The organism is Janthinobacterium sp. SUN033, assembly GCF_030397595.1.
Lineage (GTDB): Bacteria > Pseudomonadota > Gammaproteobacteria > Burkholderiales > Burkholderiaceae_D > Janthinobacterium > Janthinobacterium kumbetense.
The window spans coordinates 1,592,715-1,821,082 of the sequence record NZ_JAPQNV010000001.1; the positions used below are offsets into that span (position 1 = coordinate 1,592,715).

At 60.6% G+C, this 228,368-nt stretch carries 230 protein-coding genes, 2 tRNA genes, 2 pseudogenes and 2 riboswitches (2 of these 236 cut by a window edge); of the genes and pseudogenes, 106 read left to right on the forward strand and 128 right to left on the reverse strand.

The window, feature by feature from the left end:
- Positions 1-145, forward strand: the end of a protein-coding gene (locus OX460_RS07215; RefSeq protein WP_289898233.1) for an SIP domain-containing protein. 704 nt of this gene lie to the left of the window's left edge; 145 of the gene's 849 nt are visible here — the last part of the coding sequence; its start codon lies beyond the left edge, outside the window; the stop codon is at positions 143-145.
- Between the two features lie 22 nt (positions 146-167).
- Here the strand turns inward: OX460_RS07215 and OX460_RS07220 are convergent, their stop codons facing one another.
- The 4 genes from OX460_RS07220 to OX460_RS07235 all read right to left on the reverse strand — a co-directional run bounded on the left by OX460_RS07220 (position 168) and on the right by OX460_RS07235 (position 2,645).
- Positions 168-860, reverse strand: a complete 693-nt coding sequence (locus OX460_RS07220; protein WP_289898234.1) for a hypothetical protein — start codon at positions 858-860, stop codon at positions 168-170.
- A 74-nt stretch (positions 861-934) separates the two neighbouring features.
- Entirely contained in the window at positions 935-1,546 is a 612-nt protein-coding gene (locus tag OX460_RS07225) for a DUF799 domain-containing protein (RefSeq protein WP_225242261.1), read from the reverse strand.
- 47 nt (positions 1,547-1,593) lie between these two features.
- Entirely contained in the window at positions 1,594-1,962 is a 369-nt protein-coding gene (locus OX460_RS07230; RefSeq protein WP_230521897.1) for a DUF4810 domain-containing protein, read from the reverse strand.
- 8 nt (positions 1,963-1,970) lie between these two features.
- The gene (locus OX460_RS07235; protein WP_077403418.1) at positions 1,971-2,645 is read right to left on the reverse strand and encodes a CsgG/HfaB family protein; all 675 of its coding nucleotides are present in this window, start codon (positions 2,643-2,645) and stop codon (positions 1,971-1,973) included.
- A gap of 311 nt (positions 2,646-2,956) precedes the next feature.
- Between OX460_RS07235 and OX460_RS07240 the strand changes: the two genes are divergently transcribed.
- Complete coding sequence (locus tag OX460_RS07240; protein WP_251349105.1) at positions 2,957-4,156, forward strand: YbfB/YjiJ family MFS transporter; 1,200 nt, start codon at positions 2,957-2,959, stop codon at positions 4,154-4,156.
- 30 nt (positions 4,157-4,186) lie between these two features.
- On the opposite strand, the gene OX460_RS07245 is transcribed toward OX460_RS07240, so the two are convergent.
- A complete protein-coding gene (locus OX460_RS07245) occupies positions 4,187-4,555 on the reverse strand; it encodes a cupin domain-containing protein (protein WP_215409092.1) in 369 nt (122 codons plus the stop codon).
- Positions 4,556-4,789: 234 nt separating this feature from the next.
- On the opposite strand from OX460_RS07245, the gene OX460_RS07250 reads away from it, so the two are divergent.
- Positions 4,790-5,323, forward strand: a complete 534-nt coding sequence (locus OX460_RS07250) for an ankyrin repeat domain-containing protein (RefSeq protein ID WP_289898235.1) — start codon at positions 4,790-4,792, stop codon at positions 5,321-5,323.
- Positions 5,324-5,888: 565 nt separating this feature from the next.
- Here the strand turns inward: OX460_RS07250 and OX460_RS07255 are convergent.
- The 3 genes from OX460_RS07255 to OX460_RS07265 form a co-directional block, all read right to left on the reverse strand.
- On the reverse strand, positions 5,889-6,293 hold the full coding sequence (locus OX460_RS07255) for a hypothetical protein (RefSeq protein WP_251349107.1): 405 nt from the start codon (positions 6,291-6,293) through the stop codon (positions 5,889-5,891).
- Between the two features lie 2 nt (positions 6,294-6,295).
- Positions 6,296-26,530 (reverse strand): hemagglutinin repeat-containing protein, encoded by a 20,235-nt coding sequence (locus OX460_RS07260; RefSeq protein ID WP_289898236.1) that lies wholly within the window; start codon positions 26,528-26,530, stop codon positions 6,296-6,298.
- A 103-nt stretch (positions 26,531-26,633) separates the two neighbouring features.
- Positions 26,634-28,406, reverse strand: coding sequence for a ShlB/FhaC/HecB family hemolysin secretion/activation protein (locus OX460_RS07265; protein ID WP_289898237.1), 1,773 nt, complete (start codon positions 28,404-28,406; stop codon positions 26,634-26,636).
- A gap of 790 nt (positions 28,407-29,196) precedes the next feature.
- Between OX460_RS07265 and OX460_RS07270 the strand changes: the two genes are divergently transcribed.
- Together OX460_RS07270 and OX460_RS07275 are read left to right on the forward strand one after the other, a co-directional pair.
- Positions 29,197-29,799 carry a DUF4291 domain-containing protein gene (locus tag OX460_RS07270; RefSeq protein ID WP_289898238.1) on the forward strand — a complete coding sequence of 201 codons (603 nt, stop codon included), beginning with the start codon at positions 29,197-29,199 and terminating at the stop codon, positions 29,797-29,799.
- Between the two features lie 324 nt (positions 29,800-30,123).
- The gene (locus OX460_RS07275; RefSeq protein WP_289898239.1) at positions 30,124-30,561 is read left to right on the forward strand and encodes a helix-turn-helix transcriptional regulator; all 438 of its coding nucleotides are present in this window, start codon (positions 30,124-30,126) and stop codon (positions 30,559-30,561) included.
- A 282-nt stretch (positions 30,562-30,843) separates the two neighbouring features.
- Here OX460_RS07275 and guaA read toward each other — a convergent pair whose 3' ends face one another.
- On the reverse strand, positions 30,844-32,454 hold the full coding sequence (gene guaA, locus OX460_RS07280) for a glutamine-hydrolyzing GMP synthase (RefSeq protein ID WP_034777714.1): 1,611 nt from the start codon (positions 32,452-32,454) through the stop codon (positions 30,844-30,846).
- Between the two features lie 176 nt (positions 32,455-32,630).
- Positions 32,631-34,091: an IMP dehydrogenase gene (gene guaB / locus OX460_RS07285; RefSeq protein ID WP_034752206.1), complete on the reverse strand. Its 1,461-nt coding sequence runs from the start codon at positions 34,089-34,091 to the stop codon at positions 32,631-32,633.
- A gap of 278 nt (positions 34,092-34,369) precedes the next feature.
- Between guaB and OX460_RS07290 the strand changes: the two genes are divergently transcribed.
- Complete coding sequence (locus OX460_RS07290; RefSeq protein ID WP_289898240.1) at positions 34,370-34,642, forward strand: hypothetical protein; 273 nt, start codon at positions 34,370-34,372, stop codon at positions 34,640-34,642.
- A 12-nt stretch (positions 34,643-34,654) separates the two neighbouring features.
- Here OX460_RS07290 and OX460_RS07295 read toward each other — a convergent pair whose 3' ends face one another.
- Together OX460_RS07295 and OX460_RS07300 are read right to left on the reverse strand one after the other, a co-directional pair.
- Positions 34,655-34,897, reverse strand: coding sequence for a hypothetical protein (locus tag OX460_RS07295; RefSeq protein WP_289898241.1), 243 nt, complete (start codon positions 34,895-34,897; stop codon positions 34,655-34,657).
- A 55-nt stretch (positions 34,898-34,952) separates the two neighbouring features.
- Positions 34,953-35,552 carry a hypothetical protein gene (locus OX460_RS07300; protein ID WP_289898242.1) on the reverse strand — a complete coding sequence of 200 codons (600 nt, stop codon included), beginning with the start codon at positions 35,550-35,552 and terminating at the stop codon, positions 34,953-34,955.
- 425 nt (positions 35,553-35,977) lie between these two features.
- On the opposite strand from OX460_RS07300, the gene OX460_RS07305 reads away from it, so the two are divergent.
- Complete coding sequence (locus tag OX460_RS07305; protein WP_289898243.1) at positions 35,978-36,193, forward strand: hypothetical protein; 216 nt, start codon at positions 35,978-35,980, stop codon at positions 36,191-36,193.
- Positions 36,194-36,223: 30 nt separating this feature from the next.
- Positions 36,224-36,988 (forward strand): toll/interleukin-1 receptor domain-containing protein, encoded by a 765-nt coding sequence (locus OX460_RS07310; protein WP_289898244.1) that lies wholly within the window; start codon positions 36,224-36,226, stop codon positions 36,986-36,988.
- Positions 36,989-37,079: 91 nt separating this feature from the next.
- On the opposite strand, the gene OX460_RS07315 is transcribed toward OX460_RS07310, so the two are convergent.
- Together OX460_RS07315 and OX460_RS07320 are read right to left on the reverse strand one after the other, a co-directional pair.
- Entirely contained in the window at positions 37,080-37,868 is a 789-nt protein-coding gene (locus OX460_RS07315; RefSeq protein WP_289898245.1) for a DNA adenine methylase, read from the reverse strand.
- Between the two features lie 149 nt (positions 37,869-38,017).
- The gene (locus tag OX460_RS07320) at positions 38,018-38,269 is read right to left on the reverse strand and encodes a hypothetical protein (protein WP_289898246.1); all 252 of its coding nucleotides are present in this window, start codon (positions 38,267-38,269) and stop codon (positions 38,018-38,020) included.
- A gap of 436 nt (positions 38,270-38,705) precedes the next feature.
- On the opposite strand from OX460_RS07320, the gene OX460_RS07325 reads away from it, so the two are divergent.
- The 3 genes from OX460_RS07325 (at position 38,706) to OX460_RS07335 (ending at position 40,900) form a co-directional block, all read left to right on the forward strand.
- The gene (locus OX460_RS07325) at positions 38,706-39,617 is read left to right on the forward strand and encodes a hypothetical protein (protein WP_289898247.1); all 912 of its coding nucleotides are present in this window, start codon (positions 38,706-38,708) and stop codon (positions 39,615-39,617) included.
- Positions 39,618-40,113: 496 nt separating this feature from the next.
- Positions 40,114-40,290 carry a hypothetical protein gene (locus OX460_RS07330; RefSeq protein WP_289898248.1) on the forward strand — a complete coding sequence of 59 codons (177 nt, stop codon included), beginning with the start codon at positions 40,114-40,116 and terminating at the stop codon, positions 40,288-40,290.
- Positions 40,280-40,900, forward strand: a complete 621-nt coding sequence (locus OX460_RS07335; RefSeq protein ID WP_289898249.1) for a hypothetical protein — start codon at positions 40,280-40,282, stop codon at positions 40,898-40,900. The genes OX460_RS07330 and OX460_RS07335 overlap by 11 nt, the downstream gene beginning before the upstream one ends.
- Positions 40,901-41,188: 288 nt before the next feature.
- Here OX460_RS07335 and OX460_RS07340 read toward each other — a convergent pair whose 3' ends face one another.
- The 31 genes from OX460_RS07340 to OX460_RS07490 form a co-directional block, all read right to left on the reverse strand.
- Entirely contained in the window at positions 41,189-41,530 is a 342-nt protein-coding gene (locus OX460_RS07340) for a hypothetical protein (RefSeq protein WP_289898250.1), read from the reverse strand.
- Positions 41,527-41,922 (reverse strand): hypothetical protein, encoded by a 396-nt coding sequence (locus tag OX460_RS07345; RefSeq protein ID WP_289898251.1) that lies wholly within the window; start codon positions 41,920-41,922, stop codon positions 41,527-41,529. The genes OX460_RS07340 and OX460_RS07345 overlap by 4 nt, the downstream gene beginning before the upstream one ends.
- Positions 41,919-42,356 (reverse strand): D-Ala-D-Ala carboxypeptidase family metallohydrolase, encoded by a 438-nt coding sequence (locus OX460_RS07350; protein WP_289898252.1) that lies wholly within the window; start codon positions 42,354-42,356, stop codon positions 41,919-41,921. The genes OX460_RS07345 and OX460_RS07350 overlap by 4 nt, the downstream gene beginning before the upstream one ends.
- Complete coding sequence (locus OX460_RS07355) at positions 42,353-42,682, reverse strand: hypothetical protein (RefSeq protein WP_227742029.1); 330 nt, start codon at positions 42,680-42,682, stop codon at positions 42,353-42,355. The genes OX460_RS07350 and OX460_RS07355 overlap by 4 nt, the downstream gene beginning before the upstream one ends.
- Before the next feature lie 154 nt (positions 42,683-42,836).
- On the reverse strand, positions 42,837-43,178 hold the full coding sequence (locus OX460_RS07360; protein WP_289898253.1) for a hypothetical protein: 342 nt from the start codon (positions 43,176-43,178) through the stop codon (positions 42,837-42,839).
- Between the two features lie 9 nt (positions 43,179-43,187).
- Positions 43,188-44,951 (reverse strand): hypothetical protein, encoded by a 1,764-nt coding sequence (locus OX460_RS07365; RefSeq protein ID WP_289898254.1) that lies wholly within the window; start codon positions 44,949-44,951, stop codon positions 43,188-43,190.
- Between the two features lie 57 nt (positions 44,952-45,008).
- Positions 45,009-45,668: a hypothetical protein gene (locus tag OX460_RS07370; RefSeq protein ID WP_289898424.1), complete on the reverse strand. Its 660-nt coding sequence runs from the start codon at positions 45,666-45,668 to the stop codon at positions 45,009-45,011.
- Positions 45,668-46,792: a baseplate J/gp47 family protein gene (locus OX460_RS07375; RefSeq protein ID WP_289898255.1), complete on the reverse strand. Its 1,125-nt coding sequence runs from the start codon at positions 46,790-46,792 to the stop codon at positions 45,668-45,670. The genes OX460_RS07370 and OX460_RS07375 overlap by 1 nt, the downstream gene beginning before the upstream one ends.
- 7 nt (positions 46,793-46,799) lie before the next feature.
- Positions 46,800-47,201, reverse strand: coding sequence for a phage tail protein (locus OX460_RS07380; protein ID WP_289898256.1), 402 nt, complete (start codon positions 47,199-47,201; stop codon positions 46,800-46,802).
- Positions 47,201-47,863, reverse strand: coding sequence for a phage baseplate assembly protein V (locus OX460_RS07385; protein ID WP_289898257.1), 663 nt, complete (start codon positions 47,861-47,863; stop codon positions 47,201-47,203). The genes OX460_RS07380 and OX460_RS07385 overlap by 1 nt, the downstream gene beginning before the upstream one ends.
- Positions 47,864-47,868: 5 nt before the next feature.
- Complete coding sequence (locus OX460_RS07390) at positions 47,869-48,984, reverse strand: hypothetical protein (RefSeq protein ID WP_289898258.1); 1,116 nt, start codon at positions 48,982-48,984, stop codon at positions 47,869-47,871.
- Positions 48,974-49,933, reverse strand: coding sequence for a hypothetical protein (locus OX460_RS07395; protein ID WP_289898259.1), 960 nt, complete (start codon positions 49,931-49,933; stop codon positions 48,974-48,976). Before OX460_RS07395 ends, OX460_RS07390 begins: the two co-directional genes overlap by 11 nt.
- Positions 49,930-51,879: a hypothetical protein gene (locus tag OX460_RS07400; RefSeq protein WP_289898260.1), complete on the reverse strand. Its 1,950-nt coding sequence runs from the start codon at positions 51,877-51,879 to the stop codon at positions 49,930-49,932. The genes OX460_RS07395 and OX460_RS07400 overlap by 4 nt, the downstream gene beginning before the upstream one ends.
- A 251-nt stretch (positions 51,880-52,130) precedes the next feature.
- On the reverse strand, positions 52,131-52,607 hold the full coding sequence (locus tag OX460_RS07405) for a hypothetical protein (protein ID WP_289898261.1): 477 nt from the start codon (positions 52,605-52,607) through the stop codon (positions 52,131-52,133).
- A gap of 166 nt (positions 52,608-52,773) precedes the next feature.
- Complete coding sequence (locus OX460_RS07410; protein ID WP_121669701.1) at positions 52,774-53,154, reverse strand: hypothetical protein; 381 nt, start codon at positions 53,152-53,154, stop codon at positions 52,774-52,776.
- A gap of 42 nt (positions 53,155-53,196) precedes the next feature.
- Positions 53,197-53,628: a hypothetical protein gene (locus OX460_RS07415; RefSeq protein WP_289898262.1), complete on the reverse strand. Its 432-nt coding sequence runs from the start codon at positions 53,626-53,628 to the stop codon at positions 53,197-53,199.
- A 57-nt stretch (positions 53,629-53,685) separates the two neighbouring features.
- Positions 53,686-55,209, reverse strand: coding sequence for a phage tail protein (locus tag OX460_RS07420; RefSeq protein ID WP_289898263.1), 1,524 nt, complete (start codon positions 55,207-55,209; stop codon positions 53,686-53,688).
- Positions 55,210-55,268: 59 nt separating this feature from the next.
- Positions 55,269-55,451, reverse strand: a complete 183-nt coding sequence (locus OX460_RS07425) for a hypothetical protein (protein ID WP_289898264.1) — start codon at positions 55,449-55,451, stop codon at positions 55,269-55,271.
- Positions 55,452-55,458: 7 nt separating this feature from the next.
- Positions 55,459-56,277, reverse strand: coding sequence for a hypothetical protein (locus OX460_RS07430; protein WP_289898265.1), 819 nt, complete (start codon positions 56,275-56,277; stop codon positions 55,459-55,461).
- Complete coding sequence (locus OX460_RS07435) at positions 56,274-56,918, reverse strand: hypothetical protein (protein ID WP_289898266.1); 645 nt, start codon at positions 56,916-56,918, stop codon at positions 56,274-56,276. Before OX460_RS07435 ends, OX460_RS07430 begins: the two co-directional genes overlap by 4 nt.
- A complete protein-coding gene (locus OX460_RS07440) occupies positions 56,918-57,289 on the reverse strand; it encodes a hypothetical protein (RefSeq protein WP_289898267.1) in 372 nt (123 codons plus the stop codon). The genes OX460_RS07435 and OX460_RS07440 overlap by 1 nt, the downstream gene beginning before the upstream one ends.
- The gene (locus OX460_RS07445) at positions 57,286-57,690 is read right to left on the reverse strand and encodes a hypothetical protein (protein WP_289898268.1); all 405 of its coding nucleotides are present in this window, start codon (positions 57,688-57,690) and stop codon (positions 57,286-57,288) included. The genes OX460_RS07440 and OX460_RS07445 overlap by 4 nt, the downstream gene beginning before the upstream one ends.
- 145 nt (positions 57,691-57,835) lie before the next feature.
- Positions 57,836-58,333, reverse strand: a complete 498-nt coding sequence (locus OX460_RS07450; protein WP_289898269.1) for a hypothetical protein — start codon at positions 58,331-58,333, stop codon at positions 57,836-57,838.
- 65 nt (positions 58,334-58,398) lie between these two features.
- Positions 58,399-59,391: a major capsid protein gene (locus tag OX460_RS07455; RefSeq protein ID WP_289898270.1), complete on the reverse strand. Its 993-nt coding sequence runs from the start codon at positions 59,389-59,391 to the stop codon at positions 58,399-58,401.
- Positions 59,392-59,394: 3 nt separating this feature from the next.
- Positions 59,395-60,174, reverse strand: a complete 780-nt coding sequence (locus OX460_RS07460; protein ID WP_289898271.1) for a DUF6651 domain-containing protein — start codon at positions 60,172-60,174, stop codon at positions 59,395-59,397.
- A 125-nt stretch (positions 60,175-60,299) separates the two neighbouring features.
- The gene (locus OX460_RS07465) at positions 60,300-60,761 is read right to left on the reverse strand and encodes a hypothetical protein (RefSeq protein WP_289898272.1); all 462 of its coding nucleotides are present in this window, start codon (positions 60,759-60,761) and stop codon (positions 60,300-60,302) included.
- 28 nt (positions 60,762-60,789) lie between these two features.
- Positions 60,790-61,050: a hypothetical protein gene (locus OX460_RS07470; protein WP_289898273.1), complete on the reverse strand. Its 261-nt coding sequence runs from the start codon at positions 61,048-61,050 to the stop codon at positions 60,790-60,792.
- Between the two features lie 2 nt (positions 61,051-61,052).
- Positions 61,053-61,802, reverse strand: a complete 750-nt coding sequence (locus tag OX460_RS07475) for a GIY-YIG nuclease family protein (RefSeq protein WP_289898274.1) — start codon at positions 61,800-61,802, stop codon at positions 61,053-61,055.
- 110 nt (positions 61,803-61,912) lie between these two features.
- Entirely contained in the window at positions 61,913-63,298 is a 1,386-nt protein-coding gene (locus tag OX460_RS07480; RefSeq protein ID WP_289898275.1) for a DUF4055 domain-containing protein, read from the reverse strand.
- Between the two features lie 14 nt (positions 63,299-63,312).
- Entirely contained in the window at positions 63,313-64,599 is a 1,287-nt protein-coding gene (locus OX460_RS07485; protein ID WP_289898276.1) for a terminase family protein, read from the reverse strand.
- Positions 64,580-65,128 (reverse strand): Hin recombinase, encoded by a 549-nt coding sequence (locus tag OX460_RS07490; protein WP_289898277.1) that lies wholly within the window; start codon positions 65,126-65,128, stop codon positions 64,580-64,582. The genes OX460_RS07485 and OX460_RS07490 overlap by 20 nt, the downstream gene beginning before the upstream one ends.
- Before the next feature lie 517 nt (positions 65,129-65,645).
- On the opposite strand from OX460_RS07490, the gene OX460_RS07495 reads away from it, so the two are divergent.
- Positions 65,646-66,272 (forward strand): hypothetical protein, encoded by a 627-nt coding sequence (locus OX460_RS07495; protein ID WP_289898278.1) that lies wholly within the window; start codon positions 65,646-65,648, stop codon positions 66,270-66,272.
- A gap of 174 nt (positions 66,273-66,446) precedes the next feature.
- Complete coding sequence (locus OX460_RS07500; RefSeq protein WP_289898279.1) at positions 66,447-66,725, forward strand: hypothetical protein; 279 nt, start codon at positions 66,447-66,449, stop codon at positions 66,723-66,725.
- Positions 66,726-66,913: 188 nt separating this feature from the next.
- Here the strand turns inward: OX460_RS07500 and OX460_RS07505 are convergent.
- A tRNA-Gly gene (locus OX460_RS07505) sits at positions 66,914-66,987 on the reverse strand.
- Between the two features lie 408 nt (positions 66,988-67,395).
- Between OX460_RS07505 and OX460_RS07510 the strand changes: the two genes are divergently transcribed.
- Together OX460_RS07510 and OX460_RS07515 are read left to right on the forward strand one after the other, a co-directional pair.
- Complete coding sequence (locus tag OX460_RS07510; protein ID WP_289898280.1) at positions 67,396-67,572, forward strand: type II toxin-antitoxin system HicA family toxin; 177 nt, start codon at positions 67,396-67,398, stop codon at positions 67,570-67,572.
- Positions 67,573-67,664: 92 nt separating this feature from the next.
- The gene (locus OX460_RS07515) at positions 67,665-68,081 is read left to right on the forward strand and encodes a type II toxin-antitoxin system HicB family antitoxin (protein ID WP_289898281.1); all 417 of its coding nucleotides are present in this window, start codon (positions 67,665-67,667) and stop codon (positions 68,079-68,081) included.
- Between the two features lie 309 nt (positions 68,082-68,390).
- Here the strand turns inward: OX460_RS07515 and OX460_RS07520 are convergent, their stop codons facing one another.
- The 9 genes from OX460_RS07520 to OX460_RS07560 form a co-directional block, all read right to left on the reverse strand.
- Entirely contained in the window at positions 68,391-69,179 is a 789-nt protein-coding gene (locus OX460_RS07520; protein ID WP_289898282.1) for an HNH endonuclease, read from the reverse strand.
- 12 nt (positions 69,180-69,191) lie between these two features.
- Positions 69,192-69,734: a hypothetical protein gene (locus tag OX460_RS07525; protein ID WP_289898283.1), complete on the reverse strand. Its 543-nt coding sequence runs from the start codon at positions 69,732-69,734 to the stop codon at positions 69,192-69,194.
- Between the two features lie 77 nt (positions 69,735-69,811).
- The gene (locus OX460_RS07530) at positions 69,812-70,237 is read right to left on the reverse strand and encodes a hypothetical protein (RefSeq protein WP_289898284.1); all 426 of its coding nucleotides are present in this window, start codon (positions 70,235-70,237) and stop codon (positions 69,812-69,814) included.
- Positions 70,237-70,584: a DUF1064 domain-containing protein gene (locus tag OX460_RS07535; RefSeq protein WP_289898285.1), complete on the reverse strand. Its 348-nt coding sequence runs from the start codon at positions 70,582-70,584 to the stop codon at positions 70,237-70,239. The genes OX460_RS07530 and OX460_RS07535 overlap by 1 nt, the downstream gene beginning before the upstream one ends.
- Positions 70,581-70,913, reverse strand: a complete 333-nt coding sequence (locus tag OX460_RS07540; RefSeq protein WP_289898286.1) for a hypothetical protein — start codon at positions 70,911-70,913, stop codon at positions 70,581-70,583. The genes OX460_RS07535 and OX460_RS07540 overlap by 4 nt, the downstream gene beginning before the upstream one ends.
- A 36-nt stretch (positions 70,914-70,949) precedes the next feature.
- On the reverse strand, positions 70,950-71,843 hold the full coding sequence (locus tag OX460_RS07545; protein ID WP_289898287.1) for an ATP-binding protein: 894 nt from the start codon (positions 71,841-71,843) through the stop codon (positions 70,950-70,952).
- On the reverse strand, positions 71,785-72,549 hold the full coding sequence (locus tag OX460_RS07550; RefSeq protein ID WP_289898288.1) for a YdaU family protein: 765 nt from the start codon (positions 72,547-72,549) through the stop codon (positions 71,785-71,787). The genes OX460_RS07545 and OX460_RS07550 overlap by 59 nt, the downstream gene beginning before the upstream one ends.
- A gap of 1 nt (position 72,550) precedes the next feature.
- Positions 72,551-74,080: a DNA methyltransferase gene (locus tag OX460_RS07555; protein ID WP_289898289.1), complete on the reverse strand. Its 1,530-nt coding sequence runs from the start codon at positions 74,078-74,080 to the stop codon at positions 72,551-72,553.
- Positions 74,077-74,547: a nuclease domain-containing protein gene (locus tag OX460_RS07560; protein WP_289898290.1), complete on the reverse strand. Its 471-nt coding sequence runs from the start codon at positions 74,545-74,547 to the stop codon at positions 74,077-74,079. Before OX460_RS07560 ends, OX460_RS07555 begins: the two co-directional genes overlap by 4 nt.
- A gap of 71 nt (positions 74,548-74,618) precedes the next feature.
- On the opposite strand from OX460_RS07560, the gene OX460_RS07565 reads away from it, so the two are divergent.
- Positions 74,619-75,239: a hypothetical protein gene (locus tag OX460_RS07565; protein WP_289898291.1), complete on the forward strand. Its 621-nt coding sequence runs from the start codon at positions 74,619-74,621 to the stop codon at positions 75,237-75,239.
- A 92-nt stretch (positions 75,240-75,331) separates the two neighbouring features.
- Here the strand turns inward: OX460_RS07565 and OX460_RS07570 are convergent, their stop codons facing one another.
- On the reverse strand, positions 75,332-76,324 hold the full coding sequence (locus OX460_RS07570; protein ID WP_289898292.1) for a phosphoadenosine phosphosulfate reductase family protein: 993 nt from the start codon (positions 76,322-76,324) through the stop codon (positions 75,332-75,334).
- Between the two features lie 68 nt (positions 76,325-76,392).
- On the opposite strand from OX460_RS07570, the gene OX460_RS07575 reads away from it, so the two are divergent.
- The gene (locus OX460_RS07575; RefSeq protein ID WP_289898293.1) at positions 76,393-77,040 is read left to right on the forward strand and encodes a hypothetical protein; all 648 of its coding nucleotides are present in this window, start codon (positions 76,393-76,395) and stop codon (positions 77,038-77,040) included.
- Positions 77,041-77,050: 10 nt separating this feature from the next.
- On the opposite strand, the gene OX460_RS07580 is transcribed toward OX460_RS07575, so the two are convergent.
- Complete coding sequence (locus tag OX460_RS07580) at positions 77,051-77,476, reverse strand: hypothetical protein (protein WP_289898294.1); 426 nt, start codon at positions 77,474-77,476, stop codon at positions 77,051-77,053.
- A gap of 35 nt (positions 77,477-77,511) precedes the next feature.
- Between OX460_RS07580 and OX460_RS07585 the strand changes: the two genes are divergently transcribed.
- Positions 77,512-78,087 (forward strand): hypothetical protein, encoded by a 576-nt coding sequence (locus OX460_RS07585; RefSeq protein WP_289898295.1) that lies wholly within the window; start codon positions 77,512-77,514, stop codon positions 78,085-78,087.
- Between the two features lie 112 nt (positions 78,088-78,199).
- Here OX460_RS07585 and OX460_RS07590 read toward each other — a convergent pair whose 3' ends face one another.
- From OX460_RS07590 to OX460_RS07620, 7 genes and pseudogenes are all read right to left on the reverse strand, one after another.
- Positions 78,200-78,841 carry a hypothetical protein gene (locus OX460_RS07590; protein WP_289898296.1) on the reverse strand — a complete coding sequence of 214 codons (642 nt, stop codon included), beginning with the start codon at positions 78,839-78,841 and terminating at the stop codon, positions 78,200-78,202.
- A gap of 88 nt (positions 78,842-78,929) precedes the next feature.
- Positions 78,930-79,334 carry a hypothetical protein gene (locus OX460_RS07595; protein WP_289898297.1) on the reverse strand — a complete coding sequence of 135 codons (405 nt, stop codon included), beginning with the start codon at positions 79,332-79,334 and terminating at the stop codon, positions 78,930-78,932.
- Positions 79,331-80,128 carry a KilA-N domain-containing protein gene (locus tag OX460_RS07600; protein ID WP_289898298.1) on the reverse strand — a complete coding sequence of 266 codons (798 nt, stop codon included), beginning with the start codon at positions 80,126-80,128 and terminating at the stop codon, positions 79,331-79,333. The genes OX460_RS07595 and OX460_RS07600 overlap by 4 nt, the downstream gene beginning before the upstream one ends.
- A gap of 27 nt (positions 80,129-80,155) precedes the next feature.
- Positions 80,156-80,326 (reverse strand): hypothetical protein, encoded by a 171-nt coding sequence (locus OX460_RS07605; RefSeq protein WP_289898299.1) that lies wholly within the window; start codon positions 80,324-80,326, stop codon positions 80,156-80,158.
- A 26-nt stretch (positions 80,327-80,352) separates the two neighbouring features.
- Positions 80,353-80,586 (reverse strand): annotated as a pseudogene (locus OX460_RS07610) (helix-turn-helix transcriptional regulator); the annotation flags it as partial.
- 76 nt (positions 80,587-80,662) lie between these two features.
- Positions 80,663-80,878 carry a hypothetical protein gene (locus OX460_RS07615; protein WP_289898300.1) on the reverse strand — a complete coding sequence of 72 codons (216 nt, stop codon included), beginning with the start codon at positions 80,876-80,878 and terminating at the stop codon, positions 80,663-80,665.
- Positions 80,879-80,895: 17 nt separating this feature from the next.
- Positions 80,896-81,183 carry a hypothetical protein gene (locus OX460_RS07620; protein WP_289898301.1) on the reverse strand — a complete coding sequence of 96 codons (288 nt, stop codon included), beginning with the start codon at positions 81,181-81,183 and terminating at the stop codon, positions 80,896-80,898.
- 115 nt (positions 81,184-81,298) lie between these two features.
- Between OX460_RS07620 and OX460_RS07625 the strand changes: the two genes are divergently transcribed.
- On the forward strand, positions 81,299-81,565 hold the full coding sequence (locus tag OX460_RS07625; RefSeq protein ID WP_289898302.1) for a hypothetical protein: 267 nt from the start codon (positions 81,299-81,301) through the stop codon (positions 81,563-81,565).
- Positions 81,566-81,604: 39 nt separating this feature from the next.
- Here OX460_RS07625 and OX460_RS07630 read toward each other — a convergent pair whose 3' ends face one another.
- The gene (locus tag OX460_RS07630) at positions 81,605-81,958 is read right to left on the reverse strand and encodes a hypothetical protein (protein WP_289898303.1); all 354 of its coding nucleotides are present in this window, start codon (positions 81,956-81,958) and stop codon (positions 81,605-81,607) included.
- Positions 81,959-82,037: 79 nt separating this feature from the next.
- Between OX460_RS07630 and OX460_RS07635 the strand changes: the two genes are divergently transcribed.
- From OX460_RS07635 to OX460_RS07710, 16 genes and pseudogenes are all read left to right on the forward strand, one after another.
- Positions 82,038-82,733, forward strand: a complete 696-nt coding sequence (locus tag OX460_RS07635) for a LexA family transcriptional regulator (RefSeq protein WP_289898304.1) — start codon at positions 82,038-82,040, stop codon at positions 82,731-82,733.
- Positions 82,734-82,852: 119 nt separating this feature from the next.
- The gene (locus OX460_RS07640) at positions 82,853-83,569 is read left to right on the forward strand and encodes a hypothetical protein (RefSeq protein ID WP_289898305.1); all 717 of its coding nucleotides are present in this window, start codon (positions 82,853-82,855) and stop codon (positions 83,567-83,569) included.
- A gap of 320 nt (positions 83,570-83,889) precedes the next feature.
- Positions 83,890-84,357 carry a hypothetical protein gene (locus OX460_RS07645; protein ID WP_289898306.1) on the forward strand — a complete coding sequence of 156 codons (468 nt, stop codon included), beginning with the start codon at positions 83,890-83,892 and terminating at the stop codon, positions 84,355-84,357.
- Positions 84,358-84,813: 456 nt separating this feature from the next.
- Positions 84,814-85,029, forward strand: coding sequence for a hypothetical protein (locus OX460_RS07650; protein WP_289898307.1), 216 nt, complete (start codon positions 84,814-84,816; stop codon positions 85,027-85,029).
- A 1-nt stretch (position 85,030) separates the two neighbouring features.
- On the forward strand, positions 85,031-85,297 hold the full coding sequence (locus OX460_RS07655; RefSeq protein WP_289898308.1) for a hypothetical protein: 267 nt from the start codon (positions 85,031-85,033) through the stop codon (positions 85,295-85,297).
- A 127-nt stretch (positions 85,298-85,424) separates the two neighbouring features.
- Entirely contained in the window at positions 85,425-85,604 is a 180-nt protein-coding gene (locus OX460_RS07660) for a hypothetical protein (RefSeq protein WP_289898309.1), read from the forward strand.
- A gap of 215 nt (positions 85,605-85,819) precedes the next feature.
- Positions 85,820-85,890: transfer RNA gene (locus OX460_RS07665), tRNA-OTHER, on the forward strand.
- A 23-nt stretch (positions 85,891-85,913) separates the two neighbouring features.
- Positions 85,914-86,045 (forward strand): hypothetical protein, encoded by a 132-nt coding sequence (locus OX460_RS07670; RefSeq protein WP_264372531.1) that lies wholly within the window; start codon positions 85,914-85,916, stop codon positions 86,043-86,045.
- Entirely contained in the window at positions 86,042-86,287 is a 246-nt protein-coding gene (locus OX460_RS07675; RefSeq protein WP_289898310.1) for a hypothetical protein, read from the forward strand. The genes OX460_RS07670 and OX460_RS07675 overlap by 4 nt, the downstream gene beginning before the upstream one ends.
- Before the next feature lie 112 nt (positions 86,288-86,399).
- The gene (locus OX460_RS07680) at positions 86,400-87,338 is read left to right on the forward strand and encodes a RecT family recombinase (protein WP_289898311.1); all 939 of its coding nucleotides are present in this window, start codon (positions 86,400-86,402) and stop codon (positions 87,336-87,338) included.
- 37 nt (positions 87,339-87,375) lie between these two features.
- Positions 87,376-89,151, forward strand: a complete 1,776-nt coding sequence (locus tag OX460_RS07685) for a YqaJ viral recombinase family protein (protein ID WP_289898312.1) — start codon at positions 87,376-87,378, stop codon at positions 89,149-89,151.
- Positions 89,152-89,182: 31 nt separating this feature from the next.
- Positions 89,183-89,935 carry a KTSC domain-containing protein gene (locus OX460_RS07690; protein WP_289898313.1) on the forward strand — a complete coding sequence of 251 codons (753 nt, stop codon included), beginning with the start codon at positions 89,183-89,185 and terminating at the stop codon, positions 89,933-89,935.
- The gene (locus OX460_RS07695; protein ID WP_289898314.1) at positions 89,932-90,198 is read left to right on the forward strand and encodes a hypothetical protein; all 267 of its coding nucleotides are present in this window, start codon (positions 89,932-89,934) and stop codon (positions 90,196-90,198) included. Before OX460_RS07690 ends, OX460_RS07695 begins: the two co-directional genes overlap by 4 nt.
- On the forward strand, positions 90,195-90,608 hold the full coding sequence (locus OX460_RS07700; RefSeq protein ID WP_289898315.1) for a recombination protein NinB: 414 nt from the start codon (positions 90,195-90,197) through the stop codon (positions 90,606-90,608). The genes OX460_RS07695 and OX460_RS07700 overlap by 4 nt, the downstream gene beginning before the upstream one ends.
- Before the next feature lie 9 nt (positions 90,609-90,617).
- A pseudogene (locus OX460_RS07705) lies at positions 90,618-91,508 on the forward strand (recombination-associated protein RdgC); the annotation flags it as partial.
- Between the two features lie 108 nt (positions 91,509-91,616).
- Positions 91,617-91,850: a DNA translocase FtsK gene (locus OX460_RS07710; protein WP_289898425.1), complete on the forward strand. Its 234-nt coding sequence runs from the start codon at positions 91,617-91,619 to the stop codon at positions 91,848-91,850.
- Between the two features lie 3 nt (positions 91,851-91,853).
- Here OX460_RS07710 and OX460_RS07715 read toward each other — a convergent pair whose 3' ends face one another.
- Positions 91,854-92,489 carry a hypothetical protein gene (locus OX460_RS07715; protein ID WP_289898316.1) on the reverse strand — a complete coding sequence of 212 codons (636 nt, stop codon included), beginning with the start codon at positions 92,487-92,489 and terminating at the stop codon, positions 91,854-91,856.
- 42 nt (positions 92,490-92,531) lie between these two features.
- On the opposite strand from OX460_RS07715, the gene OX460_RS07720 reads away from it, so the two are divergent.
- From OX460_RS07720 to OX460_RS07760, 9 genes are read left to right on the forward strand one after another with little or no spacing between them, the layout of a single operon-like run.
- Positions 92,532-92,981, forward strand: a complete 450-nt coding sequence (locus OX460_RS07720; RefSeq protein WP_289898317.1) for a hypothetical protein — start codon at positions 92,532-92,534, stop codon at positions 92,979-92,981.
- Positions 92,978-93,643, forward strand: a complete 666-nt coding sequence (locus tag OX460_RS07725; RefSeq protein WP_289898318.1) for a hypothetical protein — start codon at positions 92,978-92,980, stop codon at positions 93,641-93,643. Before OX460_RS07720 ends, OX460_RS07725 begins: the two co-directional genes overlap by 4 nt.
- A complete protein-coding gene (locus OX460_RS07730; RefSeq protein ID WP_289898319.1) occupies positions 93,640-94,278 on the forward strand; it encodes a hypothetical protein in 639 nt (212 codons plus the stop codon). Before OX460_RS07725 ends, OX460_RS07730 begins: the two co-directional genes overlap by 4 nt.
- Positions 94,275-94,397, forward strand: a complete 123-nt coding sequence (locus tag OX460_RS07735; protein ID WP_289898320.1) for a hypothetical protein — start codon at positions 94,275-94,277, stop codon at positions 94,395-94,397. The genes OX460_RS07730 and OX460_RS07735 overlap by 4 nt, the downstream gene beginning before the upstream one ends.
- 9 nt (positions 94,398-94,406) lie before the next feature.
- Positions 94,407-94,733 (forward strand): hypothetical protein, encoded by a 327-nt coding sequence (locus OX460_RS07740; RefSeq protein WP_289898321.1) that lies wholly within the window; start codon positions 94,407-94,409, stop codon positions 94,731-94,733.
- Positions 94,730-94,969, forward strand: coding sequence for a hypothetical protein (locus OX460_RS07745; RefSeq protein WP_289898322.1), 240 nt, complete (start codon positions 94,730-94,732; stop codon positions 94,967-94,969). Before OX460_RS07740 ends, OX460_RS07745 begins: the two co-directional genes overlap by 4 nt.
- Positions 94,966-95,385 carry a hypothetical protein gene (locus tag OX460_RS07750; protein WP_289898323.1) on the forward strand — a complete coding sequence of 140 codons (420 nt, stop codon included), beginning with the start codon at positions 94,966-94,968 and terminating at the stop codon, positions 95,383-95,385. Before OX460_RS07745 ends, OX460_RS07750 begins: the two co-directional genes overlap by 4 nt.
- The gene (locus OX460_RS07755; protein ID WP_289898324.1) at positions 95,382-95,684 is read left to right on the forward strand and encodes a hypothetical protein; all 303 of its coding nucleotides are present in this window, start codon (positions 95,382-95,384) and stop codon (positions 95,682-95,684) included. Before OX460_RS07750 ends, OX460_RS07755 begins: the two co-directional genes overlap by 4 nt.
- A 5-nt stretch (positions 95,685-95,689) precedes the next feature.
- On the forward strand, positions 95,690-96,799 hold the full coding sequence (locus OX460_RS07760) for a DUF3596 domain-containing protein (RefSeq protein WP_289898325.1): 1,110 nt from the start codon (positions 95,690-95,692) through the stop codon (positions 96,797-96,799).
- Positions 96,800-96,997: 198 nt separating this feature from the next.
- On the opposite strand, the gene OX460_RS07765 is transcribed toward OX460_RS07760, so the two are convergent.
- Both OX460_RS07765 and OX460_RS07770 read right to left on the reverse strand, forming a co-directional pair.
- The gene (locus OX460_RS07765; protein WP_251349112.1) at positions 96,998-97,294 is read right to left on the reverse strand and encodes an RnfH family protein; all 297 of its coding nucleotides are present in this window, start codon (positions 97,292-97,294) and stop codon (positions 96,998-97,000) included.
- A complete protein-coding gene (locus OX460_RS07770; RefSeq protein ID WP_251349113.1) occupies positions 97,287-97,718 on the reverse strand; it encodes a type II toxin-antitoxin system RatA family toxin in 432 nt (143 codons plus the stop codon). The genes OX460_RS07765 and OX460_RS07770 overlap by 8 nt, the downstream gene beginning before the upstream one ends.
- A gap of 93 nt (positions 97,719-97,811) precedes the next feature.
- Between OX460_RS07770 and smpB the strand changes: the two genes are divergently transcribed.
- Positions 97,812-98,261, forward strand: a complete 450-nt coding sequence (smpB, locus tag OX460_RS07775) for an SsrA-binding protein SmpB (protein ID WP_034752217.1) — start codon at positions 97,812-97,814, stop codon at positions 98,259-98,261.
- A gap of 313 nt (positions 98,262-98,574) precedes the next feature.
- Here the strand turns inward: smpB and OX460_RS07780 are convergent, their stop codons facing one another.
- From OX460_RS07780 to ppsA, 5 genes are all read right to left on the reverse strand, one after another.
- Positions 98,575-98,883, reverse strand: coding sequence for an H-NS histone family protein (locus tag OX460_RS07780; protein WP_010397665.1), 309 nt, complete (start codon positions 98,881-98,883; stop codon positions 98,575-98,577).
- A gap of 634 nt (positions 98,884-99,517) precedes the next feature.
- Positions 99,518-100,462, reverse strand: coding sequence for a stomatin-like protein (locus tag OX460_RS07785; RefSeq protein ID WP_099664320.1), 945 nt, complete (start codon positions 100,460-100,462; stop codon positions 99,518-99,520).
- Between the two features lie 15 nt (positions 100,463-100,477).
- Complete coding sequence (locus OX460_RS07790; RefSeq protein ID WP_099664321.1) at positions 100,478-100,894, reverse strand: NfeD family protein; 417 nt, start codon at positions 100,892-100,894, stop codon at positions 100,478-100,480.
- 177 nt (positions 100,895-101,071) lie between these two features.
- Positions 101,072-101,569 carry a Dps family protein gene (locus OX460_RS07795; protein ID WP_034752224.1) on the reverse strand — a complete coding sequence of 166 codons (498 nt, stop codon included), beginning with the start codon at positions 101,567-101,569 and terminating at the stop codon, positions 101,072-101,074.
- A 146-nt stretch (positions 101,570-101,715) separates the two neighbouring features.
- A complete protein-coding gene (gene ppsA, locus OX460_RS07800; protein WP_077409088.1) occupies positions 101,716-104,148 on the reverse strand; it encodes a phosphoenolpyruvate synthase in 2,433 nt (810 codons plus the stop codon).
- A 152-nt stretch (positions 104,149-104,300) separates the two neighbouring features.
- Between ppsA and OX460_RS07805 the strand changes: the two genes are divergently transcribed.
- Positions 104,301-105,149 (forward strand): pyruvate, water dikinase regulatory protein, encoded by an 849-nt coding sequence (locus tag OX460_RS07805; RefSeq protein ID WP_035818186.1) that lies wholly within the window; start codon positions 104,301-104,303, stop codon positions 105,147-105,149.
- A 124-nt stretch (positions 105,150-105,273) separates the two neighbouring features.
- Here OX460_RS07805 and OX460_RS07810 read toward each other — a convergent pair whose 3' ends face one another.
- The 17 genes from OX460_RS07810 to rpsB all read right to left on the reverse strand — a co-directional run bounded on the left by OX460_RS07810 (position 105,274) and on the right by rpsB (position 122,197).
- On the reverse strand, positions 105,274-106,476 hold the full coding sequence (locus OX460_RS07810) for an aminotransferase class V-fold PLP-dependent enzyme (RefSeq protein WP_289898326.1): 1,203 nt from the start codon (positions 106,474-106,476) through the stop codon (positions 105,274-105,276).
- 11 nt (positions 106,477-106,487) lie between these two features.
- Positions 106,488-107,273, reverse strand: a complete 786-nt coding sequence (locus OX460_RS07815) for an RNA methyltransferase (protein WP_251349116.1) — start codon at positions 107,271-107,273, stop codon at positions 106,488-106,490.
- A complete protein-coding gene (gene rnhB / locus OX460_RS07820; RefSeq protein ID WP_289898327.1) occupies positions 107,270-107,908 on the reverse strand; it encodes a ribonuclease HII in 639 nt (212 codons plus the stop codon). Before rnhB ends, OX460_RS07815 begins: the two co-directional genes overlap by 4 nt.
- Positions 107,909-107,952: 44 nt before the next feature.
- Positions 107,953-109,137, reverse strand: a complete 1,185-nt coding sequence (gene lpxB / locus OX460_RS07825) for a lipid-A-disaccharide synthase (RefSeq protein WP_289898328.1) — start codon at positions 109,135-109,137, stop codon at positions 107,953-107,955.
- Positions 109,121-109,912 (reverse strand): acyl-ACP--UDP-N-acetylglucosamine O-acyltransferase, encoded by a 792-nt coding sequence (gene lpxA, locus OX460_RS07830; protein ID WP_034784140.1) that lies wholly within the window; start codon positions 109,910-109,912, stop codon positions 109,121-109,123. Before lpxA ends, lpxB begins: the two co-directional genes overlap by 17 nt.
- Position 109,913: 1 nt before the next feature.
- Positions 109,914-110,408 carry a 3-hydroxyacyl-ACP dehydratase FabZ gene (gene fabZ, locus OX460_RS07835; protein ID WP_071077748.1) on the reverse strand — a complete coding sequence of 165 codons (495 nt, stop codon included), beginning with the start codon at positions 110,406-110,408 and terminating at the stop codon, positions 109,914-109,916.
- Positions 110,405-111,460, reverse strand: a complete 1,056-nt coding sequence (gene lpxD / locus OX460_RS07840; protein ID WP_289898329.1) for a UDP-3-O-(3-hydroxymyristoyl)glucosamine N-acyltransferase — start codon at positions 111,458-111,460, stop codon at positions 110,405-110,407. The genes fabZ and lpxD overlap by 4 nt, the downstream gene beginning before the upstream one ends.
- A gap of 70 nt (positions 111,461-111,530) precedes the next feature.
- Entirely contained in the window at positions 111,531-112,049 is a 519-nt protein-coding gene (locus OX460_RS07845) for an OmpH family outer membrane protein (RefSeq protein WP_077403376.1), read from the reverse strand.
- A gap of 51 nt (positions 112,050-112,100) precedes the next feature.
- A complete protein-coding gene (gene bamA / locus OX460_RS07850) occupies positions 112,101-114,437 on the reverse strand; it encodes an outer membrane protein assembly factor BamA (protein WP_099664327.1) in 2,337 nt (778 codons plus the stop codon).
- A gap of 83 nt (positions 114,438-114,520) precedes the next feature.
- On the reverse strand, positions 114,521-115,882 hold the full coding sequence (gene rseP, locus OX460_RS07855; protein WP_289898330.1) for an RIP metalloprotease RseP: 1,362 nt from the start codon (positions 115,880-115,882) through the stop codon (positions 114,521-114,523).
- Positions 115,879-117,063, reverse strand: a complete 1,185-nt coding sequence (gene ispC, locus OX460_RS07860; protein ID WP_099664329.1) for a 1-deoxy-D-xylulose-5-phosphate reductoisomerase — start codon at positions 117,061-117,063, stop codon at positions 115,879-115,881. The genes rseP and ispC overlap by 4 nt, the downstream gene beginning before the upstream one ends.
- A gap of 8 nt (positions 117,064-117,071) precedes the next feature.
- The gene (locus tag OX460_RS07865) at positions 117,072-117,905 is read right to left on the reverse strand and encodes a phosphatidate cytidylyltransferase (protein WP_251349122.1); all 834 of its coding nucleotides are present in this window, start codon (positions 117,903-117,905) and stop codon (positions 117,072-117,074) included.
- Positions 117,905-118,672 (reverse strand): polyprenyl diphosphate synthase, encoded by a 768-nt coding sequence (gene uppS / locus OX460_RS07870; protein ID WP_099664331.1) that lies wholly within the window; start codon positions 118,670-118,672, stop codon positions 117,905-117,907. The genes OX460_RS07865 and uppS overlap by 1 nt, the downstream gene beginning before the upstream one ends.
- Positions 118,673-118,771: 99 nt before the next feature.
- Positions 118,772-119,332: a ribosome recycling factor gene (gene frr / locus OX460_RS07875; RefSeq protein ID WP_034784152.1), complete on the reverse strand. Its 561-nt coding sequence runs from the start codon at positions 119,330-119,332 to the stop codon at positions 118,772-118,774.
- A 177-nt stretch (positions 119,333-119,509) separates the two neighbouring features.
- Complete coding sequence (gene pyrH / locus OX460_RS07880; RefSeq protein WP_034752258.1) at positions 119,510-120,226, reverse strand: UMP kinase; 717 nt, start codon at positions 120,224-120,226, stop codon at positions 119,510-119,512.
- 148 nt (positions 120,227-120,374) lie between these two features.
- Positions 120,375-121,286, reverse strand: a complete 912-nt coding sequence (gene tsf, locus OX460_RS07885) for a translation elongation factor Ts (protein ID WP_034752260.1) — start codon at positions 121,284-121,286, stop codon at positions 120,375-120,377.
- A 158-nt stretch (positions 121,287-121,444) separates the two neighbouring features.
- Entirely contained in the window at positions 121,445-122,197 is a 753-nt protein-coding gene (gene rpsB / locus OX460_RS07890; RefSeq protein WP_010397614.1) for a 30S ribosomal protein S2, read from the reverse strand.
- Positions 122,198-122,587: 390 nt separating this feature from the next.
- Here rpsB and map point away from each other — a divergent pair, with 390 nt between their 5' ends.
- From map to OX460_RS07910, 4 genes are all read left to right on the forward strand, one after another.
- A complete protein-coding gene (gene map / locus OX460_RS07895) occupies positions 122,588-123,400 on the forward strand; it encodes a type I methionyl aminopeptidase (RefSeq protein WP_099668116.1) in 813 nt (270 codons plus the stop codon).
- Between the two features lie 34 nt (positions 123,401-123,434).
- On the forward strand, positions 123,435-126,002 hold the full coding sequence (locus tag OX460_RS07900) for a [protein-PII] uridylyltransferase (RefSeq protein ID WP_251349123.1): 2,568 nt from the start codon (positions 123,435-123,437) through the stop codon (positions 126,000-126,002).
- A gap of 40 nt (positions 126,003-126,042) precedes the next feature.
- On the forward strand, positions 126,043-126,792 hold the full coding sequence (locus OX460_RS07905; protein ID WP_034752263.1) for a pseudouridine synthase: 750 nt from the start codon (positions 126,043-126,045) through the stop codon (positions 126,790-126,792).
- A 152-nt stretch (positions 126,793-126,944) separates the two neighbouring features.
- Positions 126,945-127,709, forward strand: a complete 765-nt coding sequence (locus tag OX460_RS07910; RefSeq protein ID WP_251349124.1) for a PilZ domain-containing protein — start codon at positions 126,945-126,947, stop codon at positions 127,707-127,709.
- A 126-nt stretch (positions 127,710-127,835) separates the two neighbouring features.
- Here the strand turns inward: OX460_RS07910 and def are convergent, their stop codons facing one another.
- From def to OX460_RS07945, 7 genes are all read right to left on the reverse strand, one after another.
- Positions 127,836-128,372 carry a peptide deformylase gene (gene def, locus OX460_RS07915; RefSeq protein WP_076569759.1) on the reverse strand — a complete coding sequence of 179 codons (537 nt, stop codon included), beginning with the start codon at positions 128,370-128,372 and terminating at the stop codon, positions 127,836-127,838.
- Entirely contained in the window at positions 128,369-129,262 is an 894-nt protein-coding gene (gene galU / locus OX460_RS07920) for a UTP--glucose-1-phosphate uridylyltransferase GalU (RefSeq protein WP_077403348.1), read from the reverse strand. Before galU ends, def begins: the two co-directional genes overlap by 4 nt.
- Before the next feature lie 24 nt (positions 129,263-129,286).
- Entirely contained in the window at positions 129,287-131,653 is a 2,367-nt protein-coding gene (gene ligA / locus OX460_RS07925; RefSeq protein ID WP_289898331.1) for an NAD-dependent DNA ligase LigA, read from the reverse strand.
- A 14-nt stretch (positions 131,654-131,667) separates the two neighbouring features.
- Positions 131,668-132,831, reverse strand: a complete 1,164-nt coding sequence (locus OX460_RS07930) for a cell division protein ZipA C-terminal FtsZ-binding domain-containing protein (protein WP_099664336.1) — start codon at positions 132,829-132,831, stop codon at positions 131,668-131,670.
- Positions 132,828-136,355 (reverse strand): chromosome segregation protein SMC, encoded by a 3,528-nt coding sequence (smc, locus tag OX460_RS07935; RefSeq protein WP_289898332.1) that lies wholly within the window; start codon positions 136,353-136,355, stop codon positions 132,828-132,830. The genes OX460_RS07930 and smc overlap by 4 nt, the downstream gene beginning before the upstream one ends.
- Before the next feature lie 190 nt (positions 136,356-136,545).
- Positions 136,546-137,181 (reverse strand): phosphatase PAP2 family protein, encoded by a 636-nt coding sequence (locus OX460_RS07940; RefSeq protein ID WP_253192868.1) that lies wholly within the window; start codon positions 137,179-137,181, stop codon positions 136,546-136,548.
- Positions 137,182-137,338: 157 nt separating this feature from the next.
- Positions 137,339-137,911: an ATP-dependent Clp protease proteolytic subunit gene (locus OX460_RS07945; RefSeq protein WP_257218643.1), complete on the reverse strand. Its 573-nt coding sequence runs from the start codon at positions 137,909-137,911 to the stop codon at positions 137,339-137,341.
- A gap of 169 nt (positions 137,912-138,080) precedes the next feature.
- Positions 138,081-138,167, forward strand: a riboswitch (glycine riboswitch).
- A 28-nt stretch (positions 138,168-138,195) separates the two neighbouring features.
- A riboswitch (glycine riboswitch) is annotated at positions 138,196-138,301 on the forward strand.
- A gap of 74 nt (positions 138,302-138,375) precedes the next feature.
- Between OX460_RS07945 and gcvT the strand changes: the two genes are divergently transcribed.
- The 3 genes from gcvT to gcvP all read left to right on the forward strand — a co-directional run bounded on the left by gcvT (position 138,376) and on the right by gcvP (position 142,953).
- The gene (gene gcvT / locus OX460_RS07950; RefSeq protein WP_251349130.1) at positions 138,376-139,497 is read left to right on the forward strand and encodes a glycine cleavage system aminomethyltransferase GcvT; all 1,122 of its coding nucleotides are present in this window, start codon (positions 138,376-138,378) and stop codon (positions 139,495-139,497) included.
- Between the two features lie 71 nt (positions 139,498-139,568).
- A complete protein-coding gene (gene gcvH, locus OX460_RS07955; protein WP_077403327.1) occupies positions 139,569-139,949 on the forward strand; it encodes a glycine cleavage system protein GcvH in 381 nt (126 codons plus the stop codon).
- A 103-nt stretch (positions 139,950-140,052) separates the two neighbouring features.
- A complete protein-coding gene (gene gcvP, locus OX460_RS07960) occupies positions 140,053-142,953 on the forward strand; it encodes an aminomethyl-transferring glycine dehydrogenase (protein WP_289898333.1) in 2,901 nt (966 codons plus the stop codon).
- A gap of 226 nt (positions 142,954-143,179) precedes the next feature.
- Here gcvP and OX460_RS07965 read toward each other — a convergent pair whose 3' ends face one another.
- Positions 143,180-143,338, reverse strand: coding sequence for a hypothetical protein (locus OX460_RS07965; protein WP_171985004.1), 159 nt, complete (start codon positions 143,336-143,338; stop codon positions 143,180-143,182).
- Between the two features lie 162 nt (positions 143,339-143,500).
- Here OX460_RS07965 and OX460_RS07970 point away from each other — a divergent pair, with 162 nt between their 5' ends.
- From OX460_RS07970 to OX460_RS07985, 4 genes are all read left to right on the forward strand, one after another.
- Positions 143,501-144,718: a Bcr/CflA family efflux MFS transporter gene (locus OX460_RS07970; RefSeq protein WP_289898334.1), complete on the forward strand. Its 1,218-nt coding sequence runs from the start codon at positions 143,501-143,503 to the stop codon at positions 144,716-144,718.
- A gap of 22 nt (positions 144,719-144,740) precedes the next feature.
- A complete protein-coding gene (locus OX460_RS07975; RefSeq protein ID WP_289898335.1) occupies positions 144,741-145,352 on the forward strand; it encodes a TetR/AcrR family transcriptional regulator in 612 nt (203 codons plus the stop codon).
- 393 nt (positions 145,353-145,745) lie between these two features.
- Entirely contained in the window at positions 145,746-148,430 is a 2,685-nt protein-coding gene (gene mgtA, locus OX460_RS07980; RefSeq protein WP_289898336.1) for a magnesium-translocating P-type ATPase, read from the forward strand.
- Positions 148,431-148,466: 36 nt separating this feature from the next.
- On the forward strand, positions 148,467-148,820 hold the full coding sequence (locus tag OX460_RS07985; RefSeq protein ID WP_289898337.1) for a DUF6677 family protein: 354 nt from the start codon (positions 148,467-148,469) through the stop codon (positions 148,818-148,820).
- A gap of 11 nt (positions 148,821-148,831) precedes the next feature.
- Here the strand turns inward: OX460_RS07985 and OX460_RS07990 are convergent, their stop codons facing one another.
- Positions 148,832-149,398 carry an Rrf2 family transcriptional regulator gene (locus tag OX460_RS07990; RefSeq protein WP_289898338.1) on the reverse strand — a complete coding sequence of 189 codons (567 nt, stop codon included), beginning with the start codon at positions 149,396-149,398 and terminating at the stop codon, positions 148,832-148,834.
- 59 nt (positions 149,399-149,457) lie between these two features.
- Positions 149,458-150,666 (reverse strand): FAD-dependent oxidoreductase, encoded by a 1,209-nt coding sequence (locus OX460_RS07995; protein ID WP_289898339.1) that lies wholly within the window; start codon positions 150,664-150,666, stop codon positions 149,458-149,460.
- A 143-nt stretch (positions 150,667-150,809) separates the two neighbouring features.
- Here OX460_RS07995 and OX460_RS08000 point away from each other — a divergent pair, with 143 nt between their 5' ends.
- Positions 150,810-151,502 carry a ribonuclease HI family protein gene (locus OX460_RS08000; RefSeq protein WP_289898340.1) on the forward strand — a complete coding sequence of 231 codons (693 nt, stop codon included), beginning with the start codon at positions 150,810-150,812 and terminating at the stop codon, positions 151,500-151,502.
- Here the strand turns inward: OX460_RS08000 and OX460_RS08005 are convergent.
- From OX460_RS08005 to OX460_RS08015, 3 genes are all read right to left on the reverse strand, one after another.
- Entirely contained in the window at positions 151,499-153,145 is a 1,647-nt protein-coding gene (locus OX460_RS08005) for a methyl-accepting chemotaxis protein (protein ID WP_251349139.1), read from the reverse strand. The two genes, OX460_RS08000 and OX460_RS08005, sit on opposite strands and share 4 nt — an antisense overlap.
- A 72-nt stretch (positions 153,146-153,217) precedes the next feature.
- Positions 153,218-154,852 carry a methyl-accepting chemotaxis protein gene (locus OX460_RS08010; RefSeq protein ID WP_289898341.1) on the reverse strand — a complete coding sequence of 545 codons (1,635 nt, stop codon included), beginning with the start codon at positions 154,850-154,852 and terminating at the stop codon, positions 153,218-153,220.
- 309 nt (positions 154,853-155,161) lie between these two features.
- A complete protein-coding gene (locus OX460_RS08015) occupies positions 155,162-155,653 on the reverse strand; it encodes a chemotaxis protein CheW (RefSeq protein WP_035818113.1) in 492 nt (163 codons plus the stop codon).
- 319 nt (positions 155,654-155,972) lie between these two features.
- Here OX460_RS08015 and OX460_RS08020 point away from each other — a divergent pair, with 319 nt between their 5' ends.
- The 4 genes from OX460_RS08020 to OX460_RS08035 all read left to right on the forward strand — a co-directional run bounded on the left by OX460_RS08020 (position 155,973) and on the right by OX460_RS08035 (position 159,850).
- On the forward strand, positions 155,973-156,623 hold the full coding sequence (locus OX460_RS08020; protein WP_289898342.1) for an HD domain-containing protein: 651 nt from the start codon (positions 155,973-155,975) through the stop codon (positions 156,621-156,623).
- Between the two features lie 156 nt (positions 156,624-156,779).
- The gene (locus OX460_RS08025) at positions 156,780-158,063 is read left to right on the forward strand and encodes a TCR/Tet family MFS transporter (RefSeq protein WP_289898343.1); all 1,284 of its coding nucleotides are present in this window, start codon (positions 156,780-156,782) and stop codon (positions 158,061-158,063) included.
- A gap of 100 nt (positions 158,064-158,163) precedes the next feature.
- Positions 158,164-158,985 (forward strand): transporter substrate-binding domain-containing protein, encoded by an 822-nt coding sequence (locus OX460_RS08030; RefSeq protein ID WP_289898344.1) that lies wholly within the window; start codon positions 158,164-158,166, stop codon positions 158,983-158,985.
- Between the two features lie 7 nt (positions 158,986-158,992).
- Positions 158,993-159,850 (forward strand): DMT family transporter, encoded by an 858-nt coding sequence (locus OX460_RS08035; protein ID WP_289898345.1) that lies wholly within the window; start codon positions 158,993-158,995, stop codon positions 159,848-159,850.
- Here OX460_RS08035 and OX460_RS08040 read toward each other — a convergent pair.
- The gene (locus tag OX460_RS08040; RefSeq protein ID WP_289898346.1) at positions 159,847-161,736 is read right to left on the reverse strand and encodes a CocE/NonD family hydrolase; all 1,890 of its coding nucleotides are present in this window, start codon (positions 161,734-161,736) and stop codon (positions 159,847-159,849) included. The two genes, OX460_RS08035 and OX460_RS08040, sit on opposite strands and share 4 nt — an antisense overlap.
- A 371-nt stretch (positions 161,737-162,107) precedes the next feature.
- Between OX460_RS08040 and trpS the strand changes: the two genes are divergently transcribed.
- From trpS to OX460_RS08060, 4 genes are all read left to right on the forward strand, one after another.
- Positions 162,108-163,187 carry a tryptophan--tRNA ligase gene (trpS, locus tag OX460_RS08045; protein ID WP_251349144.1) on the forward strand — a complete coding sequence of 360 codons (1,080 nt, stop codon included), beginning with the start codon at positions 162,108-162,110 and terminating at the stop codon, positions 163,185-163,187.
- 129 nt (positions 163,188-163,316) lie between these two features.
- Positions 163,317-164,906, forward strand: a complete 1,590-nt coding sequence (locus tag OX460_RS08050; RefSeq protein ID WP_289898347.1) for a pyridoxal-dependent decarboxylase — start codon at positions 163,317-163,319, stop codon at positions 164,904-164,906.
- Positions 164,907-164,941: 35 nt separating this feature from the next.
- Entirely contained in the window at positions 164,942-166,183 is a 1,242-nt protein-coding gene (locus tag OX460_RS08055) for a voltage-gated chloride channel family protein (RefSeq protein WP_289898348.1), read from the forward strand.
- Positions 166,180-166,911, forward strand: coding sequence for a methyltransferase domain-containing protein (locus OX460_RS08060; RefSeq protein ID WP_289898349.1), 732 nt, complete (start codon positions 166,180-166,182; stop codon positions 166,909-166,911). Before OX460_RS08055 ends, OX460_RS08060 begins: the two co-directional genes overlap by 4 nt.
- 6 nt (positions 166,912-166,917) lie before the next feature.
- Here the strand turns inward: OX460_RS08060 and OX460_RS08065 are convergent, their stop codons facing one another.
- A complete protein-coding gene (locus OX460_RS08065; protein ID WP_289898350.1) occupies positions 166,918-167,475 on the reverse strand; it encodes an XRE family transcriptional regulator in 558 nt (185 codons plus the stop codon).
- Between the two features lie 51 nt (positions 167,476-167,526).
- On the opposite strand from OX460_RS08065, the gene OX460_RS08070 reads away from it, so the two are divergent.
- On the forward strand, positions 167,527-168,432 hold the full coding sequence (locus tag OX460_RS08070; protein WP_289898351.1) for a DMT family transporter: 906 nt from the start codon (positions 167,527-167,529) through the stop codon (positions 168,430-168,432).
- A gap of 3 nt (positions 168,433-168,435) precedes the next feature.
- On the opposite strand, the gene OX460_RS08075 is transcribed toward OX460_RS08070, so the two are convergent.
- From OX460_RS08075 to OX460_RS08100, 6 genes are all read right to left on the reverse strand, one after another.
- The gene (locus OX460_RS08075) at positions 168,436-169,383 is read right to left on the reverse strand and encodes a cupin-like domain-containing protein (RefSeq protein ID WP_289898352.1); all 948 of its coding nucleotides are present in this window, start codon (positions 169,381-169,383) and stop codon (positions 168,436-168,438) included.
- 52 nt (positions 169,384-169,435) lie between these two features.
- Entirely contained in the window at positions 169,436-170,422 is a 987-nt protein-coding gene (locus OX460_RS08080) for a chemotaxis protein CheB (RefSeq protein WP_289898353.1), read from the reverse strand.
- 126 nt (positions 170,423-170,548) lie between these two features.
- A complete protein-coding gene (locus OX460_RS08085) occupies positions 170,549-171,292 on the reverse strand; it encodes a DNA-binding protein (RefSeq protein WP_046684938.1) in 744 nt (247 codons plus the stop codon).
- A 142-nt stretch (positions 171,293-171,434) separates the two neighbouring features.
- Positions 171,435-172,052: an LON peptidase substrate-binding domain-containing protein gene (locus OX460_RS08090; RefSeq protein WP_289898354.1), complete on the reverse strand. Its 618-nt coding sequence runs from the start codon at positions 172,050-172,052 to the stop codon at positions 171,435-171,437.
- 67 nt (positions 172,053-172,119) lie between these two features.
- Positions 172,120-173,358 (reverse strand): DEAD/DEAH box helicase, encoded by a 1,239-nt coding sequence (locus OX460_RS08095; protein ID WP_289898355.1) that lies wholly within the window; start codon positions 173,356-173,358, stop codon positions 172,120-172,122.
- 118 nt (positions 173,359-173,476) lie between these two features.
- Positions 173,477-175,660, reverse strand: a complete 2,184-nt coding sequence (locus tag OX460_RS08100) for a TonB-dependent receptor (RefSeq protein ID WP_289898356.1) — start codon at positions 175,658-175,660, stop codon at positions 173,477-173,479.
- Between the two features lie 284 nt (positions 175,661-175,944).
- Here OX460_RS08100 and asd point away from each other — a divergent pair, with 284 nt between their 5' ends.
- Positions 175,945-176,793 (forward strand): archaetidylserine decarboxylase, encoded by an 849-nt coding sequence (asd, locus tag OX460_RS08105; RefSeq protein ID WP_251349155.1) that lies wholly within the window; start codon positions 175,945-175,947, stop codon positions 176,791-176,793.
- Positions 176,794-176,810: 17 nt separating this feature from the next.
- Here asd and OX460_RS08110 read toward each other — a convergent pair whose 3' ends face one another.
- A complete protein-coding gene (locus tag OX460_RS08110) occupies positions 176,811-177,716 on the reverse strand; it encodes a LysR family transcriptional regulator (RefSeq protein ID WP_077403254.1) in 906 nt (301 codons plus the stop codon).
- Between the two features lie 124 nt (positions 177,717-177,840).
- On the opposite strand from OX460_RS08110, the gene OX460_RS08115 reads away from it, so the two are divergent.
- From OX460_RS08115 to OX460_RS08125, 3 genes are all read left to right on the forward strand, one after another.
- On the forward strand, positions 177,841-178,440 hold the full coding sequence (locus OX460_RS08115; protein ID WP_289898357.1) for an NAD(P)H-dependent oxidoreductase: 600 nt from the start codon (positions 177,841-177,843) through the stop codon (positions 178,438-178,440).
- Between the two features lie 57 nt (positions 178,441-178,497).
- Positions 178,498-179,373: a pirin family protein gene (locus OX460_RS08120; protein ID WP_289898358.1), complete on the forward strand. Its 876-nt coding sequence runs from the start codon at positions 178,498-178,500 to the stop codon at positions 179,371-179,373.
- Between the two features lie 116 nt (positions 179,374-179,489).
- Positions 179,490-180,443 (forward strand): cation diffusion facilitator family transporter, encoded by a 954-nt coding sequence (locus tag OX460_RS08125; RefSeq protein WP_289898359.1) that lies wholly within the window; start codon positions 179,490-179,492, stop codon positions 180,441-180,443.
- 110 nt (positions 180,444-180,553) lie between these two features.
- On the opposite strand, the gene OX460_RS08130 is transcribed toward OX460_RS08125, so the two are convergent.
- From OX460_RS08130 to OX460_RS08150, 5 genes are all read right to left on the reverse strand, one after another.
- Entirely contained in the window at positions 180,554-181,051 is a 498-nt protein-coding gene (locus OX460_RS08130) for a hypothetical protein (protein WP_289898360.1), read from the reverse strand.
- Between the two features lies 1 nt (position 181,052).
- Positions 181,053-181,730: a potassium channel family protein gene (locus tag OX460_RS08135; RefSeq protein WP_289898361.1), complete on the reverse strand. Its 678-nt coding sequence runs from the start codon at positions 181,728-181,730 to the stop codon at positions 181,053-181,055.
- A 297-nt stretch (positions 181,731-182,027) separates the two neighbouring features.
- Entirely contained in the window at positions 182,028-184,280 is a 2,253-nt protein-coding gene (locus OX460_RS08140; protein WP_077403237.1) for a bifunctional (p)ppGpp synthetase/guanosine-3',5'-bis(diphosphate) 3'-pyrophosphohydrolase, read from the reverse strand.
- 39 nt (positions 184,281-184,319) lie between these two features.
- Positions 184,320-184,670 (reverse strand): RidA family protein, encoded by a 351-nt coding sequence (locus tag OX460_RS08145; RefSeq protein ID WP_034784210.1) that lies wholly within the window; start codon positions 184,668-184,670, stop codon positions 184,320-184,322.
- A gap of 39 nt (positions 184,671-184,709) precedes the next feature.
- Positions 184,710-185,591, reverse strand: coding sequence for an alpha/beta hydrolase (locus OX460_RS08150; RefSeq protein ID WP_289898362.1), 882 nt, complete (start codon positions 185,589-185,591; stop codon positions 184,710-184,712).
- Between the two features lie 349 nt (positions 185,592-185,940).
- Here OX460_RS08150 and OX460_RS08155 point away from each other — a divergent pair, with 349 nt between their 5' ends.
- Positions 185,941-187,278, forward strand: a complete 1,338-nt coding sequence (locus OX460_RS08155) for a dicarboxylate/amino acid:cation symporter (protein WP_251349159.1) — start codon at positions 185,941-185,943, stop codon at positions 187,276-187,278.
- Between the two features lie 237 nt (positions 187,279-187,515).
- Positions 187,516-187,926 carry a DoxX family protein gene (locus OX460_RS08160; protein WP_289898363.1) on the forward strand — a complete coding sequence of 137 codons (411 nt, stop codon included), beginning with the start codon at positions 187,516-187,518 and terminating at the stop codon, positions 187,924-187,926.
- Positions 187,927-187,979: 53 nt separating this feature from the next.
- On the opposite strand, the gene OX460_RS08165 is transcribed toward OX460_RS08160, so the two are convergent.
- Both OX460_RS08165 and OX460_RS08170 read right to left on the reverse strand, forming a co-directional pair.
- Positions 187,980-188,630, reverse strand: coding sequence for a CoA transferase subunit B (locus OX460_RS08165; RefSeq protein ID WP_077403229.1), 651 nt, complete (start codon positions 188,628-188,630; stop codon positions 187,980-187,982).
- A 157-nt stretch (positions 188,631-188,787) separates the two neighbouring features.
- Entirely contained in the window at positions 188,788-189,486 is a 699-nt protein-coding gene (locus tag OX460_RS08170; protein ID WP_099664372.1) for a CoA transferase subunit A, read from the reverse strand.
- Between the two features lie 147 nt (positions 189,487-189,633).
- Here OX460_RS08170 and OX460_RS08175 point away from each other — a divergent pair, with 147 nt between their 5' ends.
- Positions 189,634-190,200 (forward strand): LuxR C-terminal-related transcriptional regulator, encoded by a 567-nt coding sequence (locus OX460_RS08175; RefSeq protein WP_099664373.1) that lies wholly within the window; start codon positions 189,634-189,636, stop codon positions 190,198-190,200.
- Between the two features lie 100 nt (positions 190,201-190,300).
- Here the strand turns inward: OX460_RS08175 and OX460_RS08180 are convergent, their stop codons facing one another.
- The gene (locus tag OX460_RS08180; RefSeq protein ID WP_034752351.1) at positions 190,301-191,077 is read right to left on the reverse strand and encodes an SDR family oxidoreductase; all 777 of its coding nucleotides are present in this window, start codon (positions 191,075-191,077) and stop codon (positions 190,301-190,303) included.
- A gap of 264 nt (positions 191,078-191,341) precedes the next feature.
- On the opposite strand from OX460_RS08180, the gene OX460_RS08185 reads away from it, so the two are divergent.
- The 10 genes from OX460_RS08185 (at position 191,342) to OX460_RS08230 (ending at position 203,654) form a co-directional block, all read left to right on the forward strand.
- On the forward strand, positions 191,342-193,018 hold the full coding sequence (locus OX460_RS08185) for an electron transfer flavoprotein-ubiquinone oxidoreductase (RefSeq protein ID WP_289898364.1): 1,677 nt from the start codon (positions 191,342-191,344) through the stop codon (positions 193,016-193,018).
- 230 nt (positions 193,019-193,248) lie between these two features.
- Positions 193,249-195,858, forward strand: a complete 2,610-nt coding sequence (locus tag OX460_RS08190) for a tetratricopeptide repeat protein (protein ID WP_289898365.1) — start codon at positions 193,249-193,251, stop codon at positions 195,856-195,858.
- A complete protein-coding gene (locus OX460_RS08195; RefSeq protein WP_289898366.1) occupies positions 195,855-196,988 on the forward strand; it encodes a DegT/DnrJ/EryC1/StrS family aminotransferase in 1,134 nt (377 codons plus the stop codon). The genes OX460_RS08190 and OX460_RS08195 overlap by 4 nt, the downstream gene beginning before the upstream one ends.
- Positions 196,985-197,734, forward strand: coding sequence for a CatB-related O-acetyltransferase (locus OX460_RS08200; protein WP_289898367.1), 750 nt, complete (start codon positions 196,985-196,987; stop codon positions 197,732-197,734). The genes OX460_RS08195 and OX460_RS08200 overlap by 4 nt, the downstream gene beginning before the upstream one ends.
- On the forward strand, positions 197,727-198,323 hold the full coding sequence (locus OX460_RS08205; RefSeq protein ID WP_251349163.1) for an acyltransferase: 597 nt from the start codon (positions 197,727-197,729) through the stop codon (positions 198,321-198,323). The genes OX460_RS08200 and OX460_RS08205 overlap by 8 nt, the downstream gene beginning before the upstream one ends.
- A 171-nt stretch (positions 198,324-198,494) precedes the next feature.
- A complete protein-coding gene (locus OX460_RS08210) occupies positions 198,495-199,346 on the forward strand; it encodes a flagellin (protein WP_099411526.1) in 852 nt (283 codons plus the stop codon).
- A 184-nt stretch (positions 199,347-199,530) separates the two neighbouring features.
- Positions 199,531-200,382: a flagellin gene (locus OX460_RS08215; protein ID WP_099664378.1), complete on the forward strand. Its 852-nt coding sequence runs from the start codon at positions 199,531-199,533 to the stop codon at positions 200,380-200,382.
- Positions 200,383-200,566: 184 nt separating this feature from the next.
- Positions 200,567-201,445, forward strand: a complete 879-nt coding sequence (locus tag OX460_RS08220) for a flagellin (protein WP_077403203.1) — start codon at positions 200,567-200,569, stop codon at positions 201,443-201,445.
- A 173-nt stretch (positions 201,446-201,618) separates the two neighbouring features.
- Positions 201,619-202,497 carry a flagellin gene (locus tag OX460_RS08225; RefSeq protein ID WP_099664379.1) on the forward strand — a complete coding sequence of 293 codons (879 nt, stop codon included), beginning with the start codon at positions 201,619-201,621 and terminating at the stop codon, positions 202,495-202,497.
- Between the two features lie 56 nt (positions 202,498-202,553).
- Entirely contained in the window at positions 202,554-203,654 is a 1,101-nt protein-coding gene (locus OX460_RS08230) for a hypothetical protein (protein ID WP_289898368.1), read from the forward strand.
- A gap of 68 nt (positions 203,655-203,722) precedes the next feature.
- Here the strand turns inward: OX460_RS08230 and OX460_RS08235 are convergent, their stop codons facing one another.
- The 7 genes from OX460_RS08235 to OX460_RS08265 all read right to left on the reverse strand — a co-directional run bounded on the left by OX460_RS08235 (position 203,723) and on the right by OX460_RS08265 (position 210,181).
- Entirely contained in the window at positions 203,723-205,810 is a 2,088-nt protein-coding gene (locus OX460_RS08235) for a flagellar biosynthesis protein FlhA (protein ID WP_251349166.1), read from the reverse strand.
- Positions 205,807-206,946: a flagellar type III secretion system protein FlhB gene (locus tag OX460_RS08240; RefSeq protein ID WP_077403194.1), complete on the reverse strand. Its 1,140-nt coding sequence runs from the start codon at positions 206,944-206,946 to the stop codon at positions 205,807-205,809. The genes OX460_RS08235 and OX460_RS08240 overlap by 4 nt, the downstream gene beginning before the upstream one ends.
- A gap of 137 nt (positions 206,947-207,083) precedes the next feature.
- Positions 207,084-207,881, reverse strand: a complete 798-nt coding sequence (locus tag OX460_RS08245) for a flagellar biosynthetic protein FliR (RefSeq protein ID WP_077403190.1) — start codon at positions 207,879-207,881, stop codon at positions 207,084-207,086.
- 11 nt (positions 207,882-207,892) lie between these two features.
- A complete protein-coding gene (locus OX460_RS08250; protein ID WP_034757874.1) occupies positions 207,893-208,165 on the reverse strand; it encodes a flagellar biosynthetic protein FliQ in 273 nt (90 codons plus the stop codon).
- Positions 208,166-208,168: 3 nt separating this feature from the next.
- The gene (gene fliP / locus OX460_RS08255) at positions 208,169-208,939 is read right to left on the reverse strand and encodes a flagellar type III secretion system pore protein FliP (RefSeq protein WP_077403187.1); all 771 of its coding nucleotides are present in this window, start codon (positions 208,937-208,939) and stop codon (positions 208,169-208,171) included.
- Positions 208,936-209,301 (reverse strand): FliM/FliN family flagellar motor switch protein, encoded by a 366-nt coding sequence (locus OX460_RS08260; protein WP_077403184.1) that lies wholly within the window; start codon positions 209,299-209,301, stop codon positions 208,936-208,938. Before OX460_RS08260 ends, fliP begins: the two co-directional genes overlap by 4 nt.
- 1 nt (position 209,302) lies before the next feature.
- Positions 209,303-210,181: a FliM/FliN family flagellar motor switch protein gene (locus OX460_RS08265; RefSeq protein WP_257218649.1), complete on the reverse strand. Its 879-nt coding sequence runs from the start codon at positions 210,179-210,181 to the stop codon at positions 209,303-209,305.
- Positions 210,182-210,732: 551 nt separating this feature from the next.
- Here OX460_RS08265 and OX460_RS08270 point away from each other — a divergent pair.
- The 17 genes from OX460_RS08270 to OX460_RS08350 all read left to right on the forward strand — a co-directional run bounded on the left by OX460_RS08270 (position 210,733) and on the right by OX460_RS08350 (position 224,408).
- Positions 210,733-211,071 carry a flagellar hook-basal body complex protein FliE gene (locus tag OX460_RS08270; protein WP_034787870.1) on the forward strand — a complete coding sequence of 113 codons (339 nt, stop codon included), beginning with the start codon at positions 210,733-210,735 and terminating at the stop codon, positions 211,069-211,071.
- A 60-nt stretch (positions 211,072-211,131) separates the two neighbouring features.
- A complete protein-coding gene (fliF, locus tag OX460_RS08275) occupies positions 211,132-212,862 on the forward strand; it encodes a flagellar basal-body MS-ring/collar protein FliF (protein WP_077403175.1) in 1,731 nt (576 codons plus the stop codon).
- Complete coding sequence (locus tag OX460_RS08280) at positions 212,840-213,880, forward strand: flagellar motor switch protein FliG (RefSeq protein ID WP_077403172.1); 1,041 nt, start codon at positions 212,840-212,842, stop codon at positions 213,878-213,880. Before fliF ends, OX460_RS08280 begins: the two co-directional genes overlap by 23 nt.
- Positions 213,877-214,566: a flagellar assembly protein FliH gene (gene fliH / locus OX460_RS08285; protein WP_034787861.1), complete on the forward strand. Its 690-nt coding sequence runs from the start codon at positions 213,877-213,879 to the stop codon at positions 214,564-214,566. Before OX460_RS08280 ends, fliH begins: the two co-directional genes overlap by 4 nt.
- A complete protein-coding gene (gene fliI, locus OX460_RS08290) occupies positions 214,563-215,873 on the forward strand; it encodes a flagellar protein export ATPase FliI (RefSeq protein ID WP_289898369.1) in 1,311 nt (436 codons plus the stop codon). The genes fliH and fliI overlap by 4 nt, the downstream gene beginning before the upstream one ends.
- Positions 215,874-215,881: 8 nt before the next feature.
- Positions 215,882-216,319 carry a flagellar export protein FliJ gene (locus OX460_RS08295; RefSeq protein WP_077403163.1) on the forward strand — a complete coding sequence of 146 codons (438 nt, stop codon included), beginning with the start codon at positions 215,882-215,884 and terminating at the stop codon, positions 216,317-216,319.
- A gap of 89 nt (positions 216,320-216,408) precedes the next feature.
- Entirely contained in the window at positions 216,409-217,818 is a 1,410-nt protein-coding gene (gene fliD, locus OX460_RS08300; RefSeq protein WP_099664384.1) for a flagellar filament capping protein FliD, read from the forward strand.
- 50 nt (positions 217,819-217,868) lie between these two features.
- Positions 217,869-218,258: a flagellar export chaperone FliS gene (gene fliS, locus OX460_RS08305; RefSeq protein WP_070219791.1), complete on the forward strand. Its 390-nt coding sequence runs from the start codon at positions 217,869-217,871 to the stop codon at positions 218,256-218,258.
- Positions 218,259-218,289: 31 nt separating this feature from the next.
- Positions 218,290-218,568 (forward strand): hypothetical protein, encoded by a 279-nt coding sequence (locus OX460_RS08310; RefSeq protein WP_289898370.1) that lies wholly within the window; start codon positions 218,290-218,292, stop codon positions 218,566-218,568.
- Positions 218,565-219,716: a flagellar hook-length control protein FliK gene (locus OX460_RS08315; protein ID WP_289898371.1), complete on the forward strand. Its 1,152-nt coding sequence runs from the start codon at positions 218,565-218,567 to the stop codon at positions 219,714-219,716. Before OX460_RS08310 ends, OX460_RS08315 begins: the two co-directional genes overlap by 4 nt.
- A gap of 11 nt (positions 219,717-219,727) precedes the next feature.
- Complete coding sequence (locus OX460_RS08320; protein WP_306558280.1) at positions 219,728-220,189, forward strand: flagellar basal body-associated FliL family protein; 462 nt, start codon at positions 219,728-219,730, stop codon at positions 220,187-220,189.
- A 33-nt stretch (positions 220,190-220,222) separates the two neighbouring features.
- Positions 220,223-220,966: a FliA/WhiG family RNA polymerase sigma factor gene (locus OX460_RS08325; RefSeq protein WP_077403148.1), complete on the forward strand. Its 744-nt coding sequence runs from the start codon at positions 220,223-220,225 to the stop codon at positions 220,964-220,966.
- 56 nt (positions 220,967-221,022) lie between these two features.
- Positions 221,023-221,937 carry a flagellar motor stator protein MotA gene (motA, locus tag OX460_RS08330; RefSeq protein ID WP_034757817.1) on the forward strand — a complete coding sequence of 305 codons (915 nt, stop codon included), beginning with the start codon at positions 221,023-221,025 and terminating at the stop codon, positions 221,935-221,937.
- Complete coding sequence (locus tag OX460_RS08335) at positions 221,864-222,925, forward strand: flagellar motor protein MotB (RefSeq protein WP_289898372.1); 1,062 nt, start codon at positions 221,864-221,866, stop codon at positions 222,923-222,925. Before motA ends, OX460_RS08335 begins: the two co-directional genes overlap by 74 nt.
- A 16-nt stretch (positions 222,926-222,941) precedes the next feature.
- Positions 222,942-223,232, forward strand: coding sequence for a flagellar biosynthesis anti-sigma factor FlgM (gene flgM / locus OX460_RS08340; protein WP_034757812.1), 291 nt, complete (start codon positions 222,942-222,944; stop codon positions 223,230-223,232).
- Positions 223,229-223,669: a flagellar export chaperone FlgN gene (gene flgN, locus OX460_RS08345; protein ID WP_289898373.1), complete on the forward strand. Its 441-nt coding sequence runs from the start codon at positions 223,229-223,231 to the stop codon at positions 223,667-223,669. The genes flgM and flgN overlap by 4 nt, the downstream gene beginning before the upstream one ends.
- On the forward strand, positions 223,656-224,408 hold the full coding sequence (locus OX460_RS08350) for a glucosaminidase domain-containing protein (RefSeq protein ID WP_180278555.1): 753 nt from the start codon (positions 223,656-223,658) through the stop codon (positions 224,406-224,408). Before flgN ends, OX460_RS08350 begins: the two co-directional genes overlap by 14 nt.
- A 5-nt stretch (positions 224,409-224,413) precedes the next feature.
- On the opposite strand, the gene flgA is transcribed toward OX460_RS08350, so the two are convergent.
- Positions 224,414-225,061, reverse strand: coding sequence for a flagellar basal body P-ring formation chaperone FlgA (flgA, locus tag OX460_RS08355; protein ID WP_289898374.1), 648 nt, complete (start codon positions 225,059-225,061; stop codon positions 224,414-224,416).
- Between the two features lie 254 nt (positions 225,062-225,315).
- On the opposite strand from flgA, the gene flgB reads away from it, so the two are divergent.
- The 5 genes in view from flgB to OX460_RS08380 are tightly spaced (at most 58 nt apart) and all read left to right on the forward strand, a layout consistent with a single transcriptional unit that may run on beyond the window.
- A complete protein-coding gene (gene flgB, locus OX460_RS08360) occupies positions 225,316-225,678 on the forward strand; it encodes a flagellar basal body rod protein FlgB (protein WP_034758109.1) in 363 nt (120 codons plus the stop codon).
- 8 nt (positions 225,679-225,686) lie between these two features.
- Entirely contained in the window at positions 225,687-226,103 is a 417-nt protein-coding gene (flgC, locus tag OX460_RS08365; RefSeq protein WP_034757795.1) for a flagellar basal body rod protein FlgC, read from the forward strand.
- 3 nt (positions 226,104-226,106) lie between these two features.
- The gene (locus OX460_RS08370; protein ID WP_099664390.1) at positions 226,107-226,760 is read left to right on the forward strand and encodes a flagellar hook capping FlgD N-terminal domain-containing protein; all 654 of its coding nucleotides are present in this window, start codon (positions 226,107-226,109) and stop codon (positions 226,758-226,760) included.
- Positions 226,761-226,818: 58 nt separating this feature from the next.
- A complete protein-coding gene (locus OX460_RS08375; RefSeq protein ID WP_099664391.1) occupies positions 226,819-227,997 on the forward strand; it encodes a flagellar hook-basal body complex protein in 1,179 nt (392 codons plus the stop codon).
- A 26-nt stretch (positions 227,998-228,023) separates the two neighbouring features.
- Positions 228,024-228,368, forward strand: partial view of a flagellar basal body rod protein FlgF gene (locus OX460_RS08380; protein WP_099664392.1) — the beginning only. Its footprint extends 384 nt past the window's final position; 345 of the gene's 729 nt are visible here — the first part of the coding sequence; its start codon is at positions 228,024-228,026; its stop codon lies off the right edge, out of view.

Sequence of the window (228,368 nt, forward strand, 5' to 3'; positions counted from 1 at the left end):
CAAGGAACAGGTGCTGGTGGCAGGCTACTGGAAACGGGGCGTCAGCAACACGGACATCGATCTGCGCCGCCGGCAAAGCTTCGAGCAGCTGATCGCCGATGGCGGCACCCTGGCCGATTTCGACGACCTGGCCGTCGAAGTGTGAGCAGCGCCGGTCGCGGCGCGCGCTAGCGGGCGGCGAAGTCGAAGCGCCACGCGTCCTGGCTGCGGTGCAAGGTAACGTCCACTTCGGTCACCGAGACCGGCATTACATACTGCGTCATGTCCTGGAAACTCTCCAGGCTGTAGGTCTGGCCCGCCGCCGGCCGCATGGCCACCACAAAATACAGGCTGGGCAGGTATTCGAAACCGACCGTCATGTTGGCATCGACATCGGGCATGGTCGCGACCGGCCGGTCGTTCACGTACCAGTTGCAGCTGAATGGGATGAATGGGCTGGTCTCGTTCATGACGCCGCATTGTGCCGGCGTCAGCTTCGATTGCGCCAGCGAGGCGGCGGCCGGCTGCAGCAGCGGCGACAAGCCATGCGGGCTCACGGCCGACAGCAGCTGGCCCGGCGCGATGACCTGGCGGCCCGAGACGATCTTGTTCCCGGTGATGCCGAAACTGTTCACGTCAGTCGAGATCCTGTCCTCGTAGTGGAACGATTCGGTGGCGCCGGCCGACCCCGTCAACACCTGCCAGGCATGGCTGCGGTAATGGCCCTGCGGGTTCTGCAGCTTCAGGAAAACCAGCACGGAGTTGCCTTGCAAATCGTCTGTTTCCACGTTGTAACGGACGTTGAATTGAATGCCCATCGCTTGCTCCCTGCCTGGAATCTGCACGAACTCAGGAAAGACAGCGCCGGAGGACGAGTCCACGATTTCCTCCGGCGCCGGTTGTCACTGCTCCTGCCCTGGCTGATGCAGGGCCTCTGCGGGGTTTCATCGAACGATTACTGCGCCAGGTAGCGCTCCGAACGGGGACCGTACAGCAAGCCATTCGGCACGCCGGCCGACAGCATGCGCGCATTTGCCGTGCCGGCGAGCGGATGGCTGGCATCGGTGCTGGTATTGATGATCTGCTTGACGGCCGCCGTCACCAGCATGCCGACCAGGCCGCCGCCACCGCTGTTGTTGCCTTCGTTGCTGGACGCGCTGGCCGCGCCCTGCCACAGCAAGGCGCCCGTCTTCAGGTCCACCAGCTTGGCATCGACCGACACCACCGTCACGCTGTCGATCACGGCATAGGTCGTGCCGTACTTGGAAATCGTCACGTACAGGCCCGCATCGGCGCCAAAGATCTCGTTGAGCTTTTTCGCATCGACGCCGTGGATATCGGCGGCGTTCGTCAAGCCGTTCTGCTTGAAGGTTTCACCGACCACGGCCACCGGCAGCACATAGTATCCCGCTTCGGCCAGCGGATACGTCACTTGCGCGTAGACGCTGTTGCCGGCATTGACTTCCGGCGAGTTGTTCAACGGCGGCAAGACCACGATGGAGCGGGGCTTGGCTGCCTTGAAGGCCGTGTAATCGTAGGCCGCCTGCTTGGTGGCGCAACCGACCATGAAGATGGCGGGACCCAGGCACAAGGCCATTTTCAACATGCGCGACATCATAATTTCTCGCCTTTTTTCATTTTACCCAACAGGAAGTCCATGTACGGCGTCGATTCCGGGAACAGTTTTTTCTCGTCTTCGAACTGCGCTTCGACTTGCTCCGGCTTGCCCGCGATCGAGTACAGCATGCCCAGGTGGGCATGGAAACCCGGCGGCGCGTGGTTGCCCTTCGCGCCGATCACTTGCAAGTCTTTTTCCATGGCGGCGATCTGCTGTTCCGGGCTTTCACCCTTCAGGTATTCGTACACTTGCGGCTCGTAGCCTTCCCATTGGTACAGGGTCTTCGATTGCGTGGCGCAACCGGTCAGGGCGGCACAGGCGAGCAGCGCCAGCAGGGCTGCGCCCTTGTTCATCATTGTTTTCATGGGATACCTTATTGTTTGCGCATTGCGCCCGCTTCGACACCAGCCACCAGGCGCTCGACCGCTTCGCGCATGGCCAGGTCCAGCACCTTGCCGTTGAGGGTCGCGTCATAGCTGGCCGTACCGCCAAAACCCAACACTTCGCGGTTCGACAGGCTGTATTCACCGGCGCCGGCGGCCGAAAACACGACTTCCGAGGTAGCGATGTTGACGACGTTCAAGGTGACCTTGGCATATGCCACTTGCGTCTTGCCGCGGCCCATGATGCCGAACAATTGCTTGTCGCCAACTTCCTTGCGGCCGAATTCGGTCACGTCGCCCGTGACGACGAAATCCGCGCCCTTGATATTCTGGCCCTGCTTCTTGAACTCGGCTTCCTGCTTGAGTTCCGCCATGTTGTCGCGGTCGAGCACATTGAAACGGTTGGACGTTTGCAGGTGCGCGATCAGGATCGTTTTCGACTGGCTGCCCAGGCGGTCGACGCCATCGGAAAAGATGCCGCGCATGAAGTTCGAGCGGTTGTCGAATTTGCCGACAGCGATCAGGGTGCGTGGACCAACGTAGGGACGGGCTGCGCTGGCAACCGTGGGGACAGCCAAAGCTTGCGAGGATTCGGAAGCGCAACCAGCCAACGCCGCGCCAATCAGCGCTGCAATCAACAACGCGCCGGGTTTATTCTTGTTCATAGTGCCCTTATGATATGGAGGATCAGGAGCAACCTGCGAAATTGATTTTTGGCAAGTTAATTTCCTAATGGCAATTATATGGTATTGCATGTCTCACAATTCTCTCCAAAAGTAACGATGGCAAGGATTGCATGATTGCCGGCGCTACTCAGGCGCGGCCCTGCTTGACTTCCCCGGGCCGATTCATTAACTTAGTAGTAAAAAAGCGCGCCGTCAGCGCCCTGTGCCACCGTCCTTCACGGACTTCGCCCGCCGGCCCGCCCCACTCCGGCGCCAACTCCACGCTTTCCACCTGGACGGGTCTCCTGGCCATGCCGATACACGATCATTCCCCGGCCCATCCGCTGGCCACGGCGCTGGCGCTCTCGCTGGGCGCGGCCGTCGCCCTGGGCCTGTCGCGCTTTTCCTATGGCTTGCTGCTGCCGCCCATGCGCGCCGACCTGGGCTGGTCCTACCTGCTGGCAGGGGCCATGAACACCTTCAATGCGCTCGGCTATTTTCTCGGCGCCCTGGCCACGCCGGCCCTGATGCGCCGCCTGGGCGTGTGGCGCTTGCTGATCGTCGGTTCCGTGCTGGCCAGCATCTTCATGCTGATGTCGGGCCTCGTCAGCGATACGGCCGCCCTGTTCCTGCAGCGCGTGTGCGCGGGCGTGGCCAGCGCCTTCATGTTCATCGCCGGCGGCGTGCTGGCGGCGCGGCTCGGTTCCATGCACAGCCAGCGCGCCGGCTTCTACATCGGCCTGTACTATGGCGGCACGGGCTTTGGCATTGCCTTGTCTGCCCTGCTGGTGCCGGCCGCGTTGGCGTCCGCCCAGGAACACGGCGCCGCGCATGCGTGGCAATGGCCCTGGCTGGCACTGGGCATTGCCTGCCTGCTGGCCACCACCATCATGGCCTTGCCGGCGAAAGCGATCGGCGAAGCGCCGCGCACCGTCGACACGCCGCGGCGCTTCGCCTGGCGCGACTTTTCCCCCAGCCTGGCCGGCTACTTCATGTTCGGCGTCGGCTACATCGGCTACATGACCTTCGTCATCGCCCTGCTCAAGCAGCAAGGCATGCCGCCCACCTTGATCACGGTGTTCTACACGGTATTGGGCCTGGCGGTGGTGGCGTCGTCGCGCATCTGGGCACGCATGCTGGACCGCTACAAGGGCGGCGAATCGCTGGCGATATTGAATGGCGTGCTGGGCGCGGCGACCATCCTGCCCGCGCTGACGAGCTTTGTCCCCGTCGTGTTCCTTTCCGGCCTCGTCTTCGGCGCCGTGTTCCTGTCGGTGGTGGCGTCGACCACGGCCCTGGTGCGGCATAACCTGCCGCAGCAATCCTGGACGGCAGGCATCAGCGCCTACACGACGGTATTCGCCTTGGGCCAGATCGTCGGCCCCATCGTTGTCGGCTGGATCGCCGACGGCCCTGCCGGCCTGGAACGGGGCTTGATCGCCTCAGCCATCGCCCTCTTCATCGGCGCGGCGCTGGCCGCGCGGCAAAAGGCGCTGGCGGCGGGCGCGTAAGCGACTGTCTCGCACATGCATTGGCCCCGCTTATTGCGGTTTGGCATACTTTGCGACGCCTGTTACATCGAACAGTACACAACGCTGGTTTCCAACCACCCAGGCGTCGTGCCCTGGTGGCATATAGAAGACGTCACCCGGGCCATATTCCATTTCGGCGCCATCATTCATCCTTACCACCATCCGTCCCTCAAGGACCATGCCGGTATGAGCTGCCTGGCACGAATCGGTTCCTGCAATCGGTTTTACGTGCAGACTCCAACGCCAGCCAGGCTCAAATTCGCCGCGCCCCATGGTCTGTTCGCCAAGCGTAAAGACAGCCATCCGGCCGGCTCCGTCCTTGAATGGTCGGACTTCGTCCGGCTTATCCAAGGATTTCTTTTCTAACATCGCACTCATGACCCGCCCCTCCTTTGGAATTTCTGGAAGTATTAAATTTCCGAATTGGAATAACTGACACAATATAAAAATCACATCATTTTCCAATATAGTTTAATAATGGAAATTTACAAGCAGAGCACCTGCCGCACTTACCTCAAATGCGGAGACGGATCGTACAATTGAAACTTCCGGGCCAATGCTTCAACATCCATTTACACTGCAGGCATAGCCCACCTTCGCGGAAAGAAAACGATGAACACCGATGCACGAAAAATCCCGGCAACGATGGATGCGGAAACGCTGGAATTCATCCAGGGCCTGTTCGCCCTGGTGCGCGAAGGCGATACGCAGCAACTGGGCGCCATGGTGGCTCAGGGCGTGCCAGTGAACTTCCGCAACGAAAAAGGCGACAGCCTGATCATGCTGGCCAGCTACCACGGCCACCTGGAAACGTCGCGCCTGCTGCTCGAAGCGGGCGCCGACGCCAACGTCCCCAACGACCAGGGCCAGACGCCGCTGGCCGGCGTGGCCTACAAGGGTTACCTGGACATCGCCGAACTGCTGCTCCGGCACGGCGCCAAGGTGGAAGGCAGCAGTCCGGATGGCAAGACCCCCTTGATGATGGCCGCCATGTTCAACCGCCTGGCCATCCTCGACCTGCTGCTGCAACACCGCGCCCGCATCGATGCCGTGGACAGCCGCGGCATGACTGCCGTTTCACTGGCCAAGAGCATGAATGCGCAGGAAACCCTGGCGCGCCTGGCCAGCTTGGGGCAGACGGCATAGCTGACGCTGCCGAATGAGTGACTATTCCCATTCGATAGTCAATGAGATGGCTAAGCGCTTGATTTTTCAGTGTCTTCCAAACCATTCAGTTACCGATACCCTCAAAAATACCCTCACCAGCAAAATCCGCTATTGCCGGTTTGTCGCGACAACGCCTTCATCTCAGCACAGCAGCAATCAAAGCGCGCGATAAATTTAAGGATACGCCGATCTTCAGCGCCGCGCTGTCACCCTGTCATTAACGCCATATCAAGCCCGCTATAGCGACAGAGACGAGACAATGGGACGAGCTTATCTGTCTGCCGCTTTTACCCTGTCCCACACTACCGCCGCTTTTCACGTCTCAAGCAAGACAGTCAGTCGGGCCGTATCGGCAATTAATAAAGCGCAACTTGCCGCAAATAGAGATGACTAAAGCGGAGATCATGTACAAATGGCGGACCTGACCCTGGCCCTGTGTGCTTAAAAACCCCATAAATACATGACTTACAAGACAGTTTGAGGACATCTATACTTAACTTGGGTGGATTGGTATCTGATCCCACCCCTTGTACCGATTACGTTTCTAAATATCGCCTTCCCTAATTTTCAAAACAAAAGAATGTAGCAACTCATATTCATCATCCGTTTTTGCATAACGTTCCAAAGCAGGAATTAGGTAATACAACAACAATTCAATATTTTCTCCTTTAATAGGAAGCTTCTCCTCCATGACCTTTATAAAGACCTTAAATGACATAATAGACAAGAAAATATCATAAACTTTCCCATTAGCAAAAGGAATTTTTTTTAGATAATGTTTTGCCAAACGAATCTGATCCCCCCTGCGCCATGACAAATGCGGAATTATTTGCAAGGCCTTCCAATAATCCGGATTCTCCACAGAATAATTCAACAACAACCAATCTACCGCCTCGTCAGTTGGAATTTTTCTAAGATTGGCAATTTCATTTTTCACATCATTACCCATTTTTACCTTCCCCCTTTGGAGTTAAATACATTTTTTGGCAATCCAGCATTATCAATCAACGTAGCTGGAGGTTTATAATGACCAGATCTGTCTGTCCAGTTGCTAATTGCACCTCGATTAGGCCCCATATTATTAAAGAACCGAATGGATCCAGCAAAATTAACCTCACCTCCACCACTTAAACCAAGGTGCGTGGAGAAATCGGGATTGCTATTTGGCCTTGTCACTTTAATTTCACCATTCGGCAAAGTAACAAAATCATACGATCCAGATGGTGTTATTTTTTTACCTTCAGGACTTTTCAACCAATAACGTCCACTTTCGTCTTGCAATAAATTCCTCACAGGAAATTGAGCTACTACTGCATGATCTGGATATAAATTCAACAACGTCCCACGATCTGTTATGTTTTGCCCGCTTGAAATATCTATACTTGGCCGACTCTGCACCACCGATACTGGATGGGCCATTCCTCCATCTGAAATTCCTTTAGCACCAGCATAAGGCTCATCTCCCACTGGAACATGAGGTCGGACTCCAACGGTTGCAGGTTTCGTCTCTAATACAGCTTCGGCCTGAAATACCTCCCTGCCCTGCCCCGGCTTCGTGCCACGATTATTACTCGCAATAGCTTTTCCACCTGCGATTGGTGCAATGACATCAATAATTATTGTTTCCGCAATTGCTTTCTTATCCCCCTCTGCTGCTTTTGCATAACGTTCAAGTTGTGTAGCGACAGCGGCATATTCAGGGCGAGGATCATTAATCAATGCAATTAAAAAAGGTAATTTTACCTCACTCATTTCACGATAACTTGTGGCTTTTATTCTATATGTATCGGAAATATTCTTTCCAAATAATTCTGCCTTCGCATTTTTTTTCTCCTGCAAATATACGCTATCACGATACCCACCACCTAGCCTGTCGATTTCATCAACAGCCAAACGAAGCTCCGTTCTGAGTGCCTGACATTGGGCACTTGTATCTGACTTACAACTCTCCAGCTTCGCATCCCGCTCAGCACTGCTTGCTTGCAACTGCTTTTCTCTTTCTTTATCACAGCCACTCCCTTTCGGATCCTTGGAACATGCTTTTGATATGGCGCTAAGTTCGAGAATTTCTTTGTGTTTCAGATAATTATTCGCCACCTCATTTGCCGCGGTCGCCGCTCCCGTCGCCCCACCAGCAGCGGCGCCCACCGCAGCGCCCGCCGCCAGCGTCAACGCATCACGCAGCGTTTCAGGCATATCAAGTTGCTTCAGCTGCTTGGCGATGCTATCAGTCGACAACGCCGCCGCGCCTGCGCCCAAAGCACCATTGGCGCCACCGGCAAGCCCGCCAATTGCCGTGTGCAAGGCAACACGCGCGAGTCCATCCTCTTTCCAATTCTCTGTTAACTCAACACTTTGACGCGTTAACTCTGCGCTTCTTTCAGGATCGGTTTCTCGAAGCTTATATGCTTCATCTGCCAATGCAGTCGCTTCTTTCAGCTTATCGGAAGCATAGGTCCCCAGCTTCTCTGCAGCAGCTGCCGCAAACGCCGCCGTCACATCCATCGTCGCCTGCAGCGCTGCCTTGTCAAAATTATTGCCAATCTTACCGCTGGAATCCACTCCAGTCGTTACATCGCGGTTCAGATCGGAGATAGCTTCATCCGCTCCCTTGCCCGTCGCTGCACGCTGAGCCGCATCATCGGTGATGACCAGAGTGCCGCCACTGATGCCGCTACGCGTAGTACTACTAGCGTTCTCGCTGAGCGCGACAATGGCAGGCAGGCCTGCGGTGGTGCCGCCTTTACCGCCAACATTGGTCAAATTCTTATTCTCTTCGGTCTCCTTGCCCGCTACCGAAAAACCGCCCGAAACACCCACACTGCTACCCTTCGATATCGCATGGTTGGCAATGTCGCTATGCGTCAGGGTCGCGGTCGTCAAACTGCTGTTCAGCTTGCCCGCCTCCGTGGCACTGATGACGGCTCCCTTCAAGTCCGTATTGCCGCCCACCTTGATCTGGAAGCCGCCGTTGCCTGCCCTGATGCCGCTTTGCTCCTGCACGCTGGCATAGTCGTTGTGCATCTTGCTCTGGCTATAGCTGCCGCTGAAGCTGGCGCCAATGCCCACCGTACCGCTGGCGGAAATGCTCTGGCTCTTGCTGTCGAACTTGGCCAGGTCTTGCAAGCTTTCCAGGTTCAGATTGCCCTTGATGTCGGCAATCACCTGGTTGGCGCTGGCCACGGCGCCCTTGATGTTGGTGTCGCCACCACTTGTGATAACCAGCTTGTCGCCTGCATTCACATGGGTATTGAGCTGCGTCGTGCCATCGCCATCCTCATGCCCCTTGCTGCCGCTGACGCTGGCCGTGAAGCCGAACGAGGTGCCCTGTGTGCTGACGATCGCCTTCACGCCCACGGAGGCGCTCAGGCTCGAGCTCTTGCTGTGCTGGCTTTCCGTGTCCTGCGCGGCCAGCAGATTGACGTTATTGTCGGCATGCAGGCGGATATCGTTCTTCGCGTTCAAGTCGCTGCCCAGGATATTGATGTTGCTATCCTTGCCGCCACCCAGGGCCGTGATGTTGATATTGTTGCCTGTCAATACGCTGCCGCTATGGGTGGTGCTGGCCGTGTTTTGCGTCTGGATGCTTTCCGAATGGCCCGCCGTCAGGCTGATGCTGATGCTTGGACCGCCTTCCTTCATCATGTCCTTGGCAGCGTCCTTGGCGGCCATGGCCGCCGTGGCCGCCGCCATGGCCGTAACGCGGCCATCCTTGGCCGTGCTGGCCGCCGAACTCATGGTTTGCAAGGTCTGGATGGCGCTGATCACGCTGCCGCCCAGAGCCAGGGTCAAGCCATCCTGCGTCGTCTTGACTTCAAATTTCCCCTTCTCATTGTCCTTGCCCGGCTTGATGGTGACGCTCTTGCCGATGATATCGAGATCGGTAGCGGCAAGAATATCGCTGCCGCCTATCGTCACGTTATTGCCGGCAACCATCGTCAATGCACCGCCTGTGGCGCCGATCGAACTGCGCGCCTCGCCGCTTTGCAAGGTGGCGTCCCGCTCCTGATCCACCGTCGTGGTCTTGGTGCCATAGCTGAAGCCGATGCCGCCACTGCTCATGAAGCCGCTTTTCTTGGTACTCGTGTGATGCAGTTCGTATACCGTATTGGTGGCCGCGTCGATCGTGATGTTGTTGCCTGCGAGTAATCGCGTCGCGTCGTCGCTCAAGATGCTCGAACCAGTAACTTGCAAATCATGCCCGGCCTGCACCGTCACGCTGCTACCGCCAAGCGAGGTGCCGATGGCCGTGGTGGTATCGACCACATCGTGCTTGGTCGTCGTGGTCTTGTTCCAGAAACCCTTCTTCGTCGATTTGCTGGCAACATCAGTCACTTCGTTCTGGAAACCATTCACCAGGCTGATGTCATTGCCCGCCACCAGGCCCAAGGTACCGCGCGCCTGCACGTCCGCCGCGCGCGCCGTCAGATCATGGCCCGCCTGCAAATTGACGTTGCCGGCGCCCATGATCTGGCTGCCCACTTCACCTGTCTTGCTTTCTTTGCGGTAATTGTCCGCATTGCGCACTTGGTCGTGCGTCGAGGCGACGGCGACGGTATTGAGAGTCAGGTTATTACCTGCGACCAGGCTGGTCTGGCCATTCACGCCGGCATTGGCGATGACGCCTCCGGTCAGCGTCATATCACGGCCCGCCTGGGCGACCAGCGTATTGCCTTCACCCGTGCCGGTCACATACAGGCCTGCCACCTTGTCGACGACGGTGCTGGTTTCGCTATTGCCCATCCCTTTCTTGCTGGCATTGCTGACAGTGGTCGTGACGATGTTGATGTCTCGTCCGGCGCTTGCGATGAGCTTGTCTGTCGCGATCACCTGGCCGCCAGTATTATTAATATCATTGCCGGCCAGCATGACGATCTGCTTGCCGCCCAGCTCGCTGCCTTGGCTAGTGCCTTTGGTCGAGCTGTTGCCATACCAGCTTTGACGCGTTTCTGTATCCCGTGCCGTAGAAATGTCGATATTGCGTTCCGCAGACAGCTGCAGCGTTTCCGCTGCCTGGACATTTGCCGCTTTCAGCTGGATATTGTCACCGGCACTCAGGCGAATATCGCCGGCAGATGCAATCGTGCTGGCGGTTTCTTTGCTGGACGTATCGGTCATATGCCGCTGCCCAGGACCTGCCAACGTGAACTCACTACCGCTGTTCACTGTCGTGACGGCAATATCACGGCCAGCTGCGATGCCAATGCCGCCACCGGCATCCGTATTCACGACGGATGCACCCGCGATAGTCACGTCGCGCCCCGCAGATACCAGCAAATTACCGCTGCCGGCCGTGCCATTGCCTGTGACATACAGGCCCGCCAGATTATCCAGGGTGGTACGACTGAAGCTGTTTTTGCCATCGCCGCCGCTGGACGTCAGCGTGGACGTCTTCACGTTGATATCCCTTCCCGCACTGACTTGCAGCTCGCTATTGGCAGAAATGGTGCCGCTGATGTTGTTCAGGTCATTCCTGGCATGGGCCGAAATGGCGTCGCCAGTAATGCGCCCGCCCAGGTTGTCGATATTTTCCGCATTCAGCTTGACGATCGTGCGTCCGGCGATCGTACCGCTATTGGTCAAATCGCCTTCGAGATTCAGATTGACTTCCTTGCCGGCCAACAATCCGCCCTGGCCATCGATATCGCCCTCACGCACGCGCACATACACTTGCGGCGCCAGCACTTTTTGCGTGCTGCCGTCGGCCAGCACGACGTCCTGTTCCACCAGCCAGACGATATCGCTGGTCAGCCCCGCCATTTGCTCCGCTGTCAGCGCAATACCGGGACGAAGGTCCCATTGCTTGGCAAACGCGACACCTTGATCCATCAGTGCCTTGTACTGCTGTTCGTCACTGGTGTAATCGCCGACGAAACGCTGCCCCGTCAGCTCTGCGACTTGCTCGCGCACCAGGCGTTGCTCGTAGAAACCGTCGCCCAGGCGCTTTTGCGTCACGGAGGGATCGTTTTTCACCTGCTTGAGCAGATAATCGGAACCCGTCCACTCCCGATAACTGGCAAAGCGCGGATCCGTTTCCACCAGATAGCGGGATGATGGCGCAGAGCTCACTTTATACAGGCTGGCGTTCGGAATCTGCAGCGATGAACCCGTGGTCCGCACCACTTGTGCGCGCGTGGATGGATTGCCCAGTTTCACCTGGGTAATGCCATTCATGCGCACCTGCCCTATTCCACCGACAGCACCTGCGTATGCCGCGCTGCCTGTCGAGGCTGCAATAGCCACGTCTTTCAGCGGGTTTAATCCGGTTCCGGCGCTTGCTTGCGCGCCGTTGACACCCGCCAGCGCAGTCGACGCCAGCGTTGCAATTTCGCCGGCCCGGCCAAGCTTGGCGGCATCGGCAATACCGCCTGGTCCGCCCTTGCCCTGCACTTGATCTGCCGCAATGCCGGCCCCGGCTACGGGACCAAGGCCTGTATGCGAGCTGGCGTGGCTGCCGGCAATGCCACTCAACTGGGCAGCATTCACCGCCCCAAGCTCTCCAGCTTGGCCAAGGACGCCACCATGGGCCGCGCCGCCCGGCCCCTTGCCGCCCGACACGGCCGTGACCGCCCCCACAGACGAGCGAGACAGCAAGGCCGCATCAACGCCTGCGCCATGCTGGCCAGCGCCGCTGGCCGCATCAACGTGCGCGCCGGAAACCGTGTCAACGGCAACAGTACGGGCCGCATCGCCCGTACGCGTGCTGCCCGTCGCACCGTGAGCGCCCGACACCGTGGCGGCGCCCTGTGCGGCAACGCTACCTGCCGCGCCTGTCGACACGTGGTTCAGTGATGTCCCTGTATCTGCAGCGATGCCTGTCGCGCCATCAAGCTTGCTGCCTGGCGTGACGCCAACAGCCGCATCGGTGACGGGATTGCCAGCACGGTCAGTCTTTTGGACAACACTGCCGCCATCGACACGATTAGTTTCTTGACCGCTGACATCGGCTTTCCGGATTTCTGTTGCCTCCGTAGAAAAAGCCGAAGTGCGCACCTGCGTTTCCGCACCGCCTATGCGTTCCGCCGCACCACCAACGCCGTTTTTGACGGCACTGCCTGGTTTTGTGCCCTGGCCGCCGGTATTGGCATTTCCTTCATTGCGCGACGTACTGACAGAACTGGCTGGAATAGTCCTGGTCATGTCAACGGGCCGGATGCTTATCCCCGTCTGAAGCAAACCAGGGTTATTATTCACACGGTAGCGGGTTATTTTTCCTTTTTCATGTACAACTTTCTCCCCCTTGGTTGTCTTATTATTAAGAATCGCCCGATCTATATCCAATGTCCCACCGGCAATAATATGACTATTGTCATTTACAATCGAACCTGAGCTAATTTTTAAATTATTGCTTGCAATAATTCTCCCTGGATCGGAACTAACGACAACGCTCTCATAGGTTGTACGAATTACTTCACGCTTGATAAAATTTTGATGATAGATATCACCAGGTGTCACCAACGATATAGAAAGGTCGCTGGGATCGTTGTAACCAATACGATCCAGAATCACGCCTGGAGTACCCTCTGCATACGTGATATCGCTCCCATCTGGTTGATACTCAGATATATTCTCCGTCGTCATCCGCCCTTCCTCAAAAACCAGATGGTTATTGAGCACATTCACCTGACTCGCGCCCAGGTTCAAGCTCCCCAACGCCTCGATCGTCGCGCTGGCATTCGTCACCGCTCCCGCCCAGCCTGTGGCGATACGGTTGCCGTCCAGGTAGCCGCCGATGGCCATGTCGCCACCGCTGAAGATCAGGCCGTGTTCGCGGTTGTTGAGTGTCGTCACGCCGATATCGAGCCGCTCGCGTGCGGCGATGGTGGCCGCCACGCCGCCTCCCACGTCATTGTTGACGGTGCCGCCGGCTATGCTCAGATGGTCGCCATAGATGCGGCCCGTGCCGACGTTGTTCAGCGTGCCGACGTTCAGTTGTGTGCTGATGCCATCGATCACGCCGCGATTGTTCAGTACGCCGCCGACGTTGACGCGCGTTGTGCCCGCGTTGATGTCGCCCGTGACTGTGTTATCGAAATTCGCAGCGCCCAGGGTCAGCATGCTGAGCGCCTGGATTTTCCCGGCATTGGCCAGCTGTCCGCCGATGGTGATATCCGCATTACCGTTGGCCATGATCTCGGCGCCTGCGTTCAGCGTAAAGTTGCCGGCCAGGTCCAGCGCCATATCCTTCTGCGATAACACCTTGCCATCGCCGCTCAAGCTGCCCGCGCGGATGTCGGTGCGCTGGCCGCCGATGATGGTGCCGCCCGAGTTGGTCACGGCCAGTCCCCGGCCAGGGCCGGTGTCCTGCAGCGCCAGCGTGCTGCCGGCGCTGAGCATGCCCAGTGTGTTGTTGATAATGCCTGCACTGTTGATCGCCAGGTTGCCATCGGCGCGCACCGCGCCCTGCACATTGCTGACATTGACACTGTTCAGGGTCACATGGATGCCTTCGATGCCCTGGTTCGCGCCCAGGGTGCTGGCATTGTCAATGGTGCCGCCCGTCACCGTGACGGCCGCGCCGGAGCGGATCAAGCCTTGCTGGTTGTTGATACTGCCGCCACCCGCGTTCAAGCCAATATTGCCCAGCACCTGGATTTGCCCGCCCTGGTTTTGCAAGCCGCTCAGGGCCAGGTCCAGCGCCGACTTGCCGACGAGCTGGCCGCCACGGTTATCCAGCTGGCCCACGCTGCCCGTGATGTTGCCGGCCGCGCCCAGATAGCCGCCCGCATTGTTCCAGCTGCCCGTTTGCAGGGTCAATCCTGCGCCGCTGCTGATGCCGCCCGCGCTGCCCGGATGGCGCACCGCGTACGCGCCCGCATTGGTGTTGAGCAAGGCATTACCGTGCGTGTCGATGGTCATGGCGCCGCCCGACTGCAGCAAGCCGCCATCGTTGTCCAGGATGCCCGTCTGCAAGTTGACGGTGCCTGCGCCCGCCAGCGTGCCCTGCGTATTGTTGAAAACCTGGCCGTGCGTGTCGAGCGTGACATTCGCGCCCGCAATGGTGCCCTGCCCGTTCCACAGACCGCCATTGCGCAGGATGATATCGCCGCCCGCTTGCAGAGTGCCGCCATTGTTGACGGTGGCGCCCGTGGACGTGACCGCCAACAGGCCTTGTACCGAGGCCAACTTACCCCCGGCGCTGTTGTCGACGCTGGCCGCGTTCACGGTCATATTGCCCGTGGCGGCCAGCAAGCCGCCCGCATTGTTCAATGCCTGCACCACATTTGCCGTCAGCTGCCCGCCCGCCGTGGCGCTGCCGCCTTGGTTCAGCAGATTTCCGGCACCCAGCACGACATTGCCGCCGCCGGCGATGACGCCGCCATGGCGGTTGTCGAGCACGTTGTTTGCCGTCAGCGTCAGGTTGGCCGTGCCGGCCGCCTGCAGCTTGCCGCCCTGATTGTTGAGGGTCGGTGCAACAATCGTCGTGTTGCCGTTGCTGGCAATCGTGCCGCCGCGGTTGTCCAGGCTGGTCGTCAATTGAATGCTGGTATCGCCCTTGCCCAGCTGCGTCAGGTTGCCGCCCGCATTGTCCAGGATCGTGCCCGTCACGCTCACTTGCTGCGCGATGGTGCTGGCGTTGCGGTGGTCGATGGCGCCGGCCGTGACGACCAGCGCGCCATTGCCCGTGATCTGTCCGCGCTGGTCGTTCAACTGCGCGGCCTGCAGACTCAAGGTGCCGCTGCCCGCATGTTCGATCTTGCCATCCGTATTCGTCAGCGTACCCGCTTTCAGGCCCAGGTTGGCGCTGTTGACGGCGATGCGCCCGCCCGTGTTGTCCAGCACGCCTGCTGGCGATGTCAAGTCGATGGCCGTATTGCCGGCACCCGTCTGTACGATGCTGCCTTGCTGGTTGTTCAGGTTGCCGGCTGTGACGGCAAGTTGGCCGGCGCTGATGTCGCCGCGCTGGTTGTTCCAGCTTGCCTGTCCAGATGTAATCGTCAAGGCGCCGGGCGTAGTGACCACGGCGCCACTGGTGCTGACATCACCGCTTGTCGCCGTCAGGCTGATATTGCCAGCGCTGCTGCGGCTGCCGCCGAGGTCGACGCTGCCGCCGCGCAGGACGGCATTGCCTGCCGCCAACACTTGCCCATGCGCTCCCAATGCCTGCTGCGCCGTGATTTGCAGATTGCCGCTCGTCTGCAGGCTGCCATCGGCTTTCACACCCGCGCCGATCAGGCTGGCCGCGCCGCTGTTGACGCTGTTGGCACTGATCGTGTTGTTGCCCTGGGCCAGGATCACGCCGGCATTTTCCAGCGCGCCCGTCACGGTGAGCGTTTGTTCTGTGCCGGCAAACAGGCTGCCGCTGTTGCGCACGCTGCCCGCCGTCGTCGTCAGATTGCCGCTGGCAACGAGGCTGCCTTGCGCATTGAGCAGCTCGTCCATCGTCAATTGCGCATTGCCGCCTGCCGCCTGCAACTGGCCCAGGGTATTGTCTACCTTGCCGCCGGCCAGCGTCAGGTCGCGCCCGGCAATGATCACGCCGCTAGTATTGTCCAGCTTGCCCGTTGCTGCCACATTGACATCTTGTGCAGAAGCAATACGGCCATGCTCATTGAGCAACTCGCCCGTTTCCACGCGCACATTGCCATTCGCCTCGATCTTGCCGCCGCTATTGTCCAGGCGCGTACTGGCCAGCACTGTCGCCGCGCTCGTGCCCAGCTGCGTGATCTGCCCCTGGCGATTATCGAGGATGCCGGCGGAGACGTTCACCTGCTGCGCCAGCAGGCTCGCATTGCGGTGATCGAGGTAATTGGCCGCCACCTGCAGCGCGCCATTGCCCGTCAGCTGGCCCCGCTGGCCATACAAATTGGTGGCGCGGATCTCCAGCACGCCCTTGCCGGCATGCTCGATCTTGCCGTCGACATTCGTCAAGTCACCCGCCTGCAGGCGCAGGTTGGCGCTGTTGACGGCGATGCGCCCGCCCGTATTGTCCAGCTTGCCTGTTTCGATGAGCGTGTCGCCAGCACCCGTCTGTATCAAGGTGCCTTTGGCGTTGTCCAGGTTGGTAACGCGCAGGGCCAATTGCCCAGCGCTCAAGCTGCCGCCCTGGTTCACCAGTGCCTGCCCGTTGCCGGCATTCGCCGTGATGGCGAGCAAACCATTCGTCGACACGACCGCCTTGCTGGTCGTCACATTGCCCGTCAAGGCCGTCAAGCCGATATTCGCTGCGCTGGTTTGGCTGCCGCCCACGTCGACCGATGCGCCCATTATCTGCAGCTGGCCGGCCGCCATGTTCTGGCCGCCAGCTTGCAAAGCGCCACGGGCCGTCACGGTCAGGTCACCGGCCGCGGCAAAGCTGCCATCGGCGCGCATGCCGGCCGCCAATAACCCGTTGCCGCCCAGACTGCCCGCCGTGATTGTCGTACTGCCCAGGGCTGCCAGCGAGCCTGTATTGCTGAGCAAGCCGCCGATATCCAGAGTCTGGTTGCGCCCCGCATACAACACGCCAGCGTTCAGCACGTCGCCGACGACTTTGGCCGTGATATCCGTGGCCGCGCTGAGCGTGCCTTGCGCATTGCGCAGGCTGGCCGCATCCAGGCGCAAGGCGCCGGTCCCCGCCTGCAGCAAGCCGCGCGTATTGTCGATGGCGCCACCCAGGTGCAAATCGGTCGCCGCCGCGATCACGCCATCGGTATTGACGAGCGCGCCAGTGCTGGCGATGTCGGCGGACGTGGCCGAGGTGATCTTGCCTTTGGTGTTGTCCAGGCTGCCGGTCTGCACCGACAAGGTGCCGTTGCCAGCGATTTCGCCATTTGAATTGTCCAGTTGGCCGGTGACGGCAACCGTCATGCCACCCGCGCCCGTCTGCAGCAGATGACCGCCCCGGTTGCTCAGGCTGTCTGCCTGCACGCTCAGGGAGCGTCCCGTGGTGGTGGCGTTGGCGTGGTCGAACAAGCCTGCCTTCAGATCGACGGCGCCATTGCCGATGATACTGCCGCCGGCCCCCTGCAAGGTGGCTGCCGTGATGGCCAAGGTGCCGCTGCCCGCATGCTCGATCTTGCCGCCCGCATTCGTCAAGCTGGCCGCACCCAGGGTCAGATTCGCGCTATTGACGGCGATGCGACCGGCGCTGTTGTCGAGATTGCCCGTCTGGATGACGGTATCGCCCGAGCCCGTCTGGATGACGCTGCCCTTGGTGTTATCCAGGTTGCCCACATGCAAGTCGAGCTGGCCCGCCTGCAAGGTACCTTCCGCGTTGTGCAAGGTGGCGCTCGTCGTGATGCTGAGCGCGCCTGGCGTCGTCACCACCGCCTTGTTCGTGCTGACATCGCCCTGGGTTGCCGTCAGGCCGATGTTGGCGGCACTGGTCTGGCTGCCAGACAAGTCCACGCTGGCGCCTGTCACGTTCGCCTTGCCCGCCGCCAGATTCTGGCCGTGTGCAGCCAGCGTTTGCGCGGTGTTGATGGTCAAGTCACCAGCCGTGCCCAGCTTGCCATCGGCCTGCATACCGGCGCCGATCAGGCTACTTGCGCTGCTATCGAGGCTTTTCGCCGTGAGGCTGTTGTTGCCTTGCGCCGCGATCACGCCCGTGTTCACGATGGCGCCGCTGGCGGTCAAGGTTTGATTGCCGGCCGCATACAGGCTGCCGCTGTTGTTCAAGGTGTCGAGCGTAGCGTTCAGGTTGCCGCCGGCAAACACGCTGCCCGCGTTGTTGTTCAGCTTGCCAACCTTCAAGGTCGCATCGCCCGCCACGGCCTGCAACTGACCCTTGGTATTGTCGATATCGCCACCGGTCAATGCCAGATTGCGCCCCGCCGCCACCGTGCCTTCCGTGTTATCCAGGCTACCGATGTTCAACTTGGCATCCTGTGCCGCCACGATGCGGCCCTTGTTGTTCAACAACGTACCTGCTTTCACCAGAGCATCGCCATTGCCTTCGATATTGCCGCCCGTGTTGTCCAGCAAACCAGTCGCATTGACATTCATCAAACCTGTACCCGCTTGCGCCAGGCTGCCGGCACGGTTGTCCAGGCTGCCCGCGTTCACCGTCAGCTGATTGGCCACGGTGGTGGCATTGCGGTGGTCCAAGGTCGCAGCGGTGAGGTCCACTTTGCCGTTGCCCGTAATCTTGCCGAACTGGTTGTTGAACTGGCCCGCGTTGATAGCCAGGATGCCCGCGCCCGCGTGTTCCAGCTTGCCATTGATATTGGTCAAGACGGAGGCGTTCAAGGCCAGGTTCGCGCTGTTGACGGCGATGCGGCCTGCCGTATTGTCCAGCTTGCCGGTGGTGATGACGGTGTCGCCCGTGCCCGTCTGCACGATCTCCCCGCTGGCGTTGTTCAGGTTGACCACGTTCAGTTGCAACTGGCCGGCCACCAGCTGGCCCTGCGTATTTACCAGTGACTGCGCGTTATGCGCGTTGGCCGTGATGGCCAGCACGTTGCTGGCGGAAATCACCGCCTTGTTCGTCACGACATCGCCAGTATTTGCCGTGATGGCGATATTCGTTGCGCCAGTCTGGCTACCCGACAAATCGACCGATGCACCTTTCAACTGAGCGCTGCCCGCTGCCAGGTTCTGCCCGCTCGCTTGCAACACGCCATCGGCATGGATGGTCAGATCGCCTGCCGTACCCAGGCTCCCATCCGCTTTCACACCGGCGCCCAGCAAGCCGCTGCTGGTCACTTTGCCAGCGGTAATCGTCGTGTTATTCACGGAGGCAATCGACCCGCTATTGTTCAGCAAACCACCCACCGTCAGTTGCTGGTTGCGGCCCGCATACAGCAGGCCAGCGTTATTCAAATCACCACTCACTTTCGCCGTCAGGTCCATGCCAGCGCTCACTGTCCCCTGCTGGTTCAGCAAGGCCGCCACCTCAAGATGTAAATTGTCCGCCTGCAAGACGCCGCGCGTGTTGTCCAGTGCAGTGCCGCCAACCTGCAGATTGGTGGTGGCGGCGATCACGCCATCCGTATTGTTCAGCACACCTTTGCTGATGACAGAAGCTGCTGCCGCCGACGTGATGCGGCCCTTGTTGTTGTCCAGCACACCCGCCTGCACATTCAGCGTCCCCGTGCCCGCATGCTCGATCTTGCCATCCTGGTTCGTGACCTTGGCGGCATCGATATTCAAGTTCGTGCTGTTGACGGCGATGCGGCCAGCCGTGTTGTCAAGATTGCCCGTCTGGATGACGGTATCGCCCGTGCCCGTTTGCAAGAGAGTGCCCTTGGCGTTGTCCAGATTGCCCACATGCAAGTCGAATTGACCCGCCTGCAAGGTGCCTTCCGTGTTGTGCAGGGCGGCATTGCTCGTGATGTTCAATGTGCCTGGCGTCATCACCACGGCCTTGTTCGTGGCAACATCGCCCTGAGTGGCCGTCAGGCCGATGTTCGTCGCGCTGGTCTGGCTGCCGCCGATGTCGATGCTGGCGCCTGTCAGGGTCGCCTTGCCCGCCGCCAGATTCTGGCCGTGTGCAGCCAGCGTTTGCGCGGTGTTGATGGTCAAGTCACCAGCCGTACCCAGCTTGCCATCGGCCTGCATGCCGGCGCCGATGAGGCTGCTTGCGCTGCTGTCGAGGATCTTTGCCGTGAGGCTGGTGTTGCCTTGTGCCGCGATCACGCCCGTGTTAATGATGGTGCCGCTGGCGGTCAAGGTCTGGTTACCAGCCGCATACAGGCTTCCGCTGTTATTCAAGGTATCGAGCGTAGCGCTGAGGTTACCGCCAGCGAACACGCTGCCTGTCGTATTATTCAAGGTCGCAACATTCAAGGTCGCATCGCCCGCCACGGCCTGTAACTGGCCCTTGGTATTGTCGATGTCAGCACCGCTCAATGCCAGGTTGCGGCCGGCAGCCACCGTACCATCCGTATTGTCCAGGCTACCGACGTTCAACGCGGCATCCTGCGCCGCCACGATGCGGCCCTTGTTGTTCAGCAAGGTAGTGGCCTTTACCAGCGCATCGCCATTGCCTTCGATCTTGCCGCCCGTATTGTCCAACAAACCAGTCGCATTGACGTTCATCAAACCTGTACCCGTTTGCGCCAGGCTGCCGCTGCGATTGTCCAGCGTGCCCGCATTGACCGTCAGCTGGTTCGCGATGGTCGTGGCATTGCGGTGATCCAAGCTAGTCGCCGTGATGTCGAGCTTGCCATTACCCGTAATCTTGCTGAACTGATTGTTGAACTGGCCCGCGTTGATGGCCAGGATGCCGGCGCCTGCGTGCTCCAGCTTGCCATTGATGTTCGTCAATACCGTGGCGTTCAAAGCCAGGTTCGCGCTGTTGACGGCGATACGACCCGCCGTGTTGTCGAGTTTTCCTGTGGTAATGGTTGTATCGCCGGTGCCCGTTTGCACGATGTCGCCGCTGGCGTTGTTCAGGTTGGCCACGTTCAGTTGCAACTGGCCGGCCACCAGCTGGCCCTGCGTATTTACCAGTGACTGCGCGTTATGCGCGTTGGCCGTGATGGCCAGCACGTTGCTGGCGGAAATCACCGCCTTGTTCGTCACGACATCGCCAATATTTACCATGATGGCGATATTCACCGCGCCAGTCTGGCTACCCGACAAATCGACCGATCCACCTTTCAACTGAGCGCTGCCCGCCGCCAGGTTCTGCCCGCTCGCTTGCAACACGCCATCGGCATGGATGGTCAGATCGCCTGCCGTGCCCAAGCTACCGTCCGCCTTGATGCCAGCGCCCAGCAAGCCGCTGCTGGTCACTTTGCCAGCGGAAATATGGGTGTTGTTGACGGAGGCGATCGACCCCGTGTTATTCAGCACGCCGCCCACTGTCCATTGCTGGTTGCGGCCCGCGTACAGCAGGCCAGCGTTGTTCAGGTCACCGCTCACTTTCGCCGTCAGGTCCGTGCCGGCGCTGAGCGTGCCTTGCTGGTTCAGCAAGGTAGCGGCATCCAGACGTAAATTGTCCGCTTGCAATATGCCTCGGGTGTTATCCAGTGCAATACCGCCCACCTGCAAGTCGGCAGTCGCTGCCATCACGCCATCGGTATTGTTCAGCGCGCCCTTGCTAACGATGTCGGCCGCCGCGGCGGATGTGATACGGCCCTTGCTGTTGTCCAGCACGCCCGCCTGCACGGACAGGATGCCGGCTCCCGTATGCTCGATCTTGCCATCGCGGTTCGTCAGCGTAGTCGCATCGAGGGCCAGCTTGTCGCTGTTGACGGCGATGCGACCAGCCGTGTTATCCAGATTGCCCGTCTGGATGACGGTGTTACCCGTACCCGTTTGCAGCAACGTACCCTTGGCGTTGTCCAGGTTTGCCACATGCAGGTTGAGCTGGCCCGCCTGCAAAGTACCGTCCGTGTTGTGCAAGGTGGCGCTGGTCGTCACGTTCAACGTGCCCGGCGTCGTCACCACGGCCTTGTTCGTGCTGACCTCGCCCTGGGTTGCCATCAGGCCGATATTGGCCGCGCTGGCCTGACTGCCACTGATGTCGAGCGTGGCACCTGTCAGATTGGCATTGCCGGCCGCCAAAATCTGGCCGTGTGCATTCAGTGCTTGCGCGGTGCCGATCGCCAGGTCGCCAGACGTGCCCAGCTTGCCATCGGCCTGGATACCGGCGCCAATGAGACTGCTTGCACTGCTATCGAGGCGATTGGCCGTGATGCTGGTATCTCCCTGCGCCGCGATGACGCCCGTGTTGACGATGGCGCCTGTTGCGTTCAGGGATTGATTCCCGGCCGCATACAGGCTGCCTGTATTATTCAGGCTGGCCAGTGTCGCGTTCAGGTTGGCGCCGGCAAACACGTTGCCTGCCGCATTGTTCAAGTTCGCGACGTTCAAGGTGGCGTTGCCGGCCACGGCTTGCAACTGGCCCTTGGTATTGTTGATGTCAGCACCGCTCAATGCCAGGTTGCGCCCTGCGGCCACGATCCCTTCCGTATTGTCCAGGCTACCCACATTCAATTCGGCATCCTGCGCCGCCACGAAGCGGCCCGTGCTGTTCAGCAAGGTTGCTGCCTTCACAAGCACATCGCCATTGCCCTCGATCTTGCCGCCCGTGTTGTTCAGCGAGCCGCCGGCATTGAGGCTCATCAAACCTGTACCCGTTTGCGCCAGGCTGCCGGCGCGGTTGTCCAGGCTGCCGGCGTTGACGATCAGCTGATTCGCCACCGTCGTCGCATTGCGGTGGTCGATGGCGGCGGCAGTGATGTCAAGCTTGCCATTGCCCGTGATCTTGCCGTACTGGTTGTTGAACTGACCTGCGTTAATGGCCAGAACGCCTGCACCCGCGTGTTCCAGTTTGCCATTGATGTTCGTCAACACCGTCGCGTTCAACGCCAGGTTCGCGCTGTTGGCGGCGATACGGCCGGCCGTGTTGTCCAGCTTGTCCGTCCTGATGACGGTATCCCCACTCCCTGTCTGCACTATCTCGCCGCTGGCGTTGTTCACATTCACCACGTTCAGCTGCAACTGCCCACCCACCAGTTGCCCTTGGCTATTCACCAGCGATTGTCCATTGTTCGCATTGGCGGTAATAGCCAGCAGATTGCTGGCGGAAATCACGGCCTTGTTCGTCAATACGTCGCCGCTGCGCGCGGTGATGGCGATGTTGCTTGCCCCCGTCTGGCTGCCCGACAAGTCCACATTGTCGCCCGCCAGCACGGCGCTGCCCGCCGCCAGGTTCTGGCCACTCGCTTGCAAGACGCCATCGGCGTTGATGCTGAGATCACCTGCCACGCCCAAGCTGCCGTCCGCTTTCACGCCGGCGCCGAGCAAGCCGCTGCTGGTCACTTTATTAGCGGAAATATTGGTGTTGCCAACGGAGGCGATGGAACCGCTGTTGTTCAGCACACCGCCCACCGTCAGTTGCTGGTTGCGGCCCGCGTACAGCAGACCGGTGTTGCTCAAGTCTGCGCTGAGGCGCGCCCTCAGGTCCGAACCGGCGCTGAGCGTGCCCTGCTGGTTCAGCAAGGTCGCCGCACCCAGACGTAAATTGTCCGCCTGCAATACGCCATGCGTGTTGTCAATATTTACACCTGCCACATGCAAGTCGGCAGTCGCAGCAATCACGCCGTCCGTATTGGTCAGCGCGCCCTTGCTGGTGATATCTGCCGAGGCAGCGGACGTGATACGGCCCTTGCTGTTGTCCACCACAGCAGCCTGCACTTGCACGCCGCCATTGCCGGCAATGTTGCCGCGCGTATTGTCCAGGGTCTGCGCCACGTCCACGCGCATCTGTCCTGGTCCCGTCTGCTGCAGGGTACCGTCGCGGTTGTCCAGATTGTCGGCCTGCACTGTTACCTGCTGCCCGGTCGTGACGGCATGGCGGTGATCAATTGTTTCCGCCTGGATATCAACCAGGCCATTGCCCGTCACCTTGCCGCGCTCGTCATCGAAACGCACCGCGTCGATGCTCAGGCTGCCCGTGCCCGCGTGCTCGATGCTGCCGTCGCGATTAGTCACCTGTTCCGCAGTCAGCGCCAGCTTGGCGCTGTTGACGGCGATGCGTCCGCCCGTGTTGTCCAGGGTGCTGCCTGTCAATACCGTGTCGCCAGCGCTCGTCTGGATCAAGGTGCCGCCGCGGTTGTCGAGCGATCCCGTTGTGATATCCAACTGGCCCGCGCTCAGGGTGCCGCGCACGTTCGACAGGGCCTGGCCGCTGCCGGCCGTCGTCACGGACAGCAGGCCCGTGGTCGTCACCAGTGCGCCATCGGTGACGACGTTGCCGGCGCTGGCGTTCAGGCTAATCGCCGCGCCGCCCGTCTGGCTGCCGCTCAGGTCGATGGCCGCTGCGTGCATGCTAGTCTTGCCGGCGGCCAGGTTCTGACCGTGCGCACTGATCGCTTGCGCAGTCGTCAGTTGCAACTGGCCGTTGCCGGCCAGGCTGCCGTCGGCGCGGATGCCGGCGCCCAGCAGGCTGCCAGTAGCGCTGTCGATGCGGCTGGCGTCGACGCGGTTATCGCCTTGCGCGGCAATGACGCCGCTGTTGCTGACGGCGCCGCTGACCTGCAGCGCCTGGCTGCCGGCCGCATACAGGTTGCCGCTATTGAGCACTTCGTTGGCCCGGGTGGCAAGGTTGCCACCGGCAAACACGCTGCCGGCCGTATTGTTCAGCTTTGCCACCGTCAGGGCCGCATCGCCCGCCAGCGCCTGGATCTGGCCGCGCGTATTGTCGACGTCGCCGCTGTCGAGGCGCAACTTGCCGCCCGCCGCCAGGGTCGCCTCGGTATTGTCCAGCGCACCTGTCGACAGCGCCACATCCGTGCCCGAGACGATACGGCCCTTCTGATTTTGTACATTCCCCGCCTGCACGCTCAAAGCGCCATTGCTTTCCAGCGCGCCACCGCGATTGTCCAACCCGCCGCGCACGTGCACGCCGGTAGCGCCCTGGCCGCTCTGCGCCAGGCTGCCGCCCCGGTTGTCCAGGGTTGCGGCGTCGATGCTGAGCTGCCCCGCCACCGTGCGCGCAGCGCGGTGGTCGATGTGCTCGCCCGTGAGCGCCATGGCGCCATTACTGAGGATGCTGCCGCGCTGCAAGTTGACTTGCGCTGCGCCGATCTCCAGCGCGCCCGTACCCGCATGCTGGATTTGCCCATCCTGATTGCTCAGGCTGGCAGCATGCAGACGCAAAGCCTGGCTATTCGTGGCGATGACGCCGCGCGTATTGTCCAGTGCACCCGGCAAGCGGATGGCCAGATCACCGTTGCCCAGTTGCATGATCTGGCCGCCCACGTTCGACAAGTCGTGCGCGTTCACGCCCAATTGCTGACCCACCAGTTGCGCCGCATCGCTGCGCACGGTGTGCGCCGCGTCCAGTTGCAGGCGGTCGCGGGCGGTGACCTGCGCGCGGCTGGCTTCGAGGTCGCCAGCGCTGGCGCCCAGGCTGACATTCCCGCCCGAAACTTGCGCCCCAGCAAGGTCCAGCTGGCGCGCCGCCAGGCTGCTGTCGCCGCCAGCCACGGCCGTGCCGTGCACGGCAATGGTGTCGCCAGCAGAAACGCTCAGCTTGCCGCTGGCAGCCAAGGTATTGTCCAGATTCAAGCCAGCCGCCAGCACCGAGCCAGCAGTGGCATCGATGCGCGCCGCCGCCCCCGTGGCATGCACCTTGGCATTGCCCTGGGCCGCGATCACGCCGCTGTTGGCAATGTTGCCCTGCGCCTGCACCTGGCTGTCGCCGCCCGCATACACGGTGCCGCTATTGGCTACGTCGCCCGTCACGGCAATGCTGGTCTGGCTGCCCGCGCCGGCGGACTGGATATTGCCGCTGTTGCTCAGCCAGCCATTCGATTGCAGCACCAGATTACCCGCCGTGGCCGCCAAGACGCCCGCATTGCGCACGCCCAGGCCCGCTTCCGTGCCGATCAGGGTGATCTTGCCCGCGTACATGCCGCCCAGCTGTGCCACGTCCAGCGCGTAGGCCGGGGCCGGCCCCACGCCAGCAATACCGCCCGCCACGCCATGCGCCGCATCGATCTGGTTCGCCCCCGTCACCACTTTCAATTCCTGCGCCCAGATGCCGACATTGATCTGTGCGGCGCGCGCCAGGATGGCCGTGTAGTCGCTCAGCGACGTATCCAGGCCACGCCCGTTGATGCTGACCACGCCGCGCTGCACCATGTAGCCGTCCAGGTTGCCGCCGTTGAGGATAGGCGTGCCCGTCGTCAGCGTGACCCGACTGGCATTGATGAAACCGCCGCCGTCGATGGCCACGCCGGCCGGATTGGCGATGACGACTTCGGCCCGCAGGCCCGCCACCTCGACATAGCCGCGCAGCTGGCTCGGGTTGGCTGAGTTGACTTCGTTGAGGATCACGCGCGCACTGCCGCCCGCCAGCCATGGGTTGCCTTGCACCCAGCCGCCCGTCTGCGTCTGCACATTGCCGCGGCTATTGTTCAGGATGGCGCCATTCGCCGTCACGTCGAACTGGCTGTAGGTATTGCGCGACACGCCCGCCGCGCTCGGCGTCTGGATGTTGACCTGTGTCACGCCGTTCGCGCTTTGCACCACGGTCGGACGCTGGCGGCCCGGCGCGTTCGGATCGGCCACGATCTGTCCCATGGCCGGCCCGGCGACAAAACTCACCATGCCCAGCGCGCCAAATATCGCCAAGGCCAGGGGCCGCAATTTGGCATTGACCCCGCCACCGCCATCACCGCCAAACACGCCGCTGTCCAGGCCTCCCTCCCCCTTGGCAGCCTTGCCTTGCGACGAAGCATTTTCGGCGACGACCATCAATTGGCCACGGCGTTTGTTGAAGATGATGCGGTACAGGTTCTTGTTCATGAAAGTCCTAATAGCGGCCAAATACAGGGAAAGGAAAACGTCTGGCGGATGGCTGCGTTTAGTGACTTAATTCTTTAAAACTACGTAACTACATTGCTAAATATCAATAACTGGCGTTCAGGCTGAAACCTGCCGTATGACTGGCCGTGCGGAAGAGTTCAGGTTTATGCACGGGCCAGCCGACAAAGGCGTCGTACTGCACGCCCAGCCATTGCCCCCGCAAGCCGACGAAGCCGCCCGTCAGGCGGCGCGCGATCAGCCATTCCGCGGACGGCCCCGATACCTCGCCATGATCGAGTCCCACATACGCTTGCTGGCCGCTGCTGCCCAGCGGCACGCCGACTTCGTTGCGCAGCAGCCAGCCCCGTTCGGCCGACAGGCTGCTTTCGCCGTCATAGCCGCGCACCGTGTAGCGCCCGCCGATGGCGAAGCGGTCTTGCGGCACCAGCGGCGTACGGTTGTGCTGCGTGCGCCAGCTGCCCGTGTAGTGCAGCGGCTGGCCAGCCAGCGTGAACGGCGCCGACACGGCCGCGTCGGCCAGCAGCAAGCGCATGCGCGAGGTACCCTCGCCAAACGCTTCCTCGGGCGCGGCCAGCGCCTCCATCGCGCCAGTACCGCGCCGGTATTGCAGGTTGACGTCAAACGTGGCCTGCCCCAGGAATTCGCGGTGGCCGATACCGATTTCCCAGCCGGCCATGCGGCGGCGCTGCACTTCCACTTCCGTGTCGTCGATGAAGTTTTGCGCGGAACGCTGCCAGCCGCGCAGGGAAAGCGTCGTCTTGCGCGACGCATCCCGGTAGACCAGGCGGGACAGTTTCACTTCGCGATTCTGGCTGGCGCCGCTGTAGTTGTAGTCCTGGCTGATGCCGGCCACGGACTGGTGGTAATGGCTGTCGCTGACCGTGAAGGCCAGCAGCCAGTAGGCGTAGGGAATCGAATAGTGGGCCACCATGCCGGCCGTGCCGCGCGGGCCGTCGCGGTCGCCGTCGACGTTCTGGTTCAGGCTCAGGTAAAACAGGTCGTTCAGGGTCAGCCAATGGTCATACGACAGGGTCACGCTGCCCTGCAGCTTGCCCGTCGAGCGCGAACCGCCATCGTCGAGGCCCAGCGCCAGGCGGAACGGCAAGCCCTGCTTCCACTGGATCTGCAGGTCGCTCTCGCCCGGCTTCGCATTGCCGCCCTCGGCCGGCATGATCTGGATATCGGCTTCGGCCGTCGGCACGCGCTTGAAGTTTTCCAGCGCCTGTTCCGTATCGCGCACATTGAGCAAGTCGCCAGGGCGCGCCGGCACGGCATTCCACCACGTGGCGCGGGGATTCGTGCCGGGCGCAAAGCCGATCTGGCGGATGCGCCCCGGTATCAAGGTCAAGGCCAGCGTCCCCTTGCTCAAGTCCTGCGGTTCGGCCAGCACGCGCGTGGTGACATAGCCGCGCGCGATGATGGCGTTCTGCAGCCGGCCCATCAGCACATTGATGGCCTGCGTGCCCAGGCAGCGTCCCAGCGCAGAGTCCGGCGCACCCAGGTCGTCGCGCCCGGCGGCAGCCAGCGCCCACTGGAATTGCGCGGCGCCCTCGCCTCGCAACACCAGCTGGTCAATCGTAAAGCATGGCGATTCGCCCGCAGGCAGGCGGTTGGCGGACGCGGCCGCGGGCGCATCGAGCAGGCGCACGTCGGGAGTGCGTTCCTGCTGCTGGCGCAGGAGGCGCTCACGTTCTTGCTGGCGGATAAGTTCTTGGCTGGCATCGTCGCGCTGGCTGGCGCCAGGCGGATTGGGAAGGGGCGGTGCAATTTCAGGACGGGTCTGCGCGGACACGGCGGCGCACAAGGTGCCGCTAAACAAAAATACACCGCACCATGGCGTCAAGCGCAGGTGCATATGTTGCCTTACGTGAATATTTTCTTAAGTAGATTATAAAATAATTATTTCCGCATGGCAATTTTATTTATTTCTTGAAACTTTACCTCTTTGGTAACCACCTTTCAACTATCCAATTACCACTAGCAAAACAGGTGAGCAGGCGATGGTGCATCGACATGAGCCCATAAAAGAGCCCTGTCAAACAGGTCTTCAGCTTGCTCAGTCATTCCGATACACAAAGTTTCCCACAAAAAACTTACTCCAACTCGATGCTCAATGGGATAGCTAAGCCATGGGCTGTTCTACATTTTCAAACCACTAAACTGCTGCTACCCTCGCAAATACTCTCACCGGATATATCCATCCTGTCCGATTTGTCGCGGACTGGAGGGCAGAGGCAAGCCCGTTCGCTCATACCGGTCACCATATCTTGCGCTTTTCACTGCGCGAGTAAGACAGTCAGTCGAACCGTATACACATTTGAGAAACTGATGCGTACCCTATGGGCTGAGATCGGGTAAGAATACCCCCGGCCTCCCCATCGCCTTGATCGGCAAGCTGCGCACCCTGCGCATGCAGCGGGACGAGGCCAAGGTCGTGTAAGATTTACAAAGCTGACCACGCTCCACTTTCGCCAGTCGGGCCATCCACCTTGCCACCATCCTGATGGGCCCATCGGCATGGGCTATCAACCGGCGACGTATGGCTGGCAGCAAGGATTGCTTAGGCCACGCGCAGGAGTCGGGCGGCACTGTCAGCGTCACGTTAAAACTTGCCGGGATTCTCCCTGGCTTCAACCAAGGTAACAATGCAAGATGATCAGCACCCAACATCAGCCATCCCTGAACGTCAGATCAGGGCCACCTACGACGAATCGACCATCCGTGTCTATCAGGCCTATTCGGATGTGATCGCAGATGACGCATTAACGAACGGCACATTTACTTCGCCCCCATTCAAAATGGAACGCATGACGTGGATTAAACCGTCTTTCTTATGGATGATGTATCGCGCCGGCTGGGGATTCAAAGATGCTGGTCAGCAACGCATACTGGCGATCGATATCAGTCGAGCGGGATTTGAATGGGCACTGGAGCACGGCTGCCTGAGCCACGCGGATACGTCCATGAGCAAGGACGAATGGTCGGCGAAAAAAGAGGCATCGCCCGTGCGCATCCAATGGGATCCAGAACGGGATCTGCTGTTGCGGCCGCAAGCTCACAGAGCCATTCAGATCGGCCTCAGCAAAAAGGCGGTAGAACTTTACGTACATCAATGGATAACCAGGGTGGCGGATGTGACGCCGCTGGCCCATGCAATCCATGCGTTGCTCGCCCAAGAGAAATTTGAGGAAGCAAAGCACATGCTCCCGCAAGAAAAACCGTATTCGTCAGTATTTCATCCATCCTGAGCGCTGACATCCAGGACCTGAGAGCGAGGTCAAGCAAGGTAGCTCATGCAACGCAGGCCACCTCTTAGCAAGCTCAACTGCGTCCAGCTCCCTCCCCTGCGCGGCGCGGGGTCAGATCCGGCATCCGTACACGATCTCAACATTGACCATGCCGACCGGAAGAAATACGAAACAAGGGATGCCGCCATGCCGCTCCCGGGCGGTAAAATCATTGCTGTTGACCAAGCTGTGGCTGGCAGAACGCTCTTGCTCCTGTCATCACCGTGGAGACAGCTGCACCACAGCCGGTCATTCACGAACGGTATATATTGAAAGGCAATATGTATGTCTGGCAACACCCATGTTTCTGAGCGCCTCAAAAGCTGCCGCGAGAATCTTCGTATCTCACAAGTGCTGCTTGCCGAACTGGCGGGCATCAATCCCACGCAACTGTATCGCTATGAATCAGGCAAAGCCAAACTGCTTATGGACGCGGCAGAGAAGATTGCCGCTGCCCTCGACGTCAGCACCGCCTGGTTAATGCACGGGACGTTACCCATCGCCAGAGGGACGCAAATCGACCCGCCAGTAGCGGCCGGAGGGGCGCTGATCCTGAATTTTCTGGAACTTCCCCCCATGCTTGCCTCCGCCGTGAAGCGCCTGTCCATGCAAAATGGCTGCACCGTAGAAATAGCGCTGCTGGACCTCGCGCATCAAGGCCTCGAAGCCATCCACAAAAAAACCTTGGATTGCGCCGAGTCCGCAAGCAAGAGCGAGAAATAACCGGATCACTACCTTGCTGAGAAGTCGCGGCAGATGGAGTGGTGCGGCTCACGGGGAAATACGCGCAACGTGATCCATGCGCTGACCTGTAAAGTCAAAAACTGCCTGATGACTGGCTGGATTCATTGACCTGGGATCGCGGTGGCGACGTCAATGCACGCATTTCCTTGGCGCGACGGATCAACCGCACGCACATCAAAAAAATGGCCGTTGATAATTCTTTTTGAATTATCAACGGCCATATATTTTTCACTTTAAAATCAAACAGTTAAAGCGAGCTCATCACTCCCATTCGATGGTCGCCGGCGGCTTGCCCGAAATATCGTAGACGACGCGGTTGATGCCACGCACTTCATTGATGATGCGGTTGGAGACCTTGCCCAGCAAGCTGTGCGGCAGATGCGCCCAGTGGGCCGTCATGAAGTCTTGCGTTTGCACGGCGCGCAGGGCCACCACGTATTCGTAGGTACGGCCATCGCCCATCACACCCACCGATTTGACGGGCAGGAAGACGGCGAACGCCTGGCTGGTCGCTTCGTACCAGTTCGCTGGCAGCGCGTCCGGGTCGACGGCCTGGCCGGCGACGAACTCGTACGGCGTGTTGCGCAGCTCTTCGATGAAGATGGCATCGGCGCGGCGCAGCAGGTCGGCATAGTCTTTCTTAACTTCGCCGAGGATGCGCACGCCCAGGCCCGGGCCCGGGAATGGGTGGCGGTAGACCATGTCATGCGGCAAGCCGAGCGCGACGCCCAGTTTGCGCACTTCATCCTTGAACAGTTCGCGCAAGGGTTCGAGCAATTTGAGCTTCATGGTGTCCGGCAAGCCGCCCACGTTGTGGTGGCTCTTGATGGTCTGGCCTTTCTTGCCCTTACCTGCCGATTCGATCACGTCCGGGTAGATCGTGCCTTGCGCCAACCATTTGGCGTTGACCAGCTTGCCCGATTCAACCTGGAAGACTTCGACGAATTCGCGGCCGATGATCTTGCGCTTTTGCTCGGGGTCAGTGACGCCGGCCAAATGGCCCATGAACTGGTCTTCCGCATCGACGCGGATGACTTTCACGCCCAGGTTCTTGGCGAACATGTCCATCACCATCTTGCCTTCGTCCAGGCGCAGCAGGCCGTGGTCGACGAAGACGCAGGTCAGCTGGTCGCCGATGGCGCGGTGGATCAGGGCAGCCGCGACGGACGAATCGACGCCGCCGGACAGGCCCAGGATGACGTCGTCGCTACCGACTTGCGCGCGGATCTTTTCCACCGCTTCGCTGATGTAATCGGGCATGTTCCAGTCCGACTTGCAGCCGCAGATTTCATGCACGAAGCGGCCGATCATGGCCTTGCCCTGCACCGTGTGCGTCACTTCCGGGTGGAATTGCACGCCGTAGAACTGGCGCTCTTCGTCGGCCATGGCGGCGATCGGGCAGCTCGGAGTGTTGCCCATCAGCTTGAAACCTGGCGGCATTTCCAGCACCTTGTCGCCGTGGCTCATCCACACTTTCAGCATGCCGTGGCCTTCGTCGGTGACGAAGTCGGCAATGCCGTTGAGCAACTTGGTGTGGCTGCGGGCGCGCACTTCGGCGTAACCGAATTCGCGCACCAGGCCATTTTCCACCTTGCCGCCCAGCTGGGCCGCCATGGTTTGCATACCGTAGCAGATGCCCAGCACGGGCACGCCCAGCTCGAACACGGCTTGCGGTGCGCGCGGCGAATCGCCGTCCAGCGTGGAATTGTGGCTGCCCGACAGGATCACGCCGGCGGCGCCATAGTTGCGCACGAATTCATCGCTGACGTCATACGGGAAGACTTCGGAAAACACGCCGGAATCGCGCACGCGGCGGGCGATCAACTGGGTGACTTGGGAACCGAAATCGAGAATGAGGATTTTAGAGTGCATGGTCGGAGCTTTATTCAGGGTCAATTGCAAAACCGGCGCACTGGGCGCCGGTCTGGACTTTCGCTACCACAATAGCGTAGCTGGAAAACTGTTCAGGGCAAGGCGCAGTGCCGAAGACAGTACGAATAGTACGGCGAGGCACTGGAACGCAGCCATGGACAGTTTCTCCAGTACGCTTACTCGGAGCGGTAGTTAGGCGCTTCTTTCGTGATCTGCACATCATGGACATGCGACTCGCGCATGCCGGCCGAGGTGATTTCCACGAATTCCGCTTTTTCGCGCAGTTCGTCGATGGTGGCGCAACCGCAGTAACCCATCGATTGACGCACGCCGCCCACCAGCTGGAAGATGATCGCCAGCACGCTGCCCTTGTAGGCCACGCGGCCTTCGATACCTTCAGGCACGAACTTGTCGGCCTTCATGGTGGCGTCCTGGAAATAACGGTCAGCCGAACCATCGGACATCGCGCCCAGCGAACCCATGCCGCGGTACGATTTGTAGCTGCGGCCCTGGTACAGGATCACTTCGCCCGGTGCTTCTTCCGTACCGGCAAACATGGACCCCATCATGACGGTCGAAGCGCCAGCGGCCAGCGCTTTCGAGATATCGCCCGAGAAACGGATACCGCCGTCGGCGATACATGGCACGCCCGTGCCTTCCAGCGCTTCGGCCACGTTCGAGATGGCCGTGATTTGCGGCACGCCCACACCGGCGACGATACGCGTGGTGCAGATCGAGCCAGGACCGATGCCGACCTTGACCGCATCGGCGCCGTATTCGACCAGCGCCTTGGCGGCGGCGGCGGTAGCGATATTGCCGCCAATCACTTCGACTTGCGGATACTTGGTCTTGATCCAGCGTACGCGGTCGAGGATGCCCTGCGAGTGGCCGTGGGCCGTATCGACCACCAGCACGTCGACGCCGGCAGCAACCAGCAGGTCGATGCGCTCTTCATCCTTGGCGCCCACGCCGACGGCAGCGCCGACCAGCAGTTTTCCCTGGCTGTCTTTCGACGCGAACGGGTGGGAAGTCGACTTCTGGATATCCTTGACGGTGATCAGACCGCGCAGCTCGAACGCGTCGTTGACGACCAGCACGCGCTCCAGGCGGTGCTTGTTCATCAGGCGCTTGGCTTCGGCCGTATCGGCGTCTTCCTTGACGACCACGAGTTTTTCGCGCGGGGTCATCTTGGCGGAAGCTTCCGCGTCGAGTTCCTGCTCAAAGCGCAAATCGCGGTTGGTGATGATGCCGACGACTTCCTTGCCTTTGACAACAGGGAAACCGCTGATGCCGTATTGTTCCGTCAGGGCGATCACGTCGCGGATTTTCATTTCCGGCGGAATCGTGATCGGGTCGCGCAGCACGCCGGCTTCGAAACGCTTCACGCGGGCCACTTCACGTGCCTGGTCTTTCGGATTCAAATTCTTGTGAATGATGCCGATGCCGCCTTCCTGGGCCATCGCGATCGCGAGGCGGGCTTCCGTCACCGTATCCATGGCTGCGGACAGCAAGGGAATATTCAGGGTGATATTGCGGGTCAGGCGAGTTTTGAGGGACGTATCGGCGGGCAGAACGTTGGAGTAGGCTGGGACGAGCAGCACGTCATCGAATGTGAGTGCTTTTTGAAGTAGACGCATAGCATTTCCTATTGGCGCAAAAGCAGATTATACAGAAATTCTTGATTCTTGTCTTAAACATTCTCAAACCCCTGTAGACATAGAGTGCATGCCATTCTTGCTTTTACGGAATGGTCTGGAAAAGTCTACGTTTTCGCCCAAATTTCGCCCTGGTACTTGCCCGCTTTACTGCCCTACCTGAACTTATATGAGGCTGCGCAAGATCAGGGTGGCGGACACCCAACATACTAGAAAGGAACATGCCACCTACAAGCATAACCCCAAAAGGAAGGATTGCAATGAGGCACGCGCTGGCGACCCTCATCTTACCCACCCTGCTCAGCTGCACTGCCAGTGACATTGCCAAACGCCGCAGTAGTGATCTGATAGGACTGGACAGCTTCGCCCTCGCGGCCCGCTACGGCACGCCCACCAGCTATCAACACCAGGGCGAATACCTGCAGCTGAACTACGGCAGCGCGGCGGCAGGCTGCCAAGTCATCGTGCTGGTCGACCAGCAGCAGCGCGTGTCCGGCTGGGCATCGACGGGCAAAGTGTGCACTGCCCGCTGAGCGACCGTCTGTTCATGTGGGCAGCGGCATTGCAACAAAGCAGTGCTGGCCGTCCAGTTGCTCCCGAAGCGAAGCACGGATCAGTCCGGGCATACCGACACGCGGCCCCAAGCTGCGCTCCAATTCATCGGCCGCCGCCGCGATCTCACGCAGACGCCGCACCTCCCACAAAAGCGCGCGCACGTCGGCCGAGTCATTGCGATTTTGAATTTCTTTCAGCTGCTCGATGCTTAGGGGTTTTCGAATCTTGCTCATAACTTTTCATTTACCCGAGGCCAGATCGTCCTCGCGCGTTAAGTTGATCAGTATTCTATCGAATCATGCGCGCCTCGCTCTTCGTCAGCTCGCGTTCTTTCACGTCGATGCAAACCAGCCACCCACCGCGCTGCAGCTGCTCCGGACAGCTCTCGAAACTCGAGCGCAACTGCAGGCCACCCAGTTCGAACGACTCTTCCGACATCCACTCGATATAACAGTCAATGAGGCGGCCCTCCGGAAATGTGGAAATCTGATGGCCGCGCAGCTCAGCGCACGTGGCGTGGCGCTGAAGCACATTTGAGTAATCGTCAGCTACCGCCAGCAGCCCGCGCGAGCCACCACTCTCACGTGCAAGTTTTTTCGGTAGCGCTACTCCGGATCGATACAGTTCCCTGGCGCGGAATTCGATAGCGTTTTCCGGTACGTGCAGCTTGCACACCCAAGTTTGGGCGACCTCGCGGGTGTGGCCGGACGCATCCCTCGATGCCTCAATGCCGCTCAACACTAGATTCCATCCCTGTGCTCGCACCAGCTTGGGCCTGGCAAGCTGCGCCAGAATGCGCGGCGCGCCTATCGTCTGCAGGCGTGCCACTTTTGAAGGGCGTCGATTCCCCTCCAGCGTTACGTCGATCACGAACAGTTCGAGCAGCATGGCGCCCTCTACTACCGGTGCAGGGGCTGCCAGCACTGCCCCATCCTCTCGACGCCTTGATGCCCAAACCTTCATCATCCATCCAAATATACTGTACAAAAACACAGTATATTGCCAAGCCTAGGAAGCCAAAAGACAAAATTTGTAACTAGAAGAGCCCACCCCGCTCCGCTGTCGCGGCCGGCGCAGGCGCTTTTGCACGAGTTCGCGACTGCATAGGATCGGGCTGCGCGACAAGGATATCTGCAGGATACCGTAAAGATATCCCCTCCATCGCCACCGGGCCTGCTGGGCAGCACTGGCACGAGGTAGGGCCTGCGACTCCCTTTTTTCACCGTTACGACTATTGGAGAGACGAATCAAGAAAAGTTGCACTTTCCGCAGGGAAAGGCGATTATGATATTTTCATTCATAAAGGAGCGAATATGCCGATCATTGGAGCTACAGGAACCACCCTTTCGGTCTTTCAATTTAAGATGTACAGCATTATTGAAGATAACTATATTTTATCTCGGAGGTACGCCGTACCAGCAACCATCGAGCGCATTCATGGAGTTCGCTTTGGTCTATCAATTGAAGTACCTATGTCCGATGTGGATGCCGATGGCTTTACGGCTATCGACTACAGCAAAAAAGATTAATAATTTCAATTCTTGAAATTGGAGAGAGTTTTGAGCACAATATTTTTGAGCCATACAAATGTCGATAAGCCTTTTGCAAGAAAGCTCGGCAACGATTTGAGGAAAGCTGGGCATGCCGTTTGGATCGATGAGGCTGAAATAAATATTGGCGATTCCCTTATAGAAAAAATTCGTTTAGGGCTTGACGAAGTCGACTATGTTGCCGTAATTTTATCCAATGCATCTATTGCAAGCAAATGGGTGACGCGTGAACTCGATATTGCATCCAATCGAGAAATTGAAGAAAATAGAGTTGTGGTATTACCATTACTAATCGAAAAGGTAGAACTTCCAGGATTTTTAAAAGGAAAACTTTACGGCAACTTTATTGAAATTGAAAAGTATGAAGAGGCCTTTCAGCTCCTGATAAGAGCGCTGGGTGGTGCCCCCCCCCCAGCCGCAACACATGACGAATTGGAGGCTTTGCGTGCCGAGGTTGCCGCAGCGAAGGAAGTGGCGGCGCATTATGCAGCTGAATTAGATGGACATCAGAAGCTTGCGTTACGAGGTAAAAGTCAAAAGTTAATTGAAAGCATCAAGACGGCAAACGCTAAATTTCCTCACCATGCAGTTATAAATACGACTCATGCGTTTCAAGCGCTTAGCGCACCAGTGACTTTGGACTATCTGTTATGGGCAATTGCAAAATCACATCGAAAAGGTGGACATCCACTTGAGGCATTAATCAGTATGGATAACAAGTGGCCAGAAGTTGAGGCAATGTTAGATGCTTATAATGACCTATTGGAAGAGTAGCATCCTAGCGTGCGCCTATTAAGTAAATTATTACTCTACCGCCAGGAGTTGACTATATATAAATCGATCCTGGCGATACTTAATTTTTTCCTTAAAATAACCCGGCAGGTTCCGCAACCCTATCCCAACTGTAAATAATCAGTTCCCGGCGCTCGACTCCCTTGCCACCTCCGGCCACGTTGTACTGGATGCCGGTTGTATCCATCTGGAAACCGGCAAACACGCGCCGGATGTCCGGATGGTCATTCAGGCTCAAGATGACCTTACCCTTCAGCCGGGCCAGCAGCTCGGCCATCTTCTCGTACTGAGCGAATTCAAACTCCACGCCATAGCCGGCCGTCTCCCAGTACGGCGGGTCCAGGTAAAACAGCGTATGCGGCCGGTCGTAGCGCTCCAGGCATTTGTACCAGTCCAGGTTCTCGATGTAGGCGCCAGACAGGCGCAGGTGCGCGGCCGACAGGTTCTCCTCGATGCGCAGCAGGTTAAGCGGCGGCGCGGTCGTGGCCGTGCCCCACGTCTGGCCGTCGACCTTGCCGCCGAAGGCATGCTGCTGCAGATAGAAGAAGCGCGCCGCGCGCTGCAGGTCCGTCAGGGTGTGCGGTGGCGTCTCCTGCAGCCACTTGAACACCTCGCGGCTCGACAGCGCCCACTTGAACTGGCGCACGAATTCCTCCAGATGATTCTTGACGACGCGGTACAGGTTGATCAACTCACCGTTGACGTCGTTCAGCACCTCAACCTCGGCCGGTGGTCGCATGAAGTACAGCGCGGCGCCGCCGGCGAAAACCTCTACGTAGCAGGTGTGAGGCGGAAATTGCGGGATGATGCGGTCGGCCAGGCGTCGTTTGCCGCCGATCCAGGGGATGATGGGAAAAGCCAAAATGTGAACCTCCTAATGTTAGAGTCGAATTACCTCCCCGAGGTAGCACGAGCCAACTTGGTTCACTGGCCTGGCCAGCGTGCCGAGGCTGATTGCCGCTGTTGATGCAGCGACAATCAGCGCTCTGCTCTACTAATCTACATTCCCCCTCACAAACTCATGGCATGAACGTCGCGCAGCCGCTGCCCCTTGCGTTCGGCCAGCATCTCATTCGCGCAATGCGGCACCATGCCAAAAATGGCCGGGACGATTTCCAGCTGGCCTGGTGCCTCATGAGAGCCGCGCAGGATGGGTGCCATGTAGCCGGGCCACGCCTCGGGCGGCAAGTCGAGTTGAGGCGATCGAACACCGATGCGGTCTTCGATTTGCTCTTTACGGCTGGGGGTGTAGTCGGCGCACATGTGATATGTGAACACTATAGTGCATTATCGATGCTGCGACAATTTCACCAACACAGACCATATAAATCACTTTCTGCCGTGCCGCAAGGGTCAGGTGCTAAATCCTGCACGAAGATGCAGACGAAAAGTGGGTGGCATATGTGGCTATGGGGAAGTCTTAGGGCGGTGCTGGGCTGCAATTTAGCCAAATGAAATACCTCGAGGCCGTTCCATCGCTTTGGCAAGATCGACTGAAACTTCAGCAATTCGGCGCCCGGGGATTCTCAGCATACGACCAGATCAAAAGCAAGCCAACACATTGGATATACTTTAGAGGGGTCTCAAGCTATGACGGAAAATTTCGGGGAGGTAGGACATGAGATCGTGGCATGCATACTGTTGACAATTATTCCTCGTCAACGTATCTTGCAACATCGAAAATTATTTCACTAATTCCATGAAAATTGATTTCTCTCCCCAAAAAAATTTATTCTCCCTGCCTATTGTCCAATGGGGAGGTGGATTTATCCTTTCTATTGCAATAATTAGCTCCGTTCTAATTGCTTACGATTTACGACACATACCATTTGAATTCAATTCAAATGGATTCGAAAAATTCGCAAATCATTTTAAGGTTCCTGCCACATTTCTTGCGATCATGGCAGCTTTCATTGGATTGTGTGCAGCAAATCATAGGTCCGAACAGTCCAAAGCACAAATAAAATTAACATCCGAGCAAAACACATTCTCAAACCACTATAAACACCTTGAAGAATTTGAAAATTTTCTTAAAATAATCCATGAAAAAGAGCAGGAAATCCTAGAGCAAAAAAAAGAACGCTATAAAAAAGATAGAAAATTTGAGACCTTGGCACACTCGGAACTACTAGGCCCACACATAGACACAAATCAATATAGATCGCTGTATAGGATGATATATCCAAAATCAAACTCTGGAAATTTTAAACCATCCTTTGAGTATAAAAATAGCATAAACTCCTTTACAAAATTTATCCTTGAAACCTACCCTACACTGTTCAGCAATAATGTGAGTGTAGTTAAGGATGGAATTCTGAATACTCACATAAAAACAAAAGAATTCAAAAGTAAGAATTTTATAAATATAGATTATGACACTTATGAATTCGCCAGACTAAAAGACAAAACACTCAAGGTACCACATGGGGATTTTATGTTTGTATTTATTGAGGCATTTGGCGCAATTGATATAATTAATAGGGTCATGGATTTTGATTTTAATCATCAAACAACCGATGAATTTGAAAAAATTAAATTTCTGAACAATCCTGATAAATTAGAAACAATAAAATTGGATATGTATAGTGAAAAGTCCTCTCTATTTACCTAACTATATGGATATCAATGCCTTAATTGGGCCGTAGTTTTGGTGACCTGTTGTCGCGTTTCCGCCAAGTTCTTCGCGGCGCGCTGCGTCGCACCCGTGCGACGAGGATACAGGCACTGAGCAATTCGCTGGGGCTGATCACTGCTGCCAAGAGCATGTGCTGCCGGACAACACGGTGCTCAGGCATCACATGCTGCACGACTATGCAGACGAGAAGTGTGTAGCTTGGGCAGTCTTGGGAGAAAAGCTGGAAGTGCTGATCGTTAGTTAGACCTGTTGCGTCGACCTGCGGCCAAGGAACCCGCTCAGTTTTGAGCAGGTCATCCATCATTCGCGGCTCAATAACGAGCTGCGAATGGAAAGTGGTGCATTGTCAATATTATCACAAATAAGACCCACTATTCGCGCCTCAAGGACGTATGCAGAAAACCCGCTCAAACTAGCACCCACCCATGTTTGACTTATACAAAATTTATTAACTCTATTATTAGGAAAAATCATGGGCAAAGCTAGCCGAAAAAAACGTGCAGCAAGGACCAAGTTACAAATTTCAGCAATGCTGAAACGCTATAGCGATTCGGGTATCGGTCACGGCATAAATTTTAGGAAAAAAAATATTGCAACCCGAGTGTTTACTGGTGGGCCAGTATACCGTTTTTTGAAAAATGAAAAATGAAAATTATGCAAATGATCTTGTTTTAGGAATTGTATCTTTGGGCACTTTGGAAATGTGTAGAGCATATGAAGATCCATTTCAGGGCGATGCCAAAGAGGCGATGCACAGTTATAATTCAGGAATTATCATAGGCGACGGGAGCGATACTAACTTCCAAAAAATTGCTCGCGCATTACAAATATCTGTAAGCGAAGATTGTTATGACATCAGCTTCATAAATACGCATTCATCGAGAAAAATTGAAGATGCATATGTCATATGCACATCTGAGTTCTTCATCAAAGAAGATTTCAAGGAATCTTTTGGAGATTATTGCGTTGAAATTTCCGATCCAGATCTATTTTATTCTTTAATATCGGAAGCTTTAGAGAAAATTTTTATAATTAAATCCTCTTCATGGGGTGCGGTTCAGTACAGAGAACGTCACTTTGAAGGACTTGACGACCCTAATGGAATGATAGGTTTTATAAAGCCGGAAAAATATGACAGTCAAAATGAAATTCGTTTTTTATGGGAGTGCATTAACAAAGATCGCTCAAAAATTGAAAAATTAGATCGTTTAAATATAAATATTCCTGGCATTCGTGCACTATGCAGAAGGGTTCTTTAAAATACAATAGACAGATAATTAAATCACCCTGATCAAAAGCCCCCCGTCTATGGCATGTAGAACAATAATACCATCTAACAATTCCGTCAATTTTAGTCTAACCTTGATTGGACCAACAAAAATTTACGGGAACTGTTGATTGCGCCAGCTTAGAATTAGTCAGATTTATTATCGATCTATTGTAATCTTTCCTAAAAAAGACTGGCAAGCGCGTCCTGCCGCCGCTACCTATTACCTACTCCGTCTGCAGGATCAAGGCTTGAATATCTCGCGCCACAGCGTCAGGAACTATCCCGCTGGCGGTATTGGCTGCAGCGCCTCCTTCGACGCCATCGGCACCGACCGGGGCGGCAGGTCCAGCACATGCACAGAAGGCGGGCTTGCAATGCTAAGGCAGCCCTCGATAATTGCCTCCAGCTCACCCTCATATTTCCGTCCGCGCAGCCAGTCGCGCACCAGCGCCAGGACAATCTCCCCATCCTTTACTACTGGCGTCAGCTGGTCGAACTCGTAGGCCGGCCGCCGCGGCGCCACCTTTACACATGGTGTAAAGACAGGAACTTCGACCCGCTGCGGCGCCAGCGGCGCGCTGCCGCAGCCGGCCAGCACCAATACAAGCATCCATTTCATCGCACGCCCTCCAGCAGCAGCCTGACGGCCGGCATAGCCTCGTCGCAGGTCGTGGCGCGCGCGCCCATGATCTGCGCCAAGGTCGCGTCGTACTTCTTGCCCTTGGCAGCGGCGGCCGCTTGCGCCGCCGCGCCGCGCTCCTGCGCCGCCAGGGTTGCCTTGGCCATGCCATCGATGGCGCGGTTTTGCTCGGTGATCGAGCTGCGCAGCTGCGCGCTGACGCCCTGTTCCAGTACCAGCGCCGCGCGCGCGGTGTCGCGGTCGCTGGCGGCCAGCCACCAGCCGGTACCGGTGGAACTGGCAACAGCCAGCAGAACACCGGCCAGGACGATGGCCACCGCCTTCCAGATTCCGCTGACGGAGCCGGCGGCCAACGTGCCCAGCGCGCTCATACGATTCCCGCCACGTAGCTGACGCCGCCGCCGGCAAACTTGGCCGTCAGCACTTGGCGCCGCGGCGCGCCGACCGACAGGCCGATGTGCACCCACGTTCCCTCGTAGATCAGCTGGTCGAAGGCGATATCGCTTTGGCGGATCAGCAGGGCCAGCGCCTTGGGCGCCAGCTTGGCCGTGCGGATATCGGCAGCCAGGCCAAGCATGTGGGCGCTATTGCCGGCGCCGCCTACGGCCTTGTTGAGCGCGGGCGAGCGGTAGCCGCTGGAAATGGCGATGGGCGCACCGACCAGCGTGCGCACCTGCTCCAGCAGCATGGCCAGGCGCGTGAGGTTGGCGACGATTGCGGGCGCCGGCGCGTTGTCGATGCCCTTGCCTGTGGCCACCTGCGAGGCGACCAGTTCGGCCAGGCTGAAATGGGGACTCAGGTTCACAGGCCACCCCGCACATCCTTGACGACGGCGGCCGCATCGCGCGCCAGCTCGCCGATATCCTTGTCGCGGCGCTTGTCGAACCAGCGCACCGTGGCGCCCAGCACCCACCAGGCGGGCAGGCCGGCCGCCACCATCAGCGGCGCTGCAATGAAGAGGAAGCCCAGGGCGGGGTCGCTGCCGTACAGCACGGCGACGGCGCGCGCGCTGTCGAACAGGCCTGGCATCCAGTTGCGCACGACCACGACCAGGGCCGGGCCCATCAGGGCGGAAAAGAGAATGGTGACGAAGAAGCGCACGCCCGCTTCCTTGGCAGTTTTTGGCCACATGAACATGAATCCCAGTGAGGTTGCGGCAGCGCCGGCCAGGACCGGGATGCCAAAAATTTTGATCAGTGCGCCGCCAGCGGCGGTTGTTTCGATGGCCATGTAGTGCCTTTCAGGTGGTGGAAATGAAAAAGCCGCCCGTAGGCGGCAATTGTGGTCAGGTCAGTTTCTTTCGCAGGTCAGAAATCTGTTCATCAAGGGCGAGCAACCAGCCATCGTCAGTTCCCAGCGCAGCCTCACGGATGCGGCGCGGCGTGGCGGTACTTTCCAGATCGGCTATTTCCGCAAGAATTTGCGCATTGCAATTGACCGGAATGTCGACACAGGTCAGCACGCCGTCGGAAAACGAGAACGCGCCACCGGCCGCACGGCATGCCGTTGCAGCAATGAAATCATCTTCGCCGACCTCAACAACGTCGTCAGGCAGCGTACCAGCCGCCTCAAACGATGCCCGCAACGCCAGGGCATAAAAAAGATGGGTAGCTTTTGAATAGAGCATGACGGTTCCTTAAGATGATTTTCCGATTACGCGTACATAGGCAATCGTTCCGGCTGGTGCGTTACTGGTAAATGATGCCGTGCTAAGGCCAGGGACGGCATTCGAGCTGGTGTAATAAGGCGTTCCCCCTGAAGAGGAATTGCACGCCCACACTCCATAAGGCGCAACCGAGGGGAAAGGTGTTGGAAATGTCCATACTGTGCTGGTACCCGGCGCACCCAACGTGACTACTCCCCATTGCTCCAAGACCCCGCCCGCCGAAGTTTGATAACCGTTTGGCGCCAGGGATGAGCTTCCGGTGTTGCCGTACTGCGTCCAGTTACTGCCATCGGAAACCAGCGCGAGCGACGTACCCGCCCCCTGTATTGGGAACGCGGCGGCATAGGTGCCATTGATAAAAATCAAACCAGCTGGAGTGGAAAGCGTTACTTTGGCCGATGTGCCGAGCTGCAGATTAATCGTAGAACCCGAGATGCCAACTGGCGTAGGCAAACCCAGCGTTAGCGCAGCGCTGCCGCCAACTTCAATGAGCATCCCGACATCGTCCACAGTCAACGTGGTGCTTGCGGCAATCACACGCACGCCCCGAAGGTTGCCAAGGCCGCGCTGCAAGGCCGTAGTGGTTGCGATGCGATCGCTATTATCAAATTGCGGAGGCGTCACAGCTTTGTTCGCAAAGTAGTTCGCCAATTCGGCGTTCTGAGATAAATTGGCCGTCGACAATGTGACCTGCCAGCCCGAACTGGTGGCGGCAAATAGACGCGCAGCCTGCCCTTTTAAAATAACCAATTGACTGATTGGTTCGCCCTGATTGATGACAACACCGGCAGCAGGAATAATTTTGGTGGATGCAGAATTCCCCGAGTAGCCGAAAACATCGAACGCGGCACCGATAGGGATGCCAAGTGAGGACGGGGATGGAAGGGTTAGCGTCCCTGCAAACATGTATAGAATTTTCCCAATATCATTGACCGCGAGTGCACGCGATCCATCGACAACAACGTAGCCGTTGTAGCTGCCCTGCGCACGCTGTACAGCGGCCATCGTGGCCATCTTTGTGCTGGAATCAAATTGGGCAGGGGTTGGCGCTGTCGGCGAAACCGTGAACGCATTCAACGCATTCAGCATTGCAGCTGTACCAGAGAATGGGGCACCGGCCGCCTGAGTGATGTTGCCAGCCGTGATCGCTGTCTGCCCGTTCGCAACCGTGACGACCCACAGGCCGACATAGCCGGCATCCGCCACCGGCGTCACCTGCGATCCAGTCAAGGTCGCAATGCCAGCCTTTGCCGACAGCACCACAACTCCATCGCGCACCGTATTGTTCGTCGTGCCGGCGCCGGCAGGGCCACTGTAGGCGGTCGACGGATTGCTGGCGTTGTAGTACGGCAGAACCACCGCCCCGCTGTCCACTTCGGAAAATGCTGCCTGAATCAGATAATTAATGCTTTGGCCAGCCATAGCGGGCGCTGGACACGTCAACGTCACGGAATCCATCGAGATCCCCTGCTTCATGATCGAATGGGTGGTGTCGGCGGCAATCGAACTATACGCCGTGCCGTCGATGTTCTGTAGGCTGTAGATTTCGCCAGGGGATACTACGACGCTGAGCGCCGCAGGGACGTTTGGCGCGCAAGTGAGGCCGTTGACCATCGTCGCGGTGCCGATAATTGCCGCCGTCAACTTTGCCAGTGCAATCATCGTGTTCTTGTTCGTGGCAAGCAGGTCGGTCTCCAGGGGGATTTGGCCAGGGTAGATAATTTGTCGTTTCAAAATTTACTCCAAAAAAAGAGCCGCATGTGCGGCCCTTGGTGGTGAGTTGTATTTTTATCAGGAGCGGATATTCATCCAGACGATAGTTCCGACCGGCTTCACACTGTCAACGGCCGCATACAAGTCAGCGTCGGTCACTGCGCCAGTGCTTTGCGACATCGTCGCGTAGGAGGCACGCGACGGCGCACTGTAACCGCCTGGCGGCGAGCCGTAGCCTGCTATGTACGGAATACCCGACGACGCCGGCCGGTAAGCCTGCACGAACGCCTGGAACGGCAGCAGCATTGAGCCGTAGGCCCCAGCCACGCCGTAGCCGCTGTTTGGCGCACTATACGCACCGGTGTCTGCGGGCCGTTGGGGCTCGATGATGATCGGCGCGCGCCCAGTCAGGTCAGTCAATACCCGGGTGATGGCATTGCGCGTGGCGCGCTCACGAAACAGGTTGATGATGATTCGCGCGCGGAAGCTAGCGTCGGACTGGTTTGCAGCCCGTATCAGCGCATTACCGAAAAAATCTGCGGCAATCATGTCAAGCCAGCCGTCAGTCGCGGTCTTGATGCGGGTTTGCAACACCGCATACTGGAAAAGCGAATATGTGAATGCGGACACGTTGGCCAAACCATGTACCAACGCGTCAATCAGGTCCGGCACAGGACCGAACCATGGAGGCAGCACGCTCTTGATGCGCGCAACGATATCGGATTGATCGCCTGTCATCACGCCACACTCACGGTTCCGGTCTTGATGACCTGTAGGGCGGTGGCATCCAGGTCTGCCGTGCCGCCATTGAGCATTACAGCGGTCACGTTCGTAACACCAGGTGAGGCATCGTAGGCGATCTGAGTCAAACGCGAGAACGCCAATTTCTGCCCCAGAGTCAGAGAATTGACGTAGCCACCCTGCGCCAATGCCACGAGCGCGGCCGTCGCTGTGTGGTCATAGCCGGCAGCCGTAGTGATCGTCATAGCGATGTCGGCGGTTACCACCACGGGGGCAAAAACGCCGAACGTTGATGTAAACGGACGAACCAGGTCGATCGCATTTGCCGCCGAAAGCAGAAGTTGCGATGGAGGGTAGCCAGTGCCATCATCGACGACAGCGAAAAAGTAGCCGTTCTGTACCACGCCGCCGTAGGTGAAATTCTCGGTCAGCGAGAAAGTCACGCCCTGCGCCAGCGACGTGATGGCGTTCCCGATCGCCAGCTTGGTCGCCTTCGACAGCGAGGCGATGTAGGTGATGAAACGGGCTCGCAGTGCAGCGTTTTTCTCTGCGTCGACGCCATTCGCGAAGGCGGTCGGGTTCGTTACGGTATCAACGCCAGGGATTGGTTGGTTGATCAATGCGATCTGGCCGGCCACTGCGTTTGCCGCTGCACCAGGCGTCAATGCGGTCACGGTGATATTGATGCTCGCCACGCCCGGCGCAAGCACGTAGCCGCCCAGAAGCGCGCTGTACGCGACGTTCGTCGCGTCGAGCAGCGCGATATACGCCTGCGTGCCGTCGAGCGTCAAAACGGTGGCGCCAACCGGGACGACAGCCTGGGCGGTCGATGTGAAGCGCGAGAACGAGACCAGGCCCGAGGCCGGAACGGCGCCCAGGCGCACGACGCCAAAGTCAGCCATCCAGCTATCCAGATCAGCATCGTTGGACGTCGCCGCGCGCGTGGCGGCCAGCAACTGCAGGATCAGGCCCTGAAGCCACAGGATAACTGTGGCGTTGGCTTCGACGACGGCGCGCAGGATCGAGCCGACGGTCAGGTTGACCAAACCGCTCGCGGAACCCTGGATCGCCGTGACGGCGTCGCGAACCAGCGTTACAAAATCTTTTGTTGAAATACTCATGATCGCCCTATTTGGTTACATCGAACGCGAGTGCCGCAGAAGCCCCGGTCTGAGCATCGTTGTAGCGGATATCGACCGACACACCACCCTGGATCTCGGCCACCGTGATGACCGGCGCCGGACTGCGCGCGACACAGGCCTCGAGGAACATTTGCCCTTGGATTCGCCCCTTGATTTTCGGAATGTTGACGGTGTCGCCAATCATGCGCGGCAGGCCGGCGCCGTAGTCGGGGTGAAAAATGTAGTCGCCCTGGATCAGCGTGTTGCCGTCAGCGTCGATCAGAGCCGGGTTCGTCAGCAGCCGGCGCAGCACGCGCTGCACGCCCTCCCCTGTGCCGTCCACCTTGAGCAGGTCGCCAGTGGACGACCGCGACAGGTCGCCGCCGAAATAGTGGAATAGATCCGACATTAGCCGCCCTTTACTGTGGTGGTCGCGTGGGCGGCCGTCATCTGCTGATTCGGCGCGCCCGAGACGCCGCCGTGCGGATCGTTGTGCGTGTGCCCGTTGAACAGCGAGATGAACGCGTCGGTGATGAAGCTTTTCAGTGACTGCGCCGCCGCGCCCAGCGTTATGCTCGGTGCCGTCACCGATGCCGACGTCGTCGCAGTTACGGACGCCGTGGTGGCGACAATATTGACGGCACCCGTCGCGGTGATTTGCACGATTGGCGCCGTGGCGTCGATCTCAACCTGAGAATTGATCAAAACCTGGCCGCCGTTAGACAGCTTGAGGAACGCGCCAGCGGCATGCACCAGCCATAACTCGCCGGACACCACCGGCAGCGGCAGATCCTGGTCGTTGAAGGCGCGCAGGCCGGCCACGCCGGAATTGATGTCGCCATTCAAAAACGTGACCTCGACCAGGTCGCCGATGGTCGGCGGGCAGAACATGCCCCAGCCGTTGCCCACCCAGGGCGTCAGGAGCGGGATCCAGCCAGTCATGTTGCCCTGCGGCTGCAACTCCAGGCGCACTGCGTATTTCGCCGGGTCGTAGCTGCGCACGATGCCAGTGCTCGGCAGCGCCACGTCACCGAGAGCAGCCTGTGCCTGCTGGCGCATCGCATTGAGCATGCCCCTCATATCGCCACGACCGTTTCCGGCGAATGGTTTTTCGCGTGCACAGTCATCGAATAGCCTGTACTGACATCCATTTCGCGCATGATGCTCTCCGGATAATAGGTTTGATCAAACGCAGTACCGGTGCCGGTCACTGTAATGACATTCGTCGTCGTCAGGATGTCGTCTGCCGGTAGGCTTGCTACCATCTTGACCTCGTGCTTCGTGATTGTGGCGTGCTCCCGCTGCGCCCGATTCAGCGCGCCCTGTGGGCTGGTGCCGAGCATGGTGATGCGGTAGAGCTGCGCCGAAGCGGCGCTCTGGCCAACTTTGATATCAGCCGCCTTGCTCGGATAGCGCACGCGGAACGTGCCTTTTTTGTTCGGCACAGTGTAGGTCACCTCTACCACCACGCCGCGGGCGATGCTCAGCGCGCGGCGGAAGCTGATGGACTTGCCGTTGAAGCTGTAGGCGCCCGTCTGGTCGTTCGGGGCCTCCCATCTCAGCGCGTAGCTGTCGACAGGCGCCGGCGCAATCGGTTCGAAATGCAGTTCCTTGCCGCGCACGAAGCAGGTAAAACCCTCGGCCGCCGCCAGCGTGGTCAAAATATCCCACTCGCTGCGCTGCGTGTTGACCTTGATCGTATCCGTCTCGTAGTAGCTGCCGACCATATCCTTTGTCGCCGTGACCACTGGCGTAAATCCATGGCGCAGGGCCAGCTTCGTGGCCACCTGGGATGCGGTCAGGTTCTGGAACGACTCCATGGTCCGCGCGTCGATCAGGATGGCAGTCAGGTCGCGCCCTGAGACAACCACTGTGCGCGCGACCGGGTCGAACTCGACGTCATCGACGCGCCCGTAGACCCAACTCCGCAACTCTGCGGCGCTATAGTGCTCAGCGTCGGCCGGGAAGCCGGCGAGCACCTCGACAAACACCTCGGTCTGCGATGCCCAAAATGAATCGCCGTAGACGGCCGGCAGCGCCGACAGCGCGAACACCACGCGGAACGTGTCAGCCTCGCTGAAGGTGTTGTTATCGGCTTCGAACCGCACCCATCCGTCGACGCGCACGCCGTCCACATTGACGATACCACGCGGCTGGCGCGCAGCGGATACCGCATCTGGATTAACCGGCATTGATGCCCCCTGTCTCGCCCGGCACGCGCGGGATAATGATTGTTTGCACGCCGGTCAGCGCCGGGTCACTGATTTTGTTGGCCCGGGCGATACCTACCCATTGCGTGGCGTCGCCGTAGGCCTTGGATGCCATGGCGAACAGGTTGCCGCCGGCGGTCGTGATGCTGGTCCCGGCGCCGGACACCGCGCCCAGGTTCGCGCCCATGCGCCCCACCGTCGACTGCAGGTTGAGCAGCAGCGGCAGTTGCGTAAAGCCCGCCACTTGGCGGGTCAGCTTGGCGGCCTGCATCGCGATCGGGTTATTCGGCAGCACACCGCCGACCGTCGAGATATTCGAGATCGTGTTGCCCGTCGCGGCAATCAACGCCGAGACGCGCGACTGGACGGCCAGGACAGGCCCCAGTACGCTGGTGATCGTGCTCTGGGCCGCGCCGGCAAAGGACGACACGGATTTGATGGCCGAATTGAGCGTGCCCAGCTTCGTCGACAACGTGCCATCGCCGATCTGGTCGCCCAGCGCATTCGCTGCATCCATGTCGTCGCTGATAGCGGAATCGATGGACGACGCCGTCAACTCGAACACAGGGATCGTTAAATCCTCTATGACCGTGCACGAAATCGTGTACGGAATCTCGTAGGCGCGCCGGTAGTCCAGCAGCGCAGACCGAATGACCACCTTGTAAGCGAACTCAGCCCAAGACACGTTGACCTGCTTGCCGACGATCCGCAGCGCGTTCAGGTAGCGAGCGCGCTCGCTGGCGTTTTCGCCGATGAACAGGCCCGACCACTCCAGAGGGCGGTCCTGTCGCCCCATCGCGTCAACAACACGCCTGCCACCGGTCAGTTCATGCACAGCGAGTGCCTGTTCGCCGCCAAAGCCGATCGATTCGGGCACCTCGTAGCGCGACAACTGCATGTCGCCGAGCTGCATGTAAGTGTCAGGCTTCATCGTGATATCCCCGGTTGTGGTGCTGCCATTGAGGAATCAAAGCGTCCAATGCCGGACTGCGGCCCGGCCGAAGCCTTGGTCTGGTAGGCGGTGACCGCTTTGCCGATTCTCACGCCATCAATATGAATATTCGTTTCGACCATGCCGGTACGCTGAGTCGTGCTTGCAATCGCGTTTTCAACAAGGGGGGAAGTAACCGTAGGGCCTTGCGATATGGCAACCATAGGGGCGCCATATCGCACAGTGGCAATGCGAGGAGCCACGGGAAGAGACGGCACTGCAAGTTCCCCGCTGGCGATGCGCGCTGCAGCGGAAGGGCTCAACTTTGCGCCACCTTCGAATTTCGCAGCCTCGATTTCGGCCTTTGTAATAGGCCGAAATGCATACAGCGCCCCGGCGATAGTTGTGATGGCAAGAACTGCAATCGCGACAGGGGCAGCCAAACCTGCCGCTGCGACTCCCAGGGACGTCAAACTGGCAGGTATAGTCAGGCCGGTTCCCATAGTCAGTAACAAACCGAGAGAATTAAATGCAGCTCCAAGCAGAAGGATTGACCCGGCGATCACTAGACTACCTGCCAATACCGAGAATGCGCCAACCAAACCGCGAACTAGGCCCTCATTCTCCTTGACCCATTTAGACATCGAATCCAGTCCGGCGGCCAGCTTCAGCAGGCCCTTGGTGATGGCAGGAAGATATACCGAGCCGAATACAGCAAGAAAATTCTTCCATGCGGCACCAGCGGCCTCCTCCGCCCCCTCGGGCGACTTTAGGTAGTGCTGGTAGGCCTCCCCAACTCCCATCGTTTTATTAATAATGGCCGTGTCTTTGGATAATTTCGATGCCATTGTGATCTGAGTGCCAAGAAAATTACCTGTGCTCCGATTAAATTTCTTGGCCACCATTAATGCAATCTGGTCATCGGTTAGATCCATGCCAAAACGGGAACGAATTAAGGGTAAAAGCTTTTGGATAAAAAGATCAGGGCGACGAGCGAACAATTCCGAATCCGCGTCGTTCAAGCCGCCCGATACAATACTTTGCCCCCCCATACTGGCGATCGACAACCTCTTTTCTTCCGGTGTCATGTCTTTCATTGAGGCATTCAAAAGGGCGAGACGCTTCTTACTAAATCCCTCCTGCCAAAGTCCCAAGTCAGCCAGAAAACCCTTGCCTTTGGAATCCATGCGCCCGCTGATCAGCGAACTGAATGCAGTCATTGCCTCCGTTCCTGTGCGTGCGCCGCCATTGATTGCCATCTGTCCGGCAAAGTTTCCGTACAAATATTCTTTGTCATATAGTTGGTAAGCCATCTTGCCGGTACCTGATGCAGTCAGGTAGTCCCTGGGGCTGACGCGCATCTTGGTTGCAAGCATCACTTTTGTCATCAGACTCGCTTCAGCATTGAACTCCGCTGGGTCATTGATCACCTTGCCGCCGCGGTGCTCCAGAGCCTTCGCTGCCGCATTAATCATGCCGTCCATGTCCTTGCCGCCGTTCGCCACCTTTCCTACAATAGACATTTTGGCAAACATGTCCGCCGTGTCGACCGCATGATGCAAATCGCCGAACGCAGTGTGCAGGTCATGAATCAGCTTCACGTTTTCGGTAATCGTGGTGCCAAGCAGCTTATGCGACATGGCTGCGGCCTTCCCGAACACCTCCGCGTTCTCACCTGCTGACAAGTTCAGCGTTTGAAAATTCGCCTGTGCCTGGGCGAGCTTCTTGGCTTCTTCATATGGTCCCTTGAGCAGCATCAGCATGCCCGCGCCGGCGCCGAGCATCAAACCACCTTTAAGTGCATCATTTTTGATACTATTCATGCGCCGCTGGAGCAACGTGGCCTGCGCCTCCGTCCTGGCGAAATCCCCGGCCATAAGCAATAGACCCTTGCTGACATGATTTGTCAGGGAAAGCGTTACGCCGATTTTGTACGCATCAAACATTGAGAAACCTTGGGAAAATATGAAGCTGTCGCACAGAATTCAGGAATGGGCGGCCGACCGGGTGTCATGGGTTCAGTACCCTAATATCAGGCCCGCTGATGCTTTTACTCGCGTTGCATCACGATCTAGTCCGGTGGCAAAGCGCCATTTAACGATGGGCCAACGCTTTGACTTGCTCGTTTTGTCGGGAGCTCTGCTTGTGCTTGGCCTGGTTGGCTTTGCATTTGCAGCGGTTATTTTCTACTTTGCATTTACGTTAATTTGGCCAATGTAAGGCCGGAGCCGTAAAGCAGGCCCTCCGCTGCCGAGTGACCAATCGTGTCCATAATCAGCTGTTTATTGCGGATAGCAGCCGGCCCAAGCACCGCCCGCGGCGGAATTTTGTCAGTGCCCAGCTCCTGGTGCACCATCACTTCGCTTTCGGAACCGATCACGGCGTCGGCGCCGCTGATCAAATGGCTGACCGATTTACGGAGCTTGCCAGTGCGCAGGAGTGGGTCATTTTCAGTAAAGCCCTTCGCAAGTCGATCTTCTTTAGTGCTTTCGGCTAATTCTGCCCAGCCAGCAAACGGCGTTACCTCGCCTTGGTAATGCCCGAACTCTTCTTTGGCCGTGTTTTCTATCGCTACGGCGCACTTCTTCAACGCACGATGGTCGGCCAGCGTCTGAGCGGCAGCTAAGAGGGTCAGATGCTTGATCATCCCGCCAATATCCGAAAAATGCTTCATTTCTGCTCCTCATAGGCCATGGTGTGAAAATTGAATTTCGCGCCGTCCATTTCAGAAAAAATGATGCACCAGCCCGTTCGCGTAATGTCATCCAGCCCGAACGCAATATCAAATGGCACATGGTTCTTTACCAGAAACAGGCATTCGCGAATCGGGCCGGCCCGGACTACTTTTTTAATTCAGCCTTGTCAGCGTCCGGATCCGTCTTGCCATAGGTTTCCTGGACGTGTTTCATGACGGCTTCGATGCCATCCTCGTCCAGCTGCTGAATAAGCGCCTCGACGTGCATTTTCAACTTAGGAGGGTTCACTGCCAGATCGTCGATCGCGGTGACGTAGATCAACGGCAAGACCATGCCCATATAGGTCTGGTTGGCAGCCGAGTCACCCAAGGCCTCGATCAGGCGATATTGCGCGAGCACGCCTGGCTTCTTCAGTTTGATAACTCGGCCGCGCGCATCGGTGACGACCGTCTCTTCATTCGCCTTGGCGAGTACTTGCGCTGCAGGCGCTTCGCGCAAGGTCACTTTTACTTGTTCTGTGTTCATGGCATTCCTTGTTTCCGCCAGACCTTCCAGGCAGCGGTTGAATTACGAAACTTTTACGCGGCGGGCAGCGACGAAACGCACTTTCTGATGCACGGTATCGTCGCCCTTGAAGCTACCGGCGTCTTCCAGCGTCAGCAGTACTTGCAGGAATCGATACTGCGAAACCGAGCCATCCACTTCCTGGATAGTCTCCGTGATCGTGGCCGGGTTTTCGTTCAGGCCTGCGTAGTAGTTTGCTTCTAGCGTCGAGAAATAGTCGTCGACGACGTTGTTCTGGCGCTCCAGGTCGAACGAGCCCGACCAGCCGTCAGGAAAGCGCAGATGACGGGTAATGCCATCGAGGCCCTTGATTTTCTTGTCAGTGACGTCGGGTTTAGCTGTGAAGCCGACGATCTGGTTAAGATTAATCGGCCCATTGGGGCCGATAATATCGAGCGACAAGTCGCGCCCGACTGAGTAGCCATTAAGCGGCATCTGATGCTCCTAGAAAAAGTGCGGCCCGGCAGCGCGGGCCTCGGTGGGATGAACGGCTTAGGCCAAATTGACGGATTGTCGGCTGATATTGACCGACTGGCCGCCTTCCAGATTGATGATGAATTTCTCGATCACCGACAAGTAGCGCACCTTGACGTCAGCTTGCATGTAGCCCAAGGCGACGCGCGCTTGAGGGTTGTTGGCATCATTGATCTGCACGCTGTAGGGCTGACTACCGTCTGCGCTGCCGATCATGCCCTGGCCGTTCATGCCTTCCAGCAAGGACGAAATCGATGCGGATGCAGAGCGGCGTACGCTTGGCGACTGCAGCTTGCCAATGTATTGGCCCATGCCCGCATCAAGGCTGTACGCAATGTAATTGGTCAGGCGGGTATAGTTGTCGCCGTTGGTGACCGCATTACTCGATGTGTTGTGGCCGAAGCGCGCGCCGAAACTGTTTCCGGCAGGAATCGGATTCGTAATGACGTCGATGCCTGCCTGGCCCAGCAACTGCAGCTCCGCATTCGAATACACCAGGTTTTGCTGCGATTTCTGCGTGCCGACGATGCCATACATCGGCTTGTTCAAACTGGACTGCTCGGGCGACAGGTTGGCCAGCCGGCCGGCGCTGAATCCCTGCGGCGAAATCAAGCGCACCTGGCTGTTGACGGTGTCGTTAAAGTAAATCCAGTCGCCGAAGAGCAGTTTTGCCGCGTACGAGTCGATGCCTGCCGAGGCCTTTGCCGTCACGGCATTGGCGATGGTATCGCCGGCCGGGCCTGTCAAAACCATATACGTGCCTTCCGACAAGCCGAAAGCCGCTTGGGTAGACCACTGGGTCGAATCGTCAACGTCGCTCAGCATGGCGACAGAGACACCCGTGTTGCGGAGCGCGTACATGCCTTTGCGCGGCACGGTGTCTACGCCCACCAGCACTGTCCCCGTAATCGTCGTAGCGCCGTCCGTGCCGCCGACAACTGTAGCGGTGGCGGCGGCCGCGCTGGCAACGCCCAGGTTGTCAAACACCTCCGGGACTTGACCAGGCAGTGCGATCGTGACGCGACTGGTAGCCGCTTTGCTACCGGCGCCGATTGACACCACCATGGAATTGCCGAGGGTTCCGGTATATTTGGACGTGACGGTAACAACTGCCAAGGCGGCGGTGGCCACCGCGAGCTGGGACGGCCCGCGCAATCCGGACTGGCCGGCATTGATCGCGGCAGCAATAGCCGTAGCATCGGTGGCTGAAGAGGCTGTAAGCGTGCCGCTGGCGGCAGTATCGGTGCCGTCGGTGACGCGAACACAGCGGAAGTTATTGGCCCCCTGCAGCACTGCAGCAGCCACGGCCGTGCCCATGTCGTACTTGCGCGGCATGATGGCACCGAATTGGCGCGAATAGTCGGCCATGCTGCCGATAACCGCCGGCGCATTGACTGGCCCCCAGGTCGCCGTGCCGACAATGCCTAGGATATTGGTCGGCAATCCGTTGAGCAGCGCAACGCTCGGTGGAACAATCTGGACGTACAGATCGGGCACGATGAGTGCCGTGGTATTGATGCTGCCCTGTTGAACTACAGTCATGAACGGCTCCTAGAAATTAAAAAACCGCCCGAAGGCGGCCAAAATGGCTTGATGTTGGGTCACTTCGCGGCGCCTTCTCCCTTAGCCGATGTTTTAGTGGCGGGCGCCGCCGACGCAGCACTCTTCACCAAATGACCTTGCCATTCAGAATCGACATATTGCGCGACCTGCGCGGCGTCGCTGATCACCTCGCCTTTACTGTGGGAAAGGAAAGCTTCGACAACAGTTAAATTGAAATTCATGGCATTCCTAAGTAGCGCTTCCCGTACTGTTCAGTGCGGTCTGCGTGATTTGGGTTGCAGTCATTGACTGCGTCATCGAATACTCGACGCTGTACTGAAAGTCGCGCCGATACAACTTCGCCTTCTGCTGGTGGTCAGTGATGTGGCTGCTTCGATATATGAGCCGCGCACCGTACCCATCGGCCAGCGTGAAGCGTTCTATCCCCGCCAGTGCGGTATCGAGTGCCCTGCCGATGACGTCGCGCTGTGCCGGCGTCGCCGACCAGACCGTAATATGGAACACGCGTTCCAGGGTGCGAAGCACGCGCACTACGGTGCCGGCCACGCCAATCAGCGCCGCCGTGATGTTCGCGGCAGCTGGCAGCGTGATGACGCCGCCGGCGGCCACCGCAGCCGGCCAATCGGCGGCAATCTGCACCGCCAGAACACCAGCCAGTGTCTCCGGCGTGTCTTCCGGTGTCGCGGCAAGCACGTAGGACTTCCGTCCGATCCGGACCGAGACGTTCTCAGGCTGGAATGACTCAAGCGGTGCGCCGCTGATCGTGATCTGTTGGCCGGTCACCGCGATGGCCAAGCCTGCGGTGTTGATGCTCGCCTCCTTCCAGTCCTTCGGGTAACGGGTCTTGTTCGCCTCGGTTTGGGTCTGAAAAACAGTGACGTGCGCCTTTTCCACCAGTAGATCTGCGTCGAGGCGCGAGCTGGTCGGCCAGCCGGCGTAGACAACGATATCCTTGCCGGAGACAGAGGCGGCGCCGGTACCGCTCGGGTAGACCGCAGCTGCAACCATGGCCACGAGGCTGTTTTGTACGTCACCGATATCGCTCATGTCAGGGCCTGCATTGCTGTGATGCGCCAGCCCATATCGGTCAGCTCGGCCGAGCTGACCAGCAGCCGGCGGCCTAAATCGTCGGTGATGATGTCCGCCGTGCGCAACAGCAAACCTGGGAGCGCAGGCAACAGCACGGCCCACCAAGGCGAGCGGACGTCCCCCGGCAAATTCGTTTCATTCTTCTCTCCCTTCGCGCCCTGCAGCACCGAGGCTGGCCACGCTTGCATCAGCAGCGTCTCGTTGTCGTCTGTGTCGCCGCCGTAGCCGACCGCACCCACACCCGTTTGCTGCTGCGGGCGCAGGATATCAATCGTTCGGTTGCACTCGACTGCCAGGATCGGCAACAGCGCCTGTTGGGCGGCGATGAAGAACGTGCCGCTCGGTCCGACCAAGTAGTCGCCCACCCGCGTCTGCGCGCCGTCAACGATGGCATACCAGGTTGGCTTGCCGTACTTGTTAGGCTTCCCGTAGGTGAAGCTCTCGGCGTTGAAGCTGGCCGGCAGGCTCGCCAGCTTGTTCCCGGTCGCCAGCGGCGTTAGCGCGCCGGCGGGCCGATACTGATCGTGCGCGATGCCGATTTTCTGCGCCGCCTTAGCGTAGCCGCGATACAGGCGGTTTTGAATTGTGGAGCCGTCCATTAGGAGGCCTTTATGTAGTCATGCGGCGGCGTCTCGGCGAAGCGCACCGCCTTGATGGTCGACTTGTCCTCAATTAGGGCACGTAGCACGCGATGCCAGCCATCCATGATGAAGCCTTGTTGGCACATGATGATCGGGTGGCGCGTATCGACATCGAGCGCTCGGCGCATATGATGCGCAATGCCGTAGGCCGAGCCGACTGCCGGCCACACTTCCGAACCCGAATAAATTGCTGCCAGCGGCAAGTCGAACGGGTCCAGATCCTTGGCGCGTGCGATCAGGTTCGTCACGATCCAGACCTTGTCGCCTTCACGATAAGTATTATCTGCGACGAAACAGCCATCAATCCTCACTGCCGGGAAGGAGCTCATGATCTCACCAGCTTGATTGAGTTGCCGCCGGTGCCGAGGTGGCCACCTGGCGGAAAACCGATGAACTCGCACATCTGGCGCCGCACCTGGTTAAACAGTGCCGTGCGATCAGCAACCTCGCGTTTGTTGTGCGTCCAGATCGCGGCCTGGTCGGTGTCCAGATTTGCGCCGGCGCCGAAGATCGCCGTTTCGAGCGGGCCAAGGTTGGCGAGGTAGGTATTGACCAGCACAGCCTCCTCATCGCCCGTAAGCGTCGTTAGGCGCGTGTACAGCGACATCAAGGTCATGCCGAAGCGACCATAAACCACATCATGATTCGGCCCGATCTGCATGGTCGTGCCCACGAGCGAATAGCCCATATAGCGCCTGACGTCAGCCATTTGCGCGGTGGTGAGAGACATTTTTCCCCTTTTTAGGTGTGGTGCACGTCCACTCAGGCATCGCACGGATATGACTCGTCGTCCGGCATGCAGGTGCCAGTTTCCATGACGATCATTCTGATCCTGATGTAAATGCCCCAGCGTGCGGGGCGGTGTTGGCCAGGGATTACGCCTTGGCAGTCTTCGCTGGCTTATCGGCCGTGGCATTGGCCGTTGCAACTTGCGACTGTGCAGCGGCAGCGTCCTTGGCGGCTTGGAGGCTCGCGGCTTCGTCACGCAGGCGCTGCGCTTCGGCCTCGTTGGCCCGGGCCTGCTCCGCGTTGCGGGCGGAAGCGAGATCATTTTCGTGCGCCTGCTTGGCAACGCGCTCTTTCTCGGCCGCCAGCTCGCGTTCGCGTTGCTGCAAATCATCGTGCATAGCCAGCAGATCAGCGCGAGCAGCCATCAACTCGGCCGCGGTCGCCCCGCGCTCGCCCGCGCTTTGATCAATGTATTCGGCCTTGATCGTGACTTCCGGCACGTCTGCAGCGGCATTGGCGCGGTCGACCGCGACGTTTGCATCGATGATTTTGAGGCCAGCCTGGCGCGCGAGCGCCTTGACGTCTTCGTTGTATTGGAACATCGGCCCTGCCAGATACCAGATGTTTTCCGGATCTTTTTCCATTTAGAACTCCGTTTTTTGTGCTTGATGGAAGAAGCCGCCCCCCCGATAAGAGGCGCGGCGCAGGCTTACTTAGTCGCGTCACCGATGGTGATCACGCCAGCCGTATGCTTATCGCTGGTGGCAACCTTGTCCCAGTTGGAGCCGGTACCCAGGGCAGCATCGGATGGCGACTTGCCGCCCGAGGCTTCGTCCCAGGTGTAGCCCTTCAAGCCCAGACCGAAGGTGTAGTCGACCTGCATCGTCGTTTCGATGCGCTGATAACCGTTGGTCGTTTCGATGTTGCTAATGATGTCGGAGCCATCGGTAACGGTTGCAGCGCCTTCGGCCAGGGACAGCACGCGCAACTTCGCGGGTGCTGCAGGGCCAGGTGCTGGACCGACGGCCGCCGAGTACAGCGCCGGTGCATCGGTAACCACCACCGGCTTGCCCAGCACATCCACCACGCGGACGTTTTGGGCCTGGAACAGCTGAGTAGCATTGGCCAGATTGGCGCCGATCAGCTTGTGGAAAGTCGTACCGTTCATGATCTGTGCCACCAAATTGCCGCTGTGGTCGCCGAACTTGCCGTGGGCTTCGTTCATGGCGATATAGTCCACACCACGCGTCGAGCTCACATCGTTGACCGTGTTGGCGTTGTTGCTGATGGCCGCCACCAGCGCCAAGATGGCCGTGTTCAACTGATCCGCCAGCATCGCTTCAGCGAAATTGCGCGAGGCAACTTCGATTCCTTCTGCAGTCGGCTTGTGCAGCCAGGTCATCTGCGATGGCTCGAAGCGGATTGGACCGAAGCCACCCGCGATCTTCACCGAATTGTGCTTCAGCTGGGTAAGGTCGGTGGACGCCGCAACGCCATTGGCGCCGTAGCGATTTACGCGGCGCTGGGCGGAATGGATGGCAGCAAAGAAGGATTCTTGCAGGAAGTCGCCTTCGAAGCCTTCGGTGGTAAGACGGATGGCGCCGTTGCTGGCCGCGTTGAACTTGTCCACCATCTGCGCCAGCGTTTCGATAGTCGCCGGCATGATGTACTTGTTGAAGACTTGCATTTGGGAGAGAGACATTTTTTAGCCTTTCGCTAATTCAGGATATTGAGCAGCAAGAGCAGCGGCACGCTCTTCGCGCGTCCCGCCGAGATTGCCCGTTTGTTTTTGGCCGCCACCACCGCCTTGATGGGCGCCACCGCCGGATGCGCCCGAGCCCTTGAGGATCTGATCCTTGTAGAGATACTGATCCACCAGGGTTTCGAGTGCTTCATCGAAGTCAGCCAGGTCGCCGGGGCGCGTGCGCGAGAAAATCTTATTGCCAGCGCCGTCGTAGGCCACGACCTTGCCGGCCTCGACCTTGAAGGCTTGGCCGAAGCGCGCCTGGACCAGGTCAACCGGAATGGCGAACTTGTCGGCGATGAGTTTCGAGCGATTGAAGCTGCCGCCGATCATTTCCGAATACAAGTTGCCGGTAATGGCGTCCAGCTCAGTCTTGGTACGGGCCAGCTCGTCGGCATGGGCCTTGTTCGCGGCGGCGACCTGCTCTTCTGCTGCCTTTTTCGCCGCCAGCTTGATTTCTTCAACCTTGCCGGCCGCGACCAACTTGCCTTCGTCGACGTTCTTCATTAGTTCGATCGCCTTCGCTGCAGCGGCAGGGTCGTCAATGCCAGCGAACGCTTGCAGCTTTGCCTCAGCAGCTTCCTTGGCTTCGCGGTGAGCCTTCGCCTCACCATTCAAACCCTGGATCTTTTGCACGGCGGCGGCTGCATCGAACGGGACTTCCTTCCCATCGTCATGTACGTAGACTGGCTTGCCATCCTGGACAACGACATTGCCATTTGCATCGAGTTTGAGTTTCATTTGGTGGCTTTCTGGGCATCCGCCCTTGGGAATGGCCTTCCGGCCGTGCGCCGTGTCGCGTCCGCTTGCGGCAATAAAAAAGGCCGCCTGGTTGCCCGGGCGGCCCTAGAAAAAAGTGATTCATTTCATTTTACGTATTGCAGACCTCTAATATCTGCCAAGCATTTGTGGAGCTGGGACGCGAGAGCTTCTGCTGAAGACGCCAGTTCGATTACCTCGTCCAATGACAGCCTGTGCTTAGGATCATGGGGCGAAGTGATCATTTCGGTCCATGCAAAATTCTCTTCAGCGCCACTGAGGTGGATTGCAAGACCGTTGTGAGCAGGAATATTTCGCTTTTTGGACAAAGATCGAACCTGTCCCAGGCACTTCGCCAACGCCTTATGCGCGTCGGTTTCGTAGACCTCCAGGATCTCCAGTAACAGCTCAAGCCTAACGCCAAGTGGCAAGCGGCGCGCCGTCCGATGTATTTCACTGGAGGGCACGTCCCTTAAAGCGATAAATACAGCGCCTTCGATGGTCCCAAAGGCCAAAAAAACACGTCCTATTGGACCTGCCCAAGCTTCGTCATTTGTGAGTCGAGCCATAATTATCCGTTACAAAAAAACAGAAAGTCTACAGCACAACGACTCGCTCGCCTTTAAGCATACAGCCGAAGAACACAATCTGCCGGGTACCTGAGCCAGTCGCGGTACGGAATGATGAAGTCGACCGGTCCGTCTGCAGCCAATCGATTGCAAGAGCGACTGCCAGCTGCGCAATCAGGTCTACATCGGTCAGGTTCAGGATGCGTATCATCTTCGCCAGTACAAAATTACCGTACAGGGTCGTATTGATCGCGTGCCGGATCCTTTCGTTCAGGATAGGATCGATCACATTTACCTCACATGACCCCATGCCTTCCGCTTCGCGATGTCTCGCGCCTGCCGAATGGAGATCAAAAATTCCTGAGCGAGCACCGTAACACCTGTACCAGCATCAAATTGAATGCGGAGTTGCCGGACCTTCTCGTCCGTCATCCTCGCCATCTTGTTTTGCGAGCCCTGGCGGCGCCCTACCATCGAGAGTGCACGTCTTTTCTTTGATTCCTCGGATTGCGGCGCCCGCAATAGCGCAGCCGCCCGCACATTTTGTTTCTGCTCGGCCGTCAGCGTTTTACCGCGATGGGCGGCGCCAATTCGCTCTCTCGTCACTTCGGAGCGCTTCATTCCAGTGCGGATCGCAGACATTCGCGCCTTTACGTCCGGATTCTGCAGGTATTGACTTAGATTTTTGGAAATCCTGCCCTTCGCATCATTCGTATGCCTCATGCCGAGATTGCTTGATGCGATCGCGCGCAGGTTATAACCGTCCTCGCACGCACGCAGCTCATCGATCCAGAACTGCTCCCTTCGGAGTAAATCCGCCGACTCTGACACCTCTTCGAGGATCTCGAATGCGAAAGCTTCAATACCGTGCTTTATAACAGCGTTTTGCAGCATCCCATTCTGATGGGCACCCCTCTTCAGGTTGCGAAAATGACTTGAGGCTCGCCGCCGGAGGATCGTAGAGCTGCCAACATACACCTTGCCATTGATTTTGTTGCGGATAGCGTAGATGCCGCTGGATGCTAAAATAGCGTCAGCCATGATGACCTCTTTGACAGGTTGAGTGGTTAGAGCAGAGCCGGTGTTTCAGCACCTGTCCGGCTCGTCTATTTTACCGCGAAACACTGTATATTCATACAGCATCTACGCGTTCACGGAATCCTATAGCCCCCCCCCCCCCCAGCGCCGGCCCCCTGCGATTCAATGCGGGCAAGCTCCCCATCCCAGTCAATATCCATGGAAATAATATTCCGCCGCTTAAATTCGCCAAACAGGGTCTCAAGACTGATAGCGCCAGCTAATTGCGCTTTCAGCAACTGCTCAGCCGACGTTGCTGCAAGACTTTCTGCCCCAAAGTCGGTATGCAGTTTGATATGCCCGCCCTCTTTTTCGCCAACCCATTCCGCCATAAACTGCAACGCTTGATTGGCGGCGTCTTGAATATTTTGCGCGATCTTCTGCAGCGCGCAAGCGCCCTGCTCGTTGTCGGCCAGGGTCTGCGATTCGGTCACGTTGCCCGGCTTGATCACCAGCAGTTCGGCGCCGGCCTGGCGCATGCGGTCTTCCAGGTCGAGTATGGACAGGCGGCCGGCCTCGATGGCCTTGCCGCCGTGTTCCACAAATTTAAGGTCACCATCGGGCGAATCCGACTTTACAGCCGTCCCGGCGCCGACTGCGATATCGCTGCCTTCGAGCATCTTCGCAAACAGGATCGGCACGCGCGCAATGTGCAAGATGTTCTGCTGGTCGCTCTTGCTCTGCCAGTGCTCGATGTTGCTGTGCGCCAGCTCGAGCAGCGGTGGCGTGGCCTGCATGTAGCCCAGGCGCTTGCCGTAGACTGGCACAAAGGGGATAGTTTGCAGGCTCGTGACACCTTCCTCGAACAGTGCCCATTCCTTCTTGCTGCCGGCCTCGCGCTGGCGCCAAGTCTGCCATGTACCGCGCCCCAAGACGCGCACCTGCTCGATTTCCTTGGTGTCGAAGTCGCCATTCGGCTCGGACACGCTTTCCAGCAGCCGCAACTGGGTCAGCCCGTTCAGGCTGGTCGCATTCTTCGGCAGCCAGCCCAGGACGTTCTGCACATGCACCTGGACGAAGTACGGGCGCACGCCAGCGGCCTGCTCGTCGGCCTTCGTAACCAGGTTGCCAGCCTTGGGGAAGTCGACCAGGATGCCAGCGAAGCCGTACCCCATCGCATCCTGGGTGATCTCCGACAGGAAGCTGTGTAGGTCGCGGCCGGACAGGTCGACATTTTGCAGCCAGGGCTTGAGCCGCTCCGGCACATCCTCACCCAGCGTCACCGGCTTGCTGAACGGCTTGGCCGACAGCACATCGATGGTGCGGGCATAGGCCGGGAACAGCGTGGCCACGGCCAGGCGCAGCTCGTAGCTCTTATCGTCCTCGCCGGGCCACTGCGGCAGATACTTCTTTCCGGCGGCCCGCATGGTCTTGGTGCCGCCCAGCAGCGCGGCGATCAGCGCGCAATCCTCGTTCAGCTTTGCGGCTTCGGCTGATTGTTTGCGTACGGCGTCGTTCATGGAATTCCTTGTTGTTACATGCGCAGCGGCGCGGTGGTCGTCGTGCTCTTCACGATCGGATAGCGCTTCACGAGGAAGTAGCCGTTCGCATCGTTCGGGTGGTCATGGCCAGATTTCTTATCCGGCTGGCCGTCGGCGCCCCACACCTGCTGCTCCAGCGCCTCGGTGGTGGTCGGGCACTGGTCGGTGTTAATCTTCCAGCGGCGCTCGCCCTGGGCGTTCAGGATCATGCCGTTGTAGGCATTGACCCGATCCTTGACCGCAGGGTTTGAGTGGTTAACTTCGAGCAGGAAGCCCGCCTGGCGCAAAATGGACAGGTCGGACTCGCTCGCGTTCTTGCTGCTGGTGTTCTGGCCGGAGGCATCCGGGAAAATCTTTACCTGGTGGCCTTTGTCCTTGAAGTCTTCCTTCAAGAGCTTGGCCATGGCCGGCGTGTCGCGCACCTGTACGCGCTCGGCCAGCGTGCGCGGCAGCCCTTCGCGGACCACGTTGATGCAGGCAGTCATGTTTTGCACGTTAAAGTCGAGGCCCACCATCAACGGCTCGCCGGGCAAGATGATCTCGTTCGTGTGGTTCAGCGCGCGGTCAAAGTCTGCATACACGCTGCCGCTGGTCAGGTTGGTAAACTTGCCGCGCAGGTAAGCATCGATCAGCGCTGGCGGATAACTGGCCATCAGCGACGGAATATAGTCGTCCGGCAGGTTCAGCTCGTTGTCGAACGTGCTTGCCTGGATCAGGCCATAAAGGCTGGCCAGCTCCGGCTTGTCCCGGATGGCCTTCACGAACTGCTGATAGACGAACTTGAATCCCTCAGGCGTCGTCGTCACGTCGATACCGTTCATCAGGCCCGGCACGTTGTAGCGCATCCGAGCGATGATCTTACGCCAGGCCATCTGCGCCTTTTTCAGCGGCATCACGTCCAGCTCATCGATCAGCGCGTGGCCGATCTTGAAGCCGACGATGGTTTCCGGCTTCTCCATCGAACGGCAGATGACCGTGCCACGGTACCGGCGCCCCTCGTACACCTCGACTTCGTGGTCGCCCTGCTTCACCTTGATGCGCAGGCCCATCGCGTAGGCAACCTCCTCCATTGTGGGATAGAAGATGTCGCGGATCTGCGGATAGGTCGGCGCGAAGTAGCCCTGGTTGATGCCAGGCCACTGCCAGAAGTGGGCGCAGATGCCAGCGCAACCCACAAACGTCTTGCCCGAGCCGAAGCCGGCCACGTAGGCCTTGAACTTGTGCGGCAACTGCAGGAAGCTCGATTGCGGTACGTTCAGGTCAAACTGGATTGTCGTCATGGCGCTTGGCGTCTTTCACGCCGAAGGTGATGGCGACAGGTGTGGGCGCGTCGTCGTCCGGCTTCACGTCCTTGCTGGCTTTCAGCAGGTTCATGCCGATCTCGGCGGCGCCGTTGGCCATCCTAGTCAGCACGGCGATATCGCCGAGGGCCAAGCGGCTCTTGTCATCCAGCGGCTCGGCGTCATCGATCTCGCCCGCCTTGTTGTGGGCAATGCCGGACAGCCGGTGCGCCGTGGCAGCGCCATACCGTGCGGCGCCAGCCAGGTGCATCGAGATTTCTTTCAGCTCGTCGGCCAAAGTGCGCGCACTTATCTGCGCACCAATCGGTAGCGCACTGAATGCCGACTCTGCTGCAACTAATTGATTTGCAACATCTTTTATTTGTTTCGTCTGCGCACCAAAGCGTTTTCTTATTGCGGCTTCGGATACGCCGTACTCTCTGGCGAGAACCCGGCCCGCCTCCCCCTTCAGGAGACGTCGACCGATCTCCGCCCACTGCTTATCTGTAAGCGATGATTTGCGGCCCATTCTTGCCCTCTGGTAATATTATTGACTACGAGCCAATCTGGACCGACAACAGCGGAGGAACGAATGAAGTACTTGGTATCACTGCAGCGGAAAGGAATGGCCTTTGGGTTCACCTACACATTCTCTAGTGCAGAGCGCGATGCGTTGCTCTACGCGAAGCTAGATGCCGAGATTCGGCTAGACCGCGGCACTGCCCTCTTGGACAAGTACGGCGACATGAACTTCTCGCTCCGCTCACCTGGCGGGTATCAAAGTTGTGAGGTGGACTATAAAGAACTCTGTTGGCAATTGACGAATCCGGACAGCGTAGCGCTCTACGCGCCCCGCACAGATAAATAGATCCCCGCCCGCCCCTAGCAGGCGCCGTGGCGCATCGCGGCTGGAGTCCTCTGGATCATTGCTATGTCGGTGAGCTGCGCCCGCTTTATAAGCTCTGCCACTGGAGGCCGCTGGCAGGTCGCAATGCTAGGATCCACTACTGACCGCACACAATCATGCAGTAATACGGAGCCAACCTATGCAGGATGACAATCTGGAACTCGCGCTCAAACAGTCCGCTGCGATCTCATTTTCTTTGCAAGAAATACTTGGCGGCCAAGGAGAGCTTGACCGGCGGTCTTATCTGGCAATGGCATACCTAAACCTGGCGCTAGATCATCGTGAAGCCCTTCTACTGCTCGTGCAGGAAGGTGCATTCGCTAGCGCCACAGCCCTGCAGCGTTCGCTGCTTGAGGCAGCTGTAACAGGAGTGTGGATAGACTCATGCGCCACAGATAGGCAGGTGGAGCAAATATTTCAGCTAAAGTATTTCCCATTAAATTTCGACAAGATGGCCCAGAAACTTCGAGCCACACACCAGCTGGGGGAGTGGTTTGAGGTTTTCAGAAATCATTACAAAATATTCAATGACTACACTCACGGACACAACCGCCAAATATCGCGCTGGTTAAGCTCTGGTTCCGCAGGCCCCCACTACGATGTTGGCCAAATGATAGAAACCCTCCACCACTCGGATTTAGTTGGCCTCGTAGCAGCTGTGCAACGTGAAAAAATCCTTGATCGCCCGCTTGGGCAGCTTTTGGCATTGATCGAAACCGTATTAGACCGCTCGCGCAGTGCAAAAAATATGCCGCTAGCGCAGTGATGCGGACGGCGGCGAAACCCGGCGTGCCGGGCAAGGAGAACTGGAGCGGGCAGAAACTCACCAGTCGGGTGACCATTGGTGACATTTCAAATTGTCAATTTCGCTACAATGAGGCGCTCCCGATTGCCTCCCGGCCGTGGGCGCATACATCAACTACGAAAGCACGAAATGACAATGGCAAAAGTTTCAAGTATTACAGGTGATGACATTAGTGCATTCCTGCTGGACCGAGGGGCCACGGAGGAGTGCGCCACATGCGGTGAGAAGGAGTTGCAAATTGTCGGCGATCAGGTATCAACCGCGAGTCTCATTCTCGTACCAAATTCGAACCCCATGCCGGCCGATCCGGCTAGTTTTCCGCTAGCGGTTGTTGCCTGTCGAAATTGCGGCGTCATCCGCCTGCATTCGATTGGCGCCATCGCCACATGGAAAAAGGCGCTCGCCGCGGATTAGTTCCGCAACATAGCCCTCGAAAGAAATGCCAGCGAGTCCCGTGCTCTTCCTTGCGGCAACTTGCCCAGCCCCGTCAATCGGGGCTTTTTCTATTCCAACGGCGTTTTGCATGACAGGCCTTTCGGGTTGCGATTGTCCAGGGTTTCGGCCCGGTGCTTAAGTTCACATGGTCAAGCGTGCGATGAAGCTGGAGCGGGCGGCGGGAATCGAACCCGCGTAGAAAGCTTGGAAGGCTTCCGCTCTACCATTGAGCTACGCCCGCATTCTGGAAAACCCACCAGAGGAATCGTATTTGCATCGCCCTCACAATTGGATAAACAACCCAATTGAGGCCTTAATGAACAAATACGATTTTTTCTGGCTCTACGTACAGCGCGCAGCACAACTTTGCACGATTGCAATGGCGTTAACTAATTTATCACTTGCAGTTTTTGGTGCTGGGTGACAGCGTCCCAGCGTCGGTTTGGCGCGCGGCCTCACGGCGGCGCCCGACTGATTGATCTGCTTGGTTGCTGGATCGCTACTTCACGGCGCACCTCCTTTTCAGGCCTGCGGCGGCATGCTCGCGCGCGCATCCGGCCAATCAAAACATAAACAATTTTGTTGATATTCCTTGCAAATATAAGCAATTTTGCTTATACTCACTCCATCGAAACAACAAAGGGTTGCAGTGAAACAGAGTGAGTTTGTACGGTGGCTGAAGCAGAACGGAGCGACTTTCAAGGATGGCACGAATCACTTAAAGGTCTATCTAAACGGCAAACAGACCACCCTCCCGAGGCACCCAAGCAAGGAACTGAAAACAGGCCTTGTCGAAGGAGTTAAGAAACAGCTAAATCTAAAGTGAAGCAAGCCCCGAAAGGGGTTTGCGACACGATTCACAGCACCGCAGCAACCGTACTTAGACAACGCAGCAACCGTACCTAGACGAGGACGAAAATGAAATATTCAGCAACTTTTACACCAGATCCGAATGGCGGCTTTGTCGTCACGTTCCGCGATATCCCCGAAGCCATCGCCCAGGGCGACGACGAAGCCGAAGCGCTGGCCGAAGCCCGCTCTGCCCTTGCCACTGCGATGGACTTCTATTTTGAAGACCGTCGCGCCGCCCCTACGCCATCAGCCGCGTTGCCTGGCGAGCGCCTTATCAGCCTACCGGCCAGCGTCAGCGCCAAGGTGCTGCTGCTGAATGAAATGGCAGCGCAGGATATGCGCCCGGCCGAGCTGGCCCGGCGCCTGGGCGTGAAGCCTCAGGAGGTAACTCGGTTGCTCGACCTAGCGCATACAACCAAGATCGACGCCATCGAAGACGCGATGCATGCACTTGGCCGAGAACTTGAGGTTGTTGCTGCATAACGGTGCAAGCGGCACGCCTCGTGCTGCACGAATCCGGCGGCCGGAGGGCGACCTCTGCCGCCGGCTGCTCACACGCTAAAATCGAAAAAGCCACCTCAAGGGTGGCTTCATTTTTACTCCCACGACAATCTGCATGGTGAGCTACACAATTTTACCGCGAGCGAATCCATCGAAAGATGGGCGCCTCGCGAATTACTGCTATCGGTGTCGCAATGAAGCGACTATTACGAGTGCAGCAAGTTTGTGTGCGATAAGTTTACGCCTTCAAAATATGTATTGCAATCATTTTTAAATGAAAGCTTAAATAAATTAACGACGTTGCAATTTCATAGCGTTTTGAAGTGCCTTTACTTTCCAAAGCTTGTCCTCACCGGGACTGGGCTGCTCATCCATATGTAGCATTGCGTGACAATTTGGGCATACGGGCAAGAGATCATGAATTGGATTGACTTCATATTGCGCACCGCGCATTGCCAAGGGAATCAAATGATGTACGTGAATGTAGTTTTTTCCGATTTCACCATACACCTTTCCAAAATCAAATTCGCACACCCAGCACCTTGGCCCCCAATGGTCAATACATTTCTGCCTCGCCTCAGGATTTCGTTCGTATGCATTGACATTTATCGATTTTACCGCTCCCTCGATATAAATTTCAACATTGCCAATCTTTTCCTCAAGAACAACATCTTCCGCGCAAGCGATAATTGCTTCGTGCTCGTAAGCGTACAGATCCTCACCACTTCTCACCAAACGCGCCGACTTTAAGATCGGATCGAACTCACCAATAGCTGCGGGGCCAGTCCCATCTGATCGTTTATTCTTATCCGACTGAATCATTTTGAAGATTTTCAGCCTGTACCCCTCATTCTCAAGCAAACCGATATGCTCCGCCGATTGGTTGTAAGCACTCTGACGTTTCCCCGTTCGTTTGTTTATTTTCCATCGATCAGAAAAAATGAGTGTGCCATTGCCTTCAGTGTTCACATCCCAGGCCCCAAAGATAATCTCTCGTGCCGAATGATTTACAAATGACCAGCTCCATGTCCAGTTATTGCACGTGGCTCCATGTTGAGTTATAAACTGCTTTCGATTCATGCGGCAAGACCTTTAAGAATTTCGTAAGCGACTTGCCGCTCGCACATTGTGCGAGTTCACCAAGCCTTCTAATTCGCTTACCATATCATTAATTCGTTCGAGCTCAAACCCTCCGGCGCATTGCACCGCCCCCTTGCCGCTTCCCTTGCACGGCACGCAGAACTGCCGATTGCTTGTAACGCCCGTTCCATGGCAAGCAACGCATTTCCCATCGAGCCAGTGCGCAAGCGACGCATGCGCCACGCGACGATACAGTGCTTGGGCAGCTTGTTGGTCCCATGCAGTATTCGCCTTCACCCACCCACGTGAACGTCCTTTCTCAGCTACGGCCGCAGTCCAGATGCGCAGTAACTGCGCTAGGTTCGCCGAGCCACTTTCGAAGAGCTGGCGCGCCGCACCGTCCGCGTACTTAACGCGCGATAGCAGGGCCCCCAGACAAGAGCCCGACCGATCAGCCAGCGCCGCAGCCGCAAGCGCCTCCGTGAGGTGATGCCGCTCATCGTCTTTCAGGTTGGTCGAGTTGATCGATGCAACATACTTTTCTGCGAAGCCCATGAATTCCCTTTCATTCCGTACGTCAACGTTAACACCCTTTTTTGACCTGTGCCAGCCCTGCCACTCGCAGGCGCCACTCATACGCGCAGCACGCCGGTCCGGTTGAATTCGCGCACGGCTGCCAGGCCAGCACGCGCAATCTCGACATTCGAGGCGCCGCGCAGGAAGACCATTGTCTTTCCAACGCCCTCGCGCAGCACGCGCATTTCGTCGCCGTTGACGCCGAAGCTGCCCGTGCGCTGGGCCCGCGCCTGGATCTCGGCAATCGCTTCGACCATCGCCTGGGCCACAGGCAAAATTTCATGGCCATCTGGCGCAATGCGGCGCGTCATGTCGGCATTGCTCAGCAGGTCATAGACGTGCTGTTCTTGGAAATGGTCCTTGCCCATCGCCTCGCTGGCCTGGAAGCCTGGCATTTCGAAAGCCAAGTCTGCGCGCAGGCCCGCCGGCAGCACGGCTGGCTTCGGGACGTAGCGCTTGCGCGGCTTCTTGTTCGCGCCCATCAGAATTCTTCCACTTTCCAGCCGCCGCCCGCCTTCTTCGGCAGCGCCTGCACGGCAACAAAGCGCAGCGGATACATGTCGGCCGCGATCTTGATCTTCGCGCGCGCGTCGTCTTGCCAGTAGCCTTTCACTTCGTGCGCCTCCAGCGCACCGCCCGCCAGGAGAACGGCGAAATCCGGCGTGTAGAAAGTGTTGTCGGCCAGGCGGAATTTCAGGCCTTCGAACCGGTACCAGGCCACCTCCCCGGCCGCCTTGCGCTGCTCCAGCGTCTGCGCATACGCGGCCTCGGTCTTGTTCATGGCGCCGACCTTGAGGCGACCCAACGCCTGCAAGCCACGGGCCATCATCGCGCTTTCTCCAGGCAATGCGTGGCCGCCTTTACGATTGCGGCGCGCGCCGCGGCATCCTTGTCCGGATAGAGCCGGTACCACTCCAGGAAGCCGGCGGCATCGACGCCCGCCGACATCGGCATCAGCCGGATCTCGAACTGCGCGAGTAGCGGCCCGGCCGCCGCCCAGTCGCCCATCCAGTCCGGCACCATGGCTTGGCCTCTGCTTTGGGCAGCGCCCGCCGGTGGCGTGCCGACCAGGGCGCCGCCCACCTCGAGAATGCTGGTCCAGCCCAGCAGCTCTGCCAAGCGTTTGTTTGCTGCGATTTTGTTTTCTTGATTTTTCATTTAAAGCCTTTTAAGCCGTTTTTTCTGATGGGTACGTCACTTCGTAGCGGCCATGCCCCTTGGGCAGTGCGGCGGTGCCTCTGGCAAATCCTGAACAGCATTCGCACCCTGTACGCTCGGACGTTTCCCCCTGTGCGACTCCCAATCGAAGACCACCAGCCTGCCGCCGCCTTCGCGCAAGCGATCGAACGCCCGCTCGCCCAGGAACTGCTCCAGGCCGGCCGCGTCCAGGTTGCTGATGACGATGGTCGGGCGCGCCGCCTCGTAGCGGCCATTGATGATCTCGAACAGGATCAGCTTCTCGGTGTCGCTGCCGTGCTGCACGCCCACTTCGTCGAGGATCAGCAGATCTGGGTCAACCAGGTCGCGGATGGCCTGCGCCTCAGTGCGCCCTGCGCCTTTGGCATAGGTTTCCTTGACGGACCGTACCGCGCGCATCACCGAAGTGAAGACTGCCTGGCGGCCGTACGCCATGATGTGGTGCGCAATGCCCACGGCCAGGTGAGTTTTCCCGGTACCGACATCCCCAGCGAAGATCAGGCACGCGCCAGTGGCTCGTGCATCTTCGAAGTTCTCGGCGTACCGCATGGCCACGGCCAGCGCGCGCTCGGCGCCAGGGCAATCCGGCCGGTACGATTCGAGGCGGCGATCAGCAAAACGCTCGGGAATAGCGGCACGGCCGAGCTTTGCGCTCCATTCGCGCGCTTTCAGCTCCTGGCGCCAGGCGGCGCGCTGCTCGGCCTCGCGCGCTTGGTCCTCGACGTTCATGCAATCCGGGCAACCGGACCAGGCGCCGCGAATCAGCATGGCCGTGTACTCGCCGTGCATCGGGCACCGCTCGATCTGCGCACTGGCGTAGCGCTTCTTGCCTTCAAAAGGTGCCATCTGCCCCAACGCCCTTGTGGTAATCCTGCTTGCCAAAGTTTCCATGAATGACGCCTTTTTGTGTTTGCGTTACGCCGACTGCCCAGTCGGCCTTGTAGTGCTCGCCTGGCCCGAAGAACGTGGCAGGCTGTTTCGTGAATTGCGGCTCGGTGCGCGAGAGCAGCACGTAGTTCGCGTAACGCTGGACGCCGGCAAGGAGCGCTTCGGCCGGTACGCCCTCCTTCCGGCGGGCCGTCCAGCCCTTGTACGAATCCTTTTTGCTTGCACCGGGGCGCGGTGGGTACGCTTGCCAGGCTGTTTCGAATTCTTCGGGGTATGGCTCGGGAGGCGGAGCCGACGAAGGTTTTATGTTTACTGGTTTATGGTTAGTGGTTATTGGTTTATGGTTAGGTGGCGATTCGTTCACGCCGGGTGCACGGTTCGTGCGCCCTTCCTTACGCTTCGTTTCTCTTTCTATAGCGATTCGTTTGTTTGTCTCCGCTTTTGCGTGATACTCGGCAATCTCTTCTCGGATGCGACTTTGTATATAGACATCCCCCTCAAGCGTGAAGAATTTGCGCAAAACGAACTGAACTGCCTCAATTTCTGCTGCTGATGAAGCCCACGTCCACTCGATGGCCTCAGCCATGGTGGGGAACTGTTCACGGTCATAACACGCATCTATCAAGAGCGTGTACGAACCGTGCTGCAACATAGACAGACGTCCCGCTTTTTTGGCGTAGTCGCCCAGGTTGCGCTTGTAGTAATGCACGCTACACCTCCGCGAACAGGTCAAATTGCGACGTCGGCTCAAAGACGCCAGCGGCCGCGACAGAGTCGATCTCGCGTTGGATACGGGCCATGCAGAGCGGGAAGTACTCGGCGGACAGCTCGACGCCGATAAAGCGGAAGCCTTCGCGCATGGCGGCCTTGCCGGTACTGCCGCTGCCCATAAATGGATCCAGCACCATACCTCCGGGAGGCGTGACCAGGCGGCACAGGTAGGCCATCAGGTCGGTGGGCTTGACCGTGGGATGAAAGTTGCCGCCCAGCTTGCCGGCGGCGCCCGCGACTTCCAACTTTCGCAGCGTGGTGCCACTCCTGAACTGAGGACCAGGATCGACCAGCCCGGCGTTACGATCGGCGCGGCTAGCCTTGGCACAGTAGAAGAAGCGGGCTGCGCTGCCGGTGTCGCCGTGGAAAGCGTTGCTGGCCTGGCGGTTGATCTGGCCGAATACCGACTTGGTCATGTTGCTCGGCTCGGTGCCCATCACTGGCGCACTGGCACCCGCCTGCACCGGAAACAGCGCAACCACCTCGGCGCTGCCGTCATGGATAAGGTTGGCGGGCCAGCGGCCTTCTGCCGCGCCGCCGCGCACGCCCGGCGTAGCGGCGAAGTTCGTGCCGCCGGAGCTGGTATGGCGCTGATCCTGTGATGCCTCGCAGGTGCGCCCGCGACTCTCGCCAGTTGGTTCGACACGGCAAGCATCGATGTTGATTGCCCCGGTTCCATGTGCCAACACGTTGGCCGCCACGGTATGCCCCTTGGCCAGCGGCTTGCGCGCTACGCAGATCGGCTCGTGCGCTGGCTTAAGGGCGGTGCCCCAGCCATCCCACTGCGCAGCATCATCCGTGGCCGGCGCTGTCACCTGCGGCACATATTCGCGCCCGTTGTCTTTGGTCCAGCTGCCGGTCGCATACTGGTCGGCGCCGGGGATCATGCGCTTGACCGCGCGCCCTTCGCTCAGCACCGCGCGCTCGGCGCCGGCGGCCTTGTCTAGCGCTTTGCTGACGTTTTGCGATTTTGGAAAGCCGCTGCCGAATACCCACATGATCTGATCGCGGATTTCGAAGCCGGCGTCCTCGATGCCGGACGTCATCCGGTGATATGTGCGCGCCGACGAGAACGACAGCAAGTGCCCGCCAGGTTTGAGCACACGGAACGCCTCGCGCGCCCAGTCCTCGCTGAAGTCCTGGAATGCACGCATTGCGGCTGGTGCAAGGTCATATTTGCCGGCCTCGGCTGCGATCGACTTGTGGCCGCCATTCGGGCCGGCGTCAGGCGCATGCGAGGCGAACCCGCGCCGGCGCTCAGTGCGCGCCACGATGTCAGCGCCATCCCAGGCCTTACCCATGAAGGAAATGCCATAGGGTGGATCGGTTACGACGCTGTCGACGCTATTGTCCGGCAGCGTGCGCATCAGTGCAATGCAGTCTGCGCGGTACAGTGTGGCGTCACCAATGACAACGCATTCGGCCGCTTCGGCAACTGCGGCTTGTTCTTGAGCGTTAAATGCACTCATGGATTCTCCAAATTGGGTGTGGCAGTAGACACTGCATCGAGCAGGCCCATCGACCGTAAAATTTCGTGTGTGGTGCCGACGGCCGCGCGAAAGGCAGCCTCCAGGCCCGCCAGCGACAGATCCGCCGGGCGCGGGCGCCGGCCGTCGAGCACGTCATGGCAGGCGCTGCAGCCGAACGCGGCGGCGGTGTCTGGCGCTTTCAGGCCCATACCCTTCCCGTCGATTAAAAAGTTCGAATGGCAAAGGACGGTGGTGTCAGGGTCGAAGTTGCAGACAGCCAGGCGTAGCGTGCAGTCCTGGCCGCGCGCGGCGCGCCGGATTGGCGTCGAGCGCGGGCCTTTGGTCTTCAAGCCGGCCTTGCGCGTCTTCGTCGTGCGCTGGTGCGATTGCACGGAGAGCATGCCGGTGCTGGGCATCGGCGAGGTGCGCTTGAATGGCGTGCGCGCCAGGGGTTTGCCTGGCTTCATGGGTGAGCGCTTCATTTCCCACCGCCAATACTCGACGTGTTACGATTCCGCCAACTAAAATTGGAGGCGGAATGGCTTGGTACGATAAGTGGGCGATTATGGTCATCGTTGCAGCAATAGGCGTTGCTGGCTACAACTGCATCCCTTGGTGCAAAATGGACATCACAATATGGGCATACTGGGTTGCAGCTATCGGAACCACTGGGACGTTGCTCGGTACCCTGTGGATCGCAACGAGTGAGAATAGAAGAAGGCGAAATGAGGCTTCTGCTATCGCCCGCCTCACTGCGGCTGCCATGTATTTTCAGCAAATCCACAATGAAGGGAATGCCGCGTCCGCACTCCAATCGCTTCAATGTGCAAATAACCCGCAACAGTTGGAGATTATGGATATGTCCGTGCTTCAAGCGTTCATAAGCAACTCCATCCAATTGCTGAAAAAAATTGTCCAGTGGTCTCCAGCGGAACTCTTGAGGCTGGCCCCGCTTCCACATGATTGCGCTGCTCAACTCGCAGCAGCGCAAGGAAAAATCGGCTCCACAATTGCCTTGCTCGAAAATATCGGAAGCCACGGACACGACCATGTGGCTTTTTTCAAGCAACTTGATACAAATTGCATGGTGCTGAGGAATGCGGTTACGCAACTTCAGCATACAAGTCAGATTTTTGCGAGCGTGGTGGATCGCTCGTAGGGTTTGTCGTATTTCGCCAAGATTGCAATTAACCCGCTGGCCATTTGCCGTGGCGCGCTCGCCGCGCCCTTTCCTTCTGGTCATGTTCGTCGTCATTCGCATAATCCGTAAGCAGAGCTGCACGCCGTTGGTTCGTCCAACGCTGTGAGCAGCGAGAATTGTTTACCGCCGCGGCTGGTCTTCGACCACTCGACCACCGATTCGATGGTCGACGCCTGGCCCGCGTGCGCCTTGGTGCCCATGTGGAAGAAAGACACAGGCGAACGCGGCCGGCACACCTCGGATATCAGGGCTTCCCATTCGGCGATTCGGGCGATGTGCTCAGGGAACCGGCGCGACACCTCGTGCAACTCCCCTTTACTGCAGTTAATGCAAGGCATGCATCCGACGCGCGACATCCCTTGCTTGTAGAGTGGATTCGGCTCGATGCCGGCCAGCCGATGGGCCTCGAACACGTCACCGACGTTCCAACGCAAGATCGGGCGGTAAGTGAATAGCCCTCCACCTACCACCTCGAAGTGCTTGACGCACGCACCAGTGCCTTGCAGCCTCTCGCGGCGCGACTGGCTTTCATCGATCCGCACGCCTTGCCAAGACCAGACAGCATCGCATTCACGATCGATCAATTCCATGGCGAACTCCGTCAATGGCTTGGTCTTGAGATATTCCGTGCAAAACTGCCGTTTGCGCGAGGGGAAGCCGCCACGCACCATGCAAAGGTCCAGGTACGGGTTTCCAGTTGGGTGAAGTAGCTCAAGGGCGCGCTGGGCGGCCTCGGCCGTCCAGTGGTACATGAACTTGCGTTTTCCATATACGGCAGATTCGGGTTCTCCGGCCGCGATACGCGCCAGATTGGCGCGTTTGGTAGCGAACTCGTCAGCGAAGTCGGCTCGCACCACGTCGATCTTGATGCCCAAGGCCGCCGGCAAGTAGTCCAGCGCATATTCCAGCGTGCTCTCGTGTTCGTTGCCCGTATCGGCCATGACGAAACGGCATGCGGCCTCACCGTACTGTTCCAGCGCGAGAATAGCGGTAGCCGTGCTGTCCTTACCGCCCGAAAGTGAAATCAAGTGGATCAGGCTCATGATAAGATTGCCTTTTGACAATACATCGCAGCATGAGACATCTCGGCTAGATGTACACCGGAGAACAAATGGTTGCCCCTTGGAAGAAGGAACTCGCGCGATGGTACTTTGCGTTTCTTATTGTTATTCTCTTTACATTTATGATCGTTGCATTGTGCGCGGTACTTGAAGATCCGAAAAAAGGACTGGCCTCTGCCGAAGCCGCATCCTGGGTTCAAGCGATTGGCACAGTTACAGCGCTTTTCGCTGCGTACATTCTGGGTGAGCGACAGGCGCAGCATGCTCTCCGTACCGCGACGGCTATTCAGGACCGCGAGCATGATCGAAAAAAAGCTGCATTCCTCGCAATCTGTCTGGTAGCGCGGGACAATGCCGACGGCATTGGACGGATCTTTTATACACAGCCTTATGATGGTTTCCGTCGGCTTGCTGAGTATCAAGAGTCCGCCACGAATGACATTGTCAAGGCCCTTCGTGCAATTCCAGTGCACGATGTGGGAAGTGCAAGTGCCACTACTGCGCTGCTGAATCTGATTCAAGATTTGTCGATGCTGACCATCCTGATCGAAGCTTTTGACGGCGGTATCGTGAGCATGACGAATAGCCAAAATGCCGAAATAATTTTTCAAGATACTCGGAATGAAATCGGCAGAAAAGTGGAGAAAATTTCCCGGCATTACGAGACGCTCAAAGCCGAATTGGGTAAAAATGATTGAGTAACTCATCTCAATCCTCCATCGCGCGCTTGATGCCAGCAGCGTCGAGGCCAGCAGCCTTGCAGCCCAGGCGAGTAGCGTGGAAATAGGTCATTTCATTTGCGGCACGGCCAGCCGTGGCCAGGCCGGCGGCTACCAGGCGCTGCATAGCCTCGTGTTGCTGGCCGCTGCCGGCGGCAAAGTAATTGCGCCAGCCCCACTTGGATTTCGGATATTGCTTCACGGCGCCCAGCATGTGCTGCAGCTTGGCGAAGTCGCCAGGCATGATCGCGTCGCGGACGGCCGCCAGCGCGCAGGCGGCGCATTTGCCATGCTGAGCCAGCTGCTTGGCCGTGCTGGCGTTGCCGCAGGCGCAGGCTTTGCGGATCAACGAATAGGCGGGAGTGGCCTGGTTCGCCAGGTGATGGCGAGTAGTTCGGGCCGGGTTGGCAATCATGATAAGATTCCTTTTAAATAACTCACTACTCTCCGATGAAGCTCCCACCCAATATTTCTGGTATTGGCATTTATAGCCTTGTCCTTCTGGTAAGCGCAGGGCTCGCCGCAGATCTGAATAAGGCCGAATGGGCATACTGGGTGGCCGCGATCGGCACGACCGGCACACTGATCGGCACAATTTGGATTGCATCGGAGGGAGAGCGTCGAAGAAAGCGCGAACAACTCGATTTGGCGTGCATTACCGCTGCCAGCATGACAATTCAACTCAAAAGAACCTTGATGTCCATTCAAGATGTTTTGCTGATGTTTCAAGATGCTCGACAAAGCGTCGCCAATCCTCGATTTAACGAAATGGCGAGCATGCTCGATAACGGCTTGACTTGGTCGGCACTTGAGACTATTCCTCTTCTGTGCCTTCCAAACAACATTGCTATACGACTGTCCTTCGCCCGAACCCAAATTGATCTTTGTATCTCGCTGATCTCGAGAATAGGCAGCTACAACGCTGTCGTTGCGAGGCAGACTGAAAATGATCTGTTTGACACGCTTGCGAAAGTGCGCGATACGATTCAGGCCGTCCTGGCTGAGCGCCATTTTGCGTTCGAATAACTTCATTTCCCCCTGAAGGCTCATGCCACCCTCGCAATCTCACGCTCGTACGCGAAGTTGGCGAGGATCAGCCCACTGCAGAAGTCGGGAAGAGGGATGGGAACATCGCGCTTCATGCTAAGATTCCTTTCAAACAACTTTGAATGCTTTTATGAATAGGCGAGAATGGGCCAGCGTCATTGGCGCAACGATTTTGCTTGTGGCTCTTGCTTGGCTCGGAAGGATTAACGGCCTGAAAGCGTCGGATTGGGCCAGTTGGGTGCAGGCTGTCGGATCCATTGCTGCGATCATTGTTGCGTTCTGGATCGCGCAGGCCCAGCAAAGAAAAGCCGCCAGAAACGAAGATGATCGAAACATTCGCGATCAACTGCAAAAGGTTCAAACACTCTGGATGCTTGCAAGCTGGGCCGTGGGGGAGATGAAGCGCGCTGTTGGTCATGCCGAAACGGACGGTGCCCATGGAACTTCCACGTTCACACCAGGCCGACTTGATCATGAGCGGGAACTGCTGGAGAGGTTCGTGACCCCTGCGGATCCCCACTTGGCTGCAGTTGCTCTGCGGTTTATTCATGCCCTTTGGGAAACTCGACAGAATTTTGATTCCATGCGTCACGGCAATCTGTGTGATTATTTCTTGCAAATCACCGTTACTCATATTAATGAATGTGTAGATCAGCTTACGATGCTGACACATCGCAAAAGCGAATTGGAGGCCAAGTGCGCAGAGCGAGGGTTTGTTGAACGATAGTTTCATATCCCCCTCCCAATAGCAGTCTTTTGCGCGCCGTTATCGATGGTAAGTTCATTGCCCAGATCGATGGACAGGGCGAAGGTGTCGCGCCTCATGGGCGCACCTCCGCAGCTGGCCGGCGAACGACCACGACAGGCATTGCGCCCACCGTGCCACGAAAGTGTGGCGTGGCCACCTGGCCAGGCAGTTCTGGGTCCGCGCCCAGCAGCGCGGCGCGCGAGGCTTCTTTCAGTACGTAGCGAATGCCCACCAGGCGCACATTTCCCTGGATGAAGCGCGAGAAGATCATGCGCAGGCGGTGCTCCATGCCAGCCTCTTCAATATCGAAGCCGGCGCGCTCGCAGATTTGATAGAAGGTGCCGGGGCCGGCCAGCATCGCCTGCAGCAACGCGTACGAGCGGGAGCCTTGTTTCGGGAGCGTGATGCCAGAACGGCGGCGTTTCGTCTTATTTACGCCAAAAGTCGGGCGCGCGCGATCGTCAACTTGGCCAGTCACAATGCCACCTCCACCAGGACGGAATCGCGCCACTTCACTTGCTGGATGGGCGTGCCGCTGGAATGTGCCTTACCGGTATCCATCACATAGGCATGCTCCCGGCCCTTCTCCGTCGGCACCCAGTGGCCAGCGATGTTCTCTTGCAGGCCAGCCTGCACCAGCAGCTGGTTGAAGGCCTTGGCGCTCTTGACGAAGCGGCTGCCCAGTTCCGTAGGCGTGTAGTAAATCTCCTGGCTGGGCGTGGCCAGGTGCGTGCGATCCATCAGCTGCAGCATGTTGACGCCGGTCAGCGCGGCCGCGCCCTGGTTCGCGCTGATGGCCGCGGCGTTCTTGTCGAGGCCGATCAGGCGCGCAATGCCGAAGATGGCGCGGAATTCCTTGGCGGGCGAGATTGCGCTGGGCTTCGGCGCAGCGACTGGCGCTTGGGCGGTGGCCACCGCGTCGAAGGTGCGGATGACTTCCAGGTGGAACTTGGGACTGATCCACATTGCATATGCATAAACCAGCTCACGGCACATGTAGGTACCCTGCCCTTGCCCGCCACGAATAACCGATACCGGTTTCCCGGTATCGCCCGTCATTTCTCCCGCAATCGCCTCAGCCAGCTCGCGGGCTTGCTGGGTGTCCATCCAATATGCTGGGCCGTGGCGCTTCTCGCCGCCGGCAGCCTGATGCAAATCGTTCAGGCGAAAACGCCCTTCGCTGTCAGTCGCGATCAGCGTATTCGCTATCGTGATGCCTTTGTGTTGTACAATTTCGGTCATAAATTCTTTCGCGAATTTTTGTTGTTTCAAGGAAGCCCGCCTGCCAGCGGGCTTTTTTCATTTCTGGCCTTGCAGTTCCCGCAGCATTGATTCGTAGTGCTGGCGCGTCCGGACGTGGCCGGGATCGACTGGCAGAGCGCCGTCGATCGGCTCTTGCTGGGCGTGGTTGCCCTCCTCGGCCCGCGCCGCGCTGGCACCGGCCTCCGGCTGGAGTGTCGTCCAGGTCAAGCCGCCACCTCGGCGCGCGCAATGCGCTTGAGTTCGCGGATCGACACGTCGAACACCTCGTGCATGCGGATCAGCAGCGAGGCGCCGATTGGCAAGCGGCCGTGGCGAATCTTGGAAATCACTGGCGGCGCCACTTCCAGCGCCCGGGCCAGGGCGGCGTCGTTCTTTGGGCCTTTGGCGAGCAGCGTGTCGAGCAGCTCGTTGTTGCCAGCAGCGTTGTCCAGCGAGCGATACGGTGTAATTGCAGTTGTTTGCGTCATGTCATGTTCCATATTGATGGTGATTAAAGTGGCTGTTTCCGGCCATGCGATGCTGTAGCTGTCGGGTGCGGATTCGTTATGGCGGCTCACGCCGCGGCACTTCGTATTTCTTCGCCACCCTATCGGTGGCATCGCGCCATTTCTGGCGCGCTTCCTTGTGCGCAGCCTTCGCCGCGCTCTCGCCCTCCCCGTCCCTGGAGCTCTGCAGGTCTTTCTCGGCCTGTCGGTAAATCATCGAACGCTGGAAGACCAGCTCCTTTTCCTCGGCTGTCACCTCGGCTGGTTTATTCAATAGCTGCCTCCATGCCGTTAAACCCGCATCCGGACGACGCGCGGGACCAGGCCGAAGCTGGGGCGCTGCGCCTGGAGTGGGCCCAGCTTTTCCCGTGATTTGGGTCTAGTCCCGCTCGAAAACGGCGGCGTATCATTCCGTTTCGGCCTGGCATCCAGGTGATTGCGGATGATTACGATCGTGCATTCGTTCAGCACGTCACTGACGCTCTTGCGCATCGCAGTGCATGCGGCTTGCAGGTCAGTCTTGTTCTCGTCGGTGATGTAGCCCTTGACGAGCGCGGTACGTTTTTGCTTCTGTTTCATGGTTTTCTCCTGGTGGTCGGTGATACAGGGTTTGGGCACAGCGAAAAATGAGTAAGAGTTGCCAACGTGTTAAATTTCCACTTATGGATATCAATCAACAAGAAAGGTGACTCCTATGGAAAACGAAACCTACGAAGTCATGCTCGCGCTGGATGCGAACGCATCGGTGCCATGGCCTAAAGGTGTGCCAGCGCCGGCTGTAGGCGACAAAATCACTGGCTTAATCCACGGCCTGGCAGTCAAAGGGACGGTGGTCCAACGTGAATGGGGGGTCGACTTCGCTCCTGGAAAAGCGGTGATTGCCTCTGTGCTGACGATCACTGTGGAATCTCAATCAGTGGCGCGACCAAAACCGGCAAAAGTCCAGCCGCTGAAACTTTGACGGCATTCGAGCGCGGCGAGGAAATGGGGATCAGGCGGATCATGGCTTAGCACCCACCTCGATGCCGACGGTGGCCCGCAGCGGCACGGTGTCGAAGATGGCGTTGGTGGTGGGCGGCTGGCGGCCGGCGTGTCCTGGCGCTGCTACGGGGTCGGTGGCGCGGCGCGTATTTGCACGAGCAAGCGATGTATCCTCAGGTTTCGCAGTACGGCCTGCCTCAAGCGAAGCAAACACTTTGGGGCGCGCAAGCTGCAAGAACATCAACCGCGCTGGAGGTATTCCCTCCTTCCGCCACTCTGAAACAGATGGGTCTTTCACGCCACAAAGGCGCGCTGTTTTCGACGTCCCGCCCAGGGCGTCAATGATCTCATCGGGCGTAAATTCTTTAGTCATACCTTATTTTAGGCATTCCTAAATATATTTGCAAGACATATTTAGGCATAGCTTTTCATATAATTGTTAGGATTGCCTAATGAATTGGCACAAACGACTTACGCAGGCCCGAGAGGGCAAGGGAATCAAAAAATCAGCTTTTGCGAAGCTGGTAGGAGTCTCCGCGCCCACCGTCACAGATTGGGAAAACGGAGATACCAAGATGATCGAGGGCGCCAACTTGATAAAGGTTTGCGCGGCATTGGCGATTTCACCTGAATGGCTGCTCAATGGAATTGGCGAGCCAAACAGCGATATGCTCGCGATGTCGACGGAGGTCCCTAGCAACTTCGATCGAAACGCCACGCCGGCAGCGCTTGGAAGTCGGGCCATACCCATCATTTCGGCCATCCAGGCTGGGGCCATGAGGGAAATATCCATCCCATACCCCGTGGGTAGTGGATATGCCACCGTATTCGTAGATGACAGCTATTCGCAATGGGCATTTGGGCTCGAGATCGACGGTGATTCGATGCTCCCCGATTTCCGTCCGGGCGACATAGTTATCATTGAGCCAGAGTGGGAGCCCCGGCCGGGAGAGTGTGTGGCTGCCAAAAATGGCAAGGAAGAAGCAACCTTCAAAAAATATCGCCAACGCGGCACCGATGCAGCCGGCAACGACATTTTTGAACTGGTACCGCTGAATGAAGACTACCCCACCCTGCGAAGCGATGAGACGCCCCTGAAGATTATTGGCGTTATGGCGGAACACCGAAGAAAAACGCGCAGGCGATAATTAACAGCGACTGCTATCAGAAATGTTTCATGGAAGTTAATTTCATGTATTTCCAATTGGTAAGTTCGAAAATTACGCTGTGTAACGGCACGCTTTTGCCTGAGAATTAAGGTCGAGAAATGAAATTTTTCCATATGGTCGCAATGGCCACTTTTTCCATGTCCCTTACAGCCTGCGACAAAAAAGAGAATATTGAGGCAACAGGACAGGATCAAACCCTTGCGAAGTCAGCAGCTCGTGGAAATGTTCTAGCGTTTTCTATACCTGCCGTGTCGTCAAGCAATCTTTTTGAAAATGGAATTAGGGTTACCCAAGTAGATGCGATAGTTGATGGCGGCACAAAAAACGACTGGATAGCTACTGGCATCGCCATTGCCGAAAAAGCCATTGAAGTCGGCGCCAATTCGGCAAAAGTAACGATTTTGGGACCAGATCTGGGGAATGTACCAAGGAAATACCGCGAGTATGCTGTTGTGTACTATGGCCCCGACTTAAATAAGACAATATGGCCAGACGAGAAGTGGTCAATATTTTCCGCCGACCGACTAGTGACAAAATCCGAGATTAGCGCCGCAGCGGAGTTTGAAATGCTCAATGGAAAATACATTGCCCAGGGCATGGATGCTATTGGCGCCGACAAGAAAGCCGGACAAGAAGTAGCGAGGAAATACAGTCTAGCTGAAGATTGGTCACTCCCTCTGGGGAATCTAGGTGGAGATAAGATTGATCGCGCATCTGTAATTATTAATGCCGCGCCAACCTCAACAACCTCTATTGATATCCTTGATCGGTGCCTCAGAGGCTCAGGCAACATGCCTGAGCGGCGCTGCACTTAAGTATTTTCCCTTATCGTGGCGCGCTCGTCGCCACCAGTGCCACTCCAGTCACAACCCATCATCATCCTCGACCGCGCCACCGACACCCGCAGCCACGCCTTAGACATCAGCCCACCGTGTGCGAGCATTTCTTCGCCTGGCGTCGCAATGTTTCGTTAAATCCCTATTTGACAATTTTTCATATAATCGCCGGTTGATGGGATTAACTCCTCCTCCCTTCCTCCATTCACCAATGGTAATTTAGCGACTAGGTCAACGCTACATCTCTGGCTGCGTTAATGCATGCAAGCACGTCATTCCGTGCACACCGGAGACTCAAAATGAAAAACTTTTTAGCAATGCTCGCAGTAAGTGCCGCGTTCGTATCGCAGGCGTTTGCACAGACCCCGACGACAGCGCCTTCGGCTGCACCTAAGCCGTCGGCTGCGGCAATGGGAAATCCCGCTACGCCCGATGCAGCGCCAATGCTCAAGTGCAAAGATGGTTCGTCGCCTGTAGGCCAATCCGCTCACGGTTGCCGGGGCCACGGCGGTATGATGACCAATGCAGCATCTGCGAAGATGGCATCTGGCACAGCTTCCGCTGTGGCAGTTGCCAGCAAGCCAGCACCTGCTCAGATGGCCCCAGGTGGTGGGGCTGGCAAGGTTTGGGTTAACACCTCAAGCAAGGTCTATCATTGCGAAGGTGATAAGTACTATGGCAAGACAAAAAAAGGTGAATACATGGCAGAAGCGGATGCTAAAACCAAAGGTTTCCATGCGGAACATGGAAAGGCTTGCGGTAAATAGCCCAATGTAAGAACTTGCACTAACCGGATTATTGCTGGTTGACCCATTTCCTGTCCCATCCTCAGCCCGCCTCGCGCGGGCTTTTTTACGCCTGCTGCCACTCAACTCCTTCTCGACGCCTTGCTCGTATCGCTGGTTTCACCTTGGGTACTGCAAGGCGCTGCCGGTTCCATCTATCTGACTTGCGCAGCCTGGCGGGATTTGGTCCGGGCTTATGGTCATTTTTAGGCTACGAGGCAATTACACCTGAAATATTTAGGCATGCCGAAAATATATCTTGACACAATATTTAGGAATGCCTAAACTTCAATCCATCGAACAAGCAACCACCGGAGCAAACCATGTCCCATGCCGAACTAGCAGCACTTGAAGCAGCCCTGATCGCCGCCGGCGAACAGATCCCGGTCGTGCACGCTGCTGCTGCGCGTGCTTAACCACCTTGCACAGGAATACATCATGCACGTCGACACCAGCGCCAAAACCCGCAACTTCCGCAGCGCCGAAGGCTGCAGCGATTTTGTGCTCGAACGCGCCCTCGCCCGCTGGGTGGCGGCTCTTGAAATGGCACTGGGCTTCAAGCTCGATGCGTCAGCACTGGAACTCGCCGACGAACTGTTCGCCTCGGACTGGTCTGTCGAGGACGCGGCTGGTGAATTCTCGAAGGCGGCCTGAGATGAGCGCCCGCGACCACGACGCCGCCCAGCTGCAAGCTGAGCTGACACAACTACAGGCGCCTGCCCCGCGCTTCGACTTCGACGTGACGGTGCGCTTCGAAGACGGCACCTACCGCAACAAGGTCCGCGCCCGCAATAAAGGCGTCGCCCACGCCATGGCGCTGACCGATGCCCGCATGGGTTCGCCCTTCGGCACATTTTTCGGCAAAGAACTCGGCCATTTGGTCGAGCTGGCCAAACCAGATCAGCGGTCGCCCGCGCCGTAATTCAAGGCGGGACAGGCCGGCGGGCCGGATAAATGCCCTGTGGGATCAGCATGCCCCGATTGATCTTCGTGAGGATCAGGCGCCCGGGGAAGCCCGGCGCCACAACCAACCTTGAAGGAAATACAGCATGTCGAATTTCAAAGAAAACCAGAAAGTGAACGTCAAGGGCACCAAAACCGAGCCGGCAGCGCGCCCGGGGAAATTCGTGAAGACGCACCCCGGCGCCCGTGGTGACTTCCTGGAAGTGCTGCTTGACGGCTCGACGCAAAGCCAGCGCTTCCGCCCTTCGCAGGTGTCGGCAGCCTAATTTCACCCCGGCCAGTCGCCCTGGCCCGTTTCGCCGGCGTAACCGGCGGCCAACAAAGCAAGGGACGGGCGTGAACTTCGCCTCGATCATCGCGCTGCAAAAGCGACGGCCGGCCTTGAAGCAGCTGGGTTTGTGACCAGCCCCTTGCTTTGTTGGCGGCCCACAAGCCGCAGGAATCACACGCCCGATGGATTTTTCCGGGTCGTCAACATACCGCCCCGTAGTGGCTGTGGTGTCGGACAGTGCGGCCGGCATCAGCAGGGTTCGATTCCCTGCCGGGGCGCCAGATCATAACCAGAGGAGCAGGACATGAGCTACATCATCACCATCCGCACCGCCAGTACGGTGCACAGCTTCGCCGCCATCGGCAACTTGGGCGCGCTGATCGATGCCGCCTACGACGACGGTGCCCTGGGCGTCACGGCAATGGTGCGGCCATGATCGCCCTCTTCCACCGCCTGCTGGCCGCCCACCGCCATTACCAGGCGCAGCACCAGCACCGCATGAACAAGATGCGCCTGGCCGGCGTGCGGCGCGAGCTAGCCGGCCTCGAAGAAATGTGCAAGGAACTGATCACCGCGCAGATCGAAGCGCTGATCGACCTCGACGCATCCGCCGCGCGCGTGAAGCAGCTGGGCCGCGCCCACCGGGAGGCGCAGTGGACGTCGTCAGCCAAGCCGTGATGGACGTGGCCAGCCAGGCCCTGCGCAACTGGCATGCCGGCCACGCCATCGTCTACGCCGTCCGCCTGGCGCTGTTGAAGGCAGAAATCATAAAACTCACAAGGAAAAAGTCATGAACGCAGCAACCAAAGAGGGTCAAACGGCCCTGCAAACAGCGCAGTACGATCAGGCCGATTTGTCGGTGGCCAGCACCAGCAGCGCGTCCCTGATCCTCGACGTTGCAAGCATGGATAGCATCATTCGCCTGGCCGACATCATGGCCAAGGGCCGCTCAACCATCCCGGATCACCTAAAGGGAAGTTCGGCCGACTGCGCTGCTGTCGTCATGCAGGCCATGCAGTGGAAGATGAATCCGTTCGCAGTGGCGCAGAAGACGCACTTGGTGAACGGCACGCTCGGATACGAAGGGCAGCTGGTGAACGCTGCCATCCAGTCTAGCGGCGTCACCCGCGATCGGTTCAATTACGAGTGGTTCGGGACGTGGGAAAAAATCATTGGCAAAACGCGCGTCTGCGAGGCGGCTGCCAAGGGCAAGCCGGGTGATAAGGATTACAAAAAAGCTTATCAATACCGCGTGCCGGACTATCCCATGCAAGACGAAGAAGGCTGCGGCGTGCGCATCTGGGCGACGTTGCGCGGCGAAAGCGAGCCGCGCTATCTCGAGCTGCTGCTGGTCCAGGCCACTGTGCGCAACTCGCCGCTTTGGGCGACCGATCCACGCCAGCAATTGGCCTACCTCGCCGTGAAGCGCTGGAGCCGGTTGTACGCCCCGGACGTGATCCTGGGCGTCTATACGCCCGACGAGCTTGAGGAAACGAACCGCGAAATGCGCGATATCACGCCGGCCGCGCCGGCGGCAGATGACCGCACCATCGATCAGTTGCCGGAATGCACCGACGAGCTGTTCAAACAAAAAACGCCGGAATGGCGTCAGACCATCCTGAGCAAGAAGAAAACGCCGGCGCAGCTGATCGCAATGCTCAGCACCCGCGCAACCTTCACCGAGGCACAAAAACTGACCATCGACAGCTGGTCGCACGAAAACGAGTAATCGCCACACCCAACAATAAAACTATCTAGGACACATCATGCAACACGAAAACACGCTCACCCGCGAAATCCACAACCTGCTGCAGGGCAGCGACGACTGGCACGCCTTCCGCTTCGACCACCACGGCGCCAGCGAGGCAGCCGCGATGCTGGGCCTGTCGAAGAAGGTCACTCGCAGCGAACTGGTGCGCATGAAGGCCACCGGCCTGGCCAAGGAATTTAGCGACTGGGTGCAGGAAAACATCCTGGACTATGGCCACGAAGTCGAAGCGCTGGCGCGCCCGTTCGCCGAACGAATCATCGGCGACGAGCTCTATCCAGCCACCCTGTCGCTGGGCCGCGAAAGCGCCTCGTGCGACGGCCTGAACATGGCCGAGACCATCGGCTTCGAGCACAAGCAATGGAATGCAGAGCTGGCGGCATCAGTTCGCGCCGACGTGCTGCCGGAAGAGCACCAGCCACAGGTCCAGCAGCAGTTGCTGGTGACCGGCGCCGAGAAATGGCTCTTCATGACGTCCGATGGCACCGAGGAAAACATGGTCTGGATGTGGGTGTATCCGGACACCGCCTGGTTCGCGCGTATCGTCGCCGGCTGGGAGCAGTTCGATATCGACGTCGCAAACTACACGCAGGTGGACATTGCCGAGAAGCCGGCCGCTGAACCGATCGCCGCCCTGCCCGCTCTGGTCGTCCAGACCGAAGGCAAGGTCGTCAGCAGCAATTTGGTAGCGTACAAGGCCGCCGCCGAGAAGTTCATTGCCAAGATCAACACCAAGCTGGAAACCGACGAGGACTTCGCCAATGCCGAAAACACCGTCAAGTATTGCGGCGAGGCGGAAGACAAGCTGGAACTGGCCAAGGCCGCCGCCCTGGCGCAGACCGCGACCATTGACGAAGTGATGCGCACGGTCGACCACATCAAGGCACAGTTCCGCGCCAAGCGCCTGGAACTGGAAAAGCTGGTAAAAACCCGCAAGGAACAGATCAAGGAAACTATCCTGAACGAAGGCCGGCACGCCTTCACTGCGCATATCACCGCGCTCGAGGCCGAAATCACGCCGCTGCGCCTGCAGCAGCCCCAGCCGGATTTCGCAGGCGCCATGAAGAACAAACGCACCCTCGGCAGCCTGCGCGATGCCGTCAGTACCACGCTGGCCAATGCCAAGATTGCAGCCAACACGCAAGCCGCTGACTACCGCGCCAAGCAGGCCTGGTGCCGCGAGCACGCCGCGACCTACGGCTTTCTGTTCATGGACATGGCCAACATCATCGGCAAGCCCATGGAAGACTTCCAGCTCGTCATTACGAGCCGCATCACCGACCACAAGCGCGCCGAGGAAGCAAAGGCTGAAGCCGAGCGCGCCCGGATCCGCGAAGAGGAGCGCGTGAAGGCAGAAAAGGCAGCCGCCGAAACTATCCGCCTGGCCCAAGTCGAATCTGACCGCCTCGCGGCAGAGGCGGCGCAGGCCGAACGCGAGCGCGCGGCCGCCGATACGCAGCGCCAACTGGCAGAGCAAGCTTCGCAGATCGCAGGCGAGCGCGCCGCCGCACCCGCCGCGCAGGTTGCCGCGCCCGCGCCGGCCGCCCCTATCGGTCTCCGCCGCGCGCCGGCAGCCGCCGCACCGGCGCCGAGCCGCCCAGCGCCAGCACCTGACCTGCTCGACGCCGCTGCCGATGACCTCTACCCATCCGACAGCGACATCCTCGATGTGATGTTCGACCAGTTCGGCCTGACGGCGGCCGAGGCCATCGACCGCCTGGCCAAGTTCGACTTTGCTGCCGCGCGCGCCGGCCTGATCACCGAAGCCGCATAACCACCGCCCCAACCTTTACTAGGAGAACATTGTGAGCACCATCCCTCAAATCGTCATGCACCAGGTCGAGTCCAGCCAGTTTGCAGCCATCGGCCACGTGCCTGAACTGAACGTGCTGGCCATCCAGTTCCACCCGAAGAAGTTGACCGGCCAAAGCGACATTTACCACTACCAGAATTTCAGCGCCGATCTGTTCGCTGAATTCCTGGGCGCCGAATCGCAAGGCTCGTTCTTTATCCAGCGCATTAAGAAGTTTGCTGCTCAGTTTCCCTACTCGAAGATCGATCAGTCGGCTTTCAACCACACCGCGCCGCAGCCGGCCGTCAAACCGGCCAGTTTGGCCGAAGCCACCCCAGTCAAGCTGAGCAAGGAACTGCTGGCCGGCCTGCTGACGGGCCGCGAATACGGACGCGAAATGGTCAAGGAAGAAGAGCAGCAGGCCAAGGCGGCCGGCCTGATCGTGATCTTCGGCGCCAGCGATGACCTGATGGAGTTCCGTGGCTTCGTGGACGACGAGCGCGGCGCGCCGACCATTGCACTGCTCGACGCCAAGGGCTTGCTGCCGTTCCGCGAGGATATCCAGCACGACGACGATGCACTCAAGGACTATTTCGCCCGGGCGCCGCAGGTGCGCGCCGTGGATGCCTTGTGGGCCAAGGAGGACGGCTACAGCTGGACTTACCGTACCGACGTGCCGCACGCCACCTTCGAAATCGTGGAAGACGGCGAGCCGTACTGCCGCGGCATCGTGATCGACGTGGCGGACCTGGGCGGCGCAGCATGACCACCCGCGCCGAACGCCAGGCACAGGCGACTGCCAAGCTCCAGGCTGCTTGCGACAAGTTCAATGCTGCGCACCAGGTCGGCGCCGCCGTCAGCGTCGAACTGGACAGCGGCGAGGTCCGCAAGACGATCACCGTCAGCGAAGCCCAGGTTCTCAGCGGCCACACCGCAGTCATCTGGCTGGATGGCATCAGAGGCTGCTATGACCTGGGACGCGTGACGCCGCTGCCGCCGGCCAGTACGGCCGCAGGATCGCCACCATGACGAAGCAAACCTACTTCCTCGTGCACGACGAGGCCCGGCGCCGGGCGGTTGAATTTGCCAAGACCGCACCGCCTGGCTGGATGGTGGTGTTTTCCGAGCCGAAGAAGAAGCGCGCCCAGGAAGAAAAGTATCACGCCATGATCGGGGAGATCGCCAAGCAGGTCGAGCACATCGGGCGCAAGTGGGATGCAGATGACATGAAGCGGCTGCTGGTGGACGAGTTTGCCGACGAAATGCGCCTGGCCGGCACACCGCTGCACCACGACGGGCGCGTGACGCCCAGCTTCGACGGGCGCCGGATCGTGCAGCTGGGCGTCCAGACCAGCGACTTTTACGTCAAGGAAGCCGCGCAGTTCATTGAATTTTTGTATGCCTTCGGTGCCACGCGCGGCGTCGTGTTCTCAGAATAAGGAATCGCCATGTTTTTCAAGAATCTTCAAGTCTACCGCCTGCCCGCAAACTGGCCCATGAGCGCCCCGGAGCTGAACAGCATGCTCGAGCGCCAGGCCTTCACGCCCGCCACAAGCATGGATCTTGTGCGCCAAGGCTGGGCCGCGCCGCGCGGCGCCGGCGAGCCGCTGGTGCACGCCGTCGGCGGCCAGTTCCTGCTGCAGCTGAAAACCGAGAAGAAGCTGTTGCCATCAACCGTGATCAACCAGGTGGCCGCCGCCCGCGCGCTGGAACTGGAAGAGGCCCAGGGTTTCGCGCCCGGCAAGAAGGCCATGAAGGAACTGAAGGAGCGCGTCACCGACGAGCTCCTGCCGCGCGCGTTCGCCATCCTCAGCACCACGGCCGTGTGGATCGACCCGGTCAACGGCTGGCTGGTGGTAGACGCGGCCAGCCCGGCCAAGGCAGACGAAGTGGTAAAGCTGCTGCTGAAATCCGTCGACAAGCTCCCGCTGGAAAGCCTGCGCGTCATGCGCTCGCCGGTTGGCGCGATGACGGAATGGCTGCAGGTGGACGAATCCCCGGCAGGCTTCACGGTCGACCAGGACGCGATCATGCGCGCCACGGGCGAAAGCAAGGCCCAGGTGGCCTACAAGCGCCACACCCTGGAAGCGGACGATATCCGCCGCCACATCGCCGCCGGCAAGCAGTGCACACGCCTGGCCATGACCTGGAGCGACAAGATCAGCTTCGTGCTGGACGAGTCGCTGGCCATCAAGTCCGTCAAGCCGCTGGAGATCATCAAGGAAAGCGCCACGCGCAACGACGACGAGCGCTTCGACAGCGACATGGCGCTGATGACGGGCGAGCTGGCGAAGATGCTGGCCGATCTGGTCGAGGTGCTGGGCGGCGAAGTGGATGCGTTGGCGCCTGCGGAGCACCCGACCGTCGACGCGACGCCGGCCAAAGGCCACGAGCCTGTGCGCGAGCAGCGCGTAGTACTGGAATTGAACGGCCAAGCGCCCGGCACCGTGCCGCCAGGCGACGGCAGCACGACCGATCCGCTGTACGACCAGGCCGTAGAGGTGGTGCGCACCAGTCGGCGCGCCTCCATCGCACTTGTCCAGCGCCACCTCTGCATCGGTTATAACCGAGCCGCGAGACTGATCGAGGCAATGGAGGGCGGTGGCGTGGTCAGCGTAGCCACTTCCAAGGGCGATCGAAGCGTCTTACAGCAAATTGGAAGCAGAACTGCAGTCAGTTAAGAATTATTGTCTTAGGAAATTATTCAACTTGGCTACCAGTTCAATCGAGATGTCTTCGGCGAATTCTCGGAATTTAGCCGCACTCTCTTCGCTGATTGGATCATCAGAATGGGCTGCCATATTTCTAAGTTTCATCAAATTGTCTAGGGTGGACGATTGCCGACTGTCGAGGAAATTTTTACTCTTCAGAAGTTTAATAAATTGCATTCCGGACGTCGATCCAGCAAATGTGACATCTGGAGCAAGCTTTTTACAAATGAAGCGAAGCTTACTTTCGAGAGCCTTCCAACTCTCCATAACCACGCCAGTCGGATTGGCCCTCAAGGCAAGGTTGTCGTTTGATTCACCAATAAATTCAATTGTATTGATAGGTACATCAATTGTGCTGAGCGGAAGCTCTTCAACTGTTGGCAAAACAGGCCGTGCGGCGGCTGGTCCTTGCAATGCCGCCTGGCTCACCGCCTCGACCTCGGCCAAATCTTTGGAGAACTCAGCTTCGATTCCGCCAGGCAGAGTCACCTTCAATAAATTTGGTAACCGAGCAAGTAATGCCTCTTTAAAGACAAAAACGATGACCACAACAGCTATTGGCCATGCGAGTGCAGCGATAACGCTCGAAACAAATTGCATCCAATCCATAGCACCCTTTGCATTGCAAGTTTAGAAAAAGGCAATAATAACATGAGTCTCCCCTACGAAAACGCCACCAGCGGCGCCAACGCGCTGGACGAGATCGGCAAGGTGCTGACGCGCTTCGGATGCGCGCGCTTCGGCACCATGACCGACAACGAAGCCGGCGAGCTGCTAGTGCAGTTCAGCCATCGCGGCAAGGATGTGTCCGTAAAGGCCAGCTACCGCGGCTACGCGGCGGCCTGGCTGAAGGCGCACCCGCACTCGAATCGGATGAAGGCAAACAAGACGCAGCACGAGGCGACCGCGCTGGCCCAGGCCAAGATCAGCGTCTGCTCGATCCTGCGCGACTGGATCAAGGGTCAGGTCACGGCCATCGAGGTCGGGATCTTGACCTTCGAAGGTGCATTCCTCGGCCAGATCCTGCTCGGTGATGGCAAGACGGTGCTGGACCACGTGACGGGCAGTGGCCTGCTGCGCATTGAATCGGAGGGAAAGTGAAAGAGCATCCTATCCTCATGAACGGCGCCATGGTGCGCGCCGTACTCGATGGCAGCAAGACCCAGACACGCCGAATCATGAAGCCGCAGCCGGAACCAGTGCCGCATCGCCCAGGTGACTACCAGTGGCCTTGCAACGCATTCCAGTCGATGGTGAGCGTCGCCGATACGCGTGCGCCTGGCGCCCATGGCATGGCTGGCGACGCTTGCCCGCACGGCGGGCATGGCGACCGGCTGTGGGTGCGTGAAACGTTCGGCTATGTCCCCCCTGACGAACACCAGCGTCCGCTGTCCGAATGCCGCATCGAGTACCGCGCCGATCTGCCGGCGGGCAACACCAACCGCCCTGGCGGCTGGCCGGCGACCGAATGTGTTGGCGATCTTGCGCGTCCGCGATGGCGCCCAAGCATCCACATGCCTCGCGTGGCGAGCCGGATCCTGCTGGAGATCGTGTCGGTGCGTGTCGAGCGTCTGAATGACTGCAGCGACGCCGACGCACGCGCCGAAGGCACGCCTGGTGGCCATGGCGTCATTCCGAGTTACAACTACCACGCGACACCGAGCGAGCACTTCAGCCACCTGTGGGAATCCATCAACGGCGCCGGCAGCTGGGCGGCCAACCCGTGGGTGTGGGTGATCGAGTTCAAGCGGGTGGCGACATGAAGCTGTTGCTTGCCTATGAAGTGCGCGAGCCTAACGAGGGCCACTGCGTTATCCGCTTTGCCACCAGCAGCGCCGCCGCGCGTCGCGAAGGGGCCAACGAGCTGGACTGCGGCTTTAACGAGGTCGAGCACTGCCAGCGGAAGCCGCAATTTGACCAGTACGCACCTGGTCCGGTGCCACATGCGGTGCTGATAGAGCATGGCTGGTGGTTCGAGTGCCACCACTGCAGCCAGCGCGTCAGCGACGACATGCAGCAGGAAGCCGAGGACGAAGGTGAGGAGCACGAGCACCTGGAAGTCATCACGGACGGCGAGGCCGTCTACTGCAGCCATGGCTGCGTGATGGGTGAATTTGTCGAGCGGCGCGCCCAAAAGGCTGCACAAGCGGCCCTAATTGAATTCTTCTCGCTCATGTATCCGGACTGCGCGATCGGAAGCGTTTGGGTAAGCCGCGCGCCACTGCAGGGACCTGACAGACTGGGCCACGCCCAGGCGCTCCTCTACTTCAAGTTTCCAGGCGCGCAGCACGACGCGACCTTTACGTTCGGCGAAGACTGCATGCGCATCTCACCTGATGACAGGCCAGCTTTCTACGCCTGGCGCGGCATCAAGATGCCCACCACGGAGGCAGCATGACCGATGACGACGAAGTGCCGAACAGCGAGCGCAGCCCCGGTGCCGCGCGCCTGGCGGCGGCGCTGATCCTGATTTACGTGGCGGCGACCCTGGCGGGCGTCTTGGCCGCGACAACCTGAAAGGCAAATATGAAAACAATTATCGAAGCCGTGCAAGTCGAGCGCCGTGAGGATGGCAGCTACTTCCACCCTGCCCTGGTCAACTCGCCGGACGATGACAGTGCCGTAGCTTTCAGCGCCTGGTTGGCGGAATGCGGCGTCGAAGTCACCCGCGTCTGGATGGAGATCGATGCCGCACCGCTTTGCGGGCGCTACATGGACGACGATACCGACGCACTGAAGGAGTGGCAGCCCACCACGCCAGCCGGCGCAGACTGGTTCCTGCTGGCCATCTTCGACACCGAGGACGATGGTCCCGTGGCGTACTTTGTCCGCCCGGCGCCGGCGGCGACGTGAGTAGCCGCAGCCCGGCGCCGCCGGAAACCCCGGCCGAGGCCGCCTACAAGCTGGACCGCGCCGTGCTGCGCGCGATCCACACCTGCCAGCCCGTGCTATTCGACGGCAAGCAGCACCACCTGCGCGCCATGGGCGCCCAGGTCCTGGGCGGCGGCGTGTCTTCCGTGATTTACCTGATGGGCGACGCGACACCGCGCCAGCCCGGCGAAATAACTTTTTTGGAGCATGCAGAATGATCAACAACGATAGTATTGACGCGCTGGAGCAGGCCGCGCCCCCTTCAGTCGCCGCAGCGCCGCAGCACCTGGCCGTGCCGGATGGCTGGAAGCTGGTACCCGCCGAGCCAAATGACGCCATGCAGGCCGCTGGCGCGCAGGCTGTGCGGATCGACACCACGGCCATCAATAAAATTTGGACTGGCAATGCTGTGTTCCGCGCCATGCTCGCTGCAGCGCCGGCCGCCCCAGCGATTCAGGGCGAAGCAAACCCGCATGCCGTCCTTTACGCCGCGTTAGATCTGAATGGCCGCGTCGTCTACAGCCACGAAAGCCTGGAAAACGTGGAAATGAACAGCGGGTACATCAAGACGCCAACGCGAGTTGTTGGCTTGGCCGCTATCGCTGTCAGTAAGGCGGATGGGAGTGCGCCATGAACATGAGCGAGCACGACGTGGTGGCCAGGATGGTTGCCGCAATCGAGCGTGCGCACCAACCCCTTACTTGGGTAAAGCTGGAGCGCTACGTCGAAATATCAGGCGATTCCGTCGATTCCGTGCAGGCCCGCCGCAAGGCTGGCAAATGGCTCGATGGCAATCAATGCAAAATTGTGGATGGCCGGCTGTGGATCAACCTGCCGGCAGTAGAAGAATGGGTAGCAAAATGGGAACAAACAAGTCCGGTCCGCCAGGCGTCGAACTCCGGTCGGGCGTCCAAAGCGAATCGATCCGCATAAAATTCATGTACCGGGGCACCGAGTGCAGGGAAACGCTGAAGCTCGCGCACAGCAAGGCAAACATCAAATACGCCGAGCGGCTACGCGGCGAGATCCTGAACGCTATCGCGCTGGGAAATTTCAGTTATGCCAAATACTTCCCTGATTCGACGCAGCTGAAAAAGTTCGGCTTGGAACCTCGGGGCAAGGATGTAACCGTCGGTGACCTGCTTAAACAGCAGTTCGAAGTCTATGAGCGCATCCTCGCGCCGAGCACGTTGAAAAGCTACAAGCGCGTGCTCAACAAAATTCTGTTGGAGCAATGGGGCGACACCCTGCTCACCGAACTTACGCCGGCCGCGCTGCGCACGTGGATCGTCGATCTTTCGCTGAAGGCCACCTCGGTGCGTCAAATTCTCATCCCTCTGCGCGGCGCGCTCGAGCTTGCGATAAACGACGACCTGATCGACAGCAATCCGCTGGACCGGGTGAAATTGCAAAAGACATTAGACCGCGACGCGTATAAGGCGGAATACGAGGTGGATCCGTTTTCCGCCCAGGAGATTGCGGCCATCCTCGGGGCGGCTCAGGGCCAGGCCAGGAACGTCTTTCAGTTTGCCTTCTTCACGGGAATGCGCCCGAGCGAGTACATCGCGCTTCGCTGGGAATCGATCGACTGGGCCGGGTTCAAAGCGAAAGTTGAGCGTTCGCGCGTGATGGGCGAGTCCCGCGAGGAGCTAAAGACGCGCGCCGGCCGCCGCCTGGTCGACCTGCGGCGCGGCGCCGTCGATGCGCTGGTTGCACAGAAACAACATAGCTTCCTCGCTGGCGGCCTGGTGTTCCTTGATCCGGCCACTGGCCAGGGCTGGGACAACACGCAGCGCCTGAGCCTCTTTTGGGCGGCAATGATCAAGAAGGCCCAGGTTCGCTACCGGAATCCGTATCAAACGAGGCACACCTTCGCGTCGACGTTGCTTTCGACGGGCGCTAACGCGATGTACGTGGCAAAGCAAATGGGCCACACCGATACGACAATGATCACACGAACGTATGGCCGATGGGTTGAACAGGAGGGTGGCGTGTTGCCGGATCAATACTGCAAAATGACGGATGGGTTAAAGGCAGGAGTCGCTTAGATTTTCGCCCACGTTTCGCCCATGCGTATTGCGAAATGGCTGGAACCCGCATGGATACTAGCTTGTGGTGGATAAAAGCAAGTTATACAGAAAAAAGCGCCCTCCGTCCTTGCAGCATAGAAAAGATATTTGGAAATAGCAAAAAAATGTCCCGCCAGGGCCAGCCGCCAGCCGCAGCCCTGCCCCCTTCCAGACCCGTCAGGTCTTGGCGGGCTTGCCGCTGGCACGCCGGCGGCGCGCTTCTTTCGGGTCCGCCTGCAGCGGACGGTACACCTCGATCCGGTCATGCTCGCGCAAGACGGTGTCCAATGGCTTCTTCTTGCCATAGATGCCGACCATATTCACGGCCAGGTCGATGCCGGGGACTTCCTGCAGCAAGCCGCTCTGCTCCACCGCCTGCCCGATGGTGGCGCCTGCAGCCACCGTCAAGGTGCGCAGGAAGCTGCTATCCGGCAAAGCATGGCAGACTTGCACCTGGATGCTCACTTCAGCCATACACCGTCTCCGCGCGCTTGCAGAAGGAATCGACCATGCTGTTGGCGATCATGCCGAAGACGGGGCCGATGATCTGCTCGAGCACGCGGCTGGAAAACTCGTAGTGCAGGTCCAGTTCGATCTTGCACGCATCGTCACGCAGGGCCTTGAAGGTCCACACGCCGTCGAGGGTCTTGAAAGGACCGTCCACCAGCTTCATCTTGATGGAGCTCGGCGGCACGTTCTCGTTGGACGTGGTGAAGCTTTGGCGCACGCCGTGGTAATGTATGCCCACGCTGGCGACGACCGTGTTCTCGCCCCGCTCGCGAATCTCGACCGCACCGCACCAGGGCAGGAATTTGGGATAATCCTCCACCGCCGCCACCAGCGCGAACATTTGTTCGGCGCTATAGCCGAGAAAAACTGATTTATGTACTACTGCCATTGAAGAACCATTTGCTATGATGTTGGATACATTTGATTTTATCGCGCTTGCGCGAGACAGTAGTTTAACCGACCCGCGCACATTTACCATCTCATGACCATAGCAGACAACAGAAAAGCCTTCCACGACTACTTTATCGAGGATCGCTACGAAGCCGGCATCGTGCTGGAAGGCTGGGAAGTCAAAGCCATCCGCGACGCCCGCGTACAAATCAAGGAAGCCTACGTTGTCGTCCGCGGCGATGAACTCTTCCTGTTCGGCGCGCATATCAGCGCCCTGCCGACCGCCTCTACCCACATCCACCCGGAAGCCGTACGCACGCGCAAGCTGCTGCTGCACCGCACGGAAATGGATAAACTGATCGGCAAGGTGGAACGCTCCGGCTATACGCTGGTGCCGCTCAACCTGCACTACAAGGGCGGCCGCGTCAAATGCGAAATCGGCCTGGCAAAAGGCAAGAAACAGCACGACAAGCGGGCAGCGGAACGCGACCGCGACGGCGCGCGCGAAGTGCAGGCGGCAATGAAGTCGCACCGCCGCTGATCCGGCACCACGCGCAGCGATCTGCGCCAATACCACCAAGCCCGGCTATATGCCGGGTTTTATTTTGCCGGTACCTGCGGCAAACGGAAATGCACAGCGCAATGGGATGAAAACAGGAAAAGGAAGAAATACTGCGGGAATAAGACAGATATTATCGAAAATACCATGGAGATAAGCGAATGAATCAGCTTTGCCTGCCTGGCCAAAGACGATTAATCAGGAAAGTTCCGGATGCTTGCATGCTGCCTTGTACTACACCTGTACTACTCCACAGGACAAGCATCCGAATGAACGGTTTGTTAAACCTTCAGGATCAAACCTTCAGCAGATCGCGCGACTTGCCCGAATCGGTCCACTCTTTGACCCATTTCGGTTGACGGCCACGGCCAGTCCATTGCTGCGTCGCATCATCCGGATTGCGATAGCGTACTGCGACCGTGCCGGTTTTAGCGCGGATACCGGTACCAACCAGATCTTTTACGGAAACGCCAACGCTCTGGGCGATTGCCAGGATTTGTTCACGCGCTTTGGACAGATCGTCCTGTTCGCGTTTCTTCATTTGCTTCTTGATGTCGTCCTGCAAGGTGCGCAGTTCGGACAGGGATAAGCTGGACAGATCCATGATATTTCCTTGTGTGAGTTGAAAAATATAACTGAACAGTTAAATTCTATCCAATTGTAACGCGACTGAGGTGATTTTTCTTGAGATTTGATTGTTTTTTACAATTCTCTTACCAAAAACCCGACTTCCCTTACCTTCAGATGATGTAAGTCTTCAATCCAGGGAGCGGACATCGCGCCGGACCGACTGTCTGCGCCGACTTCCCTTCCTTGTGCGATCGCGATTCAATGCAGCACCATCGACAGTATTTATTTTGCAGCACTTTCTACCTCATTGCAATTTATAGTAATCATAAATTGCAATTCAAAATATACATGGGAGCAATACTATCGCCAATGATGCATCGGCTCCCAAACACTACCCAAGTATCCGCCGCGGATATCGGTTGAATCATCGCAATGCATGAGCAGCAGATTCTACTTCAATCAAAAAGATAAGCGTCGCACGGCAGCATATAATCCCGAAAGTGCGCATAGCATAGCATAAAGAAAATATTTTCAACATTGCCATTTAGAACGCAGATACTCGAGCCTTGTTGCCAGCATATATTCCAGCAGCGCAAATGAAAACTGCCCGCGATATGGCGGGCAGTTTTGACGACTAACTTGCTACGAGTTTGCTATTCACCAGGCAATCAGGGAATCGCCACGCCGCTTTTCGGCTTTTGCGTTTTCACCACCTGCATCGCCGTGGCGATCAAACCGCTCATATCGCCCAGATTGGCCGGCACGATAATCGAGTTATTTGTTTTCGCCAATTGCGCGAACGCGCCCACATACTGCTCGGCCACTTTCAGGTTGACGGCATCTTCGCCGCCCGGCTCGCGGATGGCGGCGCCCACCTGGCGCAGCGCCTCGGCACTGGCTTGCGCCAGCGCGACGATGGCCGTGGCCTGGCCTTCGGCACGGTTGATCGACGCCTGCTTTTCGCCTTCCGAGCGGGCAATCGCCGCTTCGCGCTCGCCGCTGGCGATATTGATCTGCTCCTGCTTGCGCCCTTCCGAGGCGGCAATCAGCGCGCGCTTTTCGCGTTCAGCCGTAATCTGCGCCTGCATCGCATGCAGGATTTCCTTGGGCGGCGTCAAATCCTTGATTTCATAGCGCAATACCTTGACGCCCCAATTCGCCGCCGATTCATCGATGGCATTCACGATGGCCGTATTGATATGGTCGCGTTCTTCAAATGTCTTGTCGAGTTCCATTTTACCGATCACCGAACGCAAGGTCGTTTGCGCCAGTTGCGTAATGGCGGCGATATAATTCGACGAGCCATACGAAGCACGCATGGCGTCGGTAATCTGAAAATACAGAATGCCATCGACCTGCAATTGCGTATTGTCGCGCGTAATACATACCTGCGGCGGCACGTCGAGCGGAATTTCCTTGAGCACGTGCTTGTAGGCGATACGGTCGACAAAAGGCACGACGATATTCAAGCCAGGCCCCAATACCGCATGGAACTTGCCCAGGCGCTCCACCACCCAGGCATGCTGCTGCGGTACCACATTGACCGTCTTGAAGACAAATACCAATGCCAGCAATAACAAGATCAACGACATGCTTCCGATGCTTACTTCCATAATCTACTCTCCAGGTTATCCAACAATCAAACGGCTGCCACGCACGGCGCGTATGGTGTAATGGCCGGCTTGCGTATCGCTGCCGGGAATCAGTTCCACATCCCACAAGGCGCCGCGGTACATGACGCGCGCCGCGCCATCGACCCAATGCGCGACCGCCACGCTTTGGCCGATATCGAGATTGACATTCGGATCCTGCGCCGCATCGCGCCGCGCCGCCTTGCCAAAACGGCTGCGCCGCAATAACAGGGTGGCCGCCACGCCGACAATGGCGGCCGTCAGGGCTTGCCAGCCGCCATTGCCGCCCGCCAGCGCCACCAGTCCTCCGGCACTGATACCGATGGCGATCATCAGCAAATAAAACGTGCCCGTAAACAGCTCCAGGATCAATACCGCGCCAGCCGCCACAAACCAGCCTACCCATTCAGCCATGATGCCTCCATCTTTGCGAATCCGAAAATAAAAAACCCCGCAGCCTATATAAGCGACGGGGTTTAATGCGTATTACTGCCTGATATTATTCTTGCCAAACACCTATATACAAGCAGTCTAACGCAATTCCTGATGGCGTCAATAGGCAGGGGCGAATTAGCGCCGCAGGCCCGGCAATTACTCTTCCAGCAGGCTGCGCAGCATCCACGCCGTCTTTTCATGCAAATCGAGGCGCTGCGTGATCAGGTCGGCCGTCGGCTGGTCATTGGCTTTTTCCAGCAGCGGGAACAGGCGGCGCGCCGTGCGCGCGGTCGCTTCCTGTGCCGATACCAGGTGGCTGACCATGTCCAGCGCTGGCGGCACACCGTCGATTTCCTTGATCGAGGCCAGCTTGACGAATTCCTTGTAGGTGCCGGGCGCAGGATAGCCGAGGGCGCGGATGCGCTCGGCGATCAGGTCCAGCGCGGCCCACTGTTCCGTGTATTGCGTCATGAACATCAGGTGCAGGGTGTTGAACATCGGCCCCTTGACGTTCCAGTGAAAATTATGGGTCATCAGGTACAAGGTGTAGCTGTCGGCCAGCAGGCCGGACAGGCCTTCCGCAATCTTCGCGCGGTCCGCCTCGGAAATGCCGATGTCGATCTTTGCCACTTTGCTCGGTTTCTTGCTTGCCATGAGAACTCCCGTTTCAATGTATTGGTGGAATCATTTTAGCTGATCTGGCGCAATGCCATCGAATACAGGCGTGCGCCGCATGACAGGCATAAAAAAACCCGCTGCCGGGTGAGCGGCAGCGGGTTTTCAGAGGGCGGACAAGACGCTTACGCTTTCAGCGCAGCGAGCTTTTGCCAGGTGTCGATCACCGAGTCCGGGTTCAGCGACATCGATTCGATGCCCTGCTCCATCAGCCAGACGGCGAAGTCCGGATGGTCGGAAGGGCCCTGGCCGCAAATGCCGATGTACTTGCCGCGTGCCAGGCAAGCCTTGATGGCCAGGGCCAGCAGGGCTTTCACGGCAGGATCGCGCTCGTCGAAGTCGGCGGCCAGCAATTCCATGCCGGAATCGCGGTCCAGGCCCAGGGTCAGCTGGGTCAGGTCGTTCGAACCGATCGAGAAGCCGTCGAAATGGTCGAGGAACTGGTCGGCCAGGATGGCGTTCGACGGCACTTCGCACATCATGATGACGCGCAAGTCGTTCTCGCCGCGCTTCAAGCCATTCTTCGCCAGCAAGTCGATGACTTTCTCGGCCTGGCCCAGGGTGCGCACGAAGGGCACCATGATTTCCACGTTCGTCAGGCCCATGTCATTGCGCACGCGCTTCATCGCTTCGCATTCCATGTTGAACGCTTCGGAGAAGTCGGCCGACAGGTAGCGCGCCGCGCCGCGGAAGCCCAGCATCGGGTTTTCTTCGTCCGGCTCGTAGCGCGAACCGCCGATCAGCTTCTTGTACTCGTTCGACTTGAAGTCGGACAGGCGCACGATGACTTTTTTCGGCCAGAACGCGGCGGCGATGGTGGCGATGCCTTCGGCCAGCTTGTCGATGTAGAACGCTTTTGGCGAAGCGTGGCCGCGCGCCACCGATTCCACGGCCTTTTTCAGGTCGGCGTCGATGTTCGGGTATTCCAGGATCGCGCGCGGATGCACACCAATATTGTTATTGATGATGAATTCCAGGCGCGCCAGGCCCACGCCGGCATTCGGCACGGACTGGAAGTCGAACGCCAGTTGCGGATTGCCCACGTTGAGCATGATCTTGGTGTCGAGCTTCGGCAATTCGCCGCGCGACACTTCCGACACTTCCGTTTCCAGCAAGCCATCGTAGATCTTGCCTTCGTCGCCTTCGGAGCACACCACGGTGACGAAGGTGCCGTCTTTCAGCACGTCGGTGGCATTGCCGCAGCCGACGACGGCAGGAACGCCCAGCTCACGCGCGATAATTGCCGCGTGGCAAGTACGGCCGCCACGGTTGGTGACGATGGCCGAAGCGCGCTTCATGACCGGTTCCCAGTTCGGGTCCGTCATGTCGGCAACGAGCACGTCGCCTGGCTGGACGCGCTCCATGTCGGCCGGGTCGTGGATCACGCGCACGGGGCCGGCGCCGATCTTCTGGCCGATGGCGCGGCCGGAGGTCAGCACGGTGCCGGTGCTTTTCAACTTGAAGCGTTCTTGCACGTCGGTCGCCTTTTGCTGCGACTTGACGGTTTCAGGACGCGCCTGCAGGATGTACAGCTTGCCGTCGCGGCCATCCTTGCCCCACTCGATGTCCATCGGACGGCCGTAGTGGTTTTCGATGATGACGGCGTATTTGGCCAGTTCCACCACTTCGCTGTCGTTCAGCGAGTAGCGATTGCGCATTTCGACAGGCACATCGACGGTTTTCACGGAACGGCCGGCTTTCGCTTCATTCGTGAATTCCATCTTCAGCAGTTTCGAGCCGATATTGCGGCGGATCACGGGCGACTTGCCCTTTTCCAGCATCGGCTTGTGCACATAGAATTCGTCGGGATTGACGGCGCCCTGCACCACGGTTTCGCCCAGGCCATAGCTGGAAGTGACGAAGACCACGTCCTTGAAGCCCGATTCGGTGTCGATGGTAAACATCACGCCGGCGGCGCCCAGGTCGGAGCGCACCATGCGCTGCACGCCGGCCGACAGGGCTACTTCAGCGTGCGTAAAGCCCTTGTGCACGCGGTACGAGATGGCGCGGTCGTTGTACAGCGACGCGAACACCTGCTTCATGGCCTCGAGCACGTTGTCGATACCGACCACGTTCAGGAAGGTTTCTTGCTGACCAGCAAAAGACGCGTCCGGCAAGTCTTCCGCCGTGGCTGAGGAACGTACGGCAAACGACATTTCGGTATCGGAATCGGCCACCAGCTTGGCGTAGAACTGGTCGATTTCGGCGGCCAGGCGGGGCTGGAATGGTGTTTCCACGATCCATTGACGGATCTCGGCGCCGGCTTGCGCCAGCGAGCGCACGTCATCGATGTTCAGCCCTTCGAGGCGCTGGGCGATGCGTTCGGCCAGCGGCAAGCCGCCGTTGGCGCTATATGACAGGAAATCGCGGAATGCCTGCGCCGTGGTGGCAAAGCCACCGGGCACGCGCACGCCGGCTTCCGCCAGTTGGCTGATCATTTCGCCCAGGGAGGCGTTCTTGCCGCCGACGGATTCGACATCCGTCATGCGCAAATGCTCGAACGAGGCAACATACACCGCGTCCTTGTCTTCCTGCTGTTGCGATACTGCGTTGGTCATAATGACACCCTTACTGATGATAGAAATCTTTACGCGCGGCGCACAGACAGTCTTCTTGTTATTCTTGGCGTCGTGCAGCACAATCATACCGTTGCAGCCATTTTACCTTGTGCGGCGCAAATTGACGACGCACAATCTTGATCCGAAAACCCATGACACAAGAACCACGCCCTCCTCTGCCCTCCGCGGCCCGCACCGTCTTCTTCGTTTCCGACGGCACCGGCATCACCGCCGAGACGTTCGGCCACTCGGTGCTGACGCAGTTCGATCTGCGCTTCCGGCAGATCCGCCTGCCCTTCATCGACACCATGGACAAGGCCTACGAGGCGGCGCGCAAGATCAACGAAGCCTTCGCCACCGATGGGCAGCGCCCGATCATTTTCTCGACTCTGGTGAAGAACGACCTGTCGGCCGTGATCCGCAAGTCCAGCGGCATGCACATGGACCTGATCCAGACCTTTGTCGCCCCGCTGGAGCAGGAACTGGGCGTGATGTCGACCCATACCATCGGGCGTTCGCACAACATCGTCGACAGCGAGGAATACAAGAACCGCATCGAAGCGATCAACTATTCGCTGGCGCACGACGATGGCCAGTCGCACAAGAACCTGTCCTCGGCCGATGTCATTCTGGTGGGTGTTTCGCGCTCTGGCAAGACCCCGACCAGCCTGTACCTGGCCATGCAATACGGCATCAAGGCGGCCAATTATCCGCTGATTCCCGACGATTTCGAGCGCGACAAGCTGCCATCGGCCTTGCTGGAATTTAAGAATAAAATTTTCGGATTAAGCATTACGCCCGAACGTTTGTCGGAAATACGCAACGAAAGACGCGCTGGAAGCAAGTATGCGGCCATCGAAAACTGCCGTTACGAAGTCAACGAGGCGGAAAAAATGATGAAACGCGAGGGTATCCGCTGGCTGTCGTCGACCACCAAGTCGATCGAGGAGATCTCCACGACGATCCTGCAAGAGATTAAGCCGAACCGCCGCGAGTACTAGAACGCTTGACCAAACCTGCTGCGCGTCGGTATAGGCGGCTTGCGATGCTCACCGGCTCGGCGCCCCCGTACCAAGTACGGTTGCGCTTCTCGGCCACCTATCCCTTCCGCTCGCTACGGTTTTGTCAGGCGTTCGTTTCGCTCGAAAGCACCGTCAGCGCGGCGACCAGTTGATCAAGTTCGCTGGTCTGCGTCGTGATGGCCACCGTGGCGCGCACGACATCGGTGTCGCCGATGTTGCGCTCCACCGTGAAGATGCCAAAGCGCTGCAGCAAGGTTTGCTGCATCTGGCGCGAGCTCATGCCGTCGACGGCAAACGCCACCAGCGCCGTACCCCGCTTCGCATCGAGCGGCGACAGCAGCCGCACGCCGGGCAGCTGCGCGGCGCGGCTGACCCAGTAATTGCGCAGCCAGGCCAGGCGCTCCATCTTGGCCGGCGTGCCGCCCAGGTGCGCATGGAAGTCCAATGCGGCAGGCGCGGCCAGGATGGCGCCGATCGGCGGCATGCCCATGTGCAGCCGGCCGCGGATATCATCCAACGGATAATCCTCGTCGCCCAAATGCGGCTCGATCTTGTGCAGCTGCGAGGCTCGGATATACACGACACCCAGTCCCGCCGGCGCCCCCAGCCATTTGTGCAGATTGAAACCGGCGAAATCGACGCCCATGGCCTGCACGTCCACGTCGACCTGCCCCAGCGCATGGGCGCTGTCGAGCAGCACGTCGATACCGTGTTCGCGCGCCAGCGCCATGATCTCCCGCACCGGCAGTTGCTGGCCGTTGGCCGGTGTCACCTGCGACAGCAGCAGCAATCTGGGCTTGACGGCCTGGCGCATGGCTTGCGCGTAACTGGCGACAATCTCGTCATCGCTGATGGGCAAGCGCAATGTGACTTGCGTGCTGGTGACGCCACGGCGCTGCGCCAGCCAGCGCATGGCCGTGCGCATGGCCGGATAGTCGAGATTACTCCACAGCACCGTATCGCCGGGCGCCAGGCCGTGGTACTGCGTGATCAGCACCTGCATGGACTCGGTACCGCTGCGCGTCAGCAGGATTTCGTGCGGTTCCGCATGGATCAGTTCAGCGACACGCCGGCGCAGGATATCCACATGCGTGCGCGTGAACTCGCCGCGCACGAAAGGACTCAGTTGCTCATTGGTGTAGCGCACGGCCTGCTCGAAGGCCGCTTGCACGGGCGCGGCCATGGCGCCGAAATAGCCATGTTCGAGATTGACGATGGCGTCCGGCGGCGCGGGATACAAGGCGGCCACCTGGCGCCACCTGGCTTCGTCACGTGCGGCGCCGTCGGCAAGCAGGGGGAAGGACATGGCTACCCTGTTCAGGCCTGGCCCTGGCGCAGCTGCTCGAAGAAGCAGACGGCGGCGCAGGCGGCCACGTTCAGCGATTCGATCTGGCCCAGGTGGGGAATGACCACCTGGTGCGTCGCCATCGACAATAAATCGTCGGCGACGCCCTGCCCTTCATGGCCGAACAGCCAGGCGACCGGTTGGCGCAGGTCGACGTCGTACAATCGCTGCGTGGCATAGCCGCTGGTGGCGAGCGTCGCCACCTTGGCACCGGAAACGAGCGCTGCCAGGTCGACGTTTTCAAAGATGTCGAGCACGAAGTGCGCGCCCATCGCCGCGCGCAGCACCTTCGGCGACCAGCAGAAGGCCGTGCCGGCGCTGCAATACACCTGCGTGATGCCGGCGGCCGCCGCGCTGCGCAGGATGGAACCCACGTTGCCCGGATCTTGCAGGTTATCGAGCAGCACGGCCGACACGCTCAGCGGCTGCGTGACGGCCCGTTCCGGCGTCTCGATGAGGAACATCACGCCCACGCCGTGCTCTACCTGGCTCACGGCGTGATACAGCGCGTCGGGCAAGCCCAGCACGTGCGCGCGCTGGCTTTCCAGCTGGCCGACGATGTCCGCCACTTCCGGGTTCTGCAAGGCGCTTTCGCTGACGATGCACTGCTCCGGCATGCCGCGCAGCTGCAGGTAGGACTGGCACAGGTGCACGCCGTCGAGCAGGGTGCGGCCCGACTTGCGGCGCGCCTGCGAACTGCCCGCCAGTTTCAGCAAATCCTTGTATTGCGCATTGTCGCGCGAGGTAATCGTCTTCATGCCACCACCTCCTGTCCGCCAAACAAGGCGATCACGTTGCGCACGGGCGCGAACGAGCGGCGGTGCACGGGCGAGGCGCCGTGCAGGTGCAGGCGCTCCAGGTGCAATTTCGTGCCATAGCCCTTGTGCTGGTCGAAGCAGTATTCGGGATAGGCCGCATGCAGGTGCACCAGTGCCGCGTCGCGCGCCGTCTTGGCCAGGATCGAGGCGGCGGAAATCGAATCGACCTTGTCGTCGCCGCCGATGATGGCCATGCCGCGTATCGGCATCACGGGGCAGCGGTTGCCGTCGATCAAGGCCAGGGTCGGCACGGTGGCCAACGCTTCGACGGCGCGGCGCATGGCCAGCATCGACGCCTGCAAAATGTTCAGGCGGTCGATTTCCTCTTCCGACGCTTCAGCGATGGCCCAGGCGAGGGCCTTGGCCTTGATTTGCGGCGCCAGCAGGTCGCGCCTGGCTTCGGTGAGCTTTTTCGAATCGCGCAAGCCGTCGATGGGCTGGTTCGGGTCGAGGATCACGGCGGCGGCGAACACGGGGCCGGCCAGCGGACCGCGCCCTGCCTCGTCGACGCCGCAGATGATTTCATCGAGCGAGAATGGCAAGTCGTCAAACAGGCCGGGATAGATATTTTTCACGTTGAATCTTTGGTTGGTACTGCGGTTGAAGCGGTGATCGGGAGCTACTTGCGGTTGGCGGCGATGACTTGCATGACGGCGTTGGCGCTTTCGCGCGCGCTGTCGCGCAGCAGGCTGTGGTGCATGTCAGTGAAGCGCTGCACCAGGCGCAGGCGGCCCGGCACGTCGCTCAGCTGCTGCCACATGGCCTCGGCCAGCGCTTCCGGGTTGGCCGCGTTTTGCAGCAGCTCGGGCACCAGGTAGTCGCGCGCCAGGATGTTGGGCAAACCGATCCACGGCTGATAGCCCATGTGGCGCATGATTTCCCACGAGGCGCGCATCATCTTGTAGGCGATGACCATGGGTTTCTTGTACAACGCCACTTCCAGCGAGGCCGTGCCCGACGCCACCAGCACCGCATCGGCGGCGCAGATGGCCGTGTGCGAGCCGCCATCCGTCAGCATTATCTCGACGTCCTGCAGGCCCGCTTCGCGGATCAGCTGCAAAAAGTACTGGCGCTGTTTTTCGCCGGCCATGGGCGCGACGAAACGCAGGGAGCGGTCGCGCGCCAGCAGCAGCTTGCAGGCGGCCACGAACGCCACCGTATTGTATTTGAGCTCGCCCATGCGGCTGCCCGGCATCAGGGTCACGACGTTCGCGTCTTCCGGCAAGCCCAGGGTGCGGCGCGCGGCCGCTTCGTCGGGCTGCAAGGGGATCATTTCGGCCAGCGGATGGCCGACATAGGTGACGGGCACGCCTGCCTTGCGGTAGATCTCTTCCTCGAACGGGAAGATCACCAGCATGTGCGAGACGGCCTTGATGATTTTCTTGATGCGGCCACCGCGCCAGGCCCAGATCTGCGGCCCGATGTAGTGCACGGTGGGGATGCCGCCTTCCTTGAGCTGCTGTTCCAGCCCCAGGTTGAAGCCGGGATAGTCGGCGCCGATGAAGACGGCGGGACGCTCGGCCAGCAACTGGTCGCGCAGCGCGTTCTGGATGCCCTTGATTTCGCGGTAGCGGGGAATGATTTCGAACAGGCCCCGTACCGTCAGCTTGTCGAGCGGCCAGTCGGAAATAAAGCCCTGTTTGGCCATGTGCTCGCCGCCGATGCCGTGGAAGCGGGTGCCGGGCAGCTGCGGCACGAGGCCGGACAGCAGCCGGCTGGCCAGCAGGTCGCCCGACACCTCGCCGGCGACGATGGCGACGTTGGCGACGCCGAGGCCGCTGGCCTGGTCAGCGGACGATGCCACGCGAGGCCACGCCAAGGAATTCGCGCATGGCGCGAATGTGTTGCGCCACCTCGGGCGACGACGCCGCTTCTTCTTCGAACAGGGCTGCCTTCGATTCTTCCAGGGTCAGTCCCGAGCGGTAAATGAGTTTGTACGCGGTGCGGATGCCGTTGATCTGCTCGCGCGTAAAGCCGCGGCGTTTCAAGCCCTCGATATTGACGCCATGCGCCTGCGCCGGATTGCCGTTCAACAACACAAAAGGTGGCACGTCCTGCGTCAGGCTGGTGCTCATGCCGACGAAGGCGTGCGCGCCGATCTTGCAGAACTGGTGCACATTGGCGAAGCCGCTCATGATGACCCAGTCGCCGATCTCCACGTGGCCCGCCAGCTGGGCGTTGTTCGAAAAGATCGTGTTGTTGCCCACCAGGCAATCGTGCGCCAGGTGCACGTATGCCGAAATCCAGTTGTCGTTGCCCAGGCGCGTCACGCCGCCGCCCTGCACGGTACCCGTGTTGAAGGTGCAGAATTCGCGGATGGTGTTGCGGTCGCCGATTTCCAGGCGCGTCGCCTCTCCTGCCCATTTTTTATCCTGCGGCTGCGCGCCGATGGAAGAAAACTGGAACAGGTGGTTGTCGCTGCCGATCGTCGTGTGGCCGTCGATGACCACGTGCGGGCCGACCTTGGTGCCGGCGCCGATGCGCACGTGCGGACCGATGATGGTGTACGGGCCCACCTCGACCGAGCTGTCGAGCTCGGCCTTCGGATCGATGACTGCCGTGGAGTGGATGGCCGCCATCTTACTGCCCCGCTGGCTGGCTCGCAGACTGGCTCGCATCCTGCGCACTGCGGATGGTGCACATCAGTTCCGCTTCCAACGCCACTTTGCCGTCGACGGAACCGACTGCCTTGTATTTCCAGATGCCGCGCGAGACGCGCAGGATTTCCACATCCATCTTCAGCTGGTCGCCCGGTTCGACAGGACGCTTGAAGCGCGCATTGTCGATGCCGACGAAGTACACCACCGAATTTTCGTCCGGTTTCACGCCCATCGACAGGAACGACAGCAAGGCCGCCGTTTGCGCCAGCGCTTCGATCATCAGCACGCCGGGCATGACCGGCTTGTGCGGGAAATGGCCCTGGAAGAACTCTTCGTTGACCGTCACGTTCTTGATGGCGGTGATGGTTTTGTTCGCTTCCCAGTCCAGCACGCGGTCAACCAGCAGCAGCGGATAGCGGTGCGGCAGCAGCGATTTGATGGCCAGGATGTCGAGGGTCTTTTTTTCAGTAGTCATTTTTCGTCTTGCGTGGTCAGTGTTTTAATTGTTTTTTCAAGCGCGCGGATCTTCTCGCGCATGCTTGACAGGTTGCGCACGATGGCGGCGCTCTTTTCCCAGTCGGCGTTCTTGGCCAGCGGATAAAAACCCGTGTACTGCCCCGGCTCCGCGATCGAACGCGAGACCATGCTGCCCGAGCCCACGTGGACGCGGTCGGCAATGGTCAGGTGGCCCAGCACCATGGCGGCGCCGCCAAAGGTGCAGTACTTGCCGATGATGGCGCTGCCGGCCACGCCGACGCAGCCGGCCATGGCCGTGTGCGCGCCGATGCGGCAGTTGTGGCCGATCTGGATCTGGTTATCGAGCTTGACGCCATCTTCGATGATGGTGTCGGCCAGTGCGCCGCGGTCGATGGTGGTGTTGGCGCCGATATCGACATCGTCACCGATCACCACCCTGCCCGTCTGCGGAATCTTGATATACACGCCGCCTTCGTTGGCGAAGCCGAATCCGTCGGTTCCGATCACGGCACCCGAATGGATGATGCCGCGCTGGCCGATCACGCAGCGCGCATGGAAGGTCACGTTGGCCAGCAGCTGCGTGCCCGCGCCGATAACGGCGTCGCGCCCCACCACGCAGCCAGGCCCGATGACGCAGCCGGCACCGATCACGGCACCCGCTTCGATCACCGCATGCGCGCCGACGGAGGCGCTGGCGTCAACCTGCGCGCTGGCGTCGACAAAGGCGCCCGGGTGGATGCCGACCGGGGCCTTGATCTCGTGCAAGGCGGCGAAATACTGCGCCGCACGCGCGAAATACACATAGGGATTCGGTGTGACGATGCGCGCGCCCGCGTACTCGTCGCCGATAAGCGCGTCGTCGGCCGGCGTGAGGATCAGCGCCGCAGCGCCGCTCTGGGCCGCCTGTGCGCGGAATTTGGTATTGCTGAGAAAGCTGATGTGCGAAGCGCCGGCGTCGGCCAGCGGTGCGATGCCTGAGACTTCCAGGTTCGGATCGCCCGCCAATTGCCCGCCGAAGCGTTCGACCAATTCTCCTAGTCGAGTGCCCATCTGATTACCTTTATAAATACGCCTGCCAGTGCACGCAGAGCATGCACTGGCAGGCTTGAAACCGTTTCGATTACTTGTCCAGCGCCTTCAAGACCTTGTCGGTGATGTCGATGCGCGGGCTGGCCCACAGGGCTTCCTGCAGCACGATGTCATATCCTTCGATATGCGCCATCTGCTGGATGATGGTGTTGGCTTTTTCCGCGATGGCGCTGCGCTCTTCGTTCGTGCGCTGGCTCAGGTCTTCGCGGAACTCGCGCTGGCGGCGCTGCAGTTCCTTGTCCAGCTCGAAAAACTCGCGCTGGCGCTTGGCGCGCTCCGCCTCGCTCAGGGTCGGCATGTCCTTTTCCAGGGCTTCGTTGGCGACCTTGAAGCGGGCCGCCAGTTCCTGCACGGCTTTTTCACGCGAGCGGAACTCTTCGGCCAGTTTGGCGCTGGCCAGCTTGGCCAGCCTCGATTCGTTATAAATACGTTCGCTGCTGATCCAGGCGATCTTCGACTCCTGAGCCTGCGCCTGCACCGGCAACAGCGAACTCCAGCACAATGCAATCATGGCAAGGGACTTGGGCAGGGTGGCGGATGCGGTGTTCATGATACTCCATGGTCAAAAAGTAAAAGCTGTCGCCCCGTTTCAGATGGCCGGTTAGAAACCGGTGCCCATCTGGAACTGGAAGCGCTCCAGGCGGTCCGTCGGCTTGGCGTTCAGCGGCTTGGCATAGCTCAGCTTGAGCGGGCCCACCGGTGAAATCCAGCTGATGCCCAAGCCAGCAGAATAGCGCAATTGCGAAATCCGCATTTTTTCGCCTTCCTGGTAGACCTGGCCGCCGTCAAGGAAACCGAACCAGCGCAGGCTGCGGTCATTGCCCGAACCGGGGAATGGCATTTGCAGTTCCGCGTTACCGATCAAGCGCGAAGCGCCACCCAGGGCATCGTTGGTGCTCGGTTCAACCGCGCCCAGCGAGGAACTCAGATAGCCGCGCACCGAACCGATGCCGCCGCCGTAGAAGTTCTTGAAGACCGGATACACGTGCTTGCCGATACCGTGGCCGTAATCGATCTCGCCCTTCAGCGCCAGGGTGACCTTGCTGAACAGCGGACGGAAGTACTGGTGCTCATAGATGGCACGGAAGTACTTCTGGTCGCCGATCAGGTCAGCCTCCAGGTTGACGCGCTGGTAGCGGCCGATCGATGGCGTCAGGGCGCTGTCGCGGCTGTCGCGCTGCCATGCCGCCGTCAGCGGGATGGAATTGGTGGTGGCCGAACCGATACCGTCGGACGGGCCGCCATTGTCCACCACGTACTGCTTGAAGCGGATCGGGCTGGTGACGTCGGTCTCGATGCGCGAGCGCTCGCCGCCGATACCGAAGAAGACGGTGTCGACTTCCGAGAACGGCACGCCGAAACTGACGCGGCCACCGGTTTGCTTGATCTTGTAGCTGCCGATGTTCAGCGCTGGCGGTTCCGTCGTCCGCAGGTAGACTTCAAAGCTGCGCGAAATGCCGTCGTCCGTGAAGTACGGATTGGTTTGCGAAAACGCAATCGTGCGGCTGTAATGGCTGGTATTGAGTTCAATGCCGACCGTGTTGCCGCTACCGGCAAAGTTGGCCTGCGAAATCGACGCCGACAGGGTGAATTTCTCCGATTGCGAGAAAGCGCCGCCGATCAGGAAGTTACCCGTTGGTTTTTCCACCACCGTCACGTTGACGTCGACCTGGTCGGTCGTGCCCTGCGCTTCCGGCGTGTCGATGGTCACGTCCTTGAAGTAGCCCAGACGGTCGACACGGTCGCGCGACAGCTTGATCTTGTTGCTGTCATACCAGGACGATTCGAACTGGCGGAATTCGCGGCGGATGACTTCATCGCGCGTGGTGGTATTGCCGGCGATATTCATGTGGCGCACGTAGACGCGCTTGCCCGGATCGATGAAGAAGGTGAAACCGACTTCATGCTTTTCACGGTTGATTTCCGGATTGGCGTTGACGTTGGCAAACGCGTAGCCGAACGTGGCCAGGCGGTCCTGGATACGCTTGTTCGTCGCCGTCAGGCGCGCGCCCGAATAGATTTCGCCTTCGCGCATCAGGTTCAGGGCTTTCAGCTCTTCTTCACGACCGAACATCTCGCCTTCGAACTTGGTGCCGGCGATCTTGTATTTTTCACCTTCGGTGATATTGATCGTCAGGTAAATGTCTTTTTTATCGGGCGTGATCGACACTTGCGTCGAGTCGACCTGCATCTCGATATAGCCGCGGTCCAGGTAGTAGGACTTGAGCGACTCGATGTCGCCCGTCAGCTTGGTCTTCGAATATTGATCGGCCTTGGTGTACCAGCTGAACCAGCCGCCCGTGTTCAGGGCCAGCTGCTCGCGCAGTTCCTTGTCGGTGAAGGCCTTGTTGCCAACGATGTTGATCTGCTTGATGCGGGCCACGTCGCCCTCGTCGACGGCGAACACCACGTTGACGCGGTTGCGCTCGATCGGCGTGACGGTGGTGGTGATCTTCACGCCGTACAGGCCATGCGACAGGTACTGGCGCTTGAGTTCCTGTTCCGCGCGGTCAACGGATGCCTTGTCGAAAATCTTGGCTTCGCCCACGCCGATTTCCTTCAATGCCTTGACCAGCACATCCTTTTCAAATTCCTTGGTACCCGTAAATGCCACGGAAGCGATGGCCGGACGTTCCTCGACCAGCACCACCAGCACGTCGCCCTCGGCTTCCAGGCGCACATCCTTGAACATGCCCGTCGCATACAGGGCCTTGATGGCGGCAACGCTCTTCTCGTCGGAGAACGTTTCGCCGACCCGCACCGGCAGGTAGGCAAAGACGGTGCCCGCTTCGGTACGCTGGATCCCTTCGACCCGGATGTCCTTGACAGTAAATGGCTGGACGGCCAGCGCGTGGCCGGAACAGATGGCCATGACGGCGGCGCCGATCAGGCTGCGACGAAAGGAAGGCAAGGCAAAACGAGCAGAATGTAATTTCATTGGGGTTATTCAATGGGTAAATCAATGGACAACATACACAAAAGATTGCTTGTGCGACTCACGCAATGGCATCAACCACGGCCCTAATTCAGCAATCGCAACACGTCATTAAAGACGGCAAGCACCATCAAGGTCAGCAACAAACCGATCCCCAGGCGCTGGGCAATCTCGCCTACGCGCTCCGGCAAGGGGCGTCCGGTCAAAACTTCCAGCGAATAATACAGCAAATGCCCGCCATCCAGAACAGGAATGGGTAGCAAATTCATCACGCCCAGACTGATACTGATGAAGGCAATGAAGCTCAGGTAGCTTACCAGGCCGATGCGCGCCGTCTGGCCCGCATAATCGGCGATGGTAATGGGACCCGTCACATTCTTCAGCGAGACCTGGCCGGTGATCATTTTGCCCAGCATTTTCAGGCTCATGACACTGGTATCCCAGACCTTGGCGGACGCCTTGCCCACGGCGGAGAACGGTCCGGAGGCCACGGTGATCATATCCGGCACCTGTCCCAGCTTTGCCTGTATCTTACCAACTGTTACAGCTCCCTCTGCCCCGGCGCCCGACACGGCGTCCGGCGTAATGGACAGGGTCAGGTCCTGGCTCTGGCGCAAGAGCTGTAATTGCAAGGTCCGGCCCGGCGCCTGGCTCAGGGTGGCGATGACGGCCGCCACGTCGTGCACGGGCTGTTCGTCGATGGCCAGGATCTGGTCGTTTTTCTGCAGGCCGGCGCGCGCGGCGGCGCCATCGGGCATGATTTCCATCAAGGTGGGCGCGGAACGGGCCAGGGTCAGGCCCAGCTTGCCCAGCACGTCGCCTTCCAGGTCCGCTTCCGTCAGGCTGGCCGTCGCCAAGGTCGCTTCCTGCTGGCCACGGTCGGGACGGCGTACTTCGATGCGCGCCGGCTGCTTGTCGAGGGTGGCCTGGATCAGCTCCCAGCGCAGCTCGGACCAGCTGGCCACGGCCTTGCCATTCACCGCTTCGACCGTATCGCCGCTGCGCAAGCCGGCCGCATAGGCGGCGGTCTGCTCGGCCACGGGACCGAGCTTGCTCGACGGCTCTTCGATGCCATGCATGAACAGGCCCGCGTACAGCACGATGGCGACGAGGAAATTGGCCAGCGGGCCGGCGGCCACGATGGCGATGCGGCGCCACACGCTCTGGCGCGTGAATTCGCGGCGCAATTCGTTTTCCGGCAAGTCGCTGAGGTCTTGCGCGCGGCTGTCGAGCATGCTGACATAGCCGCCCAGCGGCAGCGCGGAAATCGCCCATTCCGTCTGGTCCTTGCCAAACTTGCGCGAATACACCACTTTTCCCATGCCGATCGAGAAACGCAGCACCTTCACGCCGCACCAGCGCGCCACCAGGTAGTGACCCAGCTCGTGCAGGGTGATCAGCGAGCCCAGCGCAACGATGAACGCCAGCAAGGTGGTAATCAGGGTCATGCGGCCAGCCTGTGGGCGATGTACGCGTGCGCGGCCGCTCTGGCGAGGCGGTCCTGCTCCATCACGGCCTCGATGCTCGAAGCGGCGCCGTGCGGCACCGTCTCGATCACGTGCGCAATGACCCGGTCGATCTGGCGGAAGCCGATCTGTTCGTCGAGGAAGGCTTGCACCGCCACTTCATTGGCCGCGTTCAGCAAGGCCGGCGCCGTACCGCCCGCGCGCAGGGCGTCGAAGGCCAGCGCCAGGCAGGGGAAGCGGCGGAAATCGGGACGTTCGAACTGCAAGGTGGCCACTTGCGCCAGGTCAAGCTGCGCCACGCCAGAGTTGATGCGCTGTGGATACGCCAGCGCATGCGCGATCGGCGTGCGCATGTCCGGATTGCCCAGCTGGGCCAGCACGGAACCGTCGATGTACGAGACCATCGAATGGATCACGCTTTGCGGGTGGATCAGCACCTCGATCTGCTCCGCCGGCGCGCCGAACAGCCAGTGCGCCTCGATCACTTCCAGGCCCTTGTTCATCATGGTGGCCGAATCGACGGAAATCTTGCGCCCCATGGCCCAGGTCGGATGCTTGCAAGCCTGGTCCGGCGTGACCGTGTCGAGCGTCTCGACGTCGCGCGTGAGGAAGGGGCCGCCTGACGCCGTCAGCACGATTTTCGCCACGCCCGCGGCGCCGGGCGCGCGGCCATGGGCATGCGGCATGCATTGGAAGATGGCGTTATGTTCGCTGTCGATCGGCAACAGTACGGCGCCGTTGTCATGCACGGCATCGATGAACAGCTGGCCGGACATGACCAGCGCTTCCTTGTTGGCCAGCAATACTTTCTTACCAGCACGTGCCGCCGCCAGGGTCGGCGCCAGGCCGGCCGCGCCGACGATGGCCGCCATCACGCCCGTCACTTGCGGCGCGCTAGCGATGGCGCACAGGGCCTCCACGCCATACTCGACTTGCGTATCGACGCCCTGCCCGCGCAGCAAACGCGTCAGCTCAAGGGCGGCGTCAGCCGTGCCGACGACGGCGCGCTGGGGACGGAATTGCAGGCACTGGGCGGCCAGTTCGGCGACACGGCTGTGCGCGCTCAACGCGTACACGCTGTATTGCTCCGGGTGACGCGCGAGCACGTCCAGGGTGGACACGCCGATCGAACCGGTCGCGCCAAGGATGGTGATGTATTGCATGAGTTTCCTTAAAGCCAGCTGGCCACGAGGGCGGCAAATGGCAGGACCGGGATCAACGCGTCGATACGGTCGAGTACACCGCCATGGCCGGGCAGCAGGTTGCTGCTGTCCTTGATGCCGGCGCGGCGCTTCAATTGGGATTCGAACAGGTCGCCGACGATGCTGGCGGCGACGATCAGCAGCAGCACCAGCAAGGCCACCAGCCAGCCGCGGCGCAATTGCAGCTGCACGGCAAAGGTGTCTTGCAAGACCGGCAGTGCTGGCGCGGCGAAAATCGTGATGGCGGCGATGACGAGCACGGCGATGCCGCCGCCGATGGCGCCTTCCCAGGATTTACCTGGGGAAATACTTGGCGCCAGCTTGCGCTTGCCGAAAGCCTTGCCCGAGAAATAGGCGCCGATATCGGCGATCCACACGAGGGCCATCACGGACAGCAGGTACAAAGGGCTATGCAGGAACAAGGCGATGATGGCGACGAAGCAGCCGACGATGGTCACCGGATACACCAGGCTGAGCAAGGTATTGCCCAGGCCTTCGGTGGGCGGCAAGCCCGTCGCCAGCGAAGGCACGAAGCGGATCAGCCAGATGGCCACGCACAGGGCGAACCAGAAATTGAGCTGCGCCATGCCGTTGCCGACAAAAAACGTATAAGCGAAGGCGGCAGTCCAGATGGCGGCAATCAAGAGCGCCTGGCGATTTTTGAAAATGCGGAAGCTTTCCCAGATGGCGGCGCCGAAGAACGCCGTGGCGATCACGGCGAAGGCGGGGAAGTAATTCAGATACAGAACCGGCAGCAAGACCGCCAACAAGACCAGGGCGGTGATTATCCGTGTTTTCAGCATCAGTTTGTCTTTTCAGTTAATTGCGCGCTGGTACGGCCAAAGCGCCGTTCGCGCTGCTGGTAAGACGCGATTGCCGCGTCGAGGCACTCGTCATTGAAGTCGGGCCAGAAAGTCTCGGTGAAAAACAACTCAGTGTACGCCAGTTGCCACAGGAGGAAATTGGAAATGCGCTGCTCGCCGCCCGTGCGGATGAACAGATCGGGCTCGGGCGCGTAAGCCATGGCCAGGTGCGGCGCCAATTGCTCTTCCGTGTAGGCGTGCCCGGCGCTCTGGCCGTTGGCTGCCGCCTCGGCCGTCATTTTGTTGACTGCCTGCATGATATCCCAGCGGCCGCCGTAATTGGCGCAGATGGACACCGTCAGGCGCGTGTTGTTCGCCGTCTTGCGTTCCGCATTGGCGATCAGGGTTTGCAACTGCTCATTGAAGCGCGACAGGTCGCCCACGACCTTCAGGCGGATATCATTGGCGTGCATCTTGACCACTTCGCGTTCCAGCATCGTGACGAACAGGCGCATCAGCATCGACACCTCTTCTTCCGGGCGGCGCCAGTTTTCCGAACTGAAGGCAAACAGGGTCAGGTACTCGACACCGCGATCGAGGCAAGTCTCGACGATGCCGCGCACGGCGTCGGCGCCCTTGACGTGGCCAGCCACGCGGGGCAGGAAGCGCTTGGTTGCCCAGCGGCCATTGCCATCCATAATGATTGCCACATGGCGCGGCACCGTGCCCACCTCAGGTACTGCCGTTGTCGAACTCGAATAGATCATGAAAACACGAATACCAAAAATAAAAGATAGCTATTATGCGCCAAATAGCACTGCCCGGAAAAGCCATGCTTTCCCGGGCAGCGTCAAAAGAACTGAAAACTAGACCGTCAGCACTTCTTTTTCTTTGTCGACCACCATCTTGTCGATGTCGGCAATAAACTTGTCCGTCAGCTTCTGCACTTCTTCCGACGAGCGGCGCTCATCGTCCTCGGAGCAGGCTTTTTCCTTGACCAGTTTCTTCAGCGACTCGTTCGCATCGCGGCGAATGTTACGCACGGCAATCTTCGCGTCTTCCGCTTCGCTCTTGACCAGCTTGACCATTTCCTTGCGGCGCTCTTCCGTCAGCGGCGGCGTCGGAACGCGGATCAGGTCGCCCTGTGCCGACGGGTTCAAACCCAGGTCGGCGTCGCGGATGGCTTTTTCGATGGTGTTGGCCATCTTCTTTTCGTACGGCTGCACACCGATGGTGCGCGCGTCGATCAGGGTCACGTTGGCAACCTGGGTCAGCGCCGTCGGCGAACCGTAGTAATCGACCATCACGTGGTCCAGGATACCCGTATGGGCGCGGCCGGTACGCACTTTGGCCAGGTCGGCCCGCAGTGTTTCCAGCGACTTCGTCATGCGTTCCTGGGTGTTCTTTTTAACGTCAGCTAAGGACATGCTGCTCTCCAATCTTGATAACAATGAATATTCTACTTTGCCGGATTCAGCAAACAAACCCGCGCAGTCGGGAGTGCCGAAAACCGTTCAGGGCAAGGCGCAGCGCCGAAGACAGTACTAAATGTACGGCGAGGCGCTGCAACGCAGCCATGGACGGTTTCTCGGTGCTCCTTATTTCTATACGTGGACCAGCGTGCCTTCATCTTCACCCATGATGACGCGCATCAGCGCGCCCGGCTTGGTGATCGAAAACACCTTGATTGGCAGTTTCTGGTCGCGGCACAGGGCGAATGCGGTGGCATCCATCACTTGCAGGTGCTTGGCGATGGCGTCGTCGAACGTAATCGTGTGGAACAGGGTGGCGTTCGGATCCTTCTTCGGATCGGCCGTGTAGACGCCGTCGACCTTGGTGGCCTTCAGGACGATCTCGGCGCTGATCTCGGAACCGCGCAGGGCGGCTGCCGTGTCGGTGGTGAAGAACGGATTGCCGGTACCGGCGGCGAAGACGACCACTTTACCTTCTTCCAGGTATTGCAGGGCTTTCGGGCGGACGTACGGCTCGACCACTTGTTCGATGCCGATGGCCGACATGACGCGCGCGGTGATGCCGACGTGGCGCATGGCATCGGCCAGGGCCAGGGCATTCATCACCGTGGCAAGCATGCCCATGTAGTCGGCGGTGGCGCGGTCCATGCCTTGCGCACCAGGCGCGACGCCGCGGAAGATATTGCCGCCGCCAATCACGATTGCCAGTTCCACACCCAACTTTGCCACCTCGGCCACATCGGCCACCATGCGCTCGATCGTGGCGCGGTTGATGCCGTAGGGATCATCACCCATCAGGGCTTCGCCGGACAACTTGAGGAGGACGCGCTTGTAGGCTGGTTTTGACATGAGCTGGGGCTCCATAAATGAGGTTATTCGAGTATGACATGGCGCAGCGCCTTGCAGCGCCGGATAGGCGGGAGGAAGCTGCCCATGCCGCCGCCCGGCACGACAGGTGCGGGCGGGCCAAAAAAACGGGCCTCTCGGCCCGCTTTACTTACGCTCCCTGGGAGGCAGCCATCTGTGCTGCGACTTCTGCTGCGAAGTCGTCTTGCTTCTTCTCGATGCCCTCGCCCACTACGTACATGGCGAAACCTTTGACGCTGGTGTTAGCCGCCTTCAGCATTTGCTCAACCGACAGCTTGTCGTTTTTCACGAAAGCTTGGTTCAGCAGGGAAACTTCTTTCAAGAACTTCTGTACGGAACCTTCCAGGCGCTTGGCCAGGATTTCCGGCGATTGCGCTGGCTTGCCTTCGGCGGCCGCTTTGGCTGCGTCTTCTTCGGCTTTCAGTTGTGCAACCGAACGCTCTTTTTCGATCAGTTCCGCAGGAACTTCGTTCGACGACAGCGACACTGGCTTCATGGCAGCGATGTGCATGGCCACGTCTTTGCCGACTTGCTCATCGGCGCCGTCGAATTCGACGATCACGCCGATGCGCGAACCGTGCAGGTACGAAGCCAGCTTGGCGCTGGTTTCGAAACGCTGGAAGCGGCGGATGGTCATGTTTTCGCCGATTTTGCCGATCAGGGCAGCGCGCACGTCTTCCAGGGTCTTGCCATCGAGTGGCAGGGCCAGCAGGGCAGCGACGTCAGCCGGGTTGTGTTCTGCTACCAGACGGGCAGCGTTGTTGGCCAGTGCCAGGAAATCGTCGTTTTTCGCAACAAAGTCGGTTTCCGAGTTCACTTCGACCAAGGCGCCTACGCCATTGGCGATGTAAGTTGCCACGACGCCTTCAGCGGTAATGCGTGCCGATGCTTTCGATGCCTTGCCGCCCAGTTTGACGCGCAGGATCTCTTCCGCACGAGCCATGTCGCCTTCGGCTTCGGTCAGTGCTTTTTTGCATTCCATCATTGGTGCGTCGGTTTTGCCGCGCAATTCGCCTACCATCGCTGCTGTAATCGCTGCCATGTGTTTCTCCTGATTCGGTGAGTCGATAGTCGCGGCCGGGCATGCATGCCTCGCCAGCGGTCACTATCGTTTTTTTGTTAAAAAAAAGGGGGAGCTGCTGCCACCCCTTTTCCCTTACTGCTGTGCTTACAAACGGCTATCCTGCGATAGCCTGGCCATTAAGCCTGTTCGTTTACTTCGACGAATTCGTCGCCAGCGGCTGCTTTAACCATTTCAACAACTTCGTTACCGGCAGCTGCACGGCCTTCGATGATTGCATCAGCAACACCGCGAGCGTACAACATGATGGCTTTCGAGGAGTCATCGTTACCTGGGATCACGAAGTTCACGCCTTCTGGGGAGTGGTTGGTATCGACAACGCCGATGACCGGGATACCCAGTTTAGCTGCTTCGGTGATCGCACCTTTGTGGTAGCCGACGTCGACGACGAAGATTGCGTCAGGAATGCCGCCCATGTCCTTGATGCCGCCGATCGATTTTTGCAGCTTGATCATTTCGCGGGAGAACATCAGCGCTTCTTTTTTCGACAGCTTCTCGATCGAACCGTCTTCGATCATCACTTCCATGTCTTTCAGACGCTTGATCGAGGTTTTGATCGTTTTGAAGTTGGTCAGCATGCCGCCCAACCAACGTTGATCAACGAAAGGCACGCCAGCGCGTTGTGCTTCAGCAGCGATGATTTCGCGAGCTTGACGCTTGGTGCCAACCATCAGGATGGTGCCACGGTTTGCAGCCAGTTGACGCACGTGCTTCATTGCGTCCTGGTACATCGCCATGGTTTTTTCCAGGTTGATGATGTGGATCTTGTTGCGATGGCCGAAGATGAACGGTGCCATTTTTGGATTCCAAAAACGGGTTTGGTGACCAAAGTGGACACCGGCTTCCAGCATTTCGCGCATTGTTACGGACATTATTAACTCCAGGGTTGGGTCTGGAATCCGATCAGTCACCATACAGGCACCCTTGTCGACCGGATTCGCGTGTTTATATAAATTAAAGACACTGTTTTACTACATTGCTTAAAAGAGAATTCAAGCAACCCGGGATTCTACACCGAAATGCCCATTTCATCAAGCCCACGGCGCAAATCGCGCGCGCAGCGACGGCAAGCGTTGCACCACGCTGGTGCAAGGCGTATCCGCCATGGCCATTCCCGCAAAAAACGCCTGCCCGCCCTAGGATGGAGGCGGCGGATACAGGGCGCCTCGTTTATAATTTCGACATATTTGCAGACTTTTCCTCCTACGCTGAGATTCGTCTGTGCTTTTCACCCGAACAACTTGCAGATTGCGAATTACATCATGTCCACCATCCGTATCAATACCGCCGCCGACATCGAAGGCATGCGCGTTGCCGGCAAACTCGGCGCCGAAGTGCTCGACTACATCACTCCCTTCGTCAAGGTCGGCGTCACGACCGGCGAACTGGACCGCCTGTGCCACGAATACATGGTCAACGTGCAAGGCACCATCCCTGCCCCGCTGAACTATTGCCCGCCCGGCTACACGCCCTACCCGAAAGCCATCTGCACCTCCGTCAACGACGTCATCTGCCACGGCATCCCCGGCGACAAGGTCTTGAAAAGCGGCGACTCCGTCAACCTCGACATCACCGTCATCAAGGATGGCTACCACGGCGACAACAGCCGCATGTTCCTCGTCGGCACGCCCACCATCCTGGCCAAGCGCCTGTCGGAAATCACCTATGAATGCATGTGGCTGGGCATAGCCCAGATCAAGCCCGGTGCCCACCTGGGCGATATCGGCCACGCCATCCAGCAGCACGCGGAAAAGGCAGGCTACAGCGTGGTGCGCGAATTCTGCGGCCACGGCATCGGCAAGGTCTTCCATGAAGAACCGCAAGTGTTACATTACGGCAAGCCAGGCACCCTGGAACGCCTGGAAGCGGGCATGATTTTCACCGTCGAACCGATGATCAACTCGGGCCGCCGCGAAATCCGCGAAATGAACGATGGCTGGACCATCAAAACCAAGGACCGCAGCCTGTCGGCGCAATGGGAACACACGGTGCTGGTGACGGAAACGGGTTATGAAGTGCTGACCGTCTCGCCCGGCATGCCACCGCCACCGGCCTTGATCCTGAACAAAGCCTGATTCTCCACCCCACGCACCGCCACCCAGGGCCCAGATGAAAAAGCAAGTTCGGGAACAGCTGAAACAGCAACTGAAAGCCGACCGCCAGGTCGTCATTGCGGCCTTCCAGGCCGACGGCAAGCCTGAAAAACTGCTGCGCAGCCTGCGCCACAGCGTCGACGGCGTGCTGGCGCGCGCCTGGCAGGAAGCGGGCTTGCCGCCAGGCACTTCCCTGGTGGGCGTGGGCGGCTATGGCCGCGGCGAACTGTTTCCGTATTCCGACGTCGACCTGCTGATCCTGCTGCAACAACCGCCCGATGGGGCCACGCAGGAAAAGCTCGAGGAACTGGTGCAGCTGCTGTGGGACCTGGGCCTGGAAATCGGCCACAGCATCCGCACGGTCGATGAATGCCTGGTCGAATCGAAGGCCGACATCACCGTGCAAACGAGCTTGCTCGAAGCGCGCCTCGTGTGCGGCAACGCGGACTTGTTCGCGCAATTGCAGCAACGCTATGACGCAGCCATGGACCCGCAGGCGTTTTTCCAGGCGAAAACGGCGGAAATGCGCCAGCGCCATGCCAAATACGAAGACACGGCCTTCAGCCTGGAACCGAATTGCAAGGAAAGCCCGGGCGGCTTGCGCGACTTGCAGGTGATCCTGTGGGTAGCCAAGGCGGCGGGCCTGGCGAACTCGTGGCGCACCCTGGCCACGGGCGGCCTGATCACCCTGACGGAAGCGCGCCAGCTGATGGAAAAAGAGCGCGCTTTCAAGGATATCCGCGTGCGCCTGCACCTGCATGCGGGGCGGCGCGAAGACCGCCTCGTGTTCGACGTGCAGACGGCCATCGCCGAATCGCTGGGCTTGCAGGCGACGGGCAGCGGGCCGCACATGCGCCGCGCCAGCGAATTCCTCATGCAGCGCTACTACTGGGCCGCCAAGACGGTGACCCAGCTCAACACGATTTTGCTGCAAAACATCGAAGCGCGATTGTTTCCACAAGACAATGTGGCCGTGCCCATCAACGCACGCTTCAATGAAGTCAACAGCCTGATCGACATCAGCGCCGACGATACGTTCGAGCAATACCCATCGGCCATGCTGGAAGTCTTCGTGCTGATGACGGAACGCCCCGCCCTGAAGGGCATGACCTCGCGCGCCACGCGGGCCCTGTGGCACGCGCGCTTCAAGATCGACGCCGCCTTCCGCCAGGACCCCGTCAACCGCGCCCTCTTCCTGCGCATCATGCAAGCGCCGGTCGGCATCATCCATGCGCTGCGGCGCATGAACGAGATGAGCATCCTGGGACGCTACCTGCCGAATTTCCGCCGCATCGTGGGCCAGATGCAGCACGACCTGTTCCACGTGTACACGGTCGACCAGCACATTTTGATGGTAGTGCGCAACATGCGCCGCTTCACCATGAGCGAACACGCGCACGAATACCCGTTCTGCAGCCAGCTGATGGCCGATTTCTCGCAATCGTGGCTGCTGTATGTGGCGGCCCTGTTCCACGACATCGCCAAGGGCCGCGGCGGCGACCATTCGAAGCTGGGCGTGGCCGACGCCACCCAGTTCTGCCAGGAGCACGGCCTGTCGGAAGAAGACACGGAACTGGTGGCTTTCTTGGTGGAAAATCACCTGACCATGTCGCAAGTGGCGCAAAAGCAGGATTTGTCCGATCCCGACGTCATCGCCGCCTTTGCAAAAGTGGTCAAGGACGAGCGCCACCTGACGGGCCTGTACCTGCTGACGGTGGCCGACATCCGCGGCACCAGCCCGAAAGTGTGGAATGCCTGGAAGGGCAAGCTGCTGGAAGACCTGTACAAGATCACCTTGCGCGTGCTGGGCGGCGAGCCGCACACGGCCGACCGCGAGCTGAAGAACCGCCAGCAGGAAGCGCTGGCCACCCTGCGCCTGTACGGCTTGCCGCCGGACGCGCATCTGAAACTGTGGCAGCAGCTGGACGTGGCGTATTTCCTGCGCCACGACGCGTCCGACATCGCCTGGCAAACGCGCTCGCTGTATGACAAGCTCGACAGCAAGTTGCCGGTGGTAAAATGCCGGCTGGCGCCCATCGGCGAAGGCTTGCAGGTGGCCGTGTACATTCCCGACCAGCCCGACCTGTTCGCGCGCATCTGCAGCTATTTCGACCGCAAGAACTTCAGCATTCTCGACGCGAAGATCCACACGACCAAGAATGGCTATGCGCTCGACACGTTCCTTGTCACGGAGCAAAATTTCGCCAAGAGCTACCGCGACATCATCAGCCTGATCGAGCATGAGCTGGGCGAGCTGCTGCAGTCGCAAACGCCGCTGCCGCCGCCGGGCAAGGGACGGCTGTCGCGCCTGTCGCGCACCTTCCCCTTCCAGCCGACCGTGGATTTGCGGCCCGATGAAAAGGGCCAATACTATTTGCTGTCGGTGGCGGCCAACGACCGCACGGGGCTGCTGTATGCGATCGCCAACGTGCTGACCAAGTACCGCATCAACTTGCACACGGCCAAGATCATGACCCTGGGCGAGCGGGTCGAAGACGTTTTCCTCGTCGACGGTCCCGCGCTCAACAATGCCCGCAACCAGATATTGCTGGAAACCGATTTACTCGATGCGCTGAAAGTGTAGACTTTCCGCGCAGCGCCTACCTTACTGAAACTGAAACAACATGACCGAAGAATTATTACGCTTGTCCAAACGCATGTCCGAACTGGGCCTGTGCTCCCGCCGTGAAGCCGATGAATGGATCGCACGCGGCTGGGTCCGCGTGGATGGCAAGGTGGTGTCCGAGCTGGGCAGCAAGGTCTACCCGAGCCAGCGGGTCACCGTGGAACGCCAGGCGGCGGCCGAGCAATCGAAGCGGGTCACCGTGCTGATCAACAAACCCGTCGGCTATGTCAGCGGCCAGGCCGAAGACGGCTACACGCCGGCCGTGGCCCTGATCAAGGCGGAAAACCGCTGGGCGGAAGACCGCAGCCCGGAACAGTTCCACCCCACCCAGCTGCGCAGCCTGGTGGCGGCCGGCCGCCTGGACATCGATTCCGTCGGCTTGCTCGTCCTGACGCAGGACGGCCGCGTGGCCAAGCAACTGATCGGCCACGATACCGATATCGACAAGGAATACCTGGTGCGCGTGAGCTACACCAAGGGCGGCACCCTGCCCGACAGCGAACTGAAAAAGCTCAACCACGGCCTGTGGCTCGACGGCAAGCCGCTGCTGCCGGCGAAGGTGCGTTGGCAAAATGAAGACCAGCTGAGCTTTACCTTGCGCGAAGGCAAGAAACGCCAGATCCGCCGCATGTGCGAAGCCGTCGGCCTGAAAGTGCTGGGCCTGAAACGCGTGCGCATCGGCAAGGTCAAACTGGGCGACTTGCCGACGGGCCAATGGCGTTACCTGAGCGCGGACGAACAGTTTTAAGCGACGGCATCAAGGTGGCATGCCGCGTGGCATGCCAAGCCATATAAGCAACAGGAATATAGTGATATAAAAACAATTATTGTGATTTACTTAGTAAATATTGCTTTAAACCTATACACTATTCCCCATCAGAACAAAAGAGATACGCTGTCGTGAACGATCCCATCCCCAATCCCCTGCGCAAAGGCGCGCCCAGCCTGGCTGACGTGGCCGAGCCGATGGCGCCAGGCACCAAGCCGCACCATATGAGCGATCCGTGGGATATCGGCGAAACCCTGTGCAGCCTGGCAGACAACGGCGACGCCATTTCCATCTACCCGGCGGGCGGCGAAGACGTCATCATGGCGCGCATCCTGTCCGTCGACGACGACTTGCCGCAATTCGTGCTGGAACTGAATGAAGGCGCCACCCTGCCCGAAGGCGGCGCCACGTTTGTGTCGTGGGTGCAAAGCGCCAAGTTGCAATTTACCATCAATGGCGAATGGGAAGCGTATCCCGAGCGGCCAAACGTGTATCTGACCAACTTCCCCAGCCATTGTCTGGTGCTGGAACGACGGGAATCGGCACGCCTGGAAACGCCGCTGGGCGTGTACTACCTGGCCGCATTCGTGCTCGAGGGGCGTCCGTATGAATTGCAACTATATGATTTCTCGGCCGGCGGCATCGGCATGCGCGCCCATCCGCGCGACACGGTAGGCCTGTACGTGGGGCGCAAGCTGTCGCGCGTGCGCCTGGAGCTGGGACCGAACAAGGTCATGATCGCCGACCTGGAAATCCGCCTGTCGCGCACCTTCCGCTCCTTCCTGCTGGGCGAGCAGGTGCAGATCGGCTGCCGCTTCCTGAACCTGACGGATGCCATGCAGGATGAGTTGAAGATGCTGCTCGACAACCTGGGCAGCAGCCGCAAGGTGCGCTAGCTTCGCTTCACGCATGGAAAATGGCCGCCCAGCTGATGCTGCGCGGCCATTTTTTGTTCATTAACCATTACCACCGGCAACGTTTGGGATCTGCCCCGGCGGGTCTGATCCCAGATTAAGCGGCAATTAATCGTCGTCGTTTGGATCTAAATCCGGAAACATCACTTCCGTGTAGCCGAATTGCGTAAAATCAACGATACGCATCGGATACAAAATGCCGTGCAAGTGGTCTACTTCATGCTGCACCACGCGCGCATGGAAACCGTCACAGTCGCGGCTGATGGGCTGGCCGAACTGGTCCACGCCTTCGTAGTGCAGCTCGCTCCAGCGCGGCACGCTGCCGCGCAGGCCGGGCACGGACAGGCAGCCCTCGAAACCCTCTTCCTTGCGTTCCGACAAAGGCGTCAGCACAGGGTTGATCAGCACGGTTTCCGGCACTTGCGGCGCATCGGGGTAGCGCAGGTTCTGCTTGAAGCCGTAGATCACCAGCTGCAGGTTGACGCCGATCTGCGGCGCCGCCAGGCCCGCGCCATTGGCCGCATGCATGGTGTCGAACATGTCGGCGATCAAGGCATGCAGTTCGGGCGTATCGAATTCACGCACGGGCTCGGCCATGCGCAGCAGGCGCGGATCGCCCATCTTGAGGATGTCACGTACCGTCATTTTGTTTCCAGTGTCGCTTGCAGTTGTTGCAGATAGCTACGGAAGGCGGCGCCCGTTTCCGGATGTTTCATGCCCATCGCCGTCGTTGCCTTCAGGTAACCAAGCTTGGAGCCGCAATCATAACGCTGCCCCTGGTAGCGGTAAGCCAGCACGCGCTCTTCGCGCATCAGGGCGGCGATGCCGTCCGTCAACTGGATTTCGCCGCCGGCGCCCGTGCCGATATTTTCCAGATGGTTAAAGATACGGCTGGTCAGCACATAACGGCCCACCACGGCCAGGGTTGACGGCGCCTCTTCGGGCGCGGGCTTTTCCACGATGGCCGAGACCAGCTCCAGGTCGGGCTGATAATTCTTTGCCGACACAATACCGTACTGCTTGGTTTCCGCGCGCGGCACATCCTGCACGGCCAGCAGTGAGCAATTTTCATACTGGAAGACATCGGTCATCTGCGCCAGCACGGGGCGTACGCCTTCTTGTACATCCATGAAATCGTCGGCCAGCAAGACGGCAAACGGCTCGTCGCCGATCACGGGACGGGCGCACAACACGGCATGCCCCAGGCCCAGCGGCGCCGACTGGCGGATGTAAATGCAATTGATATGCTTGGGAATGACGTTTTGCACCATGTCGAGCAACTGGCGCTTGCCGGCCGCTTCCAGCTCCGATTCCAGCTCGTAAGCCGTATCGAAATGGTCTTCGATGGCGCGCTTGTTGCGTCCCGTGATGAAGATCATTTCCGTGATACCGGCCGCCACCGCTTCTTCCACCGCGTACTGGATCAATGGTTTATCGACGATGGGCAACATTTCCTTCGGTTGTGCCTTGGTCGCTGGCAAGAAGCGGCTGCCCAGGCCGGCGACGGGAAAGACTGCTTTTCTGATTTTTTTCATGGGTCTTCTGTAATATTTTAAGAATTAATCCTGCGCGAGCAAAGCCAGCAAGCCAGCCTCGTCGAGGATGGCCACGCCCAGTTCCTGGGCCTTGGCCAGCTTGCTGCCGGCATCCGAGCCGGCCACGACATATCCTGTCTTCTTCGAAACAGAACCGCTGACCTTGCCACCGGCCGCTTCGATCAGCTCCGCCGCCTCGTCGCGGCTCATGTTGGGCAAGGTACCCGTCAGGACGAAAGTCTTGCCGTCCAGCTTGCCGCCAGCGGCTGGCATTTCAGGCAATTGTGACAGTAATTCATGACGCAGGGCGTCCAGTTGACCAAGCAGCTTGACATTGCCCTCATCGGCCAGCCATTGCGCCAGCGACTCGGCCACGGCGGCAGGCAAGCCCGCATGGAAGCTGGCGCCCTGCGCGGCCAGGCTGGCCAGGGTCACGCCCCGCTCCACCAGCTGCTTGCTGCGCGGCTCCGTCAGCTTCGGGATGCCGATGGCGGCAAGCAAGGTGGTTTGTTCGAGCTGCGTGCGCAGCTTGGCGCTGGGCGCATGTTCGCCTTGCGGCGCGACACCGGCGTCCAGCAACGCCTGCAGCGCCTGCTGGTTCTTTTCTTCGGCAAAGAAATCGGCAATCGACTCGGCGACCGTGCCGCCGATATCGGGCAGCACGCGCAGCAAGGCTGCTGGCGCTTGCCGCACATACGCCAGGCTGCCGAGCCACTCGGCCAGGGTCTTGGCCGTCGATTCGCCCACGTGGCGGATGCCCAGCGCGAACAGGAAACGCTCAAGCGGCGGGCGCTTGCTCGCTTCTATACCGGCCAGCAAGTTTTCCGCCCACTTGGTGGGAATCTTGCCTTGTTGCACTGTTTCTGGCGTCGAACCGTCGCGCTCGTCGGCGCGCACTTTCATTTCCAGCAATTTATCCAGGGTCAGGCTGTACAAGTCGGCCAGGCCGTGCACGTATTCCAGTTCGACCAGGGTATCGATATAACGTTCGCCCAGGCCTTCGATATCCATCATGCGCCGGCCCGCGAAATGGCGGAACGCTTCCTTGCGCTGCGCCGAGCAGAACAGGCCGCCCGAGCAGCGGGCAATCGCCTCGCCCTCTTCGCGCACCACGTGCGAGCCGCACACGGGGCACGTTTCCCGCATCTTGAACGGCGGCGGCGCCGGTTCCGGCCGCTTTTCCAGCACCACGGACAGCACTTCGGGAATCACGTCGCCGGCGCGGCGCACGATAACCGTATCGCCCACGCGCACATCCTTGCGCAGCACCTCGTCTTCATTGTGCAAGGTGGCGTTGGTGACCGTCACGCCGCCCACGGAGACGGGCGCCAGGCGCGCCACGGGCGTCATGGCGCCCGTGCGGCCCACCTGGATATCGATGCCCAGCACCTGCGTCAGCGCCTCTTCGGCAGGGAACTTGTGCGCCAGCGCAAAACGCGGTGCGCGCGACACAAAACCCAGCTCCTGCTGGTCTTCCGTCGCGTTCACCTTGTAGACGACGCCGTCGATTTCATACGGCAAGGCGGGACGGCGCGCGCCGATGTCCGCGTAGTAATCGAGCAAGCCTTGCGCGCCCTGCACCACACGGCGCTCCTTCGATACGGGAATGCCCAGGGTTTCGTACCAGTCCAGCAAGGCAGAATGCGACACGGGCATGGCGGCGCCATCGAGGGCGCCGATGCCGTACGCATAGAAACGCAGCTTGCGCTGGGCCGTGATGCGCGAATCGAGCTGGCGCAGGCTGCCGGCCGCCGCATTGCGCGGGTTGGCGAATTCCTTCTGGCCCGCTTCGCGCTGGCGTTCGTTCAGGCGGGCAAAATCGGCCTTAAACATCATGACTTCGCCGCGCACGTCGAGCACGGCAGGAATCCTGTCGCCGTGCAGGCGCAACGGGATGCCGGAAATGGTGCGGATATTCGCCGTCACGTCCTCGCCCGTGGCGCCATCGCCGCGCGTGGCCGCCTGTATGAACAGGCCGTTTTCATAGCGCAGGTTGATCGCCAGGCCGTCGAATTTCACTTCGGCAGCGTAATCGACTTCCGCACCGTCAAGGTCCAGGCCTTCGCGCACGCGGCGGTCGAAGTTGACGATATCGTCATCGGTGAAACCATTGTTCAGCGACAACATCGGCACCGTGTGCGTGACTTGCTCGAATTGCGGCAAGGGCGCCGCGCCCACGCGCAAGGTGGGCGAATCGGGCGTGCGCAAGTCGGGATGGGCCGCTTCCAGCGCCTGCAGTTCGACGAACAGCTTGTCGTACTCGGCATCGGGGATGGTGGGATTGTCGAGCACGTGGTAGGCGTGCAGATGCCGATTGAGTTCGGCCGTGAGTGCCAGGACGCGCTGAGCGGCATTCCGCTGGGCGGCGTCCTGGTTGATCGGATCAGTCATTGTTGCGGGATTCTTCAGCTAAATAAACGCAGGGCGCGGGTGGAACCGGCCGGAATGTCGGCCGCGTCCATTTCCTGGTAAAACTCTTGCACCTGGCCGGCGATCTCGGCCAGCGCCGCGTCCGACAGGGCCTGGTTGTAATCGTCGACGATGGTGGCGTCCAGGCGGCCCACCAGTGCCTTGGCGCAAGCGACCATGGCGCCGAAGCCGTCGCGCGCGGGCGCCACGCATGGCACGTCCAGCAGCAGGGTCAGGCGCGGCGTCGTTTCCTCGGCCAGGGTGACATTCGTCGACAGCGAGAACAGATAGCCGCCTTCGCCGTCCGGCATGACGAAACGGCCGTCCGGACGCACGTCGAAGCCCTGCTTTTCCAGCGCGAACAGCAAGGTGGAAATGGCCCATGGCGCGCCATTCGTGTGCAGGTTGACGCCCAGCTGGGCATCGTGACCGGCCACGAAGCGGTGCAGATTGCGCGCTTCGGCCATCACTTCCATCATGTCGGGCACTTCCGGCTCGGCGCCGATCTCGTCAGCCACGCCGCGCAGGCGCGTGACCAGTTCCGAGTATTCCAGTTCATTCAGGGCCGTGCTGCGGCTGGCCAGCTGCACGCCGCCCTGCATCTTGGTGTAGACACCGCCATGCGTGATCGGTTCCCAGTCGCCATTCACGTGCAAACCGATGAAGTGGACGGGCTTGTTGCCCACCAGGCGCAGGGTTTGCAGCACGGGCAGGATCTTGTCGCCGCGCACGGGCGCTTCCAGCGACAAAGGCAGCAGGCAATCGATCAGCGGGTCGACCAGGCTGGTCGCCTGTTCGCTGGCGGCGCTGACTTCCGGCTGCGCCGGCGCGGCAGGAGCGGCTGGTGCAGGGTCGGCATCGGCCAGCGACGGTTCCGCATGCACGGGCGCGTCCGGCACCACGGCCGCCGGCGGCGCGCCGAACGACGGTTCGGCCTTGGCGGCGGGCGCGGCGTCGAAGCGCGGTTCCTGGCGCAGCACGGGTTCCTGGGTTTCCACGGCAGGGGCCTCGCCCTCGCGCATCAGCACGTCGTCGTGGTCGGTGGAAAAAGCCCGTTCCACGCTTTTCTTGGCCTTGTATTCCTGCCATTTGTTGTACGAGAAAACACCGACAATAAAGACGCCGCCGGCGCCGAACAAGGTAATTTGAAGGTCTGTCATGCTGCTTGTGCCTCGGTTGCAAAATTTGCGGCGGACTCCATGTCCACCGCCACGATGCGCGATACGCCCTGCTCCTGCATCGTCACACCGATCAATTGATGGGCCATTTCCATCGCAATCTTGTTATGCGAAATGAAAAGGAATTGGGTCTGGTCGGACATGCGCTTGACCATGCGGCAGAAGCGTTCCGTGTTCGAATCGTCCAGCGGTGCATCGACTTCGTCGAGCAGGCAGAACGGCGCCGGATTCAGGCGGAACATGGAAAACACCAATGCGGTCGCGGTCAGCGCCTTCTCTCCACCCGATAACAGGTGGATGGTGGCATTTTTCTTGCCGGGAGGCTGCGCCATGACTTGTACACCGGAATCGAGAATCTCGTCGCCCGTCATGGTCAGTCTGGCCTGGCCGCCGCCGAACAGAATCGGGAACAGCTCGGAAAAGTGATGGTTGACCTTGTCGAACGTGTCTTGCAACAAGTCGCGCGTTTCCTTGTCGATCTTGTGGATCGCGTCTTCCAGCGTATTGATCGCTTCCGTCAGGTCGGCATTCTGGGCGTCGAGGAAATTCTTGCGCTCGGATGCCTGCGCCAGCTCGTCCAGCGCGGCCAGGTTGACGGCGCCCAGGCCCGTGATGGCGTTCGTCAGGCGCGTCACTTCGCCCTGCAGATACGATGGACGCATGTCCGGGTGCAGCTTTTCCGTCAGGGCCGCTTCATCGGCGCCCGCTTCCAGCAGTTGCTGGGCGAATTGCTCCTGGTTCAGGCGCGCAGCCTGTTCCTTGAGCTGCATTTCCATGATCTTGTCGCGCTGCGGCTGCAAGCTGCGTTCCGATTGCGTGCGCGCATCTTCGGACAGGCGCAGCTGCTGCGTAATCTGATCGAGTTCGTGGCGCGCGTCCGCCAGCGCCCGCTCCTGCGTCGTGCGGCGTTCGAGCAAGTCCTGCAAGCCGTCGGCGGCCGCGCCGCTTTCCAGGTTGGCCAATTCCAGTTCGCCCGCCTGCAGGCTTTCCGTCACTTGCTGCGCCTGCGTGCTGGCCGTGGCGATGTTGCGGCGCAATTCCTCGATCTTCGCGCGGTGGGCTTTTTCCGCGTATTCCGTATCCTTGGCGGCCCGTTCCAGGTCGCGCAAGGCTTCGCGCGCCTCGGCCAGACGCTGTTCCTTCTGCAGGAAATCCGTGTGGCCGTCTTCGTGCGCTTCCTGCAAGTTGCCCAGCTCCATGTCCAGCTGTTCGAATTTTTCTTCCGATTCCAGCTTGGTCTGCATCTGCTCCGCTTCCTGCGCGGCGATCTCGGCCAAGTCGGCGCCGATCTGCGTGCTGCGCTGGTTGAAACGCGCTTCCACTTCCGACAGTTTCACCACGTCCAGTTGCAGAGTATGCACGGAAGACGTCAGTTGCTGTATGCGCAAGCGCAAGTCGGACAGATTGCGCGTCAGGGTGGCGACGGCCGCATCGGCCCGCACGGAACGGGCGCGCGCCTCTTCGGCCAGCAATTGCTGGGCACGCAACTGCTTGCCGATATTGTCGATTTCCTGCTGGCGGCCCAGCATGCCTTCCTGCTCCGAATCGGCCGCATAGAAGCGCACGCTGGTGGCCGTCACGACGTGACCGGCGCGCGTGACGAAATAGCCGCCCGGCGGCAATTTAGCGCGTTCGGCCAGCGCTTCGGCCGCGTCTTCCACGGCATAGGCGTTGTACAGCCAATCCTGCAGCAAGCCACGCAAGCCCGGATCGTTGAGTTTCAACAAGTTCAGGAAGGGTTTCAGGCCGGCGATTTCCGGCAGCGGCAGCGGCGCCACGGTCGACGGCGCGTACAGGGCCAGCTTGGCCGGCGGCGCGTCGGCAAAGAAGGCCTTGGCCCAGTCGATATTCGACAGTTGCAAGGCCGACGTGCGCTCGCGCAAGATCGACTCCATGGCCGCTTCCCAACCCGCTTCGATCTGCAGCTTTTGCCACAGACGCGGCAAGGTGTCGAGCTCGTGCTTTTTCAGCCAGGGCTGGACCTTGCCCTGCGTCTGTACCCGTTCCTGCAATTGTTTCAAAGCGGAAAGACGCGCTTCCAGCTGGGCATTCGCCGCCGTCTCGGCATTGACTTGCGCCTGCGCCTCGGCCCGCTCCTGCTCCAGCTTGGGTTGCTGCTCCAGCGCTTCTTCCAGGTAGAAACCCTGCTCTTCCAGGGTTTGCTGCTTTTCTTCCAGTTGCAGTTTCAGGTTTTCCAGGTGGCTGCTGTCGGGCAGACTGAGGCTGTTCTTTTCCTGCTGCAGGCGCTCGCGGCGGCTCAAGAGGCTGGCCAGGATGTTCGAGGCGTTGCGCTGGTGCGCCGATTCCAGCTCCAGCTGCTGCTGCGCCTGCATGATGCGCGCGCGCGATTCCGTGCTCTTGTTTTGCGCGGCGCGCCAGGCGGCGTCCAGCTCGGGCAATTGCTCGCCCTTCTGTTCCGCCATCATTTGCGATTGCTCAACCTTCGCGGCCAGTTCCTCGAGGTGGAATTCCGCCTCTTCGATCTGTTCCTGGTATTCGCCGCCCTGGCTGGTCCACTGGTCGCGCTGGGCCGTCAGGGTGGCCAGCTGCGCCTGCAGGCGGGCGCGCGATTCGATGACGAACTTGATCTGCGCTTCCAGGCTGCCGATTTCCGCATTCGTCTGGTACAGATGGCCTTGCGCCGTATGCAAACGGTCGCCCACGGCAAAGTGCGCCTGGCGCATCTGCTCCAGGGTCAGCTCGACGTTGCGCAGCTTGGCCGTCTGCTCTTCCAGGTCCGTCTGCGCCTGTTCCACTTCGCGGAAATAGCGCGTCTGCTCGTTTTGCGCCTCGTTCTTGCGCAGCAGCCACAACAGCTTCTGTTTTTCTTCCTGGTCCGCCTGCAAGGCGTGGAAACGGGTGGCGACAGCGGCCTGCGCTTCCAGCTTTTCCAGGTTGGCATTGAGTTCGCGCAAGATATCTTCCACGCGCAACAGGTTTTCGCGCGTGTCCTGCAGCCGGTTTTCCGTCTCGCGGCGGCGTTCCTTGTATTTCGATACGCCGGCCGCTTCTTCGAGGAAGACGCGCAATTCTTCCGGGCGCGATTCGATGATGCGCGAAATCATGCCCTGGCCGATGATGGCGTAGGCGCGCGGACCGAGGCCCGTGCCGAGGAAGATATCCTGGATGTCGCGCCGGCGCACGGGCTGGCCATTGATGTAATAGGTGGAGGTGCCGTCGCGCGTCAGGGTGCGCTTGACGGCGATCTCGGCGTACTGGCCCCACTGGCCGGACGCCTTGCCATCGTTATTGTCGAACACCAGTTCCACGGAAGCGCGCCCGGCCGGTTTGCGGTGGGTGGAGCCATTGAAAATGACGTCCTGCATCGATTCGCCGCGCAATTCCGACGCTTTCGATTCGCCCAGCACCCAGCGCACGGCGTCGATGATGTTCGACTTGCCGCAGCCATTCGGCCCGACCACGCCCACGAGCTGGCCTGGCACCTGGAAATTGGTGGGATCGACGAAAGACTTAAATCCCGACAACTTGATGGAAGAGAGACGCACGTGTTTTAGAGTTCCTGGCCTATGCTGGCGGTTATATTTGGGTGAACCCGGTTCATATTCAGTTCATGGCCACCTTGGCCACCCTTGCGGCAACAGTCCGGCCACTCACCGCAGGGAGTGGTTCATCATACCATTTCCTGATGCTTTTCTGGCCAAAAAACCGCAGCGCCAGGCGCCGGCGCGCCCCGCCTTACGGGGCTGGGCGGCCATCCTGCGCCAGTTTCCAGTCTTCGCGGGAAAAAACACGCTCATGGCCGGACAGCGCCAGGGCCAGTTTTTGCAGCCATTGCTCGGTCGGCATGGGCTCCGCCTTGAAGCTGAGCACCACCATCAGCACGAGGCTGGCCAGGGCCAGCGCATGGCTGACGGCGATATTCACGGCGCCGCGGGCGCTCCACATGAAGCCCAGGGCCAGCGCCAGGCCCAGCACGCAGCCGCTGACGGCTTCCGACACGCTGTGCGCATGCACGACCACGCGCGAAATGGCCACCAGCACGGCAAAGGCCACGCCGACGAGCACGCCGGCATGGCGCCAGCGCGGTGCAGCCCGCTGCAGCAGCACATACATCAGCACGGGAAACACGGCGCCGGCGCGCATGGCGTGGCCGCTGAAGCCCGTAAAATCGAGCGCGCTGCTGCCCACGCCCCAGCTCATGAAGGCCAGCTTCGACAGCACCACGAGGGCCAGGCCGCCGCCGTACCACAGGCTCCAGCTGAGCACGAGGCGCCATTGGCGCGAGACGAGCAGCCACAGGGCAATCGCCACGCCAGCCGGCCCCATCACGGACATATCGGCCGCAAAAGAAATCCCATTCCACCAAGTCATCGCGCCTGCACTTATTTCATGATCAGCTTGCACTATGCCACGACTCTGCCCTGTTCCGCGCGGCTTTTGCTGTGCTGCAGCGAAGAATTACATTCGATTACAAACTTTCCACGCCGAAACCATCGGCCCGGCATGGCATGGCGGGGCGCGGCAGGCGTCAGATATTCGTCAGGCGCTTGCCCTTGGGCGGCGCAAAGTCGCGGATCGATTCGATCATGCCCACTTCCAGCGCCTGGTCGGCCGTCAGGTGCAGGTCGGAATACGCGTGCACCTGCCACTGCTCTTCCGTCAGGCTGACGTGGCCGCGCAGGATGCGCTCGGTACGCATGTCGTCGGCGCGCAAGCCCTCGACGATGATGCTGAGCGCGTCGGGGCGGGAACCGGGCGAGGCTGTCGCATGCGACTTGTGCACCATGAAGCGGGCCGTGTCGCTGGCATGGCGGTGCCGCCCCGCCAGGAACAGGGTGACGGCGATGGAGGCCACGGCGCCCCCGTTATAGGTGATGATGTCGAGCGGCAACTTGCTGAGGAAGTTGTACAGACAGATGCCGTCGCTGACATAGCCGCCGTTCGACTGGATCAGGATGTGCGCGGTGGTGAGCTTGTCTTCCGTGATGTCGGCCGCGGCGTTGAAGACGCGCCGCACCATATCGCTGTTGACGTCGCCCGAGAGGGTAAAGTAACCGTGCTGCTCGGTGTTGTTTTGCGTCTCGCTTTGTGTAGTGTTCATGGCAGGCACCCGCAAGAAAGCCAGAATTTCATCATAGCGCATTCCCGCGCGGCCGGGCGCCCTTTTGCACCGGGCCAGCGCCCTTCCCAGCCCCGCAAACCGGGGCTTTTGCTGCAATTTGACAATGTCTTTTCAGATTGACAGAAACACCCTGCTGGCATATATTCCTCCCACTTGATCGGGAGAGGGCAAACCAGCGTTGCCGCCGAAGGGGCACTACCCAAAAACTCTCAGGCAAAAGGACCGATCAGGCGGACTGAAGCTGTTGCTTTGGCGACACGTTTCAGCTCAACTCTGGAGAGCGGCCGCGGCTATTGCCGGCGGCCCACCGAAGGGGCGCACGGGGCAAGCCCCCGTAATCTCTCAGGTACAAAGGACAGGGGGGTCAGTGATCACGCTGGAAAGCCGTGTTTGGCTATTCTATGTTTTGTTAACTCCCCTTTTACCTTCGTCCCGAGGAATCCATGACGCTCAAAGCGACCCCACTCAATAACGCCCACCGTGCCCTCGGCGCCCGCATGGTCGATTTCGGCGGCTGGGACATGCCCGTCAACTACGGCTCGCAAATCGAAGAACACAACGCCGTGCGCGGCGATGCCGGCATGTTCGACGTGTCCCATATGTGCGTGGTCGATATCGAAGGTCCGAACGTGCGCGCCTTTTTGCGCGGCTTGCTGGCCAACAACGTTGACAAGCTGCAAGTGTCGGGCAAGGCGCTGTACTCGTGCATGCTCAATGCCGAAGGTACCGTCATCGATGACCTGATCGTCTACTTCTTCAACGAAAACTGGTTCCGCCTCGTCGTCAACGCGGGCACGGCTGAAAAAGACGTGGCGTGGATGCAGCAGCAAAACACCAACACCAACAGCGGCCTGACGATCACCGAGCGCCGCAATGCCAACAATCCGATGGCCCTGGTGGCCGTGCAAGGCCCGAACGCGCGCGCCAAGGTGTGGCAAGTGCTGCCGGAAACGCAAGCCGCGTCCGAAGCCATCAAGCCGTTCAACGTCGTCATCGTCAAGGACACGGCCTTCGGCGAAGTCATGCTGGCGCGCACCGGCTACACGGGCGAAGACGGCTTTGAAATCGGCGTGGCCGCGACCCAGGTGGAAGCGCTGTGGAACGCCCTGGCGGCGGCCGGCGTCAAGCCTGCCGGCCTGGGCGCGCGCGACACCCTGCGCCTGGAAGCGGGCATGAATCTGTACGGCCAGGACATGGATGAAACCGTCAACCCGCTCGACGCGGGCCTGGCGTGGACCATCGACCTCGTCAGCGAACGCGATTTCATCGGCAAGGCGGCCCTGCTGGCCAAGGGCCAGAACGCGCAATTCGTGGGACTGATCCTGCGCGAAAAAGGCGGCGTGCTGCGCGCCCACCAGAAAGTCATCATCGCCGGCAGCGAAGCCACGGGCGAAATCACCAGCGGCACCTTCAGCCCGACGATGCAGGAAGCGATCGCGCTGGCGCGCGTGCCGAACGGCGTCGCCGTGGGCGACACCGTGCACGTGGAAATCCGCGGCAAGCAGCTGGCCGCTTCCGTCGTCAAGCTGCCTTTCGTGCGTAACGGTAAAATCCTGGCTGCGTAAGGTTTTATAGAGCCGCCCGCAAGACCGTACAACCATAATCAATAACGAACACTTACCATCTGGAGCCACACATGAACATTCCTGCAGACCTGAAGTACACCGCTTCCCACGAATGGGTACGCCTTGAAGGCGACGGCACGATCACCGTCGGCATCACCGAGTACGCGCAGGACGCCCTGGGCGACATCGTCTTCGTCGAACTGCCAACCGTGGGCAACACCTACGGCGCCGGCGACGACGCCGCCGTGGTGGAATCGGTCAAGGCAGCGAGCGACATCTACGCGCCGATCGCCGGCGAAGTCGTGGCCGTCAACGACGACGTGGTCAACTCGCCCGAGTCGATCAATGCCGACGCCTACGCCAACTGGTTGTTCAAGATCAAGCCAGCCGACGTGTCGGCCCTGGACGGCTTGCTCGACGCTGCCGCCTATGGCGCCACCACCGGCGCGTAATCGCGTTTGACTCACGGGCCGCAATCGCGGCCCGTTTGCATTTTTTCTGCGCTGCGCCCGCGCGCCGCATCCCGGTTTTTCAGTCTTTTTTGGCCTCTATATCATGACCCGCACCAGCCTGACCCAACTCGAAGCACGCGATGCCTTCATCGCCCGCCACATCGGCCCTTCCCACACCGAACAAGCAGCCATGCTGGCGACCCTCGGCTATCCATCGCGCGCCGCGCTGATCGACGCCCTGGTACCGGCCAACATCCGCAACAAGGGCGCCCTGCCCCTGGGCGCGTACTCGCAGCCGATGCCGGAACAGGAAGCCCTGTCGCGCCTGAAAGCCATCGCCGGCAAGAACCAGGTACTCAAATCCCTGATCGGCCAAGGCTACTACAACACGTTCACGCCCGGTGTCGTTTTGCGCAACATCTTTGAAAATCCGGCCTGGTACACGGCGTACACGCCTTACCAGCCTGAGATTTCGCAAGGCCGCCTGGAAGCGATCCTGAACTTCCAGCAAGTGATCACTGACCTCACCGGCATGGGCATCTCGAACGCCTCGATGCTGGACGAAGGCACGGCCGCCGCCGAAGCGATGACCCTGATCCAGCGCGTGGGCAAGTCGAAGTCGAACGTGCTGTATGTGGCCAATGACGTGCTGCCGCAAACGCTGGAAGTGGTGCAGACGCGCGCCCAGCCGATCGGCATCGAAGTGCGCACGTTTGATCCGGCTGAAATCGAATCGCTGGACGCCTGCTTCGGCGTGCTGCTGCAATACCCTGGCGTCAACGGCGTCGTGCGCGATTACCGCGCCGGCGTGGAAAAGCTGCACGCGAACGGCGCCATGGTCATCGTCGCGGCCGACCTGCTGGCCCTGACCATGCTCACGCCTCCTGGCGAATGGGGCGCCGACGTCGTCGTCGGCAACAGCCAGCGCTTCGGCGTGCCGCTCGGTTTCGGCGGCCCGCACGCGGGCTATCTGTCCACGCGCGATGAATTCAAGCGCAATATGTCGGGCCGCCTGGTGGGCGTGACCGTCGATGCGCAAGGCAACAAGGCGTATCGCCTGGCCCTGCAAACGCGCGAACAGCATATCCGCCGCGAAAAAGCGACCTCCAACATCTGCACGGCGCAAGTGTTGCTGGCCGTGATGGCCTCGATGTACGCCGTCTACCACGGCCCTGCCGGCCTGCTGCAGATCGCCCGCCGCGTGCACCGCTTTACGGGCGTGCTGGCCGCCAACCTGAAGACCCTCGGCTATGGCGTCGTCAACGCGACTTACTTCGACACCCTGACCATCAACGTCGCCGATGCGGCGCAGCTGCACGCGACGGCCATGCACCACGGCGTCAACCTGCGCAAGATCGACAACACCCACGTGGGCGTGTCGCTCGATGAAACCACCACGCGCGACGATATCGCGCTGCTGTGGAAGGTGTTCGCGCACGGCCTGGCCAACGCGCCTGCCGCGCCGGACCTGGACAGCGTGGAAGCGGGCGTGACCAGCGCCCTGCCGGCGCAACTGGCGCGCGAAAGCGCCTACCTGACCCACCCCGTCTTCAACAGCTACCATTCGGAACACGAAATGCTGCGCTACCTGCGCAGCCTGGCCGACAAGGACCTGGCGCTGGACCGCACCATGATCCCGCTCGGTTCGTGCACCATGAAGCTAAACGCGACGAGCGAAATGATCCCCGTCACCTGGCCGGAATTTTCGAACATCCACCCGTTCGCGCCGGACGCGCAAACGGTTGGCTACCGCGAGATGATTTCGCAGCTGGAAGAGATGCTGTGCGCCTTGACGGGCTACGCGGCCGTCTCGCTGCAGCCGAACGCCGGCTCGCAGGGCGAATACGCGGGTCTGCTGGTGATCAAGGCCTACCATGAATCGCGCGGCGAAGGCCACCGCAACATCTGCCTGATCCCATCATCGGCGCACGGCACCAACCCCGCCTCGGCCAACATGGTCGGCATGCAGGTGGTCGTCACCAGCTGCGACGCTAACGGCAACGTGGACCTGGCCGACCTGAAGGCGAAGGCGGAAAAGCACAGCGCCAACCTGGCCTGCGTAATGGTCACCTACCCATCCACCCACGGCGTGTTTGAAGAAGGCATCCAGGAACTGTGCGAAATCATCCACGCGCACGGCGGCCAGGTCTACATCGACGGCGCCAACATGAACGCGCTGGTCGGCGTGGCCGCTCCCGGCTCGTTTGGCGGCGACGTATCCCACCTGAACCTGCATAAAACCTTCTGCATCCCGCACGGCGGTGGCGGACCAGGCGTCGGCCCGATCGGCGTCGGCGCCCACCTGGCGAAATTCCTGCCGAACCAGCGTTCCTCGGGCTACCAGCGCGACGCCGCCGGCATCGGCGCCGTCAGCGCCGCGCCGTTCGGCTCGGCCAGCATCCTGCCGATTTCGTGGATGTACATCGCCATGATGGGCGCGGAAGGCTTGACGGCCGCCACCGAGACGGCGATCCTGGCGGCGAACTACATCGCACGCCGCCTGGCGCCGCACTACCCGGTGCTGTACTCGGGCCACGACGGCCTGGTCGCCCACGAGTGCATCCTGGACCTGCGCCCGATCACGGACGCCACCGGCATCAGCAACGAAGACGTGGCCAAGCGCTTGATGGACTTCGGTTTCCATGCGCCGACCATGAGCTTCCCCGTGCCGGGCACCCTGATGATCGAGCCGACGGAAAGCGAATCGAAAGTGGAAATCGACCGCTTCATCGACGCCATGATCGCCATCCGCGCGGAAATCGCCAAGGTCGCCAGCGGTGAATTCGACCACGACGACAACCCGCTGAAAAACGCGCCGCACACGGCACAGGTATTGATGTCGGACAACTGGGAACGCAAGTACAGCCGCGAAATCGCCGCCTACCCCGTCGCTTCCTTGCGCCAGCGCAAATACTGGCCGCCGGTCGGCCGCGCCGACAACGTGTACGGCGACCGCAACCTGTTCTGCGGTTGCGCACCGATCAGCTCCTACGAAGAGGAATAACGCCAGACCAAACCTACTGCGCGTCGCGCTTTGCGGCCGGCGATGCTCACCGTACTGAAGTACGGTTGCGCTTCTCGGCCACAAGGGGGCGCCGAGCCTCACTGACGCTCGCTACGGTTTTGTCAGGCGTCGATACTCAGTAATCAGGAATTAAAATCCCGGCGAAAACCGGGAACATTAAACCAGAACGGCAGGCCGCAAGGTCTGCCGTTTTTTCATGGGCGTCCTACAGCGCCAGCAAGGCCGCGCCCGGTAATCCCAGGGCGGTGCCCAGCATCGTCAGCAGCACGACATCGCGCCGCTCGCAGCGGGCGCGGTGCGAACTCCAGGCGGCGAACAGCAAGGCCACGGCCACGCCGCTGAGCGAAATACCCACTTCCGTCATGTCCGCTCTCCCCGCAGGTGCGGCGCACCCGTCATGGTTTCTTTTTTCATCGTCCTCGTCCTTTTCAGTAATTGAACAACCTACCTATCGGTAGGTAGCCAGTGTACAATAAAAAAGACGGCAGTGTCCATGCCGGTTTTTTGACGACACGAAGGAATCGCAATGCAGCAGCAAACCCATCTCCCCGCCGCCAGTCTCGGGCTGGCCGCTTCCCTGGCCCTGGTGGCCGTGCTCGGTCCGGCCGGCATCGACATGTACCTCGCGTCGATGCCGGCCATGGCGCGCGAACTGCACACCTCGTATGCGAACGTGCAGCTGAGCCTGACCGTCTTCCTGCTGGCGCTGGGCGGCGGGCAATTGCTGTGCGGTCCCCTGACGGACATGCTGGGTCGGCGCCGTCCGCTGCTGGCCGGCATCGCCGTCTACATTCTTGCCGCCGCATGGGCGTCGCAGGCGGACCAGCTGAGTACCCTGCTGCTGGCGCGGACCTTGCAGGGCCTGGGCGCGGCGCTGACCCTGGTGGTCGTGATGAGCATGGTGCGCGACGTGGCCGACGGCGTCAAAGCGGCGCAGCTGTTTGCCCTCCTGATGACCATCGTCGGCCTGGCGCCCGTGCTGGCGCCCGCCGTGGGCGGCCTGCTCGACGCCCATTACGGCTGGCGCGCCGTGATGCTGGCCCTGGCCGCGCTGGGCGCCGTGACCTTGCTCAACAGCGCGCTATTCCTGCCGGAGACCTTGCCCAGAGCCAAGCGGGTCTCGCCGCGCGGCATGCACCGCACGTATGCGCGCATCGCGCTGGACCGCGCCTTCCTGCTGCCCGCGCTGGCCCTGTCGGCCAGCTTCTTCTTCCTGTTTGCGTACATCGGCGGCGCATCGCTCGTGTACCAGCGCGATTTCGGCCTGTCGGCGGGCAGCTTCGGCCTCGTGTTCGGCGCCACGGGCGTGGCCGTGCTGCTCGGTGCCATGGCCAGCGGCCGCCTGGTGGAAAAGCACGGCGTGGCGCGCCTTTGCGTGGCGGGCAGCGCGGCCATGCTGGGCGGCGCGGGGCTGGCGCTGCTCGGCGCCTGGGCGGGAGCAGGCATCGCCGCCGTCGTGCCGGGCATGTTCGTGGCCCTGTTTGGCCTGGGCATCGCGGAAGCGGCGCTGATGGCCATGGCCATGGGTTCCCAGCAGCGCGCGCTCGGTTCCACGGCCGCGCTGCTGGGCGCCTTCCAGATGACCTTGTCGTCGCTGGCCACGCCGCTGGCGGCCAGCCTGTCCGAACGGGGGCCGCTGCCCTGGCTGCTGTTCTTGACCGTGGCCGGCCTGCTGGTATCATGGCTGACCCTGGCAACTGCGCGCGTCCATCCGGCACCCGCCACCAGCCTGCGGGCGCACTGACGCCTCACTCACTATCACCCCAATGATGAAAAAACGCTCGGCTTCGGCCGATAACATCTGTGCCGTCGCCGTCGTGCACTTTTCGGAACATGGCTACGATGCCTCGTCCCTCAGCGACATCGCCGAGCAGGCCGGCATGCGCAAGGCGTCGCTGTATTCGCACTTTGCCGGCAAGGACGCCCTGTTCCTCGACGTGTTTGCCGACGCCCTGGCCGAAGAGCAGGCATTCATGGATGGCTGCTTTGCCGACGAGGCGGCGCTGCCCGCGCCCGGCGGCCAGCTGGCCGGCGCCCTGTATTGCGACCGCATGGCGCAGCGCTATGCGGATTCAGCCCATCTGCGCTTCTTGCTGCGCACGGCCTATTTGCCGCCCGCCCCCCTGCGCGTGGAAGTGGGTACGGGCTACGAAGCCTTGCTGGCGCAATTGCAGCGCCATTACGTGGCCAGCCTGGGCCGCCTGGCGCCCGCCCTGCCGCTGCAGCGCATCGCACTGTATGCGCAAGCCTACCTGGGCATCGTCGACAGCCTGCACGTGGAGCTGATCTACGCGGGCGGCGCCGCCCTGCAGCAGCGCCACGCGGCGCTGTGGCAGATATTGTCCGATTCGCTGGCGATGACCACGCAACATGGCTGAGCATGCGGTCTGCCACAGCCACATTACACTTTGGAAACCTAAGATTTCTTCAGTTGACACTCTTGCAGCACGTGCATAAGATGCCCCCATTATTCATTTACGGAGTCCCACGTGGGTACTTGTTCTAGTGACAGTAGCCGATCTTGTATCGGTGATTGCCTCGGCAGCTAAACAGCAAGCAACACGGAACTCCGTTTCCTCCGTGCCTTGCCAAGCAAGGTGCGGTTTTCGCGCGGCCAGTCTGGCTGCGTGCCTCTCCCCCTCTTTCCGACCGCGACCGGCTACTGACCCGGATTGCCCTCAAGCACCATGACTGCTCATGGTACGCTTGCGGCACGCAAGTCTTGCCTGCGGCTGCGCCGCCCGTCAACACCTCGTCGTGAAAGGAAGAGCATGAATCTCTTCACCCGCTTATTCGAATCGTTCCTGCGCAAGCGCCATACGGCCAGCCATTTCCGCCGCCGTGCCATGCCGCTGGAAAACAGCACGGCCCGCCCCGTGCCCGACCACCTGGCGCGCCAGTTGCTGGCTGCCGCCCATGAAGACCTCGATAGCGCCCTGAACCGCCTGCACACGCGCCTGGAAGGCTTGCGCGATGCCGAAGCGCAAGTGATCGGTGCGCAAACGGGTCCGAACGAGGTCGAGCATGAAAAGCCGCTGGCCTGGTACCAGCACCTGTGGCTGTGCTACAAGAATCCGTTCAACCTGCTGCTCACCGTGCTGGCCATCGTTTCCTACCTGACGGAAGACCCGAAGGCAACCATCGTCATCGGCACCATGGTGATCTTGTCGACCCTGCTGCGTTTCGTGCAGGAAGGCCGCTCGAACCGGGCCGCCGAGCGCCTGAAAGCCATGGTCAGCAATACAGCCACCGTGCTGCGCAATGGCCAGCAAGTCGAGCTGCCGATCCGCCAGCTGGTGCAGGGCGACCTCATCGTGCTGTCCGCCGGCGACATGATCCCCGCCGACTGCCGCCTGCTGTCCGCAAAAGACCTGTTCGTCAGCCAGGCCGCCATGACGGGCGAATCCTTGCCCGTGGAAAAGATGGCCGAACTGGCCGACGCCCATGGCAAAGATCCCATGGAACTGGCCAATCTGCTGTTCATGGGCACGAATGTGATCTCGGGCGCCGCCACGGCGCTGGTATTGGCCACGGGCAACCGCACCTATTTCGGCACCATCGCCACGCGCGTGACGGCCACCGAGCGCACGCCGACGGCGTTTGAGGCGGGTGTGAACAGCGTCAGCTGGCTCTTGATCCGCTTCGCCCTCGTGATGGCGCCGCTCGTGTTCCTGATCAACGGCTGGACCAAGGGCGACTGGATGGAAGCGTTCTTGTTCGCCCTGTCCGTGGCTGTCGGCCTGACGCCGGAAATGCTGCCCATGATCGTCACCAGCACCCTGGCCAAGGGCGCCGTGAAACTGTCCAAAAAGAAAGTCGTCGTCAAGCGCCTGGACGCCATCCAGAACTTCGGCGCCATGGACGTGCTGTGCACGGACAAGACGGGCACCTTGACGCAGGACAAGATCGTGCTGGAACGCCACACGGACGTGTTCGGCCAGCAATCCGATGAAGTGCTGCAATTCGCCTATTTGAACAGCCACTACCAGACGGGCCTCAAAAACCTGCTGGACCGCGCCGTGCTCGACCATGTGGAACTGCAGACGGAAATGCAGCTGGCGCGCGATTACGTGAAAGTCGATGAAATCCCGTTCGATTTCGTGCGCCGCCGCATGTCCGTCGTCGTTTCCGAAAAGAATGACCACCATGAACTGATCTGCAAGGGCGCCGTCGAGGAAATCCTCGCCGCCTGCAGCCACCTGCGCCTGGGCGGCGTGAATATTCCCCTCGATGCGGCTCTGCTGGACAAGGTGCTGGAAACCACGCATGGCCTGAACGCGGAAGGTTTGCGCGTGGTGGCCGTGGCCGTCAAGGAAGTGCCGCCCCATAAAACCGTGTACGGCGTGGCCGATGAAACGGCGCTCACGCTGATCGGCTATGTCGCTTTCCTCGATCCGCCGAAGGAATCGACGGCGCCCGCCCTGCGCGCGCTGGCGGAACACGGCGTGACCGTGAAAGTGTTGACGGGCGACAACCACCTCGTGACGGCGAAGATTTGCCGCGAAGTGGGCCTGGCCGTGCATGGCGTGCTGCAAGGCCCGCAACTGGACGACATGGATGACGCCACCCTGGCCAAGGCGGCCGAGGACAACACGGTGTTTGCCAAGCTCAGCCCGCTGCACAAGGAGCGCCTCGTGCGCGCCCTGCGCGGCAATGGCCATATCGTCGGCTTCATGGGCGACGGCATCAACGACGCGCCCGCCCTGCGCGCGGCCGATATCGGCATTTCCGTCGATTCCGCCGTCGATATCGCCAAAGAAGCGGCCGACATCATCCTGCTGGAAAAGAGCCTGATGGTGCTGGAAGAAGGCGTGCTGGAAGGCCGCCGCACCTTCAGCAACATGCTCAAATACATTCGCATGACGGCCAGCTCGAACTTCGGCAATGTGTTTTCCGTGCTGGTGGCCAGCGCCTTTCTGCCGTTCCTGCCCATGCTGCCGCTGCACTTGCTGGTGCAAAACCTGCTGTACGACGTGTCGCAGATCGCCATCCCGTTCGACAATGTCGACGCCGAACTGATCCAGCAGCCGCTGAGCTGGAACCCGCGCGACATCGGCCGCTTCATGGTGTTTTTCGGCCCCATCAGCTCGATCTTCGACATCAGCACGTTTATCCTGATGTGGCATGTATTTGGCGCGAATACCCCGGAACAGCAAACCCTGTTCCAGTCCGGCTGGTTCGTCGTGGGGCTGTTGACGCAAACCCTGATCGTGCACCTGATCCGCACGCCGAAGCTGCCCTTCATCGACAGCATCGCGTCCGTGCCCCTGCTGGTGGCCACGACCCTGATCATGGCCGTGGGCGTATTCCTGCCGATGGGACCGCTGGCGACTTACTTCAAGCTGCAAGCCTTGCCATTGGGCTACTTCCCATGGCTGCTGGGCATCCTCGTCTGCTACACACTGCTGACGACGTTCATGAAACGCGTGTACCTGCGCAAATTCGGCTGGCAATAGTATGATGGGCCGCTCTTACCCCTACACAAGGCACGCATGAGCGGCTCCCCCTCACCTTCATCCCTATCCAAACGCACGCAGGCCCTGCTGCTGTCGGGCCTTGTGTTTCCCGGCAGCGGGCATTTCTTATTAAAACGCAAGGCGCGCGGCTGCCTCTTCCTCGTGCCCGCGCTGGTCGCGCTGGTGCTCGTATTGCGCCAGATCATGGCACGATTGGATCAAGTTATGGCACAGATCGACAGTGGCGCCCTGCCCCTCGACATGCAACTGATCGTGGAAAAAGTCGATGCGCTGTCGGCCCATGACGGCCCCGCCATGACGGTGGCCGTTTGTGTGCTGGTGGCGTGCTGGATCGGCAGCCTCGTCGATACCATGCTATTGAAACCGTAAGATCGCTGGCGTCAGACGGCATCACCCTTGACGCGGCGCGGCTTCGGTCCGCGCACGGCGGCGATGCGCGCCTCGCTGCGCACTTGCACGCGGCCGCTGAACCAGCCCTGCAAATCCTCGCCAAAGCCGGCCGGCGCCGCACTGCCCACGCCTTGCGCCAGGTCGGCCAGGGTCGTCCTGGCCAGCTCGGCGCGCATGCTTTTCTCGGCGCGCAGCATCAAGGCATGGATGCCGCACACGCCGCTGGTCATCCAGCCGGGCGGCTCGCCTTCATACAGGGTGCAGCGGCTGCGGATCTGCTGGCAATCGAACAGCGGTTTCGGCCCCTCGATGGCGTCCACCACGTCGAGCACGCTGATCTCGGCAGCCGGACGCGCCAGCTGGTAGCCGCCGCGTATGCCTTCCGACGCCGTCACGATGGCCGCCTTCTCCAGCTTGGGGAAGATTTTTGCCAGGAAAGAGACGGAAATGCCCTGCAATTCCGCCAGGTCGCGGCTGCTGGCAGGCTCGGCAAGCGGCTGCGCCAGATACAGCAGGCAATGCAAGCCATACTCGGTGCCGCTTCCATAATGTGCCATGATGCCATTCCTCCGTTGCAAAACGGGGACTGTAGCACTCCCCGTTTGCAGCCGCAAGGCTACAGCGACAGCTCGAACGCGGGATCGGCGGCCGCCAGCGCCGCCGCGCTGTCGGCGGGCGGATAAATCACGCGGCCATTGATGGCCACCTTCAAGGCCTTGCCTTCGCTGCCCGTCATCCACACCTTGCGCTCCCAGCCCTGCGTGACGACCGCGCCCCACGCCCCCAGGTCCAGGCACGTCACATAATACGGCTGGCGGTAGGGCCGCGTGGCCAGGCCCAGCAGGTCGGCCACGGCATTGTCGCCCGAGGAACGTCCGAGGAACATGGCGTGCTGGCAACTCATCAGCGTGTGATTGCCGGCGTCGTCCGTGGCCGCGACGGCCGCGTCGCCCGTGGCGAAGACCTTACCCGCGCCAGGCACGCGCAAGTCGTTCGCCACCCGCAGGCGGCCCGCCGCGTCCTTGTCGCCGGGAATCTGCGCCGTCAGCGCACTGGCCCGCACGCCCGCCGTCCACACCACGGTGGCCGCCTCGATGCGCTCGCCATCGGCCGTCGTCAAGCCGTCCCCGTCGATGGCGGCGACGGCCGAACCGAGCCGGCATTCCACGCCCAGCTCCGCCAGCGCCTGCTCGATCACGGGACGCGGTCCCGGTCCCAGGTCGGGGCCGATGTCGGGCGCCCGCTCGACGATGATCACCTTGATCTCGGCATCCTGCCCCAGGATGGCGCGCAGGCGGGCCGGCAGCTCGGCCGCCAGTTCGATGCCCGTGAAGCCGCCGCCGGCAACGATGACCGTATTGCGCGCGGCCGATGCGGGCCGGGCGGCCAGACCATGCAGGTGCGCATCGAGCGCCACCGCGTCGTCGCGCTGGTCGGTGCTGAAGGCAAATTCTTGCAAGCCAGGAATATCCGGCCGGAACAGGCTGCTGCCCGCCGCCAGCACCAGGCGGTCATAGGCCAGGGTCGAACGGCTGCCGTCGGCGGCCACGATGTCGACCTCGTCGCTGGCGCTGCGGATGGCCTCGACCTTGCCCGCGATGAAGCGCACGCCCGTGTCGTCAAACAGTTGCTGCAACGGCGCCACCATGCCGGCGGGCGCCGGCTCGTACAGGCGCGGGCGCATCGTCAGCACCGCTTCCGGCGCCACCAGCGCCACTTCGATGTCGCCTGCCGCAACGTTTTCCAGCCGCAGGCGGCGCACGGCGGCCAGGGCACTCCACAAGCCGGCAAAGCCGGCACCAATGATCAATACGCGCTGTGTCATGTTTTTTCTCCTTGATTTGATAACGCAGACTATATCACTCCGTGTTATGCGGCGCAAGCGGACATGCCGAAAAAGACGCAGCCTGTCTTGCGGTCCGCGCCGCACTCGCGTAGATTCGCGGCACAACGAACAGGGAAAGTCCCATGCAAGAGGAATTGGAAACATTGCTGGCAGCAGCGTTCAAGAGCGAGCGGATACAGGCGCGCCGGCTGGCGGCGCTGGACGGCATCGCCGGCGACGCGGCGCTGCAGCGCATACTGGAACAGGCGGCCGGCACGCAGGGCCTTGCCGCCCTGCTGGCGGCGCGGACGCAGGCGCGCGCGGCCGACGCGCAGCGCAAGGCGCAAAAGATCAGCGACCGCCAGCAGGCGCAAGCGGCCAAGCGCCTGCCGGCTGGCCCCGCTTCGGCATGGCGCGGCTGGTTCGACGGCTCCGCCCACCCGAATCCGGGCAAGCTGGGCATCGGCGCCCTGCTGCTGGGGCCGAACGGCGAACGTATCGAAGTGAGCGAGGCGGCCGGTTATGGCAGCAGCAGCGACGCGGAATATGCGGCCCTGACGGCCGTGCTGCAGGCGGCACTCGGCGTGCGCCCGCCGCCCGCGCAACTGCTGCTGTACGGCGACAGCCAGGTGGTGATCAACGATGTATTGGGAACGGCGGCGGCAGGCGCCAAGGGACTGGAAATACACAGGGCCACCGTAGTGGCCCTGCTGGAACAATTACACGATGTAACGCTGCGCTGGCTGCCGCGCCACCGCAATGGCGAGGCGGACCGGCTGTCGCAACTGGCGATCGCCGGCTGGGTGGAGGAAGACCCTCCACCCCTTACCGTTTAGGCGGCGCGGCCGATCTGCAATGCCTCTTGCGGCGCCTTGGCCGCCGGGCGCTTGCCGCCACCCACGGCCTTCAAGCCGCCGGCGCCGGCCTGCTGGCCATTCAATTTAAAGACGCTGACCACTTGCGCCAGGTTGTGCGCCTGGTGCTGCATCGATTCGGCGGCGGCCGCCGACTCTTCCACCAGGGCCGCATTTTGTTGCGTCACGGCATCCATCTGGCCGATGGCGCGGTTGATCTCGTCGATGCCCACGCTTTGCTCGCTGCTGGCCGCCGTGATTTCCGTGATGATGTCGCTCACGCGCTGCACACTGTCGACGATATCGTTCATGGTCGAACCGGCTTGCGCCACCAGCATGCTGCCCGCGTTGACTTGTTCCACGGACGCACCGATCAGGGTCTTGATCTCTTTCGCCGCCGATGCGGAACGCTGCGCCAGGTTGCGCACTTCGGACGCCACGACGGCAAAGCCGCGGCCCTGCTCACCCGCGCGCGCCGCTTCCACGGCTGCGTTCAAGGCCAGGATATTCGTCTGGAAGGCGATGCCGTCGATGACGCTGATGATGTCGACGATTTTATTGGATGAAGCATTGATCGATTCCATCGTGCCCACCACCTGCGCCACGACCGCGCCGCCCTTGACGGCCACTTGCGCGGCCGAGGCCGCCAACTGGTTCGCCTGGCGCGCATTGTCCGCATTCTGTTTCACGGTGCTGGTCAGCTCTTCCATCGACGAGGCTGTTTCTTCCAGGGAACCGGCCTGCTCTTCCGTGCGGGAAGACAGGTCCTGGTTACCGGCGGCAATTTCCGTCGACGACGTCGCGATGCTGTCCGTACCTGCGCGCACTTCGCTGACGATGTTGAGCAAGCTCGTGTTCATGTCCTTCAGGGCCAGCAAAAGTTGCCCGGTTTCATCTTTGGCGCTGGCGTCGATCTGCGCCGTCAAGTCGCCATCGGCTACCTTGCGGGCGATTTCCACGGCCGTGCGCAGGGGGCGCACGATGCCCGTCGTCAACAGCCAGGCGCAGACGACGCCAAAGCCCAGCGCCAGCACGGCCAGGGTCAGCAGCAAGTTGCGGCTCGTCTTGGCGACCTCGTCGATCTCGCGCGCCGTCGTGTCGATGCTGGCGCGCTGGTGCTGCAGCATGTCGTTGACCACTTTCAGGTATTTCGTCGAACCGGGCACGAAGATGCCTTGGAACGCCTTTTCTGCCTCGGCTTCCTGCCCATCCGCCTTCAGCTTCGACACTTGCGCGCGCGAATCGAGGTAGACCTTGCGCTGTTCGCTCACCAGGCGGAACAGTTCCTTTTCTTCCGGGCTGGAAATCAAGGCTTCGATTTTCTTTTGCAATTCGCCCGACACGACGGACGATTGCTTGGCCTCTTCCGCAAAATACGCGCCCAGTGACGTGTCGCTGCTGCGCGCGATAGCCGTGGTGCGGCGCACGCCGCTATCGATCTTTGCATACCAGTCGGAAATATAGCGTTCCTTCGCCAGCGGCAGCTCCATCATGGTGCGCGTGGCCATGGCCACGTCGTGCAAGCGCCACACGCTGATGCCCGTAATGAGCATGGAAAACAGCAAAATCACGGCAAAACCCAGGCCGAGGCGCACACCAATACTGACGTTTCTTAACAAATTCATGTGAATATCCTAAAAAAGCGGAACCAGACTATATAGAAGGGGTTGCGGCTGCCCGCGGCAGCCGCGGCGGCATCAGCGCGTGCCGATGCGCAAAGTGGTTTGCGGCGCTGCCGGGCGTTTCTGCGCGTGTTGCACACCCTTCAAGCCGCCGGCCTGCTGGCCATTGAGTTTAAACACGCTGACGACTTGCGCCAGGTTGTGCGCCTGGTGCTGCATCGATTCGGCGGCGGCCGCCGACTCTTCCACCAGGGCCGCATTTTGTTGCGTCACGGCATCCATCTGACCGATGGCGCGGTTGATTTCATCGATACCCACGCTTTGCTCGCTGCTGGCCGCCGTGATTTCCGTGATGATGTCGCTCACGCGCTGCACGCTGTCGACGATGTCGTTCATGGTCGAACCGGCTTGCGCCACCAGCATGCTGCCCGCGTTGACTTGCTCCACGGAAGCACCGATCAGGGTCTTGATCTCTTTCGCCGCCGATGCCGAACGCTGCGCCAGGTTGCGCACTTCGGACGCCACGACGGCAAAGCCGCGGCCCTGCTCGCCCGCGCGCGCTGCTTCCACGGCCGCGTTCAAGGCCAAAATGTTCGTCTGGAAGGCGATGCCGTCGATGACGGAAATAATGTCGACAATCTTGTTCGACGAAGCATTGATCGATTCCATCGTGCCCACCACTTGCGCCACCACTGCGCCGCCCTTGACGGCCACTTGCGCCGCCGAGGCCGCCAACTGGTTCGCCTGGCGCGCATTGTCCGCATTCTGTTTCACGGTGCTGGTCAGCTCTTCCATCGACGACGCCGTTTCTTCCAGGGAACCGGCCTGCTCTTCAGTGCGGGAAGACAGGTCCTGGTTGCCGGCGGCGATTTGCGTCGACGACGTCGCGATGCTGTCCGTGCCGCTGCGCACTTCGCCCACGATATTGAGCAAGCTCGTGTTCATGTCCTTCAGGGCCAGCAAAAGTTGCCCGGTTTCATCCTTGGCGCTGGCGTCGATCTGCGCCGTCAAGTCGCCATCAGCCACCTTGCGGGCGATGTCCACGGCCGTGCGCAGGGGGCGCACGATACCCATCGTCAAGACCCAGGCACAGACGACGCCGAATGCCAGCGCCAGCGCGGCCAGTACCAGCATCAGGTTGCGGCTGGTATTGGCGACGGCGTCGATCTCGCGCGCGGTGGCGTCGATCGTGGCGCGCTGGTGTTCCAGCAAGTCCGAGACCATCTTCTGGTATTTGGCGGCGGCCGGCACGAAGGTCTTTTCAAACACCTCATTGGCGGCATCGACCTGCGCTTCGCCCTTCAGCTTGTAGACCTGGTCGCGCGAACCGATGTATACCTTGCGCTGTTCCAGCAAGCCCGCGAACATGGCTTTTTCCTCCGGCTTGTCGATCAGCGCCTCGATTTTCTTTTGCAGCTCGGCCGAGCTGGACGACGAGACTTTCGATTCTTCAGCGAAATAGCCGCTCAGCGAGGTATCGCTGCTGCGGGCAATGGCGATGGTGCGGCGCACGGCGCTGTCGATGCGGCCATACCAGTCAGAAATATAGCGTTCCTTGGCCAGCGGCTGCTCCATCATGACGCGCGTGGCGCTGGCCACGTCGTGCAGGCGCCAGACGCTGATGCCCGTAATGAGCATGGAAAACAGCAAAATCACGGCAAAACCGAGTCCCAGGCGGACACCGATGCTGACGTTGCGTAATAAATTCATGTGACTATCCTAAAGAGCCCTGATGCCATGGCTGGCAGTTTCGCGCTGCTGCGGGCTGGCTGCCATGGCGAAACGGGCGTAAAAAGTGAAACTCAAGTGAAACTGGCGCACGGTTCGGCTGAACCGTGCGCCAGGAAATGCGCTAGCGTGCGCCTTGCAGAAAAAGCAAACAATGCTTGGGGTCAATTGTTTCTAAAAAACCCTATCGCACTAGGGTGTCAGGAAATGTTCAGTGCAAGGCGCGTTGCCGAAGACAGTACGAATGTACGGCGAGGCAATGCAACGCCGTCCTGGACTTTTCCTGGCGGCCTAGGCTGCCAATTTTTCGATCAAGCCCATATCGGCGCTGGACATCAACTGGTCGATATCGACCAGGATCAGCATGCGCTCGTCGATGGTGCCCAGGCCGATCACGTATTCCGTGTTGATCGAACGGCCCATGTCCGGCGCCGGCTTGATCTGTTCCGGCATCAGGGTGGTGACGTCGGAAACGCGGTCGACGACCATGCCGACGACGCGGTTGCCGATATTGAGGATGATGACGACGGTGAACTGGTCATAGCTGGGCGTGCCCAGGTTGAACTTGATGCGCATGTCGACGATGGGCACGATGATGCCGCGCAGGTTGACCACGCCTTTGACGAACTCGGGCGCGTTGGCGATGCGGGTCGGCGTTTCATAGCTGCGGATTTCGCTGACTTTCTGGATGTCGATGCCATATTCTTCCTGGCCCAGGGTAAAGGCCAGGTATTCGGCAGCCTTGGCAACGGTTGCGCCAGTGTCGCTGGAAATGGTGTTCATGATATTCCTTTCGTTAACTCGCCTGGGGCGCAGGCCAAGGCACGCTGCAAGCAAGCCTTGGACGTGGCAGAGTCACCCAACAGGGGATGGCCGCCACTTGTGTGTTTTTGCAAATATTTTCTAGCAATTAGCTTATGCCTCTAATTTCCGTGCGGCAATGTTACCCCATGTAAATTTTACATGCACTAAAAAAGAGCGACCGTCTGATTTTTGATTTTCAAAAATGCAATTTATGTGGCGATTACGGCACGCCGGCCCCCGCCACGCACTGCGCCGTTTTATGCCACACTGGCGGCCCCTGCTTTTTACGACTGTGAACATGCATTCTTTGCTTTCCCAATGGCAACCACGCCTGCTGGCGCTGGCTACGGCCGGCCTGGGCGATGACGGCGCCCACGACCTCAACCACCTGCACCGCGTCTGGCGCAATGCCAGTGTCCTGCTGCAAGAGCATGCGGACGCGGACGCCCTCACCGTGATGGCCGCCTGCTACCTGCACGACCTGGTCAACCTGCCCAAAAACCACCCCGAGCGCCACCTGGCTTCGCGCCAGGCGGCAACGCTGGCTTGCCGCCAGTTGGCGGAACTGGATTTTCCGGCAGAAAAATTGGCCGGCGTGGCCCACGCCATCGAGACGCACAGTTTTTCCGCCAACTTGCCGCCGCACACGCTCGAAGCGCAAATCGTGCAGGATGCCGACCGCATCGATGCGCTGGGCGCCGTGGGACTGGCGCGGTTGTTCTATACGGCGGCGCGCATGGATAGCGCGTTGGCGCATGGCACGGACCCGCTGGCGCAGCAGCGTCCGCTCGACGACAAGGCTTACGCGCTCGACCATATCGTCACCAAGCTCGACAAGCTGCCCGGCAAGATGCAGACGGCGGCGGGCCGCGCGCTGGCCGAACAGCGGCTGGCCGTGCTGACGGATTTCCGCGCCGCCTTTGCCGACGAATGGGGAATTGCCATCTAGCATGGGTGGCGATAGCCAGCATGGCCCACGCTGTCTATAATGCAAGGCTCAGCTATCGCGCCGCGCGCCAGCAGGAAGCTGCCACGCGCCGGCGCCACGCCAACAACTGAACTCCGCACGCCGCACAGCGGCGCGGGGTGCGCGCCGAAAGCATGCATGTCCGATAAAACCAGCCCCGACAGCCATTCACCGTCATCGCCCGCCGCGCCCGCGCGCGCCGGCAACCTCAATTTCATCCTCGTCTGCGTCTTCATCGACATGCTGGGCATCGGCCTGGTCGTGCCCGTGCTGCCCATCCTGATCGGCGACTTTGTCAACGGCAAGGATGAGCAAGCATTCTGGTACGGCATCATGGCGGCCGTCTTCGGCTTGCTGCAATTCATCTTCATGCCCATGCTGGGCGCCATCAGCGACCGCGTGGGACGCCGTCCCGTGCTGCTGTATTCGATGGCTGGCATGGGCATCAACTTTCTCGCCACGGGCTGGGCGCCGAACCTGGCCTGCCTGTTCATCGGCCGCATCATCGGCGGCGTCTCGTCGGCCAGCATGTCGGTCGCGTCCGCCTATGCGTCCGACGTCTCCACGCACGACAACCGCGCCAAGAGCTTCGGCAAGATCGGCGCCGCCTTTGGCCTGGGCTTCATTTGCGGCCCCATGCTGGGCGGCCTGCTGGGCGAAATCAACCTGCACCTGCCGTTTTACGTGGCGGCGGGCCTGTCGGCGGCCAATTTCATCTACGGCTATTTCTGCGTGCCCGAATCGCTGCAGCCGGGTCCGCGCGCACCCTTCACCCTGGCGCGCATCAACCCGTTTGCCGCCCTGCTCAAGCTGGTGCGCCGCGTGGAAATCCGCGGCCTGGTGCTGGCCTTCGGCCTGATGACGTTTGCACAAATGATGCTCAACACCACCTGGGTGCTGTACACGCACTTCCGCTTCGACTGGACGCCGCGCCAGAACGGCATCGCCCTGTTCTGCGTGGGCCTGTGCGCGGCCGTCGTGCAGGCGGGCTTGCTGGGCATCCTCATCAAGCGTTTCGGCGAAGTGCGCCTGTCCCTGCTGGGCATGGCCTCGGGCGCCCTCACCTACCTGCTGTACGGCCTGGCGACGCAGGGCTGGATGATGTATGCGTTGATCCTGTGCAACCTGCTGGCCTTTGCCGCCGGACCGGCGCTGCAAGGCATCATCTCGAAATCGTCCAACGCCAGCGAACAGGGAGAGCTGATGGGCTCCTTGCAATCGATCAGCAGCCTGGGCATCATCTTCATGCCTTTGCTCGGCAGCATGATCCTCGGCGAAGTGAGCCACTTGCCGGCGCAAGACTGGCGCATCGGCAGCACCTTCTACCTGTGCGCCATCATGCAAACCCTGGGCATCCTGGTAGCCTGGCGCTACTTCAAGGCGCAACGCCAGGCAAGACTTATGGTTTCCACCACAAAGTAGTCGGCGGGATAATATTGTATTTGGGAAATAAATAGGCGAGAATGGGATAATCAAGCGGGCGTTGCCGACGCCGGCGATACGATGGTGAGCAAGGATGGGTATGACTGACTTTTATTCCAGCGCCTGGCGCCGAACCGTGGCCATGCTGGCGCTGGCGCTGCCATCGCTGGCGGGCGCGCAATGCTCGCGCGACATCCAGGTGCCCGTCTCGGCCATCGGCGCCAGCGTGGTGGTGAATGGCGCCACCATCAGCGGCATCTATCCCGACTTGCTGCGCGGCATGGGTGCCAAGCTCGGCTGCAATTTCATCTTCACGGCCGTGCCCCGCGCGCGCCTGGAAGCGATGTTCGAGGCGGGCAAGGCCGACTTGCTGATCCCGGCCAGCAGCACCTTGCGGCGCGACCAGCATGGCCTGTTCATCCCCATGCTGGGCAGCCGCCCCCTGCTGATCTCGCTCCAGGGCGCGCGACCGCCCATCAACACCATGCAGGAATTGATCGAGCGGCGCGAATTGCGCGTGGCGCTCGTGCGCGGCTACGACTATGGCGCACCATACCAGGCGCTGGCCAAGGAGCTGAGCAGCCAGGGCCGCCTGTTCTACGAAGTCGACGCCCTGTCCGTGGCGCGCCTGATGCAAAGCGGCTTCATCGACGCCACCATCATGGCGCCCACCATCCTCGCCGGCGTGGCGCAAAACGATGCGCGCGTATATGGCCTGGCCGACCGCCTGCGCCTGGAAGCGCTGCCGGAATTGCCCTGGGGCATGAGCGGCGTCTACCTGTCGCGCAAGTCGCTGACGGCGGAAGACCAGGCGACCCTGCGCGAACTGCTCGACAGGGCGGGCCGCTCCGGCTCCGTGATGGACGGCTTCCAGCGCCATCACCGCCAGGAATTGCTGTCGCTGAGCATACGCCCCCGCTAAGGCCTGCATGTCCGGTCTGGTCGTCGCCGTCGTCCTGTTTGCCGCCCTGCTGCACGCCAGCTGGAACGCCATCGTCAAGTCGGGCAAGGATACCTTCCTCAGCACGGTGCTCGTTTCCGTGGGCGCGGCCCTGATTTCGCTGGCCGTCTTGCCCTTCGTCAACACTCCCGCGCCCGCCAGCTGGCCCTACCTGGCCGCCTCGGCCGTGGCACAGCTGGCGTATTACTCGCTGCTGGCGGCCGCCTACAGGGCGGGCGACATGAGCCATGCCTACCCCTTGATGCGCGGCAGCGCGCCATTGCTCGTGGCGCTGGCCAGCTGGCCGATGATCGGAGAGCGGCTTTCTTCCATGCAAATGGGCGCCGTCGCCTGCATCTGCGCGGGCATCCTCGGCCTGTACGTTGCCGCGCGCACGGGCGCCATCGGCAGGATGCCGAAAAACACGGGCCGGGCCACCGCCTTTGCGCTCGGCAACGCCTGCGTCATCGCCAGCTATACCTTGATCGACGGCATCGGCGTGCGCCTGTCCGGCGCGCCGGCCGCCTACACCATGTGGATTTTTGTCTTGAACGGCGCAGGACTGCTGCTGTGGACGGCGTTGCGCCGCCCCGCCGATTTGCTTGCGTATGCGCAAACGCAATGGCGCCTGGCCGCCGTTGGCGGCTTCGGCACCCTCGCTTCGTATGGCCTGGCCCTGTGGGCCATGACGCAAGCGCCCGTGGCCGCCATCGCGGCCCTGCGCGAAACGTCGATCCTGTTCGCCATCGCCATCGCGGCCCTGTTCCTGCGCGAAAAGATCAGCCCCCGCCGCTACCTGGCCATCGGCCTGATCGCGGCGGGCGCCATCCTCATGCGAATCGCTTAGCGGGCGTCGAGCGGCGCAATCGGCAACTCGATCGCGCTGGCCGCCCCTGCCGCGTGGTACACGCGCTGCGTCGCCTTTCTATAATGGCCCGGGTCGGCCAGGAAGATGTTCGGCACGTAGTTTTGCGGGTTGCGGTCGTACAGGGGGAACCAGCTCGACTGCACTTGCACGGCGATGCGGTGGCCGGGCAGGAAGACGTGATTGGCGTTCGGCAAGGCGAAGCGGTAGCGTTCCACTTTACCTGCCGGTATCGGCGTCGGGTGCTCGAAGCTGTCGCGGTAGCGGCCGCGGAAGATATCCATCGCCACGCCCAGCTGGTAGCCGCCCATGGCCGGCTGCGACGGCACTTCGTCCGGATACACGTCGATCAGTTTCACCACCCAGTCGGCATCCGTGCCGCTGGTCGCGGCAAACAGGTTCACCATCGGCGCGCCGGCGATGCGCACGGCCGTCTTCAACGGTTCGGACACATAGCTGAGCACATCCGTGCGGTCGGCATAGCCGCGCTGGTCGCTGACCAGCCATGGCTTCCACACATCGGGGTCCATGAGGCGCACGGGACGGGGCACGAAAGGCACGGGCTTGGCGGGATCGGCCACGTATTCATCGAAAGCGCCTTCAGCCGCATCCGCAGCGCCCGATGGCGCCGCAAAACCCAGCCTGGAACCGTCCTGCAGGTAGATCGGCGTCAGCTTGGTGTCGCAGGTCTCGCAGGCCAGCGGCCACTGCTGCAGGCGCTGCCACTGGTTGGTGCCGGTCTGGTACGACACCACGGGCGCCGTGTTCGCCTCCGGCGCGCCATCCTTCAGGTATTGATTGAGGAATGGCTGCATGACTTTTTCGCGGAACTGGCGCGCCGTGTCGCCGTCAAACTTCAGGGCGCCCAGGCTGGAGCCGTCATAGTTGACGCCGCTATGGCGCCACGGGCCGATGGCCAGGTAATTGAGGTTGTTGCGCTTGTCGCGTCCCTCCATCGCCGTGTAGGTGGCGTACGGACCATAGATGTCTTCCTGGTCCCACTGCCCCACCACGTGCATGGTGGGCACGATCAGCGGGCGCTTGGCGAGGATCTTGTCGAGCGCCTGTTCCTGCCAGTAACTGTCATAGGCCGGGTGCTCGAACAGCTTTTTCGTGTAGGTCAGCTTGTCGATGCCGAACTTCTTCGCGTAATCGCCGGCCGAGCCGATGCGCAGATACGCATCGTATTCGTCATACACACCCAGCGCCGGCGCCTCGCTACTGCCGCGCGCGCTCGTCTGCCACGCCAGGTAGGACAGGCTCGGCATGCGGAAGGCGCCGTTGTGGAACCAGTCGTCGCCGCGCCAGCCATCGACCATGGCGCTCATGGGAATGGCCACCTTCAGCGCCGGATGCGGGTCAACCAGGGCCATCAGCACCGTGTGGCCCTCGTACGAGGAACCCAGCATGCCCACCTTGCCATTCGTTTCCGGCACGTTTTTGACGAGCCAGTCGATGGTGTCCCACGCATCGGTCACGTTATCGACCTTGGTATGGTTCAGCGGCCCGCGCACAGGGCGCGTCATGACGTAATCGCCTTCCGAGCCATGCTTGCCGCGCACGTCCTGGAATACGCGGATGTAGCCGTTTTCCACCAGGGTATCGTCACCCTGCGGCAAGGCGGCCAGCATGCTGGGGCTGGCAGCGCGCTGGGCGCGGCGGGCCGCATTGTACGGCGTACGCGTGAGCATGATCGGCGCTTTCTGGGCGCCTTTCGGCACGACGATCACCGTGTACAGCTTGACGCCGTCGCGCATGGGGATCATCACCACGCGCTTGACGTAATCATTCAGGTCGGGCATGGCCAGCTTGGCGCCGATATCGGGCGTCATGGGCGGCGTTTGCGCCATCGCGGGTGCTGCAAACAAGGAACTGATAACAAGAGCCAGGCCGGTGAGCCGGACGGGGGACGACATGCGCATACTGTTCTCCAATGATTCATGCCACGCAAAAGTGGCCGAACGGCAATAGTACTCGGAAAGCAAGTTTTACATAAGGCAAGCCTCTGACGCGGCGCAGCAGATAAATCCGGGCGCAAACTTGACAGAACGCGCCCGAACTGCAACCATAACGCCATGAAATTTATCCCTTCACAACACGCCTGCTTGAATTGGTGGTCCCGCTCACTTTCGCGCGGCCACTGCATAGTGATGTGAATTTGATCCACGCCGCCTCGATCGGTGGCGTAACAGGCTCAGCCTGGATCATCCCCGATGCAGGCGGCTCAAAAGGAAACTTGATGAGCTTGCCTAATACGCCCGATACCCCCGACACCCAGGACCAGAACGACGCCGCGCCGCTGTCCGCCGCCGCCATCGCTTCGCAATCCGTGATCCTGACGGGCGACCGCCCCACCGGCCCCTTGCACCTGGGCCACTACGTGGGCAGCCTGCGCGACCGCGTGCGCTACCAGAACAGCTACAAGCAATTCATCATGCTGGCCGACGCGCAGGCGCTGACGGACAATATGGACGACATCGACAAGGTGCACCGCAATGTCGTCGAAGTGGCGCTCGATTACCTGGCCGTCGGCATCGACCCGACGAAAACCACCGTGTTCATCCAGTCGCAAATCCCGGAACTGGCCGAACTGACCTTTTACTACCTGAACATCGTCACCGTGGCGCGCCTCGAGCGCAACCCCACCGTCAAGGAAGAAATCCGCCTGCGCGGCTTCGAGCGCGACATTCCGGCCGGCTTCTTGACCTACCCTGCCAGCCAGGCGGCCGACATCACGGCCTTCAAGGCGGGCGTGGTGCCCGTGGGCGAAGACCAGATCCCGATGATCGAGCAAACGAATGAAATCGTGCGCCGCTTCAACCGCATGTACAACCGCGAAGTATTGATGGAATGCAAGGCGCTGGTGCCGGACATCGGCCGCCTGCCCGGCATCGACGGCAAGGCGAAGATGAGCAAATCGCTGGGCAACACGATCAACCTGGGCGCGACCCCGGCCGAAATCACGGCCGCCGTGAAAAAAGTCTATACCGACCCGCTGCACCTGCGCGTGGAAGATCCAGGCCACCTGGAAGGCAATATCGCCTTTACGTACCTGGATGCGTTTGACCCGGAAAAAGCGGCGCTGGCCGACATGAAAGCCCATTACGTGCGCGGCGGCCTGGGCGACAGCATCGTCAAGAAGCGCCTGGACCTGGTCTTGCAGGAAATGCTGGCGCCGATCCGCGCCCGCCGCGAAGAGTTCGCCAAAGACAAGGGACAAGTCATCCAGATGCTGAAAGAAGGCACCTTCAAGGCACGCGAAGTGGCGGCCCGCACGGCCGATGAAGTCAAGTCGGCGCTGGGCCTGAACTACTTCTGATCAGCAACAATAGCAAACTGATATAGCAAACTGATGCGCTCAGGCGGAGTCGGGTAAAATCCCGCTTCCGCCTGGGCGCAATTCGTTTGTCACCGTGGCACCAGCAATCCGTAGAGAAAACAACGCGCCATGACCGATACCCCTGTCGAACAGCTGCTGCAGCAGCATTTTTCCATCGATGCATTGCAGCAGGCGCCCGCGCCCCTGCGGCAGGCGCTGGGCATGCTGGGCGGCTGGCTGGCCGCCGAGCGCGACACGGCCTATCCGCACACGCCGTATGCGGAGCTGCTGACGCAGCTGTCCGACACCAGCCTGCCCGCGCACGGCATGCCCGTGGCGGATTTCCTGCAAGAACTAAACACCACCGTGCTGGCCAATACGGCCCAGCTGAACCACCCGCAATACATCGGCCACATGACCCAGGCCCTGCCCTGGATCAGCGTGCTGGCCGAAGCGTTTACGGCCACCCTGAACCAGAACCAGGTCAAGATCGAGACGGCGTACGTGTCGACCCTGATCGAAAAACAGATCCTGGGCTGGCTGCACCGCCAGGTGTATCAGCAGCCCGACGCCGTCTACACGCAAGCCATGGCCGCCACCAGCGGCGCGCTGGGCAATGTCGTCAACGGCGGCACCATGGGCAACTTGACGGCCCTGGCCGTGGCGCTGGAACAGCAGCTGCCCGGCACGCGCAAGCGGGGCCTGTTTGCCGCCATGCAAGAATCCGGCTATGCGGGGCTGGCCGTGATCGGCTCGGCCCGCAGCCACTATTCCGTCAAGAAGGCGCTGGCGACCCTGGGCCTCGGTGAAAACGCCTTGCACCTGGTGGCCGTCGACCGCGACAACCGCATCGACGTCCAGGCGCTGGAAGCGACGATTGCCGACTTGAAATTGCGCAATATCAAGGTCGTCGCCATGATCGGCATCGCCGGCACGACGGAAACGGGCGCCATCGACCCGCTGGCCGCCATGGCAGCCATTGCCGCGCGGGAAAGCATCTGGTTCCATGTGGATGCGGCCTGGGGCGGCGCGCTGCTGATCGCGGAACAGTACCGCGCGCTGTACGACGGCATCGCCCTGGCCGACTCCGTCGTCATCGACGGGCATAAATTGCTGTGGGTGCCGATGGCGCAAAGCATGGTGCTGTTCAAGGATAGCGCCAGCCTGAACTTGCTGAAGCACAACGCCAACTACATCTTGCGCGACAACTCGGGCGACCTGGGCCAGACTTCGCTGGAAGGCTCGCGCCGCTTCGATGCCTTGAAACTGTGGACCTCGTTCAAGGTGCTGGGCGTGTCCGGCTACACGACCTTGCTGCAGCAGGCGGCCACCTTGTCCGGCCAGTTGCAGGATTTATTGGCCGACCAGCAGGATTTCGAACTCGTCACGCGCTCCGACACCTTCATCCTGACCTACCGCTACGTGCCCGCGCATTTGCGCCAGCGTATGGACAGCTTGCTGGCCGGCGGCCAGCTGGACGCGGCGACCGAACTGAACAAGCAACTGAACACCTTGAACGCCAAGCTGCAAAACCGGCAAAAGGCGCAAGGCCACAGCTTTGTGTCGCGCACGGTACTCGAGTCGACGCGCTACCCCGGCCCGACCAATGTGCTGCGCGTGGTCATGACGAATGTCAAGACGCGCCCCCACCACTTGCGCGCCATCCTGGCCGAACAGCGGGCCATCGGCCAGGCGCTGACGGCGGAACTGGGATTGTAAGAGCGTTCCACCCATCAACCTTGACTGGATGCCCGATGCACCGCCTCAGCGCCCTCACCGATCTGTTAAAGCATCTGTTGAAATGGCTGCTGCTGGCGAGCGTCGTGGCCGTGCTGGCGGGCTCGGCCTCGGCCGCTTTCCTGTTCGCCCTGGACTGGGCCACGCGCACGCGCCTGGCGCACGCCTGGCTGATCTGGCTGCTGCCCGTGGCGGGCTTTGCCGTCGGCTGGCTGTATTTGCGCTATGGCAGCAGCGTCGAAGGCGGTGCGAATCTGCTCATCGATGAAATCCACGACCCGAAAAAAATCATCCCCTTGCGCATGGCGCCGCTGGTGCTGGGCGGCACCGTCGTCTCGCATTTGTTCGGCGCCTCCGTCGGACGCGAAGGCACGGCCGTGCAGATGGGCGGCGCGCTGGCCGACCAGCTGACCCGCATGTTTCGTTTGAACAATGAAGACCGCCGCATCATCCTGATGGCCGGCATCAGCGCCGGCTTTGCCTCCGTCTTCGGCACGCCGCTGGCGGGCGCCCTCTTCGGCCTGGAAGTGCTGGCCATCGGCCGCCTGCGCTATGAAGCCATGCTGCCTTGCCTGGCCGCTGCCGTCATCGCGGACCAGGTGGGCCTGCTGTGGGGCGTCCAGCATACGCATTACGCCGTACCGCTGATTCCCGCCTTTTCAACCTGGACCTTGTGCGCCATGGTCATCGCTGGCGTGCTGTTCGGCGTGACCGGCAAAGTGTTTGCGCAAGCCACGCACGGCTTGAGCGGCTGGATGAAACGCAAGATTACCTACGCCCCGCTGCGCCCGCTGGCCGGCGGTCTCGTCGTCGCGCTGGCCGTATGGCTGCTTGGCACGGACAAGTATATCGGCCTGGGCATTCCCACCATCGTCGACGCCCTGCAGGGACCGCTGCCCGCCTGGGATTTCCTCGGCAAGATGGCGTTCACCATCGTCTCGCTGGGCACGGGTTTCAAGGGCGGCGAAGTGACGCCCTTGTTCTTCATCGGCGCGACCCTGGGCAATGCGCTGGGTCCGCTGCTGCACCAGCCCGTCACCCTGCTGGCCGCCATCGGTTTTGTTGCCGTGTTTGCGGGCGCCGCCAACACGCCCATCGCCTCGACCCTGATGGCGATGGAGCTGTTCGGCGCGGAGATCGGCGTATACGCGGCCATCGCCTGCGTGGTGGCCTATTTGTTTTCCGGCCATGCGGGCATTTACCGGGCGCAGCGGGGCGGCCACGCCAAGCGCACGCCCCGCAAGGAACTCGACCCATGACACAGAATATCTACGACAACGACGCCTTCTTCACGGCCTACAGCCAGTTGCCGCGCTCCGTCGGCGGCCTCGACAGCGCGCCCGAATGGCCAGCCCTGCGCGCCATGCTGCCCGCCATGCAAGGAAAAAGCGTGCTGGACCTGGGTTGCGGCTATGGCTGGTTCTGCCGCTGGGCTGCCGAGGCCGGCGCGGCGCGGGTGCTGGGCGTGGACGTGTCGGAAAAGATGCTGGCGCAGGCAGCCGGCATGGGGGACCATGCGGCCGTCAGCTATGCCCGGCTTGATCTGGAACAACTGGCCTTGCCGCCAGCCAGCTACGACCTCGTCTACAGTTCGCTGGCCTTCCACTACGTCGAAGGCTACGCCACCCTGCTGGCCGCCATCCGCCAGGGTTTACAAGCGGGCGGCAAGCTGGTGTTTTCCATCGAGCATCCGATCTTCATGGCGCCGCGCCAGCCCGGCTGGCTGACGGATGCGCAAGGCCGCAAGCGCTGGCCCGTCGACAGTTACCAGCAGCAAGGCCCGCGCGTGTCGGACTGGCTGGCGCCGGGCGTGATCAAACAGCACCGCACCCTCGGCACGACCATCAATGCGCTGCTGCAAGCGGGTTTCCAGCTGGAACATGTGGAGGAATGGGGTCCCAGCGATGAGCAGGTCGCCCTGCAGCCGGCCCTGGCGGAAGAGCGCGAGCGGCCGATGCTGCTCCTCATCGGCTGCGGCCTGGCGTAGTACCCCTCAGCTGGCCACGTTGCGCGTGAAACGCAAGGTGGATGAGCCAGCGTTGACATAGCTGTACGCTTGCGCGCTGCTGAACACGAAGAAATCGCCCGTGCCCAGCGTTTTCGTCCCGGCCGCCAGCTCCAGCTGCAGCTCGCCTTCCAGCACATACAGCATTTCGCTGAAGCCGGCCGGGTCAGGCTCGGCATCGTAGCGCTCGCCCGGCGCCAGTATCCACGACCATAGCTCCACCTGGCGGCTGGCGGGCGCCGCCCCCAGCAGCACGGCCTGGCTGGCTTGCGATGCGCTTTGCCACATCAGCACGCGCAAGCTGTCGTGCGGCTGCCGCGGCGGCTGGACCAGGTCGACGAAGGCCACGTTCAAGGCGGCGGCCACGTGGTCGAGGTTGGCCAAACTGATGTTGGTGCCGCCCGCCTCGACGCCGTTGACCATGCGCCGGCTCAGGCCCGACTTGCGCGCCAGCTCGTCCTGGCTGAGGCCGGCGGCCAGGCGCAAGCGCCGCAGATTTTTGGCCAGGTGTTCCAGCACGCCACCGGCCTCGACTTGACTGCGCAATATATTGCTCCTATCATGATGGGAAATATTTTGCTCATAGCATAGCTCCCCATGAAAACACACGCAAGTCCCCCGCCCGCCCTCGGCATGCCCGAACTGGCCCTGATCGCCATCACCTTCATCTGGGGCGGCACTTTTCTCGTGGTGCAACATGCCATGACGGTCAGCGGGCCGCTGGCCTTTGTCGCCGCCCGCTTTGCCGTGGCCGCCAGCATCGGCGCCCTGATTTGCCGGGGCCAGCTGCGCCAGCTGACGAAAGCGGAGTTGCTGACGGGCATGGCCATCGGCGTGAGCATCTTCGGCGGCTATGCGCTGCAAACCTATGGCTTGATGTATATCACGAGCAGCAAGTCCGCTTTCATCACGGCTTTTTATGTGCCCATCGTGCCGCTGGTGCAATGGCTGGTCTTCAAGCAGCGGCCCCACCCTGCCGTGTGGGCGGCCGTCGTGCTGGCGTTCATCGGCTTGCTGTTATTGACGGGCACGGACGGCTTGAGCATGGGTTTTGGCACGGGTGAGCTGATCACGGCCGTGGGTGCCATCGCGATCGCTCTGGAAATCATCCTCATCAGCCGCGTCTCGCCGCAATTGAACATCCTGCGCGTGACCATCGCGCAACTGGCGACGGCGTCCCTGATCGCCCTGCTGCTGATGCCCGTCATGGGCGAAGCGCCGCCCGTCCTCAGCAAGACCTTCATCTTCAGCGTGCTGGCGCTGGGCTGCGCCAGCGCGCTGATCCAGTACGTGATGAACTGGGCGCAAAAGCGCATTTCCGCCACCAAGGCCACCTTGATCTATGCGGGCGAACCCGTGTGGGCCGGCGTGATCGGACGCATCGCCGGCGAGCGCCTGCCGGCCCTGGCCATCGTGGGGGCGGTATTGATCATCGCCGCCGGCATCCTCAGCGAGTGGCGGCCGAAGCGGGGCCGCGGCGCGGCCAAGGCCGTGCAACCATAAGCTTCAGTCCCCGCCCCGCCGCAGCGCCGCATCGCCATGCAAGGCCAGCGGCACGGCCCTGGCCCAGCGGTTCGAGGACAGCGAAAACGTCAGCGCCCGCACCTGGTGGTACCAGCCGGCGGGCACGTACAACATGTCGCCCGGCTCGACGAGGCATTCGATCATGGTGGCCTGGCGCGCGAGGGGAAAACGCTCGAAATCGGGCGCTTCCGGGTCGAATGGCGAGCCGAACAGGATGGCGTTCGCTTCGCTCGGATACAGGAATGCGTCGTGGTGCGGCGGCGATAACATGATGCGCTTGCGGCCCCACACTTGCGCGAAGATATTGTCGTCGTAATCGCAATGCAAAGGCGTCACCGTGCCGGCCGGCCCCACCCAGAAACGCGGTGGGCCCATCTTGTCGAAATACGCGGGCCAGTGGCACAAACGGTTCAGTTCGCGCAATTCCAGGTTGCCCAGGTAAGGCGGCAACGCGTGCCTGCCCTCTGCCACCAGGTCCAGGTATTGCCCCATCGACATATCCTGCATGGCGCGGTCGGCCGCAAAAGCCGTGTTGATGTAGTCGCCCACCCGCGCCCGCACGGGCACGTGGCTGAACTGTTCGCGCAAGACGTCGGGACCCAGGGCCGACAGGGGCCAGCGCTGCACCAGCCCGCGCATCAGGAAAGGCAGGCCCAGCGCGGCCCGCGCGCGGAAGGCGGCGGCGTCCAGCATGGCCAGGCGCGGCACCTCGGTGATGCTGGGCAAGTCGCGCGCCGCCTGCTTGATGGCCTCGCGCATGGCGTCGATCGAGGTGACGCCGCGCACCTGCGCATCCTTGGCTTCGCGCGCTTGCTTATGCGCAAGGGCTGTTGCGGCAGAACTGAATTCTGCTGGCGGCCTGGGCGGCAGTGCGCGCGTCGATATGGGGGCTGCCGCAAGCGGGAGCGGCTCTTTTTTTTCTGCAGACATAAATCTTCTTTGCGATCAGGCGTCGCGCGGCATGGCGCGACAGTGCGCTATTTTAAGCCAGCAAGGTCCGTTTCAGCACATCGGCCTGCTCGCCCGCCTGGCGCGCCTTGGCGGCATATTCGCTGGCCGTGCCCGGATGCAGCCAGGCCTGGGCCTTGGCGGCCAGGTTCAGGTACAGCCGTTCTTTTTCCTGCAGTGCCCTGACGGCCGCCCAGATGGCGTCTTCCGCCTTGTCATGCTGCAACTCGCCCAGCATTTGCGCCGTGAAACTGTGGCCCGTATGGCAGCGAAAACGCTGCGGCTGCTGGCCGTGCAGCTCCCACAGCGTGCCCTGGCATTCGGGACAGGTGAAAGTCGATGGCGTGGCAATTTTTTCCAGTTGGTCCATATTTCCCACTCCCCGGGCAAAACGGTTTTCCACGGCGATCCATGGGGGCGCGGGCGGCAAGGGTTGCGCGACGCGGGCCGGCGTGCCGCTGGCCAGCGCCAGCAGCGCCGAACCGATCTCGGCGGCCGGCAAGCGCCAGTCCACCCCCGCATGCTCGATCGCGCTTTGCGGCATCGACGGCGCCACCGCGTCCTGCGGCTCCTGCACCAGCGCCTTGCCGCCGCAAGCCTTGATGGCTTGCAAGCCTGCCGTGCCATCGTCGAGATAGCCGCTGAGGATCACGCCCACCACCTTCGGCCCGAAAGCGGCGGCGGCACTGCGGAACAGCGGGTCGATGGCGGGACGCGTATGGTTTTCCTTGGGGCCCCGGCTCAGCCCGACCGTCGCCTGGCCAGCCAGGTTGGCAACGAGCATATGCCGGTCCGGCGGCGCCAGCAGGATGCGCCCCGCGCGCACGGGTTCGCGCTCTTCGGCAAAGCGCACGGGCAAGGCGGAGGTTTTAGCGAGAATCTCGGGCAGCACGCTGCTGCGCCGCCCCACATGCGCGACCACCAGCACGGGTGCCGGCATATTGGCAGGCAAGGCGGAAAAGATGGCGGACAGCGCTTCCACGCCGCCCACCGAGGCGCCCATGACGATCAGCGTTTCCATGCCGGCCCCTTTCGCGCGCAGGTCCAGCAGTTATTCTGCGGCGCCTTGCATCGCGATTCCGTGCGCCGCCTAACACAGGGCCGCATGACGCCATGTCACCCTGGGACGCATCGGGGCCGGGCGTCCTCAGACGGGCGTCTTGAAAATCGGATCGACGATGAATTGCTGGGCCTTGATGCGCAAGGTGCGTTCTTCATCGAGCTCGGCGCGCGTTTCGCCCAGCTCTTCGCGTTCCGCTTCCAGTTCCAGGCGCGCGGCCGCCAGTTCCGTTTCCACGCGCGTCAGGCTTTCCAGCTTCAGCTGGGCCTGGATCAGTTCGGCGCGTGCCGCTTCGGCAGCCTCTTCCAGGCGCGGGATGCCTTCGAGCTTGAATTGCGCCTTGGCCAGGTCCATGCGCGCCTGCTCGGCCGCCTCTTCCAGGCGCGGCAAGCCTTCCAGGCGCAGCTGCGCCTTGGCCAGGTCCGTGCGGGCCTGGTTCGCCACTTGCCGCTCCCGTTCCAGCTCCTCGCGCAAGGTTTCCAGCTCGCCGGCCTGCAAGTCGAGCAACTCTTGCTGGCGCTCGTTCTCGCTGGCCAGGTCCATCAATTCCTGTTGATTGTCGTTCATCTCGGCTTCATGCGCGCTGTGGCTGGCGCTTAATTCCTGTCCTACATAATCGAGGATGGCTTGCTGCAGCACGGGCGACAGTTCGGCGGCGGCAGCGATCTGGCGCTGCGCACCCGCCTTGCGGCGCTGCAAGAGCTTGCTGATGGTGCCCAGGCAGGCGCCGTTGCCCAGCCGTTCGCGCAAGGCGCGCACCGTGATGGCCTGGCCTTCGCCCGCCATCGCTTCCATTGCCGCATTGATCTGTTCCGCGCTTACTTTTGCCATGTCGTTTACTCTTGAATATTGCTCAGGGCAATCTTGCCCAGGGGCATTATCTTATGCCAGCGGCGGCAAAGCGTAAAGTATTTCTCAATAGAAATTGCAATTGCACAACGGAAGCGTGTGCAAACATGCGGCTTCGGCTGATTTATTCTTCCAGCAAGCCATTTTCCGTCAGCATATCCTGCACCAGCTCCAGGCGCAGCACGGGATTGTCCTGGCTGAGCAAAAGCTGCTTCTGCATGGCGTTCAGAGACAGCAGCTCGCACCAGCGGTTCGCCACCCAGCCGCATTCGTCGAGCCGGTATGGCGGCTGCAGGGGCATTTGCTCAGGCGGGATCTTTTGCTCCTGCAAGGTGCGGATCAGGGCGCCGAGCGCGTCAGCCACGTTCTGCTGCTCTTGCGGGATGGGAATGGTTTTGTCGGGTGCCAGAGTTTCGATCCGCGCCACCCACAAGCCGTGCTTCAGCTGCTCGCTGGACACGATGTGAAAGCGCTGCATGCCCATGCATTTGATTTGCAGCAAACCCGACAGGGGCGCGGCCCAGTCGACGATGCGCGCCAGGGTGCCCACGGGCGCCAGGGTTTCCTGCTGGCCCGGCTTGCGCACTTCCGCACCGTCCAGCAGCTGCACCACGCCGAACAGCTGCTCGCCCATGATGCACTGACGTATCATGTCCAGGTAGCGTACCTCGAATATCTGCAGGGGCAGATAGCCATCGGGATACAGCACCGTATTGAGCGGGAACAAAGGTATCGAGGTCATAGGCGCATGATGGCACGAATGGCATATCCGTGCTGCGCGCCTTGCCCTGCCTGGCCAACTTCCCCGATTACTTGTAGAAGCGGCGTTTTTTCGCCCGCTCCGCCGCCTTCGGCGCCAGCACCTTCACGGCCTTTTTCTGTATCGTGCCGCCGGCGGACGTGCCCGGCACGCGGTGCTCGGCCTCGAAGCCCGGTTCTTCGCCGCGCTTGAGGGTTTGCCGGGTCAGCGCTTCCACGGCCGACAGCAATTCCACCTCGTCGGCGCAAACGAGCGAGACCGCTTCGCCCGAGGCGCCCGCGCGGCCCGTGCGGCCGATGCGGTGAATATAATCTTCCGCCACGGTGGGCAAGTCGAAATTGACGACGACGGGCAATTGATCGATGTCCAGGCCACGGGCAGCCACGTCGGTGGCTACCAGTACTTGCACCTCGGCAGATTTGAAGCGGGCCAGCGCGCGCAGGCGGTTCGGCTGCGTCTTGTCGCCGTGAATCGAATCGGCGCGCACGCCCTGCTCCAGCAAGGTGTTCACCAGCAGCTCGACACCCTTGCGCGTCTTGACGAAGACCAATACCTGGCCCCAGCGCTTTTTCTTCAGCAAGTGCAAAAACAGTTCCGGCTTGCGTTTCTTGTCGCACACGATCACCGACTGTTTCACGGCCTTGACCGTGCTGTTGCGCGCGCTGACCTCCACCGAGACGGGATCCTTCAGCATGGTTTTCGCCATGGCGCGGATGGCGTCCGAGAAGGTGGCCGAGAACAGCAGCGTCTGGCGCTGCTTGGGCATGGTCATCAGCAATATATCGAGTTCGCGCTCGAAGCCCAGGTCCAGCATGCGGTCAGCCTCGTCCAGCACCAGCGTCTGCACTTGCTCGAACTTGACGGCGCCCTGCGTCTGCAAGTCCAGCAAGCGGCCCGGCGTGGCCACCAGCACGTCGAGGCCCTTGCGCAATTTGCTGATCTGCGGCTCGATGGGTACGCCGCCATACGCGACAAAGCTGCGCAGCGGCAAGTTACCGCCATAGCTGCGGAAGCTCGCATAGACTTGCTCGGCCAGTTCACGCGTGGGCACGAGCACCAGCACGCGCACGCACTGGGGCGCCACCACGCCTTCCAGGGTCAGGCGCTGCAGCAGCGGCACGGCAAAGCCGGCCGTCTTGCCCGTACCCGTCTGGGCGGCGGCCATCAGGTCGCGCCCGGCCAGCACGGCAGGAATCGCTTGCGCCTGCACGGGCGTGGGCTTGGCATAGCCAAGCTCGTCAAGTTTGCGGACCAGGGGATCGATCAGGCCGAGGGAGGAAAACGTCATGGGAAAAGCAATCTTGGCAAAGGAAAAGGTGGCGCGCACGGACGGGCCGTGCGCGCGATTGCCGAGATTATAGGCCAGCGGGGATGCTGGCCGGGGTTTCACAACTAAAACATCGCCATCAGAACTTCATTTCCATGGTCGCGCGCGCCTGCGGCGAACTCGGCGAAATGTTGTTGCGCACGATCGTGCCGCTGGCGTCCGCATACGTGGTGGTGCTTTCAAAATCCTGCGCCAGCAAATTCGACACGGCCAGGCGCAACTGGTTCTTCGCATCGAATTTCCACAGCGCATAAATGTCGAGATCGCGCCGCGGCGACGTGTAGGCGCTCTGGCGCTCCGTGATGCGCACGGGGCCGCCATTGCGGAAATTGAAACTGCCGCCCGTGGTCAGCATGCCATCGGGCGTCTTGTAGTCGAGGCCAAAGTTGCCGCTGACGGGGGTTTGCTGGTCAAGCCGGTTGTCCGGTCCCGGCACGTGCTCCACCTGCGACCAGTTGCGGCTGACGCTGGCGCGCAAGTCGATGGCCGGCACGGGCGCTGCCAGCACGGCGCGCAGCGGGAACTTCGCTTCCAGTTCCAGTGTCTGCGTATTCGCGCGGCCGTCGTTGACGGGCGTCGATACCCAGCGCTCATTGATATATAACAAACCCTGGCGCGTGTAGCCATCGATGCGGCGGGCCGAGGCGCGCGCGCTGAGCAAGGCGCCTTCGGCCCAGTAATGTTCGTAGGAAGCGTCGATGCCCAGCGCCAGCTCCGGCTTCAGGTTCGGATTGCCTTCGCGGTCAGGCTCGGTCTGGCTATTGTTCGTCGACATCATACGGCGTGGAATCAGGCTGGAAGTGGCCGGCGCCTTGTAGGTGCGCGTCAAGGCCAGGCGCACCTGGTCGCCCTTGGTATCAGGCAATTTCCACAAGGTTTGCAGCAGCGGGCTCCAGACGCTGCTGCGCTGCTGCACCTCGTCATACGTGTTGCCGATACTGCGCGTATCGATGCCTTCCCAGCGCACGCCCGCATACATGGACCAGCGCGGCGTGATCTCCCACTCGTCCTGCGCATACAGCGCCAGGCGCTTGATGTCGGCATTGAAGTCTTCATCGACGTTGAATGGAGGGCGCCCGCCCGGCAAAGCCAGCTCGCGCTGCCAGCGCTCTTCGTCCCGCTTGCCGTAGCTGCCATCCCAGCCCATCGACAAGGCATGGCCCGGGATGAGCGGCGAAGAATACTTGCCGGTGGACGACACGCTCTTTTCCGACGCATCCACGCGCGCGCTGCGGTCCAGCGCCAGTCCCACGCCATCGATATGGCCGAGCGGATGGTTATCGGAGGAATTATTGCTCAGGCCTACGCGCAGTCCCAGTTCCAGCCTGGCGCCGCCATCGAGCTTGCGTACCCAGGTCAGGTCCGTACGGCCAAAGACATAATGGTTGCCGCCGTCGCTGTCATTCGTATCGTAGTCCGGCCGCAAGCCCATGAGCGTGTCGGTACGGCTGTGCGTACGGCTTTCGTTGCGTCCCACATTCAGGAAAAATTGCGCCGTCAGATTGTCGCCGCCGGGAAAAGCCCAGTTCAGGCGCGGCGACATATTGATGCCTTCCGAACGGCCATCGCCCGTGCCTTTGCTGCTGCGCAGCAGATTTTGCTGGCCTTCCGGCGCATAGCCCAGGTCCCGTGCCGGGTTTGCATAGTGATAGTCGTAGCGATAAAAGGAGGCCGCCAGCGAATAGGAAAAAATGCCATCCTTGTCCGACAATTGCAGGTTGCCATTGCTGGAAAACGCATCGCGCCCGCCCCCCACGCCCAGCTTGACGTCGCGCTGCGCCGTCTTGACGGCCTTTTTCAGCACCACGTTGATGGTACCGGCGATCGACTGCGTGCTGTATTCGGCGCTGGCCGCATGCAAGATCTCGATGCGCTCGATCACGTCGGGCGACAGGGTGTCGAGCGAAAAGCCGGCCGGCGCCCGCTCGCCGTTGAGCAATATCTGCGTGTAGCCGCTGCCCAGTCCGCGCATGCGGATTTCGCCGCCCGAGCGTCCGGCCGCGCCGGAAACGGTAATGCCGGGCAAGCGCTTGAGCACATCGGTGACATTCGTGTCGCCATATTTGAGGATTTCCTCGCTGCCCACGATCATCTTGCTGGCCGTATCGTCGCGGCGCGGATCGTAGCCGCTGCCCTTCACTTCGACGGTCTGCATGGCGGGAGCGGCGGATTTATCGGCCTTATCGGCCTTCAGCGGCGCAGCGGCGGCATCCGCGGCTGGCGTTTCGGATTGCTGGGCCTGGACATTCCAGGCAAGTAACACGGAGGAACAAAGGACGGTAAGGCGAAGGCAACGGCGTGGCATCATGACCTGGCTAAAAAAGTTGGCTGAATAAAAATGGCTAAAAGCTAAAAAACAGGCCGCTGTATTGTGCTGTAATTTTTTCCGCGTGGCACAGTTTCCTGAAAATATTTCCTATGGCAAATTAAATTCGGCGGCCGGCTGCGCTACACCCCCTTGCATACGGTACATATCATTGCGCGCCACATCGCCGCTATAATGCGTTTTCATCATTGTTCCCATCACCCCGTCAAAGGCTTCCCATCGTGTCTGACCGTCTTGCCGTTTTGCCTCAATATCTGCTGCCCAAGGGAGCGTTGACCAATTTTGCCGGCCGGATCGCCGGTGCCAAGGGCGGCGCCATGACGACGCGCCTGATCCGCTGGTTCGTCGGCCGCTACAACGTCAACATGGATGAGGCGCTGGACCCGGACATCACGCACTACGCGAGCTTCAACGACTTTTTCACGCGCGCGCTGCGCCCGGACGCGCGTCCGCTGGCGCAAGCGGACTACGTCTGCCCCGTCGATGGCCGCATCAGCCAGTTCGGCACGATCGACAAGGACCAGATCTTCCAGGCCAAGGGCCACCATTTCAGCACGACGGCCCTGGTCGGCGGCGATGCGGCCCTGGCAGCCCAGTTCGAACACGGCAGCTTCGCCAATCTGTACCTGAGCCCGCGCGACTACCACCGCATCCACATGCCCTGCGATGGCCGCTTGACGCGCATGATTTATGTTCCCGGTGAACTGTTTTCCGTCAACCCGACGACGGCGCGCGGCATTCCCGGCCTGTTCGCCCGCAACGAGCGCGTCGTCTGCGTGTTCGACACGGCCAACGGCCCCTTCGTCATGACCCTGGTGGGCGCCACCATCGTCGGCAGCATGGCCACCGTCTGGCACGGCGTCGTCAACCCGCCCCGCACGGGTGAAATTCGCGACTGGAGCTATGCGAACGACAATGTCGTGCTGAAACAAGGCGACGAGCTGGGCCGCTTCCTGCTCGGTTCCACCGTCGTCATGCTGTTCCCGAAAAACACGGTCGATTTCAATGCCAGCTGGCAACCGGCCGGCCCCGTGCAGCTGGGCGAAGTCATGGGCAAGCTGCCCAAGTAAGGCAGCAAGACGCGCGCCTAGACGGGCGCGTCGGTCCGGTACATTTCCTCCATCAAGTCCAGAAATGCGCGCGTCTTGGCCGGCATCAAGCGCCGGCCGGGAAACACGGCCCAGCCCGTGACGAGCGGAAAGCTCCATTCCGGCAAGACCCGCACCAGTTCCCCCGTCGCCACATACGCCTTGGCAAAGCGGTCCGTGCTGGCCGCGATGCCCACACCCGTGCACGCCATGCGCACCAGCAATTCCGGCGAGTTCGCCAGCAGGCGCACGGGCAAGTCCCGTTCCCACGTCGTCTTGCCGCGGATCAAAGTCCAGTGCACGAGGCCATGCACGGCGCGTGGCAAGCTCAATAAATCGTGGCCATACAGATCGTCGGGATGCTCGGGCAAGCCGTGCACGCTCGTGTATTGCGGCGAGGCATACAGCGCCAGGGTGCTGAAGGCCACGCGGCGTGCGGCCAGGCTGGCATCGTCGGGCAAGTTGCCCATGCGGATGGCCAGGTCGAAGTTCTCTTCCAGCAAATCCACGCGACGCGCCGACAAGTCCAGTTCCAGCGAAATGGCCGGATAGCGGCGCACGAACTCGGCCAGCACCTGGCGCATCAGCGTGTCGCCAAAATCGGCCGGCATGGAAATGCGCAGCAAGCCGCTGGGGCCTGCCTGGCGGTGCTGGGCCAGCGCGCCGGCCGCCTCCGTTTCTTCCACCACCTTTCGCGCATGCTCAAGCAGGCTGGCGCCGAATTCCGTCAGCGCCAGCTTGCGCGTGGTGCGCAGAAGCAGCCGTTCGCCCAATTTCGCTTCCAGCAGCGAGATGCGCCGCGACAGGGTCGACTTGGGCAAGTCCACGCGCACGGCAGCGCGCGAGAAACTGCCGCATTCGACGACGCGGGCGAACAGCAGCAAATCTCCGGGATCGATATCCATCACTGACCTTTACGTTCGATTGTTCCATTAATGGATTAATGTTATCCATTTTAACGGCTTCCGCATCAATTTTGGAATTGCTATAGTTCATCCATCGCAAGACACCTCACAACGGAGAAACAAGATGAACATCCTGCAAATCAATTCCAGCGCCCGCAGCACCGGTTCCGCCTCTACCCGCCTGGCTGACGCCATCGTTACCCGCGTACAAGCGGCCAACCCCGGCGCCACCCTGGTGCGCCGCGACCTGGCTGCCGCACCGCACCCCGTGCTCGACGAGCCGACCCTGCAGGCGCTGTTCACGCCAGCGGACAAGCGTACGCCGGAGCAGGCGGCCCGCATCGCCCTGGACGACGCGCTGATTGCGCAAGTGCAAGCGGCTGACGTCATCGTCATCGGCGCGCCCATGTACAACTTCGGCATCACCGTGCAACTGAAAAGCTGGTTCGATGCGATTGCCCGCGCCAACGTCACCTTCAAGTACACGGAAAACGGCCCCGTGGGCTTGCTGACCGGCAAGAAAGTCTACGTGGGCCTGTCCCGCGGCGGCTTGCACCGCGACAGCGCCAACGATAGCCAGGTGCCTTACCTGAACACCATGTTCGGCTTCCTGGGCCTGACCGACGTGCAATACGTGTATTCGGAAGGCATGGGCATGGGCCCGGAAGCCGTGGCCAAGGCGCAAGCCCAGGCGGACGCCGAGATCAACGCGATCCTGGTGTAATTCCCAGCAGTGAAAGGGGCGGCGCACTGGCGCCGTCCTGGCCTAGAGGAGAGAACAATGAGCGATACCACCACCGTCAACAAGCCACGCGCCGTCGAGCGCGTGATCGCCGGCCAGGCCGTCATGGATGGCGCCGGCGTGAAGATCAACCGCGTGCTGACGCAGCAGCTGCAGCGCCGCCTCGACCCGTTCTTGATGCTCGACAACTTTGCCAGCGACAAGCCGAACGACTATATCGCCGGCTTCCCCGAGCATCCGCACCGCGGCTTCGAGACCGTGTCGTACATGATCACGGGACGCATGCGTCACAAGGACAGCGCGGGCCACGAAGGCTTGCTGACCTCGGGCGGCGTGCAATGGATGACGGCCGGCAGCGGCGTGATCCACTCGGAAATGCCGGAACAGGAAGAAGGCGTGATGGAAGGTTTTCAGCTGTGGCTGAACCTGCCCGCGCGCGACAAGATGCGCACGCCGTGGTACCGCGACTTCAACAGCAGCGAAATCCCCCGCTACACGACGGCCGCGGGCGTGAACGTGCAAGTGATCGCCGGCGCCAGCCATGGCGTGACGGGTGCCGTGCAGCGCGAGCTGACGGAACCGCTGTACCTCGACATCGACTTGCCGGCCGGCGCCAGCTTCGAGCAGCCCTTGCCGCCAGGCCATAATGCCTTCCTGTACACGTTCCGTGGCGAAGTGCAAGTCGATGGCAAGGCCGTGCCCGCCCTGCGCATGGCGATTTTCGCCAACACGCCAGGGTCCGACGGCGTGCGCATCGAAGCGCCGCAAGGCGGCCGCGTGATCCTCGTCGCCGGCCAGCCCTTGAACGAACCGATCGCGCAATATGGCCCGTTTGTCATGAATACCCAGGCGGAAGTGTTCCAGGCCGTGCAGGATTTCCGTGAAGGGAAGTTTGGCGAGACGGCGGCGCAATAAAATTGCCTGTTCCATCAAAAACCTGCAGTCCTCCGGGCCTGCAGGTTTTTTTTCGTGCCGACTATATTGTTGCTTTTCAATTACACTGGCGGCAACATCATTCCACAAAGCATTCCATGCAGCCGACGCACACCGAACACGACGCCACCCATTTGCACGCCCACCTGAAGGGCGACGCCAAACACACCCACTCGTTCGAGGGGCGCAGCCAGAGTATCCTCGCCTGGGCGCTGGGGCTGACCCTGTCATTTGCCGGCATCGAGGTGGCGGCCGGCTTCCTGTCCAATTCGCTGGCCCTGATTTCCGACGCGGGCCACATGGTCACGGATGCGGCCGCGCTGGGCCTGGCACTGCTGGCGCAACTGATCGCGCGCCGCCCTCCTTCGCCCCGCCACTCGTTCGGCTTTGGCCGCGCCGAAGCGCTGGCCGCCTTCGTCAACGGCCTGGCCATGCTGTGCGTGGTGGGCTGGATCTGCTACGAAGCGGCGCTGCGCTTTTCCTCCCCGCAACCCGTGAAGGGCGGCATGGTCTTCATCGTCGCCTTCATCGGCCTGGCGATCAATATAGTCGTGGCGTGGGTATTGTCGAAAGATAAGCAAAGCGTGAACACGCGCGCCGCCCTCGTGCACGTGATGGGCGATTTGCTGGGCTCGGTCGCCGCCATCGTCGCGGGCGCCGTGATTTACTTTACGGGCTGGATGCAGATCGACCCGCTGCTGTCCGTGTTGGTGTCGCTGCTGATTTTAAAGTCGACATTCGGCGTGCTGCGCGAGTCCTACCATTTCCTGATGGAAGGCGTGCCCATGCACATCGACTACATCCAGGTGGGTGCGGACGTGGAACAAGTCGATGGCGTGATTGCCGTGCACGACTTGCACGTGTGGGACATGTCGCCGGGCCAGCCGGCCCTGATCGGCCACGTGGAAATCGAGCACCTCGACCATTGGCCGAAGGTATTGCGCGCGATCAAGAAAATGTTATTGAGTAAGCATGGCATCGACCACATTACTTTGCAGCCGGAGACGGCCACGATGGCGGGGCTGCATCAGAACAACAACATCCATCAATAAAACAAGAAGCCATGGTTAACAGTAGCTCAGGCCACAAGGGAGCACACAGCTACGCCATATATATCAGTCATACTGAAACATGCCCACCCTGGTGTGGAAAGAATCTCTTTCTAATCTTTCCGAAATTTCGTCAATTTTCTTTTTTTGAAAGAATCGGGAATTAAATTTCGGAGCAATTTATTTGTAGTCTTAAGATCAGGAAATACAATTGTTTTTGCATTAAGAGAAAAAATACCGCCCACAATCAATGCCACTGCGGCAACAGGTGGCAACATTGCATAAAAAATGAAATGGGTGGGATTTTCCCGAAAAATGGACTTCAAAGTAAGATGATATGCATGAGTTGAATCATACCGCTCAAGCAAATCGACATACAGCCCACCATCTTTCTGGACAGCCTGATGATACTGCTCTATGTCCTTAGCTATATCTTGGGCTAGGCGTCGGAGGTCAGACTCACTTACAATCGAACCGACATCTTTGGAGCGTATGATTTGTACCGTCATGAAATAGCAAAAATCAAATAAATACAAAAAATCAGCCAGTTCCAGAGCCGATATAGGACCTGACTTCGTACCCACAGTCACGTTTATTTCATTTTCACCCATGTTACCCACGTTCTTTCTCACTATTTCCTGCCAATGCCAAACTGCTGTAGATGGTGAAAGAGACCAGTGCTAGCGTCAATCCACACAGTACCTGAAAAATCACCAAGCAACGGGTAAGCCAAACTGCGGGGCTTATATCACCATAGCCAATAGTTGTCATTGTAATGCCGCTAAAATAAATAGCCTGTATGACATTATCGAACCCAACACCGTTTGCAAAATTAAAAAAATGAGATGGCAAAATATAATAAAGTGTGCCAAAACCAAACATCAATTCGATATAGCTTTTCAAGGCCAATTTCAGCCTGTCGCCATATGACAACTTACTGCTTGACTCCCCCCCATTAAGTTTATCCACAGCATCATCCATGAATGCCTTGAATATCTCAACAGCTCGCGAGAAGAAAATTGTCCAGCCAAAGCTCAAGCATATGCTGTAATTTATCCACTTATAATACTCATGACCATAGAAACTTTGTTGAAACAAAAAATTAGCTATGATCGAGAAAATTATAGTTGCAAAAAAATAATAGTTATTATATGACTTTATACCATTCGTCAATTTATTTTTTGCAACATCTACATCTTCTTCCTTCGAAAATATTTCTTTTTTTCTTTTTTCGGCAAACTTGTAAGTTGGCGAAAATACCCAAAAAAATATACTTTTAACCTCATTCATACACACGCCATAGCCTCACGAAACAATTCTAAATAATTTTCAAATATATCACAAATTTACATGGAATGTATTTTTAAAAACAACTATTCAAAATGCCTATTCGCACCTCATCAAAATACTCAATGAAAGCATTCAGCACTCTGTCCAAAAACACTTCATTATCAGCTGCATGGGCTTTACCGAAATTTGAGATTAGACCACCTTTCGGCGTCACCAAATCCGACGGGTTGGAGATAATATGCAGGCTAACGTAAAGAGACGGCGACCGAAAAATTGTTGGCTAAGGATGGAATAAAGTCAGCTACGCCGGGCTTCCAGCACCCCACTCACATCTTTTATGACATTCAGCGCCTTCAACAACTGCGCCGTCGAACTGATCTCGGCCGTAAACGTCATGCGGGCCTGGCCCTTGGCGCTTTGGGTGTTGACGCCGATCACGTTGATCTTTTCGCGCGAAAAGATTTCGGAGATGTCGCGCAGCAAGCCCTGGCGGTCGCCGGCCAGGATGAAGATGTCGACCGGATACACGGTGTCGTGCCCGCCCGTGCTGCCCCATTCCGTGAAGATCACGCGCTCGGGCGATTTGGCGCGCATTTCCTCGAAGTTCTTGCACGTGGCGCGGTGAATCGAGACGCCCTTGCCGCGCGTCACGAAACCGACGATGCTGTCCGGCGGCGCCGGCTTGCAGCACTTGGCCAGCACCGTCATGAGGCCTTCCGTGCCCACCACCAGCACGCCGGACTTGGCGCCCTGCTCCACGCTGGACGCGCGGCTTTTGCCGACCAGAACGGCGTCTTCCGGCACCACCACTTCGCCATTGTCGTGCAGCGCCTGCTCCACGTGGCGCAGGCTGAATTCATCCTTGCCGACCGACAGGAACAGTTCGTCGACTTTCGCAAAGCCCAGCTTTTGCGCCAGCGCTTCGAGGTTGACGGCCGTCTTGCCTTCGCGCTGCAAGGACTTTTCCACCAGCGCGCGGCCGTGGGCCAGGGTTTCCTGCATGTCGATGGCGTGGAACCAGGCGCGTATCTTCGAGCGCGTGCGCGTGCTGACGGCGTAGCCGGCGCTGAGCCAGTCGCGCGACGGCCCCGCCGTGCCCGGCGCACCCTTGGCCGTGATGATTTCGCAGGTCTGGCCGTTCTTCAATTGCGTATTTAACGGCACCATGATGCCGTCGACCTTGGCGCCGCGGCAGCGGTGGCCCACGTCCGTATGCAGGTGATACGCAAAATCGACGGGCGTGGCGCCCACGGGCAATTCCAGCACCCGCGCCTGCGGCGTCATGACGAAGATGCGGTCGTCCAGGGTGGCGGATTTCAGCTTTTCCACCCATTCGCGCTGGATTTCTTCCTGGCCTACGACGGCGTCGGCCACCTCGGTTTTCCACGCCAGCAACTGGCGCAGCCAGGCGATCTTTTCGTCGTATTTCTGGCCGGCAAAGTTCGAGCCGCCCTCTTCCTTGTAGCGCCAGTGCGCGGCCACGCCGTACTCGGCAAAGCTGTGCATTTCATTCGTGCGGATTTGCACTTCCAGCGGACGGCCATCCTCGGCCGTCACCACCGTGTGCAGCGACTGGTAACCGTTGGGTTTCGGCCGCGAAATGTAATCGTCGAATTCTTTCGGGATGGGGGTCCAGATATTGTGGACCACGCCCAGCACCGTGTAGCAGGTTTTCACGTCGGCGACGATGACGCGGAAGGCGCGCACGTCGTACAGGGCCGTAAAGTCCAGCTCCTTGCCGCGCATCTTGTTCCAGATGCTGTAAATGTGTTTCGGGCGGCCAAACACTTCCGCCTGGATACCGGCCGAGGCCAGCTCCGTCTGCAGGCGCAAGATCGCCGAGGAAACAAAACCCTCGCGCATCATGCGCTTTTCTTCCAGCATCTTGGCGATGCGTTTATACGCTTCCGGCTCGATGAAGCGGAACGACAAATCTTCCAGTTCCCACTTCAGCTGCCAGATACCGAGGCGGTTGGCCAGCGGCGCGTACAGGTCCAGCGTTTCCTTGCCATACTCGCGCGTCATTTCATTGAACAGTTTTAGTTCAGCAAAGTAACGCAAGGTGGTCACGCAGGCAGCCAGGCGCACCAGCACGACGCGCATGTCGGACGCCATCGCCAGCAACATCTTGCGCAGGGTTTCCACCTGGGCCACGGCTTGCTGCGCCGCATTCTTGCCGCGCCCGCCAGCGCTGCCATGCTGCGCCTGGGTCAGCGCGCGCAAACGGATCAGCTGGCGCACGCCTGTTGCCAGGTCGCACACCTGCTTGCCGAAGCGCGGCTCGATATCGGCCGCCGTGTCGGGTTCCAGCAGGGTCAGCTCGAACATCAGGCCGGCGATGCGCGTTTCCGCATCGCTGCGCAGGAAAGCGAGCGTGGTGGCCACGCCGAGGGCGAACTCCAGCGCGGAGCGGCCGGCAAAGGTCAGCTTGTCGCCATACGCTTCGGTGGCATACGCGAGCGCGTCCAGCACGCGCGCGCTGTCCGGCGCACTCAAGCCCTCTACCAGTTGTTCCGAGGTGACGCTATTCGGGGCCGAGATGGAAACCATGTAATACCTTTAAACTTAATAACTCAACAACTGAATAACTTAACGCTCTGCAGCGATGATGACGATTTCCACCAAGCAAGCCGGATTGGCCAGCTTCGCTTCCACCGTGGCGCGCGGCGGCGTGTGGCCGGAAGCCACCCAGTCATCCCACACTTCATTCATGCCGGGAAAATCTTTCATGTCGGCGATGTATATCTGGCATGACAGGATGCAAGTCTTGTCGCTGCCCGCTTCCATCAGCAGACGGTCGACGTGGCCGAGCACTTCGCGCGTCTGGCCGACGATGCCTTGCGTGGTGTCTTCCGCGATCTGGCCAGCCAGGTAGATGGTGTTGTTGTGTATGGCTACTTCGGAGAGGCGTTTGCCTACGTGCAGTCGTGTAATTTCCATGCTTCTTCTTTCGGTTGTTTCAAAATCTGTACAGCGGTATTACTTGCCCAGCAAAAATTTGCGGGCGATGGCGATCTGGTCGTCGTGCACGAACGTGGGCGCATGGCCGACGCCGGCGATTTCCACCAGCTCCGCCTTCGGGCCGCGGCCCAGCATGCGCGTGGCCGTCTCGTGCGACAGCAGATCGGATTCCGAGCCGCGCACCAGCAAGGTGGGGCAGCGCACGGCATCATACGCGGCCCACAGCATGGCTTCGTCGCTGGCCGCCGATTCCGGCGTGGCCGAGCGGAACGGCATGGCCAGTCCCATATCATAGTGGCGGCGCCAGTGGCCATCCTTATCCTGGCGCAACACATCCACCGCCAGTTTATGCCATTCCGCGTCCGTGTGCGGACCGAAGCTGGCGGACACGTCGCGCACGAACCTGGCGCCTTGCTCGAATGTCTCGAAACGCAGGTCCTGGCCGATGTAGTCGCCGATGCGCTGCAAGGCTTCCGGCGCCAGTGTCGGGCCGATATCGTTCAAGACCAGCTTGCTGATCGGGCTGTCCGGCAACGATGCCAGGCCCAGGCCGATCAAGCCGCCCATCGAGGTGCCGAACCAGTCCACCGTCTGGCGCTCGCCATTGGCCAGCACGCGCGCCAGCAGGGTCACCATGTCGCTCACATATTGCGGCACGCGGTAAAACTGCGGGTTGGCCAGCCAGCCCGAGCGCCCGCGTCCCACCACGTCGGGGCAGATCACGCGGTAATCGCTGGCCATGGCGCGCGCCAGGTTGTCGAAGTCGTCCGCCACGCGCGTCACGCCATGGGCGCAGACGAGCACGTTCGGATTGTCCGCCGCGCCCCACTCTTTATACGACATGGTGTGCAAGCCTGCGGGGGAAATGCACTGGACGGTTTTGATGCTGGCTTCGATCATGCGATTCCTTATAACACCGGAGAAAACCTACTGCGCGTCGGTGGTTGCGGCCTGCGATGCTCACCGTACCAAAGTACGGTTGCGCTTCTCGGCCACAACTCCCTTCCGCTCGCTACGGATTTGTCCGGCGTCGTTATTTGGTAGTAAAAAACAAAGAAACCGGCGATTTGCCGGTTGCCTCGCGCGCGACGCTACGGCAGTGTAGCGCAGCGCGGGCAATGCTCCAAGCGCGCGCCTGAAATGCTGCGGCGCAGCACAGCACTGGCACCTTCGCCATGGCGCAATACCCGATATAGCGAAAATGCATATCTGCGGTTATCCACAATTGAGCCTGCCTGGCAATGGGCGGATGATCGCAGCATCAACCCGCAAGAGGAGACCACTCGTGAAAAAACCATTCTATAAAATCCTGTACGTACAGGTGCTGTTCGCCATCGTGGCTGGCGTGCTGCTGGGGGTGTTCTACCCATCGAACGCCGTCGACATGAAACCGCTGGGCGACGGCTTTATCAAACTGATCAAGATGATCATCGCCCCGGTGATCTTCTGTACCGTGGTCTCCGGCATCGCCGGCATGCAGGATGTGAAGAAAATCGGCCGCGTGGGCGGCAAAGCGCTGCTGTACTTCGAAGTGGTCTCCACCTTCGCGCTGGCCATCGGCTTGCTGGTTGCTAACATCCTCAAACCGGGCGCCGGCTTCAACGCCGATCCGGCCCACCTGGACGCCAAGTCGATCGCGCAATACACGCACGCCGAAGGCATGAGCACCGTCGACTTCCTGATGAATATCATCCCGAAGACCTTCGTCGACGCCTTCGCCAAGGGCGACATCCTGCAAGTGCTGCTGATCGCCATCCTGTTCGGCTTTTCGCTGTCCCTGCTGGGCGAGCGCGGCCGGCCGGTCACCAAGCTGATCGACGAGCTGTCGCATGCCATCTTCGGCATGGTCAACATCATCATGAAAGTCGCTCCCATCGGCGCATTCGGCGCGATGGCCTTTACCATCGGTAAATACGGCCTGGCTTCACTGATCCCGCTGGCGAAACTGATGGGTTCCTTCTACCTGACCTGCTTCCTGTTCGTCTTCGTCGTGCTGGGCCTGATCGCCAAGTACACGGGCTTTTCCATCGGCCGCTTCTTGTTGTACATCAAGGAAGAACTGCTGATCGTGCTCGGTACCAGCTCGTCGGAATCGGCCCTGCCGGCCCTGATGAAAAAACTCGAACGCCTCGGTTGCTCCAAGCCAGTCGTCGGCCTGGTCGTGCCTACCGGCTACTCGTTCAACCTGGACGGCACCAATATCTACATGACCATGGCTGCCCTGTTCGTGGCGCAAGCTACCAACACGGAACTGACCATCTGGCAGGAACTGACCATCCTGGGCGTGGCGATGCTGACCTCGAAAGGCGCGTCCGGCATCACGGGCGCCGGCTTCATCACCCTGGCCGCCACCCTGGCCGTGGTGCCGACCATCCCCGTGGCCGGCATGGCGCTGATCCTGGGCATCGACCGCTTCATGAGCGAATGCCGCGCGCTGACCAACTTTGTCGGCAACGGCGTGGCCACCATCGTCGTGTCGAAATGGGAAAAAGAACTGGACATGGACAAGCTGCACAGCGAGCTGGCCCATCCAACCCACCCGACCGACGACGCGTATGTCGCCCCGACCGTGAATATCGTCAAGTAAGCTGTACTCTTCATTGAAAAGCCCCGCAGAGCGATCTGCGGGGCTTTTTTCATGCGCGCAGGCTTTTGCCTGCATCATCAACAAACAGTAAATCATGCATCAATATTTTACTGTATGATCAATGAATGAAAAACCATTACAGTACTGTCACCTGTTCGTCACCTGGTTCCCGCATAATGACATTGCGTTAATGCAAGCCTGACACCGAACCATCCTCACCTTTGAATGGAGTACGTCATGTCCCTCTCGCCCGCCTTCTACGCCACCTGGAACCCACGCCTGCTGGGCCTGCTGCGCATCATTCTCGGCTTCCTCTTCCTGCAACACGGCACGGCCAAACTGTTCGGCGCGCCGCACGTGGCCATGTTCGACGGCTTGCAACTGTTGTCCGTGATGGGCGCGGCCGGTGTCATCGAGCTCGTCGGCGGCAGCTTGCTGCTGGTGGGCCTGTTCACTCGCCCCGTCGCCTTCATCCTGTCGGGCCAGATGGCGGCCGCCTACTTCATGGCGCATGCGCCTGCCGGCTTCCTGCCGATCCTGAACGGCGGCGAAATGGCCGTCATGTATTGCTTCACCTTCCTGTATTTCGCAGTGGCAGGCGCCGGCGCCTGCAGCCTGGACGGCTTGCGCGGCAAGGCAGGCGCATAAAAAAAAAGGGCGGACATCGCTGTCCGCCCTTTCATTGCCTGCGACGATCCGTTTTATACGGCAGAAACGTCCAATTCAGCGCCCGTGGCCGCCTGCACCTGTTCCTTGGTCACGCCCGGCGCCAGTTCCACCAGCTTCAGGCCGTTTTCCGTCACGTCGATCACGCCCAGGTCGCTGATGATGACGTCGACCACGCCCACGCCCGTCAGCGGCAAGTCGCACTGTTTCAGCAGCTTGTGCGACGTCGTGCCATCCTTGGCCGTGGCCACGTGTTCCATCAGCACGACGACTCTCTTGACGCCGGCGACGAGGTCCATCGCGCCGCCCATGCCCTTGACCATCTTGCCTGGGATCATCCAGTTCGCCAGGTCGCCCTTTTCCGACACTTGCATGGCGCCCAGGATGGCCAGGTTAATCTTGCCGCCGCGGATCATGCCAAACGAGTCAGCCGAGCTGAAGTAGGCGGCACCCGGCAAGGCCGTCACCGTCTGCTTGCCCGCGTTGATCAGGTCAGCATCGACTTCATCGTCCGTGGGAAACGGGCCGATGCCCAGCAAGCCGTTTTCCGACTGCAGGAACACTTCGATATTTTCCGGCACATAGTTCGCCACCAGGGTCGGCAAGCCGATGCCCAGGTTTACATAAAAGCCATCCTGCAATTCCTTTGCCGCGCGCGCGGCCATTTCGTCACGTGTCCAAGCCATTATCATCTCCCTCAATTTTCGTGGAACGCCTGTCCAAACCTACTGTGCGGCGCGCTTTGCGGCCTGCGATGCTCACCGTACTAAAGTACGGTTGCGCTTCTTAGCCACAAATCACTGCCGCTCGCTACGGTTTTGCCATGCGTAAATCTTCTATTTATTAGTCAGTGCGCACGGTGCGCTGCTCGATGCGTTTTTCCGGGTTCGCATTGACCACGATGCGGTGCACGAAGATGCTGGGAGTATGCACCTGGTCCGGGTCGATCTCGCCCACTTCGACCAGTTTTTCCACTTCGACGATGGTGATCTTGCCCGCCATGGCCACGTTCGGGTTGAAATTGCGCGCCGTCTTGCGGTAGACCAAATTGCCCGCGCGGTCGGCCATGTAGGCTTTCACCAGCGACACATCGGCCACGAGGCTGCGTTCCATCACGTATTGTTCGCCGTCGAATTCGCGCAGTTCCTTGCCGTCGGCGACGATGGTGCCCACGCCGGTTTTCGTGAAGAAGGCGGGAATGCCGGCGCCGCCGGCGCGCAGCTTCTCGGCCAGGGTGCCTTGCGGCGTGAATTCCAGTTCCAGTTCGCCGGCCAGGTACTGGCGCGCGAATTCCTTGTTTTCGCCCACATAGGAGGCGATCATTTTCTTGATCTGGCGCGTGGTCAGCAGCTGGCCCAGGCCGAAACCGTCGACGCCGGCATTGTTGGAAATGGCCGTCAGGCCCGTCACGCCCGAATCGCGCAAGGCGCCGATCAGGGCTTCGGGGATGCCGCACAGGCCGAAGCCGCCAACGGCGATGGTCTGGCCATCTTGGACGATACCGGCCAGCGCCGAGGCGGCGTCAGGATAAACTTTATTCATGGGTGTCCCTCTATCTTTTGTTAAGCTTTGGTCTTGAGTCCATGACTCAGGCAGCGACTCAGCATAAAATACGCGAGTGGAAAGTACAATACCGTAGAACTACCGGCGCCGTGCCGGCAATCCCCCTGTGAGAGTGATACGTATCAGATGAACGCCGCGTCAGCCATCGATTATGAAAGTATCTTCCTGCACGCGCCCGTGGGCATGTGCATGTCGGAAAACCGCATCATGCGCAGCTGCAACGAAGCGCTGGCGGCCATGTTCGGCTATGCGCGCGCCCAGCTGGACGACCAGTCGTTCGAAGTACTCTACCCCACGCACGACGAATTCCTGCGCACCGGTGACCGCATCATCCCCATCATGAACGCCAGGGGCCGCTATTCGGACGAGCGCATCATGCGCCGCAGTAATGGTGAATTGTTCTGGTGCCACGTCACGGGCCACGCCATGCTGGCCGCACAGCCGCTGGGGCCGGGCATCTGGACGTTCGAGGATGTCAGCGAGAAACGTCCCGTGACGGCGGAACTGACGCCGCGCGAGCGCGAAATCGCCGCCCTGCTGGTGGAAGGCAAGACCAGCAAGGTCATCGCCCGCCAGATCGACCTCAGCCCCCGTACGGTGGAAATGCACCGCGCCAAGCTGATGCGCAAGTTCGCCGCCTCGACGTCGTCCGAGCTGGTGCATAAGCTGGTGGGACTGCAGCTGCAGCGCTAGGGCTGCAGCCATGGTGACTATCGTTTAACGCCAAGTAAAACCGTCGCGAGCGGCAGCGATTTGTGGCCGCGAAGCGCGACGCGCAGCAGGTTTTATGGCGTTAAAAGGTGCTCATGCCGCCATCGGCGGAAATGATGGCGCCATTGATGAAATGCGAATCCTCGCCCGCCAGCAACAGCAGCAGGCCGTCGAGGTCTTCCGGCTTGCCCGGACGTTTATTCGGCAACATTTCGATCAATTTCTTGCCCTGTTCGGTGGCAAAGTAATCTTCGTTGATTTCCGTGGAAATGTAACCAGGACAGATGGCGTTCGTGTTGATGCCGTACTTGCCCCACTCCACGGCCATGGCGCGCGTCATGTGCACCATGCCCGCCTTGCTCATGCAATACACGCCGATCTGCGGCAGCACCTGCAAGCCCGCCATCGAGGCGATATTGATGATGCGGTGCTGCTTCTTCGGGTCGCCCTTGGCGCGCGCGATCATGCGCTTGGCCGTTTGCTGGGCCACGAAGAACGATCCGCGCAGGTTGGTATCCATCACGAACGAGTAATCCTCGGGCGTGACGTCGACCAGGCGTTGCGTGGTGGAGACACCGGAATTGTTGACGAGGATATCGATGGGGCCCGCTTCCGTTTCCGCGTGCGCGATGGCCGACTTGATGCTGGCGAAGTCGGTCACGTCGAGCGACACCACGTGCGCGGCGCCGCCATCGGCTTCGATTTCGGCGCGCAATTCCTTCAGGCGTTCGGTGCGGCGCGACGCCAGCACGACCTGCGCGCCGGCCTGGGCCAGCACTTTCGCAAAGCGCGCGCCGAGGCCGCTCGATGCGCCGGTAATCAGGGCAATCTTGCCCTCGAAATTGACTTCTATGCCCACGAGCTACTCCTGTTTTATTTTAGATAACACTTTACGCCGTGCCGATGGCGCAGGGGCAAAATACCCTGCGTCGCACTTGAGCAAAGGTAAACGCCATCATTACACAAAATGGCCGGATTTAGATTGCGGCGAGGGGCAATGTCACGCAAAATGGCGCCAAAGTTGCAATCCTCGTCAAAAACAAGCACACTCGTGCTTAAATTTCCCCGATGATGCTTTATTCCCTATCCTTGCTACCTAATTGAGTGACTATAAATCGAGACCATGACACAGCCTAATAACTTAGTTGAACAGTACGGACCGCGCGAAACCATGGAATATGACGTGGTGATCGTCGGCGGTGGCCCCGCAGGCTTGGCCGCGGCGATCCGCCTGAAGCAGCTGGCCGCTGAAAAGGGCCAGGAAGTGTCCGTCTGCGTGCTGGAAAAAGGCGGCGAACTGGGCGCGCATATCCTGTCGGGCGCCATCATGGACCCGAAAGCGCTGACCGAACTGATTCCGAACTGGAAAGAACTGGGCGCGCCCCTGAACACGGAAGTGACGGAAGACCGCATCCTGTTCCTGACCGAAACGAAAGCGTATAAGACGCCGGGCTTCGCCGTGCCGGCCTGCTTTGAGAACCATGGCAATTACATCGTCTCGCTGGGCAATGTGGTGCGCTGGATGGGCCAGCAGGCGGAAAACCTGGGCGTGGAAATCTTCCCCGGCTTCCCTGCCGCGGAAATCCTCTACAACGACGACGGTTCCGTCAAAGGCGTGGCGACCGGCAACATGGGCGTCAAGCGCGACGGCGAACCGGGCCCCGACTTCCAGCTGGGCATGGAATTGCACGCCAAGTACACCCTGTTCGCCGAAGGCGCGCGCGGCCACCTGGGCAAGCAATTGATGGCCAAGTATGACTTGAACGCCGGCAAGGACCCGCAATCCTACGGCATCGGCATCAAGGAATTGTGGGAAATCGACCCGGCCCAGCACAAGCCGGGCCTGGTGATCCACTCGAGCGGCTGGCCGCTGGACACGAAAACCTACGGCGGCTCCTTCCTGTACCACCTGGAAAACAACCAGGTCATGGTGGGCTATGTGGTCGGCCTGAACTACGAAAACCCGTACCTGTCGCCGTACGAGGAATTCCAGCGCTACAAGACGCATCCGGAAATCCGCAAGTTCTTCGAAGGCGGCAAGCGCATCTCGTACGGCGCGCGGGCGATTGCGGCCGGCGGCCTGCAATCGTTGCCGAAACTGGTGTTCGCCGGCGGCGCGCTGATCGGCTGCGATGCGGGCTTCCTGAACATGAGCCGCATCAAGGGCAGCCACGCGGCCATCAAGAGCGGCATGCTGGCGGCGGACGCGGCCTTCGGCGCGCTGGGCGAACAGCGCCAGCACGACGAACTGACGAGCTACCCTGTCGCCTTCGAACAATCGTGGCTGCATGAAGAGCTGCACGTGGCGCGCAACGTCAAGCCATGGCTGTCGAAAGGCCTGTACCTGGGCAGCCTGATGACGGGCATCGACCAGCTGATCTTCCGCGGCAAGGCGCCGTGGACCCTGCACCACTCGCATGGCGACCACGAATGCCTGAAACCGGCCGCCCAGTCGAAGAAGATCGTGTATCCGAAACCCGATGGCAAGTTGACCTTCGACAAGATGTCGTCCGTGTTCATTTCGAACACGAACCACGCGGAAGACCAGCCGATCCACCTGACGCTGAAGAACGCCAGCGTGCCCGTCGACGTCAACCTGGCCACGTATGCGGGTCCGGAAGCCCGTTACTGTCCCGCCGGCGTGTACGAGTTCGTGAAGAACGACGACGGCGCCGAACGCCTGCAGATCAATGCGCAGAACTGCGTGCACTGTAAAACCTGCGACATCAAGGATCCGACGCAAAACATCGTGTGGGTGACACCGGAAGGCGGCGGCGGGCCGAACTATCCGAATATGTAATCGCAAGGTTCCGCAGCAGCGGCTGACAATCGGCCAGAACAGCGCACTCCCATCCGGCAGTGCGCTGTTTTTTTGTCGGAAGGATCAGAATTGCCCGCACTTTGGACCAACTGCAACAGCAAGTGCGCATTCGCGCGGCGTGCGTCAACAAATTCCCCTCGGAAAGTTTCTCACGGGCACTGTCACCAGTTACAATTCCCGTTGCTAAACATTTCTGCCAGCCTCAGCCCATGCACCCGACCCTCCCTCCCGCAGTCTCCCCCGACACCGAATTACAGCAAGCCATCGCTGAACACCAGGCAGGGCGTTTTGCCGAGGCGGAAGAGATTTACCTGTCGATCCTGCAGGCCCACCCCTACCATGCCATCGCCAACCACAACCTGGGCTTGCTGGCCGGACAAGTAGGCCAGCACGTGGCCGGCCTGCCGTATTTGCGCAAGGCGCTGTCCGTCGCCCCGGACGAAGGCCAGTTCTGGCTGTCCTATGCGCAGGGATTGCTGCAGGCGGGACAGCCTGACGAAGCGCTCGACATCGTCGACACCGCCATCGCCCGCGGACTGGACAACGATGCTTCGCAAGCGCTGCGCCGGCAGGCGCAGGAAGCCGTCGCGCTGGCGGCCCTGTCGCCGTCGCAGCCGGAAATGGACCACATCGTACAGCTGTACCAGGCAGGCCAGCATGCGCAGATGGAAGCGGCCTGCCGGCAATTGCTGGCAAGCTATCCCGACTCGCCATTCGGCTGGAGCGTGCTGGGCACGGCCCTGCAACTGCAAGGCAAGGATGCCCTCGCCACGCTGCAGCGGACGGTGGAACTGACGCCGCACGATGCGCAGGCGCATGGCCACCTGGGCAATGCCTGGCAAACGGCCGGCAAACTCGATGCAGCCCGCGACTGCTACCTGCGGGCGCTGGAAATCGAGCCTGCGTTCGCCGAGGCGCACTGCAACCTGGGCAACCTGCTCCAGGCGGAAAACCGGCTGGACGAGGCCGTGGCGAGCTATCGCCGCGCCCTTGCCTTAAAGCCGGACTACGCGCTGGCGGCATTTAACCTGGGCAATGCGCTGCTGCGCCAGAAACAGTTTGGCGCCGCTGCCGACAGCTTCCGCGCCGCCACCCTTGCATTGCCCGACGACGCCGAAGCGCACAACCGGCTCGGCCAGGCGCTGCACGAAAACAAAAATGTGCAGGACGCCGTGCGCAGCTTCCAGCGCGCGCTGCAGATCAAACCCGATTACCGGGCGGCACGGAACAATCTGGTCGCCGCCTACCTGGCGCTGAAACAGTATCAGGATGTATTGACGTGCCTCAACACGGCCATGGAATCCGAACCAGATGATGAAGAATTGCACTTTCATTTAGGTAATGTCATGCGCACCATGGGCAAAAGCAAGGAAGCGCTGGCCGCGTTCCAGCGCGCCCTGGAAATCAAGCCCGACTACGCAGCGGCGGAAATCAATCTGTGCTCGCTACTCCATGCCGAAGGCCACCTGGAGGAAGCCATCGCCAGCGGCTATCGCGCGCGGACGGTGGCGCCGCATATTCCGGAAAGCCACAGCGGTCTGCTGTTTTGCCTCAGCCATAGCATCGATATCGACGCCCAACGCCTGTTTGAGGAACATTGCCGCTTCGGCGACGCCTTCGACCACCCGTCCACGGCCGGGACGGCGGAAGGCCAAGGTTTCCACAACGACAACGATCCCGCGCGGCGCATCAGGGTCGGCTTTGTCTCGGGCGACTTCAATTCGCACGTGGTGTCCAATTTCGTCGTGCCCGTGATCGCGCACCTGAGCGCCAGCCCCGGCCTGAGCCTGTATGCCTATTACAACAATACGCTGGAAGACGCCGTCACGCAGCGCCTGCGCGGCTATTTCCCGCATTGGCAAAATATCATCGAGGTGAGCGACAGCAACTTGCAGGAAAAGATCCGCGAAGACGGCATCGACATCCTGGTCGACCTGTCCAGCCATACGGCCTTCAACCGCCTGACGGCCTTTGGCCGCAAACTGGCGCCGATTCAGGTCAGCTGGATCGCCTATCCCGGCACAACGGGCCTGAAAACCATGGATTACTACCTGACGGACCCGCAATTCGACGTCGATGAAAAGTACTTCACGGAAAAAGTCGTGCTGCTGCCCGCCAGCGTGCCCTTCCTGCCATCGTCGGACTCCCCGGAACTGGTCCGCGCGCCCGCGCTGGGCAACGGCTACCTGACCTTCGGCAGCTTCAATCGGCTCAGCAAGCTCAATCCAGGCGTCATCGCCCGCTGGGCAAAGCTGCTGCGGGCCCTGCCCGAAGCGAAAATGCATCTGGCAGCCATGCAAAAGGACAGCGACATCGCCACCTTGCAAGCCTGGTTCGCGCAGGAAGGCATCGCCGCCGACCGCCTGACCTTCCACGGCCGCACCCACCTGGGCGGCTATCTGGCCCTGCACCAGCAAATCGACCTTTGCCTCGACACCTTCCCGTACACGGGCGGCACCACCACGCTGCACGCGCTGTGGATGGGTGTGCCCACGCTGACGCTCAAGGGTACAAGCGTACCGAGCCATGCCGGCGCCTGCATCTTGCAGCATGTGGGGCTCGACGCCTTCATCGCGACCGACGACGACGATTTCGTCCGGAAAGGAATATTCTTGTCTAACAACATCATGCAACTGGCCGTCCTGCGCGCAGACTTGCGCAACCGCATGCAAGAGTCGGCGCTGGCCGACTCCCGGGCGATTGCCCACAATATGGAACAGGCTTTCCGCACCATGTGGCAGCGCTGGTGCGGCGGCTTGCCGCCCGCATCGTTCGCCATTGCGCCCGACGACGCCAGCAAGCAGGCGGTGCAGTCATGAGCGACAAGAAGCCCATTTACGTCACGCAGCCGCTCATGCCGGATTTGCAAGATTTCCTGCCGTATCTGGAAGAAATCTGGGAAAACAAAATCCTCACCAACGGCGGCCCGTTCCACCAGCAACTGGAACAGGCGCTGTGCGACTATCTGGGCGTCAAGCACATCTGCCTGTTTACCAATGGCACGCTGGCGCTGATCACGGCCCTGCAGGCGCTGCGCATCACCGGCGAAGTGATCACCACGCCCTATTCCTTCGTCGCCACCGCCCATTCGCTGCTGTGGAATGGCATCAAGCCCATTTTTGTCGATATCGACCCGCTGAGCCTGAATATGGATCCCGCCAGGATCGAGGCAGCCATCACGCCGCACACCACCGCCATCATGCCGGTGCACTGCTATGGCCGTCCCTGCGACGTGGAACGCATCGAAAAGATCGCCGACAACTATGGCTTGAAAGTCATCTACGACGCGGCGCATGCGTTCGGCGTGCGGCACAAGGGCAGCAGCGTGCTCAAATGCGGCGACCTGTCCGTGCTGAGTTTTCACGCCACCAAGATTTTCAATACCTTTGAAGGGGGCGCGATCGTCTGCCCCGACGCCAAGACCAAGCAACGCATCGACCATCTGAAAAATTTCGGCTTCGTCGACGAAGTGACGGTGGTGGCGCCCGGCATCAACGGCAAGATGAGCGAGATCAACGCCGCATTCGGCCTCCTGCAATTGAAGGGCATCGACGCGGCTCGCCTGCAGCGGCGCGCCATCGATGGCCGCTACCGGGAACGGCTGGCGGCCATCGCCGGCATCGACTGCCTGCCGGCGGGAGAGGAAGAATCGGCCAACCATTCCTACTTCCCCATACTCGTCAAGGAAGCCTACGGCACCAGCCGCGACGCACTGTTCCAGCTGCTGCGGGACGAGAATATCTATGCGCGCCGCTATTTCTATCCGCTCATCAGCGACTTCCCCATGTACCGCAGCATGCCGACCGCCGCCCACAGCAATCTGCCGAACGCGCTGCAGGCATCGCGGCAAATCATCTGCCTGCCCATCTATCCCGGCCTGGGTCTCGATCAGGTCGATGCCATCTGCGCCATCGTCGAGCGTCACGTACAGCCCGGCCTGACTCCATGAATATTTCCACAGACACCGACTTTTTCGGCACCATCGACGACCATCGCTGGGCGGCACAATTTACCGTGCTGTCCTATAAAAGTGGCGGACAGACCCTGATACCGCATGGCTTTTTCCGTAACTGGCTGGGCAATGAGCCGGACTTCGGGCAATTTACCATCGGCCGCTGTTCCGGCATCGGCATCGGTTCGCAAGCCAAATACGATTCGACCGCGCAGCACCTGCAAATCGGGCGCTACGTTTCCGGCGGCGCGAATCTGCGCTTCATCCTCAACGGCCAGCACGACATGCGCACCATTTCCACGTATCTTCTGGCATTGGGCGGCATGGGCCTGGAAAACAGCCCGATTCCCCAATATGCCGATACGGTCATCAAGAACGATGTGTGGATCGGCGACGAGGCGATGATATTGGGCGGCGCGGTCATCGAGAATGGCTGCGTCATCGGTGCGCGCACGCTGGTGCCGCCCAATTTCCGCAGCGAACCCTACGGCATTTACGCAGGGACGCCGGCGCGGCTGCTGCGCTTCCGCTTCAGCGAGGAAGTGCGCGCAGCCCTGCTGGCGCTGGCCTGGTGGGAACTGCCGCTGAGCTGGATACGCGAGAATAACGCGCATTTCCTGCAAAACATGACGGCCGACGACGGCGAGGCGCTGCGCATCATTGCCGAACTGGCGGAAAGCAAGCGCCGCCACCTGGAAGCCGGCGCCGGCGCCGCACACCCGCACAAGGATGACCATGTCTGAACTTTTCAATCCCGGCTATTACACCGAAGAAGACTTGCACGGCGCGGGGTTTCGCAGCCTCGGCCACAACGTGCGCATCGCCAGGAACTGCGTCATCATCGGCATCGACAATATCGCGATCGGCAACAACGTGCGCATCGATGGCTACAGCACGCTGGTGGCGGCAGGTGGCCATATCCGCATCGGCAGCTACGTTCACATTGGCGGCGGCTGCTTTCTCTCCGGCGGCGCAGGCATCACGCTGGAAGACTACGCCGGCTTGTCGCAAGGCGTGCGCCTGTACAGCAAGACCGATGACTACAGCGGAGCGAGCATGACCAACCCCACCGTGCCGGCGGAATTTACAAACTGCAAGAGCGGCGCCGTCCACCTGGGCAGGCACGTCATCATCGGCTCGGGCAGCGTGGTGCTGCCCGGCGCGCAGCTTGGCGAAGGCGTCGCCGTGGGCGCGCTCAGCCTGGTCACCAGGTCCCTGCCGGCGTGGGGAATCTATGCGGGCACACCGGCGAAGCGTATCAACAGCCGCGACCAGGGGCTGTTAATTGCGGAAGAGCAATTGCGCGCGCGGGATGCCGTGAAAAATAGTTAAAGATGCATTTTTAATCATAATTTCCATGGCAATAAAAATCATCGCAGGCCAGCGGCCAGCTAAAAAATATTTCCATGTAGCATTTAATACATAAGCAGAAATAGCCGCCTTGTGCTTGTGAGAGCAGAAAAATAGCGCGTCTCGCTGAATATATCCTACAGGAGCAATACAATGCTGAGCCTTCACACCAATAACGCATCGCTGTCCGCACAAAACTCGATCGCCAAGACCCAATCGCAACTGTCGACCTCGATGACCCGCCTGTCGACCGGCTACCGCATCAACTCGGCAATGGACGACGCTGCCGGCCTGCAGATCGCCACCCGCCTGAAAGCACAGACCAGCGGCATGACGGTCGCCATGAGCAACACGCAAAACAGCACCTCGATGCTGCAAACGGCTGAAGGCGCGTTCGGCGAAGTCACCAACATGCTGGTGCGCATGAAAGACCTGGCCACGCAAGCTGCCGATGCTTCGTCGAACACGGCCGACAAGGACGCCATGCAAGCCGAGTACGACGCACTGGGCCTGGAATTGTCCAACGTGATGAACAACACCACGTTCGGCGGCCAAGCTCTGCTGACCGGCGGCACCATCGCCAGCGCCATGACGTTCCAGATCGGCGCCGCGAAGTCGGAAACGATGACCATCAACCTGTCCACCTCGATGGGCAGCGTCGCCACCGCACTGGGTTCGGCCACCGCCAACTTCGCCGGTACCGCCGGCGGCACCGAACTGAAAACCCTGGCCAACACGGCCATCGGCAGCCTGGTTTCGGCCATCGACAGCATCGGCGTGGTACGTTCGGCACTGGGCGCCGCCGCCAACCGCCTCGACCACGTCAACAGCAACCTGTCGAACATCTCGACCAACACCAAGGCCGCTACCGGCCGCATCATGGACGTCGATTTCGCCACCGAAAGCTCGAACATGACCTCGTCGCAGATGCTGCTGCAAGCCGGCACCGCGATGCTGAAACAAAGCAACAGCATGTCCTCGATGGTCATGTCCTTGCTGCAATAATCACCGGCGCCTCGCGCCACATGAAAGCCCCGGCAAGCGATTGCCGGGGCTTTTTTTCATGGCGCCGCGCCAGATAAAAAATTTCCATGTGGAATTTAATGAAAGGCGCACCCCTGTCGCCTTGTAGGGGTGAGGGCAAGAAATTACCTGCCGCTCGACGAATTCACTTACCAGGAGCAATACAATGCTGAGCCTTCACACCAACAACGCATCGCTGTCCGCACAAAACTCGATCGCCAAAACGCAATCGCAACTGTCGACCTCGATGACCCGCCTGTCGACCGGCTACCGCATCAACTCGGCAATGGACGACGCTGCGGGCCTGCAGATCGCTACCCGCCTGAAAGCACAGACCAGCGGCATGACGGTCGCCATGAGCAACACGCAAAACAGCACCTCGATGCTGCAAACGGCTGAAGGCGCGTTCGGTGAAGTCACCAACATGCTGGTGCGCATGAAAGATCTGGCCACGCAAGCTGCCGATGCTTCGTCGAACACGTCCGACAAAGACGCCATGCAAGCCGAATACGACGCACTGGGCCTGGAATTGTCCAACGTGATGAAAAACACCACGTTCGGCGGCCAAGCTCTGCTGACCGGCGGCACCATCGCCAGCGCCATGACGTTCCAGATCGGCGCCGCGAAGTCGGAAACGATGAGCATCAACCTGTCCACCTCGATGGGCAGCGTCACCGCCGCACTGGGTTCGGCCAGCGCCAACTTCGGCGCCGCCGGCCTGGGCACCGAACTGACCGCCAGCGCCAACGCCGCCATCGGCAGCCTGGTTTCGGCCATCGACAGCATCGGCGTGGTACGTTCGGCACTGGGTGCCGCCGCCAACCGCCTCGACCACGTCAACAGCAACCTGTCGAACATCTCGACCAACACCAAGGCCGCTACCGGCCGTATCATGGACGTCGACTTCGCCACCGAAAGCTCGAACATGACGTCGTCGCAGATGCTGCTGCAAGCCGGCACCGCGATGCTGAAACAAAGCAACAGCATGTCCTCGATGGTCATGTCCTTGCTGCAATAATCACCGGCGCCTCGCGCTGTATGAAAGCCCCGGCAAGCGATTGCCGGGGCTTTTTTTCATGGCGGCGCGCCAGATAAAAAATTTCCATGTGGAATTTAATGAAAGACGCTCCCCTGTCGCCTTGTAGGGGTGAGGGCAAGAAATTACCTGCCGCTCGACGAATTCACTTACCAGGAGCAATACAATGCTGAGCCTTCACACCAACAACGCATCGCTGTCCGCACAGAACTCGATCGCCAAGACCCAATCGCAACTGTCGACCTCGATGACCCGCCTGTCGACCGGCTACCGCATCAACTCGGCAATGGACGACGCTGCCGGCCTGCAGATCGCTACCCGCCTGAAAGCACAGACCAGCGGCATGACGGTCGCCATGAGCAACACGCAAAACAGCACCTCGATGCTGCAAACGGCTGAAGGCGCGTTCGGTGAAGTCACCAACATGCTGGTGCGCATGAAAGATCTGGCCACGCAAGCTGCCGATGCTTCGTCGAACACGGCCGACAAGACCGCCATGCAAGCCGAATACGACGCACTGGGCCTGGAACTGTACAACGTGATGACCAATACCACGTTCGGCGGCCAGAATCTGCTGGGCGACGGCACGACCGGCAAGGGCACCCTGTCGGAAGCCAAGATGACCTTCCAGATCGGCGCCGCCAAGTCGGAAACCATGGATTTCACCGTGCAAGCAGGCATGGTCACGCTGGACGGCGCGCTGAAAGGCCTGTCCGCCAACAACTTCAAGGCAACCAGCGCCGGCGTCGGCACGGAACTGACCGGCACGGCAAACGCCACGATCGACCTGCTGAAAAATGCCATCGACAATGTCGGCACGATCCGCTCGTCCCTGGGCGCCGCCGCCAACCGCCTCGACCACGTCAACAGCAACCTGTCGAACATCGCCACCAACACCAAGGCCGCTACCGGCCGCATCATGGACGTTGACTTCGCCACCGAAAGCTCGAACATGACCTCGTCGCAAATGCTGCTGCAAGCCGGCACCGCGATGCTGAAACAAAGCAACAGCATGTCCTCGATGGTCATGTCCTTGCTGCAATAATCTTTGCCGGGCCGCTTGCGGCCAGCAACGCCAAGCCAGACTGCGGTCTGGCTTTTTTTATGCGCGAAACGTATTTATTTGACTATATTGCCTTTCGATTTAACAATGCGGGCGGCGCAGTCGCCTATACAAGGTAGACCCGATTCACCCTCACCGCCCACCGGAGCCGCCTTGTGCTGAGCATTCACACCAATATCGCCGCAATGTACGCCCAAAGCGCCGCCGCCAGTGCGCAAAGCCGGCTGGCGACGTCGATGCAGCGCCTGTCCACCGGCTTTCGCATCAACTCGGCCATGGACGATGCCGCCGGCTTGCAGATCGCCACGCGCCTCAGTGCCCAGGTCAGCGGCATGACGGTGGCCATGCGCAACACGCAGAACAGCACCTCGATGCTGCAGACGGCCGAAGGCGCGTTTGGCGAAGTCACCGACATGCTGGTGCGCATGAAAGACCTGGCCACGCAGGCCGCCGACGCTTCGTCCAACCAGACCGACCGCGACGCCATGCAGTCCGAATACGATGCGCTGGGGCTCGAGCTGTACAACGTCATGACCAACACTTCCTACGGCGGCGGCTTGCTGCTGGGCAACGGCAGTGCCGGCAAGGGCACCCTGTCGGAGGCGATGACCTTCCAGATCGGCGCCAGCAGCAGCGAAACCATGCAGTTCGACGTGTCAGGCAAGATGGGCGGCCTGGACACCTTGCTGAAAGCCATTTCGGCCAACTTTGCCGCCAGCGGCACGGCCGGCAGCGAAATCGGCACGAATGGCAGCGCCAACAACATGATCGACCAGCTGGCAGCGGCGCTCGACCAGGTCGGCGGCGTGCGCTCGGCCCTGGGCGCGGCGGCCAACCGCCTCGACCACGTGCACAACAACCTGGCCAACATGGTCACCAATACCAAGGCCGCCATCGGCCGCATCATGGATGTCGATTACGCGGCGGAAAGCGCCAACATGGTCTCGGCACAAATGTTGCTCCAGGCGAGCACGGCGATGCTCAAGCAAAGCCAGAGCATGCAGAAAATGATACTGTCCCTGTTGCAGCCATGATGGCTGATACCGCCTGATTCACCGGCTCTTATAGACTTTCATCTGGACACAGTGGCATGGCGATAGACCGCATTTCATCGGGCAACCCGGTTCCCCTGATTACCCAGCGCTTCGACGTCAGCCCCGCCACGCCGATGGTGCCGGGCGTGGTCCAGCCGCTGGTGCCCATCGGCCCCTACATGGCGCCCGCGCCCGACGCCGGCACCCTGCCCGCCCAGCTGCAACAGCAGGGCCAGGACAGCCTGGCGTCCCTCATCAAGCCGAATGCCGACGGGACGGGCGGCGCCATGCCGCGCGACAGCAGCGCCATGCAAGTCAATCAACTGTTCTTCACGCGCCAGCTGGTCTGGCAGCCGCCCGACGCGGCGCAGCTGGCCGCCTCGTGGCGCGTGATGGTCAAGACATACGGCGAACAATATGCGGCCTTGCAGGAACAGGCGCGCGGCCAGCACGTGCCGGGCAACCTGTTCATGGCCGAGCAGCAACCAGCCCTGCTGCGCGAAGGCGCCCGCCCGCCGTTGACGGTCGACAGCGAAGCGTGGCGCTTCGCCGTGTATGGCTGGGGTGGCCAGCGCCTGCTGCTGCGCGTGCTGGCCAGCGACGAGGAAGACGATGCAACGCCCCGGCGGCGCGGCAAGGTGGCGCTGCGCGTGGAACTGATCATCATCGGCATCGGCCGGGTCGTGATCCAGATGGAACCGTCCGGCGACGGCGTGCTGCTGGAGCTGGCCGCCGACGAGGAAGCCGCATTGCGCCATGTGCGCCTGGCCCTGCCCGAGATCGCCGACGCCGTGCGGCGCGCCGGCCTGCGCGTCGTGCGCTGCCGCCTGAACCGCCAGCTGCACGCGCAGCGCGTGCACGGCAATTACCCGATGCAGGCGGGCGCCGCCTCGCTGTCGCTGGCCCTGTTCCGCGCCATGGCCGAAGTGGCGCTGCTGCTGACGCAGCCGGAAGCGGAAGCGGCGGCCGATCCCGATGCGCCCGCAGCCCCCGCGGACGCGGCCGAAGAGGAAACCATCATCGTCTCGAAGGAAGTGGCGGCGCCGCTCGGTTACGACTATGGCGACGACGAAGAAACGGTGCAAGGCCGCACCGTGCTGCTGCTGGCCGACGGCCAGGAGCACGACCTGCTGCCGCCCATCGACGAGCAGGATTGACGCAACAGAATTGATACAGCATAAAAAAACGGCGCCCGCAGCGCCGTTTTTCTTTTCATGCCAGCGTTTTATCCCACCGTGCCGATGATGCTCACTTCGCGGTTTTCCGGGATTTCGTTGTACGACAGCACATGCAGGCCCGGCGCGAACAGGCGCGCATAGCGGGCCAGCAGCGGACGGATCTGCGGCAGCACCAGCAACAACGGCGGCGTGGCCTGCTGCTTCATCTGCTCGCGCGCCACCGGCATGTTCACTTGCAACTGCGACAGCAGGTGCGGATCGATCGGATAGTTATCCAAAGTCACCTTGCCCGCCTGGCGCGCCTGGTTCAGCGAACCGAGCAACATGTTTTCCAGTTCGCCGCCCAGGTTAAACGCCTGCATTTCCATCTTCTGGCCGAACAGGCCGCTGACGATCTGGCGCCGCAGCGCGCAGCGCACCTCGGCCGCCAGCAGGATCGGGTCCTTGGTCGTTTCCGAACTGTCGAGCAAGGTGGTGGCGATGGGTACGATATCCTTCAGTGACACATTTTCCGCCAGCAAGACGCGGAACACGCGCAGCAGCTGCGTGTGCGTGAGCGCCTTGTCCAGCGCGCCGGCGAGCTTGGGCGACAGGGCCGTCAGGCGTTCCATCATGTTCGAGACGTCTTCGTGGCGGAACAGTTCCGGCAAGTATTCGCGCACCATCTTCGACAAGTGCGTGGCGATCACGCTGGGCGCCTCGATGACCTGGTAGCCGAGACCCAGCGCATGCGCCTTCTCGCCCGGCTCGATCCACGTGACGGGCATGCCGTAGGCCGGCTCGATGCCGGGAATGCCGTCCAGCTGGCCATACACGTTCGGCGACGGGATCGCCATCAGGCGGTCGGCCTGCACTTCCGCCTGCGCCACCACGGTGCCCGACAGCACGATCGCGTATTGCGACGGCTTCAGGGCCAGGTCGTCGCGCACGCCGATATTCGGCAACAGCAAGCCCATCGCTTCGGACAGGCTCTGGCGCACGCCCTTGACGCGCTTGTTCAACGGTTCGCCTTGCGTTTTATCAACCATGCCGACCAGTTTATAGCCTAGCATCACCATCAGCGGCTGCACGGCAGGCAGTTGCTGCCACTCCAGCTCGGCCGGGCGCTCCTCGCGCAAGGCCGCCTCGATGGCCGCCATGCCGGCCGCGTCCGGCCCCTTCACGCGCTTGGTCAAACGCCAGGCCACGAAGGCCAGCACAGCGGCAAACGTCATGAACATGAACCACGGCATGCCCGGAATCAGGGCCAGCGCCACCATCATGCCGGCCGCGCTGAAGATCACCGTCGGCGACGTCAGCACCTGGCCCGCCACTTGCTGTTCGAAGTCGCCCGAATCGCTGATGCGGGTCACCAGGATAGCGGCCGCAGCCGACAGCAGCAGCGCCGGAATCTGCGCCACCAGGCCATCGCCGATGGTCAGCAGTGCGTACTGGCGGAAAGCGTCGCCGAACGACAGGTCGTGCATCAGCGAGCCGATGGCCACGCCGCCCACCATGTTGATGATCAAAATCAGGATACTGGCAACGGCATCGCCGCGCACGAACTTCGACGCACCATCCATGGCGCCGTAGAAATCCGCTTCGGCGGCCACGTCCTTGCGGCGGATCTGGGCTTTTTCCTGGTTGATCAGGCCGGCGTTCAGGTCGGCATCGATGGCCATCTGCTTGCCCGGCAAGGCATCGAGGGTAAAGCGCGCGGACACTTCGGAAATACGCTCGGCGCCCTTGGTGACGACGGCGAAGTTGATAATCATCAAGATCACGAAGACCACGATACCGACGACGAAGTTGCCGCCGATCACGACGTTACCAAACGCCTCGATCACCTTACCGGCCGCATCCGCGCCCGTGTGGCCGTGCAGCAGCACCACGCGCGTCGACGCCACGTTCAGGGTCAGCCTGAGCATGGTGGTGGCCAGGATCACCGTCGGGAAGACGGAGAAATCGAGCGGCCGCTTGGCCGACACGCTGACGAGGATGACGATCAGTGCCAGCACGATATTGAAAGTGAACAAGATATCGAGCAGCACCGGCGGCAGCGGCAGGATGATCATTGCCAGGATCACCAGCAGGAACAGCGGCGTGGCGAACTTGTGGCGGCGCATTTCGGCAACCAACCGGTTCAGGAAATTCATGAAGGTACTACCTCGCTCAAATGAGATGGCACGACCACCTCGGTGGGAAATGGGGGCTGGGCAGCGCGCTGCCCAGAACGGAATGCTTTCAGCTGCAGGATGTAGTTGAGCACCTGCGACACGGCCTGGTACAGCTGCACGGGAATCTGCTGCTGCACCTGGCTGGTGTTGTAGATGGCGCGCGCCAGCGGCGGCAACTCCAGCGTTTCAATATCGTGTTCCTTCGCCACTTGCCGGATATACAGCGCCATCTCGTCGACGCCCTTGGCAACGACAAACGGCGCCTCGGCGCGGTCCTGGTCATACTTCAACGCGACGGCGTAATGCTCGGGATTGACGATCACCACGTCGGCGTCGGGCACGGTCTTGCGCACGCTGCGCCGGCCGATCTGCTGCTGCAGCTGGCGGATGCGCTGGCGCACTTCGGGACGCCCTTCGCTGCTTTTATGTTCTTCCTTGACATCCTGCTTGCTCATGCGCTGGTTGCGGGCAAAGAAAAACGCCTGCGCCGGCACATCGATGATGGCAAACAGGACAAAGACGGAAATGAGCGCCATCAAGCCGTCGAGCATCAGCGCCGAGCCATCGAGCATGGCCTGCTGCAGGGGCCGGTGTTGCAAATCCACATACTGCGTCAGGCTGGAGCGGCTCACATGCACGAGCACCATGCCCAGCACGGCGGCCTTGGCGATGGACAGGCCGAATTCAAAAGCATGCTTGGGCGCAAACAGACGGCCCAGGTTCTTGGCCGGGCTCAGACGCTCCATCTTCGGCATCCAGTTCTTCGTGCTGATGACCCAGCCGCCAGGGATCAAGGAGCCGAGCACGACGAACAGGGGCACGCAAAACAGCGGCACGATCATCTTGATCAGCAAGCCCACCGACGTCGTAAACGCCATCGACATGGCATTTTCCAGCGCGCCCTTGCTGTCGAGCGGCATGAAAGCCATGGCGAACAGCTCGCGAAAGCTCAGCAGATAGCTTGGCAGCAGGTAAATGAAGACCTTCATGCTGATCAGGATGCCCAGCGCCGTCGACAGGTCGCGCGAACGCACCACCTGCCCTTCCTGGCGCGACTTCTTCAGCTTTTGCTGTGACGCCTTTTCTGTCTTGTCGCCCGTGCTGCTATCCGCCATGGACCACACCTTTCCGCACGCGCCCTGCAAGCGTAGCGAGCAAGTTCAATGCCGGGTTGAGTAGCGCAGCTGTACGGAGGTACAGCGAGCAACGGAAGCCCGGAAGTGGACTGCGCAGCAGCTTGTTGGCACGTGCGCTATCCATGGGCTACCCGCATCTGTTCGGCGATCATTTCCAGCACGCGATTCGTCATGGCGATGTAGTGCTCGGGGATAAAGCGCACGATCTGCCCCAGCATCAGCAGGCCGAACACGGTGATCATAGAAAAACCCAGCGAAAACAGGTTCAGCGACGGCGCCACCCGGTTCAGGAAGCCAAAGCCCAGCTGCACCACCATGGTGGAAAAGACGATGGGCAAGGCCAGCAGCATGGCGGCGGCGAAAATCCATGCCACGTTATACGCCACCGTCTGCAGCAGCAGCGGTCCGTAGCCCTGCCCCACGGGCCAGGCCGTGAAACTGGCGCCGATCACGCCCGTCAGCACGAGGTGACCGTCGATGGCGAAAAACACGATCATGCACATGATGGTGAGCATCCCCGTGATCACGTCCGACGAGGTGCCATTGAGCGGGTCGTTCATCACGGCCATGGAAAAGCCCACCTGGCTCGACACCAGGTAACCGAGCACCGACATGACGGACATGGCGAAGTGGAAGGCCAGGCCGAGGACGAAGCCGATGATGGCCTGCTCCAGGGTGGCGACGGCGGCGTGCAGGGAAAACGGATCGATCTTCAGCAAGTCCTGCGAGATGCCCGACGCCTGCATCACGGGCAGCATCAGGATCGCCAGCACCAGCGACAGCAGCACCCGCACGGGGACGGGCACCATGGCGTCGCCGATCACGGGCGAGGCGCTGAGCATGGCCAGGATGCGGCAGAACGGCCACCACACGGCCAGCAGAAACGGCAGCACCTGATTGAAAATCTGATCCATGGCGCGCGGCGCTATCCGACCAGGGTGGCGGCGCGCTGAAAAATGGACACGCAATAATCCATCAGGTAGCCGGCCATCCAGCGGCCGGCCAGGATCAGGGCCAGCAGGGTGACCAGCAGGCGCGGCAAGAAACTCATGGTCTGTTCATTGATCGAGGTGGCCGCCTGCACCAGCGCGACCAGCAAGCCCATGAGCAAACCGGGCACGACCAGGATCACCACCAGCAGCATCACGACGTGCAGCGCTTCGATGATCAGGTCGACGGCGACTTCAGGGGTAAACATGGATCAATAGCCCTGTATGCTGGTAACAAGCGTGTTGACGGTCAAGGTCCAGCCGTCGACGAGCACGAACAGCAGCAGCTTGAACGGCAGCGAAATCACCAGCGGCGAGAGCATCATCATGCCCATGGCCATCAGCACGGACGCCACCACCAGATCGATGATGAGGAACGGTATGAACAGCATGCACCCGATCTGGAACGCCGTCTTGAGTTCGGACAACACAAACGCGGCCAGCTTGACCGTGAAACTGTGGTCTTGCGGGCGCATGGACGACGGCTCGCCGGCCAGGTGCGCGATCTGCGCCAGCGCGGCCTTGCTCGTCTGCGCCAGCATGAAGCGCGAAATCGGCACTTCGGCGATCTTCAGCGCTTCCTGCATGCCGATCTGGTCGCGGTCGTAAGGCACGAACGCTTCCTTCCACACCTGGTCGCCGATGGGGCGCATGACCAGCAGGGTGAGGATCAGGGCGATGCCCGTGACGATGCGGTTGGGCAAGCCCTGCTGCAGGCCCAGGGCCTGCCGCAGCAGGGACAGCACGATGACGAAGCGGGTAAAGCTGGTCATCATCATGACCATCACGGGCAGCAGCCCGAGCAGGGTCATGACGACGAGGATCTGCATCTTCACCGACAGGTCGGTCTTCGCGCCCGGCACCACGCCGGACAGCAGGTCCTGCGCGCCAGCGGCGTTGCAGCACAGCATCAGAACGGGAACAGCCAGCGCGGCAGCCAGCGCGCCGCGGCGCCGGCTCAAGCCGGGTACCGCCAGCTTCATGCTGTCATCAGGTCGAGATTGAGGCCGTCGAGGTCGATGACTTTCAGGCCATAGTTCTCGCCGGCCACCACCACTTCGGCACGGCCGATCGGCGTGCCGTTGACCTTGATCACCAGCGGTTCGCCGGCCAGCATGTCGAGTTCGATCACGCTTTCCGGGCCGATGGCCATCAATTCTTCCAGCGAAATGCGGGCCGAACCCACTTCCAGGGTCAGGGTGACGGGAATCTTGCGCATCATCTGCGGAATGTCGCGCCGCGCGCGGCCGCTGGCCACGTCGGACACGTCGCCCTGGTCGATGATCATGTCATCGCCCAGGTCTTCCAGCAGGGTTTCGCTCTGGTTGGTATCGGTCATATTCATATTATTCGACATCTTCAAAGGAGGTTAAACAGAGCTTGCCCTTGTGTTCGGAAACAGCAGCTGTAAAGAGACGGGAGTCGTCGAGCATGACGTCGGTGCGGCTGAGGCTGACGGGAATCACGTCGCCCACGCGCAAGTCGAACAAGGCACCCAGCTGCACCTGTTTGCTGACAAGACGGCCTTCCAGGGTCACTTGCAGGCGCGACGCGAGCGGACGCACGCTGCCACGCAAGGCTTTCTTCGCCTGCGCGCGCTCTGGCAGCAAGCCGCGCAGCACGTCGGCCATCAGGCGCTTGTCCAGCGAGAACCAGAACTGGCCGCTCTGCCCCGCCTCGACGTCGCTGAGCGCCACCGTGACGATCCAGCTGCCGCGCGCCGGATGCACGCCCGACTGCGCGGCGACCTCGGCACTGGTGTCGATGTCGCTGCTTTTGCCCAGGGTTTGCAGGTTCTTGTGCACGCGGGAGAACAAACTGTTCACCAACTGTTGTCCAAGCACCACAGCGAGGCGCTCTTCCGTGGCCGTCACGCGCACCTGCGCAGGATCGGGCAGCGCGCCCTTGGCGCCGGCACTACCATAGCGATAGTTCAGCACGCTCAAGAGTATCTGCCGTTCGAGGGCAAAGCCCGTCTGGCTGGCCGGCGTGGAGAAACTCAGCCAGCGGTTCACGCTGTCCTCGTTTTCCACGCGCGACAAGGTCACGGCATCGATCTGGAAATTCCCCCAGTAGCGGCGACTCATCGGCTGGCGCAGGGCCACGGCCAGGTCGTCGCGCAGCTGGGCGCCGAATACATGCAGCAAATGGACAGGACGTCCAAGCAGACAGGAATCGAGGACTTGATGGCGCACAGTTTGATCTGTCTTGGTAAGGATTGTCATGTAGTGGTCATGTCGGTATTGCGGTGGCAGAACAAATTATACGGATCGCCCGAAATTAAATACAGCATCATCTTGACCTAGCGTACCGGTCTGCAAGCAAACGATTGCGCATCGTATCGCATGCTGGATGACTACGGTGCTGAACAATACATGAAAAAGCTAAATATTGCCATGTATCAATATTCCTTGAGGCAATCCTCTCTTTACTTTATAGTTGCCGCGAGGTAAGCTTATAGCGACAAAATATAGATTTGCAGTGCGCCATTCCGCTTACCTGATTCCGGTTTTTATGGCAGTTTCCAGTCCCGCTTATTGCCACCAGAAGAAACTTTTATCAGATAATTATTAGTTGTCATGGCCATGTGAATCACGTCGGCGCAGGTCTGCCGGGTTTGTTTGAATCTGCTTGAGCGGATGGTGTGGCAACTGATAAAACTGATGGGCCCTGTAAGCGGGCCGGGCAAGATGGCGCGGGATGTCATGCCTGCCGGAATGGCAACACCAGTAATTTCTGATTGATACGTCACCGCATATTGAAAGTAGAGGGCACGATGAGCAACGAACTCGCAGGTCTGATCAAGGCCGATCTGGCAGCACTGAGCAATGACGCGCGCGCCCTGGGCGCCAGCATCGCGCCCGCCGCCCAGTTCGGCGCGCCGGAACAATCCGGCTTCTCCTTTGCGCAAAGCATGAAAGACGCCATCGGCAAGGTCAACGGCGATGACCGCATGGCGGCGCAGAAAATGAGCGACGTCGACAGCGGCAAGAGCGACGACATGGTCGGCGCCATGCTGGCCAGCCAGGAAGCGAGCCTGTCCTTCTCCATGTTGATGCAAGTGCGCAACAAGGTCATGGGCGCCGTCGACGAACTCATCAAACTGCCTCTGTAATCTTCACGTCCTGATCCACGCCCAGCCTCCCAGCGAAAGTTACCCCAAGTGATTACCCCCATGAAGTCCGCATTTGCGCGCTGGCGCCTTGGTGCCCAGCCCGCCATCCCGCCCGCCCTGCTGAAAAACCTGGTTCCCATCGTCGTGCTGGCCATCGGCATCACCGCCATGGTGACCATGTATGCCTGGCGCGACCAGGCCAACTACAAGCCGGTGTTTGGCGCGCGCGAAAAAGTGGCCGTGACGGACATGATGGCCACGCTGGACGCCGAACACATCCCCTACCGCCTGCATCCGGACAGCGGCCAGGTGCTGGTGCCCGACGCGATGCTGGGCAAGGTGCGCATGCTGCTCGCCTCGAAGGGCGTGACGGCGCAACTGCCGGCCGGCCTGGAGCTGATGGACAAGAATGACCCGCTGGGCGTATCGCAGTTCGTGCAGGACGTGCGCTTCCGCCGCGGCCTGGAAGGCGAACTGGCGCAAAGCATCATGACGATGGACGCGATCGCTTCGGCGCGCGTCCATCTGTCGATTGCGAAATCGACATCGTTCGTCGCCAGCGACGGCGACAAATCGTCCGCCTCGATCGTCGTGGCGCTGAAACCGGGCCGCACCCTGGCGCCGGAACAGATCGCCGCCGTCATCAACATGGTGGCCGGCAGCGTCGCCAGCCTGGCGCCAACGCGCGTGAGCCTGGTCGACCAGGGCGGCAACCTGCTGTCCGCGCACGTCGACCTGACGGACGGCTTCGACGCCTCGGCCGCCGGCAATGAAGGCGCGAAACGTTTCCAGGATGAAATCCGCCGCAACGTCACGGGCTTGCTCGGCCCCGTCATCGGCGAAGACAACTTCAAGCTCAGCGTGACGGCCGCCGTGAACAACGACCGCGTGGACGAAACGCTGGAAAAATACGGCGAAGCCCCGAAAGTGACGAGCGAAGCGATGCGCGAAGAGCAGGAACGCAACCGCACCGTAGCCGGCATTCCCGGCAGCCTGTCGAACCGTCCGCCGGCGGCGGCCGTGCCGGCACCGGCCGACGCCGCCGGCGCCGCACCCGCCGATGGCGCGCCGAAACCGTCCGACGACGGCACGGCCCGCAAGAACGCCACCACGCGCCAGTACGCCTACGACCGCAGCATCACGCAGATCAAGCGCAGCCGTGGCCGCCTGGAAAAACTCAGCGTCGCCGTGGTCCTCAACAGCGCCGCCGCACCGAACCCGAAAACGGGCTGGACTCCTGCCGAACTGGGCAATATTGAAAAAATGCTCAACAGCGGCCTGGGCATCAACGCCCAGCGCGGCGACAGCCTGAGCCTGACGGCGCTGGCCTTCCCCGCCAAGCCGCCCGTGGCGCAGTGGTGGGAAGAGCGCGATACCGTCGTCGATTTCAGCAGCTGGCTGCTGTACGCACTGGGCGCCATCCTCGGCTACTTCCTGATCCTGCGTCCGCTGCTGCGCCTGCTGACCACGCGCCTGGCGCCGCCTGCACTGAAACAGCTCGACCCTGCCCTGGCGCTGGGCGGCAGCGCCGCCGCCGGCGCCAACGGCGCGGCCGTTGCCGGCGCGCCTGCCCTGGGCGTGAATGGCACACCGCTGGCGCTCGAAGGCGAAGCCGCCGGCGGCAGCATGCCGGTCGTGCCGCTGCTGGAAAACTATGACTTGCCGCCGCCTGGCTCGGCGGTCGACGTGATGGTCGACCACCTGAAAGTGCTGGCTGAAAAAGAACCCGAGCGTGTCGCCGAAGTCGTCAAACAATGGATGCAGAAAAATGGCCGAACTCAACAACAATAATCCCTCCGACGGCGCCGAATACGAAAGCGCCAGCCTGAACCCTGTGGAACAGGCTGCCATCGTGCTGCTGAGCATAGGCGAAGAGCAGGCGGCCAACGTGCTGCGCTGCCTGTCGCGCGAAGAATTGCTGGAAGTCACGCAAGTGATGTCGCGCATGAGCGGCATCAAGGTCGAGTCCGTGAAAACGGCGATGCAGACTTTCTTCGACGACTACCGCCAGCAAAGCGGCGTGCACGGCGCCTCGCGCAGCTACCTGAAGCGTTCGCTGGACATGGCGCTGGGCAGCGATATCGCAAATAGCGTGCTGAACAACATCTACGGCGATGCGATCCGCCCCAAGATGGCGCGCCTGCAGTGGGCTTCGCCAAAATGGCTGGCCGAATACATCGTCAATGAACACGTGCAGATGCAAGCCGTGTTCCTGGCCTTCCTGCCGCCCGCGCTGGCCGGCCAGATCCTCGACGCCCTGCCCGTCGAAGGCCGCGACCTGGTCTTGCTGAACCTGGCGCGCCTGGACGAGATCGACCGCGACCTGCTGGTCGAGCTCGACGAACTGGTGGGCCGCTGCCTGGGCACGCTCGACACGCAAAGCACCAGCGTGGAAGGCATCCGCCAGGCGGCCGAGATTCTCAACCGCATGCCGGGCAACCGCGCCGCGCTGGTCGAGCTGCTGCGCGCGCACGACCCGGAAGTGGTGTCGGAAATCGAACTGAGCATGTACGACTTCCTGATCCTGGCCACGCAGAGCGATGTCACGCTCACGCGCATCCTGGAAGACGTGCCGATGGAACAGTGGGCCATCGCGCTCAAGGGTGCGGAACCGTCGATCCGCGACGCCGTGCTGAAAACCATGCCGCGCCGCCAGGCGCAGAGCTTCGAAGACATGATGCGCCGTTCCGGCCCCGTGCCTTTGAGCCGTATCGAACAAACGCGCCAGGAAATCATGGCCACCGTCAAGGGCCTCGCCGATGCGGGCGAGATCGAAGTGCAACTGTTTGCCGAAGCGGTGATCGAATGAAACACTTCCGCTCGTATCGTTTCCCGCCCCTGTCGCAATTCATCGCCGCCGGTCAGCGTGCATCCAACGAGGACACGGACGGCCAGTGGCAGGCGTCCGTCTCGGAAGGCTTCGAGCAGGGCCAGCGCGACGGCTACGAAGTGGGCCTGGTGCAAGGCCAGCAGGACGGCTACGACACCGGACGCAACGACGGCATGGCGCAGGGCCGCGAAGAAGGTCGCAATGAAACCCTGGTGGCGCTGGACCGCCTGGCGCGCCCCGTCGACGCCATCCTGCGCGACCTGAAAAAAGTGCGCGCCGACTACCGCGAAGCGCAGCGCAAGGAAGTGGTCGACCTGGTGGCCAAGGTGGCGCGCCAAGTGATCCGCGCGGAACTGGCGCTGCAGCCGGTGCAATTGCTGGCCCTGGTCGACGAGACCCTGGCCTCGATGCCGCCCACGCGCGAAGAAATCGACGTCTTCCTCAATCCGGAAGAACTCAAACGCATCAGCGAACTCGATCCGAAGCGCGCCAAGCGCTGGAACCTGATCGCCGACGCGCGCCTGGACGCGGGCGAATGCCGCATCAAGGCGGGCGACAATGAAGTCGACGCGGGCTGCCATCAGCGCCTGTCGGCCTGCATGGAACAAGTCAGCAGCCACCTGGCGCTGGCCGCCGAACACGCAGACCAGGGCGCGCCTGCATGATCGCCGACACGCTGCGCAGTTTCGAGATCGGAGATATCCCGGTCGCGACACCCACCGGCCGCCTGGTCGGCGCGTCCGGCCTGCTGCTGGAAAGCGCCGGCTGCCGCCTGCACACGGGCCAGCGTTGTCAAATTGAAACTGTGAGCGGCGAGTGGCTCGATGCGCAAGTCGTCGGTTTTCGCGAAAAACTGTCCTACCTGATGCCGTTCAAGAAGGCCACGGGCCTGACCACCGGCGCCAGGGTTCTGCCCTTGCCCGACAAGGCCAGCCTGCAGATCGGCCCGTCGTGGCTGGGCCGCATGGTGAATGGCCTGGGCGAGCCGATCGACGACCTGGGCCGCCTCGGTGGCGAACACATCCTGGAAGTCACGCCGCCGAAGATCAATCCCCTGAAGAAACAACCGGTGGTCGAACCGCTGGACGTGGGCGTGCGCGCCATCAACAGCATGCTGACCCTGGGCAAGGGCCAGCGCGTGGGCCTGATGGCCGGTTCCGGCGTCGGCAAGAGCGTGCTGCTGGGCCTGATCACGCGCCAGACGGTGGCCGATGTCGTCGTCGTCGGCCTGATCGGCGAACGGGGCCGCGAAGTGCGCGAATTCGTCGAAAAGTCGCTCGGCGCCGAAGGCTTGAAAAAAGCCGTGCTGGTGATCGCCCCGGCCGATGAATCGCCGTTGATGCGCATCATGGCCACCGAACTGTGCCATTCGATCGCCGCCCATTACCGCGACCAGGGCAAGCACGTGCTGCTGCTGGTCGACTCGCTGACGCGCTATGCCATGGCCTTGCGCGAAGTGGCGCTGGCCCTGGGCGAGCCGCCGGCCACGCGCGGCTACCCGCCGTCCGTGTTTTCGAACTTGCCGCAACTGGTGGAAAGCGCCGGCAACGGCGCCCACCCGGACGGCAGCATGAGCGCCATCTACACGGTGCTGGCCGAAGGCGACGACCAGCAGGACCCCGTGGTCGACACGGCGCGCGCGATTCTCGACGGCCATATCGTGCTCACGCGCGAACTGGCCGAGCGGGGCCACTACCCCGCCATCGACATCGCCGCCTCGATCAGCCGCTGCATGGCGCAGGTGATCACGCCCACCCACATGCAGGCGGCGCGCGCGCTGAAAGCGTCGATGGCGCGCCATGCGCGCGTGCGCGACCTGATCCCGCTGGGCGCCTACGTGCCCGGCGCGGACCCGATCACCGACCGCGCCGTCCAGCTGCACGCGCCCATCGAAGCCTTCCTGTGCCAGGGCACCAAGGAAGAGGCGCCGATGGGACCGTGCATCGAACAACTTGAACAGATCATGGCCTAGGAGCATACGTGAGCGACGCGCATACCATCCGCAACCTGACCACCCTGGTCGGCCTGCGCAGCACCGAAGTGGAACGCCTGCAAGGCGAAATGGCGGCGCAGACGGCCGTGCGCGAGCGCTACCAGAAAAACCTGGAACGCCTGACGGGTCTGTACACGGATAGCGGCCCCAGCGGCGCCTTGCCCCTGGCCCTGTCCGTCAACTGCGGCAACTTCAAGCAAGCCGTCATGCAGATGGCCGACCAGCACCGTACCGACCTGCATTTGCACGAAGCCAACATGGCCGTTTCGCAACGCGCGCTCAATACGGCCTGGGCCAAGCGCGAAGTGCTGGACCAGGTCCTCACGCAGAAACAAAAGTATGTTGCAAATGAGCAACAACGCGTCGATGCCAAGCGGCAAGACGAGCTGGCGACGCAATTCTGGTTCCGCGGGCAGGTAAAATGAGGTTTGTGTAAGTTTCTTTCAGGAAAACTTCACAAAACGGGAATGGGGGTCGCCTTGTACCGGTATATCCCTTTATTCAGGAGTCTGGCATGGCAAGCGTAATTACTGCACCGCAATACGATCCGATCCCAACGGCCGAAAAACTGGCTACCAAGGCTATCGCCGCGCAAAAGGCCGCCCTTCAGGCGCAGAACACGCTGGCCAGCAACACCAGCACGGCGCTGGGCAACCTGAAGTCGGCCATCTCCGCCTTCCAGAGCGCCATGTCGTCCATGACCAGCAGCAAATCGGTGCTGAGCCAGTCCGCCACCTTCCCCGCCGCCGGTTACGGCACGGCCACGGCCGGCATCAATGCGACGCCGGGCACCTATTCCTTTTTTGTTGAAAAACTGGCCACGGCCAGCCAGATGTCGTATGGCGGCTTGAGCAACGTCAATACCGCCGATGGCACGGGTACGCTGAAAGTGAAAATCGGCGATGGCGTGGGCGACAACACGCTCAACATCGACCTGGCCGCCGCCGACAAGGATGGCAACGGCACACTGACACCGCAGGAAATCGCTGCCGCCATCAACGGCAACAGCAAGAACAATTCGCGCGTCACCGCCTCCATCGTGACCATCAATAACCAGGCGCAACTGGTACTGACGTCGAATGCGACGGGCATTGCCAACGCCGCCACGCTCGACGCCAGCGCTGTCGACAATATCGCGCTGAAAGGCGCGCTGATCGCTCCGGCCAACATCAAGGAAGTCGTCAAGGCTGACGACGCCATCGTCTGGCTGGGCGGCAAACCCGGCGGCACGGCCATCACGCAGGCATCGAATACATTCACCAACGTGCAGGATGTGAAAATCACGTTCACCCGCGCCATGAGTGCCGCCGAAGCGCCCGTCACGCTGACCGTCGCCACCGACAACTCCGGCACCGCCGCCAACGTGCAAGCGTTCGTCGATGCCTACAACAAGCTGAAAACCCTGATGGATGGCCTGGCCAGCCCCGGCAATCCGGAAAAGAACATCGCCGCGGGCATCTTCGCCCATGATTCCGGTCTGAATGCCTTGCGCAGCAGCATGGGCGACGCCCTGCGCCTGAACATCAATGGCGTCTCGCTCGTGTCCTACGGCATTACGGCCCAGCGCGACGGCACCATCAGCCTCAACGCCGCCAAGCTGACGGCCAAGCTGGCCGACAACCCGACGGGCCTGGACAAGCTTTTTGGCAACAACAGCCTGTCCGCCCCGGCCGGCGTGCTCGGCAGCCTGGACAAGGTACTGGGCCAGTGGAGCAATGTCACCAAGGGCCAGATCACCCAGCGCCAGGCCGCCACGGACAAGCTGCAGAAAAGCCTGGTCAAGAGCGGCGAGCGCCTCACGGCCCAATATGACACGGCATACAAACGCTTCCTCGATCAATTTACGCGTCTGCAAGTATTGCAGGAGCAAATGAGCAAGACGTCCGATATGTTCGATGCCATGTTTAGCAACAATAAATCCTAAGGCGGATGCGCCTGCCGCGCCGCCACAGTTAACATAGCGAGAATACAATCATGTTAAACAATGAAGCTTACGGCAACTACCACGCCGTCAACCTGGATGCCCAGACCGCCCGCGCCACACCGGTCGAACTGGTACTGGTGCTGACGGACGGCCTGCTGGAAGAACTGGCGCGCGCGCGCGGGCATATCGTGGGCAAGCGCTACGAACAAAAGGCCATCAGCCTGGATAAATGCACGCAGATCATCAACGGTCTGTCGAGCTCGCTCGATTTCGACAATGGCGGCGAAGTGGTCGTCAACCTGGCGCGCCTGTACGACTATTGCGTGGCGCGCCTGTACACGGCCGGCATCAAGCTCGACCCGACCCTGATCGACGAAGTGACGACCTTGATGACCACCATCAAGCGCGGCTGGGTGGGCGTCCAGGCCAACAATGCCTAGGCGCGCCGCGCTGCAGCAGCTGAGCCGGCAATTGAGCGCGGCCATCGCGCAGTCGGACTGGGAGGCGATGGAAAAACTCTCGGCCAGCCTGGCGAAAAACATCCCGCTGCTGGCTGAACGGGGCGCATGGAATGCGCTGGAACAAACAGAATTGTTGCAATTGCGCAAAATTCACGCGCAAGCGGTTAAAATTTGCTCTGAGGAAAAAGAACGCCTGGGGTTACACCTGGGTGCATTACAGGCAAATAAGGAAGGTTGGGTCGCCTACGCCGCGCTCGGCGAATACGACTCGGACGGGAATCAAGCATGATCATGAACTTCAACACGGCGCCGGCCGCTCCGGCACCGGCGGCCTCCGCTGCATCCGCACCGGCGCCAGCGCCGGCACAGACCGCTGCCTTGCCCGGCACGCCAGGCTATGGCAGCAGCGGGACGGCGCCCTCCGCCCTGCCCCTGTTTGCGCAGGTGCTCGATGTGACCGCCGTGGAAACGGCCGACGCCGGCACGCCCGCGCCTGCACCCGCCAAGGACGGTGACAGCGACACCCAGGCCGACAGCAGCCTGCCGGCCATGGCCGCCCCCGTCATCGGCTTGCCGGTGACGATGCTGCCGCCAACGGACGCGGCCGCAGCCGAGGCGCGCGCCGCAGCCCAGACACAAACACAGACACCGGTGCAGGCGAATGCGGCGCAAGCCAACCCTGCACTCAACATCAGCCTGCATCCCGCGGCCGTCACCCTCACCGCGTCCGCGCCGGCAATGGCGCCAGCGCCAGGGCGCGACACGCGCGAACCGCTGGCCGCCGCCAACCCGGCGACCGCCGCCAAGGGCAGCGCGCCGGCACAGCCATTCGAAGCGCTGCTGCAACAGGGCGCTCCCGTGACGGCCGCCGCCGCCCCTGCCGCGCGCGAGGGCGAACGCGGCGCCGCGACGCCGGCACCCGCCACGCCCAACCTGGGTTTGACGGGCGCGGTCGGCAATACGGCCCCGGCGGCTCCGTCCGGCGATACCATCAAGCTCAACGGCCCTGCCCAGCAATGGCAGGAACCGCTGCGCGAAGCGCTGGGCGAACGCCTGCAGACGCAGATCGGCCGCAACAGCGAACACGCGACAATCCGCCTCGACCCGCCCATGCTGGGCCGCATTGAAATTTCCATCCGCCACACGGCTGGCGCGCTGCAGGTGAACGTCACGGCGTCGAACTCGGAAGTGTTGCGCCAGCTGCAAGGCATCGGCGAAAACATGCGCAGCGACCTGGCGCAGCGCCAGTACACCGAGGTGGCCGTGAATATCAGCGCCACCCCGCGCAGCCCCGCCGCCCAGGCGTTTGCCGAAGGCGATGCGCGCGGCCAGCGTCAACCGGGCCGCCAGAACGACGACGCGGAACCGGGGCGCGCCCTGTCCGACGGCAGCCCTGCCGGTACCACTTACGCCATGCATGAGCGAGAGACTGCCTGATGAATATGAAAATGAAACTGATAGGCGGCTTTGTCGCCGTGGCCGTGCTGGCCGCCGGCGCCGCTGGCGGCGCCATGTGGTACCTGGCCAAGCCGGTTGCCGGCCATGCCGAGGTGGCCGAAGCCAAGACCCCGCCGCCGGCCACAGGCAAGAAGGCGCGCAAGTTCCTCACGCTGGACAAGGTCATCGTGATGCTGCGGCGCGGCCCCGGCGAAGGCGAAACGCATTACCTGTCGGCCGACCTGGTGATCGCCACCACCGAAGAAAAGGAAAAGCTGACCAAGGACCACTTGCCGCTGATGCGTTCGATCGCCGTCAGCACCCTGTCGAGTTTCCCGATGGACAAGGCACAGACGATGACGGTGGAGCAATTTGCCGAACAGATCAACAAGGCCTTCAATGTCAGCTATGAACGCGAACAGATGGAAAAACCGTTCACCGAAGTCATGGTCGGCAAGCTGATCATTGAATAAGCCAACACGCCAGCCGACCTAGTGGGAGATCCCTTGGCCTATGTAGAGCAATACCAGGAAGCGTATGGCGCCGGCGAATATGCCGCCGCCAGCGCTTGCGCGGCAGTGCTCAGTGTTGCCGAAGAACAACAACATCTGGTGGCGTACTCCCCTTTGGTGAAACGCATCGTGCGCCAGCTCAATTCGCAGGTGTCGGGCGCCATCGACCGCGACGACATGGAACAGATCGGCCTGATGGGCTTGCTCGAAGCCTTGCGCCGCTACGGCGTGCCGGACCAATCGTTCGGCAGCTATGCCAGCCTGCGCATCCGCGGCGCCATCCTCGATGAATTGCGGCGCCAGGATTGGCGTCCGCGCGCCGTGCGCCAGGAAAGCCACCGCCTGCGCGACAGCGTGCGCGCCCTGACCCGGCGCCTGGGGCGCGAGCCGCTGGAAGCGGAAATCATGGCGGCCCTGAAGCTGACGCCGGAAGCCTTCCAGGAGTACCAGCTGGCGGAAAACGCCGAGCTGATCGCCAGTTTTGATGAAGTGCTGCAGGAAAGCCTGGGACAAGCCGACAGCGCACCGAGCCCGGAAGAGCAATTGATGGTGCGGCGCAGCCTGGAACAGGCGCTGCGCACGCTGGACGAACGGGAACAGCGCGTAATCCAGATGTATTACGAATTCGAACTGAGCTATAAAGAAATTGCCGCCGTGCTAGACCTGAGCGACGCCCGCGTCTGCCAGTTGAACAAGACGGCGCTGGGCAAGATGAAAACCATGCTGCAAGACGCATAAGTTTCAGCACTATCCATCAAATTGACGCAGCACAATGACGCAGAAAGGCAGTTGACATGGTAATTATCGGTATCTTAATCGTGATGGGGTGTGTATTCGGAGGCTTCGCCCTGATGGGCGGCACCGTCCACGCGATCTGGCAACCGGTCGAGTTGATCATCATCATCGGCGCCGCCGTCGGCGCCCTGGTGCTGGGCAACCCCAAGCATGTACTCGGTGAAATGCTGCACCAGATGCGCAAGATCGTCACGCACAAGAAGCAAGGCTCGGAATTCCAGCGCCAGTTGTTGCTGCTGATGTATGAACTGCTGCAAACGGCCGCCGGCGGCCTGAAGGCGCTCGACGCCCACGTCGAGGCGCCGCGCGAAAGCGCCCTGTTCCAGCGCTATCCGCTGGTGCTGGAAGAGCCGAAGCTGCTGGCCTTCATCGTCGACAACTTCCGTTTGATGGCGATGGGCAAGATCAACGCGCATGAGCTGGAAGGCGTGCTGGAGCAGGAACTGGAAGCCATCCACGACGAATTGCTGCAACCGTCGAAATCCTTGCACAAGATTGCCGAAGCCATGCCCGGCTTCGGTATCCTGGCCGCCGTTCTGGGTATCGTGATGGCCATGAATTCCGTGGCCGACGGCGCCGATGCGGCGGAAATCTCGGAAAAAGTGGGCGCCGCCATGGTCGGTACCTTCATCGGCATCTTCTTCTGCTACGGCGTGCTCGATCCGATGTGCAACATGATGAAACAGCTGGTGGGCGAGGAAGGCTCGACCATGGAATGCGTGAAGGTCGTGCTGGTCACGCACGTGGCGGGCAAACCGCCCCTGCTGGCCATCGATGCGGGCCGCCGCCTGGTGCAGCTGAACATCAAGCCTAGCTTCGCCCAGCTGGAAAGCTGGATCAATGCGCTGGAAGATGGCGGCGCCGAACAAGAGCAAGGCCAAGGCCGGGGAGGCCGCCGTGCTAAAGCCGCATGAGAAACATGAACAGGCCATCATCAAGCGTGCCGGCCGCAAGCACGACGACGATGGCCATGGCGGCGCCTGGAAAGTAGCGTTCGCCGACTTTTGCCTGGCCCTGCTGTCGCTGTTCCTCGTGCTGTGGCTGATGGCCGCGCGCGAGCAGCAGGCGATGAAGGAAATCATGATGGATGCGTCGGCAGGCAGCCGCCAGGGCGAAGGCCAGGGCGTCATGCCGGAACAGAAAGGCGGCCCGCGCGGCAGCCTGATCGAGCGCTTCCCCATGCCCCGCAAAGGCACGGGCGACACGCGCACGGAAGGCAAGCAGATGCAGGACGGCAAGGCCGGCACCGCGCCGCCCAACCAGACCAAGGTCAGCTACCAATCGCCGGAAGACCTGCTGAGCCTGTCGCGCGCGCTCGATAAGCTCAGCGATGAAGCGGGATTGAAGAGCAATTTGCAATCCGTGATCACGCCGTACGGCTTGCGCGTCATGCTGCACGACACGGACAAGCAAGGCATGTTCGTGCGCGGCAGCGCCGTGCCGACCGACCGTTTCCGCAAGTTGCTGCGCCAGATGGGCCCCGTGTTTGCGCAAATGGATAACCAGATGCTGATCGTCGGCCACACCGACTCGATGCAATACGCCAATACCGGCTATGAAGGCTTTTCGAACTGGACCCTGTCGGCCAACCGCGCCATGTCGGCGCGCGCGCAATTGTTGATCGGCAGCATGAGTCCGGACAGCGTGCTGCAAGTGGTCGGCATGGCCGACCGCGCGCCGCTGGACGTAAAAAACGCCAGCGCCGGCATCAACCGCCGCATCGAACTGTTAATATTGACGCGTGGCCAGGCTGACAGCATCGCCGCCATGTTCGGCATGGCCGGACAAAAGCCGCAGGGCGAAGAATTGCAAGTGGGCGAACCGGACTCGGGCACCTTGCAGCGCCTGCGCGAGAAACTGGGCTTGCCCGCAAAGAAGGAGCGGGATGAGCATGCAAATTAAGGGCAAGGGACAACGTATGAAAATCTCCTCCGGCAATACCGGCGCTGCCGTACGCAGCAGCGCCGTCGCGCCGGCCGAGGCGATCGCCGAGAACGCGGGCGCCGCCGGCGCCATGGGCGGCTCGTCGGCCGGGGCGGAACTGCAATCGGCCGTGCTGCAACCGGCCATGGCCGCCCTGCGCGCCATGCCGGAAATCGACCATGAGCGCGTGGCCATGCTGCGCGATGCGCTGGCCAAGGGCGAATTGCCGTTCGATCCGTCGAAACTGGCAGGCTTGATCCAGCGTTTCCACGGCGGCGAATCGTGACCGCACCGCGCAAGGGCATCACGCGCCAGGAAGCCATGCGCCGCGTGCTGCAAGGCATGAAAGACGACAGCATCGGCTATGCCGCCCTGCAAACCGTGTTGGAAGAGCAATTCCAGGCGACCTTGCACCATCAGAGCGCGCAATTGACGGCACTGGCCGACCAGGTCATCGCCGCCGTCGAGCCCCTCGATGCGCGCCGCCGCCAGCGGGTCAGCCTCGTCACGGCCCTGCTGGGCCCGCAAGGCGATATGCCGCAATTGTTTGCGTTATTGCAAGATGACGCGCGCGTCACCGCCGAGCGCGACTGGGCTGCGCTCGAGCAGATGGTGCTCGAATGCAAGCGCCTGAATGCCCGCAACAGCGATTTATTAACAGAGCAGTACAGCATCATGCAGCGCGTGCTGCATGGCGAGGAAGATACGTATGCGCCAGGCTGATTTTTCACAGATGGGCGCCATGGCCGCCACGCCGTCGACGATGGCGACGAATGCCGTGCAAAGCAATATGCACGCAACCCCTGCCACGGCAGGCGCCGGCAGTTTCAGCAGCGTGTTCCGGCAAGTACAGGGCGAAGTGGCCCGCTTCATCGAACAGGGCGGCGGCAACGCCACCAGCCTGAACCCGCAAGGCCGCGCCTACCTGGAACAGAGCCAGCCCGTCAATGTGCTGGGCAGCATCAACCAGGGCGGCGAGATCGGCGAAACGCAGCAGCAATTCCTCGCCTCGATCAAGCCATGGACGCAGGAAACGGGCGCGCGCCTGGGCGTGGCGCCGGAAATCGTCGCCGCCCACGCGGCGCTGGAATCGGGCTGGGGCCAGCGTCCGCTGCGCCAGGGCACGGGCGCGGACACGAATAATCTGTTCGGCATCAAGGCCGGCGGCAAATGGCAAGGCGACGTGGCCAGCAATGTCACCACCGAATACGAGGCGGGCAGCGGCACGGCCCTGAAGAAAACGGAACGTTTCCGCAGTTATCCGGACCAGGCCAGCGCCTTCCGCGACTATGCGCAAGTATTGCTCGACAATCCACGCTACCGCGCCGCCCTGAACACGGGTAGCGACGCGGGCGCTTTCGCGCAAGGCCTGGCGCGCGGCGGCTATGCCACCGACCCCAACTACGCCGCCAAGCTGACCCAGCTGGCGACGCGTCTGCAGCGCACGGCCGCCGCCGAGTAGTTTCCTTAACGGCCGGGAAGTTCGGCCGGTTCCACCACGCCCGCATCGACCACCCTGGCACGTATCACCGTGCCGCTGGTGGCGTTGCGCACGCGAATCACCTCGCCCAGCGCGCCCGGATCCAGCGCTTCGCCGGACATGCTCACTTCCACCTGCTCCTTGCGCGCCACGATATTCACCGCACTGCCCCGCTTGATCAACACGGGCGACGCCAGTTGCCCTTGCCGCAGCACTTCGCCGGCACGCAAGCTGCGCCGGCTCGACAGGCCAACGGCGCCGGGCAAGGAGGAAATACTGTCCGGCACCATCGTCACATCGCGCCGCGCCAGGGTCACGTCGCCCGCCTGCAACGGCGTATTCGCCGTCACGGGGGCGCTCGTCACCGCGACCTGGGCCGTAATGCTGCCGCGCGCCAGCATTTCATAGCGCCAACCGTTGCTTCCAGGACACACTGCCACGAAGCGCATGCGCTGCGCCGAACGGCTGTCCGCCGTTTCCAGCGCGACGGGCGCCGCGCACGCCGGCACGGGGCGCGTGCTTTTGACCACGGCCACTTGAAACTGCGGTTCCAGCAGTCCCGCCGAGGCTGCTTGCTGCACCAATTGCTCGCGCGCCAATTGTTCCACACGCGAAAATATATTGTCGGCTGGCAATTCTGCGCATCCTGCACTACTATATAGGCTGGTCAGTAAAAAGAGGCCCGGAAGCAGTATGTGACGACATTGCGCCTTGTTCCACATCACGGAATAGTTCTCAAAGTAAATCATTGCTAACCTTAATCAAAGATACTGAAGCGGCATGACCTTACCATGCGTCAACATGACCAGGCTGGGATTTTACCTCTGCACCACCTATTTTCTGGCCCGAACCGCAAAAAGCACGATCGAATTCAACACAAAGGATGACCATGGGGATTAATTTCAAGGATGCGCTGGGCGTGCACGCCGATGCACTCGCGCTGCGTGCCGACCGTACACGCGTACTGGCCGCCAACATCGCCAATGAAAACACGCCCGGCTTCCAGGCCATGGACATGGATTTCGGCAGCGCCCTGCAGCAGTTGCAGGACAACGAGGCGGGCCTGCTGTCGACCGATGACGATGCCAGCGCCCTGTACCGCGTCCCCTACCACCCTAGCCGCGACGGCAACACCGTCGAAATCGGCGTCGAGCAGGCGGCGTTCTCGCAGAATGCCACCGACTTCCAGACCAGCCTCACTTTCGTCAACATGAAACTGAAGGGTCTGTCCAAGGCCATTTCCGGACAATAAGGATCAGCATGAGCTTCCAGGACATTTCCAAGATCGCCGGTTCGGCGATGGCGGCGCAAACCGTGCGCCTCAATACCATCGCCAGCAACCTGGCCAATGCCGATTCCGTTGCCGGTTCCGAAGGCGAAACCTACCGCGCGCGCAAGCCCGTGTTTGCGGCCGTGATGGACGGCCCGGGCGCCAGCGGCGCCGGTGGAAGAGTACAGGTACTCGACGTGGTGCAAAGCGATGAGCCGCTGCGCAAGGTCTATGAACCGGGCCACCCGATGGCCAATGCCGATGGCATGGTGTTCTATCCCAACGTCAATCAGGTTGCCGAGATGACCGACATGATGTCGGCCTCGCGCGCGTTTGAAACAAATGTCGAAGTTCTGGGCCGCATCAAGTCGATGCAGCAATCGCTCCTCAAATTAGGTGAAGCATAATCCATGGAAACCAACCTCTTTACAAATAACACCAGCGGCAGCAATAGCAACAGCAATGCCGTCAAGTCGCAAAGCAATGCCACCCAGGATATGTTCACCAAGTTGCTGGTCGCGCAGATCAAGAACCAGGATCCCCTCGCGCCGACCGATCCGAGCCAGTTCGTCAATCAATTGACGCAGCAGGCGCAAACGGAAGCGATGCAAAACCTGTCGGCGCTGACCAGCGCCAATGCCAGCGTGCTGCAATCGATGCAAGTGCTGGCCCTGGGCGCGCAAGTGGGCTCGGAAGTCATGGTCAACACTGAAACGGTCCAGCTCGACAAGAGCAAGGTCAGCGGCACCATCGCGCTGGCAGCCAGCACCACCAAGACCACCGTGACCCTGAAAGGGCTGGACGACAAGGAATACAAGATCGAACTGGGCGCCAAGGCGCCCGGCACGGTGCCGTTCACCATCGATCCCGTGGCCTTGGGCTTGCCTGCCGGCACCTACAGCATGACGGTCAGCACCAGCGGCGCCGAAAAACCAACGGTCGACATTGCAGGCAAGCTCAACAGCGTGCGCCTGTCGTCCAGCGGCAGCATGATTTTGAGCGTGTCGAACCTGGGCGAAGTCAACCCTGGCGCGATCACCGGCTTTAACGGCAAGACGGCCTGATCCGCTCGCCCCTTCGTTTCCTGCACACTAATCTCGTCCTTCACTAAAGGAAGTCAACATGAGTTTCGACATCGCCCTGTCCGGTATCCAGTCCATCAACCAACAGTTGAACAGCACCAGTAACAATATCGCCAATGCCGGCACCTACGGTTTCAAGAGCAGCCGCGCCAACTTTTCGGCCATGTACGCCGGTTCGCGCGCCACGGGCACGGAAGTGGGCTCGATCACGCAAAGCATGTCGCTCAATGGCGGCGTGCTGAACACGGGCCGCGCGCTCGACGCAGCCATCGATGGCCGCGGCTACTTCGTCACGCGCGATGCGCAAAACACCATGACCTACAGCCGCGTCGGCATCTTTTCGGCCAGCAATGAGGGCAAGCTGATCGACTCGAACGGCCGCCTGGTGCAGGGTTATGCCGCCGTCAAGGGCAGCACCACCCTGGGCACCATGGGCGACATGAACATTCCGACGGGCCAGATTCCTGCCGTGGCATCGACCAAGCTGGCGTATGCCGCCAACATGTCGTCCGAATGGACCATCAAGACCCCGGCTTTCGACAAGACCAATGAATTGAGCTACAACAGCGCCAAGTCCTCGATCGTCTACGATTCGCTGGGCGCCAAGCACTCGGTGGGCCAGTACTTCGTCAAGACGGCAACGGGCGTGGACGTGCACTACACCCTCGACAACGCCGATCTGGGGACGGTGACGAGCATGACCTTCAATACCTCCGGCAAGCTGAACCTGACCGCGCCGGTCAACCTGGCGCTGGGCACGCCGACAGGCGCCGCGCCGCTGTCGATCGCCATCGACTACACGGGCACCACCCAGTTCGCCGGCGAAGCGACCACCTCGACCGACCGTGCCGACGGCTATGCCTCGGGCACCTACACGGGCGTGGAACTGGCCGATGACGGCTCCGTCGTGGCGAAATACACAAACGGCCAGAAGCAAAGCATCGGCGTGATCGCCCTGGCCACCTTCCCCGACGAAGGCGCATTGACGGCCGTCAACGATACCAGCTGGGTCGCCTCGACCACGTCCGGCACCGCCATGTATGACCGTCCGGGCGTCGGCATGGCCGGCAAACTGACGACGAGCTCGCTGGAACAGTCGAACGTCGACATCACCTCCGAACTGGTGGGCCTGATGACGTCGCAGCGTAACTACCAGGCGAACTCGAAGGTCATCTCGACCGAGAACGCCATGCTGCAATCGCTGATGCAAGCGCTGTAATCCACGATACGCAAAGGTAAAGAGCAATGGATGCGCTGATTTATACCGCCATGAGCGGGGCCGACCGTGCCCTGCGGGCACAGCAGGTACACGCCAACAACCTGGCCAACATCGAGACGGGCGGCTTTCGCGCCAACCTGGAAGTGTCCACTGCCCAGCCGTTGCAAAACGGCTATGGCTACGACGACCGCCACATGACGCAGACGCAGTCGAGCGCCGTCGGCACGCGCACGGGCGCCATCAAGGAAACGGGACGCGAACTCGACGTAGCCGTCACGGGCCCCGGCTTTCTTGCGGTGCAGTGGCAAAACGGCGAAGCCTACACGCGCGCCGGCGCCATGGATCTCGATGAAACGGGCGCGCTGACCATC

Coding starts and splice junctions, on each gene's coding strand:
- OX460_RS07225 (WP_225242261.1), bottom strand. CDS start 1,546: ATGGTCGGTTGCGCCACCAAGCAGGCGGCCTACGATTACACGGCCTTC.
- OX460_RS07230 (WP_230521897.1), bottom strand. CDS start 1,962: ATGAAAACAATGATGAACAAGGGCGCAGCCCTGCTGGCGCTGCTCGCC.
- OX460_RS07235 (WP_077403418.1), bottom strand. CDS start 2,645: ATGAACAAGAATAAACCCGGCGCGTTGTTGATTGCAGCGCTGATTGGC.
- OX460_RS07240 (WP_251349105.1), top strand. CDS start 2,957: ATGCCGATACACGATCATTCCCCGGCCCATCCGCTGGCCACGGCGCTG.
- OX460_RS07245 (WP_215409092.1), bottom strand. CDS start 4,555: ATGAGTGCGATGTTAGAAAAGAAATCCTTGGATAAGCCGGACGAAGTC.
- OX460_RS07250 (WP_289898235.1), top strand. CDS start 4,790: ATGAACACCGATGCACGAAAAATCCCGGCAACGATGGATGCGGAAACG.
- OX460_RS07255 (WP_251349107.1), bottom strand. CDS start 6,293: ATGGGTAATGATGTGAAAAATGAAATTGCCAATCTTAGAAAAATTCCA.
- OX460_RS07260 (WP_289898236.1), bottom strand. CDS start 26,530: ATGAACAAGAACCTGTACCGCATCATCTTCAACAAACGCCGTGGCCAA.
- OX460_RS07265 (WP_289898237.1), bottom strand. CDS start 28,406: ATGCACCTGCGCTTGACGCCATGGTGCGGTGTATTTTTGTTTAGCGGC.
- OX460_RS07270 (WP_289898238.1), top strand. CDS start 29,197: ATGCAAGATGATCAGCACCCAACATCAGCCATCCCTGAACGTCAGATC.
- OX460_RS07275 (WP_289898239.1), top strand. CDS start 30,124: ATGTCTGGCAACACCCATGTTTCTGAGCGCCTCAAAAGCTGCCGCGAG.
- guaA (WP_034777714.1), bottom strand. CDS start 32,454: ATGCACTCTAAAATCCTCATTCTCGATTTCGGTTCCCAAGTCACCCAG.
- guaB (WP_034752206.1), bottom strand. CDS start 34,091: ATGCGTCTACTTCAAAAAGCACTCACATTCGATGACGTGCTGCTCGTC.
- OX460_RS07290 (WP_289898240.1), top strand. CDS start 34,370: ATGAGGCACGCGCTGGCGACCCTCATCTTACCCACCCTGCTCAGCTGC.
- OX460_RS07295 (WP_289898241.1), bottom strand. CDS start 34,897: ATGAGCAAGATTCGAAAACCCCTAAGCATCGAGCAGCTGAAAGAAATT.
- OX460_RS07300 (WP_289898242.1), bottom strand. CDS start 35,552: ATGCTGCTCGAACTGTTCGTGATCGACGTAACGCTGGAGGGGAATCGA.
- OX460_RS07305 (WP_289898243.1), top strand. CDS start 35,978: ATGCCGATCATTGGAGCTACAGGAACCACCCTTTCGGTCTTTCAATTT.
- OX460_RS07320 (WP_289898246.1), bottom strand. CDS start 38,269: ATGTGCGCCGACTACACCCCCAGCCGTAAAGAGCAAATCGAAGACCGC.
- OX460_RS07325 (WP_289898247.1), top strand. CDS start 38,706: ATGAAAATTGATTTCTCTCCCCAAAAAAATTTATTCTCCCTGCCTATT.
- OX460_RS07330 (WP_289898248.1), top strand. CDS start 40,114: ATGGGCAAAGCTAGCCGAAAAAAACGTGCAGCAAGGACCAAGTTACAA.
- OX460_RS07335 (WP_289898249.1), top strand. CDS start 40,280: ATGAAAAATGAAAATTATGCAAATGATCTTGTTTTAGGAATTGTATCT.
- OX460_RS07340 (WP_289898250.1), bottom strand. CDS start 41,530: ATGAAATGGATGCTTGTATTGGTGCTGGCCGGCTGCGGCAGCGCGCCG.
- OX460_RS07345 (WP_289898251.1), bottom strand. CDS start 41,922: ATGAGCGCGCTGGGCACGTTGGCCGCCGGCTCCGTCAGCGGAATCTGG.
- OX460_RS07355 (WP_227742029.1), bottom strand. CDS start 42,682: ATGTGGCCAAAAACTGCCAAGGAAGCGGGCGTGCGCTTCTTCGTCACC.
- OX460_RS07360 (WP_289898253.1), bottom strand. CDS start 43,178: ATGCTCTATTCAAAAGCTACCCATCTTTTTTATGCCCTGGCGTTGCGG.
- OX460_RS07370 (WP_289898424.1), bottom strand. CDS start 45,668: ATGACAGGCGATCAATCCGATATCGTTGCGCGCATCAAGAGCGTGCTG.
- OX460_RS07375 (WP_289898255.1), bottom strand. CDS start 46,792: ATGAGTATTTCAACAAAAGATTTTGTAACGCTGGTTCGCGACGCCGTC.
- OX460_RS07380 (WP_289898256.1), bottom strand. CDS start 47,201: ATGTCGGATCTATTCCACTATTTCGGCGGCGACCTGTCGCGGTCGTCC.
- OX460_RS07385 (WP_289898257.1), bottom strand. CDS start 47,863: ATGCTCAATGCGATGCGCCAGCAGGCACAGGCTGCTCTCGGTGACGTG.
- OX460_RS07390 (WP_289898258.1), bottom strand. CDS start 48,984: ATGCCGGTTAATCCAGATGCGGTATCCGCTGCGCGCCAGCCGCGTGGT.
- OX460_RS07395 (WP_289898259.1), bottom strand. CDS start 49,933: ATGAAGCCTGACACTTACATGCAGCTCGGCGACATGCAGTTGTCGCGC.
- OX460_RS07400 (WP_289898260.1), bottom strand. CDS start 51,879: ATGTTTGATGCGTACAAAATCGGCGTAACGCTTTCCCTGACAAATCAT.
- OX460_RS07405 (WP_289898261.1), bottom strand. CDS start 52,607: ATGAAGCATTTTTCGGATATTGGCGGGATGATCAAGCATCTGACCCTC.
- OX460_RS07410 (WP_121669701.1), bottom strand. CDS start 53,154: ATGAACACAGAACAAGTAAAAGTGACCTTGCGCGAAGCGCCTGCAGCG.
- OX460_RS07415 (WP_289898262.1), bottom strand. CDS start 53,628: ATGCCGCTTAATGGCTACTCAGTCGGGCGCGACTTGTCGCTCGATATT.
- OX460_RS07420 (WP_289898263.1), bottom strand. CDS start 55,209: ATGACTGTAGTTCAACAGGGCAGCATCAATACCACGGCACTCATCGTG.
- OX460_RS07425 (WP_289898264.1), bottom strand. CDS start 55,451: ATGAATTTCAATTTAACTGTTGTCGAAGCTTTCCTTTCCCACAGTAAA.
- OX460_RS07430 (WP_289898265.1), bottom strand. CDS start 56,277: ATGAGCGATATCGGTGACGTACAAAACAGCCTCGTGGCCATGGTTGCA.
- OX460_RS07435 (WP_289898266.1), bottom strand. CDS start 56,918: ATGGACGGCTCCACAATTCAAAACCGCCTGTATCGCGGCTACGCTAAG.
- OX460_RS07440 (WP_289898267.1), bottom strand. CDS start 57,289: ATGAGCTCCTTCCCGGCAGTGAGGATTGATGGCTGTTTCGTCGCAGAT.
- OX460_RS07445 (WP_289898268.1), bottom strand. CDS start 57,690: ATGTCTCTCACCACCGCGCAAATGGCTGACGTCAGGCGCTATATGGGC.
- OX460_RS07450 (WP_289898269.1), bottom strand. CDS start 58,333: ATGGAAAAAGATCCGGAAAACATCTGGTATCTGGCAGGGCCGATGTTC.
- OX460_RS07455 (WP_289898270.1), bottom strand. CDS start 59,391: ATGTCTCTCTCCCAAATGCAAGTCTTCAACAAGTACATCATGCCGGCG.
- OX460_RS07460 (WP_289898271.1), bottom strand. CDS start 60,174: ATGAAACTCAAACTCGATGCAAATGGCAATGTCGTTGTCCAGGATGGC.
- OX460_RS07465 (WP_289898272.1), bottom strand. CDS start 60,761: ATGGCTCGACTCACAAATGACGAAGCTTGGGCAGGTCCAATAGGACGT.
- OX460_RS07475 (WP_289898274.1), bottom strand. CDS start 61,802: ATGGCTGACGCTATTTTAGCATCCAGCGGCATCTACGCTATCCGCAAC.
- OX460_RS07480 (WP_289898275.1), bottom strand. CDS start 63,298: ATGAACGACGCCGTACGCAAACAATCAGCCGAAGCCGCAAAGCTGAAC.
- OX460_RS07485 (WP_289898276.1), bottom strand. CDS start 64,599: ATGACGACAATCCAGTTTGACCTGAACGTACCGCAATCGAGCTTCCTG.
- OX460_RS07490 (WP_289898277.1), bottom strand. CDS start 65,128: ATGGGCCGCAAATCATCGCTTACAGATAAGCAGTGGGCGGAGATCGGT.
- OX460_RS07495 (WP_289898278.1), top strand. CDS start 65,646: ATGCAGGATGACAATCTGGAACTCGCGCTCAAACAGTCCGCTGCGATC.
- OX460_RS07500 (WP_289898279.1), top strand. CDS start 66,447: ATGGCAAAAGTTTCAAGTATTACAGGTGATGACATTAGTGCATTCCTG.
- OX460_RS07515 (WP_289898281.1), top strand. CDS start 67,665: ATGAAATATTCAGCAACTTTTACACCAGATCCGAATGGCGGCTTTGTC.
- OX460_RS07520 (WP_289898282.1), bottom strand. CDS start 69,179: ATGAATCGAAAGCAGTTTATAACTCAACATGGAGCCACGTGCAATAAC.
- OX460_RS07525 (WP_289898283.1), bottom strand. CDS start 69,734: ATGGGCTTCGCAGAAAAGTATGTTGCATCGATCAACTCGACCAACCTG.
- OX460_RS07530 (WP_289898284.1), bottom strand. CDS start 70,237: ATGGGCGCGAACAAGAAGCCGCGCAAGCGCTACGTCCCGAAGCCAGCC.
- OX460_RS07535 (WP_289898285.1), bottom strand. CDS start 70,584: ATGATGGCCCGTGGCTTGCAGGCGTTGGGTCGCCTCAAGGTCGGCGCC.
- OX460_RS07540 (WP_289898286.1), bottom strand. CDS start 70,913: ATGAAAAATCAAGAAAACAAAATCGCAGCAAACAAACGCTTGGCAGAG.
- OX460_RS07545 (WP_289898287.1), bottom strand. CDS start 71,843: ATGGAAACTTTGGCAAGCAGGATTACCACAAGGGCGTTGGGGCAGATG.
- OX460_RS07555 (WP_289898289.1), bottom strand. CDS start 74,080: ATGAGTGCATTTAACGCTCAAGAACAAGCCGCAGTTGCCGAAGCGGCC.
- OX460_RS07560 (WP_289898290.1), bottom strand. CDS start 74,547: ATGAAGCCAGGCAAACCCCTGGCGCGCACGCCATTCAAGCGCACCTCG.
- OX460_RS07565 (WP_289898291.1), top strand. CDS start 74,619: ATGGCTTGGTACGATAAGTGGGCGATTATGGTCATCGTTGCAGCAATA.
- OX460_RS07570 (WP_289898292.1), bottom strand. CDS start 76,324: ATGAGCCTGATCCACTTGATTTCACTTTCGGGCGGTAAGGACAGCACG.
- OX460_RS07575 (WP_289898293.1), top strand. CDS start 76,393: ATGGTTGCCCCTTGGAAGAAGGAACTCGCGCGATGGTACTTTGCGTTT.
- OX460_RS07580 (WP_289898294.1), bottom strand. CDS start 77,476: ATGATTGCCAACCCGGCCCGAACTACTCGCCATCACCTGGCGAACCAG.
- OX460_RS07585 (WP_289898295.1), top strand. CDS start 77,512: ATGAAGCTCCCACCCAATATTTCTGGTATTGGCATTTATAGCCTTGTC.
- OX460_RS07590 (WP_289898296.1), bottom strand. CDS start 78,841: ATGAAACTATCGTTCAACAAACCCTCGCTCTGCGCACTTGGCCTCCAA.
- OX460_RS07620 (WP_289898301.1), bottom strand. CDS start 81,183: ATGAAACAGAAGCAAAAACGTACCGCGCTCGTCAAGGGCTACATCACC.
- OX460_RS07625 (WP_289898302.1), top strand. CDS start 81,299: ATGGAAAACGAAACCTACGAAGTCATGCTCGCGCTGGATGCGAACGCA.
- OX460_RS07630 (WP_289898303.1), bottom strand. CDS start 81,958: ATGACTAAAGAATTTACGCCCGATGAGATCATTGACGCCCTGGGCGGG.
- OX460_RS07635 (WP_289898304.1), top strand. CDS start 82,038: ATGAATTGGCACAAACGACTTACGCAGGCCCGAGAGGGCAAGGGAATC.
- OX460_RS07640 (WP_289898305.1), top strand. CDS start 82,853: ATGAAATTTTTCCATATGGTCGCAATGGCCACTTTTTCCATGTCCCTT.
- OX460_RS07645 (WP_289898306.1), top strand. CDS start 83,890: ATGAAAAACTTTTTAGCAATGCTCGCAGTAAGTGCCGCGTTCGTATCG.
- OX460_RS07650 (WP_289898307.1), top strand. CDS start 84,814: ATGCACGTCGACACCAGCGCCAAAACCCGCAACTTCCGCAGCGCCGAA.
- OX460_RS07655 (WP_289898308.1), top strand. CDS start 85,031: ATGAGCGCCCGCGACCACGACGCCGCCCAGCTGCAAGCTGAGCTGACA.
- OX460_RS07660 (WP_289898309.1), top strand. CDS start 85,425: ATGTCGAATTTCAAAGAAAACCAGAAAGTGAACGTCAAGGGCACCAAA.
- OX460_RS07670 (WP_264372531.1), top strand. CDS start 85,914: ATGAGCTACATCATCACCATCCGCACCGCCAGTACGGTGCACAGCTTC.
- OX460_RS07675 (WP_289898310.1), top strand. CDS start 86,042: ATGATCGCCCTCTTCCACCGCCTGCTGGCCGCCCACCGCCATTACCAG.
- OX460_RS07680 (WP_289898311.1), top strand. CDS start 86,400: ATGAACGCAGCAACCAAAGAGGGTCAAACGGCCCTGCAAACAGCGCAG.
- OX460_RS07685 (WP_289898312.1), top strand. CDS start 87,376: ATGCAACACGAAAACACGCTCACCCGCGAAATCCACAACCTGCTGCAG.
- OX460_RS07695 (WP_289898314.1), top strand. CDS start 89,932: ATGACCACCCGCGCCGAACGCCAGGCACAGGCGACTGCCAAGCTCCAG.
- OX460_RS07700 (WP_289898315.1), top strand. CDS start 90,195: ATGACGAAGCAAACCTACTTCCTCGTGCACGACGAGGCCCGGCGCCGG.
- OX460_RS07715 (WP_289898316.1), bottom strand. CDS start 92,489: ATGGATTGGATGCAATTTGTTTCGAGCGTTATCGCTGCACTCGCATGG.
- OX460_RS07720 (WP_289898317.1), top strand. CDS start 92,532: ATGAGTCTCCCCTACGAAAACGCCACCAGCGGCGCCAACGCGCTGGAC.
- OX460_RS07730 (WP_289898319.1), top strand. CDS start 93,640: ATGAAGCTGTTGCTTGCCTATGAAGTGCGCGAGCCTAACGAGGGCCAC.
- OX460_RS07735 (WP_289898320.1), top strand. CDS start 94,275: ATGACCGATGACGACGAAGTGCCGAACAGCGAGCGCAGCCCCGGTGCC.
- OX460_RS07740 (WP_289898321.1), top strand. CDS start 94,407: ATGAAAACAATTATCGAAGCCGTGCAAGTCGAGCGCCGTGAGGATGGC.
- OX460_RS07750 (WP_289898323.1), top strand. CDS start 94,966: ATGATCAACAACGATAGTATTGACGCGCTGGAGCAGGCCGCGCCCCCT.
- OX460_RS07755 (WP_289898324.1), top strand. CDS start 95,382: ATGAACATGAGCGAGCACGACGTGGTGGCCAGGATGGTTGCCGCAATC.
- OX460_RS07760 (WP_289898325.1), top strand. CDS start 95,690: ATGTACCGGGGCACCGAGTGCAGGGAAACGCTGAAGCTCGCGCACAGC.
- OX460_RS07765 (WP_251349112.1), bottom strand. CDS start 97,294: ATGGCTGAAGTGAGCATCCAGGTGCAAGTCTGCCATGCTTTGCCGGAT.
- OX460_RS07770 (WP_251349113.1), bottom strand. CDS start 97,718: ATGGCAGTAGTACATAAATCAGTTTTTCTCGGCTATAGCGCCGAACAA.
- smpB (WP_034752217.1), top strand. CDS start 97,812: ATGACCATAGCAGACAACAGAAAAGCCTTCCACGACTACTTTATCGAG.
- OX460_RS07780 (WP_010397665.1), bottom strand. CDS start 98,883: ATGGATCTGTCCAGCTTATCCCTGTCCGAACTGCGCACCTTGCAGGAC.
- OX460_RS07785 (WP_099664320.1), bottom strand. CDS start 100,462: ATGGAAGTAAGCATCGGAAGCATGTCGTTGATCTTGTTATTGCTGGCA.
- OX460_RS07790 (WP_099664321.1), bottom strand. CDS start 100,894: ATGGCTGAATGGGTAGGCTGGTTTGTGGCGGCTGGCGCGGTATTGATC.
- OX460_RS07795 (WP_034752224.1), bottom strand. CDS start 101,569: ATGGCAAGCAAGAAACCGAGCAAAGTGGCAAAGATCGACATCGGCATT.
- ppsA (WP_077409088.1), bottom strand. CDS start 104,148: ATGACCAACGCAGTATCGCAACAGCAGGAAGACAAGGACGCGGTGTAT.
- OX460_RS07805 (WP_035818186.1), top strand. CDS start 104,301: ATGACACAAGAACCACGCCCTCCTCTGCCCTCCGCGGCCCGCACCGTC.
- OX460_RS07810 (WP_289898326.1), bottom strand. CDS start 106,476: ATGTCCTTCCCCCTGCTTGCCGACGGCGCCGCACGTGACGAAGCCAGG.
- OX460_RS07815 (WP_251349116.1), bottom strand. CDS start 107,273: ATGAAGACGATTACCTCGCGCGACAATGCGCAATACAAGGATTTGCTG.
- lpxA (WP_034784140.1), bottom strand. CDS start 109,912: ATGGCGGCCATCCACTCCACGGCAGTCATCGATCCGAAGGCCGAGCTC.
- fabZ (WP_071077748.1), bottom strand. CDS start 110,408: ATGACTACTGAAAAAAAGACCCTCGACATCCTGGCCATCAAATCGCTG.
- lpxD (WP_289898329.1), bottom strand. CDS start 111,460: ATGGGCACTCGACTAGGAGAATTGGTCGAACGCTTCGGCGGGCAATTG.
- OX460_RS07845 (WP_077403376.1), bottom strand. CDS start 112,049: ATGAACACCGCATCCGCCACCCTGCCCAAGTCCCTTGCCATGATTGCA.
- bamA (WP_099664327.1), bottom strand. CDS start 114,437: ATGAAATTACATTCTGCTCGTTTTGCCTTGCCTTCCTTTCGTCGCAGC.
- rseP (WP_289898330.1), bottom strand. CDS start 115,882: ATGACCCTGATTACCACCTTGCTGGCGTTCATCGTTGCGCTGGGCTCG.
- ispC (WP_099664329.1), bottom strand. CDS start 117,063: ATGCAATACATCACCATCCTTGGCGCGACCGGTTCGATCGGCGTGTCC.
- OX460_RS07865 (WP_251349122.1), bottom strand. CDS start 117,905: ATGCTGAAAACACGGATAATCACCGCCCTGGTCTTGTTGGCGGTCTTG.
- uppS (WP_099664331.1), bottom strand. CDS start 118,672: ATGATCTATTCGAGTTCGACAACGGCAGTACCTGAGGTGGGCACGGTG.
- frr (WP_034784152.1), bottom strand. CDS start 119,332: ATGTCCTTAGCTGACGTTAAAAAGAACACCCAGGAACGCATGACGAAG.
- pyrH (WP_034752258.1), bottom strand. CDS start 120,226: ATGTCAAAACCAGCCTACAAGCGCGTCCTCCTCAAGTTGTCCGGCGAA.
- tsf (WP_034752260.1), bottom strand. CDS start 121,286: ATGGCAGCGATTACAGCAGCGATGGTAGGCGAATTGCGCGGCAAAACC.
- rpsB (WP_010397614.1), bottom strand. CDS start 122,197: ATGTCCGTAACAATGCGCGAAATGCTGGAAGCCGGTGTCCACTTTGGT.
- map (WP_099668116.1), top strand. CDS start 122,588: ATGTCCACCATCCGTATCAATACCGCCGCCGACATCGAAGGCATGCGC.
- OX460_RS07900 (WP_251349123.1), top strand. CDS start 123,435: ATGAAAAAGCAAGTTCGGGAACAGCTGAAACAGCAACTGAAAGCCGAC.
- OX460_RS07905 (WP_034752263.1), top strand. CDS start 126,043: ATGACCGAAGAATTATTACGCTTGTCCAAACGCATGTCCGAACTGGGC.
- def (WP_076569759.1), bottom strand. CDS start 128,372: ATGACGGTACGTGACATCCTCAAGATGGGCGATCCGCGCCTGCTGCGC.
- galU (WP_077403348.1), bottom strand. CDS start 129,262: ATGAAAAAAATCAGAAAAGCAGTCTTTCCCGTCGCCGGCCTGGGCAGC.
- ligA (WP_289898331.1), bottom strand. CDS start 131,653: ATGACTGATCCGATCAACCAGGACGCCGCCCAGCGGAATGCCGCTCAG.
- OX460_RS07930 (WP_099664336.1), bottom strand. CDS start 132,831: ATGACAGACCTTCAAATTACCTTGTTCGGCGCCGGCGGCGTCTTTATT.
- OX460_RS07940 (WP_253192868.1), bottom strand. CDS start 137,181: ATGACTTGGTGGAATGGGATTTCTTTTGCGGCCGATATGTCCGTGATG.
- OX460_RS07945 (WP_257218643.1), bottom strand. CDS start 137,911: ATGAACACTACACAAAGCGAGACGCAAAACAACACCGAGCAGCACGGT.
- gcvT (WP_251349130.1), top strand. CDS start 138,376: ATGACGCTCAAAGCGACCCCACTCAATAACGCCCACCGTGCCCTCGGC.
- gcvH (WP_077403327.1), top strand. CDS start 139,569: ATGAACATTCCTGCAGACCTGAAGTACACCGCTTCCCACGAATGGGTA.
- gcvP (WP_289898333.1), top strand. CDS start 140,053: ATGACCCGCACCAGCCTGACCCAACTCGAAGCACGCGATGCCTTCATC.
- OX460_RS07965 (WP_171985004.1), bottom strand. CDS start 143,338: ATGACGGAAGTGGGTATTTCGCTCAGCGGCGTGGCCGTGGCCTTGCTG.
- OX460_RS07970 (WP_289898334.1), top strand. CDS start 143,501: ATGCAGCAGCAAACCCATCTCCCCGCCGCCAGTCTCGGGCTGGCCGCT.
- OX460_RS07975 (WP_289898335.1), top strand. CDS start 144,741: ATGATGAAAAAACGCTCGGCTTCGGCCGATAACATCTGTGCCGTCGCC.
- mgtA (WP_289898336.1), top strand. CDS start 145,746: ATGAATCTCTTCACCCGCTTATTCGAATCGTTCCTGCGCAAGCGCCAT.
- OX460_RS07985 (WP_289898337.1), top strand. CDS start 148,467: ATGAGCGGCTCCCCCTCACCTTCATCCCTATCCAAACGCACGCAGGCC.
- OX460_RS07990 (WP_289898338.1), bottom strand. CDS start 149,398: ATGGCACATTATGGAAGCGGCACCGAGTATGGCTTGCATTGCCTGCTG.
- OX460_RS07995 (WP_289898339.1), bottom strand. CDS start 150,666: ATGACACAGCGCGTATTGATCATTGGTGCCGGCTTTGCCGGCTTGTGG.
- OX460_RS08000 (WP_289898340.1), top strand. CDS start 150,810: ATGCAAGAGGAATTGGAAACATTGCTGGCAGCAGCGTTCAAGAGCGAG.
- OX460_RS08005 (WP_251349139.1), bottom strand. CDS start 153,145: ATGAATTTGTTAAGAAACGTCAGTATTGGTGTGCGCCTCGGCCTGGGT.
- OX460_RS08010 (WP_289898341.1), bottom strand. CDS start 154,852: ATGAATTTATTACGCAACGTCAGCATCGGTGTCCGCCTGGGACTCGGT.
- OX460_RS08015 (WP_035818113.1), bottom strand. CDS start 155,653: ATGAACACCATTTCCAGCGACACTGGCGCAACCGTTGCCAAGGCTGCC.
- OX460_RS08020 (WP_289898342.1), top strand. CDS start 155,973: ATGCATTCTTTGCTTTCCCAATGGCAACCACGCCTGCTGGCGCTGGCT.
- OX460_RS08025 (WP_289898343.1), top strand. CDS start 156,780: ATGTCCGATAAAACCAGCCCCGACAGCCATTCACCGTCATCGCCCGCC.
- OX460_RS08030 (WP_289898344.1), top strand. CDS start 158,164: ATGACTGACTTTTATTCCAGCGCCTGGCGCCGAACCGTGGCCATGCTG.
- OX460_RS08035 (WP_289898345.1), top strand. CDS start 158,993: ATGTCCGGTCTGGTCGTCGCCGTCGTCCTGTTTGCCGCCCTGCTGCAC.
- trpS (WP_251349144.1), top strand. CDS start 162,108: ATGAGCTTGCCTAATACGCCCGATACCCCCGACACCCAGGACCAGAAC.
- OX460_RS08050 (WP_289898347.1), top strand. CDS start 163,317: ATGACCGATACCCCTGTCGAACAGCTGCTGCAGCAGCATTTTTCCATC.
- OX460_RS08055 (WP_289898348.1), top strand. CDS start 164,942: ATGCACCGCCTCAGCGCCCTCACCGATCTGTTAAAGCATCTGTTGAAA.
- OX460_RS08060 (WP_289898349.1), top strand. CDS start 166,180: ATGACACAGAATATCTACGACAACGACGCCTTCTTCACGGCCTACAGC.
- OX460_RS08070 (WP_289898351.1), top strand. CDS start 167,527: ATGAAAACACACGCAAGTCCCCCGCCCGCCCTCGGCATGCCCGAACTG.
- OX460_RS08075 (WP_289898352.1), bottom strand. CDS start 169,383: ATGTCTGCAGAAAAAAAAGAGCCGCTCCCGCTTGCGGCAGCCCCCATA.
- OX460_RS08080 (WP_289898353.1), bottom strand. CDS start 170,422: ATGGAAACGCTGATCGTCATGGGCGCCTCGGTGGGCGGCGTGGAAGCG.
- OX460_RS08085 (WP_046684938.1), bottom strand. CDS start 171,292: ATGGCAAAAGTAAGCGCGGAACAGATCAATGCGGCAATGGAAGCGATG.
- OX460_RS08090 (WP_289898354.1), bottom strand. CDS start 172,052: ATGACCTCGATACCTTTGTTCCCGCTCAATACGGTGCTGTATCCCGAT.
- OX460_RS08095 (WP_289898355.1), bottom strand. CDS start 173,358: ATGACGTTTTCCTCCCTCGGCCTGATCGATCCCCTGGTCCGCAAACTT.
- OX460_RS08110 (WP_077403254.1), bottom strand. CDS start 177,716: ATGGATATCGATCCCGGAGATTTGCTGCTGTTCGCCCGCGTCGTCGAA.
- OX460_RS08115 (WP_289898357.1), top strand. CDS start 177,841: ATGAACATCCTGCAAATCAATTCCAGCGCCCGCAGCACCGGTTCCGCC.
- OX460_RS08120 (WP_289898358.1), top strand. CDS start 178,498: ATGAGCGATACCACCACCGTCAACAAGCCACGCGCCGTCGAGCGCGTG.
- OX460_RS08125 (WP_289898359.1), top strand. CDS start 179,490: ATGCAGCCGACGCACACCGAACACGACGCCACCCATTTGCACGCCCAC.
- OX460_RS08130 (WP_289898360.1), bottom strand. CDS start 181,051: ATGGGTGAAAATGAAATAAACGTGACTGTGGGTACGAAGTCAGGTCCT.
- OX460_RS08135 (WP_289898361.1), bottom strand. CDS start 181,730: ATGAATGAGGTTAAAAGTATATTTTTTTGGGTATTTTCGCCAACTTAC.
- OX460_RS08140 (WP_077403237.1), bottom strand. CDS start 184,280: ATGGTTTCCATCTCGGCCCCGAATAGCGTCACCTCGGAACAACTGGTA.
- OX460_RS08145 (WP_034784210.1), bottom strand. CDS start 184,670: ATGGAAATTACACGACTGCACGTAGGCAAACGCCTCTCCGAAGTAGCC.
- OX460_RS08150 (WP_289898362.1), bottom strand. CDS start 185,591: ATGATCGAAGCCAGCATCAAAACCGTCCAGTGCATTTCCCCCGCAGGC.
- OX460_RS08155 (WP_251349159.1), top strand. CDS start 185,941: ATGATCGCAGCATCAACCCGCAAGAGGAGACCACTCGTGAAAAAACCA.
- OX460_RS08160 (WP_289898363.1), top strand. CDS start 187,516: ATGTCCCTCTCGCCCGCCTTCTACGCCACCTGGAACCCACGCCTGCTG.
- OX460_RS08165 (WP_077403229.1), bottom strand. CDS start 188,630: ATGGCTTGGACACGTGACGAAATGGCCGCGCGCGCGGCAAAGGAATTG.
- OX460_RS08170 (WP_099664372.1), bottom strand. CDS start 189,486: ATGAATAAAGTTTATCCTGACGCCGCCTCGGCGCTGGCCGGTATCGTC.
- OX460_RS08175 (WP_099664373.1), top strand. CDS start 189,634: ATGAACGCCGCGTCAGCCATCGATTATGAAAGTATCTTCCTGCACGCG.
- OX460_RS08185 (WP_289898364.1), top strand. CDS start 191,342: ATGACACAGCCTAATAACTTAGTTGAACAGTACGGACCGCGCGAAACC.
- OX460_RS08190 (WP_289898365.1), top strand. CDS start 193,249: ATGCACCCGACCCTCCCTCCCGCAGTCTCCCCCGACACCGAATTACAG.
- OX460_RS08195 (WP_289898366.1), top strand. CDS start 195,855: ATGAGCGACAAGAAGCCCATTTACGTCACGCAGCCGCTCATGCCGGAT.
- OX460_RS08200 (WP_289898367.1), top strand. CDS start 196,985: ATGAATATTTCCACAGACACCGACTTTTTCGGCACCATCGACGACCAT.
- OX460_RS08205 (WP_251349163.1), top strand. CDS start 197,727: ATGTCTGAACTTTTCAATCCCGGCTATTACACCGAAGAAGACTTGCAC.
- OX460_RS08210 (WP_099411526.1), top strand. CDS start 198,495: ATGCTGAGCCTTCACACCAATAACGCATCGCTGTCCGCACAAAACTCG.
- OX460_RS08215 (WP_099664378.1), top strand. CDS start 199,531: ATGCTGAGCCTTCACACCAACAACGCATCGCTGTCCGCACAAAACTCG.
- OX460_RS08220 (WP_077403203.1), top strand. CDS start 200,567: ATGCTGAGCCTTCACACCAACAACGCATCGCTGTCCGCACAGAACTCG.
- OX460_RS08230 (WP_289898368.1), top strand. CDS start 202,554: ATGGCGATAGACCGCATTTCATCGGGCAACCCGGTTCCCCTGATTACC.
- OX460_RS08235 (WP_251349166.1), bottom strand. CDS start 205,810: ATGAATTTCCTGAACCGGTTGGTTGCCGAAATGCGCCGCCACAAGTTC.
- OX460_RS08240 (WP_077403194.1), bottom strand. CDS start 206,946: ATGGCGGATAGCAGCACGGGCGACAAGACAGAAAAGGCGTCACAGCAA.
- OX460_RS08245 (WP_077403190.1), bottom strand. CDS start 207,881: ATGGATCAGATTTTCAATCAGGTGCTGCCGTTTCTGCTGGCCGTGTGG.
- OX460_RS08250 (WP_034757874.1), bottom strand. CDS start 208,165: ATGTTTACCCCTGAAGTCGCCGTCGACCTGATCATCGAAGCGCTGCAC.
- fliP (WP_077403187.1), bottom strand. CDS start 208,939: ATGAAGCTGGCGGTACCCGGCTTGAGCCGGCGCCGCGGCGCGCTGGCT.
- OX460_RS08260 (WP_077403184.1), bottom strand. CDS start 209,301: ATGAATATGACCGATACCAACCAGAGCGAAACCCTGCTGGAAGACCTG.
- OX460_RS08265 (WP_257218649.1), bottom strand. CDS start 210,181: ATGACAATCCTTACCAAGACAGATCAAACTGTGCGCCATCAAGTCCTC.
- OX460_RS08270 (WP_034787870.1), top strand. CDS start 210,733: ATGAGCAACGAACTCGCAGGTCTGATCAAGGCCGATCTGGCAGCACTG.
- fliF (WP_077403175.1), top strand. CDS start 211,132: ATGAAGTCCGCATTTGCGCGCTGGCGCCTTGGTGCCCAGCCCGCCATC.
- OX460_RS08280 (WP_077403172.1), top strand. CDS start 212,840: ATGGCCGAACTCAACAACAATAATCCCTCCGACGGCGCCGAATACGAA.
- fliH (WP_034787861.1), top strand. CDS start 213,877: ATGAAACACTTCCGCTCGTATCGTTTCCCGCCCCTGTCGCAATTCATC.
- fliI (WP_289898369.1), top strand. CDS start 214,563: ATGATCGCCGACACGCTGCGCAGTTTCGAGATCGGAGATATCCCGGTC.
- fliD (WP_099664384.1), top strand. CDS start 216,409: ATGGCAAGCGTAATTACTGCACCGCAATACGATCCGATCCCAACGGCC.
- fliS (WP_070219791.1), top strand. CDS start 217,869: ATGTTAAACAATGAAGCTTACGGCAACTACCACGCCGTCAACCTGGAT.
- OX460_RS08315 (WP_289898371.1), top strand. CDS start 218,565: ATGATCATGAACTTCAACACGGCGCCGGCCGCTCCGGCACCGGCGGCC.
- OX460_RS08320 (WP_306558280.1), top strand. CDS start 219,728: ATGAAACTGATAGGCGGCTTTGTCGCCGTGGCCGTGCTGGCCGCCGGC.
- motA (WP_034757817.1), top strand. CDS start 221,023: ATGGTAATTATCGGTATCTTAATCGTGATGGGGTGTGTATTCGGAGGC.
- OX460_RS08335 (WP_289898372.1), top strand. CDS start 221,864: ATGCGCTGGAAGATGGCGGCGCCGAACAAGAGCAAGGCCAAGGCCGGG.
- flgM (WP_034757812.1), top strand. CDS start 222,942: ATGAAAATCTCCTCCGGCAATACCGGCGCTGCCGTACGCAGCAGCGCC.
- OX460_RS08350 (WP_180278555.1), top strand. CDS start 223,656: ATGCGCCAGGCTGATTTTTCACAGATGGGCGCCATGGCCGCCACGCCG.
- flgB (WP_034758109.1), top strand. CDS start 225,316: ATGGGGATTAATTTCAAGGATGCGCTGGGCGTGCACGCCGATGCACTC.
- flgC (WP_034757795.1), top strand. CDS start 225,687: ATGAGCTTCCAGGACATTTCCAAGATCGCCGGTTCGGCGATGGCGGCG.
- OX460_RS08370 (WP_099664390.1), top strand. CDS start 226,107: ATGGAAACCAACCTCTTTACAAATAACACCAGCGGCAGCAATAGCAAC.
- OX460_RS08375 (WP_099664391.1), top strand. CDS start 226,819: ATGAGTTTCGACATCGCCCTGTCCGGTATCCAGTCCATCAACCAACAG.